159 protein-coding genes and 6 tRNA genes are annotated in these 209,570 nt (G+C 61.5%); 53 read left to right on the top strand and 112 right to left on the bottom strand.

The window, feature by feature from the left end; genetic code table 11:
- The 9 genes from B5F33_RS10955 to aroQ all read left to right on the top strand — a co-directional run.
- On the top strand, positions 1–436 hold a 436-nt coding region (locus B5F33_RS10955; RefSeq protein WP_204214391.1), incomplete at its 5' end, for a hypothetical protein.
- A 381-nt stretch (positions 437–817) separates the two neighbouring features.
- Positions 818–1,843 carry a 3-deoxy-7-phosphoheptulonate synthase gene (gene aroF / locus B5F33_RS03770; RefSeq protein WP_087410456.1) on the top strand — a complete coding sequence of 342 codons (1,026 nt, stop codon included), beginning with the start codon at positions 818–820 and terminating at the stop codon, positions 1,841–1,843.
- Between the two features lie 9 nt (positions 1,844–1,852).
- Positions 1,853–2,791 (top strand): prephenate dehydrogenase/arogenate dehydrogenase family protein, encoded by a 939-nt coding sequence (locus B5F33_RS03765; protein WP_343215919.1) that lies wholly within the window; start codon positions 1,853–1,855, stop codon positions 2,789–2,791.
- A gap of 16 nt (positions 2,792–2,807) precedes the next feature.
- On the top strand, positions 2,808–3,929 hold the full coding sequence (aroB, locus tag B5F33_RS03760; RefSeq protein ID WP_239284738.1) for a 3-dehydroquinate synthase: 1,122 nt from the start codon (positions 2,808–2,810) through the stop codon (positions 3,927–3,929).
- Positions 3,926–5,233: a 3-phosphoshikimate 1-carboxyvinyltransferase gene (aroA, locus tag B5F33_RS03755; protein ID WP_087410454.1), complete on the top strand. Its 1,308-nt coding sequence runs from the start codon at positions 3,926–3,928 to the stop codon at positions 5,231–5,233. Before aroB ends, aroA begins: the two co-directional genes overlap by 4 nt.
- Positions 5,233–6,396 carry a chorismate synthase gene (gene aroC, locus B5F33_RS03750; protein WP_087410453.1) on the top strand — a complete coding sequence of 388 codons (1,164 nt, stop codon included), beginning with the start codon at positions 5,233–5,235 and terminating at the stop codon, positions 6,394–6,396. The genes aroA and aroC overlap by 1 nt, the downstream gene beginning before the upstream one ends.
- A 99-nt stretch (positions 6,397–6,495) precedes the next feature.
- The gene (pheA, locus tag B5F33_RS03745) at positions 6,496–7,641 is read left to right on the top strand and encodes a prephenate dehydratase (RefSeq protein WP_087410452.1); all 1,146 of its coding nucleotides are present in this window, start codon (positions 6,496–6,498) and stop codon (positions 7,639–7,641) included.
- The gene (locus B5F33_RS03740) at positions 7,641–8,876 is read left to right on the top strand and encodes a shikimate kinase (protein WP_087410451.1); all 1,236 of its coding nucleotides are present in this window, start codon (positions 7,641–7,643) and stop codon (positions 8,874–8,876) included. Before pheA ends, B5F33_RS03740 begins: the two co-directional genes overlap by 1 nt.
- A 51-nt stretch (positions 8,877–8,927) precedes the next feature.
- On the top strand, positions 8,928–9,371 hold the full coding sequence (gene aroQ, locus B5F33_RS03735; protein ID WP_087410450.1) for a type II 3-dehydroquinate dehydratase: 444 nt from the start codon (positions 8,928–8,930) through the stop codon (positions 9,369–9,371).
- A gap of 82 nt (positions 9,372–9,453) precedes the next feature.
- Here the strand turns inward: aroQ and recN are convergent, their stop codons facing one another.
- The 27 genes from recN to B5F33_RS03600 form a co-directional block, all read right to left on the bottom strand.
- Entirely contained in the window at positions 9,454–11,088 is a 1,635-nt protein-coding gene (gene recN / locus B5F33_RS03730) for a DNA repair protein RecN (RefSeq protein WP_087410449.1), read from the bottom strand.
- Positions 11,081–11,941, bottom strand: coding sequence for an NAD(+)/NADH kinase (locus B5F33_RS03725; RefSeq protein ID WP_087410448.1), 861 nt, complete (start codon positions 11,939–11,941; stop codon positions 11,081–11,083). The genes recN and B5F33_RS03725 overlap by 8 nt, the downstream gene beginning before the upstream one ends.
- Positions 11,938–12,744: a TlyA family RNA methyltransferase gene (locus tag B5F33_RS03720; RefSeq protein WP_087410447.1), complete on the bottom strand. Its 807-nt coding sequence runs from the start codon at positions 12,742–12,744 to the stop codon at positions 11,938–11,940. Before B5F33_RS03720 ends, B5F33_RS03725 begins: the two co-directional genes overlap by 4 nt.
- 1 nt (position 12,745) lies before the next feature.
- Positions 12,746–13,060, bottom strand: a complete 315-nt coding sequence (locus B5F33_RS03715) for an exodeoxyribonuclease VII small subunit (RefSeq protein WP_087410446.1) — start codon at positions 13,058–13,060, stop codon at positions 12,746–12,748.
- Complete coding sequence (nusB, locus tag B5F33_RS03710) at positions 13,060–13,569, bottom strand: transcription antitermination factor NusB (RefSeq protein ID WP_087410445.1); 510 nt, start codon at positions 13,567–13,569, stop codon at positions 13,060–13,062. Before nusB ends, B5F33_RS03715 begins: the two co-directional genes overlap by 1 nt.
- 3 nt (positions 13,570–13,572) lie before the next feature.
- On the bottom strand, positions 13,573–13,932 hold the full coding sequence (locus B5F33_RS03705; RefSeq protein ID WP_087410444.1) for an Asp23/Gls24 family envelope stress response protein: 360 nt from the start codon (positions 13,930–13,932) through the stop codon (positions 13,573–13,575).
- Positions 13,933–13,965: 33 nt separating this feature from the next.
- The gene (efp, locus tag B5F33_RS03700) at positions 13,966–14,532 is read right to left on the bottom strand and encodes an elongation factor P (protein ID WP_087410443.1); all 567 of its coding nucleotides are present in this window, start codon (positions 14,530–14,532) and stop codon (positions 13,966–13,968) included.
- 213 nt (positions 14,533–14,745) lie between these two features.
- On the bottom strand, positions 14,746–15,876 hold the full coding sequence (locus B5F33_RS03695; RefSeq protein ID WP_087410442.1) for a Xaa-Pro peptidase family protein: 1,131 nt from the start codon (positions 15,874–15,876) through the stop codon (positions 14,746–14,748).
- Between the two features lie 397 nt (positions 15,877–16,273).
- Positions 16,274–17,386 carry a hypothetical protein gene (locus B5F33_RS03690; RefSeq protein ID WP_143757938.1) on the bottom strand — a complete coding sequence of 371 codons (1,113 nt, stop codon included), beginning with the start codon at positions 17,384–17,386 and terminating at the stop codon, positions 16,274–16,276.
- Positions 17,383–17,916 carry a shikimate kinase gene (locus B5F33_RS03685; protein WP_087410440.1) on the bottom strand — a complete coding sequence of 178 codons (534 nt, stop codon included), beginning with the start codon at positions 17,914–17,916 and terminating at the stop codon, positions 17,383–17,385. Before B5F33_RS03685 ends, B5F33_RS03690 begins: the two co-directional genes overlap by 4 nt.
- A 3-nt stretch (positions 17,917–17,919) precedes the next feature.
- Positions 17,920–18,417, bottom strand: a complete 498-nt coding sequence (locus tag B5F33_RS03680; protein ID WP_087410439.1) for a YqeG family HAD IIIA-type phosphatase — start codon at positions 18,415–18,417, stop codon at positions 17,920–17,922.
- Positions 18,414–19,703, bottom strand: a complete 1,290-nt coding sequence (mltG, locus tag B5F33_RS03675) for an endolytic transglycosylase MltG (RefSeq protein ID WP_239284736.1) — start codon at positions 19,701–19,703, stop codon at positions 18,414–18,416. The genes B5F33_RS03680 and mltG overlap by 4 nt, the downstream gene beginning before the upstream one ends.
- Before the next feature lie 263 nt (positions 19,704–19,966).
- On the bottom strand, positions 19,967–20,341 hold the full coding sequence (locus tag B5F33_RS03670; protein WP_087410437.1) for a DUF956 family protein: 375 nt from the start codon (positions 20,339–20,341) through the stop codon (positions 19,967–19,969).
- A gap of 141 nt (positions 20,342–20,482) precedes the next feature.
- Positions 20,483–21,412 (bottom strand): PTS system mannose/fructose/sorbose family transporter subunit IID, encoded by a 930-nt coding sequence (locus B5F33_RS03665; protein WP_087410436.1) that lies wholly within the window; start codon positions 21,410–21,412, stop codon positions 20,483–20,485.
- 18 nt (positions 21,413–21,430) lie between these two features.
- Complete coding sequence (locus B5F33_RS03660) at positions 21,431–22,243, bottom strand: PTS mannose/fructose/sorbose transporter subunit IIC (protein WP_087410435.1); 813 nt, start codon at positions 22,241–22,243, stop codon at positions 21,431–21,433.
- Between the two features lie 13 nt (positions 22,244–22,256).
- Complete coding sequence (locus tag B5F33_RS03655) at positions 22,257–23,249, bottom strand: PTS sugar transporter subunit IIB (protein WP_087410434.1); 993 nt, start codon at positions 23,247–23,249, stop codon at positions 22,257–22,259.
- 586 nt (positions 23,250–23,835) lie between these two features.
- Positions 23,836–27,867, bottom strand: coding sequence for an S-layer homology domain-containing protein (locus B5F33_RS11065; RefSeq protein ID WP_143757937.1), 4,032 nt, complete (start codon positions 27,865–27,867; stop codon positions 23,836–23,838).
- A 1,002-nt stretch (positions 27,868–28,869) separates the two neighbouring features.
- Positions 28,870–29,286, bottom strand: coding sequence for a Holliday junction resolvase RuvX (ruvX, locus tag B5F33_RS03645; RefSeq protein ID WP_087410432.1), 417 nt, complete (start codon positions 29,284–29,286; stop codon positions 28,870–28,872).
- Between the two features lie 5 nt (positions 29,287–29,291).
- Positions 29,292–31,949, bottom strand: a complete 2,658-nt coding sequence (alaS, locus tag B5F33_RS03640; RefSeq protein ID WP_087410431.1) for an alanine--tRNA ligase — start codon at positions 31,947–31,949, stop codon at positions 29,292–29,294.
- A 143-nt stretch (positions 31,950–32,092) separates the two neighbouring features.
- Positions 32,093–33,568 carry an AI-2E family transporter gene (locus tag B5F33_RS03635; RefSeq protein ID WP_087410430.1) on the bottom strand — a complete coding sequence of 492 codons (1,476 nt, stop codon included), beginning with the start codon at positions 33,566–33,568 and terminating at the stop codon, positions 32,093–32,095.
- A complete protein-coding gene (locus B5F33_RS03630; RefSeq protein ID WP_087410429.1) occupies positions 33,565–34,356 on the bottom strand; it encodes an RNA polymerase sigma factor SigF in 792 nt (263 codons plus the stop codon). Before B5F33_RS03630 ends, B5F33_RS03635 begins: the two co-directional genes overlap by 4 nt.
- 1 nt (position 34,357) lies before the next feature.
- On the bottom strand, positions 34,358–34,738 hold the full coding sequence (locus B5F33_RS03625; protein WP_087410428.1) for an ATP-binding protein: 381 nt from the start codon (positions 34,736–34,738) through the stop codon (positions 34,358–34,360).
- Positions 34,731–35,414 (bottom strand): hypothetical protein, encoded by a 684-nt coding sequence (locus tag B5F33_RS03620; protein WP_087410427.1) that lies wholly within the window; start codon positions 35,412–35,414, stop codon positions 34,731–34,733. The genes B5F33_RS03625 and B5F33_RS03620 overlap by 8 nt, the downstream gene beginning before the upstream one ends.
- A 215-nt stretch (positions 35,415–35,629) precedes the next feature.
- Positions 35,630–36,985, bottom strand: coding sequence for a replication-associated recombination protein A (locus tag B5F33_RS03615; RefSeq protein ID WP_087410426.1), 1,356 nt, complete (start codon positions 36,983–36,985; stop codon positions 35,630–35,632).
- Positions 36,986–37,029: 44 nt separating this feature from the next.
- Positions 37,030–38,238: an HD domain-containing protein gene (locus tag B5F33_RS03610; RefSeq protein ID WP_239284746.1), complete on the bottom strand. Its 1,209-nt coding sequence runs from the start codon at positions 38,236–38,238 to the stop codon at positions 37,030–37,032.
- Positions 38,239–38,387: 149 nt separating this feature from the next.
- Positions 38,388–38,840: a prepilin peptidase gene (locus B5F33_RS03605; protein WP_087410425.1), complete on the bottom strand. Its 453-nt coding sequence runs from the start codon at positions 38,838–38,840 to the stop codon at positions 38,388–38,390.
- Between the two features lie 10 nt (positions 38,841–38,850).
- Complete coding sequence (locus B5F33_RS03600; protein WP_239284734.1) at positions 38,851–40,269, bottom strand: hypothetical protein; 1,419 nt, start codon at positions 40,267–40,269, stop codon at positions 38,851–38,853.
- Positions 40,270–40,398: 129 nt separating this feature from the next.
- On the opposite strand from B5F33_RS03600, the gene B5F33_RS10910 reads away from it, so the two are divergent.
- Positions 40,399–40,734, top strand: coding sequence for a hypothetical protein (locus B5F33_RS10910; RefSeq protein WP_087410424.1), 336 nt, complete (start codon positions 40,399–40,401; stop codon positions 40,732–40,734).
- Between the two features lie 368 nt (positions 40,735–41,102).
- Here the strand turns inward: B5F33_RS10910 and B5F33_RS03590 are convergent, their stop codons facing one another.
- The 15 genes from B5F33_RS03590 to B5F33_RS03520 all read right to left on the bottom strand — a co-directional run bounded on the left by B5F33_RS03590 (position 41,103) and on the right by B5F33_RS03520 (position 57,616).
- On the bottom strand, positions 41,103–42,344 hold the full coding sequence (locus B5F33_RS03590) for a glycosyltransferase family 2 protein (protein ID WP_204214393.1): 1,242 nt from the start codon (positions 42,342–42,344) through the stop codon (positions 41,103–41,105).
- A gap of 278 nt (positions 42,345–42,622) precedes the next feature.
- A complete protein-coding gene (locus B5F33_RS03585; protein WP_087410423.1) occupies positions 42,623–43,636 on the bottom strand; it encodes an RluA family pseudouridine synthase in 1,014 nt (337 codons plus the stop codon).
- A 2-nt stretch (positions 43,637–43,638) separates the two neighbouring features.
- A complete protein-coding gene (gene lspA / locus B5F33_RS03580; protein WP_239284732.1) occupies positions 43,639–44,229 on the bottom strand; it encodes a signal peptidase II in 591 nt (196 codons plus the stop codon).
- A 33-nt stretch (positions 44,230–44,262) separates the two neighbouring features.
- Entirely contained in the window at positions 44,263–47,088 is a 2,826-nt protein-coding gene (gene ileS / locus B5F33_RS03575) for an isoleucine--tRNA ligase (protein ID WP_087410422.1), read from the bottom strand.
- Between the two features lie 732 nt (positions 47,089–47,820).
- Positions 47,821–48,192, bottom strand: coding sequence for a 2-dehydro-3-deoxyphosphogluconate aldolase (locus B5F33_RS03570; RefSeq protein ID WP_087410421.1), 372 nt, complete (start codon positions 48,190–48,192; stop codon positions 47,821–47,823).
- A 2-nt stretch (positions 48,193–48,194) separates the two neighbouring features.
- Positions 48,195–48,638, bottom strand: coding sequence for a DUF523 domain-containing protein (locus B5F33_RS03565; protein WP_087410420.1), 444 nt, complete (start codon positions 48,636–48,638; stop codon positions 48,195–48,197).
- Positions 48,639–48,669: 31 nt separating this feature from the next.
- Positions 48,670–49,689, bottom strand: a complete 1,020-nt coding sequence (locus B5F33_RS03560; RefSeq protein WP_087410419.1) for an NYN domain-containing protein — start codon at positions 49,687–49,689, stop codon at positions 48,670–48,672.
- Positions 49,690–49,870: 181 nt separating this feature from the next.
- Positions 49,871–50,734: a hypothetical protein gene (locus B5F33_RS03555; protein WP_087410418.1), complete on the bottom strand. Its 864-nt coding sequence runs from the start codon at positions 50,732–50,734 to the stop codon at positions 49,871–49,873.
- The gene (locus B5F33_RS03550) at positions 50,731–51,300 is read right to left on the bottom strand and encodes a sigma-70 family RNA polymerase sigma factor (RefSeq protein ID WP_204214385.1); all 570 of its coding nucleotides are present in this window, start codon (positions 51,298–51,300) and stop codon (positions 50,731–50,733) included. Before B5F33_RS03550 ends, B5F33_RS03555 begins: the two co-directional genes overlap by 4 nt.
- Before the next feature lie 139 nt (positions 51,301–51,439).
- Positions 51,440–53,338, bottom strand: coding sequence for an ATP-dependent zinc metalloprotease FtsH (ftsH, locus tag B5F33_RS03545; protein ID WP_204214383.1), 1,899 nt, complete (start codon positions 53,336–53,338; stop codon positions 51,440–51,442).
- A gap of 215 nt (positions 53,339–53,553) precedes the next feature.
- Positions 53,554–54,453 (bottom strand): RNA methyltransferase, encoded by a 900-nt coding sequence (locus tag B5F33_RS03540; protein WP_087410416.1) that lies wholly within the window; start codon positions 54,451–54,453, stop codon positions 53,554–53,556.
- A 6-nt stretch (positions 54,454–54,459) separates the two neighbouring features.
- Positions 54,460–55,050: a flavodoxin domain-containing protein gene (locus B5F33_RS03535; protein ID WP_087410415.1), complete on the bottom strand. Its 591-nt coding sequence runs from the start codon at positions 55,048–55,050 to the stop codon at positions 54,460–54,462.
- Between the two features lie 160 nt (positions 55,051–55,210).
- Positions 55,211–55,747: a dihydrofolate reductase gene (locus B5F33_RS03530; protein ID WP_204214381.1), complete on the bottom strand. Its 537-nt coding sequence runs from the start codon at positions 55,745–55,747 to the stop codon at positions 55,211–55,213.
- Positions 55,748–55,921: 174 nt separating this feature from the next.
- Complete coding sequence (thyA, locus tag B5F33_RS03525) at positions 55,922–56,770, bottom strand: thymidylate synthase (protein ID WP_087410413.1); 849 nt, start codon at positions 56,768–56,770, stop codon at positions 55,922–55,924.
- A gap of 135 nt (positions 56,771–56,905) precedes the next feature.
- Positions 56,906–57,616 (bottom strand): YitT family protein, encoded by a 711-nt coding sequence (locus tag B5F33_RS03520; RefSeq protein WP_239284730.1) that lies wholly within the window; start codon positions 57,614–57,616, stop codon positions 56,906–56,908.
- Positions 57,617–57,705: 89 nt separating this feature from the next.
- On the opposite strand from B5F33_RS03520, the gene B5F33_RS03515 reads away from it, so the two are divergent.
- Complete coding sequence (locus tag B5F33_RS03515; RefSeq protein ID WP_087410412.1) at positions 57,706–58,551, top strand: MerR family transcriptional regulator; 846 nt, start codon at positions 57,706–57,708, stop codon at positions 58,549–58,551.
- 16 nt (positions 58,552–58,567) lie between these two features.
- On the opposite strand, the gene ffh is transcribed toward B5F33_RS03515, so the two are convergent.
- The 10 genes from ffh to coaD all read right to left on the bottom strand — a co-directional run bounded on the left by ffh (position 58,568) and on the right by coaD (position 69,058).
- Positions 58,568–60,052 carry a signal recognition particle protein gene (gene ffh / locus B5F33_RS03510; RefSeq protein WP_087410411.1) on the bottom strand — a complete coding sequence of 495 codons (1,485 nt, stop codon included), beginning with the start codon at positions 60,050–60,052 and terminating at the stop codon, positions 58,568–58,570.
- Positions 60,053–60,277: 225 nt separating this feature from the next.
- Positions 60,278–61,192, bottom strand: coding sequence for a signal recognition particle-docking protein FtsY (gene ftsY, locus B5F33_RS03505; protein ID WP_087410410.1), 915 nt, complete (start codon positions 61,190–61,192; stop codon positions 60,278–60,280).
- Entirely contained in the window at positions 61,192–64,725 is a 3,534-nt protein-coding gene (gene smc / locus B5F33_RS03500) for a chromosome segregation protein SMC (protein ID WP_087410409.1), read from the bottom strand. Before smc ends, ftsY begins: the two co-directional genes overlap by 1 nt.
- A gap of 10 nt (positions 64,726–64,735) precedes the next feature.
- Positions 64,736–65,461, bottom strand: a complete 726-nt coding sequence (gene rnc / locus B5F33_RS03495) for a ribonuclease III (protein WP_087410408.1) — start codon at positions 65,459–65,461, stop codon at positions 64,736–64,738.
- Between the two features lie 5 nt (positions 65,462–65,466).
- Positions 65,467–65,709 (bottom strand): acyl carrier protein, encoded by a 243-nt coding sequence (locus B5F33_RS03490; protein WP_087410407.1) that lies wholly within the window; start codon positions 65,707–65,709, stop codon positions 65,467–65,469.
- Positions 65,710–65,897: 188 nt separating this feature from the next.
- Positions 65,898–66,917 (bottom strand): phosphate acyltransferase PlsX, encoded by a 1,020-nt coding sequence (gene plsX, locus B5F33_RS03485; protein ID WP_087410406.1) that lies wholly within the window; start codon positions 66,915–66,917, stop codon positions 65,898–65,900.
- A gap of 132 nt (positions 66,918–67,049) precedes the next feature.
- Positions 67,050–67,229 carry a 50S ribosomal protein L32 gene (gene rpmF / locus B5F33_RS03480; RefSeq protein WP_087410405.1) on the bottom strand — a complete coding sequence of 60 codons (180 nt, stop codon included), beginning with the start codon at positions 67,227–67,229 and terminating at the stop codon, positions 67,050–67,052.
- 195 nt (positions 67,230–67,424) lie between these two features.
- A complete protein-coding gene (locus tag B5F33_RS03475) occupies positions 67,425–67,979 on the bottom strand; it encodes a DUF177 domain-containing protein (RefSeq protein WP_087410404.1) in 555 nt (184 codons plus the stop codon).
- Positions 67,979–68,479 (bottom strand): ATPase, encoded by a 501-nt coding sequence (locus B5F33_RS03470; RefSeq protein ID WP_087410403.1) that lies wholly within the window; start codon positions 68,477–68,479, stop codon positions 67,979–67,981. Before B5F33_RS03470 ends, B5F33_RS03475 begins: the two co-directional genes overlap by 1 nt.
- Positions 68,480–68,542: 63 nt before the next feature.
- On the bottom strand, positions 68,543–69,058 hold the full coding sequence (gene coaD, locus B5F33_RS03465; protein ID WP_087410402.1) for a pantetheine-phosphate adenylyltransferase: 516 nt from the start codon (positions 69,056–69,058) through the stop codon (positions 68,543–68,545).
- A 275-nt stretch (positions 69,059–69,333) separates the two neighbouring features.
- Here coaD and B5F33_RS03460 point away from each other — a divergent pair, with 275 nt between their 5' ends.
- Positions 69,334–70,590 (top strand): IS110 family transposase, encoded by a 1,257-nt coding sequence (locus B5F33_RS03460; protein WP_087410401.1) that lies wholly within the window; start codon positions 69,334–69,336, stop codon positions 70,588–70,590.
- 83 nt (positions 70,591–70,673) lie between these two features.
- On the opposite strand, the gene rsmD is transcribed toward B5F33_RS03460, so the two are convergent.
- The 6 genes from rsmD to B5F33_RS03430 all read right to left on the bottom strand — a co-directional run bounded on the left by rsmD (position 70,674) and on the right by B5F33_RS03430 (position 79,871).
- Entirely contained in the window at positions 70,674–71,246 is a 573-nt protein-coding gene (gene rsmD / locus B5F33_RS03455; protein WP_087410400.1) for a 16S rRNA (guanine(966)-N(2))-methyltransferase RsmD, read from the bottom strand.
- Positions 71,243–73,426 carry an ATP-dependent DNA helicase RecG gene (recG, locus tag B5F33_RS03450; RefSeq protein ID WP_087410399.1) on the bottom strand — a complete coding sequence of 728 codons (2,184 nt, stop codon included), beginning with the start codon at positions 73,424–73,426 and terminating at the stop codon, positions 71,243–71,245. The genes rsmD and recG overlap by 4 nt, the downstream gene beginning before the upstream one ends.
- Before the next feature lie 2 nt (positions 73,427–73,428).
- Positions 73,429–75,099: a DAK2 domain-containing protein gene (locus tag B5F33_RS03445; RefSeq protein ID WP_087410398.1), complete on the bottom strand. Its 1,671-nt coding sequence runs from the start codon at positions 75,097–75,099 to the stop codon at positions 73,429–73,431.
- 30 nt (positions 75,100–75,129) lie between these two features.
- Positions 75,130–75,486, bottom strand: a complete 357-nt coding sequence (locus B5F33_RS03440) for an Asp23/Gls24 family envelope stress response protein (RefSeq protein ID WP_239284727.1) — start codon at positions 75,484–75,486, stop codon at positions 75,130–75,132.
- A 234-nt stretch (positions 75,487–75,720) separates the two neighbouring features.
- Entirely contained in the window at positions 75,721–77,535 is a 1,815-nt protein-coding gene (locus B5F33_RS03435) for an ABC transporter ATP-binding protein (protein WP_087410396.1), read from the bottom strand.
- The gene (locus B5F33_RS03430; RefSeq protein WP_087410395.1) at positions 77,535–79,871 is read right to left on the bottom strand and encodes an ABC transporter ATP-binding protein; all 2,337 of its coding nucleotides are present in this window, start codon (positions 79,869–79,871) and stop codon (positions 77,535–77,537) included. The genes B5F33_RS03435 and B5F33_RS03430 overlap by 1 nt, the downstream gene beginning before the upstream one ends.
- 590 nt (positions 79,872–80,461) lie before the next feature.
- On the opposite strand from B5F33_RS03430, the gene rpmB reads away from it, so the two are divergent.
- The 3 genes from rpmB (at position 80,462) to B5F33_RS03415 (ending at position 84,775) form a co-directional block, all read left to right on the top strand.
- Positions 80,462–80,650, top strand: coding sequence for a 50S ribosomal protein L28 (rpmB, locus tag B5F33_RS03425; RefSeq protein ID WP_087410394.1), 189 nt, complete (start codon positions 80,462–80,464; stop codon positions 80,648–80,650).
- 623 nt (positions 80,651–81,273) lie between these two features.
- Positions 81,274–83,919, top strand: a complete 2,646-nt coding sequence (gene adhE, locus B5F33_RS03420) for a bifunctional acetaldehyde-CoA/alcohol dehydrogenase (protein WP_087410393.1) — start codon at positions 81,274–81,276, stop codon at positions 83,917–83,919.
- Positions 83,920–84,007: 88 nt separating this feature from the next.
- The gene (locus B5F33_RS03415) at positions 84,008–84,775 is read left to right on the top strand and encodes an aminoglycoside phosphotransferase family protein (protein WP_087410392.1); all 768 of its coding nucleotides are present in this window, start codon (positions 84,008–84,010) and stop codon (positions 84,773–84,775) included.
- A gap of 628 nt (positions 84,776–85,403) precedes the next feature.
- Here B5F33_RS03415 and B5F33_RS03410 read toward each other — a convergent pair.
- The gene (locus B5F33_RS03410; protein ID WP_239284725.1) at positions 85,404–86,096 is read right to left on the bottom strand and encodes a thiamine pyrophosphokinase; all 693 of its coding nucleotides are present in this window, start codon (positions 86,094–86,096) and stop codon (positions 85,404–85,406) included.
- 8 nt (positions 86,097–86,104) lie between these two features.
- Positions 86,105–86,809, bottom strand: a complete 705-nt coding sequence (locus B5F33_RS03405; protein ID WP_239284723.1) for an HAD family phosphatase — start codon at positions 86,807–86,809, stop codon at positions 86,105–86,107.
- 426 nt (positions 86,810–87,235) lie between these two features.
- Between B5F33_RS03405 and glgB the strand changes: the two genes are divergently transcribed.
- From glgB to B5F33_RS03370, 7 genes are all read left to right on the top strand, one after another.
- Positions 87,236–89,515 carry a 1,4-alpha-glucan branching protein GlgB gene (gene glgB, locus B5F33_RS03400; RefSeq protein WP_239284744.1) on the top strand — a complete coding sequence of 760 codons (2,280 nt, stop codon included), beginning with the start codon at positions 87,236–87,238 and terminating at the stop codon, positions 89,513–89,515.
- A 68-nt stretch (positions 89,516–89,583) separates the two neighbouring features.
- Entirely contained in the window at positions 89,584–92,007 is a 2,424-nt protein-coding gene (locus B5F33_RS03395) for a glycogen/starch/alpha-glucan phosphorylase (protein WP_087410389.1), read from the top strand.
- Between the two features lie 114 nt (positions 92,008–92,121).
- A complete protein-coding gene (locus B5F33_RS03390; protein WP_087410388.1) occupies positions 92,122–93,267 on the top strand; it encodes a glucose-1-phosphate adenylyltransferase in 1,146 nt (381 codons plus the stop codon).
- Between the two features lie 4 nt (positions 93,268–93,271).
- A complete protein-coding gene (glgD, locus tag B5F33_RS03385; protein WP_087410387.1) occupies positions 93,272–94,378 on the top strand; it encodes a glucose-1-phosphate adenylyltransferase subunit GlgD in 1,107 nt (368 codons plus the stop codon).
- A 125-nt stretch (positions 94,379–94,503) separates the two neighbouring features.
- Positions 94,504–96,927, top strand: coding sequence for a glycogen synthase GlgA (gene glgA / locus B5F33_RS03380; RefSeq protein ID WP_239284721.1), 2,424 nt, complete (start codon positions 94,504–94,506; stop codon positions 96,925–96,927).
- Positions 96,928–97,293: 366 nt separating this feature from the next.
- Positions 97,294–100,596, top strand: coding sequence for a 4-alpha-glucanotransferase (locus B5F33_RS03375; protein ID WP_087410386.1), 3,303 nt, complete (start codon positions 97,294–97,296; stop codon positions 100,594–100,596).
- Between the two features lie 336 nt (positions 100,597–100,932).
- A complete protein-coding gene (locus B5F33_RS03370; RefSeq protein ID WP_087410385.1) occupies positions 100,933–101,208 on the top strand; it encodes an FmdB family zinc ribbon protein in 276 nt (91 codons plus the stop codon).
- A gap of 669 nt (positions 101,209–101,877) precedes the next feature.
- Here B5F33_RS03370 and B5F33_RS03365 read toward each other — a convergent pair.
- The 8 genes from B5F33_RS03365 to B5F33_RS03330 form a co-directional block, all read right to left on the bottom strand.
- Complete coding sequence (locus B5F33_RS03365; protein WP_158095300.1) at positions 101,878–103,491, bottom strand: RsmB/NOP family class I SAM-dependent RNA methyltransferase; 1,614 nt, start codon at positions 103,489–103,491, stop codon at positions 101,878–101,880.
- Positions 103,488–104,414, bottom strand: coding sequence for a methionyl-tRNA formyltransferase (gene fmt / locus B5F33_RS03360; protein ID WP_087410383.1), 927 nt, complete (start codon positions 104,412–104,414; stop codon positions 103,488–103,490). The genes B5F33_RS03365 and fmt overlap by 4 nt, the downstream gene beginning before the upstream one ends.
- Positions 104,415–104,552: 138 nt before the next feature.
- Positions 104,553–105,089, bottom strand: coding sequence for a peptide deformylase (def, locus tag B5F33_RS03355; protein ID WP_087410382.1), 537 nt, complete (start codon positions 105,087–105,089; stop codon positions 104,553–104,555).
- Positions 105,090–105,254: 165 nt separating this feature from the next.
- Positions 105,255–107,537 (bottom strand): alpha-galactosidase, encoded by a 2,283-nt coding sequence (locus B5F33_RS03350; protein ID WP_087410381.1) that lies wholly within the window; start codon positions 107,535–107,537, stop codon positions 105,255–105,257.
- Between the two features lie 340 nt (positions 107,538–107,877).
- Positions 107,878–110,280: a primosomal protein N' gene (priA, locus tag B5F33_RS03345; RefSeq protein WP_087410380.1), complete on the bottom strand. Its 2,403-nt coding sequence runs from the start codon at positions 110,278–110,280 to the stop codon at positions 107,878–107,880.
- A gap of 75 nt (positions 110,281–110,355) precedes the next feature.
- A complete protein-coding gene (gene metK / locus B5F33_RS03340) occupies positions 110,356–111,642 on the bottom strand; it encodes a methionine adenosyltransferase (RefSeq protein WP_087410379.1) in 1,287 nt (428 codons plus the stop codon).
- 144 nt (positions 111,643–111,786) lie between these two features.
- Complete coding sequence (locus B5F33_RS03335) at positions 111,787–114,354, bottom strand: YhgE/Pip family protein (protein WP_087410378.1); 2,568 nt, start codon at positions 114,352–114,354, stop codon at positions 111,787–111,789.
- Complete coding sequence (locus B5F33_RS03330) at positions 114,351–115,292, bottom strand: hypothetical protein (RefSeq protein ID WP_087410377.1); 942 nt, start codon at positions 115,290–115,292, stop codon at positions 114,351–114,353. The genes B5F33_RS03335 and B5F33_RS03330 overlap by 4 nt, the downstream gene beginning before the upstream one ends.
- 163 nt (positions 115,293–115,455) lie before the next feature.
- Here B5F33_RS03330 and gltX point away from each other — a divergent pair, with 163 nt between their 5' ends.
- On the top strand, positions 115,456–116,937 hold the full coding sequence (gene gltX, locus B5F33_RS03325) for a glutamate--tRNA ligase (RefSeq protein WP_087410376.1): 1,482 nt from the start codon (positions 115,456–115,458) through the stop codon (positions 116,935–116,937).
- Between the two features lie 609 nt (positions 116,938–117,546).
- On the opposite strand, the gene B5F33_RS03320 is transcribed toward gltX, so the two are convergent.
- Both B5F33_RS03320 and B5F33_RS03315 read right to left on the bottom strand, forming a co-directional pair.
- Entirely contained in the window at positions 117,547–118,167 is a 621-nt protein-coding gene (locus B5F33_RS03320) for a hypothetical protein (RefSeq protein WP_143757934.1), read from the bottom strand.
- A gap of 3 nt (positions 118,168–118,170) precedes the next feature.
- Entirely contained in the window at positions 118,171–118,602 is a 432-nt protein-coding gene (locus B5F33_RS03315; protein ID WP_087410374.1) for a hypothetical protein, read from the bottom strand.
- Between the two features lie 347 nt (positions 118,603–118,949).
- Between B5F33_RS03315 and sdaAA the strand changes: the two genes are divergently transcribed.
- From sdaAA to B5F33_RS03260, 11 genes are all read left to right on the top strand, one after another.
- On the top strand, positions 118,950–120,533 hold the full coding sequence (gene sdaAA / locus B5F33_RS03310; RefSeq protein ID WP_087410373.1) for an L-serine ammonia-lyase, iron-sulfur-dependent, subunit alpha: 1,584 nt from the start codon (positions 118,950–118,952) through the stop codon (positions 120,531–120,533).
- A 451-nt stretch (positions 120,534–120,984) separates the two neighbouring features.
- Entirely contained in the window at positions 120,985–122,640 is a 1,656-nt protein-coding gene (locus B5F33_RS03305; RefSeq protein WP_087410372.1) for a L,D-transpeptidase family protein, read from the top strand.
- Between the two features lie 104 nt (positions 122,641–122,744).
- Complete coding sequence (locus B5F33_RS03300; RefSeq protein ID WP_087410371.1) at positions 122,745–123,494, top strand: response regulator transcription factor; 750 nt, start codon at positions 122,745–122,747, stop codon at positions 123,492–123,494.
- Positions 123,495–123,497: 3 nt separating this feature from the next.
- Positions 123,498–124,556 carry a HAMP domain-containing sensor histidine kinase gene (locus B5F33_RS03295; protein ID WP_087410370.1) on the top strand — a complete coding sequence of 353 codons (1,059 nt, stop codon included), beginning with the start codon at positions 123,498–123,500 and terminating at the stop codon, positions 124,554–124,556.
- Between the two features lie 135 nt (positions 124,557–124,691).
- Complete coding sequence (locus B5F33_RS03290; protein WP_087410369.1) at positions 124,692–125,372, top strand: ABC transporter ATP-binding protein; 681 nt, start codon at positions 124,692–124,694, stop codon at positions 125,370–125,372.
- Between the two features lies 1 nt (position 125,373).
- Entirely contained in the window at positions 125,374–128,277 is a 2,904-nt protein-coding gene (locus B5F33_RS03285) for an ABC transporter permease (RefSeq protein ID WP_087410368.1), read from the top strand.
- A 286-nt stretch (positions 128,278–128,563) separates the two neighbouring features.
- Entirely contained in the window at positions 128,564–129,919 is a 1,356-nt protein-coding gene (locus B5F33_RS03280; RefSeq protein ID WP_087410367.1) for an efflux RND transporter periplasmic adaptor subunit, read from the top strand.
- Positions 129,916–130,701, top strand: a complete 786-nt coding sequence (locus B5F33_RS03275) for an ABC transporter ATP-binding protein (RefSeq protein WP_087410366.1) — start codon at positions 129,916–129,918, stop codon at positions 130,699–130,701. Before B5F33_RS03280 ends, B5F33_RS03275 begins: the two co-directional genes overlap by 4 nt.
- Complete coding sequence (locus B5F33_RS03270; RefSeq protein ID WP_087410365.1) at positions 130,698–131,927, top strand: ABC transporter permease; 1,230 nt, start codon at positions 130,698–130,700, stop codon at positions 131,925–131,927. The genes B5F33_RS03275 and B5F33_RS03270 overlap by 4 nt, the downstream gene beginning before the upstream one ends.
- Before the next feature lie 150 nt (positions 131,928–132,077).
- The gene (locus B5F33_RS03265) at positions 132,078–132,518 is read left to right on the top strand and encodes a MarR family transcriptional regulator (RefSeq protein ID WP_087410364.1); all 441 of its coding nucleotides are present in this window, start codon (positions 132,078–132,080) and stop codon (positions 132,516–132,518) included.
- Positions 132,515–133,312 carry a DUF6198 family protein gene (locus B5F33_RS03260; RefSeq protein WP_204214377.1) on the top strand — a complete coding sequence of 266 codons (798 nt, stop codon included), beginning with the start codon at positions 132,515–132,517 and terminating at the stop codon, positions 133,310–133,312. Before B5F33_RS03265 ends, B5F33_RS03260 begins: the two co-directional genes overlap by 4 nt.
- A 95-nt stretch (positions 133,313–133,407) precedes the next feature.
- On the opposite strand, the gene B5F33_RS03255 is transcribed toward B5F33_RS03260, so the two are convergent.
- Positions 133,408–134,445: an alpha/beta hydrolase gene (locus tag B5F33_RS03255; RefSeq protein ID WP_158095299.1), complete on the bottom strand. Its 1,038-nt coding sequence runs from the start codon at positions 134,443–134,445 to the stop codon at positions 133,408–133,410.
- 192 nt (positions 134,446–134,637) lie between these two features.
- Between B5F33_RS03255 and B5F33_RS03250 the strand changes: the two genes are divergently transcribed.
- Positions 134,638–136,605 carry an FUSC family protein gene (locus B5F33_RS03250; RefSeq protein ID WP_087410362.1) on the top strand — a complete coding sequence of 656 codons (1,968 nt, stop codon included), beginning with the start codon at positions 134,638–134,640 and terminating at the stop codon, positions 136,603–136,605.
- An 85-nt stretch (positions 136,606–136,690) separates the two neighbouring features.
- Here B5F33_RS03250 and B5F33_RS03245 read toward each other — a convergent pair whose 3' ends face one another.
- The 19 genes from B5F33_RS03245 to B5F33_RS03155 form a co-directional block, all read right to left on the bottom strand.
- Positions 136,691–137,971: a lysylphosphatidylglycerol synthase transmembrane domain-containing protein gene (locus B5F33_RS03245; RefSeq protein ID WP_087410361.1), complete on the bottom strand. Its 1,281-nt coding sequence runs from the start codon at positions 137,969–137,971 to the stop codon at positions 136,691–136,693.
- 1,142 nt (positions 137,972–139,113) lie between these two features.
- Positions 139,114–139,190, bottom strand: a tRNA-Glu gene (locus B5F33_RS03240).
- Between the two features lie 3 nt (positions 139,191–139,193).
- Positions 139,194–139,267: transfer RNA gene (locus tag B5F33_RS03235), tRNA-Gln, on the bottom strand.
- Between the two features lie 296 nt (positions 139,268–139,563).
- Positions 139,564–139,640, bottom strand: a tRNA-Glu gene (locus tag B5F33_RS03230).
- A gap of 128 nt (positions 139,641–139,768) precedes the next feature.
- On the bottom strand, positions 139,769–141,205 hold the full coding sequence (locus B5F33_RS03225; protein WP_087410360.1) for a glutamate-cysteine ligase family protein: 1,437 nt from the start codon (positions 141,203–141,205) through the stop codon (positions 139,769–139,771).
- A gap of 166 nt (positions 141,206–141,371) precedes the next feature.
- Entirely contained in the window at positions 141,372–142,031 is a 660-nt protein-coding gene (locus B5F33_RS03220; RefSeq protein WP_087410359.1) for an ATP-binding cassette domain-containing protein, read from the bottom strand.
- Positions 142,028–143,119 (bottom strand): ATP-binding cassette domain-containing protein, encoded by a 1,092-nt coding sequence (locus B5F33_RS03215; protein ID WP_239284719.1) that lies wholly within the window; start codon positions 143,117–143,119, stop codon positions 142,028–142,030. The genes B5F33_RS03220 and B5F33_RS03215 overlap by 4 nt, the downstream gene beginning before the upstream one ends.
- Positions 143,116–144,039: an ABC transporter permease gene (locus B5F33_RS03210; RefSeq protein WP_087410357.1), complete on the bottom strand. Its 924-nt coding sequence runs from the start codon at positions 144,037–144,039 to the stop codon at positions 143,116–143,118. The genes B5F33_RS03215 and B5F33_RS03210 overlap by 4 nt, the downstream gene beginning before the upstream one ends.
- Positions 144,029–144,997, bottom strand: a complete 969-nt coding sequence (locus tag B5F33_RS03205) for an ABC transporter permease (RefSeq protein ID WP_239284717.1) — start codon at positions 144,995–144,997, stop codon at positions 144,029–144,031. Before B5F33_RS03205 ends, B5F33_RS03210 begins: the two co-directional genes overlap by 11 nt.
- Positions 144,998–145,099: 102 nt before the next feature.
- Positions 145,100–146,740 (bottom strand): ABC transporter substrate-binding protein, encoded by a 1,641-nt coding sequence (locus tag B5F33_RS03200; RefSeq protein ID WP_239284715.1) that lies wholly within the window; start codon positions 146,738–146,740, stop codon positions 145,100–145,102.
- Between the two features lie 161 nt (positions 146,741–146,901).
- The gene (locus B5F33_RS03195) at positions 146,902–148,332 is read right to left on the bottom strand and encodes a CCA tRNA nucleotidyltransferase (RefSeq protein ID WP_239284713.1); all 1,431 of its coding nucleotides are present in this window, start codon (positions 148,330–148,332) and stop codon (positions 146,902–146,904) included.
- 220 nt (positions 148,333–148,552) lie between these two features.
- Positions 148,553–149,485, bottom strand: coding sequence for a 1-phosphofructokinase family hexose kinase (locus tag B5F33_RS03190; RefSeq protein WP_087410353.1), 933 nt, complete (start codon positions 149,483–149,485; stop codon positions 148,553–148,555).
- 134 nt (positions 149,486–149,619) lie between these two features.
- Positions 149,620–151,323: a phosphoenolpyruvate--protein phosphotransferase gene (gene ptsP / locus B5F33_RS03185; RefSeq protein ID WP_087410352.1), complete on the bottom strand. Its 1,704-nt coding sequence runs from the start codon at positions 151,321–151,323 to the stop codon at positions 149,620–149,622.
- A gap of 131 nt (positions 151,324–151,454) precedes the next feature.
- Positions 151,455–151,718 carry an HPr family phosphocarrier protein gene (locus B5F33_RS03180; RefSeq protein ID WP_087410351.1) on the bottom strand — a complete coding sequence of 88 codons (264 nt, stop codon included), beginning with the start codon at positions 151,716–151,718 and terminating at the stop codon, positions 151,455–151,457.
- Positions 151,719–151,926: 208 nt separating this feature from the next.
- Positions 151,927–152,475 carry a fructose PTS transporter subunit IIA gene (locus tag B5F33_RS03175; protein ID WP_158095298.1) on the bottom strand — a complete coding sequence of 183 codons (549 nt, stop codon included), beginning with the start codon at positions 152,473–152,475 and terminating at the stop codon, positions 151,927–151,929.
- A gap of 137 nt (positions 152,476–152,612) precedes the next feature.
- Positions 152,613–153,551 carry a glycosyltransferase family 2 protein gene (locus tag B5F33_RS03170; protein ID WP_087410349.1) on the bottom strand — a complete coding sequence of 313 codons (939 nt, stop codon included), beginning with the start codon at positions 153,549–153,551 and terminating at the stop codon, positions 152,613–152,615.
- Between the two features lie 70 nt (positions 153,552–153,621).
- Positions 153,622–153,698: transfer RNA gene (locus tag B5F33_RS03165), tRNA-Arg, on the bottom strand.
- A gap of 296 nt (positions 153,699–153,994) precedes the next feature.
- Positions 153,995–155,995: an S-layer homology domain-containing protein gene (locus tag B5F33_RS03160; protein WP_087410348.1), complete on the bottom strand. Its 2,001-nt coding sequence runs from the start codon at positions 155,993–155,995 to the stop codon at positions 153,995–153,997.
- Positions 155,996–156,603: 608 nt separating this feature from the next.
- Positions 156,604–157,830 (bottom strand): glycosyltransferase family A protein, encoded by a 1,227-nt coding sequence (locus tag B5F33_RS03155; RefSeq protein ID WP_158095297.1) that lies wholly within the window; start codon positions 157,828–157,830, stop codon positions 156,604–156,606.
- Positions 157,831–157,957: 127 nt separating this feature from the next.
- Between B5F33_RS03155 and B5F33_RS03150 the strand changes: the two genes are divergently transcribed.
- On the top strand, positions 157,958–158,956 hold the full coding sequence (locus tag B5F33_RS03150; RefSeq protein WP_158095296.1) for a glycosyltransferase: 999 nt from the start codon (positions 157,958–157,960) through the stop codon (positions 158,954–158,956).
- 66 nt (positions 158,957–159,022) lie between these two features.
- Here B5F33_RS03150 and B5F33_RS03145 read toward each other — a convergent pair whose 3' ends face one another.
- The 8 genes from B5F33_RS03145 to B5F33_RS03110 all read right to left on the bottom strand — a co-directional run bounded on the left by B5F33_RS03145 (position 159,023) and on the right by B5F33_RS03110 (position 168,902).
- Positions 159,023–160,027: a glycosyltransferase family A protein gene (locus tag B5F33_RS03145; RefSeq protein WP_087410345.1), complete on the bottom strand. Its 1,005-nt coding sequence runs from the start codon at positions 160,025–160,027 to the stop codon at positions 159,023–159,025.
- A 2-nt stretch (positions 160,028–160,029) separates the two neighbouring features.
- Positions 160,030–161,055: a glycosyltransferase gene (locus B5F33_RS03140; RefSeq protein WP_087410344.1), complete on the bottom strand. Its 1,026-nt coding sequence runs from the start codon at positions 161,053–161,055 to the stop codon at positions 160,030–160,032.
- Positions 161,056–161,251: 196 nt separating this feature from the next.
- Entirely contained in the window at positions 161,252–162,313 is a 1,062-nt protein-coding gene (locus tag B5F33_RS03135; protein WP_087410343.1) for an acyltransferase family protein, read from the bottom strand.
- Positions 162,314–162,348: 35 nt separating this feature from the next.
- Positions 162,349–164,379, bottom strand: a complete 2,031-nt coding sequence (locus B5F33_RS03130; protein WP_087410342.1) for a DUF6541 family protein — start codon at positions 164,377–164,379, stop codon at positions 162,349–162,351.
- A 48-nt stretch (positions 164,380–164,427) separates the two neighbouring features.
- Positions 164,428–165,909, bottom strand: coding sequence for a sugar nucleotide-binding protein (locus B5F33_RS03125; protein ID WP_087410341.1), 1,482 nt, complete (start codon positions 165,907–165,909; stop codon positions 164,428–164,430).
- A gap of 57 nt (positions 165,910–165,966) precedes the next feature.
- Positions 165,967–166,989, bottom strand: a complete 1,023-nt coding sequence (rfbB, locus tag B5F33_RS03120; RefSeq protein ID WP_087410340.1) for a dTDP-glucose 4,6-dehydratase — start codon at positions 166,987–166,989, stop codon at positions 165,967–165,969.
- A 102-nt stretch (positions 166,990–167,091) separates the two neighbouring features.
- Entirely contained in the window at positions 167,092–167,988 is an 897-nt protein-coding gene (gene rfbA, locus B5F33_RS03115; RefSeq protein WP_087410339.1) for a glucose-1-phosphate thymidylyltransferase RfbA, read from the bottom strand.
- A 101-nt stretch (positions 167,989–168,089) separates the two neighbouring features.
- Entirely contained in the window at positions 168,090–168,902 is an 813-nt protein-coding gene (locus tag B5F33_RS03110) for a glycosyltransferase family A protein (protein WP_239284740.1), read from the bottom strand.
- A 111-nt stretch (positions 168,903–169,013) separates the two neighbouring features.
- On the opposite strand from B5F33_RS03110, the gene B5F33_RS03105 reads away from it, so the two are divergent.
- The 3 genes from B5F33_RS03105 to B5F33_RS03095 are packed head-to-tail and all read left to right on the top strand — an operon-like array spanning position 169,014 to position 171,411.
- Positions 169,014–170,279 (top strand): hypothetical protein, encoded by a 1,266-nt coding sequence (locus tag B5F33_RS03105; protein ID WP_087410337.1) that lies wholly within the window; start codon positions 169,014–169,016, stop codon positions 170,277–170,279.
- A 46-nt stretch (positions 170,280–170,325) separates the two neighbouring features.
- Positions 170,326–171,012 carry a glycosyltransferase family 2 protein gene (locus tag B5F33_RS03100; protein ID WP_087410336.1) on the top strand — a complete coding sequence of 229 codons (687 nt, stop codon included), beginning with the start codon at positions 170,326–170,328 and terminating at the stop codon, positions 171,010–171,012.
- 9 nt (positions 171,013–171,021) lie between these two features.
- Positions 171,022–171,411, top strand: coding sequence for a DUF2304 domain-containing protein (locus B5F33_RS03095; RefSeq protein WP_087410335.1), 390 nt, complete (start codon positions 171,022–171,024; stop codon positions 171,409–171,411).
- A 43-nt stretch (positions 171,412–171,454) separates the two neighbouring features.
- On the opposite strand, the gene B5F33_RS03090 is transcribed toward B5F33_RS03095, so the two are convergent.
- From B5F33_RS03090 to B5F33_RS03080, 3 genes are all read right to left on the bottom strand, one after another.
- Positions 171,455–173,752, bottom strand: coding sequence for a C39 family peptidase (locus B5F33_RS03090; protein WP_239284711.1), 2,298 nt, complete (start codon positions 173,750–173,752; stop codon positions 171,455–171,457).
- Between the two features lie 540 nt (positions 173,753–174,292).
- On the bottom strand, positions 174,293–176,701 hold the full coding sequence (locus tag B5F33_RS03085; protein ID WP_158095294.1) for an NlpC/P60 family protein: 2,409 nt from the start codon (positions 176,699–176,701) through the stop codon (positions 174,293–174,295).
- 64 nt (positions 176,702–176,765) lie between these two features.
- Positions 176,766–179,423 carry a hypothetical protein gene (locus B5F33_RS03080; protein ID WP_087410332.1) on the bottom strand — a complete coding sequence of 886 codons (2,658 nt, stop codon included), beginning with the start codon at positions 179,421–179,423 and terminating at the stop codon, positions 176,766–176,768.
- Positions 179,424–180,969: 1,546 nt separating this feature from the next.
- Between B5F33_RS03080 and B5F33_RS03075 the strand changes: the two genes are divergently transcribed.
- From B5F33_RS03075 to B5F33_RS03065, 3 genes are read left to right on the top strand one after another with little or no spacing between them, the layout of a single operon-like run.
- Entirely contained in the window at positions 180,970–181,962 is a 993-nt protein-coding gene (locus B5F33_RS03075; protein ID WP_087410331.1) for a type IV toxin-antitoxin system AbiEi family antitoxin domain-containing protein, read from the top strand.
- Complete coding sequence (locus tag B5F33_RS03070) at positions 181,959–182,375, top strand: nucleotidyl transferase AbiEii/AbiGii toxin family protein (protein ID WP_087410330.1); 417 nt, start codon at positions 181,959–181,961, stop codon at positions 182,373–182,375. Before B5F33_RS03075 ends, B5F33_RS03070 begins: the two co-directional genes overlap by 4 nt.
- 35 nt (positions 182,376–182,410) lie before the next feature.
- The gene (locus B5F33_RS03065; protein ID WP_343215918.1) at positions 182,411–182,890 is read left to right on the top strand and encodes a hypothetical protein; all 480 of its coding nucleotides are present in this window, start codon (positions 182,411–182,413) and stop codon (positions 182,888–182,890) included.
- Positions 182,891–183,330: 440 nt separating this feature from the next.
- On the opposite strand, the gene rfbB (B5F33_RS03060) is transcribed toward B5F33_RS03065, so the two are convergent.
- Entirely contained in the window at positions 183,331–184,350 is a 1,020-nt protein-coding gene (gene rfbB / locus B5F33_RS03060) for a dTDP-glucose 4,6-dehydratase (protein WP_087410328.1), read from the bottom strand.
- A gap of 308 nt (positions 184,351–184,658) precedes the next feature.
- Between rfbB (B5F33_RS03060) and B5F33_RS03055 the strand changes: the two genes are divergently transcribed.
- Positions 184,659–186,026, top strand: a complete 1,368-nt coding sequence (locus tag B5F33_RS03055) for a hypothetical protein (protein WP_143757930.1) — start codon at positions 184,659–184,661, stop codon at positions 186,024–186,026.
- A 254-nt stretch (positions 186,027–186,280) separates the two neighbouring features.
- On the opposite strand, the gene B5F33_RS03050 is transcribed toward B5F33_RS03055, so the two are convergent.
- On the bottom strand, positions 186,281–187,870 hold the full coding sequence (locus B5F33_RS03050; RefSeq protein WP_087410326.1) for an S-layer homology domain-containing protein: 1,590 nt from the start codon (positions 187,868–187,870) through the stop codon (positions 186,281–186,283).
- 164 nt (positions 187,871–188,034) lie between these two features.
- Positions 188,035–188,481: an Rrf2 family transcriptional regulator gene (locus B5F33_RS03045; protein WP_087410325.1), complete on the bottom strand. Its 447-nt coding sequence runs from the start codon at positions 188,479–188,481 to the stop codon at positions 188,035–188,037.
- Between the two features lie 224 nt (positions 188,482–188,705).
- Between B5F33_RS03045 and sufC the strand changes: the two genes are divergently transcribed.
- From sufC to sufU, 5 genes are all read left to right on the top strand, one after another.
- Positions 188,706–189,485, top strand: a complete 780-nt coding sequence (sufC, locus tag B5F33_RS03040) for a Fe-S cluster assembly ATPase SufC (RefSeq protein WP_087410324.1) — start codon at positions 188,706–188,708, stop codon at positions 189,483–189,485.
- Between the two features lie 9 nt (positions 189,486–189,494).
- The gene (gene sufB, locus B5F33_RS03035) at positions 189,495–190,907 is read left to right on the top strand and encodes a Fe-S cluster assembly protein SufB (protein ID WP_087410323.1); all 1,413 of its coding nucleotides are present in this window, start codon (positions 189,495–189,497) and stop codon (positions 190,905–190,907) included.
- A 152-nt stretch (positions 190,908–191,059) separates the two neighbouring features.
- Positions 191,060–192,367: a SufD family Fe-S cluster assembly protein gene (locus B5F33_RS03030; protein ID WP_087410322.1), complete on the top strand. Its 1,308-nt coding sequence runs from the start codon at positions 191,060–191,062 to the stop codon at positions 192,365–192,367.
- A complete protein-coding gene (locus tag B5F33_RS03025) occupies positions 192,364–193,704 on the top strand; it encodes a SufS family cysteine desulfurase (RefSeq protein ID WP_087410321.1) in 1,341 nt (446 codons plus the stop codon). Before B5F33_RS03030 ends, B5F33_RS03025 begins: the two co-directional genes overlap by 4 nt.
- Before the next feature lie 89 nt (positions 193,705–193,793).
- Positions 193,794–194,228, top strand: coding sequence for a Fe-S cluster assembly sulfur transfer protein SufU (sufU, locus tag B5F33_RS03020; protein WP_087410320.1), 435 nt, complete (start codon positions 193,794–193,796; stop codon positions 194,226–194,228).
- Between the two features lie 99 nt (positions 194,229–194,327).
- On the opposite strand, the gene B5F33_RS03015 is transcribed toward sufU, so the two are convergent.
- Complete coding sequence (locus B5F33_RS03015) at positions 194,328–194,717, bottom strand: hypothetical protein (protein WP_158095293.1); 390 nt, start codon at positions 194,715–194,717, stop codon at positions 194,328–194,330.
- A 405-nt stretch (positions 194,718–195,122) separates the two neighbouring features.
- Here B5F33_RS03015 and B5F33_RS03010 point away from each other — a divergent pair, with 405 nt between their 5' ends.
- From B5F33_RS03010 to B5F33_RS02995, 4 genes are all read left to right on the top strand, one after another.
- Positions 195,123–195,902 carry a coenzyme F420-0:L-glutamate ligase gene (locus B5F33_RS03010; RefSeq protein ID WP_087410318.1) on the top strand — a complete coding sequence of 260 codons (780 nt, stop codon included), beginning with the start codon at positions 195,123–195,125 and terminating at the stop codon, positions 195,900–195,902.
- 134 nt (positions 195,903–196,036) lie between these two features.
- Positions 196,037–196,771, top strand: a complete 735-nt coding sequence (locus tag B5F33_RS03005; RefSeq protein WP_087410317.1) for a hypothetical protein — start codon at positions 196,037–196,039, stop codon at positions 196,769–196,771.
- Between the two features lie 21 nt (positions 196,772–196,792).
- The gene (locus B5F33_RS03000) at positions 196,793–197,797 is read left to right on the top strand and encodes a GGGtGRT protein (protein ID WP_087410316.1); all 1,005 of its coding nucleotides are present in this window, start codon (positions 196,793–196,795) and stop codon (positions 197,795–197,797) included.
- Positions 197,798–198,058: 261 nt separating this feature from the next.
- Positions 198,059–199,681, top strand: a complete 1,623-nt coding sequence (locus B5F33_RS02995; RefSeq protein WP_087410315.1) for an FAD-binding protein — start codon at positions 198,059–198,061, stop codon at positions 199,679–199,681.
- A gap of 480 nt (positions 199,682–200,161) precedes the next feature.
- Here B5F33_RS02995 and B5F33_RS02990 read toward each other — a convergent pair.
- The 4 genes from B5F33_RS02990 to B5F33_RS02975 form a co-directional block, all read right to left on the bottom strand.
- Positions 200,162–200,237, bottom strand: a tRNA-Lys gene (locus B5F33_RS02990).
- A 20-nt stretch (positions 200,238–200,257) separates the two neighbouring features.
- Positions 200,258–200,334: transfer RNA gene (locus B5F33_RS02985), tRNA-His, on the bottom strand.
- Positions 200,335–200,557: 223 nt separating this feature from the next.
- Positions 200,558–201,016 (bottom strand): VanZ family protein, encoded by a 459-nt coding sequence (locus tag B5F33_RS02980; RefSeq protein ID WP_087410314.1) that lies wholly within the window; start codon positions 201,014–201,016, stop codon positions 200,558–200,560.
- Positions 201,013–202,251 (bottom strand): hypothetical protein, encoded by a 1,239-nt coding sequence (locus B5F33_RS02975; RefSeq protein ID WP_087410313.1) that lies wholly within the window; start codon positions 202,249–202,251, stop codon positions 201,013–201,015. Before B5F33_RS02975 ends, B5F33_RS02980 begins: the two co-directional genes overlap by 4 nt.
- Positions 202,252–202,584: 333 nt before the next feature.
- On the opposite strand from B5F33_RS02975, the gene B5F33_RS02970 reads away from it, so the two are divergent.
- Complete coding sequence (locus tag B5F33_RS02970) at positions 202,585–203,388, top strand: SDR family NAD(P)-dependent oxidoreductase (RefSeq protein WP_087410312.1); 804 nt, start codon at positions 202,585–202,587, stop codon at positions 203,386–203,388.
- Between the two features lie 138 nt (positions 203,389–203,526).
- On the opposite strand, the gene B5F33_RS02965 is transcribed toward B5F33_RS02970, so the two are convergent.
- The 3 genes from B5F33_RS02965 to argS all read right to left on the bottom strand — a co-directional run bounded on the left by B5F33_RS02965 (position 203,527) and on the right by argS (position 209,307).
- Entirely contained in the window at positions 203,527–204,501 is a 975-nt protein-coding gene (locus B5F33_RS02965) for a magnesium transporter CorA family protein (RefSeq protein ID WP_239284707.1), read from the bottom strand.
- 276 nt (positions 204,502–204,777) lie between these two features.
- On the bottom strand, positions 204,778–207,006 hold the full coding sequence (gene rho / locus B5F33_RS02960; protein WP_204214392.1) for a transcription termination factor Rho: 2,229 nt from the start codon (positions 207,004–207,006) through the stop codon (positions 204,778–204,780).
- A gap of 456 nt (positions 207,007–207,462) precedes the next feature.
- Positions 207,463–209,307, bottom strand: a complete 1,845-nt coding sequence (gene argS / locus B5F33_RS02955) for an arginine--tRNA ligase (RefSeq protein WP_087410311.1) — start codon at positions 209,305–209,307, stop codon at positions 207,463–207,465.
- Positions 209,308–209,570 lie beyond the last annotated feature (263 nt).

The following is a 209,570-nucleotide window of genomic DNA, read 5'->3' as shown; positions in this document are numbered from 1 at the left end:
CCCATACGTGCGGTACGGCGGCACCGCAGGCGACGATTACAAAGCCATTGTTCCCGCCCAGCCCGCGACCCGGTATGCCGCGGGGAGGCTTTCCCTCAATGGCTTTCTCATATCGTCTCGTTGCGAACCCCCGATGCATCCTGCACGCTTCCCCATGCCGCGAGCCTACGGCCGCGAACGCACACTGTTCCGCGGCAATTTACACGCTCGCGTTTGCATCCCCTCGTATATGTACGCAATTCACACGCTCAAAGCCCTCTACAAGGGGTGTTTCCGTGTGGATTGCCGCAGAACTCGAACCAAGCGTGTGAATTGCCACAAAACAAGCGAAACGCAGCAACAAAATCGCCGGCGTTCCATGAAAAGAACTATAAAGTCCTATAACAGCGACTGTTCGTTTCGTTTTTATGCAGTAAATTCCGGATTCCACAAGTAGACCCCCGAGCGGGGCTTCAGAATCCAGGCATTTTGTTGGTCACAAGCTGTCTCTACTCGGGAAATTGAAATCTAACTGCATAAAACCGAAACGAGTTTTATCTAGACATCGGGACGCAGGGTGCAAGGCCGCTGCAAAGGTGTAATTCTGCAGGTTCAGAGGTCCTGACGCCGCCGGGCCAGCAACAAACCCAGACACGCGCCCCGCAGCAAACCCAGCCGCCCACGACGGAACAAGGCAAACACCCCCTGACCCTGCCGATGTTCCCAAGCGTTAACAAATCAGGGGCGTCGACAACGTTTCCAAGTTGTTACGTTACACTCTATCCACTTATACCGAATCGTCTACGTCCCCGGTCGCGGGACATGTCTGGAGGACCCCATGATCGCCATTCTTCGCAAGAACGCTTCCCCGGAGGCCGTCGACCACCTGATCGGGTGGATCGAGAAGAAGGGCCTGTCCACCAACGTGTCACGCGGCGAGAACGAGATCGTCATAGGTCTGGTGGGCGACACCACCAAGATCGACCCGTTCCTGCTTGAATCCATGGACATCGTCGAGCGCGTCCAGCGCGTGTCCGAGCCCTTCAAGAAGGCAAACCGCAAGTTCCACCCCGCGGACTCCTCGATCGACTGCGGCTTCGGTATCCACATCGGTGCCGGCGAGTTCCAGGTCATCGCAGGCCCCTGCTCCGTCGAGGGCGAGAATCTTATCCGCATCGCTCGCCAGGTAAAGGCTGCAGGTGCGACCATGCTCCGCGGCGGCGCCTACAAGCCCCGCACCTCCCCGTACGCATACCAGGGCATGGGCCCCGCCGGCCTTGACCTCCTGTGCGAGGCACGCGAAGAGCTCAAGATGCCTATCGTGACCGAGATCATGGACCCGCGCGACATCGACGTATTCATCGACAAGAAGATCGACGTCATGCAGATCGGCGCGCGTAACGCCCAGAACTTCCCCCTGCTCAAAGAGGTGGGTAAGACCCAAATCCCCATCCTGCTCAAGCGCGGCATGTCCGGCACCATCGACGAGCTGCTCATGGCCGCCGAGTACATCATGAGCGAGGGCAACAACAACGTTATCCTCTGCGAGCGCGGCATCCGCACGTTCGAGACCCGCACGCGCAACACCTTTGACCTCAACGCCGTGCCGGTGCTCCACTACCTCTCGCACCTGCCCGTGGTCGCCGACCCGAGCCACGCAACCGGCTACACCCGCTATGTGGCACCGATGGCCCTTGCCGCAACCGCGGCGGGCGCCGACGGCCTCGAGATCGAGGTCCACGACGACCCGAGCCACGCTTGGTCCGACGGCGCCCAGGCGCTCACGCCCGACCAGTTCAACGACCTCATGCGCCGCATCGCCCTCATCCGCGAGGCAATTGCCCCCGCGGCGGACACCGAATAGCAGGCCCCTATGGCAGATTCGACTTCATCTACGGAAACCGAAGGATCACGCAGCACTGCGGCACCTATGACCCCGCGTCGCGTCGGCGTCGTGGGCCTGGGTCTCATTGGCGGAAGCTTCGCACGTGCCTACCACGCAGCCGGCGTGGAGGTTCTTGCCTGGGACACCGACCCCGATACCATGGATGCCGCACGCGTCGAGACCATTGCAGGCGTGCTCAACGATGCGGCCATTCCCTCCTGCGACCTCATCGTTCTTGCGGCCTACCCCGCTGCATGCATTTCCTGGCTCGAAGAGCACGCCGAGCTCTTGGGCAGCGTCTCCGATCCCACCCACGGCGCCGGGCCCTTGGTCATCGACACGGCAGGCATCAAGCAAGAGGTCTGTTCCCGCGCGTTTGACCTGGCAAGCCGTTACGGTTTCTCGTTCATCGGGACACACCCCATGGCCGGCACCGAGCATTCCGGCTTTGCCCATGCGCGCGCCGACCTGTTCCAGGGGGCGCCGATGGTGCTCGTTCCGCCCGAGCTTGACGACATCGATCGCCTGACGCTGCTCGACCGCGCAAATACGCTCCTGGCCCCCTTGGGTTTTGGCTCCTATAGCGTGACCACGCCCGAGGCGCACGACAGGCTGATCGCCTTCACAAGCCAGCTGGCGCACATCGTATCGAACGCCTACGTGAAGAGCCCCACGGCTCGAGCCCACCACGGTTTCAGCGCTGGCAGCTACCGCGACCTCACGCGTGTCGCGCACCTCAACGCCCCCATGTGGGCCGAGCTCATGTGCGCGAACGCTCAGAACCTCAGCCAAGAGATCGGCTGGCTCGTGGATGCCCTCAACGCATACCGCTCCGCGCTTGACGCCGGAGATCGAGACCGCCTGCGCATGCTACTTGCAGACGGCGACCGCATCAAACGCGCACTCGACGACGAGACACAACGCTAGACGGGAGGCTATCACCTTGCAGACCATACGCGTAAGCACCGGGCGGCCCTACACCGTCCACGTTGGCACGCGCCTTCTAGAGCAGGCTGGCGAGATGATTCGCGAGGCTTGCAGCGGCGCGAAGGCCATGATCGTGACCGACAGCAACGTGGGTCCCCTGTACGCCAGCATCGTGCAGAAGAGCCTTGTCGAGGCCGGCTACGACGTTGCCGTCCATACCTTCCCCGCCGGCGAAGAGCACAAGCGCGCAGCAACCCTCATCGACATCCTCGAAGACATGGCCGCCCACGAGTTCACGCGCGAAGACGTCGTCGTGGCGCTCGGCGGCGGCGTGGTGGGCGATGTGGCCGGACTGGCCGCCGCCACCTACATGCGCGGCTGCAAGCTCGCTCAGATGCCCACGAGCCTGCTGGCGATGGTCGATTCCTCGGTCGGCGGCAAGACCGCCATCGACCTCGAGGGCGGCAAGAACCTTGCGGGCGCCTTCTGGCAGCCCTGGGTGGTCCTTGCTGACGTGGGCTGCTTGGGCACCCTGACTCCAGAGCAGTTCGCCGACGGCTGCGGCGAGGTGATCAAACACGGCGTGATCCGCGACCCCGAGCTCTTCGAGTTTTTGGAAGAGACGCCGCTCACCTATGAGCTTTTGCTCCAGAGCCTGAGCACCGTCGAGCGCATCGTCGCCCGCAACGTCGCGATCAAGCGAGACGTGGTGCAGGCCGACGAACGCGAGTCGAACCTCCGCAAGCTGCTCAACTTTGGCCACAGCATCGGCCACGCCGTCGAGGCCGGCGAGCAGTACCGGCTGGGACATGGCACCTGCGTGGCCATCGGCATGACCATGATCTCGCGCGCCGCAGCGACGCGCGGCATCTGCTCGGAGGATGTGCCGCGCCGCATCGATGCGCTGTGCCGTCGCCACGGCCTCGACACCGCCTGCGGTCGCACGGTCGAAGAGATTTATGCCGCCGCCCTGCACGACAAGAAGCGCCGCGGTGGGCACATCGACCTCGTCATCCCGCGCGCCATTGGCGACTGCGTCATTGTGACGACACCGCTCGACGAGTTCCGCGCCTTCATTGAGGACGGCCTCGCCGTTACTGCCGAACAACAAGACAGCCCCGTGGAGGTAGACGCATGATCGCACGCATCATACCGACTCCCCTTGCCGGCACCGTGCCCGCGATCGCATCGAAATCCGTGGCGCACCGCCTTATCATCGCGGCGGCGCTTGCCGACCGTCCCACCCACGTGGTGTGCAACACCATCTGCGACGACATCGAGGCGACTGCACGCTGCCTCGAGGCGCTTGGCGCTCGGGTCGAGGCCGTGGCCGACGGCTTCCAGGTGACGCCGGTTCCCGCCGATGCCGCCGCTCGCCCCGTCTCCCCCACGCTCGATTGCGGCGAGTCGGGCTCGACGCTTCGCTTCATGCTGCCCGTCGCCTGCGCGCTTGGCGCCGAAGCCGTCTTCACCGGAGCCGAGCGCCTCGGTGCCCGTCCGATCTCTGCCCTGACCGATGAGCTCTTCGCGGCGGGCTGCGACTTCGAAGGCGTCGGCGCCTTCCCGCTCGTCACCCATGGGCGCATGCGTCCGGGTCGCTTCCAGCTGCCGGGCGACGTGAGCTCCCAGTACATCTCGGGACTGATGCTCGCCGCGCCGATTTTAGGCCACGTGACCGAAATCCTCGTCTCGGGACGCATCGAGAGCCGCCCGTATGTGAACCTCACCATCCAGGCGCTCAAAAGCTTCGGCGTGCGCATCGAGACTGAGCGCGTCACGCTTCCCGACAATGTGCCGGGCACCCTGTTCACCGTGCCCGACGTCACCTACCGCTCCCCCGGCACGGTGTACGTCGAGGGCGACTGGTCGAACGCGGCCTTCTGGCTCTGCGCAGGCGCCATGGGATCCGCCCCCATCGGCGTCGAAGGACTTTCGCTCACCTCGGCACAGGGTGACCGCAACGTGCTTGCAGCGCTCTCGCGCTTCGGCGCGGGCGTGCGGCGCAGCACCGACGCCGCCGTTATCCAGCCCGACAAGCTCAAGGGCTTCGAGATGAGCGCCCAAGACATCCCCGACCTCGTTCCCATCATTGCCGCGGTTGCATCGGTGGCCGATGGCACGACCGTCATCTCGGACTGCCGCCGCCTGCGCATGAAGGAATCCGACCGCCTTGCCACCGTCACCGAGACCCTCGCCGCGCTCGGCGCCGACATCCACATCGACGAGGACAGCATCGTCGTCCATGGCAAGCCCCAGCTGCAGGGCGGCACGATTGAGGCCCATAACGACCATCGTATTGCCATGATGGCCGCCATCGCGGCCACCCGCTGCACGTCGCCGGTGGTCATCCGCGGGGCTGAGGCCGTCAACAAGTCGTATCCGCTGTTCTTCAGCCATTACCGCAGCCTGGGAGGACGCGTGGAGATCGAGGAGGTGCGCTAGTGGCATCCATCTTTGGCAACGTGCTTCACCTGAGCATCTTCGGGCAGTCCCACTCCCCCGCGATTGGGTGCACGCTGGACGGCATTCCCGCAGGTATTGCTGTCGATATGGACGAGCTCCAGCGTTTCTTGGAGCGACGCGCCCCCGGCCGCTCGGACACCGCGACCACCCGACGCGAGGCAGACCGCCCCGAGTTCGTGGCAGGCATAACCGATGGCCACACGAACGGCGCCCCCATCGCGGCGCTCATCCATAACACCAACACGCGCTCGCAGGACTACGCGGAGCTTCGCCGCGTGCCGCGACCGGGTCATGCCGATTATCCGGCGCGCGTCAAATACCGCAACTACCATGACGTCGCGGGCGGCGGGCACTTCTCCGGCCGCCTGACCGCCCCGCTCTGCATTGCCGGTGGCATCGCCCTGCAGGCGTTGCGTGCGCAGGGCATCCGCATCGCCGCCCATATTGTGAGCCTCGGCCCCGAGGGCACCGCAGACGCGCGGCTGAACCCCCTGCAACTTGACGAAGCCCAGCTCACGTCCATTCTGAACAACGAGCTTCCCTGCATCGACGCCGAGGCAGCCCGGCGCATGCACGAGGTGATCTTGGGTGCGAAGAACAGCCTCGATAGCGTCGGAGGCGTGATCGAGTGCGCCGCCTACGGCATGCCGGTAGGCGTTGGCGACCCCATGTTCGATGGTATCGAGAACCGCATCGCGCGTATCGCCTTCGGCATACCGGCGGTCAAGGGCGTGGACTTCGGCGCCGGCTTTGGCTGCGCCCGTCTGCGCGGCAGCGAGGACAACGACGCCTATCGCATGGACGAGGGCCAGGTTCGTCCCCAAACGAACAACGCAGGCGGCATCCTAGGTGGCATCTCGACCGGCATGCCCATCGTGTGGAAGATGGCCGTAAAGCCCACGGCTTCTATCGGGCGCACGCAGCACAGCGTCGACCTCGATGACGGCGTCAACGCCGACCTTAAGGTGCGCGGTCGTCACGACCCGTGCATCGTACCGCGTGCCGTCCCCGTGGCCGAGGCGGCCTGTGCGCTCGCGCTCTTCGACGCCCTGCTTGAAGACGGGCGCTTCGTGGTACCGCCCGCACAGGAGCAGGACGGCTGCAGCGCCCCCGAGCGTTCTGAGCGATTTATGAGCGCGTGACGCTTTTGCGCCACGCGTTATTGTGTCGAACCGGGCCGTAAGCATTCCCATCGTGCGGCCACCTCATCCTGCAACCACATCACCATAAGGAGTCAACCCATGAACCTCACCGAAGTCCGCACCCAGATCGACGCCATCGACAAGCAGCTCCTCGACCTGTTTGTCCGTCGCCTCGAGCTGGCCGACGACGTCGTTGCCGCTAAATCTGCCGAGGGCAAGCCGGTCTTCGACCCCGCGCGTGAGCGCACCAAGCTGCTCGAGATCGCCCAGGGAACTCCCGAGCAGATCCGTCCCCAGGCCGTATCCTTGTTCTCGCTGCTCATGAGCATGAATAAGGCCGAGCAGCAGCGGGTCCTGCACGCCGACGACCCCAAGAGCCTCTCCGCCTCCGCGCGTGCCGCGCTCAAGCCGGTCGACGAGCCCTTTCCCGCAACCGCCATGGTGGCCTGCCAGGGCGTTGAAGGCGCTTACAGCCAGATCGCCGCGTCGCGCCTCTTCCACGTGCCGGGCATCACGTACTTCAACACGTTCGAAGGCGTCTTCCGCGCCGTTCGCGACGGCTTCTGCGATTTTGGCGTCGTGCCCATCGAGAACTCCACGGCCGGCTCGGTCAACGCCGTCTACGACCTGCTTGCCGAGTACCGCTTCTCCATCGTGCGCTCGCTGCGCCTCAAAATCGACCACAACCTCCTGGCCAAGCCGGGTGTGCGCATCGAGGACGTGAAGGAGGTCTTCTCGCACGAGCAGGCCGTGGCACAGTGCGCCGACTACCTCGACCGTCTGGGCGTGAAGGTGACCGTCTACGAGAACACCGCCGAGGCTGCGGAATTCGTCGCGCACACCGACCGTACCGACGTCGCCGCGCTCTGCTCGCGCAGCTGCGCCCCCCTCTATGACCTCGAGATTCTTGACGAGGACGTCCAGGACTCCGACAACAACTACACCCGCTTCGTCGTGATCGCGGCTGAGCCTCAGATCTACCCTGGCGCGACGCGCACCTCGCTCATGCTCACGGTTCCCCACGAGCCCGGCTCGCTCTATCGCGTGCTCGAGCGCTTCTATGCCCTCGACATCAACCTGGTAAAGCTTGAGAGCCGCCCCATCGCCGGCCGCGACTTCGAGTTCATGTTCTACTTCGACCTGGACTGCCCGGTGGGAACCCAGTCTCTGGAGACCCTCCTCGACGCCCTAGACGACGTGTGCGAGAACTACACCTACTTCGGGAGCTACACGGAGGTCATGTAATGGGAACGGCGCGCTTCGGACTTTTGGGACGAAAGCTTGGCCACAGCTACTCCCCGCTCATCCATCGCGAACTGGTGGGTCTTGACTACGAGCTCTTTGAGCGAGAGCCCGAGGATGTCGAGTCCTTCCTGCGCGACGGCGCGTGGGACGGCATCAACGTGACCATACCCTACAAGCGCGCCGTCGTACCCTACCTGGACGAGCTCACCCCTGCAGCGCAAAAGCTCGGCAACGTCAACACCATCGTGCGGCGCGCCAACGGCACCCTGCTGGGAGACAATACCGACTACGCCGGGTTCAAGGCCCTTGTTGAGGCCTCAGGCGTAGACGTCGCAGGCAAGCGCGCCGTGGTCTTCGGCGGGACCGGAGGGGCGGGCTCGACCTGCCTGGCCGTTCTTGAGGACATGGGCGCGCAGGCGATCTCGGTATCGCGTCGCGGCCCGGTAACCTATGACGACCTGGGGGCCTACGCCGATGCGGCCCTCGTGGTAAACGCCACCCCCGTCGGGATGTATCCCGCCTGCCCCGCCTCGCCTGCATCCTTAGAGGCCTTCGCCGCCCTTGAGGGCGTGGTGGACATCGTCTATAACCCGGCGCGCACCGCGCTCATGATGGAGGCCGAGCGCCGAGGCATCCCCGCCGTCGGCGGTCTGCTCATGCTGGTCGCGCAGGCGGCTGCCGCAGATACGCTCTTCTGCGGGGCGACGCCGTTTGCGCGCGAGGTCGCCGCGCTTACCAGGAAGATCTCGAACAACGAGCAGAACATCGCCCTCATCGGCATGCCCGGCTCGGGAAAGACCCGCGTCGGGCAGGCAATCGCTGCACGCCTGGGTCGCACACATGTCGACCTCGACTGGGAGCTCGAGCGCCGCCTGGGGCGCAGCTGCTCGGACGTCATCACCACCGAGGGTGAGGACGCCTTCCGCACAGAGGAGACCGCCACGCTCGGCGACATAGCCAAACAGAGTGGGCTTGTCATCTCCTGCGGCGGTGGCGTTGTGACACGCCCCGAAAACTATCCGCTCCTCCACCAGAACAGCCGCATCGTCATGCTCGATCGCCCGCTGGACGAGCTTTCAAGCAAGGGCCGTCCCATCTCCGCACGGGATGGCGTCGCCCACCTCGCCGAGGTCCGCATGCCGCTCTATCGAGCATGGGCCGACGTCATCGTGCCCTCCCAGCCCTCGCCGGGGGAGACCGCACGCGTCGCGCTCGATGCGCTCGAGAACCACTGACGCGACCACCTCGCAGCCGTTGTTTTACGTTTCGCTTATCGGGAGGTTCCCATGAAGGTACTGATCATCAACGGGCCCAACCTCAACATGCTTGGCATCCGCGAGCCGGATATCTATGGCAAGGAGACCTACGCAACCCTCGAGACCATCTGTCGCGACGCCGCAAAGGAGTTCGGCTTCGATACGGCCGAGATCTTCCAGTCCAACCACGAGGGCGCGATCGTCGATAAGATCCAGGAAGCCTACGGAACGTTCGACGGCATCGTCATCAACCCCGCGGCCTACACGCATACCAGCGTCGCGATTCTCGATGCGCTCAAGGCCGTCGCGCTGCCCGCTGTCGAGGTCCATATCTCGGCGGTCGAAGAGCGCGAGGATTTCCGCCAGGTGTCCTACCCTGGTATGGCATGCTTTGCCACCATCACCGGCGAGGGACTCGACGGTTATCGCCACGCCCTTCAGGTGCTTTCCGAACACCTGCTTGCAGAGCGCTAACAACATCTAGCTGCGCGCCAGACGATGCACGGTTCGCCCGGCGCGCAGGACGGCGCGATACAAAACCTAAAATAAGCGACGCCTAGGCTTCGTAGCCCGCTTCATCGAGCATCTGACGAGCATGGGCAAGCGAGGCGTCGGAGGCGTCTCCCGAGAGCATGCGCGCGATCTCCCGCACGCGTTCGTCACCCTCGACGCGCTCCAACTTGGTCTCGGGAACGTCGCCGTCGAGCTTTCGCACCACGTAGTGCGTCTTTCCCATGACGGCAACCTGTGCAAGGTGCGTGACCACGATCACCTGATGTGTGCGTGCAAGATCGGCCAAGACTGCAGCAAGCGAGCGGGCCACAGCGCCACCGACGCCGGCGTCGACCTCGTCAAAGACGAGCGTATCCACACCGTCGGCCTCGCCGAGCACGACCTTGCTGGCAAGCATGACGCGCGACAGCTCGCCTCCCGAGGCAATTCGCCGCAGCGGACGCGGTGTAAGACCCGACCCGGCACGATAAAGCAGCTCGCAAGCGCAAGGTCCCGCATCAGTCCATCGTTCACGCGGCAGGGGCTTGGACTCCCACACAAGCTCCGCGTGGCCCATCTCAAGGCGTGCCATCTGTTTGCCCACCTCACGGCAGAACCGCGGCGCGGCCTCGTTGCGCCGACGCGTGAGGGCCTTCGCCGCCTTGGTAAGGGCCGCCTCTGCCGTATCGAGCGCCTGTTGGGCACGGCGGAGGCGCTCATCGGCATCGTCGACGAGACTCAGCAACTCCCGGGCCTCGTCACGAGCGGTGAAGACATCCTGCATCTGTGGGCCAAACTGTCGCAGCAGCCCCTTGAGCGCACCGAAGCGCTCCTGAGCCTGGGCGAGCTCTTCGGGGTCGAAATCAACATCGTCTCGATAGCGCCGGAGGTCCGCCGCGGCGTCTTCCAAGGTGATGGCCGCGCCTGTGAGCGTTTCGGCGAACTGGGAGAGCTTCGCATCCACAGAGCCCATGCGCGAAAGCTCCGCGATTGCGGCGTTCAGGGCGTCGAGCGCGCCGTTATCCCCCGCCACAAGCTCGCTCGCCTCATGTGCCGTACGCGCCAGAATTTCGGCATGCTCGGCCCGAGGCAGCGTCTCTTCAAGCTCTTCATATTCACCTTCATGCGGATCGACCTCATCGATACGCTCAACAGTGAAGCGGGCCTCCTCAAGGCGGGCTCCCTGCGTGCGCGAAGCCTCTCTCACGCGGTCAAGCTCGCGCGCGGCAGCACGCGCCTCGTGCAACCGTGCGCGATACGCCTCAAGCGCCTCCTGGACCGCAGGACCCGCCCACGCATCGACCATATCCACGTGTGAGGCGGGATCGAGCAGCCGCTGATGTTCGTGCTGACCGCACAGGTCGATGAGGGGCCCCACGCGCGACGCAAGCTCGCGAACACCGGCAAGCTGGCCGTCGATACGCACACGGCTCCGGCCGTCGGCACCAAGCCGGCGTGTCACGACCATGCCCTCGGTGTCGTGGGCATCGCGAAAGAACCGGCCGGTGACCGAGGCGGCGTCTTCACCCTGGCGAACCTGGGAGGCATCGGCGCGCTCGCCCATGAGGAGCTTCAGCGCCGAGAGCAGTGCCGTCTTACCAGCACCGGTCTCGCCCGTGAGCACCGTAAGCCCCGCACCCGGCTCAAGCGACCCTTCGCGGATCAGCGCAAGATTGTTGACCTGTACCTCATCAATCATGGCGACGCACCCCATAGAACACGCGGGAAACCGAGTTATAGAAGCTCTCGGGACCAAAGTCCAAAAGCAGGATGTCGGCGTCTCCCCGGCGTACGGTCACACGTTCCACCGCACCTTCACACGTTATAAACTGACCATCGACCGCGATGGCGGGAACGGAGGGACGGTCGTGCGAAAGCGAGATCTCGACGACGTCCGAGGGAGAGGTGAGAAACGCGCGCGCCTGGATGGTATGAGGCGCGATGGGCACGCAGACCATGCCGGCATAGTCGGGGCTCACGATAGGGCCGCCGGCAGAAAGCGCATAGCCGGTCGAGCCGGTCGCAGTCGAGACCACCACGCCGTCGCCGCGCAGCCGATCGATGTGATGCCCGGACACCGTGATGTCGAACTCCACCATGTCGGAGAGCGGGCCGCGGGTCAGCGCCAAATCGTTGAGTCCGACGGCGTCCACGACCTCGGTTGTGCCGTCCTGGTGCGCCGCCTCCACGGTGCACGCTAGGGTCGCGCGACGACTCACATGGAGCTCTCCGGCCAGCGCGTCCTCCACCACGCGGAGAACGTCACGTTCCTCGGGGCTCGCAGCGGTCAGGAAACCCAGATGCCCGTAAGAGATGCCCAAGATGGGAATCTCGCGAGACCCTACGATTCGAGCAGCACGCAGCAGCGTGCCGTCGCCGCCAAGCGAGATGACCAGGTCGGCGCCTTCGATATCCGGAGCCGATACGATCTTGCTGCGCCGGTCTTGCGCCCAGGCGACCTCGTAACCATGGCGCGTCAGCCAAAGCTCAAGCGAAAGGCCGCTCTCGACGGCTTCGGTCTTGGAATAGTTGGGAACCAGGAAGACCTTCATCGCAACGACCTCTCAATCGCTTCTTCAACCTGTGCCTCCACGCCTGCAGACGCACGGGGCTCCGCACCCTTTTGCCCCAAAAGAAAGAACTCATGGTTGCCCTTAGCCCCGGTAATAGGTGATGCACAAACCCCGCGAGGAGCGAACCCAACGTCCTGGAACAGGGCGACGGTATCGAGCAACACCCGGCGCCAAACAGCGGGGTCGTGCACGACGCCGCCCTCGCCCACCTCGTGCGAAGACGCTTCGAACTGCGGCTTCACCAGCGTGAGGAAGGTGCCTGTGGGCACAAGGACCTCCGAGACCGCATCGATGATGTTGCGAATGCTTGTAAAGGAGACATCGCAGACCGCAAGGTCGCACGAAGCAGCATAGCCCAGTGCAGGAACATCGACGATGTTGGTACGCTCCAGCAGCATTACGCGCTCGTCCTGGCGCAAAGACCAGTCGAACTGCGCCCGACCCACGTCGACCGAGAGCACAGAGCGCGCACCGCGCTTGAGCAGACAGTCGGTGAATCCTCCGGTCGAGCAGCCGATGTCGATACAGGCAAGGCCAGCAGGGTCAACCTGGAAGGCGTCGAGCGCCCCCTCGAGCTTGAGACCGCCGCGGCCCACGTAGGGAATCCGCCCCTTCACATGCAGGGGAAGGCCGGGGCGCACCTTCTGGCCGGGAGAGGTCAGCCGCTCCCCGCCCGAGGAGACAAGACCCGCCATGAGCATGCGAAGGGCATCCGCGCGGTCGGCGCAGATGCCCTGTGCAATCAGTTCTTCGTCAAGGCGCACACGCTTTACGGACGCCATCTCATCCCTTGCTTTCGGACGCTTCATCCTGTGGTGCAGGCTCCTCCGTGGAGTCACCTTCGCCATTCTGGTCCGCGCTGGCCTGATCGCCAGCAGGTTCGACAGCGGGGTCGGCTCCCTCTTCCAGGGCCTGGGCCTCACGCGGGCTCAAGTCAAAGCTATCGACCAAATCGACCGCCTTGGAGCCGAGCGAAATCGCCTCATCGAACAGGTCGAGGCTGCGCTCCAGCGAGGTGTCCTTCGAGCGCACCGTGGCAATAATCTCGTCAAGCCGGGCCGTGATGTCGTCGAAGGTATGTACCGTCGACTCAGGCATTACAGCTCAGCCTCACTCGAGATCGCCCCGTCGGCCGCCTGGTCGCCCTCTGCGGCAGAGCTGTCATCGGCCACGTCCTCAGAGAAGAGCGGCAGGCGCTCCGACCGCGCGATGCGGCCCAGCACGCCGTTCACAAACGAAGCGGACTCATCGGTGCCATAGGCCTTGGCGATCTCGACCGCCTCGTTGATGACGACGGCATCCTCGATCGGCTCGGGCGAGAAGCGCATCTCGTAGACGGCGAGACGCAGCAGGTTGCGGTCGGCGCCCGGCATGCGGGAAAGTCGCCAGTTCTGCGAAACCGCCTGAAGGGCGGCGTCGATACGCATGCGATTAGCGTAGCACCCCCGAGCGAGCTCCTCGGCATACGGGCTCAGCGGACCCTTGGAAATCAGGTAGTCACCGGCAAGCACGGTATCCACCGAAACGCCGAGGGCCTCGGCCTGGAACAAAAGCTGCAGCGCCTGGCTGCGCGCCAGGGTGCGTCCACGGTCAACTTTGAGGCTCACGCGCTACTCCTTGGGAAAGACGAGGCCGTCGATGCACACGTCGATACGCTCGACCTCGACGCCAACCTGGGCGTCGATGCCGCGAAGCACCGCCTCGCGGATGACCTCGGCGAGCTTCTTGAACGGATAGCCGAAGAAGACCACCACGTGCACCGTGAGGACGAGCTTGTTGCCCTCGACACGGGCCTCCACGGCGGGCGCCGCGGAGGGCGCATGCGTGGAGAACATGGAAACGAGATTGGTGGCGAGGTCCTTCACGCCTACGGACGCGACGCCCTCGACCTCCTCGGCGAAGCGGGAAACAACGGCGGTCAGGACATCGGGAGAGATGCCGATACCGTCAATGAAGATCTCCTGAGACATGAGCTCCCTCGCTCTCTCGAATGACTGCGATAATTAGGAGACGCGAGACACGAACTTGCCGTCGCGCGTGTCGACCTTGATCTTCTCGCCCTCGTTGAGATACATGGGCACCTGGATGACGGCGCCGGTCTCAATGGTGGCGGGCTTGGTGGAACCCTGGACGGTGTCACCCTTGAAGCCGGGATCGGTCTGGGTGATCTCGACCTCGATGAACATCGGCGGGTTCACGCCCATGAGCTCGTCGTCCGCGTAGAGAAGCTGGCAGACGTCGTTCTCCTTGAGCCACTTGGCGTTGTCGCCAATGAAGTCCACGGGCACGGGAACCTGGTCGTAGGTCTCCATGTTCATGAAGTAGTAGTTGTCACCGTCGTTGTAGAGATACTGCATCTCGGTGGTGGTAAGGGTGACGCTCTCGAACTTGGTGCCGGCGTTGCAGGTCTGCTCAACCACGCGGCCCGTCTTGAGGTCCTTGGTCTTGTAGCGCACGAAGGCGCCGCCCTTGCCAGGCTTGACGTGCTGGAACTCCACGATGGTGCACACCTTGTCCTTGATGCGCAGGCCGATGCCGTTCTTAAAGTCAGCGGTGGTGATGCTTGCCATGGTTACCTTTCTCATCTCGCGCAAACGCGCATGAATGCAATCTATAGAAGTATACTCTTTCGACCAAAAAGCCGCGACCGGCACATGCTCCCTGCACGGTCGCAACAGATGAAACACTTGGCTACGCCCCCAAGGGCACAGCCAAGTGTTTCTAAGCAAGACGCCCGTAAATCCCAGAGGGCGCACCGCGGGCGTTATCGAGCCTGGAGCCCGTTAGCAGTCGATGACCTGGAGGTCGTGCGGGCTCTGGGTGAAGGGCTTGAAGCCGTCGGCGGTCACCAGGCCGTAGTCCTCAAGGCGCACGCCAAACTCACCCGGCAGGTACACGCCCGGCTCGACGGTGATGACGGCGCCCTCGCCCACCGTGTTGTGGGTGCGGCCGAAGTTGGGCAGCTCATGGATGTCGATGCCCACACCGTGGCCAAGGCCGTGGCCGTAGTAGTCGCCATAGCCGGCGTCGCCGATGATCTTGCGCGACAGCTCGTGGATCTCGTTGCCGTCGACACCCGCATAGATGGCACGCGCGCACTCCTCGTGCGTGCGCTGGACCAGCGCATAGATCTCGCGCATCTTCTCGGTCGGCTCGCCCACCGAGACCGTACGCGTCATATCCGAGTCGTAGTCGTGGTAGCGCGCGCCGTAGTCCATGAGCACGAAGTCGCCCTTCTGGACCACGCGGTCGCTTGCGATGGCGTGTGGGTTGGCCGCGTTGGGACCGGAGGCGACGATGGAGCCGAAGGCGAGGCCGTCGGCGCCGTGGGAATACATGAAGTTCTCAAGCTCGAGCTTGATCTCCTTCTCGGTGAGGCCCGGACGAATGAAGCCGAGCATGTGCTGGAAGGCGGCGTCGGTGATGGCCTGGGCCTGCTTCATGAGGGCGATCTCCTCATCGTCCTTGACGGCACGCATGAGGCGCAAATCTCCATGCATCTGCGGAAGCGCGGCGTAGACGGAAAGGTCCTCGAGTCCGCGCTGGAGCCCGGTGTAGAACGAAAGCTCCATGGTGTCTTCCACGGCCACGACGCGGCTGCGCGTCTCGCGGGCACGCTCGGCTGCCCACTTAGGGATGGCCGTGACCTCCATGTCGAGCTTCCAGGGATTGTCGGCAGGAAGGTGCTCGACGAAGCTGTTGTAGTAGCGGGAGTCGGTATGGAGATACGTCTCATCGGCCGTGATGAAGGCGGCATGGGGAAGCTCGCCGGTGTAGTCGAAGACGCCCTCGGCACCGGTGAGCCAGCGCAGGTTCGCCTCGTCGCGGATGATGACCGCGTCGTAGCCGCGCTCCTCCATGAGGGCGCGGACACGGGCAATGCGGCCTGCAGGGCCGGAAATGACATCTGCCATGGTGATCCCTTTCTCTTGTTGGTCATGTTCCATGCGACAGGATACCCCTCGCGGGCGCATCGCGCACGTCCCATCGTACGGGAGCGGCTCGGCGCCCGTGCGCTTCAGCGCGAGGCGTGAACCCTCAGGCGGCTCGCGCCCTCCGCACACGCCGACGGGTCGGCCGCGTTCCTAGGAAAACGCTGATTACAGCCTCCGAGCGCCCCTTGTGCACGCTCGCTTCGAAAAAGGGCGTCCGAAACGCGATTGTCCGAGTAGACCAGGATACCTGACGGACAAAACCCCTGGTAGATGGCTCGGGGCTTTAGAGCCTACTCGGCGATTCCAGAAAGAGACGCCCTTTTCCGAAACGAGCGTACCTAGAGGACCGCCGCGAAGGCTCATATTCAGCGTTTCCCTAGTCCTGTTCCTCGGCAGCGAGCTCGGCGCGAGAGCCTACGTATGCGGTCGCATGACGCAGGAGCACGTCGTCGGGCACGCTCGTAAGACGAATAATGCCGGGCACCTTAGGCAACGCGAACAGCAGGCGGTTGGCGCGGCGTGCGTTCGTCTCTTTAAGCGCTTCGATGAAGCGCTCGGGATCGAGCGAGAACGGCAACTCGTCGATACCCAGGTCGTCGAAGCGGTCATCCTGCTCAAAGACATCGTCCACGTTGAATTTCGTGACATCCACGGCAAGGCGTGCCTCGAAGCGCATGCCTTCGGCAAGCAGCACGTGCCACGGAATATCGTCACCCAAGCAGGCGCGCAGCGCATGGGCGGTCGTAAGGCCGTACTGCAGCGCATTGCGCGCAGAAGGGTTCGCGGAGGTAAGGACCGAGCGGCGGCCCAGCTGCGCCGTGCTGAGCGCGTCCACGTAGGCGAAGGACTGACCCCGCGCAAGACGTGGCACAAGCTCGCCAAGGCGCTCCCAAGCCCGACGGCTATCCGCCATGATCGAGCCCATCAGGTGGACGAGACCGGGCTGACGGGCCTCGGCGGGAGCCTCGGTCACCAGGTCGAGCTCACACACGACCAGCGACGGCTCGGGGATGATGGACACCATGTCCACCGCGTCGCCCACCGAAAGCGGGCAGATGGCCGTGGCCGCCGTCACCATGGCGTCGAAGGTGGTGGGAACGAGCGCACACGAGATGCCTCCGCACCACAGCTTCGCGGTAACCGAGACCACCGAGCACGCTTCGGCGTCTCCAATGCAGACCACCAGGTCGTCGTGCGTCACACCGCAGTGACCCAGCTCACCCAAAAGCCACGAGACGGTGTCCATGGTGCAGAGCTTGGTGTCATCCGGCAACGTCACGCGGCTCACACGAAAGCCCACGTCCACCAGCGCGTGGGTGACGGTCGTCTCCAAGCCCTCGTCCAAAGACGACGCCCCCACGAGGGCGGCGCGCTTCGGAAGACCCACCGTCGTGCGAAACATGCGGGGCAGTTCGTCGAGGATATTCGACCCCAGGCGAACGTCGACGCTACGCGATGAGAAATTGAGCAGCTGACGCCTTACCGTCACAGCAGACCACGCTCCAAAAGTAGCTCCGCGCACTGATAGGAGACCTCTTTGAACGACCGGCCGCGGATGTCGATCGTAAGGTCTGCGGCCTGCTCGTAGAGGGGCTTGCGATGCGCAAGCAGCCCCGCCGCGTGCTCGGGGGAATGAAAATCCGGTCGTGCCGCATACGACCGGATCTGGCGAAGCGAGTCGTCCAGGTCGCCGTCAAGGTAGACGCAAAATCCCATGGCGTGCATGAGGTCGATGTTCTCGGGCGTCTCTACCACGCCGCCTCCGCACGAGACCAACAAGCTCCGCTCGGACTGCAGCGACCGGAGCGCCTGGGTCTCGAGGCGACGGAAGTAGCGCTCTCCTCGCGACCGATACATGGCACCCACCGACATGCCGGCCCTGCGCTCTACCAAGCGATCGGTGTCTACGAATCGTCGGTTGAACATGTTCCCCAGGTTGCGGGCGAGCGTCGACTTGCCCGCGCCCAAAAAGCCGATGAAGAAGACATGGTCGCAGCCATGTTTGACGCTCCCAGGCATCGGCTACTCCTCGCAAGGCACGCCGCGCAGCGCACGACGCTCAAAGATGCGAAAGAACCGCGTATACCAGAGGTCGACCGTGGTCTGCGGCCGCACAAGGATCGAGCTGATCCCGGCGAAATTGCCCGCCCACACGTCGGTGTAGATCTGGTCGCCCACCATAACGGCAACGTCGCGCTCGACCCCTAGGTGGCGCAGAGCGCGTACAAGGGCGAACGGCAACGGCTTGCAAGCAAACGAGATGGCCCCCAGACCCAGCTCGCGCGCCGAGCGCTCCACCTGGTCGCGATGCCAGTTGTTCGAAACCATATAGAGCTTGAACCCCATGGCACGCGCCCGGTCAAGCCATGCCGCCACCTCCGGCGGCGCCGTCTTGCGGTCGCGCGGCACAAGCGTGTTGTCGCGGTCCAGCAGGATGGCGCGTTTGCCCGACGCCCAAAGCTGGTCAAGGTCGATACGGTCTACCGAGGCGACATAGCGTCCGGGGGAAAAGATGCTCATGAACGTGAATCCAAATACTCCTGACGGTTCGTGAGGAACTCGTCGTAACTCTCGCTGAACTTATGCGTGCCGTCGTTGGCACTGGAGAGTACATAATACAGGTACGACGTGTCCGCAGGGTGAACAGCCGCCTGAATCGACGAGATACTCGGAGAGCAGATGGGTCCAGGGGTGAGACCCGTGTTCTCGTAGATGTTATAGGGCGAGTCGATCTTAAGGTCATCGTAGGTAACGGACTGCGAGCCGCCGCCGCGCGCATAGACGATGGCCGCATCGATCTGCAGCGGCATGTTCTCCGCAAGGCGGTTGTAGATGACACTCGCAACGATCGGACGCTCATCTTCGACCGCGGTCTCGCGCTCGACAAGCGAGGCGAGCGAGATGAGCTCCTGGGACGTAAGGCCGTTGGCACCGGAAGCAAGGTCAAGGTCGGCGGTCTCAATCTCGAACTGATCGAGCAGGGCGCGGATGATATCGTCCGAGGTGGGCGTGCCTGAGAAGCTATAGGTCTTGGGATACAGATACCCCTCGAGCGAATCGTTGTAGGCGCCTTCAAGGAAGGGGTAGTCCGCGACGTAGTTGGACGCCTTCGCCTGAGCCAGGAAGTCGTCGGCAGGGATGCCGTAGACCTCCTCGACGCGGTCAGCCGTCTGCTGGACCGTCAGGCCCTCCTGGATGGTGAGCGAGACTCCCTGAACGTTCGGCCCGTCAACCAGCTGCTGGACGACCTCGAGCGGGTCCTGACCCGTCGTGAAGAGGTAGTCGCCCGGCTTAAGAAGCGCATCGGCGTTGAGCTGGCGAACGGCGGCATAGTAGTTCTTGGGGTCCTCGATAATGTGATTCGTCGACAGAACCGAGGCGATCTGGTCTCCCGAGGCGCCTTCGGGAATCGTGACCTGCACCTCCTGGCCGGCTGCCACAGCAGGTTCGTCGGATGCCGTAAAGATGGAGGCGACCGACGGAATCACGACGCCCACGACGAGCGCAACAGCCGCAACGGCGACCACCAGCGCGATGATGACCGGAACCGGAGAGGACTTCTTGCGAGCGGGAGCCTGGTACGAGCTTGCGATGGGTCGCGCTCCCCCGGCCGCGGGGCGCGCCGCATGGGAACGACCCGCCGCGCCTGCCGTCTGGCGCGCGGATGTGCGGGTGCGCGCCGTGGCGCCCGAGGCAGTCTGCTGAGGCTGCTTAAAACGGGTTCCCGCAGGTCGACCGGTGGACGATGCGACGGCGCGGCGTGGGCTGCGCTCAGGCTGGTTGGATCGATGCGTTGCGTTTGCCACGAGGGTTCCTCCACAAGTCGGCTGAATGCGATTCTTTTCGACTCGTAGTGTACCGCAGCACCCCCTCAACCTTAAAGTTTCCATCGAACCTTGAAGGATGTATTCACGGTGCGGCGAATTCTTATGCAGAAATGATGCGGCACCGGCAACATGTAGCAACTCCAACAAAAAGATGCGACCCCGTCCCCCTTGGGACACATGCCTCAACGGGGACGGGGTCGTATCGAGCAACATGCTCAGGCTCTCAAGCTGTGCGACGCGCATCAGTGGCGATGGAACAGGCTCCTGATGCCAGCGGATACAACGTCGAGAAAGTTCGGCGAGCGCACCAGACGGTCCTCGGGAACATGCCCACGCATCGCACGAAGCGTCTGCTTGTTGTTCTTCGTCGAGAACGAGTAGTTTCCGTTCGACTTGGTCATGATAACGAAGCGCGGAATCACTTTGCCCCTGAACATGACCGAGGCCGCCACGCGGTCGATGTCGCTCCAGGGAATCTGGATGTAGTCCTCGACGTTCCTGCCGTTATAGAACTCGAACGCCTTGTCGCCGATCATGACGTTGCCGTACTTCGACAGCCCCATAAACGAAGTGCCCGGCGTGGTGAGTTCTACGACGGTGTTTTGAGATTGAGCCATGAGGCGCCCTCTCCCCTACGACGATATACGGACGCGGGGCCACGTCACGCGAGCCTGTGCACTGCTGCCAAGGCACCGCGAGGCGTGGCCCCGCAACGGAACGTCCCATCCCCGCGGGTGCGAGGATGGGAACACAACCGATTACAGAAGGCCGACGAGGTGACCGACGATACCAACGACGAACATGCCGATGATGATGACGATCGGGGAAACCTTCTTCTTGAGCAGCCAGCAGCACAGCAGCGTGACGCCCACGGCGGCGAGGCCAGGGATCAGGCTGTCGAGGTTCTGCTGGAGCGTGGTGACCTTCTCGGCGGTCAGCGACAGGCCACCGGCCTGGTCGGAGAGCGCCTGCAGGATGGCCGCGCCCACGCCGTCGCTCTGAGCAAGCGCATCGAGACTGGACGGGTCGATATAGGCACCGGTGTCAAGCGGCACGGTGGAGACGACCGGGGCGAAGGTGATGGAGACCCAGCGCTCGACCAGCGAGCCGATGACGAACATACCAAGGATGGAAGCGCCCTCGGTGATCTTGCCGAGCAGGCCGCCCGAGAGGTCGTTCGTGATCGAGGTGCCCAGCTTGTAGCCGAACTCCTGCGTGTACCACTCGAAGACCATACGAATGACGTTCCAGGCCACGAAGAAGATGATCGGGCCAGCGATGGAGCCACCCATGGCGAGCGAAGCGCCGAGTGCGCCGAGCAGCGGGCGGACGGTGTACCAGAACACCGGGTCGCCGACGCCAGCGAGCGGGCCCATCATACCGACCTTGACGCCCTGAATAGCGGCATCGTCGATCGCAGCGCCGTTAGCACGGTCCTCCTCGAGGGCCAGGGTAACGCCCATGACCGGGGACGACACGTAGGGATGCGTGTTGTAGAACTCCATGTGACGCTTGAGCGCCGAAATCTGGTCATCCTTGTTGGTGTAGAGCTTCTTGATGGCCGGGATGATGGAATAGCACCAACCACCGTTCTGCATACGCTCGTAGTTCCAGGAGCCCTGGAGGAACTGATGACGCCACCAGACCTTAATACGGTCCTGCTTGCTGAGGGTAACCTTTTCTGCCATGTGTCTCTACCTCCCTTCCTACTCGTAGTCGTCCAAGATGTCGCCGAGCGGGTCGCCGGAACCAGCGGCGCCGCCGCCCTGCTTAGCAAGCTCCTTGAGGCCCAGATAGATGAGGGCCAGGCAGATGCCGATAGCACCCAGGGCGATAAGGGTAAGCTCGGAGATGGCAGCGAGGCAGAAGCCGAGGACGAAGAACGGCCAGACCTCCTTGGTCGCCATCATGTTGATGACCATGGCGTAACCGACGGCAGCAACCATGCCGCCACCGATGCTCATGCCGTCCGTGAGCCATGCGGGCATGGCGTTCAGCGCAGCCGTCACGGCCTCCTGCGGAATGAAGCACAGAGCCGCGGCCGGGATGGCGATACGGACGCCCTGCATGCAGATGGCGATGATCTGCCAGCGGTCGATGGCGCCGAAGTTGCCCTTGGCAGCTGCGGCGTCCATGGCGTGGACGATGGGGATAGCGAGGGTACGAACGACCATCGTGAGGAAGAGGCCAGCCACAGACAGCGGCACGGCGACAGCGATGGCCGTAGAGATGGCCTCGGACTGCGCAGTACCACCGTTAAGAGCGATGACCATCAGAATTGCGGACGCGGTGGACGCGAGCGCGGCATCGGGCGCGACGGCGGCGCCGATGTTGGCCCAACCAAGGGCCATCATCTGGAGCGTACCGCCCAGAACGATGCCAGCCTCGAGGTGACCACTCACCAAACCAATGAGCGTGCACGCAACGAGCGGCTGATGGAATTCGAACTCATCAAGGATGCCCTCCATGCCGGCAAGGAAGGCAACGATGACAATCAGGATGATTGTGAGAACCGACATGTTTCCCTCCTTCTTATGCCTGAGCGGCCAGCTCGGACTTGGCCTTCTTCATCATGGCGTCAAAGTTCTCGGGAGAATCCGAAGGAACCTTGCGGACGTCGAACTCGATGCCCTTGGACGCAAGCGTCTCCAGGCACTCGACGTCGGCCTTGTCCATTGCGATGGCGTTCGTGACGACGACCTTGCCGACCGAGTGGGCCATAGAACCAAGGTTGACGTTCTTGATGTCGACGCCGCCTTCGACAGCCTTCAGGACGTCCTGAGGGGTCTCGAAGAGCAGCATGACCTTCGTGGCACCGAAGCGCGGGTCCTTGGAGACGTCGATCATCTTCTGGATCGGCACGACGTGCACCTTGACTCCCGGAGGAGCCGCCTGCACGATCATCGTCTTGCGCAGCTCGTCATGGGAGACGGAGTCGGAGACGACGATGATGCGGTCGGGGTTGACCTGCTTGGTCCAGGTCGTCGCGACCTGGCCATGAAGCAGACGCGTGTCGACGCGGCAGTGGGCGATCTTGATGTGACCGTCGCCCAGGACCGTGCCCTCGGGGATAGCGCCCGTGGGAACATTCGCCTTGGCCACCTCGGCCTTCGCGGGTGCGGGCTCGAGGTCTTCGGGCTTGACGCGAACGCCGTCACGGGACTCCTGGAGGATGCCCGTAGCGATCTCTGCCGCGGTAGCCTCCGGGTTCATGCGCAGCGTATACGCCGTGATGACCATCGGGAGGTTCATGCCGGTGACCGCCACCCACGTGGGATGGGAGTCAAGAAGCCCGTTGATCTGGTTGAACGGCGTGCCGCCCCACAGATCGACCAGGAACAGCACCTGCTCGGGATCTGAAAGTGTTGCCACCTCCTTCTCGATCTCGGCCCTCAGGTCATCTGGTCCCATGCTCGGCTGCAAGCTAACGGAAACGACGTCAGGCTGATCGCCAAAGACCATCGAGGCCGTCTGCTTGATGCCCGCAGCAAGGTCGCCATGACTTGCAAGGACAATTCCTACCATACCTACCTCCTTTTACTAGAGAGGTTACATTGAGGTTTGCGGTGACATCATGCCTGCCATCCACAGACCTTGGTTAATTGTATAGAATTAGTGAATCACGTTCGAAATAATATCCGCGAACGGTCGTTTCCGCAGGTAGAGACGATTCGGCGAACGGTCTTTACATGTCGTCAGTTTTATGCAGAATTCGCGCATATTGCGCGTAAAGGTACCGTTTACCGAGGATAACGACCGTTTACCAGGTTCTTGGTTACGTATTGTATAAACCGTGGGTTTGTTGCATGTGCTGAGGTGAGGCGCTTGGCATGGCGGTTGACCCTGGCAGATGCGTGCCGCTTTTAGGAATTACGTGCGCCCGGCGGAAGTTGCGTACGCCCAATGAAAATTGCGTGCGCGATTCGGCCAGAATCACCCTCATTTGGAGGCGATTATGGCCGAAAACCTCCATCAACTTTTGGAGCGCGCACGCAACTAGGGCGAGGGATACGGCTCGGGAACAAGGAAGGAGCCCCTTGGGACGAAGACGGCCCGGGACAATCCACTTTTGGACGTCCCGGGCCGGCACATCGGAAACAAAGCCGGCGTTCTACAGGATGCCGAGGTCCCCGCCCGCTCCCTCCGCGGCGAGGCGGTAGAGCACCGTGGCCATCTGTGCGCGCGTGAGGGTGCCCGCGGGGCCGAGCTCGCCGGTATTATCATAACCCTTGAGCAAGCCCGTGGAGACCGCCCAGGAGACCGCGGGCCTCGCCCACGGGGACGTCTCTCCGCCGTCGGGGAACGCCCCCAGGTCCGCCTCGGCCTCAGGCGAGCCGGCCGCCCTCCAGAAGACGGTCGCGAGCTGCTCGCGCGTGAGCGGGGCGTCAGGCGCGAAGCGGCCGGACCCGTCGTCGTAGCCCGACATGAGGCCCTGGTCGGATGCCCAGGAGACCGCCTCCGCGTACCAGGCGCCGGGGTCGCAGTCGGAGTACCTCTCTACACCGGCGGGGTCGGCCGCGGGCGAGCCGGCGGCCTTGTAGAGCGTCGCCGCGAGCTGGGCGCGCGTGAGGGCGTCCCCCGTGCCGAAGAGGTTCGACCCGTCGTCGTAGCCGGTCATGACGCCGTGGAGCCACGCCCAGCGGATGGCCTCCGAGTACCACTCGCCCTCGGACGTGTCCGCGAAGGGCAGCGCGTGCGAGGCCCTGTCGAGCGCGACGAGCCACGTCGAGGCGTGGTTGAGCGGCAGGCGAGCCGAGCCGTCTTCCCCGACCTCGCCGGAGGTCTCGAATGCGAGCCCCTTCTCGGGGTCGTAGTGATAGAGGTTCGCCACAAGTCCCTTGGCCTCCTCGCCGAGCGGCGCCACGAGCGTGAGCGTGAACCCGAAGGGTCCGTCGTGCGCGAGCGTGAGCTCGACCGAGCCCGCCTCGCCCGTCACGAGGTTCACGACGTCCGCCGATATGGCGTCCGTACCCATCTCGACCCCCATGTCGAGATCGGTGAACGCCATGTCCGCCGGGACGTCGACGCCCCGGATCTCCCACGACACGCCCTCCCCCATGTCGAGCACGAGCGTGACGTCGCGGCCGGCGACTGCCTCGAGGGCCTCGGCGGGGAGCTCCGTGGTCCCCTTCATGTCCACGGTGACGGTGTCGCCGTCCTTTGCTCCCTTGAGCTTGTCGATGATGGAGTCCCAGCCCTTCGTCCCGCCGGACACGGGGCCGGAGGGCGTCGAGGGCGGCACGTAGGGGCTCCTGATGGAGCCCGCCGTGGTCGCGGACGTTTCACGTAGGTCATACCAGTCCGCATTATCACCACCGAGAACGAGCCCGCTGGCGGTGATAGTCTTGTCCGTCCCCACCCCGGGGCTGTCGTAGGCGATGCCGGCCGCCGAGACCGTCACGTCGTCATCCCCCACCACAACTCCGTCGGCCAGGACGACGGCCAGGCCCTCCGGCGGCTTCACATTGCCGTCGTAGGTCTTGGTAGCCGGACCGGTGAATGCAACCGTCACGGGCTTACGGTTCAGCGTGATGGTCACAGTGGCGGAACCAGCAATAAGATCAGAGCTGCCGCCATACTTCACCGTGAGGGTCTGTTCCTCCCCTATGGGGATTCCCTTGTTGCTGGTGTCATAGGTGAGGGTAAAGCCGCCGCCGTTCTCCACATCCGCCGTAGCGAGTTCGGTTTCACCCAAATACAGACCCACCTGGTTCTGCGCCGGTTCCGCGATGGCGTTGATGCCGTCGCTGGGCGTTTGGCTGGAGGGCGAAATCGTACCTTTGACCGTGATGGTGTCACCGTAGTTGAATGTGTCGGTCTGCGTTTCACCGTTGTAGGTGTTCGCCGAGATGTCCGACTTACCGGCGTTGATGCTGATGGACAGGATTGCCGTGTTGGTTATCCGCTCGAAGTTAACAATGCTGTCGATAGACGCTTGAACAGTAAAGCTGTGGCTGGTAGCCGTCGCTTTCGGCACGCCGCTGATTACGCCGGTACTGGCATTCAGCGTCAGTCCCTCCGGCAGGGTGGCACCATTCGCAAGCGTCCATGTCACCGTCTTGTTATCGGCAACGCTGGCCTCCAGTTGCGCTTCATACTCCACGCCCACATATCCGCTGGTTAGGCTGGTGGTCGTAACGGAAGGTAAAGTGGTGAGACGATAGCCGAAGTAGAAGAGGTTGGACGGGTTATAGTAGTCATTCCCGGCGTATCGGGTGTAGAAGGTGTAGTCCGTACCGGGGGACAGGCTAGTAAATGCATTGCTGTTCTGCCAGCGATCCTCCGGGACAGAAGTCTCATCACCCGTGATATATCCGTATTGAATAGTACCGTAGATATCTGCACCATCGTCATCAACCGGATTCAACGTAACACTGGTTGTAGTCTTTTCATTCAAAATATTTGGGCCGTCTGGCGGCTCGCCGGGTGTCGCCTTGGACACGGTGAGGGCGCCGGCGCCGTTGCCCGACAGCAGACCGCTGTCCTGCCCGGGGGCATAGACGGCGGTGATGGTGTAGGCCTTCTCGCTGGGTGTCCAGCTGGCATCGTTCAAAGTCAAGCTATAGGATGCTTTGCCGCTGTTCACATTTGTGCCGCCGCTGTTCAGCAGAGTGCCGGATGTATTCGATCCCTGATAGAAATACACGGTGCCGCTATTGACTGCCCCGGAGCCGTCTGTTACGTTGGCCGTCAGGGTAACGGTGGAGCCATAGGTAACAGAACCTACGGGACTTCCGCCGCTGGTTATGCTCAAAGTAACATTTGCGGCAAAATCATTGTTGCTCACGGTTATAGTACCGCCATTATTCGCAACCGTTCCGTCGCCGGTCAGGGTGCCGCTACCGGAAATCGTTCCGCCGTTGGACAGAGAGCCGCCTTCCTCCACCTTCAGCGTGCCATCCACCACCAGCTCTATGTTCTCCGGGATAATCAAACTGGTACCATCTGGGATGGTTACGGTCACGCCGCTGTGAATTACAATATCGTCGGGCAGCTCCAAATCGCCATAGACACTATAGTCGTCGCCACTGGGCAAGATGCCGTCACCGCTATCTGCACCATCATTCCAAGCCGTGCTAATTCCAACGCCACAGTCGTTGCCATTTCGATCGTCGCCGAGGCCGCCGGTAATCTCGGCACCATTCAGCACGACCACTGTGCCGCCGTTGCCGCCGACGCCTTGGCCGCTATATGCTGTGCCACCGCCGATGCCTGCGCCGCCAACATAGTCGCCCGCACCGCCTGTGACGGTCACATTGCCGCCGGTGATAACCGTTACGCCACCGCTGCCGGCAGGGCCGGATGCGGAGACGCCGCCGCCAATGCCCGCTCCGCCATACCTCCCAGCACCCCCGGTTATGTTGACGGTGCCGCCATTGATGATCACCGTGCCACCATTTCCGGCAGTGTATGTTGTCTTGGTGCCGCCGCCGATGCCTACACCACCAGCATAGACCGCATCGCCGCCATTAATCTCCACACAACCGCTGTTGATAGTTACCGTGCCGCAGCTTTCGTCTAAATCGCCGCCAATGCCCGCGCCGCCCCTTATGGTTTCCTTGCCACCTTTGACTGCCAGCGAGGCGGAAGCATCTCCATTGAGGCTCTGAATCGTAAGCGACGCACCAGTGGGCAGGTGGATACCGGGGGCGCCGCTACTATTGATGCCGATACAGTCGCCGCTGGTGAGCGTGTTTGCGCCCTCCAGGATCAGCGTCACATTTGCGCCGGATTGAATATCAAAGGCGGGGCCGCTACCGTTTGAGAGGTCAATGTTGACGTTGTTTAATGTAATCGTCACCATCACGCCAGAATTGACCGTAATGGTGTTTGTCGTGTTGCCACTGCCGGTGATGGTATAGCTGCCACTCTCGGAAATTACGACATTTCCACTGTTGATATTGTACGTATTGTCTGCCAGCGCATTCACCGTGCCATTGAATACCGCAAAGAGGTCGTTGATAACCTCCGCCCCAGTAATCTGCTCTTTCTGCTCGTCGGTCAGGACGGTATAGGCATCACAGGCTGCCTGTACCTGGTCATAGACCGTCGCTTGTTCGTCCAGGGACATCGACGCCAAGGCCTCCGCCGTGGGAAGCGCGTCAATCATAGCCTGGACATCGTCAACATCCCGTGGCAGCACAGCTGTACCCTCAGCAGATCTTGCATCTATCAAAACCTCGCTTAGCGTCGCGGCTTTCGCCGACAGCGCGTCAGCAGGCACCATCACCGCTGCGCACAGTACCGCTGCGCAGATGCTTACGATGCGAATCCAGCTATTCCGTTGTTGGACTAGATGCTCAGAATGAGCATCCCCCCCCCCGAAAACATTTTGAATCGACTTGAGAATCATGGCGGTACCAGCCTTTCTGTTGCCGCACGTCTTTAAGCGACAGACATCTCCATTAAGATTAACGTATCGAAAATGCCTGAACCGAACAAGTAGATTTGTCCGAACGGTCGCCTGATTGTCCGAATGGCGGCAAGAACAGGATGGGCCACCGGCAAGCTGACCACACTCCTACCCCAATTTGTATGCAATGCAGAGACAGAGGACCATGCGTGAGCATCGCACGACTGGATGCCTAAACCGATGGCCAATCGAGCGCTCGCCTGGGCGGACGATCCACAAGATCGGTTGCGGAATGGTCAATATAGGTTCGTGCTGGGTACGAAGATCGCAACATTGGAGGGAGTGTGGTCAATTGGAGCGCGCGCTGGGCATCGGTACTTCTCGCATGCATGCAGATGTGGTCAAAATGATGGCCTCCTGGACAGCAAGGCAGCCCCATTACGGGTCAACGCGCGACGACACCTCGCCGCACGTACCCAGCGCTCAACAAAATTGACCAACAGCTGCACGAGACCACGCCCCTCTTGCCCAGCGCTCATCCGAATTGACCAACCGCTTGACCCGAATGCGTCGCTCATACCCAGCCGCCACTCGAATTGACCAGCGGCACAACCCCGACGCATCGCAGCTGCCCAGGGGACGGCAGAATTGCCCACCCGCGGGAGGTGCAGCCCAGAAACCGCATCGCGCTCGCCCGAAAACAAAAAGAAAAGGCGAGGACCCAACTGGACCCTCGCCTCCACAAGCAAATCAACCGCGCAGCCTAGCGCCAGACAACCCCCGGGCACTCCCCTACGCGTTGCGCTGACGGTCAAGCCAAGTCTGCAGAAACAGACTCGCTGCAACCATATCGACCTTGCCGCGCATATCGCGCTCGGAAAGGCCCTGTTCGCGCAGGATGCGCTTGGCCTCGCGCGAGGACAAGCGCTCGTCGACGAACTCGACGGGAAGACCGGTCGCCTCGCCCACGCGCCGAGCCACCTCGGTGACGCGCTGGGCCTGCGGGCCATCCTCCCCTCCCAGGGTCTCGGGACGCCCGCACACGAGCACCTCGGGCTCATAGTCCTCCAAGATCATGCGGAACGACCGAGCCATACCGGTCACCTCCGCCGCCGGAAGCACCTTCACCGGCATCGCCACGCGTCCGCTTGCGTCAGACGCAGCGATGCCAACGCGAACATCACCGATATCGAGCGCCAGAGCAGCCATGTCGCTTACGCCTCAAGTGCCTTCTGAGCAGCCTCGAGCGCCGCGGGAATGCCAGAGGCATCCTTGCCGCCAGCCTGAGCCATGGTGGGACGGCCGCCACCGCCGCCACCCACAAGCGGAGCGATCTGCTTGATGATATCGCCCGCCTTGAAGCCAGCCGCCACAGCCTCGTCGGTCGCACCGGCAAGAAGCGCCGGCTGGCCCTTGGAGGTCACGGTAGCAAGCACGCACGCCACGGGGCCCTGCGCCTTCTGGCGCACGGTATCCCAGACGTTGCGCAGGTCGGCAGCCTCAAGTCCCTCGAGCTGGGCGATGACCAACTTGTAGGCACCCATGTCGCGCGCGGTCTCGATAGCGTGCGAGATGGCGTCGGACGAGCCGCCGGTAAGGGCGGCCTTGAGCTTCTGGTTGGCCTCGCGCAGCTCCTTCTGCAGACCGGCGACACGCGTCGGAACCTCGTCCACGCGGCACTTAAGCGCCTCGGCGGTCTGCTCAAGCATGTGAGCGCGCGCGTCCAGATAGGCCACGGCGCCCTCGCTCGTCACAGCCTCGATACGACGCACGTTAGAGCCGGTCGAGGACTCGGAGACAATGCGGAAGAAGCCGATCTCGGCGGTATTGCGGGCATGCGTGCCGCCGCAGAGCTCGCGCGAGAACGGACGGTCCTCGGTACCCACGGAGACAACGCGCACCACGTCGCCGTACTTCTCGCCAAAGAGTGCGACAGCGCCGGCAGCCTTGGCCTCATCGATGCCCATGACCTGGGTCACGACGGGCTTGGCGGCAAAGATCTCGCGATTCACGAGCTCCTCGACGCGGGCAAGCTGCTCGGTCGAGAGGGCCTCGAAGTGGGTGAAGTCGAAGCGCAGGTGCTCGGACGCCACCAGGGAGCCTGCCTGGTTCACGTGGTCGCCCAGCACCTCCTTAAGCGCGGCGTCAAGCAGGTGCGTCGCGGTATGGTTGCGGCGCAGGAGCTCGCGGCGATGATGGTCGACCGTAGCAGCCACCGTATCGCCCACGTGAAGCTCACCAGCCTCGACATGCGCGACATGCGCATAGATGCCCGCATGGGCCTTGGTGTCAGACACGGCAAGGCGCGCGCCCGCAGAAGCAAGCTCGCCGGTATCGCCCATCTGGCCACCCATCTCGGCATAGAACGGCGTGCGGTCAAGCACGACCTCGACGTCCTCGCCCTCAGAGGCAGCGTCGACCGAGGCGCCGTCGCGCACGATCGCGAGCACGTGAGCACCCTCGAGCGCATCGTCCTCATAGCCGCAGAACTCGGTCGCGGCCACGCTGTCAGAGAGCTCGACCCACACGTCGTTGAAGGAGCCCCACGCGTCGCCCTTCACGTTGGCACGCGCACGCTCGCGCTGGGCCTCCATCTCGCGGTTGAAGCCGTCGATGTCAACGTCGTGGCCCGCGCCCTGGGCGATCTCGACGGTAAGGTCAATGGGGAAACCAAAGGTGTCGTGCAGCATAAAGGCAGAGGCGCCGTCGAGCACCTCGCCCTCGCCGAGCTTGGAGAGCGCCTCGTCCAGATAGACGCGACCGTTGTCGAGGGTCTGCGAGAAGCGCTCCTCCTCGGCGTTCACGATGCCCTTAACCAGAGCGGCGTTCTTGGTGAGCTCGGGATAGGCATCGGCCATGAGCTCGTTCACCTTGTCGATGAAGCGGCCCAGGAAGGCGCCCTCGACGCCCAGCAGGCGGCCGTGGAAGACGGCGCGACGGAGCAGACGGCGCAGCACATAGCCGCGGCCCTCGTTGCCCGGCAGGATGCCGTCAGAGATCATGAAGTCAACGGAGCGCGCGTGGTCGGCGATGATGCGCAGCGAGCGGCTGGGGCCCTCGTAGTCGTCGCCCACGTAGGTCACACCCGAAATCTCCTCGCCCAGGCGGATGAGGCCCTGCATGATGTCGCTGTCGAAGAAGGAGGTCTTGTGCTGCATGATGGCACTCATGCGCTCAAGGCCCATGCCGGTATCGAGGTTGCGGTGCGGCAGCTCCGGCATGGAGCCGTCCTCCTGGCGATCAAACTGGGTGAACACGAGGTTCCAGTACTCCAGGAAGCGATCGCAGTCGCAGCCGGGCGCGCAGTCGGGACGGCCGCAGCCGACCTCGGGGCCCATGTCGTAGTAGATCTCGGAGCAGGGGCCGCACGGACCGGTGGGGCCAGCCGCCCAGAAGTTGTCGTCCTCACCCAGACGGCTGATGTGGTCCTCGGCAACGCCAAGACTGCGCCAGATGTCGTAGGTCTCGTCGTCGTCGGTGAAGACGGTGAAGTACAGGCGATCCTTCGGAAGCTTGAAGACATCGGTCGAAAGCTCGAGCGCCCAGGTGCACGCCTGCTCCTTGGAGACGCCACCGAAGGAGAAGTTGCCGAGCATCTCGAAGAACGAGGCATGGCGACCGTCGGAGCCGATGATGTCGATGTCGTTGGTGCGCACGCACTTCTGGCACGAGGTTGCACCGATCTCGCGCATGGTCTTCTTGCCCTGGTAATACTCTTTGAACTGGTTCATGCCAGCGTTGGCAAGCAGAAGCGACGGGTCGTCGGGGATAAGCGACGACGAGGGATAGAGCTTGCACCCCTTGTCTTCAAAGAACTTCAAGAACGCAGAGCGAATCTCTGCGGTGGTCATGGTGGGACGGTCTTCGGTCATGTGGCGTTCTCCTCAGATAAACACACGTGTACAACGTGACGTAAACGTACAAAAGGATAGCATGACCAGCCCCTTACAGCACCGAAGGCTGCGAGCATGTAGGGAATATGCGCATGTGATATGGACGCGACCGACCGCGGGCCTTACTGACGCCTGCCGTCGCCCTTCTTGTGGTCGCGCTCCCCCGGCTTGCCGGCGCCGGACATGGAACCGTCGCTGGACGTGTCGCCGTCGCCGGACGTGTCGCCGTCGTCCTGCTCGGACTTATCCGAAGCGAAGGGATTGCGGAACATGCCGGTTGCACCAGGCTGGAGCGCCGAAAGGCGGCTCCACGGGTTGTCGAGCTCGGGGCGCGGCATGGCCTCGGCGTCCGGCGCGACATCCTCATCGACGAGTTCGGACTCCGTTACGAAGGAATCATCGCCCAGGGCATCGTATGCAGCGACCGGAGAGCCAACGGCATCGCGGAACGGCGTACCCTGGAAGATCGCCCCGTCGTAGGAGACGAGCTGACGCTTGGTGCCGTTTTCGAAGTAGAAGATGAAGAGGCCCTTCATGGCCGCACAGAGCGGGATGGCGACCACCATGCCGAGCGGCCCCAGCAGCGCCGAGCCCACGACGATGGCGGCAAGGCTCATGGCCGGATGCACCGAGACTGCAGACTGCATGATCTTTGGTGAGATCACGTTGTCGGTGATGTTTTGGGCGACCATGGCCCACACGAGTGTCCAGACGGCGCAAAGCGGATCGAAGAACACCGCCAGCAAAACCGCCACGGCGGCCGAGATCCACGGGCCGACGACGGGAATGAGGTGCAGGAGCCCCGTAAGGACGGCCATGAGGCCGGCATAGGGGTGCCCGATCACCACGAAACCCACGAACGCGAGCAGGCCGTTGATAACCGACGTGATGACCTGGCCGCGCATGTAGCCACCCACGGAGCGCGACAGGATGGCGACCATGAACCGATAACTCGTCTCGCGGTCCTCGCCCACGATGGTGCAGATTTCGCGGTGGATGCGAGGATAGTCGCGCGCAAGCCAATAAGCCAGCACAAGGCCCAAAAAGATGATGAAGAGCTGCGAGGCAAACCCCGAGATGAACGGGAACATGCCCTTGCCGACATCGCCTGCAAGCTGTGCCACAAAGTCGGACGCCACGTTGGCAAGCGACCCCAGGGCGGAGTCCAGCTGGGTGGCCCAACTGGACTGGGAGAACATCTTGAAGTCGTTGGTAACCGAAACGACCCACTCGCCGAAGGCGCGCAGCTGCGATGGCAGCACCATGAGGACGTCCATGACCTGCTCGATAAAGACCGGCGCGATCACCAGGACGAGGCAGAGCACCGCCGCCACGACGATGACAAGTCCCAGCAGTGCACCCACACCGCGCGGCACTCCGTGGTGCTCAAGCACGTTCACGATGGGAGACGCGACGAAGGCGACAAGCGAGCCCACGGCAAAGAACTCGATGACCGGCGCAAGCACACCGAGAACGTTGAGCACGGCAGAGCCGATGACGATGGCGCCCACCACAATCCATACGCGCAGGGCGATGGGAGCGAGCGAGCGGATCTTGGAATCCGCATCGGTGTGCGAGGAGCGTGCCGGGTTGCTCATGAGCGCGCGATGACCCCCTCGGGATCGATCTTGTCCTGAATCTTCTTGAGGGTCCGGCGCAGCAGGCGCGACACCTGAACCTGAGAGATTCCCAGCTCCTTGGCAATCTCGATCTGCGTCATGCCCTTCAGGAAGCGCAGCTCGATGACCTCACGCTCGCGCGGCGAGAACGACTTGAGCGCCTCTTCGATCACCAGACGGTCGTCGGTAAAGCTCAGCTCGTTGTCCTCAGACGCGTAGCGGTCGATGACCGAAGGCGCATCGTCGTTGTCGGAAGAGCCCGTACCCTCAAGCGGGACCGAGCTGTACGCCGAAGACGATTCCATGGCCTCAAGCACCTCGTCAACCGAAGCGTCAAGGTACTCGGCGATTTCCTCAACGGTGGGCGAACGCTGCAGTTGGGTCGTCAGGGTGTCTGTAGCCTGGTTGACCTTGGCGGAGAGCTCCTGCAGGCGACGGGGTACGCGCACGCTCCACCCCTTGTCGCGGAAGTGGCGCTTAATCTCGCCCAGAATGGTGGGCGTCGCGTACGTCGTGAACTCAAGGCCCCTGCTTGGGTCAAATCGGTCGATAGCCTTCAGCAGGCCGAGGTAGCCCACCTGAACGAGGTCGTCCAGAGGCTCGCCGCGGTTTTTAAACTTGTTGGCCAGGAACCGCACAAGGTTGAGGTGCGACATGACGAGCTTCTCGCGCGCGTCCATGTCGCCCTCTTCCTTGTACCTTCGGAAGAGCTCTCGCGTCTTCTCTTTGTCCCAGGCAGTCTTAGTTGACTGGGTGCGTTCTGCCATATTAGACATCCGCCTTGAGGTCGAGGTGAAGTACAACCGGGTCGGTATCCTTGGAGTAGGAGTCACAGACCGCGGTGAGGATGAGGTCGGCGTAGGCCGCCTCGGGAGAGGCGTCGATGGTTTCCAGGTCGACGTCGCCAAGCTCGAAGTCCATGGCGACATGCCCCTCATCGACGGTAAACGCGATGCAGATGGCCTCGTCGGGCTCAACCGTGCAGGCATAGATGAATGCCTCCTCCGCCGCCATGCGGATATCCTCTACACGGTCGACGGACATAGACGAGAGCATGGCGACGTTGGCCGCCGTCATGCGTACGAGCCGGGCAAGGCGCGGCTCGCAGCGCACCTCGAGAACAACCTGCTCCGGGCTGCCATTAGTCATGGATGCTCTCCTTCGTGTCGGCGTCGGACGCAGACGCGTCGGACGCAGGTGTGTCATCGGTCGAACCATAGGTGAAGTAGCGACCCGGGCGCTCGGGTGCAGGCGTCACAGTCTGAGGAGCGTCGTTGGAATCGGCGTGAGGGGCCTCAGCTGCAGGAGCGGCCGGAGCAGCCGGCTCCCCGTCCTCAAGCGCAGGGGGCTGCTCGTCGTCATGCGACTTAAATTTGCCGATAATGCGGTTCACAACGCCCGTGGCGGAGTCCGTGAACCCCGAGACCGCGTTTCCCGCGTTGGCGGCGGCGCCGGTCACGGCAGAGACGTCACGTACGACGCCTTCGACCTCGACGAGGTTGGCGGAAAGCGCGTCCACGGCAACGGTCGCGGACTTCAGTAAAGGCTCGAGCTGCGTCGCCGCGGGCTGAAGCTCCGCTGCGGCATCGTCGAGATGGGCGATGACCGGACGGGCCTCCAAAATCGCCTCGTCCAGATGCTTGAGGACCGGACGCGCCTCTGCGGCGACCTGGGTCAGCTCATCGACCGCCTTGTCGACGTTGCCCATAGTCTTATCGACGCCGTCCATGGTGCCGCGCGTACGACGAAGCGTGAGCGCGACCTCGACGACCGCCCATATGGCGGCAATCGCCAGTACGATCAAAACGATTTGCAGCGGATCCATGCTGCCTCCCCTACCAGAAGCGACGTGCACGCCGCAACCTCAATACACAACTGATGGTAATACTACCCCATGCGCCAACTTTGAATCGCCCTTGGCACGAACCGACCTCGTCTCCAGAGGCGCGGGTCCGAATCGGCGCGACAGACGTGTCTCGACGACAGACATTGGACCCTATGCCCGGTCCAAGCTCGCCGCTCCGCGGGGCAACCCTACACCTAGTCCGAACCTGCAGCTCCGCGGGATGAGCCAGCGTTACGGGGCGCCTGCTCGTAGCGCCACTGTTCCCAGCCGCGGCCCGCGGGTTTCCAGAAGGCGCCACGCTCCAACCCCTCGGGCAGGTAGCGCTGGTCAACCCATCCTTCAGGGTAGTCGTGGGGATACAGGTAGTCGCCGTAGTCCTCGGAACCGGGACGATGCCGGTCGCGCAGGTAGCTGGGCACCTCGCGCTGGCCGCTTGTGCGCACGTCTGCAAGCGCCGCGTCGATCGCCGCCTCGCAGGCGTTCGATTTCGGCGCCAGGGCGTTGTAGATCGCCGCTTGAGCCAGGTTGATGCGGCATTCAGGGTACCCGATGACCTCGGCAGATTTGAAGGCGGCAGCCGCGATGAGAAACGCCTGGGGGTCGGCGTTGCCAATGTCTTCCGACGCCTGGATCATGATGCGCCGGGCGATGAACTTGGGGTCCTCGCCGGCATCGATCATGCGCGCGAGCCAATAGACCGCCGCATCGGGGTCGCTGCCGCGCATGGACTTGATGAATGCCGAGATGATGTCGTAGTGCATGTCGCCCGACTTGTCGTACGACAGGCCGCGCCGAGGATTGGCCGTCTGAACGTCTTCGAGCAGAATGGGCACAGCCTTGCCCGCCTCGCGGAGGGCATCGGACTCGGGACGAAGGATTGCCACCTCGCTTGCAAGCTCGAGCGTCGTCAGGGCGCTGCGGGCGTCACCGGCAGCAAGGCGGCATATGGCCGAGACGACCTCGTCGTCGGCGGTAAACGCCCCGGCAAGGCCGCGCTTATCGGCAAGCGCGCGCCGAACGAGCACCGCAATGTCCTCGTCGGTGAGGTAGTCGAGCTCGACGATGCGGCTGCGGGACAGCAGGGCCGAGTTGACCTCGAAATAGGGGTTTTCCGTCGTGGCGCCGATCATCACCACGGTGCGATTCTCTACAGCGTGCAGCAGGGCGTCCTGCTGAGAGCGGGAGAAGCGATGGATCTCGTCGATAAAGAGGATGGTACGCCGGTCGAACGCCATGAGCCTGCGCTGGGCGTCATCGATCTCGCGCCGCAGGTCCTTGACCGTGCCCGTGACAGCAGAGACCTCGACGAACTCGCTCCTCGTATGTTTGGCGATGATATGCGCCAACGTGGTTTTGCCCGTGCCGGCAGGTCCGTAGAGAATCACGCTCGAGAGCACGTCGTGTTCGATCGCACGGCGAAGCCACGAATCCGGGCCCACCGCCTTCTGTTGGCCTACGTATTCATCGAGCGAGTCGGGGCGCATGCGCACCGCAAGCGGGGCGTTTTTGAGCGTGCGCTCCGACTCTCCTTGGCTGAACAGGGTCTCCATGTCATCCCTTCATATGACGTTCGTTCGCAGGCGCCACAGGGAGCCTAGCGCTCGTTGATATAGGTGCGCCGGGGGAACCGGATCTGGGGGAAGAGCTTCGTTGCGAGCTCGGCAAAGTAGCCATCGCTCATGCTTGCGATGTAGTCGACGACCGTCTGGTCGGGGTCGGACGCCCAATCATACGTGCGGCCATAGTGCTCCAGATGGCGCTCGATGCGCGCGATATGGTGCTTGAAGATGTAGCTCGACTCATCGCGAGCGCGCAGATCTGCCAGGCAGCGCTCGTACATGAGGTAGAAGGCACGTGAGAGCACCTCGGCGCTCTCCCCTTCTATGCCACTTGCCCGATAGATCTTCTTATAGTTCTCGGCCTTGGCGCGGCGAATCTCGCTGAAGAGCTCCTCGCTCATCTCGATACGGTCGCGCCCGTAGCTATGCTCGATGATGTCCGCCGAGGCATGCGAGAGGATCCACGAGTTATACGCCCCGCCCAGTCCGTCTTCAAAGGCGTCCTCGTCAAGCAGGCCCGCGGCAATCGCATCCTGCCGATCGCGGCCCACGTAGGCGATGATGTCCGAGATGCGCACCACGCAACCTTCAAGCGTCATAGGCCGCAGATGCCCCACGGCCATCTCGCCATCGCGATAGCACGCCTCGACCGTGCGGTCGAATTCATCAAAGTCCTTGAGACCCGAGAGCTCAAAGACGCGCTGTTCGTACTCGCCGTTATGGGTGAGCGCCCCGTCGAGCGTCTGAAGCGTAAGATTGCGGCCATAGAGCACGTCGAGCACGCGGACCGAATGCACGTTGTGGAAGAACCAACGCCCCGTGTGCTCATGAAAGACGTCGTTCAAACAGCGCTCGCCGGCGTGTCCAAACGGCGTGTGGCCCAGGTCGTGCCCCAGCCCGATAGCCTCGATGAGGTCACAGTTGAGCCCCAGAGCATAACCGATGTCGCGCGCGATGCGAGCTACGAGCTGCACATGGAGGCCGCGCCGGGAAAGGTCGTCGTTGCTGCGGAAGCTAAAGACCTGGGTCTTTCCGGCATATCGGTTGTAGGCCGGGGTGTGAAGGATCTTCTCGACGTCGCGAACGAACGCCGGACGCCAGATGCTCGCGCGGTCCGCTGGACGGTCTTCGCGGCGCAGAGCATCCGCGTCGTCACATCGATAGGGATTCACCCAGCCGCGCGCACGGTCTTCGGTCATGCGCTCGATAAGCTCGTCGGAAAGAACATCGGGGATGCGGTCCATGCGGGCGCGCAGCTCCTCGCGAGACAAGGCATCTTGATTCGACACGGTGACTCCTTCCTGTCGGCCTGGTGACATCATCGCATATCGTGCGGCGACGCGCAGGGCGAACACGCCGCGCAGAACACGTGGCCATCCCTGGGTGCCCCTGACTATAGACCCATCGCTGCCCCCACCAGGACCGCAAGCCATGCGACCGCGAGAAACGGCAACAGCGGCAGCGCCCGCTGGCGAAGCACGACACCCGCCGCGGCAAGCAACAGCAACGCGAACGCAAAGGCCGCAAGGGCAGCCGCCGGCTGGACTAAAAGCAGCGGGAAGAGCGCCTTGATATCGCCCATGCCAAGGCCGCTTGCATGCCGGACGTACCTCCAGACAAGCTCGAGGCCCACAAGCACAGCACAGGATGCGACCGCAACGAACAGCCGACCAACAAACCCCTCGATGCCGTAGCACCATAGGGCCATTGCGGCGCCTATGAGGGTAAGCGCCGCCGCAAGAGAATTGGGAAGCCGACGCTCACGGGCATCGATGACGGCGGCAATCCCCAGCGGCAGCGCCATGATGATGCCCGCAAGGACCCATGCGGGAAGCACCTGCGCCATGGTCTATCGCCTACTCCGCCACGAGGCAACCCATATTCAGACGCCCTGCAAACTCGCCGATCACCGCCGCCTGGCCGCAGCGCGTGAACACGCCGCCGAAGCGGTTCCGGAACAGGAACAGACCCTCCATGTTCATGTAGGGCTCGGGCACGCGTTCGATACCGGCGACGCCGCCCTCTACATTGGGCGTGGCAAACGGCGTCACATACTCCTGCACCGTGCCGCCCGTCGCTGCCATCTCGTGCAGCACGTCATCCCACTCCTGCGCCGTGCAATCCTGTCCGGCGCGAACGCCCACGCTGTTGTATCCGTCGCGCGGCTTGGCGATCCACCGCTCGCGCTCGGAAAAGGCCGCAAGGTCGCTCGACGCGTCGAGCATGTAGGTTGCCGGCACATGGCGACGCACGAACTCAAGCTCGTCGGGGGTAAGGAACTCTCGGGAGATCTCGTCATGCAGGACGGCAAAGACCGTCTTGGTCGCACACGGCCATGTGCGGAATCCGCCCACCACAGGGACCTTGCCCTCGCGGACGCACGCCATGAAGGCATCGGCGCCCGGACAGGGCTTCTCGAGCATCTCCGAGATCACGACACGACGCCACACGCCGTCGACGGGGCCCACCGTGTCGTAGAGCACGCCGTCCTCGTAGTGAAGATCTCGAATGTCCGCAAACCGGAGCGTTGCTCCCAGCCCGGCAAAGACCCGCTGAAACTCCTGGATCTCCTCGGCGACGATGCTCTCTGCATAGTCGACAGCCACGACCACCGGCGCTTCCTTGTCGCCACATGCATCTGCGATGCAGCCAAGCACGGCGTCGGCACAGCCGCTGTACAGGTCAAACGCATGGACCTCATGGTTCTGCGCGAAGGTGCGCCCGGTCTGCGTCAGCAGGTTTGTACGCGTGACCTCCTCCGTTACCAGCATGCCCGAAGAGCCATCGGTATTGAGCTCGCAGAACTTGAAATCACCGGTGCGCTCATCCAAAAAGATGTCCACACGAGCAATCGGAATATCAACCTCGTAGGGAATCGGGCAGCAGGCGAGCCCCTCCACGCGCGCGTCGAAGCCAAACCGGCGACGCAGTTCGGCGTCTTCGATAAAGCGACGCGTGAGCTTTTGCATGATGCCGCCCATGGTCTCGGCGATCCAGGCCAGGTATCCAACATCGCGGCGCGAAAACACCTTGGGCACGAAACTCCATTGAACCGGGCCGCCGTGATAGAGCGCATTCGTTCCTGCCAAATACGCATCGCCCGTCTCATGGGAAGACGCGTCGCCGTCCAGGTCCTCAGCGATTGCGAGATAGTCGTTCTCGAGCTTGAGGGAATCGAGCGGAAACGCCGTGTTCGCGCAGGGCTCGACGGGCAGTGCCACGAACGAAGGGATCTGCGAAGACTGCGTAGAAGATGCCGTATGTTCTGTTGCCATGAAAACGCTCCTTGAAATCTGCGGCCACCCACGTTGTTGCCAGATGCGGCCGCACCATTCGTTGTCATCGACTGAATGTACCTACTCTGTATAATGTACGCCAACGAATTCCCGATGCGAGGGGTATGCATGAACAATTACACCGACACGAGCCAATCCGGTCATCTTGCCGCGCGGCCCGTGGAGAGCGCGAGCGCATCGACCGCATGCCAGACAAACGAATCCAAATTCTGCTACGTGCTGACGGGAACCGTTTTGGGGCTGGTCGCCCTCCTCGCCATCGCGATCACGCTGCTGGTCTTTGGCGCCATCGGCTACATGGGCACCCTCACGTCGAGCGGCTACGACTACGACGACGTCTACAACATGCCCTACGGTGGACACACGTATGACTACGACTATGGCTATGACTACGATTACGACAACAACTGGAACTGGGGCGGCAACACAGGCGTGCATGCCTAGGAAAACGCTGAACATGAGCCTTCGCAGCGGCCCTCAATGCATGCTCGTTTCGGAAAAGGGCGTCCTTTTCCGGAATCGCCGAGTAGGCCCTTGAGCCCTGAGCCATCTACCAGGGGCTTTGTCCGTCGGGTATCCTGACCTACTCGGCCGATCGCGTTTCGGACGCCCTTTTCCGAAGCGAGCGTGCACGAGGGGATGCAAGGGGCCGTAATCAGCGTTTTCTAGGCGCAGCACTGAGCGACCTCTTGTTTTTTGCGCTACCGAGGGCTGCCGGGATTGTCGCAGCGCTACGGGGAGCCAAACGCTGCGCGTAGAACAGCCGAGCGCAGCCAACAATCAAGCTGTGCCGCGCACGCAAACCGAAGCCGCTACTTAGCTCCGTCCATAACCTGATCGAGCGTCACCGAGACGCTGTGCGGCGTCGGCACCCAGTCGACCTTCAGGAACAGCGCAGCCACCGTAATCGGAATATAGGTGAACATAAAGAGCGGGAACGTGAAGAGGTTCGTGAAGATGCGCCAGCGCTGTGGGCAATGAATGTGCTTGCGCTCGGTGATGGTTGTCGTAATGCCCATCACAAAGAACGTGACATACATGGATGCAAACGTCATAAATAGGGAGCCTACGCAGGTTTCCAGCTCGTATGAGGTAGCCAAAAAGCCGTGGCTCAAAGCGCCCACGATCAAAAACGTGCCGTTCGCCAAAACCGAGATGAGCGACAGCAGCATGCCGGGCGCGATCGTCATGAGCAGGTCGTAGGCCGCAAAGCGCCGGAACACCGTCATGGATTTGAGCAGGTGTTTTCCGTAGGTAAAGAAGACCTGGTAGAAGCCTTTCGTCCAGCGCATGCGCTGACGCCACGACGCCACGAACGTCACCGGCTGCTCATCGTAGAACTCCGCAGGAGCATACCCGATACGCACGCCGTGGATGGCGCAAAACGTCGAGAACTGAATGTCCTCGGTAAGCGTGTGGAACTGCCAGCCGTGCATGCCTTCGATAATCTTGGTGGAGACAAGATAGCCCGAACCGGATACGGCGCACGAGGTGCCGCAGTGCATGCGCGCGTTGTTGAGGAAGCGCGCCTCGCGCAAAAACCAGGTAGCGTAGGCGGACGAGATCCAGGAGCTGCCGAAGTTCTTCGAATTACGGTAGCTCGTCACGGCCATATAACCCAGGTCGAACGCGTCGTTCATGACGCGCACGTAGTTCGGCGAGATGAGGTTGTCGGCATCGAAGATGAAAAAGCCCTCATACTGACCGGGGTACTCGTTGAGAATGCGGTCGAAGCCGTAGTCCATGACCCAGCTTTTGCCCTTACGGGCGAGGTCGTTGCGCTCGTAGACGATAGCGCCGGCGTCGCGCGCCGCCTGTGCCGTGTTGTCGGTGCAGGCGTCGGCAACCACAAACACGTCGATGAGGTCTGACGGGTAGTCCTGCTGGCGAATGGAGGTCACCAGGTTGGCGATAACCGCCTCCTCGTTATGCGCGGCGATGAAGAAGGCGTACTTGTGCAGCTTGCGGGCACGCGGCAGCTTGTACTCGCCCCGAATGAGGCCCACAAAGAAAAAGATGACCTGATACAGGAAGCACACGGTAAAGAGCAGCATCACGATGCAGTTGAAAACCACGATGGGCGTGATCTGTTCGGGAATAAAGAAGAGTCGCACGGCCCCTCCAGCGCTCGTCTAAAACAACACTCGACAGTGTAATCCCTTCGCGGTCGGGCGCGCGGCATTCCCAAGCACTTTACGTGAGCTCTTCATCCCGTCGCGAGGGGCGTGCGCGCTGCATCGGGCGCACCAACGCGGACACAGGGCGCGGCATCTAGCGCGATTGGACGTGCCAACGCGGACACAGGGCGCCACCAGACGCGTCAACGTGGCCGCTAGCCCTCCCAAAGGCCCAACTGGGGCACGATCTCCTCCCCCGCCTCGGTGCGACCGAGCGAGAGTGGAGCCAGCTCCTCGAGCACCGCCGCCAGGTCCCAGGGCAGCTCGTCGCGGCATTCGATGGTCTCCCCCGTCACCGGATGATCAAAACAGACCCGCCAGGAATGGAGGAATTGGCGCGTGAGGCCGCGGTCCGCGCGCTCGTTGCCGCGCCCGTAGAGCGGGTCTCCCACGCAGGGGTGGTTGATATGGCGCATATGGACGCGGATCTGATGCGTGCGACCGGTGTAGAGGTGGCATTCGAGCAGCGTGTAGCCGTCATCGCCGCGCGAGGCCTCGAAGCGCTCGAGCACGCGGAAGGTCGTGATGGCCTGGCGCGCGAAGGGGTCGTCAGAAACCGCCATCTTCACACGGTCGCGCGTCGAGCGCGCGATGCCGGTGTTGATGGTTCCCTGGTCGTGGGCAACATAGCCATGGACAAGCGTGATGTAGCGCCTGTCGAGGGTGCGCAGACGAATGAGGTCCTGGAGCGCGCGCTGCGTGTCATCGTCCTTGGCGGCAAGCATAAGCCCCGAGGTATCGCGGTCGAGCCGGTGAACGATGCCCGGACGGTCCTCGCCCTGCAGGGTGCCCAAGTGATCGATGCCGCAATGGTAGACAAGCGCGTTGGCGAGCGTGCCCGAGGCGTGACCATGCGCCGGGTGGCACACCAGACCGCGTTGCTTGGAGAGCACGATAAGGTAGTCATCCTCGTAGCGAATGTCGAGTGGGATGTTCTGAGGAACGACGATGCCGGGATCCTCCTCCGGAAGCTCGACCGAAATACGGTCCCCCGCGGCAACCGTCTGCTTCTTCGAGAGGCAGGTCTCCCCGTTTACCGCAACCGCGCCGCCCTCGATCAGATGGGCGCAGGCAGAGCGGGACGGGCAGGCGTCAAGCGAGCCGAGAAACGAATCCAGCCTGACACCTGCCTGATCTTCCGTCACCAGAATATGAAGGTCGCCCGCCATGCCTAGCGCCCCTTGTGGCCGCTTTCGCGGTCGTCGGCCTTATCCGCCGAGCGGCCCAGACGGCGCGCACGGTCCTCTTCGGCGCGACGCTTCGCCTCGGCGTTTGCAGGCGAGAAGAGGAAGCCCACAAAGGCGATGACGACACCTACCGTAATGCCGATGTCAGCGACATTGAACACTGGGAAATTGACGAACTGGGTCGCGATGAAATCCGTCACGAAGCCGTGGACCAAGCGGTCATAAGCGTTGCCGATGGCGCCGCCCGCGAGCATGCCGAGACCCACGACCTCGAGACGGGAGATGAGAGGAGCGCGAAGCAGATAGACGATGGCAACGACCACGACCACGGCGGCAAGCAGCACAAACGAATAGCCGTATCCGCTTGCGAGACCAAAAGCCACCCCGGTGTTCTCGACGTACTCAAACCCCAAGATGCCCGGAATGACCGTGATGCCTGCGGCCGCGCGCGCCAAGGTGGCCCGCACGATGGCCTTCGTCACCTGATCGATGCCGAGAAACGTCACCGCCAACACGGCCGCGACCAGCATGCGCCAGCCGCGCGTCGGCTTGAACTCCTTGGAGTTGGTATCCACGCCGCTTCCTTTCATCTTCCCAATTGCCTTTAGTTACTCGGCCAGCGCTTCGGCGCAGCGAGCGCAGATGTGCTCATGCTCGCCGTGGACGCCGGTGTCCTCGCGGTAGTTCCAGCAGCGATCGCAGCACTCGCCGTGCGCCGCCTCGACCACAACGTCGTAGTCCTCGCCCTCGTGGAGCTCGACCTCGGAGACGATGTAGAACTCCGCAAGGTCGCAGGCCTTGTCGCCGGTAAGCAGCGCATAGGCCTCGGCGGGAACCGTCGCGACGACGCGCGTTTGCTGGCTCTTCGTGAAGGTGCCGTCCGCGCGCGCCTCCTCAAGCGCCTTCGTCACGACGCCGCGCAGCTCAAGCGCCGCCTCAAGCACCGGACGATACTCGTTGGCGACCTCGAGCGAGATCGGCGAGTGGTACCAGTCGAGAAGCGCCGCGTAGGTCTGATGGTCACGGCAACCCGCGGGGGCATAGGTCATGACCTCGTCGCACGTGTAGGCCAGGATGGGCTGAAGGTCGCGCAGCAGCATGGACAGCAGCTCCGCGGTGACCGTCTGGGCGCTGCGGCGCGGCAGCGAGCCCGGCTTCTCGCAGTACAGACGGTCCTTGAGCGCGTCAAGATAGACGTTCGAGAGCTCGGTGACCACGAAGTCGTACAGCACGCGGTACACGCGGTTGAACTCGTAGGCTGCATAGGCCTCGTCGACCTCGGCCTGCACCTGCGTGAGGCGCGCCAGCATAAGCTTGTCGAGCGGCAGCAGCTCATCGAAGGGCACCGCCTCAGTCTCGGGGTCGAACTGGCCCTCGAGCTCGCCCAGCAGGAAGCGGAAGATGTTGCGGAAACGACGATAGGCGTCCGAGGTGCGCGCCAGGATCTCGTGGTCGATGGCGACGTCGGTGGATGTGTCGACCGAGGACACCCACAGGCGGATGATATCGGCGCCCATCTCGTCGCAGACCTTGTTGGGGTCGATCACGTTGCCGAGCGACTTGGACATCTTCCGCCCTTGGCCGTCAAGCGTGAAGCCCTGGGAGACGACCGCCTTGTACGGCGCGATGCCGTTGGCGCCCACACTCGTGAGCAGCGAGCTCTGGAACCAGCCGCGGTGCTGGTCGGATCCCTCAAGGTACACGTCAGCCGGGTACTTGAGCTCTTCGCGGCCCTCGCAGACGGCCTTCCAGGACACGCCGGAGTCCCACCACACGTCGAGGATGTCGCGGTCGGCCTTGAGGTGATGGCCGCCGCACTTGGGGCACACGCACGCGTCGCCCAGGTAATCCTCGGGTGCATCCGTGAACCACGCGTCGGAGCCCTTCTCGTGGAAGAGCTTGATGACGGCGTCGAGCGTGTCGTCGTTCATGACCTTCTCGCCGCAGTCGGCGCAGGTGTAGCTGGGGATCGGCACGCCCCAGTTGCGCTGACGCGAAATGCACCAGTCCGGACGGCCCTCGACCATGGCGCCAATGCGGTTGGCGGCGCGCTCGGGATACCAGCGCACGTTGTTGCGCACCTGTTCGAGCGCCTGCTCGCGAAGGCCCGTCTCGTCCATGGAGACGAACCACTGGTCGGTCGCACGGAAGATGGTGGGGTTCTTGCAACGCCAGCAGTGCGGGTAGCTGTGCTTGATCTTCTTCTCGGCCAGAAGCGTGCCACGCTCGTCGAGCCAGGCGATGATCTTGGGGTTCGCCTCGTCGGTATCGAGACCCGAGAACGGGCCGCCGGTGCCGTACTCGTCACCGACGTAGAACTTGCCGTCGTCGTCCACGGGCATGATGATCGGCAGGTCGCAGCGCATGCCGGTGTAGTAGTCGTCGACGCCGTGACCAGGCGCGGTGTGGACGCAGCCGGTGCCGTCCTCAAGGGTGACGTAGTCGGCCGTGACAATCTTGCCGGTCACGCCCTCGAAGATGGGCTGCTTGTAGGTGATGCCCACGAGGTCCTCGCCATGCACGCACCACGGCTCAGAAGCGCCGGCGGGCGTGAAGAGGCTTGCGTCCTCGAGGTGAGCGATCTCGTGGAAGACCTTCTCCCACAGGGCCTTGGCCATGATGCCCAGACGACCCTGGGCCTCGACGGCAACGTAGTCGGCATCGGCGCTGAGCGCCACGCCGGAGTTCGCGGGAAGCGTCCAGGGGGTCGTGGTCCAGATCACCACGTCGACCGGCATGCCGGAAGCAGCCAGCGCCTCGGGCACGTCGATGAGCTCGAAGCGCACGAAGACCGACGGGCTCACCTCGTCGGCATACTCGATCTCGGCCTCGGCAAGGGCGGTGTGGCAGTGCTTGCACCAGTGCACCGGCTTGCGGCCGCGATAGATCATGCCCTTGTCGAACATGGCCTTGAAGACCTCGATGTCGGCGGCGTCATGAACGTGATAGAGCGTGAGGTAGGGGTTGTCCCAGTCGCCGAGCACGCCCAGGCGACGGAAGCCGGCCTTCTGAAGCTCGATGTTCTCGACGGCGAACTCGTGGCACATCTCACGAATCTCGGAGGTCGGCGTCGCGTTGAACTTCGCCGTACCGAGCTTCTCCTCGACCTTATGCTCGATGGGCTGACCATGGCAGTCCCAGCCGGGCACGTAGACGACCTCTTTGCCCTGCATCATCTGATACCGGTTGATCATATCCTTCGCGATCTTGTTCATCGCGTGACCGATATGGATGGGGCCGTTCGCATACGGAGGGCCATCGTGCAGCACGAACTTCTCGTGCCCCTCGTTCTTCTTGAGCACCTGCTCGTAGACGTGGTTCTCGTTCCACGCCTCCAGACGCTTGGGCTCGGACTTCGCGAGCCCGGCACGCATGGGGAAGCCGGTTTTCGGCAAGTTCATGGTGCTGTTGTACTTGTTCTTCTCTTTCGCCATCTGCCCCTCCTTCGTGGTCGGGACGCTTAGGCGTCGCGCCCCGTTGCTCTGAGGCGCCTCATGAAAAAAGCGCCCGTCCCGAAAAGCTGGGACGAAGCGCTCACAATGCCGCATGCTCGGCGCCGTACAGGCGCACCGATGCATGCGGACGGAAAGCTCTCCGCTCTAACCACCCAGCTTAGGTGCCCGCACCGTCTGGCGACAGCCTGCACCCGTACTCGGCCGACCACATGACGGCGGTCGTCCCGGCGACGTCTACTGAGATGGCTCATGGTGAAACGGGGTTGGCTCGCGTCGCCATTCGCATCTGTTCGGGCCGCGGCTCCGGGGTGATATTCGTCGGGCACGTACGCGAACTTCACAGCTGCCGTTCGCTCTCTTGGTACGTGGAGGCCGACTACTCGTCCCCATCACAGCCTGTAGCAGCGTATGATAGCACGCTGCAGCCCGTGACGAAAGAATGCTCATAAGGAGACCGAAAAGCAACAATGTCGCGGCGATGCTCCCGCGCCGCAGTTTTAGTCCAACAACGGCATTTGACTAACAATAGGCCGATTTTCGAGGCTTTTCTTAGTCAAACGTAGTTGTTGAACTACGTTGCCCGAAAGACAATCAGCGTCGCTGCTGGACCAACTCAGTCTGAAACTAAGTCGTTTGAAAGAACGTCGGTAGCTGGCTGGATATCGTGACCGAAAAGATAGTCAATTGCAGGAGCTGAACTCTTCCTGCGATCTAGCTGCACAGGTGAATGGCAAACCCGGCGATCTCTTCGTTGAAGTAGACGAGCTTCACCGTGCCGTCTGGATTGAATGCACGAGAATCCTCGTTGATGGTGAGACCCCGCTCGGTGAAGTAGCTCTCGGCAGCTGCGATGTCGTTGACGTGCAGCCCGATGTGCCCCATCTCGCCGCGCCCGCATCCCTTCATGGTCTCGATGAGGGAATCCGAGAAGATGGAGATGGGAGTGGCGTGCTGTTCGAGTCCAAACAACGTCTCGAACAGGCCTGCGATACGCTTCGCGTCCTCCTCGTCGCTTGCGTTGATGCCAATGTGGGCGATATGCAAATCAAACGCCTCGACAGGGTCGATATCCTTACCAGTCATAGCTAAACCTCCAAACGTTCGATGGCTTCGGTGGGGCTGAGCACCGGCACGCCATGGGATTCCAGCAGCTGGACGAATACACCCGATCCGGCGATGAGCCGGCCCGTGAAGGTGCCGTCGTAGACCTCGTCCCGTCCACATGAGGGACTTCGGGGTTGCGTCACCGCCATATCGACGCCGCCCTGCGCCTCAAGCTTCTCCCATTCGACCGCGGCACCTTGGCGAAACGCCTCGTCGACGTTAGACCCGTGCTCATCGATCACGGCTCCGTCTCGAATCTCCGCGCATGGACGAGGCACAGGAAGGCCTCCAGCGACTTCGGGACACACCGGAACGACCTCATGGCCACCGGCACGAAGAACCTGGACCAGTCGCTCGCACAGGTTGCTCCCGCCGCTATATTTGCAATGCTCACCTAGCAGACAGGCGCTCACGGCAATCCTCATAGTCACCTCCAGCCGCTTCGACGAGAGCCGCTTAGTCCTGCTCACGCAGGCGCAGGTAGATCTGACGCTGCCCCGAGGTGCCATCGGGCTCGTCAAATTCATAGACACCCAGCGACTTCAGGAACGGGCGCAGCTTCTTGAATCCATAGTTGCGCACGTCGAAATCAGGCAGACGCTTGGAAAGCTCATCGCCCATGCGTCCAAGCGACACCCAGCCCTCGTCATCGGAGAACTTATCCAGAATCGCATTGATCGTAGAGCGGATCTTCTTCATATGGCGACGGCGGTCGGCCTTGCTCATCTCGCCGAATTCAACCTCCGAGGAGTCGGCGTCGTCAAATAGCTCCTCAGACGCAACGAGGCGAATCTCTCCGCCGGCATCGCCCGGGCGGCGCTTGGGACGCTGGGCAGGGGCGGCCTCGACATCGGCGGGCGCGCTCTCGGGCTCAGGGGCATCTTGCTGAGCCTGCGCGGCGTCGGCGGCATCGCCAGACTTGCCCTTTCCGTTCTTCTGCGCCTTCTTCGCCTGCTTCTTGCGACGCTTGGGCCGCTGCTCGGCCTCTTCGTCCGACTCGTCGTCGTCCGCCTCTTCGGCTTTCTTGGCCGCATAGAGCAGGTCAAGGTATTTGAACTGGTTGCACGCCGAGATAAACGGCTCGGGCGTCTTCTGCTCCCCCATGCCGATCACCTGCATGCCGCTCTCGCGCAGGCGCGCCGCGAGCCGGGTGAAGTCGGAATCGGAGCTCACGATGGCAAAACCGTCGACGTTGCCGGAGTACAGGATGTCCATCGCGTCGATGATCATCGCGGAGTCTGTGGAGCTCTTCCCATAGGTGTAGCTGTACTGCTGCATAGGGATGATCGAGTTTTCCAGCAGAACGTTTTTCCAAGAGGCGAGCCGTTGGCTCGTCCAGTCGCCGTAAATGCGCTTATAGGTTGCGATGCCCGAATTCGCAACCTCGTCGAGAATGATCTTGACGTACTTATCCGAGATGTTGTCCGCATCGATCAAAATGGCGAAGCGAAGGTCGTTGTCTTCTTGTTTATCCATGATGTCCTCTCAGACCTTATACATGCTGAGCACTGGCATCATGATACCCCCAACGCCCCCACCTGCCACATGCGGCGCACGTCGCGCCGCGCCCCATCAGCACGAAAGGCGGCCGCGGGGCCATGTCCTCCCACGGCCGCCAGCCTAACTTATGCAGCCTTTGCGTACGAGCTCAATCGGGCTATTCGACGATCCTCATCGTGAAGAGCGATGCGCCGTCCGTCTCGCCATCTTCCTGGAAATGCTTTTCAATCCTAGCGTAGCGCTCGGCAAAATCGTCCACCGGGTTCAGCTCGAAGCAGAGGGAGGTCTTAGCCCCCGAGGAATCTGTTGCCGTGATGCGGATGCGCGTACCCGCGAGCTTGCGTGCTGCGAGGGCGCAGACCTCCGCAGAGTCAGCAAGGGGGTCGTCGGTTATCGCGTCGATCTCATCTTGAGGAACGTCGACGGAAAGAACGTAAGTCCCCGCAATCGTGGCATCGCTCAGGGTGAAGGTGGTGACGCCTTCGTAATCGGCGAGCGTGTCCCCTGCCGACACCCCTTCGCGGCTCTGCAAGAACTTCAACGTGGCATCGCCGCCATCGACGGTATAGGTGATATCGCGATACCGCCTCTCTGCAAGCGAAAGGTCGACGTTGAAATCGAAGTGATAGGACCCGTCGTCACCCTGACTCCAGCTCACACTCGACCCGAAATTCGCAGGTAGCAACATTGCACCGTCCCCCAGCTGGGTGCCGTCTGCGTAGGCGGCAAGCACAGGTCCCACAGCCCCGGCGGGACCAGAGGCGCCTGGGGCTCCCACCATGGTTCCGACCACGCCCGCCACGAGCGCGACGACAGCCACAGCCGCCACCGCAGCCACGGCCCTCCGGGTCACCGCAGCCCTCACAAGACCCGCGCGGGACGGCTGCCCTGCGCGACCGCTCCGCCCGGCCTCAACGGCGCGCCGCTCGTTTGAGAGCGCCATCATCAGGGCCCTCCGTTCGTCCTTCGTAGGCTCGACGTTTCGCATGCGCCGTACGTATGATGCGTAGCTGTTGCTCATTGCAAACCTCCTATCCCGTCCGTAACACCCACCGACGCGCCTCCGCGAACGCCTCCGGCGTCCTCCATTGCTCGACGAAGCTTGAGGCGCGCCCGGCGCAAACGGGTCCGAACGGTTACCTGCTTGCAAGAGAGCGCGTCTGCGATCTCTGGAATCGTGAGCTCTTCAACGTATCTCAGATGAAGGACCGCGCGGTCTGTCTCCTTCAGCGTGCGCAGCGCACTCCAGACCGGATGCTCCACCACCGCGTCGAGCACTTCGTCTTGAGCAGCGTCAGGCCGCACAACAGGCTCTGCCGAGACGTCGACGCGCCGTTTCCACGCCTGGCGCGCGAGGTCGCGGCATTGGTTGATGGTCACCCTGAGCAGCCATGCACGCAGATGGTCGGCATCGCGAAACGCCGTGAACGATTTCATCAGCTTGATGAAGACCTCCTGGGTTACGTCCTGTGCATCGGCGCGGTTTCCCGTCTGGTTGAGCGCGAGGCGAAACACCGCGCCATGGTGTGCCGCGACCGCGGCCTCCATGAAATCCTCGCTTCGGAGCTCCTCGTTTCGTGTAAACACATCAATCACCTCCCTACCCTATACACGAACGAGGGTCCCCGTTTGTTACCACGGGCGCCAACAAACATGAAGCGAGGCCCGCACGGAACTCCGTACGAGCCTCGCTCGTCATCAATCTGGTTTGGAACGCAATGATGCCTTACGCCTGCGGCTTGGGCGGCATGAGCGGGTTCTCGCGCTTGAGCAGCGTCATGAACTCCTCGCCCGTGATGGTCTCCTTCTTGTAGAGGTAGCGCGCAAGCTCGTGGAGCTTGAACTTGTTCTCCTTCAGCACCTGGATGGCGCGCGCATGAGCGTCCTCGATGACCTTCTTCACGGCCTCGTCGACACGCTCGGCGGTACCGGGCGCGCAGGTAAGCGAGGCATCCTGGTTCAGGTAGGCGTTCTGAACCGTGCCGAGCGCCATCATGCCGAACTCCTCGGACATGCCGAAGCGCGTGATCATGTTGCGCGCGAGCTTGGTCGCCTGCTCGATGTCGTTTGCGGCACCGGTGGTCATCTCGCCAAAGATAAGCTCCTCGGCAGCACGTCCGCCACAGTAGACCGCGAGCTTGTCGAGAACCTCCTGCTTGGTGGTAAGGAACTTCTCGTCCTCCTCGACCTGCATCGTATAGCCCAGGGCACCCGACGTACGCGGGACGATGGTGATCTTCGTGACCGGAGCGCCGTCCTTCATGTTGGCAGCGACGATGGCGTGGCCGATCTCGTGGTACGACACGACCTGCTTCTCGTGGTCCGACAGCACCGTGGACTTGCGCTTCTGACCAGCGATGACGACTTCCACGGACTCCTCGAAGTCCTCCTGCGTCGCACGCCTGCGGCCCATGCGGACGGCACGGAGCGCGCCCTCGTTGATGATGTTCGAGAGGTCTGCACCCGAGGCGCCCGGCGTAGCGCGTGCGATTGCCGTCAGGTCGATCGGCGGCTCCACCTTGACGTCCTTCGCGTGCAGCTCGAGGATTGCCTTGCGGCCGGCAAGGTCGGGCAGCTCGACGGGAATGCGGCGGTCAAAGCGGCCGGGGCGCAGCAGCGCGGGGTCAAGCGAATCCGGGCGGTTGGTCGCGGCGAGCACCACGATGCCCTTATGGTTGTCGAAACCGTCCATCTCGGTCAGCAGCTGGTTGAGCGTCTGCTCGCGCTCGTCGTTGCTCGACAGGCTGCCGTCGCGGCGCTTGCCAACGGCGTCGATCTCGTCGATGAAGACGATGCAGGGCGCCTTCTCGTTAGCCTGCTTGAACAGGTCACGTACCTTCGCGGCACCGCGACCCACGAACATCTCCACGAACTCGGAGCCCGAGATAGAGAAGAACGGCACGCCGGCCTCGCCTGCAACAGCCTTAGCGAGCAGGGTCTTGCCGGTACCCGGAGGGCCCACAAGCAGGGCGCCGCGTGGCAGGCGCGCACCGATGTCCTCATAGCGCTTCGGGTTCTCCAGAAAGTCAACGACCTCCTTGAGCGACTCCTTGGCCTCTTCCTGGCCAGCGACGTCCTTGAAGGTAACGCCGACGTCCTTGGATGCAACGATGCGGGCACCGCTCTTTCCAAGGCCGCCGCCCATGCCGCCGAAGCCTCCGCCGAAGTTCATCGAGGGACCGTCGTCGCCGGCAGCCTTCTTCATGCGACGGTTGAGCCACACGCCCAGCGCGAAGAAGATGATGAGCGGGAGACCGTACATGAGCAGCATGTAGGTCCACAGGCTGTTGTCCTGGTCGACGCTCGCCACCAGGTTCGCGTCCGACTCGTCGATACGGTCGACCAGGATGTCCTGGGCGCCCGAGACGGCCGTCGTGGTGTAAATCGTGTTCTCGTCGCCGTCTTTGGTGTAGCGAATCTCAAGCGACGAGTTGTTGTACTCGACATCCTTGACGTCATTCGCCTTGAGGTCGTCGAGAAGCTGTGTGAAAGAAACCTCGCTGATCTGTTGCTGCCGCTGAGCCATGTTGGGAAACAGCAGCGTGTTGAGCACGAGGTAGATCACGCAGGCGATGAGCACGTAGAGGACCATATTCCGTCTACGTTTGTGATCATCCATCTCCATGGGTTCCAACTCCGTTTCGTCCATCGGCTACCCGACGGGCAGCCGCAATGGTAGAAGGATACCCAAACCCCTGCGTGATAATCCCTGCAGAACCTATCTGCGAGCATACGGCCCGACAACGGGAGCGGGAACGGGAGCGGGGGCGGCAACGGTCAACGCGCGCAACGACCCAGCATGGATCCGTTTCGCGCCGCATCTCGCCCAGCGAAGCGCCCTTACGAGTACATTCCGGGCTGGTAATGATAGGCGTTGGACACGTGCGGACAGAGCTGCCAGAAGGCGACCGCGGATGCCGCCGCGACGTTGAGAGAGTCGACGCCATGAGCCATGGGGATGCGAATGGCCATGTCGCAGCCCTTGATCGTCTTGGCGCCCAGGCCCGCCCCTTCGGTCCCCATAAAGATGGCCAACCGGTCGATCGTATGCAGCGAGGGATCGTCGAGCGAGACGGAATCGTCGGTCAGCGCCATCGCGGCGCAGGTGAAACCGGCGTCATGGAGCACCTCAAGCCCATCATGCGGCCACACACGCGCCTCGCTGCCGATGCGCGTCCACGGCACCTGAAAGACCGTTCCCATGGATACGCGAACGGCGCGGCGATACAGCGGATCGCAGCAGGTGGGGCTCACCAACATGCCGTCCACGTTGAGCGCCGCAGCAGACCTAAAGATCGCCCCCACATTGGTGTGGTCGACGATACCCTCGAGCACGCAGACGCGCACGGGGCGGCCCTCGGCATGGGCAACCACGCCGTCGAGAAACGTCCGTGCGTCCTCGAGGCGCGGCCGGCGGCATGCACAGAGCGCACCGCGCGTGACGGCAAAGCCGGTCAGCGTCTCCATGAGGTCCATAGGTGCAACGAACACAGGGATGGCCTCAGGCGTGTCGATACGGTCCAACAGCGGGACAAACGTTTCGAGCCACCGCTCGCCCATGAGCATGCTCACGGGTTCCATGCCCGCGTCGATCGCGCGCTCAATGACCTTGGCGCTCTCGGCGATGAAGATGCCCTTCTCGGGCTCCAGCACACATCGCAGCTCGCGCTCAGTCAGACGCGTATAGGCGTCCAGGCGGTCGTCGTCGAGCGTGTCGATTCGAATGATCTGAGGTTTCATGAGCGCCTACCGAGAAAAGGTGTCGAATACCTTGTTCACCGTGCGTTTGATGAGCATGAGCAGGCCGCCGCGCTGAATTTTCGCCTCTTGGGCGCGCCGACGTGCGCGCTTCTTGAACTCGGCCTCGATCGGCTCGCCATAGTCCTCGACAAGCTTGTCGTAGAACTCAAGGGCACCCTGCACCTCCTCATCGGTCGGATGGTTCTTCGCCACGCCGCCCATGAGCTTGAACGGGCCCCAGGTATCAAAGCCCGGGCACCCGTAGATGCGAAGCAACACGGCCTGCTTCATGCGGCAGATACTGTCGAGGTCCTTGCCATACCAGTTGTTCTTGCTGCCATACGTCATAAGCGCGAAGACCATGTCGCCCTGCGTGAGCACATTTGCCGCCACACGCGTGAGCGAGCGGTCGAACTCGGAATAATAGATGCCCGATGCAAGGCCGATCAGCCGATACTCGGACAGGTCGGGGTACTCGTCCTTGCCGAGTTTTGTGACATCGATCGTATCGACGTCATCGTGCGCGTTGGCAATGGCGTCTACCAGTCGCTTCGTGTTGCCATGGTGCTTCGATACGTAAAGGATGACGGTCTTCATGGCGGACCTTTCCAAGGCGCAAGCGCGCCGGCATTGTCGTGATACGTGATTGTTTATGATACCGCAGCGCTTCGTACGCCGCACGACAGGGGGGCTGCCGCAAGCGACAACGCAAGCGCGGCGTGCCCCGTGCTATGCCGCGCGGACGTCGACAGCATGCTTATTGCCGCGCGCCCTCAGGCTCATCCACCCGCTCGTAGGTCACAAACGAATACGATATGCCCTTGTCGCCTTCCCCTGCCCCGATCTGCTCGACGGGTGAGGACTCCACCTGTTGCCACGATGGGTCGTCATCGAGGTTGGGAAAGTACGTATCGGCCGGGCGAACGCAGTGGTTCTTCGTGACCACAGCCTTCGAGCAGTACGGAAGCATCAGCCGATAGACCTCGCCGCCGCCGATGATCCACGCCTCTTCCTCGTCCGCGAGCGCCGAGAGCGCCTCGTCGACGGAATGCACGACCTCTGCGCCCTCACGAACAAAGGTCTCGTCTCGCGTGAGCACGATGTTGCGACGATCCTTGAGCGGACGTCCACCCGGAAAGCTCTCCAAGGTCTTACGGCCCATGATGACGGTATGGCCCGTGGTGCACCGCACAAAGTGCCGCATGTCGGCGCGATTGGCAACGACCATGTCGCCATCCCGTCCAATGCCCCAGTCGTCGCACACCGCCACGATCGCAGAAAGCTTTCTGCTCACTTGATCCTCCTTCTTTGGGAGCCGTGTTATGGTCACGCACATTGAAATAACCGTGCACGGGCGCCTCGCGCCGGCCTATCGTCCTGGCGCAGTTCCGCAGGCAAGCGAAGCGCAGCCGAGGACTGTTTGAGCACAGGATGATAAGCCGGCGCGAGGCGCCCCCCTTGACGTTTCCTACACCGCGATCGGAATGTTCTTCACCTGCGGGCCGTGCTGGTAGTTCTCGACAATGAGGTCGTCGGTCGTGAAGTCGTAGAAGTTCGTGACCTCGGGGTTCAGCCGCACCGTGGGTGCGGGATACTGCGGACGCGTGATGAGCTCGCGGACGATGTCCACGTGACGGTCGTAGATGTGGGCGTCCACGATCACGTGCAGCAGCTCGCCGGCGACCATGCCCACAGACTGCGCCACCATCATGAGCAAAATCGCATATTGGCAAACGTTCCAGTTGTTTGCAGCAAGAATATCCTGGCTGCGCTGCATGAGGCACATGTTGAGCGTAGGCTTCTCGTCACCTTCAGCGTGCGTGACGTTATAGGTAACGCTGTAGGCGCAGGGATACAGGTGCATCTCGTGCAGGTCGGCGAAGGTGTACATGTTGGTCATGATGCGACGCGAGTACGGCGTGTGCGTAAGGTCGTAGAGCACGCGGTCCATCTGGTCGAACTCGCCCTCGGGATACTGCGATTTCTGTGCGATCTGATACCCGTAGGCCTTGCCGATGGAACCGGAGTCGTCGGCCCATTCGTCCCAGATATGGCTGTTTAGGTCGTGGATGTTGTTGGATTTGCGCTGATAGATCCACAGAATCTCGTCCATCGCGCTCTTGAGCGCCGTGCGCCGAAGCGTGAGCGCCGGGAACTCTTCGCGAAGGTCGTAGCGAGCCGTCACGCCGAAGTTCTTGATCGTATAGGCAGGCGTGCCGTCCTCCCAATGGGGGCGCACCTTTTCGCCCTGCGTCGTGGTACCGTGCTCCAAAATATCCGTGCACATCGTTACAAACTGCTGGTCAGCCTTGCTCATGCGCGCCTCCTGCCTCGTATAGGTTGCCAACCCATTGTAGCGTGAACACAGCGCGCCCCGACGCCGGCCGAAGACCTCACCGTTTTGTCCAAGATGTCGAGAAACGCCACGCCGTCAAAGCCTCGTCCCCAGACCTTACTCCTCCGAAGAAAGCGCCTTCGTGCCTCCAAGGGAGCCCGACGGAGCACTGGCATCGCCGCGGCCAAACCCCTGCACGAAGTCGATGATCGGCGACGAGATGAACACCGTGACAATAGAGAAGGCGATCTTGGTGAGCGGGATATAGGAGAGCGAGAGCACAAGCACCGTAAGGTCCGTAAAGAGGTAGCACCGAGCGAGCTTGAGGCCAAAGACCTTGTGGATGGAAAGCGCCAGCGCGTCATCGCCACCTGCAGAGGCGTTGCACCGCACCACAAGACCCGCGCCGACACCTACGAACATGCCGCCAAGAATCGCGGCCACCAAGGGGTGTGCAGAGAGGTTGGGCAACAGATGCGGCAGGCGCTCCCAAAGCGCGTAGAACAGGGCAAGGAGCACGCTCGAGACAGCGGACCAGCCCAGAAAGCCCGCGCCCAGCACGAACAAGCCAACCGTATAGCACACGATGTCGAGCAGAGGCGACGCCACGGAGGCATCGATGCCAAACCAATGGTTGAGCAGCAGAATGCCGCCGAGCACACCGCCCTCGGTGATGCCGACCACCTGATGGATGTTGTGCATGCCAAACGTGAGGATGGCGCATCCAAGCGCGATGGTGGCGAGGCGCCGCACAAGCTCCAGAGGGCTTGTTGCCGCAAGCGTTTCCCGCACGCTTGCGCGCGCTTTTGCCATAAGCTGAGAGCACACGATACACGTCTCCGTTATCTTTAGGGTACGAACGGAGCCTAGGGTAAACTCTGGTACGGTACCAGAGTCAAGCGAACTATGGAGGCTCCGTGGAGAGCGGCCACATCAAAGGCAGCTATACCATCAGCGAGGTGTCCCGCCTCTTTGGCATCGGTATCGACTCGCTGCGCTATTACGAACGGCTTGGCATCATCACGCCGCGTCGGGCGTCTAATGGCTATCGTCACTACGAGCTCGACGATATGTTCAAGCTGTCACTCATCAAGGACCTGCGCCGGCTGGACATGCCCATGAAAGCCATCAAGGATTACCTTGACCAGCAAAGTCTTGCCTCCACCCTAGCGCTTCTGGAGAAAGAGGAGCGCTTGCTCGACGAGCGCATCGCTCAGCTTACCGCAGATCGCGCCGCGGTCCGCGCACGCGCCCAGGCGCTTGCAGAGGCATCGGCCCGAACGGTCGACGCTCCCACTATCGAGCGGCGAGCGTCCCGCGCCTGCGTCGAGCTGTCGGCCCATATCGAGCGTGACGAAGAGATGGACCTCTTGATCCAGCGGCTCCACCGCCAGTATGAGCACGTTCTCCCCCACCTCAACATGCTCGAGATAGGTGGGCGGCTTTCCCAACAGGAACTTCGGGCGGGGCGCGCCAACGTCTACGACTCAGTGTTCTTCGTATTGGAGCACAACGACGAGGGAGCCGTTTCAGAGAACGAAACGGCGCCCTACGACGAACTTCTGCCCGCAGGCGACTACCTTACCCTGCGCTACCGAGGCCCCTACGAGCAAAACGCCGAAGTATACCGGCGCATGCTCGCGTACGCATCCGAGCACGGGCTCGACCTCGCAGAAGAGCCTTACGAGTTCTACGAGATCGACAACCGCGATACGGCCAATCCCGACGAGTTTCTCACCCGTATCGAGATTCAGGTCAAATAGAGGCGCGGCAGGCGCGTTAGAACTTCTTGCCCTTCATCTGCTGCTCCATCGCGCGGAGCATGTCCATGTCGGAGCCGCCACCCGAGCCGCCGAAGCCTGCGAAGGGATTCGCGCCGCCCATGCCAGGCATGCCGCTCATCCCGGGCATTCCCGGCATGCGCATGCGCTTGCCTTTCTTGCCCTTCTTACCTTTCTTGCCGCCCATCTGCTGCGACATAGAGCGCATCTTGCCCATCATCTTGTTCATCTCGCCCCACTGGCGCATGAGGTTGTTCACGTCGGTGGGCGTAGTGCCCGAACCGCGGGCGATACGAGCACGGCGCTGTCCGTTGATGATCGAGGGCTTCAGGCGCTCCTCAGCGGTCATGGACATGATCATGGCCTCGATCTTGTCCATGACGGATTCGTCGACGTTGCCGCCCATCTGGTTGAGCAGCTTCTGGCCGCCCGGCAGCATGCCGATGATCGATTTCATGCCACCCATCTTCTTCAGGGCGCGCATCTGGTCGACCATGTCGTTCATGGTAAAGCCCTCGCGAAGCATGCGCTCGGCAGCCTCAACCTGCTCGGCGTCGGCCATCTCCTGGGCCTTCTCGATGATGCCGACGACGTCGCCCATGCCCAGGATACGCTTCGCCATGCGCTCGGGGTTGAAAACCTCGAGCGAGTCGGGCTTTTCGCCCATCGAGACAAACTTGATGGGCTTACCGGTGACCTGGCGGACCGAAAGCGCGCCGCCGCCGCGGGCGTCGCCGTCGAGCTTCGAGATGATCACGCCGTCGAAATCCGTGCGCTCGGCGAAGGTGGAGACGACGTTCACGATGTCCTGGCCGGTCATGGCATCGACGACCATGAGCACCTGGTCGGGCTTCACGGCACGTTTGATGTCGACGGCCTCCTGCATCATCTGCTCGTCGATCTGCAGGCGGCCGGCGGTATCGACGATGACCACATCGCGCATGTGGTCGACGGCTTCGCGAACCGCGCCTTTGGCGATATCGACCGGATGCTGGCCGTCGCCGCGGAACACCGGCACGCCAATTTCGCCGCCGAGCGTGGCAAGCTGGTCGGCTGCAGCGGGACGGTACACGTCGCACGCCGCAAGCAGCGGAGAGCGGCCCTGCTTCTTGAGCATAAAGGCGAGCTTGGCCGCAGCCGTCGTCTTACCGGAGCCCTGAAGGCCCACGAGCATGATGACGTTGGGGATGCGGTTGGACAGCACGAGCTTGCTCTCGGTCGAGCCAAGGAGCTCGATGAGCTCGTCGAGCACGATCTTCACGACGTTCTGGGCGGGCGTCAGCGAGTCCATGACCTCAACGGTGAGGCAGCGCTCGCGCGTGCGGGCGACGAAATCCTTGACGACCTTGTAGTTGACGTCGGCCTCGAGCAGCGCCATGCGGATCTCGCGCATCGCCGCCGTGATGTCGGCCTCGGTGAGCTTGCCCTTGCCGCGCAGGCGGTCAAAGGTATCGGTCAAGCGATCGGAAAGGCTATTAAACATGAGGGCTCCTATCGTGGTAGTGCTCCCGGACGGGCCTTTGCCCTTGAGGTCCTCTGCTCGGACAGTCCTCGCTCGCGGGGCTCGCTGCGGAACTCGCGAAGGACCTCAAGGGCAAAGGCCCTGCGCAGTGCTCACGTACTCGCGAGAGACAAGGAACTGGAAGGTTGACTGGGTGGTAGCGGTTACGTATGTGCAACTCTACCATGCGGGAGGAGGAGGTTGACGTTACTCCTCGCCTACGAGGGCGCGGCAGAAGGCTTGGGGGTCGAAGGGTTGCAGGTCTTCGATGCGCTCGCCGACGCCGATACGGTAGATGGAAAGTTTGAGCTTGGAGGCTACGGCCATGGCGATGCCGCCCTTCGCGGTGCCGTCGAGCTTGGTCATGATGATGCCGTCCAGGCCAAGCGCCTCGTTGAACTCAACAGCCTGGTTGAGGCCGTTTTGGCCCGTACCCGCGTCGATGACCAACACGACCGAGACCGGCATGGCGCCGGCACGGCACTTCGCCGCACGCTTGCGCGTCACGTTGACCACCTTGGCAAGCTCGCGCATGAGCTCGGGAGAGGTGTGCAGGCGGCCTGCGGTGTCGATGAGCACAAGGTCGGACCCGCGGCGATCGGCCTCGTCGAGAACGTCATAGCACACGCTGGCAGGATCCGCGCCGCGGTCGCGTTTGACCACCGGCACATCGGCACGCTTGCCCCATACGTCAAGCTGCTCGATAGCGGCGGCGCGGAAGGTGTCGGCAGAGCCGATGACGACGTTCTTACCTTTCTCGTGCGCGGCGCTGGCGATCTTTCCCACCGTGGTGGTCTTGCCCGCGCCGTTGATGCCCACGAACAGCACGCACGAAGGCGTGTCGTCAAAGGGGTCGTGCTCGGGGACCACGAAGCTCTCCGCAAGGCGCTCAGCCAGGGCACGGCGCAGTTGAGGCGCCGTCGTAAGGTTCTTGCGTGCCGCCACGTCGCGCAGGTCGTCGGTCACCTGCATGGAGATCTCGGCACCCATGTCTCCCATGACCAGGGTGTCCTCGAGCTCCTCCCAAAACTCCTCGGTGACCTCGCCGCCGAAGTAGAAGACTTCGTTCAAGGCCTCGCGGCTGCGCTTCAAACCGCGCGACAGCGCGTCAAAGAGTCCCATTATGCATTCACAACCTTTCCTGTCGTGCGATCAAGTCTCTGGCTCACCACGCGGCTCACTCCGTCGGCCTGCATGGATACGCCGTAGAGCACGTCCGCGTCCTCCATGGTGCGGCGCTGATGCGAAACCACAAGCAGCTGCGTGGACTTTCGCAGCACGTCAATGGCATCGAGCAGCTTCGAGAGGTTCGAGTCGTCAAGCGCCGCCTCGACCTCGTCGAGCACGTAGAAGGGCACCGTGCGCGTGCGATAGACCGCGAAGAGCAGCGCAAGCGCCGTCAAGCTCTTCTCGCCGCCGCTCATGAGCATCATCTTGGTGATGCGCTTGCCGCGCGGCTGCGCGACGACCTCGATGCCCGTGTCGGCGGGGTGCTCCGGGTCGGTCATCTCAAGATGGGCCTGTCCGCCGGGGAACAGCATGCCAAACACCTCGCGGAAGTTGGCGTCCACCTTGTCGAAGGTCGTAAGGAAGGCGTTGCGCATCTTGCGGTCGATGGCTGCCGTGATCTTGGTGAGCGCCTTGCGGGCCGCCTCAAGGTCGGCCAGCTGGGACGCGATGTAGTCGGCGCGCTCGCGCAGGCGTTCGTACTCCTCCATCGCCACCTGGTTGACCGGGCCGAGGTTATTGATCTGGCGAGCGAGGTCGTTCAGCTCTCGCTCGGCCGCGTCGCGGTCCTCGGGCGCAGGAAGCGCCAGCGCCTCCTCGAGCACCGTCTTCCCGTCGGCGGTGATGGCCTTGATGGCGTTTTCGACCTTGACCTCAAGCTTGCCGCGGGCGACCTGAAACTCGTTTTGGTCGGAAGACGCCTCGTCGACCTCACGCTTGGCGGCAGCGACCTGCTCTTTGGCCTCCTCGATCGTGGCCTTCAGGCTCGCCGAATCGGCCTCTTCAAGAGACGCCTGGTCCCGCAGGCGAGCAGCCCAGTCCATGGCGCGCTCAAGAAGCGCCGAATACCGGTCGTGCAGCGGGTCGACGCGAAGCCTCAGCACCTCAAGGGAACGCGACGCCTGGGTGGTGGCCCGGATTCGTCGATCGATGCCCTCGAGGCGACGCTCCAGCTCGGGCGCGCGACGCTCCAGGCTACGCTTGCGCTCGCTCGCCTGCGCGCGGCGGACCTTCGCGTCACCGAGCTTGCCGGCGGCCTCGGCGTCCTCGCGGCGCAGCCGATCGAACTCATCGTTGAGCTCGGCAAGCTGGGACGCAAGCTCCCCCACGCGGGCACGGGCCTCGTCACGCGTGCGCGAGAGCTCCTCGACCTGGGGCTGTGCCGCGCGCACCTGCTCGGCTGCCTTCTCGCGGCGATGCGTGAGCTGCGTCTGGTCGGCAAGGGACGACGACAGCGACTGCTCGAGCCGCCCGATCTCGGCGAGCACCGACGAGCGCTCTCCCTCCAGGCGCGCAATCTCGCCCGCAACATCGCCTTCAGAGGAGCGGGCCTGGGTCAGCGCCACACGGGCCTCGTCGACCTGCTGGCCGGCATGCTCAAAGGTGGCCGAAAGATCGGGCTCCAACCCTGCGAGCTCACGGATGCGACGCTTGCGCTCAAGGGCACCCGCAGAGGCATCGGCGCCCGAACCCACGCGTACCACGCCGCCATCGCGCACCCGCATGCCATCGGGCGTCACGTAGAGAACGCCGGGGACCACCGGCGCGTCAAGCGCCTCGTCAAGCGAATCGACAAGCTGCACGTGTCCCAGAAGCGCCGCGACGGCAGGTCCATACCCATCGCGGACCTGCAGCAGCTCCACCAGGCGCCGTCCCGCAGCGCCGTCGGCGGCGCCCACCGGCGCAACGCCGCGCGAGATGAGCAGGGCCTCGCCGGAGGCGCCGTCCTCCTGCGCGCAGGCGCCCGCAGCACGAATGGCCGCAGCGTCGGTCATGACCAGGGCGTCGATATCGTCGGCAAGCAGCTGTTCGACGAGCGACTCAAGCTCCTGCGGCGCCTCGATGACGTCTCCCAGGCGCGCCTCCACCGAGTCCGCGCACGCCTGCGCGACCCGCGCCGTGAGCGGCGAGGAATCCGCCAGGCGGGCATCGAGCTTCCGCAAGCTCGACAGCTCCATACGAACCTCACCCAGGCGGTCGCGCGCCTCGGACTCCTTGGCCGACAGCTCGTTGAGGGCGCGCTGCGCCACGTCGATGGCTCCCTGGGCATCCTCTTTAGCCTGCTTTGCCTGGGCGAGCTCTGCCTCAAGCTCCTCGGCGCGACCACGCCTGCTCTCAAGCGATGCCTGCACGGTATCGATGGCCTCGGCAAGCTGGTCGAGGCGCGACGCGTAGAGATCGTCCTCAAGCTCGGCGTTCGAGAGCGTCTCTTTTACCTTGGCAAGCGAAAGCGAGGCGTTGTCGGCGCGACGCTGCTCCTCGCGCTGCTCACGCGTGAGTGCGCCGATCTGGTCGTCGAGCTCCACACGGCGCGCGTGGATACGATCGGCGGCAGGCTCGAGCTCGGCCACGTCGGACTCGGCAACGGAAAGCTCTGCGGTCACCTCGTCCAGCTGTGTGCGCACATGCTCGAGGTCCTCGGCAACGCGGCGGCGCTGATGCTCGGAGCCCGACAGGGTGCCGCGCATCTCGGAGAGGCGGGTCACCATGTTGTGGCCCTTCTCCTCGAGCAGGCGCATGTCGGAGTTCATGCGGCCCACGACGTCCTGCACGCGGCGGCGCTGCTCTCCGAGGTCGCCCACAAACAGGCCCTTCTCCTCGAGCATGACCTGAAGCTTTTCAAGCTCGCGCTCCTTTTCGGCCATGCGGTAGCGCGCCACCTCGAGCGAGGCCTCGCCCTCCTTGGCGCGGGACTCAAGATCGGCCCATTCGGCCTGGAGCCGACGGAGCTCGTCGACGGCAAGGATCTGCGTCAGGCGTGTCGCACGCTCGGAGAGATCGCGGTACTTGCGCGCACGGTCCACCTGGCGCTCGAGCGGACGAAGCTGGCGGGTGACCTCACGGCTTACGTCGCGCGCACGCACCAGGTGTTCATCCATGGATTTGATCTTGCGGGCCGCACGCTCTTTGCGGCGCTTATGCTTCGAGATGCCCGCAGCCTCCTCGATGAGGGCGCGGCGCTCTTCGGGCCGGCTCTGCAGAATGGCGTCGAGCTTGCCCTGGCTGATGATGGAATGCGTGTCCTTGCCCAGACCGGAGTCGTGCAGGATGTCCTGAATGTCCATGAGGCGGCAGGGGCTCGAGTTGATGAGGTACTCGGACTCGCCCGAACGGTACATGCGCCTCGTGATGGCGACCTCGTCGAAGTCGACGGGCAGCACGTGGTCCGAGTTATCAAGCACGAGCGTCACCTCGGCGACACCCACCGGCTTGCGGGCGGACGAACCGGAGAAAATAACGTCCTCCATGGCCTGGCCGCGCAGGTGCTTGGCGCTCTGCTCGCCCAACACCCACAAAATGGCGTCGGAGATGTTCGATTTGCCCGAACCGTTCGGGCCCACGATGACGGTCAAGCCCGGCTCGAACGTCATGTGGGCACGATCGGCAAACGATTTAAACCCCTTGAGGGTGAGTGACTTCAGGTACACGCTCGATCCCTCACCCCAGCTTCTTCTTTAGGATGACGCCGCCCGTGGTATATCCCAGGCGCTCAAGCGCGTCGAGCGCGGCGGCAGCCTCCGCCTCCTTCTTGGACGAACCGGTGCCGCGTCCCATGCGCGCACCGCCCACCAGAACCACCGCGGTAAAGGTGGGCTCATGGGCAGGACCGCTCGTGTCGACGAGTTTGTAGACAGGAGGATCGCCATGATCGCCCTGTACGCACTCCTGCAGGTATGACTTGGGATTCGTCGGGTGCTCCGCACGGTCGGCAGCAAGATGAGGCTTCAACGTACGGGTGACGAAGCGCTCCGCCACGTCCCAACCACCGTCGAGATACATAGCGCCCACAAGCGACTCATAGACGTTCTCAAGCGCGGAGTGCAGACCACGCGCGCCGGTCCCCGTCTCGGAGGCGCCGAAGATGATGCACGAATCGATACCAAGCTCCAAGCCGACATCGGAGAGCGTCATGCCCGAAACGAGCGATACCTTGAGCCGGGTGAGCTTTCCTTCGTCGAAGGTGGGATAGCTGCGGAACAAGGCCAGCGCAACAATCGACCCCAGAATCGAGTCGCCCAAGAACTCAAGGCGCTCGTAGGAGGCCGAAACAGGCTGGCCCTCCACCGCCGAAGGGTGGGTGATCGCGCAGCGCAGCAGCTTCTTATCGTTGAATTGGTAATCGCAGATCTCTTCGACCCGGGCGAGTTTTTCGGAAACGGGCACGAACCTTAAGCCTCCTGGGTAGCCTCGATAGCATCGATGGCGTCGGCGACAGAGTTAATGGACATGAGCTTGTCTTCGGCGATCTCGATGCCGAACTCGTCCTCGAACGCGGTGACAAGCTGCAGGCGGTCGAGCGAGTCGGCGTCAAGATCGTCGAACGTGGTCTGTTCGGCGATCTCGTCGGGGCTGATGCCCAGAACATCGCTGGCGACGTCGACGACCTTAGCGAAAATCTCGGTGCGCTCCATGTTCTCTCCTTTCGCATGCCGCAAGCGGCGATGATGAACCGTATCGATTCTACCCGCAATGTCCAGACCGCTCAACGACGCCGTCCGCGGGCGGCTCAAAAGTTTGTCGGCGGGCGCGGGCTACGCAAAGGCCCCGAGCGAGCCCGGGGCCTTTCTGAACATCGTTCTTGGTGCACGTCCTGAAGACGCTACTCAACCAACCCGTCCATGGAATCGGCAACCTTCTCCACCAGGTCGGCCCTGATGGCGCGCGCGGTGGCAAGAGTGCCGTTCTTCACGGCCTCGACCGAGGTCGCACCGTGTCCAATGAGCACGACGCCCTTGAGGCCCAGCAGGATCGCGCCGCCCACAGCGTCGCCGGAGAGCTTCTCCTTGAGCGCGCCGAGCTGGTCTTTGACCAGAAGCGCAGCGATCTTGCCCTTGAGCGAACCCAACAGCACGCCCTTCAGCTCGTGCATGATCATCTTCGCAGCGCCCTCGGTAGCCTTGAGCGCAACGTTGCCGGCAAAGCCGTCGGTCACCACCACGTCGACGGTGCCGGCAAGAAGGTCGGTGCCCTCGCAGTTGCCGATAAAGCCGGGAACCGCCTCACGCATGGCCGGGAAGCACGCCTTGGTGAAATGCGAGCCCTTGGAGTCCTCCGTGCCGTTGGAAAGCAGTCCCACGCGGGGATGCTCCACGCCGCACACGACGTGGGAATAGACGGCGCCCATCTGGCCAAACCGCACCATGTCCTCGACCTCGACGTCGGGGTTCGCACCCATGTCGCAAAGCACCGTAAGTCCACCTGCACGGTTGGGCACGGCCGTGGTGATGCAGGGGCGGATGGGCTCGCGACGACCGTCGACCTCATAGCGGAACGGCGTCACATAGGCCGTGGCAGCCGCGGTGATGGCACCGGTCGCACCGGCAGAGAAGAAGCCCTGGGCCGTCCCCTTCTTGACCGCGCGGCAGGCAAGGACGATGGACGACTTGCGCTTCGTCATGACCGCCTTGATGGGATCGTCTTCCATGGTGATCACGTCGGGCGCGACGAGCGGCTCTACACGATCGCGCGAGGCGGCAAACGCCTCGACGATGTCCTGCGGGCCAACTGCGACAACTTCAAGCTCAGGATCGGCGGCGAGGGCGGCGTCGATACCGTCCAGAACGACCTGAGGCTCCTCGTCTCCACCCATGACATCGACACAGACACGGACCTTGCTCATGTCAAATCACCTCGATAGTGAAATGGCCGACTCACCGAGCCGGCCATAGATTCCCAAAGAACGCACGCTCGGCGTGCAGTGTGACTATCACCTTCAGCGGGCATCATGCTGCGGACGTATCCGCCTCGATGGTTACTCGGTGACGATGACCTCGCGGTCCTTGTAGAAACCGCAGTTGGGGCAGACGTGATGGGGAAGCTTCACGGCGCCGCAACGAGGGCAGATGGAACGAGCCGGAGCGTCGATCTTCATGTTGGCAGAACGACGATGATGGGTCCGGATACGGCCCTGTTTTTGCTTAGGTACTGGCATGATGACCTTCCTTATGTCCTAACGAACAAGCGTGAATAAGCACAGGCGATGATATTAGCACACAAACGCCAGCTCTGTATAGCGAAGATTCTCGCACGTCACCGCTTGACCACATAGCTTGCACACGCGATCTATCCCGCGCGCTGGCCGGTGAGCACGCGGCAACGCAAGCGAGCGCGCCCCCTGTTGACGACGCTACTCGTCGAGCTTGAGGTTCTTGAGCGCGGCGAAGGGGTTCTCGTCGCTTTGCACCCAGTCCTCCTCGGCCTGCTCGGCGCAGTCGCACTGCTCATGGTTGAGGTTGCAGCCGCACACCGGGCAGAGCCCGGCGCAGTCGGGGCGGCACAGCACCACGAACGGGGTATCCATGATGACCGCATCGGCAATGGGCCCTGCAAGGTCGACCGAACGGTTCTCCCCCACTAGCTCGAACCCGTCCTCGTAGGCCTCGGCGTCCTCAGGCTCGTGAAACAGGAAATACTCCTCGAGCTCACCCGCGACGTCGAAATGGGCGGGGTCTAGGCAGCGGTCGCACGTACCGATCACATGGGCGCGCACCAGGCCGGACACGAGGATGCCGTCGCCCGCATTGGTGAGCACCACGTCATAGGAGATGCCGTCCTCGAGCTGGAACTCCTTCTCGCCCACGGCATAGCCGGGAATATCGACCTTGCCCGATACGGGAAGGCTCTCACCCGGAGACTCGAGACGTCCCTCAAGCTCCACGACGATGGGGTCGATGAGTGCCATTACCAGCCGCCGTTCTGAGCGTTGTTAGAGTTCTCGTTCAGCTGCTGGCGGCAACGCGCGACGGTGTTCGTGAGGCTCTTGAGGTTCTCCTCGAGGTGCGTGAACACCTGCTCGGCATAGTCCTCGGCGGCGTAGCGCGTCTCGCGCTCGTACTGCTGCGCGCGGTCGCGAATGTCGTCGGCCTGCTGCTGGGCAAGGCGCACGATCTCCTGCTCGCCGGCAATGGTGAGCGCCTGCTGCTGGGCGTCGGCAATGATGGAGTCCGCCTGGGCGGTCGCGGAAGCGATGAGCTCGTCGCGCTCCTTCAGGATGCGGCGGGACTTCTGCCACTCCTCGGGATAGCTCATGCGAATCTCATCGAGAATGTTGAAGAAGACATCGGTCTCGATGACCTTGAACTGCGCGTTCTTGCCGAAAGGCGGCTTAGCTTCCTCGATGATGCCCTCGAGCTCATCGACCAAGCTCTCGATCCTCTCGCCAGGGAAGTTGTCGCCCGGCATCCCGGTCTCCTTTCAACGGTTATATCTCATCACGTCATGGTACCACATACCACATTACACCTTTTAGCATGCAAACCGTTCTTTGAGGGCCTTCACCACATTGTCGGGCACGAACTCCGAAACGTCGCCGCCAAACGAGGCGATCTGGCGCACCACCGAAGACGATAGATAGCCGTATTGAGGGGAGCTCATGACGAAGATGGACTCGACCTCGGGGTCTAGCCGATAGTTGAGGTCTGCCTGCTGAAGTTCGTACTCGAAGTCCGTCATAGCCCGCAGACCCTTTACGACAGCACCCGCCCCCACCTCGTGGGCGAAATCCACGAGCAGGCCGGTAAACGGTCGCACCTCAACGCCGTCGATGCCCGCAAGCGCCGTCGTGGCGAGCGACACACGGTCTTGAAGCGAGAAGGTGGGGCCGGTGCCGTTTTTCCCCAGCGACTCGGCCACGGCAACGGTCACGTGAGGGAAAAGCCTCCTGGCGCGCCGCACGACGTCGATGTGGCCAAAGGTGATGGGGTCAAAGGTGCCAGGCACCAAGACGTGATCGATATGCTGGTCTGGCAAGACTGTTGCCATGATCGTCTCCTATCTTTAAGTTGTTGCATTTAAGAGCCGGATATCGGATGCTTTGATGCAATGCAGAATCTGGCGGGCAGGGATGTCGACATAATCGTTGAGAAGCAGAGGCTATCTCGTTAAGGAGGGTGACATCCTGCCCCACCCGGGTGCGTCCGCGGATAAGCTGGATGAGGGAACGGTCCTCGTTCACCTCGGATCTCTTGTAGGAGGTTGCGGCCCTGGGTGATACGAGGCAGGCCGCTCGCCTGCTGCAGGGAGAGGGGGCGGCGCGGATGATCTACGCTGGTGTGGACATCGCCAAGATGGACCACGTTATCGATGCCGTTGACGAGCATGGCGAACGTATCTGCAAATCCATGGGCTTCAAAAACGACCTCGCGGGCTTCGAGAGGTGCGCCGCCTGGCTCGAGGGGGTTGCCGAGGCCCCGCAGGACGTCATCGTCGGCATGGAGGCCACCGGCCACTACTGGATGGCGCTCTATACCCACCTTGTCCGCGAGGGGTACGCGGTCTGCGTCATCGACCCGATGCAGGTGTGCGCGGTGCGCAAGTTCAAGGGGCTCGCGCGCGTGAAGAACGACCGCATGGACGCCGGGCTCATCGCGGAGACGCTGCGCATCGGGCAGTACGACGAGACGAGGCTCGCCACCGACGAGGTGCAGTCGCTGAGAACGCTCACGCGCTACCAGCAGTCCCTGAAGGCGGAGCTCGCCGAGGTGAAGACGCAGTGCGTCTGCCTGCTGGACTCCTACTTCCCCGAGTATGTCGGGCTGTGGGGGAAGAGCAACCTGTTCGGCTCGAGCAGCCGCGCCGTCCTTGCCAAGAGCGCGCTTCCCCGCGAGCTCAGACGACGCCACCTCGCGTCCCTGGAGCACGACCTCTCCGAGGCGTCGCGCGGGCGCCGGGGCGTCGTCGCAAAGGCCAAAGAGCTCAAAGAGCTCGCCAGGACGTCGGTGGGCATCACGCTCGGCGCCGACGCGGCGTCCTTCAAAATAAAGTCCCTCGTCCGGCAGATGGACTTCCTGGACGCGGAATGCGCCAAGACGGAGCAGCGCATCAAAAGGCTCCTGGACGCCCTGGAGCCCCTCATCCTCACCATACCCGGCATCTCGTACACCACGGGCGCCCAGATCGTGGCGGAGATCGGCGACATCTCGCGGTTCCGCAACGCCGCATCGCTGGTGAGCTATGCCGGCCTCAACTCGAGCGTGAACCAATCCGGCATGTTCGACAGCGGCGGCGGGCCCATCACCAAGCGCGGCTCGGCGTATCTGAGGCGCGCCGTCTGGCTTGCCGCCGGCAGGGCCTGCCAGCACGACCCGGCCCTCCATGCGTTCTACCTCAAGAAGATGAAAGAAGGCAAGAAATACCGTGTAGCCGTCACCGCGGTGGCGAGGAAGATGTGCCACATCATCTTCGCCGTGCTTCGCGACCAGGTTCCTTACGATCCCAACCTATCCGGGAAGGATCTTGCAAAGCATTCGATATCCGACTCTCAAAGGACAACGTTGCCAACAAACGATCAGTGAAAAAGTCACTCTTTAAGTCTTGACTTCATATAGCTGGTCTCCTTTAAGTTCTTAGGACGGTCGCCGTGAATGGGCCGAAGGTGCTACGCGAGCCGCAACAGGTCGACGGCGATCTTGCCGTAGCGCTTCTCGCGCACCACCTCGAAGCCCTCGGGACGCGCTCCAGGAGCGGCGGCGTCATGCTCGTGAAGGGCAAGGCAGCCAGACGCCAACAGCCCGTGGGCGACAAGGTCCTGAAGCAGCTGTTCGACCGGAACGGCACCGAAGGCATAGGGAGGGTCGAGCACCACCAGGTCGAAGGGGGCGCCAGGAACCCGGCCGCGTGAGGCGGAGGCAAGGACGTCGCCGACCACGACCTTGAAGCGGCGGCGATCGGCGCAGAGCCCCTCGACATTGCGTCGCACGAGCGCTGCCGCTTTGCGATCGATCTCGAAGAAGGTGGTCGTCTGTGCCCCGCGCGAGAGCATCTCGATTCCCATGGCGCCCGAGCCGGCGAAGGCATCGAGCACCGAGATGCCCTCGATGCCGTCGGGCAGAGCCGCGTCAACCATGGACGCACAGGCCTCGCGCACCCGATCGGTCGTGGGCCTGGTGGTCTCCAGACCTTGGGGCTCCCCGATCTTTCTGCCGCGCCATGCGCCGCCGACAACCCTCATCCGCCGCTCACCTCTTTGAACACGTCGCCGTATCGTCTGATGACCTCCTGCCGAAGCGGCAAGGTGGCCATCGATTGCAATGTGGAAGCATAGCGCAAAAGCTCGTTTGCGTCCTCGTGGGCGGCCTCGATGAGCTCGACGTCCGCATCGAGGTCCACGAAGCGTAGCGAGACCCCGCCATGCTGGCGCAGGCCCAAGATCTCACCCTCATGGCGAAGGCGCAGGTCCATCTCGGCAAGCGCGAAGCCGTCCTGCGTGCGCTCCAAGGCCTCGAGGCGCTCCTGGGCAGGCCCTCGCCTGCCGCCGGACGTCGCATGCGTCATGACGAAGCACGTGCCCTTGTCGCCGCCGCGGCCTACGCGCCCTCGCAGCTGATGCAGGGTCGCCAGACCAAAGCGCTCGCCGTCCTCGATGACCATGACCGTCGCCGCCGGCACGTCGACACCCACCTCGACCACCGTCGTGGACACGAGAATATCGATCTCGCCCGACCGAAACGCAGCGATGGCCTCGTCCTTTTCACGCGCAGACATGCGGCCGTGCAGGATCCCGACGTGGGCCTCTTTGAACGTGATGCGCAGCCGTTCGGCCTCCTCGACCACGTTATGGAGATGCACGGGGCGCGGGCGGCCATCCTCATCAAGGTCGAGCCCAGGTACGTCATCGAGCTCGTCGGGATGGTCGGTCGGCTCGACCATGGGGCAGATGACGTAGGCCCGCTTGCCAACCGAGACGGCGTCGCGTATCGCCCCGTAGGCGATGTCGCGGTTCGCCTCGGTGAGCACCTTCGTCTCGACGCCCGCACCGGCCACGGGACGGTTGCGGATGATGCTCACGTCAAGGTCCCCATAGACCGAAAGCGCCAACGTACGCGGAATGGGCGTCGCAGTCATGACCAGCAAATCGGCGCCCGGGCCCTTGGCACGCAGGGCGTTGCGCTGCCCCACGCCGAAGCGATGCTGTTCGTCGATAACCACGAGCGACAGACGCCGGAAGACGACATCCTCTGAAAGCACGGCATGGGTGCCGAAGAGCACCTGGAGCTCGCCTGTGGCCAAGCGCTGCACGATGTCTGCCCGCTCGGCGGCGGGGGTGGCCCCGGTCAGCAGCGCCCAGGATACGCCGGCGCGCTCCAGAAGCGGCCCGCTCTTGTGCGCATACTGCTGCGCAAGCACGCTCGTCGGCGCCATCACGCACCCCTGAGAGCCGCTGTCTGCGACGGCGGCGAGCCCAAAGCACGCAACGGCGGTCTTGCCGGTGCCGACGTCACCCAGCAGCAGCCGATTCATGACGTGCGAGCCATCCTGCATGTCGCGGAGGATATCGGCGACGGCCGCATCCTGCTCGTCGGTCAACGTATAGGGCAGCGCATGGCGAAAGGCCTCCACATGCGCGCCGGGCGTGTGCGCATAGGGCGTCACGTCGAGCAGATTCGCATCGTTGCGCAGGCGCAACGCGAGCTGCAGGTGGAGCAGCTCGTCGTAGGCAAGGCGCTGCCGAGCCTGTTCCCGCTCGGCTTGTGATCGGGGAAAGTGTATGGCGCGCAGAGCCCGCGAAGCGCTCATGACGCCGCGGCGTGCACGCAGGCGCGCGGGTAGGTGGTCGGCAAAGTCTCCCACGCGCTCCAACGCACCGGATACGATGCGACGCATCCAGGCGACGGAGACGCCCTCGCAGACCCCGTGGACGGGAATCATGCCGCCCGCACCCGCCCGTTCGTCCAGGCGCTCGTAATGCGGCGATGACATCTGCTTGAAGCCGTAGGAAAACTCGACCTTTCCCTGAACAGCCAACCTGTCGCCCCGCGACAGCTGCTTTGCCAGCCACGGCTGCTTGAAGAAGGCAAGCTGCAGCACGCCCGTATCGTCCACGAGCGACACCTCGACCACCGACAGGCGCGGCCGCGGGTGCTTGAGCGTCACGCGATCGACCGTCGCGACGATGGTGCAGACCTCGCCGAGCGGAGCCTGCTCGATGCTGTAGGCATGCGTGAAATCCAGATAGCGGCGCGGGATATGAAGGAGGAGGTCCTCCACCGTATTCAAGCCGAGACGGTGAAGGGCCTCCTCACGTGCACCAGAAACATATTTAAGCCGCCCCACGTCCTCGCCAAGCGCTGTCGTACGCAGCAGGCGGTCGGACACAGGAGGCACCGAGGGAATGCGCGTCGGTGCGGGCACGGCTACTCGATCGAGAAGATGACCGGATAGAGCGGCTGCTCGCCACGGTGGGAGTCGATCTCCAGGTCGGGCTGAGCCTCCTCGATAGCAGCGAGCAGGTCCTCAAAGTCCTCATCGGACAGGTCAGAGCCCGCCAGAATGGTGAGCGAATCGCCCTCCTCGTCCTCCTGCATGCGATTGATGCAGTCGAGCGTGACCTGCTTGACGTCGGAGCCCACCACGTCGATCGAGTCATTGATGATGCCCATGACGTCGCCCGCATGGATGGGCGTCCCGTCGGAGGCAGCGGAATCGCGCACGGCGGTCGTGATCTCGCCGTCGCGGACCTCGGCGGCAGCCTCGGTCATAGCCTCGACGGCGTCTTCGAGCGTGGAATCGGGAAGCACGGCAAAGAGCGCCGAGAATGCCTGCGGAACGGTCTTGGTGGGAACCACGGCGACCTTCTTGTCGGTGCAGGCGGATGCCGCGGCCTCAGCGGCCATGCGAATATTGCCGTTGTCGGGAAGGATGATCACGGCCTCGGCGTTGACCTTGGAAACCGCATCGAGCAGGTCGGCGGTAGAGGGATTCATGGTCTGGCCACCCGACACCACCACGTCGACGCCCAGAGAGGTCAGGATCTCGGCCTCGCCCGAGCCGGCAGCGACGGCAACGTAACCAAGGGGCTTGGGCGGCTCAGCGGGCGCCCCGGCGTCCTGGTCCTCGTGGATCTTCGCGGTGCGCTCGCGGGACTCCATGTCCATGTTGTGGATGAAGACCTCGTAGATCTGGCCGAGCTTCAGCATGTGCTCGAGCACAAGGTTCGGCGTGTTGGAGTGCACGTGGACCTTGTAGTCGGGGTAGGCGCCCACCAGCAGCTCGCAATCGCCCATGGAGGCAAGGAACTGCAGGCACTCGTCCTCATCGAACGGAGCGTCGGCCTTGAAGAGGAACTCGTTGCAATAGCGATACTCCGAGCCCTCCCAGTCGTCGTTGGCCTCGATCTTGACCCGGTCGAGCGCGTTCTCGCGAGCAGAGTCGGCAGACGCATCGAAGGTGGTCGAGATTTCGGCGACCGCCGTGGTGCGGCCAAGCGCGGCCGCCACGAAGTTCTCGAGGAAGATCGCGAAGCCGAACGCACCGGAGTCCACGACGCCGTTCTCCTTGAGCACCGGCAGCAGATCGGGCGTGCGGGCAACCGACTCGTACGCCTCGACCACGATGGCGTCGAGCGTGTCCTCGTAGGAGTCCTTCGCCTTCGCGCAGGCGTCGGCGCGCGTCGAGATGTCGCGCAGCACAGTGAGGATGGTGCCCTCGACAGGCTTGCGGACCGCCTTGAAGGCGACCTTGACGGCATTGCGCAGCGCAGCTGCGATATCGGCAGAGGTGATGGGATCTTCGGCACCCACCAAACCCTCGGCAGCGCCGCGAAGAATCTGCGAGGTGATGACGCCCGAGTTGCCACGGGCGCCCATGAGCGAGCCGTGGGTGATCGCGGCGGCGATGGCCTCCATGTCCGCGTCGGCGGGCAGGGCGGCAAGCTCCTTTACCACCGAGCCCAGGGTGAGCGACATGTTGGTTCCGGTGTCGCCATCGGGAACCGGGAAGACATTGAGCTTGTTGATCTCCTCGGATTTGTCAGAAACCGCAGCGGCGGCGATGGGAAAGCAGGTTCGAATGGTCTTCGCAATCATCGGCGTGAATCTCCAACTCCTAGTGAGCGCTTAGTACATGCGGCTCTTGAGGGCATCGACATGGATGCCGATCTTAAGCTTTGCAGGATCGATCTCGGCGATCTCCTGAAGGGTGAACGTAACCGCGCTCGCCAGGTTCTCGCAGACGGACTTCATGTTGACGCCGTTCTCGAGCACCACATGGAGGTCGACCTTGAGGCCGTCCTCGGCGCTGGAGACCAGCACGCCCTTGCGCAGGCGCTGGCCGGCAAGCAGGCGCACGCTCTCGGCGCCCTGCAGCTGCTCGGCCATGCCGACCACGCCGTAGCAAGACATCGCCGCGTAGCCGGCGATGTCGGCGATGACATCGTTCGAAACGCTAAGGCTTCCGGATACTGTCTGGGACACAGGAATCTCCTTTCGAGATGCGCACGTCCGCATCCATCGTGCAAGGAAGTGTGATTCTTCGCATTTTACTACGAGCTGGGAAACCCTGCAGACGAAATCGGGTGCCCGCGCAGTCAGGACGAGACGTACATACCGCAGGAAGAGCGCCGCGTCGACGCCGCGGGACGCCCGCGAGAAACATGCCCACAGACACGTCGGCGCGGACCCAAAGGCCCGCGCCGGAACCTCGTATCTCTACTCCTCGGCAGGACCCTCTGCAAACTGGGAGTTATAGAGCTCCGCGTAGAAGCCGCCTGCTGCCAGCAGCTCGTCATGTGTGCCGGACTCAACGATATCACCATCGCGCAGCACCAAGATCACATCGGCGTTGCGAATGGTCGAGAGTCGATGGGCGATAACGAAACTCGTACGCCCCTGCATGAGGGCGTCCATGGCGCGCTGGATGCGCTCCTCGGTGCGCGTGTCAACGTTCGAGGTCGCCTCGTCCAGAATGAGGATCGGGCGGTCGGCGATGAACGCGCGCGCGATGGTGAGCAGCTGCTTTTGGCCCTGAGAAACGTTCGAGGCGTCCTCGTTGAGCTCGAAGTCATAGCCGCCGGGCAGCGTGCGAATGAAGTGGTCCGCAAGCGCCGCGCGGGCTGCGGCGTGCACCTCGTCGTCGGAAGCGTCCTCGCGCCCGTAGCGAATGTTCTCCAAGATCGACCCCTTGAAGAGCCAGGTGTCCTGAAGCACCATCGCGAAGTTCTTGCGCAGGTCGTCTCGAGCGTAATCGCGCAGGTCCACACCGTCCACGCTGATGGAGCCGGCATTCACGTCGTAGAAGCGCATGAGCAGCTTCATGAGCGTGGTCTTGCCCGCACCCGTGGGTCCAACGATAGCCACCGTCTGGCCCGGCTGCACCTTGCAGCTGAAGTCATGGATGATGGTCTTGTTGGGAACGTAGCCGAAGCGCACGTGGTCAAAGGTCACCTCGCCTCGGCAGCGCGGAAGCTCAGGCGTCACGGCATCGGCGCTCTCCTCGTCCTCGTCCAAGAACTCGAAGACGCGCTCGGCCGCCGCCGAAAGCATCTGCAGCATGTTGGAAACCTGCGACAGCTGCGTGATGGGCTGGGTGAAGTTGCGCACGTACTGCATGAATGCCTGGATATCGCCCAGATTGATGGTGCCGGCAACGGCCAAGAAGGCGCCGATGGACACCACCGCGACGTAGGCGAGGTTGGCCACGAAGTTCATGATCGGCTGCATGAGGCCGCTGAAGAACTGAGACCTCCAGCCGGAATCATAGAGACGTGCGTTGTCGACGTCGAAGTCGGCCACGGCGCGCTGCTCGCGGTTGAACACCTTGATGACGTTCTGGCCCGAGAAGCTCTCCTCGATGATGCCGTCGACGCGGCCCAGCAGGGCCTGCTGTTGACGGAAGTACCGCTGGGAGGAGCGCACCACGATCACGACGAGGATGAGCGACACGGGGATGGTGAGAAAGGTCACACCCGCCAGCACCACCGACACCGAAAGCATCATGACCGTCACGCCGATGATCTGCGTCACCGAGGTGATGAGCTGCGTGACGCTCTGGTTGAGCGACTGGCCGAGCGTATCGACGTCGTTGGTGACACGGCTCAAGACGTCACCCACGGAGTTGGTCTCGAAGTAGCTCAGCGGCATGCGGTCGATCTTCTCGATGATCTCTTTGCGCATGCGATAGCACACGCGCTGGGTGATGCCCGTCATAAGCCAGCCCTGCACGAAGTTGAGCGCGGCGGCAGTTATGTAGAGGCACAGCAGCGTGGCGAGAATCGTGCCGATCTTCCCGAAGTCGATCGAGCCCGTCCCCATGATCTTCGCAGAGATGCCGTTGAAGAGCTCCGTGGTCGCCTGGCCGAGCACCTTCGGCCCCATAACGTTGAAGACGACCGAGCCGATGGCGCAGGCTATTGCCACGATGAGCGCGATGCGCTCGTGAGCGATGTAGATGACGAGCTTTTTAATCGTGCCTTTGAAATCCTTGGCCCGCTCGGAAGCGGGACCGCGACCCATGGGACCCGGCATCAGCGCTCACCTCCTTCCAGGGCGACGCCGCCCGTCGGCGCGTCACCGTCCGCCGCGCGGCCCTCGCCCGTAGCGACACCGTCCGCGCGGTCCAGCCCAAGCTCCTCGGGCGACAGCTGGCTCTTTGCGATCTCAAGGTATTCTGGGCAGTTGCGCAGCAGCTCCTCGTGGGTGCCGCGGCCCACGATGCGCCCGTCGTCGAGCACGATGATCTCCTCGGCGTGCATGATCGTCGCGATGCGCTGCGCCACGATGATGATCGCGGCGTCGGAAGCGCGCTCTGCAAGCTCGGCGCGCAGCACGGAGTCGGTCTTGTAGTCGAGCGCCGAGAAGGAATCGTCGAAGACGAGCACCTTCGGGTGGATCGCCAGCGCACGCGCGATGGACAGGCGCTGGTTCTGGCCGCCCGACACGTTGGAGCCGCCCTGAGCGATGGGGCTCTGGTAGCCGTCCGGCTTGCCATCGATGAACTCGGTGGCCTGAGCGATCTGCGCCGCCTCCACCATGTCGCCGTCGGACATGGAGGGGTCGCCGTACTTGATGTTGCTCTCGATGGTGCCGCTGAACAGCATGCGCTTCTGCGGCACGTATCCGATGCAGCGGCGGAGCTCCTCGAGACCGATCTCGCGGATGTCCACCCCATCGAGCGTGATAGAGCCCTCGGTCACGTCGTACAGGCGCGGAAGCAGCTGTACGAGGCTCGACTTGCCGCAGCCCGTGGACCCGATAATCGCCGTGGTCTTGCCAGGCTCGGCCGTGAAGCTGATGTGCTCGAGCGTGGGCACCTCGGCATCGGGATAGGTAAAGGTGACGTCGTTGTAGGAAACCACGCCGCGCCAGCCCTCGCCCTGCTCGCGCGTGACGCGCTCCTGGGGCTTCGGGTCCTCGATGCTCGAATGGGTCACCAGGACCTCCTGGATACGCTCGGCTGCAACGTCGGCGCGGGGCAGCATGACCGAGATCATGGTGATGATCATGAAGCTCATGATCACCTGCATGACGTAGTTGATGTAGGCCATGAGGTCGCCCACCATGACGGTGCCGGCGTCCACGCCCAGGCCGCCGAACCAGACGATGGCGATCGTAGAGGCGTTCATGACGATGAGCATGACGGGCATGAGCGCGCTCATGCAGCGGTTGGTGAAGATATAGGTACCCGTGAGCTCGCGGTTCGCCTCGTCATAGCGCTTCTGCTCGTGACCCTGGCGTCCAAAGGCGCGAATCGGCATGATGCCGGTGATGATCTCGCGAGCCACGAGGTTGTTACGGTCCACGAGTTTCTGCATGATGCGGAACTTGGGCATGGTCACGCCCATGAGCATGCCGATGGCCACGGCGATGGCAGCGACGGCCACGGCGAGAATCCACTCAAGACCGATGGGGTTCGCCAGCACGCGAACGAGCGCACCGATGCCCATGCAAGGCGCGAAGAGCACGATGCGCAGGCACATCACGAGCACCATCTGGATCTGCTGGATATCATTGGTAGCGCGCGTGATGAGCGAGGCGGCGGAGAACTTGTTCATCTCGGCCGGCGAGAAGTCGAGGACGCGCTCATAGAGGTCATGACGCAGGTCGCGTGCGATGGCAGCGGAGGTCTTCGACGCATTGAACGCCGCGAGGATCGCGCAGAGCGCCGAGAAGAGCGCATAGGCGAGCATCGTCATGCCTTGGCTCCACAGGTAGTCGCTCTGCACCTGGTTGAGGTCGAGGCCAGCCGCACGATAGGCGTCCTTCACGAACTCGATGGCGCGAGACTCGACGATCGTATCACCGTTGTCGCCGAGCGAATCCACGAGTGCCTCGCGGGAGGCAACCAGCGTGTCGCGGTCGATGACCCCTGCATTGACGAGCGCCGTGATGTCATCCATGTCGACGGTATCGCCAAGCTGCTGGACGATGCCTGCGGCAGCGCCCGCTGGCATCTGGCTCGAGGCCGCGTCCCCGTCGACGGCGGCGTCCATGAAATCCTGAACTGGAATGCCCTGGTTCAGCTGATACACCAGCATCTCGGCCTGGGCGACCGGCTCCTCCAGCGCCGCGCGGTCGTCCGCGTCGCCGGCGAACGTCCGGACCCCGTTTGCATCCGCTCCCGAGAAGCTCTGCTCCAGCCGGTCGGCATCCCCCGTATCAAGGAAGAGCTCTACCTGCTGCAGCTGGTCTGCGGGAATCTCGTTTGGCACCGCGCTCTCGATGCCGCCCTGACTGATTCCGACATCCACGATGTCGCTCATGAGCCCCGGCAGCGTCAACTCGCAGTTAGCCTGCGCGAAGAGCAGCACGAGCGCTATGAGGAAGTTGATGCCGTGACCCTTCAAGAATTTGAAGATCTTCACGTGCGCCCCCTATCCGACTCGATGTTCGTTCCCTCCCTGACGACGATATGTGCCGACGGCAGGCGAAACCGTCACGAACCGGCAGAGCATCCGAAGCGCAAAGACACATATATAAAGAGTCGTCTTGGCCACACGCCGTGCCTGTCTGCGCACGATGTGTGACAGCGCATAGTTCTACCCTTGCGATACGGCGCGGCGTGCCACGACCAGCAATTAGCGGCAGCCCCATAGAAACTCCACTTAGTAATGGTACCTAACTATATTGACCGTCGAGGCAATAGGTGATATAGCAACTAATTCGCTCAAGGTTCCACCGACGGCTGCGCGAGGGGCACCTGGATGCCCGCTCGTAAAAAATCCATGGACATCGAACGCCATCAACTGCTTGCATAAACACCCATGAGCTGCAATAATGCAGAACGCACGCGCCAGCGGCCACAACCCTGTTACCGCTGCAGCTCACCGGGCATACTGCTCCCCCGGCGATCGTGGGTCAACTGTATGAAGATTGCACGTAGCGCGCCTGTCATATGCTATAGTTCCTATCTGTTTGTTCAAGCGGCACAAAACCGCCCAAGGAGGGTCTAGAAATGTCCAAAGTTTGCGAGATTTGCGGTAAGCACCCCGTTGCTGGTCGCTCCATCAGCCACTCTCACCGCGTCACCAACCGTATGTTCCGTCCCAACATCCAGCGTGTCTACGTTGTGGTTGACGGTCATCGTCGTAAGATGAACGTGTGCACCAACTGCCTCAAGTCTGGCAAGGTTGCCCGCTCCTAACACATGTTGCCAAGCCCTCATTGGCGTGACAGGTTTTCATGGTACAGGCGCTCTTCGGAGCGCCTTTTTCATATCTCGAGGGAGCCCTCCCCCCCCCTCGCCGACGCTCAGTCTTGCTCCAGAATTAGGCCTCATTTTGGAAAGAAACTGAGCATTGGCGATGATACGCCGCGCCGACGCTCAGTTTTTCTTGAAACCAACGGCGCCTGCCGCTAACTGAGCGTCGGCGGCCACGCATTTCATCGAGGCTCAGTTTTGCTCCAGAATCGAGACGGATTCCGGGGAATTACTGAGCGTTGACGGATCGTCGGCATGTGGACATGACAGAGATGCCTCGGACACACATTTTGTCCTATACCCCCCGCCGCACCCTAACAGCGACGAGCTGGCGTCGACGTGTTGGAACGCCCCATCGCCACCGCTTCCTCAAAGCGTTCCCCTTAATGCTCCACCATTACTTCCCCATCTTTTCGGCAGATCCCTTTACCTTGACTTGATAATTGAAACGTTCCAAATAAATGAAGCGTTTCAATCTACCGTTTGCCGGATTTGAACCGTTTACCGAGAAAAGTCTTGATATTATTCAGGCTGTAGGGTAGGTCACCAGTCACAAGGAGAGACACATGGTGAAAAAACCAACGGCGCCCGCCGCACCCGAAGTTGTCGACAACATGGAGGCTTTTGAGGCCCTCCTCGCTCGCGTTCGCGCGGCACAGGAGGAGTACGCCAAGTTCTCCCAGGAGCAGGTCGACAAGATCTTCTTCGAGGCGGCCATGGCTGCCAACAAGCAGCGCATCCCGCTTGCCAAGATGGCAGTCGAGGAGACGCAGCGCGGCGTCCTTGAAGACAAGGTCATCAAGAACCACTACGCTGCCGAGTACATCTACAACGCCTACAAGAACACCAAGACCTGTGGCGTGCTCGAGCACGACGAGGCCTACGGCATCACGAAGATCGCCGAGCCTATCGGCGTCGTTGGCGCGGTCATCCCGACTACCAACCCCACGTCTACCGCGATCTTCAAGACCCTTATCTGCCTGAAGACCCGCAACGCCATCATCATCTCCCCGCACCCGGCTGCCGCCAAGTGCACCATCGCTGCCGCCAAGGTCGTTCTTGAGGCCGCCGTCAAGGCCGGTGCGCCCGAGAACATCATCGGCTGGATCGACGCCCCGTCGCTCGACCTCACCAACCGCCTCATGCGCGAGTCCGACATCATCCTCGCCACCGGCGGCCCGGGCATGGTCAAGAGCGCTTACTCCTCCGGCAAGCCCGCCCTGGGCGTCGGCGCCGGCAACACCCCCGTCGTCATCGACGAGACTGCCGACATCCTCAATGCCGTCAACTCCATCATTCACTCCAAGACCTTCGACAACGGCATGATCTGCGCCTCTGAGCAGTCCGTGACCGTGCTCGACTCCATCTACGACCAGGTCAAGGCTGAGTTCGAGCGTCGTGGCTGCTACTTCGTAAAGCAGGGTAAGGAGCTCGAGGCCCTGCGCGAGGCCATGTTCAAGAACGGCGCGCTTGACCACCGTATCCCCGGCCAGCCCGCCGCCTCCATCGCCGCGCTCGCCGGCATCGAGGTCCCGGCCAAGACCAAGATCCTGATCGCCGAGGTCACCTCCACCGACCCGAACAAAGAGGAGTTCTCCCACGAGAAGCTCTCCCCTGTCCTCGCCATGTATCACGCTGCCACCTTCCAGGAGGCCGTGGACAAGGCTGAGCACCTCGTGCTCGCCGGCGGCCCGGGCCACACCGCCTCGCTCTATGTGCATCCTGCCGAGAAGGACAAGATCGCGCTGTTCGAGAACACGATGAAGGCCTGCCGCATCGTCATCAACACCCCGTCCTCCCAGGGCGGCATCGGCGACCTGTACAACTTCGGCATGAAGCCGTCCCTGACGCTGGGCTGCGGCTCCTGGGGTGGCAACTCCGTCTCCGAGAACGTGGGGGTGAAGCACTTGCTCAACATCAAGACCGTGGCAGAGCGCCGCGAGAACATGCTCTGGTTCAGGGCACCTGAGAAGATCTACTTCAAGAAGGGTTGCACGCCCGTCGCCATCGAGGAGCTCGGCCGCGCCATGGGCAAGAAGCGCGCCTTCATCGTCACCGACCAGTTCCTGTACAAGAACGGCAACTGCCGTCAGATCGAGGACAAGCTCGACGAGCTCGGTATCGCTCACGACGCGTTCTATGACATCCAGCCCGATCCGCGCCTGCAGGACGCCGAGAAGGGCGTCGAGCGCATGAAGCTGTTCGAGCCCGACCTCATCATCGCGGTCGGCGGCGGCTCCGCCATGGACGCCGGCAAGATCATGTGGCTCATGTACGAGCACCCCGAGTGCAAGTTCGAGGACATGGCCATGGACTTCATGGACATCCGCAAGCGTATCTACACCTTCCCCGAGATGGGCAACAAGGCCTACTTCGTCGCCGTCCCGACCTCCTCGGGCACCGGCTCCGAGGTGACGCCGTTCGCGATCATCACCGACGCCGAGACCGGCATCAAGTGGCCGATCACCGACTACCAGCTCATGCCGAACATGGCCATCGTCGACGTCGACAACGCCATGACCGCGCCGAAGGGCCTCACCTGCGCCTCGGGTATCGACGTCATGACCCACGCCATCGAGTCCTATGTCTCGATCATGTCCTCCGACTACACCCGTGGCCTCTCCATGCGCGCCGCCAAGCTCGTCTTCGAGAACCTGCCGGCCGCCTATGAGAAGGGCGCTGCCGACCCGCACGCCCGTGAGGAGATGCACAACGCATCCTGCCTCGCCGGCATGGCCTTTGCGAACGCCTTCCTCGGCCTCAACCACTCCATGGCCCACAAGCTTGGCGCCTACCATCACCTGCCGCACGGCCTGGCCAACGCCGTCATCCTGACGCGCGTCATGCGTTACAACGCTGCCGAGAAGCCGGTCAAGATGGGCACCTTCTCGCAGTATCAGTATCCGCACGCGCTGCACGACTACGCCGACCTCGGTCGCTACTGCGGCTGCACCGGCGCGGACGACCACGAGGTGTTCGAGAACTTCATCAAGAAGCTCGAGGACCTCATGGAGACCATCGGCATCAAGAAGACCATCGCCGAGTACGGTGTCGACGAGAAGTACTTCCTCGACACTCTCGACGAGATGACCGAGAACGCCTTCAACGACCAGTGCACCGGCGCCAACCCGCGCTACCCGCTCATGAGCGAGATCAAGGAGCTCTACCTCGATGCGTACTACGGCCGTGAGCCGCAGTCCTACGAGGCGTAAGGCCACACCCGATTCGCTGCGTTCCGCCGGGGGCGCACACCGTCCCCGGCGCCTCGTCAGACTAGGCTCCTAGAAAGGATGAAGAGCTATGATCCTTCCCGATTCCAAGACCGAGCTCGTCCGCCGCGGCAACAAGGTCGTCTATGACCTGGGTGACAAGATCGCCAAGGTCTTCAACGAGACCAAGCCCGTTTCAGACGTCTTCAACGAGGCACTGAACCTCGCCCGCATCAACGAGTGCGGCATCCGCTCCCCGAAGGCCCTTGAGGTCACCGAGGTCGAGGGCGACGAGTCCGGTTGGGCGCTCATCACCTCCAAGATTCCCGGCACCACCCTTGCCGAGAAGATGGAAGCCGAGCCCCAGCGCTTCGGCGAGTATCTCGAGCAGTTCGTTGACCTGCAGATCGAGATTCATCACCACACCTCGCCGCTGCTCAACCGCCAGCGCGACAAGTATGCCCGCATGATCGGTGGCCTTGAGTCCATCAACGCCACCCAGCGCTACAACCTCATGGAGCGCCTCGACGGCATGAAGAAGGAATTCCAGGTTTGCCACGGCGACTTCAACCCCACCAACGTCATTGTCGCCGATGACGGCGAGCTCGCCGTATGCGACTGGGCTCACGCCACGCAGGGCTCCCCTGCCGCCGACGTCGCCATGACCTACCTGCTGTTCGCGCTGAACTCCAAGGAGCAGGCCGAGGCCTATCTCGACCTCTACTGCGAGCGCGCCGACATGCCCAAGCAGGTCGTGCGTCAGTGGATGCCAATCGTGGCCGCCTCCGAGCTCGCGCGCAAGCGTGACCTCGAGGAGAGCTTCCTCATGAGCTGGATCGACGTCTTCGACTATCAGTAAGTCGTGAAGTGCTGGGGCATATAGCCCAGCCATGCTAAGCGTATATGCGCTCAAGACCCGCTGCCCTACCAGCAGCGGGTCTTTTCAGTTATGCTGACGTAGCTGGAAACCCCAACGGCAGCATTCCCGGCAACTTGAGAAGAGAGGCTCGATTGCCCGCCTGAATCAGATTGACGCTGCGAAGAGCTGCAAGCTCGCCAACCAGAGCAACTACAAGTATTAGGGTGTCTTACACCGAATGAATAGTCTGTCGATGAAATTGCATAGAATCCTGCATCCAAAGAGACCCATGAGGGTCAGCGCCTCCTGAGGTGTGCGAATTTCCATTTTTTCGGCTCTTCAATGCGCCGTAAAGCGCCTGATGGGAAGATTCACCCAACCTATTAGGAATTGCTCTCAATAAAGAGAACAAAATGACCCCTATTCTTTATACATACGTTCTGCGAGAGCCGAAAAGATTGAATTTTGCACACCTCGAACACTTCGCTCCCAAGCACCCTGACACAGGCGCGTAAACGCATGAGTCGTTAGCTTAATCGAGGCAACTTTGGCAGTATCACCGGTTGCTGACTGCTTATCAATGACTACAGCCCGGCAAGCGTGCGCCAATCAAGGACGACAAAGCAGGCTATCGCTCAAACACCCACGCAGATATGATGCCTTCGTGACAGGTGATCGAGGCGGATTCGGCCTCGACCACATTCGATACACCTAAGTCTGAAAGAAGCGATACGCGTTTATGATCTAGGTTCCAGCGCATCTTACGCTCCGAAACCGTGGCGGAAAGGGAGAGCGGCACAAAGGTGAAGCGGGCACCTGTATGTCCATGGAGTTCCCAGGCATCGCCCCGCTTGAGGATGCGCTGAACAAACCCATCCTCGATGACCTCGACGCCTCCGTCCCACGTGGAGAGCCTGCCCAGCACAGCAAGCGCGTGGTCGGGATGCCCTCCCGAAAGGCACGTCCCCACCAGAGACGCCCCAGGCCACCTGCAGGCGATCTCGCCGAGCGCAAGGCCTAGGTCGGTGTCGTCCTTATGCGGGTTATACCGAACGACCTCGAAGCGCGGCGCATCCGCTGCGCCAGCGGCGTTGCCGGAGACATCGCGCTCACAGAGACGTACCAGCTCGGCGCCGTGCTCGCTGACCGAATCGGCATCTCCGCAGAACAGATCACAGCTCACGCCGGCCGCGAGCAGCGCGTCGAGACCGCGGTCGACCGCCACAACAGCCTTACAGCCAGCTGCGGCGCACCGGATGGTCTCCGCGCTCGACGGCTCGGGCGAGCCTCCTACCACAAGTATGCGCGTCGCTGCGTCCACCACGTGTCCTAGCCTTCAAACGAAAGGATGTCTGCGAGCGAAAGCTCGGTATACTCGTCGATCGAGATGTCCGAAAGCTCGCGAACCTGCTCGCGCGTCGTGCGTCCCGCCGGATCGAAAATGCCCACACGGTGATACCCCGCCGCACGAGCGCTCGTGAGCCCAAAGGCCGCATCCTCGAAGACCCACACGTCCCCGTGGTCCACCTCGCCCAGGCCGCAGTGGTCGGACAAGCGCTTGAGCGCAAGGTTGTAGACATCGGGATGCTGCTTGGAGCGACCAGCCTCGGCCGTGGTGGTGATGCTGTCGAAATACCCCGCCAGCCCGTTGTGCTCCAAGCCCGACTGAACAAGAAAATCGGGCGTCGAAGTCGCGATCGCCATGGGAATGCCCGCCTGGGCAACAGATTCCAGGAACGCCTTGACGCCCGTTCGCGCAGGAATCTCCTGGGCGTAGGCCGCACGCAGCATGCCCATCAGCTTCTCGTAGATCTGCTCGCCGGTATCGGGCAGATGCCACTTCTCGTGGTAGGCCGCGCACTCGTCCTCGACAGAGAGGTGCTCGAACTCGGCGAAGTCGTCGGGCGTCGTGGTGACGCCGTACCCCTCAAGCAGGCGCGGCTGGATGCCCAGCCAGGTGCCCATTGAATCAAGCAGGGTGCCGTCGCAATCGAAGATGAATGCACGTGGCAGACGGTCGGAAGACTGGGACATAAAGAACCCTTTCTCATGGTGGCTGCTGCAGCCGATATCGAACGCGTGTCATCGCGCGCGGACCGGCGCGACATAGCCTTTCATCCTAACAGAACAACATGTTCGAACCGTAAGGGTTTCAACAGGCTCCCGCCATGTGATGCCGCCGGATGCAACGTCTACGAAACGATAGCTACCGTCTCTCGGCTTCACGGATGGACAAAAGTTCGAGAATGGTATTCTCGTGCATGAACGTCTAGGCACCGCACGCGCTGGCCGGCGTACACCGACCCGGCGCCATCGTGCGCCGTCCCAGACAAGGTATCTATCGGACGGCGGCTTGCCCGCTTGATCGATTGGATGAGTCATATGAAGAAGAACGTCCCAGCACCATCTGAGCAGGCAACGACCGCACCGGGGACCCCTCCCCAGAAGCCGGTCCTCATCATGACCGATGACGATATCTATATGTTCGCCAACGGCACATGGCAGCGCAGCTGGGAGAAGATGGGCGCTCATCCCGACGTGCAGAACGGCGTCGAGGGCTGGCACTTCTGCGTCTGGGCACCCGACGTCAAGAGCGTTCATGTGGTCGGCGACTTCAACGAGTGGGACCCCGAGGCCAACGAGCTCTACCCCATTGCGAAAAGCGGCATGTGGCAGGGGTTCGTCCCCGGCCTCTCGCAGGGCGACCTCTACAAATTTGTGCTCGAGACCGACACGGGAGACCTGCTGTACAAGGCCGACCCCTATGCGTTTTACGCCGAGCAGGCGCCCGGCACGGCCTCGCGGCTCATGGATATCACCGGATATAGCTGGGGCGATGGCGCATGGCTCGAGCATCGCCGCACCCATGACCACATGAAGCAGCCCCTGAACATCTACGAGGTCCATCTGGGATCGTGGAAGCGCCATGGCGACGAGCCGCAGGGCGAGCCCGACGAGAACGGTAACTACCCCGGACCGGGCGATCCCTTCCCCGCTCAGCGCGGCGAGGTCTACACCTACGACGACCTCTCGGTCGAGCTCGTCGACTACGTGAAGGAGATGGGCTATTCGCACATCGAGGTGCTGCCGGTCATGGAGCACCCCTTTGACGGCTCGTGGGGCTATCAGCCCACCGGGTACTATGCCGCCACCGCCCGCTACGGCGAGCCCAAACAGCTCATGCACTTTGTCGATGCCTGCCACCAGGCCGGCATCGGCGTGATCCTCGACTGGGTGCCCGGCGGCTTCTGCGCCAACGAGGAAGGGCTCGCGACCTTCAACGGCCATATGCTGTTCGAGCGCGAAATCCATCCCAACTGGGGAACGCACAAGTTTGACTTCGGCCGCGGTGAGGTCCGCAGCTTCCTGGTCTCCAACGCCCTCTTCTGGATCGAGATGTTCCACGCAGACGGCATCCGCATGGACGGCGTGTCGAGCATGCTGTACCTCAACTTTGGCGTCGACGACCCCGGCCAGAAGAAGTTCAACAAGTACGGCACCGAGGAAGACCTCGATGCATCCGCGTTCATCCGCCAGGTCAACGCCGCGGTGGGGCGCGAGTTCCCCGACGTCATGATGATCGCCGAAGAGTCCACCGCGTGGCCGCTCGTGACCTATCCGCCCGAGGAAGGCGGCCTGGGCTTCCACTATAAGTGGGACATGGGCTGGATGAACGACACCCTGCACTACATGCAGACCGACTTCCCCTGGCGTCCCGGTGCCCACCGGCTCCTCACCTTCTCGATCATGTATGCCTTCAACGAGAACTTCGTGCTGCCGCTATCCCACGACGAGGTTGTAAACGGCAAGTGCTCGCTCATGGGCCGCATGCCTGGTGACTGGTGGCGCCAGTTCGCCGGCCTGCGCACGCTCGTCTTCTACCAGATGACCCACCCGGGCGCACAGCTCTCCTTCATGGGCAACGAGATCGCGCAGTTCATCGAGTGGCGCTACTACGAGTCCATCCAGTGGTTCCTCGTCGACGAATACGAGACGCACCGCCATCACCAGCAGTTCGTGAAGGCGCTGAACAAGCTCTACCTCGATGAGCCCGCCTTCTGGCAGCGCGCCTACACCGAAGACGGCTTCACCTGGATCGACGCGAACAACTCGCAGCAGTCCATCATCTCGTTCGTGCGCCATGGCGAGGACCCTGACGACGACCTGGTCGTGCTCATCAACTTCGACCCGGCGTCCTATGAGACCTATCGCGTCGGCGTGCCGCGCGAGGGCGACTGGAAGGTCATCTTCGACTCCGACGATCCGGAGTTCGGCGGCAGCGGCTACGAGCTCAAGAACCTCAAGGGCAAGGTGTGCTCGAGCGAGCCGTATCCCTGGAACGGGTGCGATGAGTCCGTGACGTTCAGCGTCCCGGGCCTTGCCGGCGTGGTCCTGAAGCGCGTGGGACCGAGCTCCTACGTGCCACCGAAGAAGCCGAAGCGCACCACGAAGAAGGCCACGACCAAGAAGGCAACGACCTCGACCAAGAAGAGCGCCGCCTCGACCTCCAAGAAGGCGACCGGCGCCAAGAAGACTGCGACCAAGGCGAGCACGGCCAAAAAGGCCACCGGCGTATCGACCGCCGCGGCCAAGCCCGCTGCGGCCAAAAAGACCGTGACCAAGGCGTCTGCGACCACCTCGTCCAAGACGGCCAGCACGGCAAAGAGCACATCGCGCACTACTAAGACTACGAAAACGTCCAACACGACAAAAAAGACATCTACACCCAAGTCCGCGTAGCAGCAGCCATATAATAGAGAGCGGCTGAATCTGCAGACGTCCCGGGACTGCCGGGTGGAAAGGAAGCCATGAAACAGATTTTCAAAGACAAAGAGGACTTCATCACGCAATATCGCGCGATGATCCGCGCCAACACCGGCAAGGATTTCGAGCAGTGCGGGTCGCACGACCGCTTCTACTCCCTTGCCGAGCTCATCGCCGTCCGCGCGCGCCGCATCGCGAGCGAGAACGAGCGTGAGATCGAGAAATCCGGCAAGAAGCGCGTCTACTACTTCTCGCTCGAGTTCCTCATCGGCAGGCTGCTTGATAACTACCTCCTCAACTTCGGCATTCGCGACATGGTTGCCGAGGCGCTCGAGGACATGGGCACCTCGCTCGAGGCCCTCGAGGTCCGCGAGCCCGACGCGGCTCTTGGCAACGGCGGCCTGGGCCGTCTGGCCGCGTGCTTCCTGGCGTCCGCCGCGCACGAGGGCATCGCCTTTTACGGCAACGGCATGCGCTACGAATACGGCCTCTTCAAGCAGGAGATCGTCGACGGCCGCCAGGTCGAGCTTGCCGACAACTGGCTCAAGCATGACTATCCCTGGGAGTCCCGTCGTCCCGAGAGCTCGGTCGAGGTCGTCTTCGGCGGCACGAGCGTGGCCTACGAGAAGGACGGCCGCACCATGTACCGCACCGAGGGCGGTCAGAAGATCCTCGCGGTGCCCTATGACATCCCCGTCGTAGCTTACGGCGGCGAGCTCGTGAACAAGCTGCGCGTCTGGAAGGCCGAGCCCAACGAGGACCTCTTCGACCTGGACGCCTTCAACCGCGGCGATTACGCGCAGGCAAACGCCGGTCGTTCCGAGGCCGAGGCCATCTCCACGATCCTCTACCCCGCCGACGCCGGTGAGCACGGCAAGATCCTGCGCCTCAAGCAGGAGTACCTGTTCGTCGCCGCTGGCATCAACTCCATCCTGCGCACGTTCCGCAACGAGCACGGCTCCAACTGGAAGCTTTTGCCCCAGTACGTCGCCATCCACACCAACGACACGCACCCCGCCATGTGCGGCCCCGAGCTCATGCGCGTCCTCATGGACGAGGAGGGCCTGGAGTGGGACGAGGCTTGGGACATCGTCACCAAGACCGTCTCGTTCACCAACCACACGGTGCTGCCCGAGGCGCTCGAAAAGTGGCCCATCACCACGTTCAAGCCGCTTCTCCCCCGCCTGTATCAGATCATCGACGAGATCGCCCGCCGCTTCCGCGAGAACTTCCCGACGGATGACCCCGAGTGGCGTGAGATGTTCCAGAAGACCGCCATCCTGTGGGACGGCGAGGTCCGCATGGCCAACCTCTCGATCGTGTGCAGCCACTCGGTGAACGGCGTGGCCGAGCTCCATACCAAGATCCTGAAGGAGCAGGTCTTCAAGGAGTTCTACGAGCTCACCCCCGAAAAGTTCAACAACAAGACCAACGGCGTGAGCCACCGTCGCTTCCTCGCCGAAGCCAACCCCTCCTACGCCAAGCTCATCACCTCGAAGATCGGCTCGGGCTGGCTCGACAACGCCGACGAGCTCAAGAAGCTCGAGGCCTACTACGACGACAAAGACTTCCTGCGCGCCATGGCCGCTTCCAAGCTTGAGAATAAGAAGCGTCTGGCCGCCTACATCAAGGAAGTCACCGGCATCGTTGTCGACCCGAACTCCATCTTCGACGTCCAGGTCAAGCGCTTCCACGCCTACAAGCGCCAGCTCCTGAACATCTTCAAGGTGATGGACATCTACAACCGCATGATCGCCGACCCCGACTTCACCGTCCCGGCGACCACCTTCATCTTCTCGGGCAAGGCCGCGCAGAGCTATTACTTCGCCAAGGAGGTCATCCGCCTCATCAACTCGGTGGCCGACGTGGTGAACAACGACGAGCGCGTCAACGACCGCATCAAGGTCGTCTTCATTCCCAACTTCCGCGTCTCGAACGCCCAACTCATCTACTCCGCTGCCGACATCTCCGAGCAGATCTCCACGGCCGGCCAGGAAGCCTCGGGCACCTCGAACATGAAGCTCATGATGAACGGCGCCATCACCCTCGGCACGCTCGACGGCGCGAACATCGAGATCGCCGACCTCGCAGGCCGCGAGAACGTGAAGATCTTCGGCCTCACCGAGCCCGAGGTCGTGGAGCTGCAGCACAGCCACTATTTCTCGTGGGACGAGTACAACGCCGATCGCGACCGTCTGGGCCGCTGCGTAGACGAGCTCACCGACAGCACGTTCTCGCGCCTGTCCGGCACGTTCGATTCCATCCGTCGCGAGCTCATGGACAACAACGACCATGACCTCGTGCTCAAGGACTTCAGGTCCTACGTCGACGCGTGGGAGGAGCTCACCGCAGTGCATGCCGACACCATCGCCTGGCAGCGCATGGCGCTCCACAACACGGCCAACTCGGGTCATTTCTCGAGCGACCGTACCATCAGGGAATATCGCGACGAGATTTGGCACGCATAGCCGCTCTCGCGTAACCCCCGCCATTCTGGCATCCAGGTGTGCCGCAAGGCGCTTTGCGGCACACCTTCGATAGCAAGGTCAAACTATCGGAACGGGTTTTGAAGGAGAACATCGATGAGCAAAAAAGAATGCATCGCCATGCTCCTCGCAGGAGGACAGGGTAGTAGGTTGGGGGCGCTCACATCCAAGATTGCGAAACCAGCCGTTTCATTCGGAGGCAAGTACAGGATCATCGACTTCACGCTGTCGAACTGCGCGAACTCGGGCATCGACACGGTGGGCGTGCTCACCCAGTATCGCCCCTATCGCCTGCATGCCTACCTGGGCTCCGGCTCGGCGTGGGACCTCGACGAGCGCGGCGGCGGCGTGTCGATCCTTCCCCCGTATGCCACGCAGGACGGCGGCGCATGGTATGCCGGCACCGCTGACGCCGTCACGCAGAACCTCGACTACATCAAGACGCATGACCCCAAGTACGTGCTCATCCTGTCCGGAGACGCCCTCTATCGCATGGACTACCGCGAGATGCTGCACACCCACATCTCCAACGACGCCGACCTCACCGTCGCCGTCATGCCGGTGCCGTGGGAGGATGCGAGCCGCTTCGGCATCCTGACCGCCGATGACGAGGGCCGCATCACCAAGTTCACCGAGAAGCCCGAGAAGCCCGATTCGAACCTCGCGTCCATGGGCATCTACATCTTCACCGCCGACTTCCTGATCAAGACCCTCGAAGAGGACGCCCTCGATCAGCGCTCCAGCCACGACTTCGGCGGCGACATCATCCCGAAGGCCCTCGCCGACGGCAAGCGCCTGTTCGTCCATAAGTTCGAAGGCTTCTGGAAGGACGTAGGCACCATCGCCAGCTACCATGAGACGAGCATGGACCTGCTGGGGCCGAACCCCTATTTCGATCTGTACGACTACAAGACGCCCATCATGAGCAACGACACCACCCGTCCGCCGCACTACATCGGGCCGGACGGCAAGGTCGATGACTGCCTGGTCTCCAACGGCTGCGAGATTCTGGGCACCGCTCGCCACTCCGTCCTCTCCACCGACTGCGTCATCGGTGAGCGCGCCATCGTCGAGGACTCCGTCCTACTGCCGGGCGCCGTCATCAAGGCCGGAGCGCACATCTGCCGCGCCATCATCGGCGAGAACGCCGTTGTCGAGGAGGGCGTGAAGCTCGGAAGCGTCGACACCACGAAGGACACCGCCGTCGTCGGAAACGACGTCGTCATCGGGAAGGGGGAATGAACCGATGATCAACCGCAAGGCCATCGGATATATCACCGCTAACTACACGAGCCGGGAGCACAGCGTCCTGCTCGACAGCCGTCCGCTCGCGTCCATTCCGTTCATGGGCCGCTATCGTCTGATCGACTTCCCGCTCTCCAACCTGGCGAACGCCGGCATCAAGACCGTGGGTCTGGTCATGCCGGGCAACTGGCGCTCCATCATGGACCACGTTGGCCACGGCAAGGACTGGGGCCTCGACCGCAAGAAGGGTGGCCTGTTCCCGCTGCCGGGCAACCCCTACGGCGCCACCAAGCAGGGCATGCGCTTCCTGCTGCGCGACATCATCTCCAGCAAGTCGCTCTTTGAGCGCTCCGACAAGCCCTATGTCGTGCTCATGGGCACCAACATCATCTTCAACCTGGACCTCAACGCCGTCATCGACGCGCACGAGAAAAGCGGCGTCGGCATCACGATGGTGTACGTGCATGCTGAGCGCAACCAGGAAGACGCCATGTCGCTCGAGATCGGCGACGCCGGCCGCGTGAAGGGCTTCCACCAGGGCTGCCACTATGGCGACAACAAGTTCCTGGACTGCGTCGTCATCAACCGCGACCTGCTCCTGCAGATCATCGACCAGTACTCCAGCGCCGACTACCTGGACCTTTTCGAGGCCATCCGTCCCGACTTCGAGCGCATCGACGTGTGCAGCTACGAGTACAAGGGCCTCGCGATGGGCTTCTTCAACGAGGAGACCTACTTCCGTCGCAGCATGGAGCTGCTGGACCCGACGACTGCCAACAAGCTGTTCATGCGTGAGCGCCCGATTCTCACCAAGGCCCACGACGCGCCGCCCGCGAAGTATTTCTCCGGCGCCGTGGTGTGCAACTCCCGCGTGTCGGCTGGCTGCGAGATCAAGGGTACCGTGCGCAACTCCATCATCGCGCGCGGCGTGACCGTCGAGGCCGGCGCCAACGTGGTGAACAGCATCATCATGCAGTCCTGCGTCATCAAGACCGGCGCCCACGTTGAGAACGCCATTCTTGACAAGAGCAACGTCGTGGCCGCGAACACCGAGCTGAGCGGCACTCCCGACGACATCCTGGTCGTAGGCAAGGCTGCCCTCAAGTAGGTTTCCATCTGACACCTCGGGGCATCGACGCAACCATGATGTTCGATAGGAGCTATTATTAGAATCGCCGCTCGGCCTTGTGCTGGGCGGCGATTCGTACAACGGATTGTATTTTGGAGGCCTCAATGGCTAAGAAGATGCAGGTGGTGTTCGCCTCTGCGGAAGCGGCACCCTTTGTGAAGACCGGCGGTCTTGGCGATGTCGCAGGATCGCTTCCGAAGGCACTTAAGAAGGCGGGCGCCGACGTCATCGTCATGGTGCCGAAGTACTCCACCATTCCCGAGTACTTTGTCGAGCGCATGCAGCATGTCGGCGAGTTCTATGTAAGCCTTGGCTGGCGCAACGAGTACTGCGGCCTCGAGCGCCTGGACATGGATGGAATCACCTATCTGTTCCTGGACAACGAGCACTACTTTGCCCGCAGCTATCCGTATGGCTTCTTCGACGACGGCGAGCGCTTCGCGTTCTTCTCCAAGGCCGTCACCGAGAGCCTTCAGCACCTGCCCGACGGCTTCCAGTGCGACATCCTGCACTGCAACGACTGGCACACCGCCCTCTCCCCCGTCTTTTTGCGCGAGTTCTATCAGGGCCTGCCGCTCTATGAGCGCGTGAAGACCGTCTTCTCGATCCACAACATCGCCTTCCAGGGCCAGTTCTCCGACACCATTCTGAACGACGTGCTGGGCCTGGCGCACATCCCCAACGCCGCTCGCCAGCTGCGCTGCGACTCCAGCTCCATCAACTACATGCTGGGCGCTCTCAACTACAGCGACGCCATCACCACGGTGAGCCCCACCTATGCCGGCGAGATCCAGACGCCCGAGTACGGCGAGCATCTTGACGGCGTGCTTCGTCGCCGCAACAACGTGCTCTCGGGCATCCTGAACGGCATCGACTACGTCGATTGGGACCCCGCGACCGACTACCAGCTCACCGAGAACTACTCCGTGGGCAACATGGAGGGCAAGGCCGCATGCAAGGCCGCCCTTCAGCAGGAGCTGGGCCTCGAGGTCCGCTCCGACCGACCGCTCATGGTCATGGTCACGCGCCTCACGCGCCAGAAGGGCATGGACCTTGTCACCTACGCCCTCGACCGCATCCTCTCCGGCGGCGTCCAGGTTGCCATCCTCGGCACCGGCGACTACGAGGACTCCATGAACTACTTCGCCAACAAGTACCCCGGCTCCATGGCAGCGCGCCTCACCTTCGACCCTGCGCTCTCCCGCCGCATGTACTCCGGCGCTGACATGTTCCTCATGCCGTCCCTCTTCGAGCCCTGCGGCCTTTCTCAGATCATCGCCATGCGCTACGGCACCCTGCCCATCGTGCGCGAGACCGGCGGCCTCAAGGACACCGTCATTCCGTACAACCAGTACACCGGCGAGGGCACGGGCTTCTCGTTTGCCCACTTCAACGGCGACGAGATGGGCGATGCGGTCTTCCGCGCCGCGCGCCTGTTCTGGGACGACCGCGACGCTTGGAACAAGCTCGTCGAGCAGGCCATGAACCAGGACTTCACCTGGAAGCGCTCGGCGGACGCCTACATCGATCTGTATCGCAGCCTGCATCCTGATGTCGAGGTGATGCCCGAGCCGGAGCCTGAACCGACCCCGGCTCCGGAGCCTGAGACCGCGCCGGAGCCGGCACCCGTGGCCGAGGCAGAGCCTGTGGCTGCGCCCGAACCTGAGCCCGAGGTGGCTCCCGAACCTGCAGCTGAGCCTGTCGAGGAGACGCCTGCTCACAAGGCTGAGACTACGCCTGAGCCCGAGCCCGAGGCCGCTCCGGCACCCGAGCCCGAGCCTGCCAAGGAGGAGCCCGCAAAGCCCGCTGAGCCCGCTGCTGAGAAGCCGGCAGAGGAGCCCCAGGCCGAAGAGGTGAAGCCTGCGGCTAAGACCACGAAGCGCACCACCAAGGCCACCGCATCCAAGACAACCACCAAGGCCGCCGCGAAGCCCGCTGCAACCAAGACCGCCGCTAAGACGGCTACCAAGGCTTCGACCACGAAGACCACGGCGACGAAGACGACCAAGGCTGCGGCAACCAAGACCACCAAGGCCACGACGCCGAAGACCGCTGCGAAGCCCGCGGAGACCGCCAAGAGCACAACGGCGACCGAGACGAAGGCCGCGACTAAGAAGACCACGGCCACCAAGGCGGCAACCGCCTCCACGAAGGCCGCGTCGACGGCTAAGACGACCGCCCCGAAGACGACGGCTACCAAGGCGACGGCCACAACCAAGGCTGCTGCCGCGAAGGCCGCTCCGGCTGAGGACGCCCCTGCGCCCAAGAAGGCCGCATCGAAGGCGACCGCGGCAAAGGCGGCTCCCGCCGCTTCCGAGCCTGCGCCCGAGCCTGCGCCCGAGCCTGCGCCCGAGCCTGCAGCGAAACCTGCAGCCAAGGCGACCGCCGCGAAGACCTCCTCCTCCACCGCCACAAAGGCTCCTGCAGCCAAGACCGCGGACGAGGAGAAGCCCGCCGCAAAGACGACGGCACCGAAGGCCACGAAGGTCTCTGCCGCTCGCAAGACCACGACGCGTCGTCGCTCGTAGGGATCTTCCTCCTACGGCATCGCTTATCGCACGCACGTACAGAAGGCGAGGGTCGGATGTTCCGGCTCTCGCCTTTTTGCTTTTGTAGCCCCGACGCGTCTGACATGTGTCGATAGCGTAAGAATTCGATACCTCGTTGCCATGTCGTACATCGGTATATATCAATCCCGTTTAGGCCAAATCCTGGCCGTTTATGCATTTCTCATCATCCATTATGCGAGATGCGTATTTCAAGGAAGCATCATTACGGCATATTTTCAAGACATTGCTAGCAGGTTGCCCACAGTTTCCATATACTAGAGAAGTTTTGCTTCGCGCGACGGGCGCCTTCGACGTGCGCCGCGCTAGTAGTAGAGGAACTGCCGTATGATTTTGATTCACAACAGCCGGCTGCCCGAGTTCCGCTCCCCCTTCGGAGCCGTCAAGGTAGGTACCGGCGTTACGCTGAACGTCCATGTGGAGGCATCTCCCTACGAGGGCGAGATCAGCGTGTTTCTGCGCACGTGGGTCGACGGAGAAGGCGAGCGCAGGCATCGCATGCAGCGCCTTGAGGGCGACACCTACTCGTACACCATCGACTGTGACCGCGCCGCCATCGTGTGGTACAGCTTTATCGCCCGCGTCGAGCGCGACGGCGAAGAGCACGAGGTCCGCTGTGGCGCACCCGAGGGCCACACCGGCGGTGCAGGCGTCACCTACGACTACGAGAACGTCCCCTCGTTCCAGCTCACCGTCTATAAGCCGCGCACCACGCGTCCCAGCTGGTATGAGGGTGGCATCGTCTATCAGATCTTCCCCGACCGCTACCGCCGCGACCCCGAGTGGCGCGAGCGCTGCGAACCGATCGCTGAGAAACCCCATAACTGCTACCACCGCCGCATCGTCGACGATTGGAACGAGCCGCCCGTCTATGAGCGCAACGCCGACAGCTCCATCACCACCTGGGACTTCTATGGCGGCTCGCTCAAAGGCATCACCGCCGACCTGAAACGCCTTGAGGAGCTTGGCGTCACGGCGATCTACCTCAACCCCATCTTTGAGGCAGCGAGCAACCACCGCTACGACACCGCCGACTACATGAAGATCGACCCCATGCTCGGCACGGAAGACGACTTCCGCGAGCTGTGCGCCGAGGCCAAGAAGCACGGCATCTCGATTATCCTAGACGGTGTCTTCAACCATACGGGTGACGACTCCATCTACTTCAACCGCTACGAGAACTATCCCGGTAAGGGCGCCTGGGCGGGCGAGGACTCCCCGTGGCGCGAGGCCTATTGCTTCAACGAGGACGGAACCTACGGCTGCTGGTGGGGCATTGGCAACATGCCCGACCTCAACCAGAACTCTCCGCTCGTCCATGACCTCCTGTTGGGCGAAGACGGCGTCATTCGTCACTGGACGCGCGCCGGAGCCGCCGGCTGGCGCCTCGACGTGGCAGACGAGCTCTCAGAGCAGATGATCGCCGACATCAAGACGACGCTTCTCGAGGAGCGCCCTGACGGGCTTCTGCTCGGCGAGGTATGGGAAGACGCCTCCAACAAGGAGAGCTACGGACACCTTCGTCACTATCTGCTGGGCGACGAGCTCGACTCGGCCATGAACTATCCGTTCCGCGACATGGTCATCGGCTTTTTACTTGGCTCCATGACCGCTACAGATGCGGCCGAGGTCATCGAGACGCTGCATGAGAACTATCCGCCCGAGGCGCTCGCCTGCTGCCTGAACCTGCTGGGCAGCCACGACCGTCCGCGTATTGCATCCGTGCTGGGCGGCGGCCCCGACGAAAGCCAGCTTCCCGAGGAGGAGCGCGGACGTTGGCGCCTCTCCCCCGAGGCCATGGGGCTTGCCAAGGCGCGCTTCTGGCTCGCCTCGCTCATGCAGATGACCTTCCCGGGCGTACCGTCCATCTACTACGGCGACGAGTACGGCCTCGAGGGCCTGTCCGACCCCGGCAATCGCCGCACGCTGCCGCTCGAAGAGGACATCAAAGACCACGACATGCTCACCATCGTGAAGAACGCCACGGCGGTTCGCCGCGCACTCCCCTTCATGGTGGACGGAGACATCTCGGCCAGAGCGCTGAACGACGACGTCCTGAGCTACACGCGCACCGCCTCCGACGGCACCTGCGCTACGGTTCTCATTAACCGTAGCGCCACCGAGACCCACACCGTTCGCATCCCCGCCCACGGCGAGCTTGCGACCGACATCGTCTCGGGCCTTGAGCTGCCCGTCGCCGAAGACGACACCGTGGGCGTGACGCTGTGGCCCTTCGGCTCCGCAGTGGTGTACTTTCATGACGAGCTGCGCCTTCAAAAGCCGCTAGAGCCGGGTGCGGGTGTGGTGTGCCACATCACCTCGCTGCCGTCCGACAAGGGCCGCAAAGGCACACTGGGAGTCCCTGCGCGCCGCTTCATCGACCATCTCGCCGTCATGGGCATGCGCTATTGGCAGGTGCTTCCGGTAAACCCCACCGACCTGCATAACTCGCCCTATGCCGGCCCTTCCGCGTTTGCGGGCAACATCGACCTGCTGCCCGAGAGCGAAAAGGAGCTTCGCGCCGAGTATCACTCCTGGAAAGCCAAGGGCGGCAAGAAGGCCGACCCCGCCTACCGCGCCTTCGTCGAGCGGGAGTCCTTCTGGCTCAAGCCCTACTGTGCCTTCATGTCGGTCAAGGCCGCCCGCAAGGGCGAGCCGCGCCATCTGTGGCCGGCGGCGCTCGCGCGCTATGACGAGCGCATCCTGGCCAGCCCCAAGTACCGCCCTGAGGCCGAGGCCCAGGCGTATTTCCAGTACCGTTTTGACGTCGACTGGCGCAAGATGGTCGAGCATGCCCACAAACGCGGCATTCAGATCATCGGCGACATCCCCATGTACGTCTCCGACGACTCGGCTGACGTCTGGACGAACCCCGAACAGTTCGAGCTCGACAAGGATGGCCGTCCCTCCGGCATCGCCGGCGCTCCGCCCGACGGATTTGCTCCCGAAGGCCAGATCTGGGGCAACCCGACCTTCCGGTGGGACGTCATGCGCAAGGACGGCTATCGCTGGTGGCTCGCACGCCTGGGACGCGCCTGCGACCTCTACGACCGCGTGCGCCTCGACCACTTCCTGGGCTTCCATAACTACTTCCGCATTCCCGCCGGCGCTCCGGGTTCTGAGGGCCGTTGGCTTCCCGGTCCGGGCAAGGAGCTCTTTGACTGCGCCTACAAGAAGTTCGGCCCGCTCCCGTTTATCGCCGAGGACCTGGGCGTTCTTACCCCGGGCGTCCGCTCGCTCGTGGCGACCTGCGGCTTCCCCGGCATGGACGTGCTGGAGTTCTCGGACTACAACGTGCTGGACGGGCTGCACCCGCATGCGGAAAAGATCTTCTACACGTCCACGCATGACACCTCGACGCTCGTGGGTTTCTGCGCACGGTCATTTACCAGCAATGCCGAATACGCGCGCACCCTGGGCTCCAAGCTCATGCGCAGCGCGATGGCATCGGATGCCGAGCTGGTCATGTCGCCTCTTCAGGACATCCTGGGGCTCGACGACACGGCCCGCATGAACGTGCCGGGCACAGCCGACGGCAACTGGACCTGGCAGGCCGACGAGGATGCTCTCGCGGCTGCCGTGGAACCTATGCGCGTGCTGCTTGAGGACACCGGTCGCGTCGCTCAGTAACAAACCTGGGAAGGCGCCTGCAGCACGTGGACTTACCGCTTGCTGCAGGCGCCTCCTCGTTTTGCTGGGACTTTGTCTATCCGCAGGCGCCCATATTTGTGCTTGCGCACGCATGCGTGCATCCGCTCACACTTATATGCATGCTCACATGTGCGTCCGTGTGCGTCCATGCGCGAGCCCGCACGCGTCTCTTCGGAGCGACCCCTAATCACGCTCCATACGCGTCCTCACACATTGTTTTTCGCTCATTTATGAACGGGCAGCAACGACTTTTGAGCCATGCATCGAATTAGGGTAGAGTACCAGTGTTTGTGACGAAGAAAGGAACATACAACCATGGCACGTTATGACTACCGCTGCACCGCCTGCGGGAACGTCTTTGAAGTTGAGCACGGCATGACCGAGCACCCGGAGATCACCTGTCCTGAGTGCGGCCAGCCGGCTACGAAGGTCTTCAGCGCGAGCGGCATTAAGTTCGAGGGCAGCGGCTTCTACAATACCGACCAGCGCGGCGGCAGCTCCAGTACTGCAGCCACCTCTGGACCCAGCGAGAATTCGAGCGGCTCCTCCGAAGGCCACAGCTGCGAAAACTGCCCGCATAAGGCGGAGTAGGCTGTCAGCTCGAGACTGTCGGCCAGAGCTGTCGGCCAAAACTGTCAGCCGGGGCGCATCGACCCGAAATCATCGGCTCGGCGCGATCGAGCCTGACTCATCCGCCCGAGATCATCAGCTCAGCACTAGCAGCCCAGATTCATCCGCCCAAGATCATCGGCCTTAATTATCAGCTAGGCCTATCACGACGGAAACTAGGCCCATCGCGACGGAAGCTTCCATCGAAGTCCCGGATTTGGACGTTTTAGAGCCTCAAAACGTCCAAATCCGGGACTTCGATCTCGCCAATTCGTGTCAAACGCTTTGTGAACGTAGCTACTCTACATTAAGCAGCTCCTCTAGAGGCCAAAGCTTTAAGACCTGCTTACACAAGGCGGACTGTAGAGCGTTGGCAAACTTTCCAGCTAAACAAATTGTGGCAACCCATACGCTCGGAGCCCAGCAAGGGGCCTTTTTCGTATGGGTTACCACCATTGTTGTCGTGAGCATGCGCATTGTCGTGGACTCATGAAGTAGGCCCGGCTACAACATGATGACAAACGAGAATTGTCCTTATGCGACGAGATGGAAACTTCTAATTGAAGTCCCGGATTTGGACGTTTTTGAGCCTCAAAACGTCCAAATCCGGGACTTCAATCGCACGCGAGGAATAAATACCGGACGCAACTGCTATTTACGACGAATAAACCGCGCGCAGAAATGGCCATCAAAGTGCTGAGGCGCGGGATAAGTCTGGAAGCAACCGTCCTCTTCATGAGCCTGTATGTAGGCGGCAGCATCTTCGTATCCCACCTGACCAAACGCATAGGCCTCCGATACGGGAACCAGCAGGAACCCCCGCCCCTCGGGAGAGGCTAGAAACGCCTGCACCACGGCGGCATTCTCCTCATGTAAAACGGAGCACGTCGCGTAGATGAGCTCTCCCCCATCGGCCACACGTGTCGAGGCTTCTTTCAGAAGCGCAAGCTGAAGTGTCGGAAGATCGGCTTCCACGTCCTTCGCCGCAAGTCGCCAGGGAATCTCGGGGTGGCGACGCATGGTGCCCGTACCGGAACATGGAGCATCCAGAAATACGGTGTCAAACTGCCGATGCTTGCCCGCTGCCGCATCTACCGGGACCAACACATCGTCGAGATGTTGACAATCGCCGGAAACCCATGCCACCCCCTGCGAAAGACCTGCGGCCTCCAAACGTTCGCGGTTGAGTTCCCCCTTTTTTGCAGATAGGTCGGCGGCAACATGGTCTGCGTCCAAACCTAGGCGCCGACGCTGGCAGGCCATGACAAACGTCTTCGTTCCACGGCCAGAGCCAATCTCAAGACAACTTCCTGGACGCACGGCTGCCGTAGCCACCAGCTGCGCATTCATATCTGACACGACGGCATCGCCATCGGCAAGCGCGCCCGAGCGCACCGCGGCGGCAACATGGGATGCGATGCGGCACCCAGGCAGCACAGAAGCGGGCACGCAGGAACCCCCGGGCTGCTCACCTGCTGCCCGTTGCTTCTCATTATCCAGCTGAATGTCGCTTCCAGCTGCCCCATGCAGGGGGTTCACGTGGAGCGCCACCGGAGCCGGTTCAAGCTCCGATGCAAAGAGGTCGGCAGCAGATGCACCACAGGACTCTTGAATAGCCGATCCAAGCCACGTCGGTAGGCCGCAGGAGCGCGCAGCAGCAACCTGTGCCGCCTGGTCATCGTAGTCGTTGGCACGGGGCTCTGCCGAAGCCGCCTGGCCACGGCCATTGGCACGCGGCTCCCCCGAAGCCGCTTTCATGTGACCATCGGCGCAAGGCCCCGTCGAAACCCTCTGCCCGAGGCCCCCAACGCAAGACGCGGCAGAGCCCGCAGGCTCTAGGTCCGATGCTGAAAGATATGCCTCGCGGGCATTGGCCACACGGCGTAGCACCGCGTTGGCCATACCAGCGGCGCCGCGGGCGACCGACCTCACGAGTTCGACTCCCTGGCTCACGGCCACATGGGGGGCAGTCTGTAGGTACAGCAGCTCGAAAGCAGCCAGGCGCAGCGCCCAACGCACGCGCGGCGCAACCTTCTGCGGGCGCGAGAGAAACCGGTCGAGAAGCTCATCCAAACATCCTCGCGTCGCGGTGGCGCCCAACGCCAAGCGAAGAGCAAACGCCTGGTCACGACTATCAAGAGAAGCGGAAATACCGGAAGCGACGCCGGCCGTATCGCCAAGCACGTCGCGCACAAAGCGACCCGATCGCTCGGCGTCGACCAATGCAGCAAGCGCGGCAACACGCGCAGGAGAAAGCTTGCTCACGAAAGCCTCTCCCAGCTCCCGGCAGCCTCGTGCTGACCAGCCGCCCACGCAGAGGCGTCCATCTCGCGCTTGCCGTCCGGCTTGAGCGACATGATCTCGATGGTGCCGTCGGCACAACCCAGGTAGACGCGTTTGCTCTCAATACACGCTTCGCCCGCGCCACAGCTGGGAGCGTCCTGCGAAGCCTCGCACGCATACATCACTCGAACAGGCTTGCCCAGCAACTGGCAGCGCGCCGGCGCAGCATCGGAGGATGCAAGCACGCGGCGAACGTTATCCTGCGTACTTGCATCGGGATCGAGCCGAAGCTCGGCCTTCTCGATCTTGGCGGCGTGCGTGACGAGCGACTCGTCCTGTTCGGTCCATGCGACAGAGCCGTCGGCAAGCGTCGGCAGCACCTGGGCAAGCAGGCTGCCACCCAGCTCCGCCAGCTCCGCCGTAAGCTCGTCGGCCGTCTTGCCGGAAACCGTGCACGAGGCCTGTGCGCAGTAAGCGCCCGTGTCGACTCCATGGCCAATACGCATGATCGAGACGCCCGTGACGTCGTCGCCGGCAAGAATGCAGCGCTGGATAGGAGCCGCGCCGCGCCAGCGCGGCAGCAACGAAGCATGCACGTTCACACAGCCAAGGGGCGCCATGGTGAGCACTTCGTCGGGCAAGATGCAGCCATAGGCCGCCACACAGAACACGTCGGCCTGGGCGGCGCGTAGCGCGTCCAAAACCTCGGGCGTCATGCGCTTCGCCTCGATCACGGGGATGTCGAGCTCCTGGGCAGCAACCTTCACCGGCGAGGGCTCCAGCCGCTTGCCGCGCGCCCTCACCGCGTCGGGACGCGTAAGGACAAGCACGACCTCGTGCTCCTCGGCCAGGTGCCGCAGCGACGGAACCGAGAAGGACGGGGTTCCCATGAATACGACGCGCATACGCATCCCCTTTCTACGTGGTGTGACAAACGGCAAACCGGGCGCAAGGCACCCGGCTTAGGCTCGCTGATCGGTATCGCCAGGCTTAGGCTCTCGCTGGCAGGATTCTGGCCGAATTGCCTGGCTCAGGCTCAAACCCTAGTCGGTATCGCCCGGCTTGGCCCCACGGGCGAGCGCCTCCTGGTACTCGCGCATGGCGTGCACACGCTGCTGGGGCTCCAGGCGCTCGAACATCGTGATGCCGTGCAGATGGTCAATCTCGTGCTGCAGGCACACGCACATGAGGTCACCCGAGGCCTCGTAACGCATGAGGTTGGCATCGAGGTCGTACGCCTCGACCACCACGTGGTCGGGACGGCTGATCTCGCAGTTGATGCCAGGAATTGACAGGCATCCCTCGCTGAAGGGACGGGTGGTGTCCGACTGATCGACAATCGTGGGGTTGATGAGAACGTAGGGATCGTAGTCGTCGTGCGACGTATAGTCCACGTCGATGATCACGAGCTGGATGAGCTCACCCACCTGCGGGGCCGCAAGGCCGCAGCCGCCGTTTTCGAACATCTCGTCCTTCATGCGGTCGACGAGCTCCTCGATCTGCGGGGTGATCTCCTTGATGGGCTCGCATTCCTGTCGCAGCCGAGGGTCGGGCGACAGCACGATGCCGTTCATCTCCATGGCATATCCTCTCTAGGTCACAAGCGACCTATTGGTCATGTGAAGGAAGTCGGGGCGGCAGCTTACCGCCCCGACCCCCATAGAAGTCTGAAGAATATGGTACCCCACGAGATAGACGGCTGCCGGCTGAAACCGGCTAACAGCAAATCCCCCAGGACTCAAGCGCTATGCCTCGACCCGCTTAAAATGGAACTGATAGCTTTCATAGGGCACAACGATCGGCGCCAAGGGGAAGCCCACGCTCATAAGCGCGTTGGACGGATAGATGACACCGGTCTCCTTGCACACGTACGAGGAGTCGGGAGTGAGCCCACGCGGCACGACGTAGCTCGCCACACCATAGCCATGGACGTCGATGATGACGGCTGACACCAGGGCCTCTGAACCATCGTCGGCCACAAACTCCCACGCACTCAACCGATTGGTCTCGGGTGGGACAAGCCGGTAGAAGCGGCCGTTCATCACAAGCTCGGCCGTCTCGTGATAGGCGCCAACCTGCTGCTTGATAAGATCTATCTCCTCGTCGGGCAGCTTCGTGATATCGAGCTCGTACCCAAATCCGCCGCCCATCATGGCAACCGTGCCACGCGTGAAGAGGGGCGTGCTTCGCCGCGTGATAGCATTCGGGACCTCGGACACATGGCAGCCCATAGTGGACGTTGGATAGCCAAACGACGTGCCCGCCTGGATGGTCAGACGGTTGATGGCGTCCGTGGTGTCACTCGTCCAAATCTGTGGTGTGTAATAGAGCATACCTGCATCAAAGCGGCCGCCGCCGCCCGCGCATCCCTCGATGAGCATCTCGGGATAGCGCTCGTGCACGCGCTCCAGGAGGTCATACAGCCCCAGAACGTAGTCGTAGAGCACCCGCCCCTGGTCGCTCGTGTCCCGGGAATAAATGTCGATGAGGCTGCGGTTGCAATCCCACTTGAGATAGGCCACATTGGCATCATCGAGCACACCGCACATCTGCTGGAAGATGTTGTCCCGAACCTCTTTGCGGCTCATGTCCAAAACGAGCTGGTGCCGCCCAAGCACCTTGGGCTTGCCGGGCACGGTAAGGGCCCAGTCGGGGTGCGCCCGATACAGGTCGGAGTCTTCGCTGATCATCTCGGGCTCATACCAAATGCCAAACTCCAGCCCGACATCGTTCACGCGCTTCGCAAGCTCGGCCACCGTGCCCCCGAGCTTCTTCTTATTGGGATACCAGTCACCCAGAGAGCTCATGTCATCATCTCGATGACCAAACCAACCGTCGTCCATCACAAGCAGCTCGATGCCGCATTCCTTAGCCTTCTTGGCGAGCTCCACCAAGGAGTCCCCCGTAAAGTCGAAATAGGATGCCTCCCAGCTATTGATGAGCACGGGGCGCACCCGATCGCGCCAGTACCCGCGGCATACGCGCTGGCGAATCACGCGGTGCAGGTTCTGAGACAAGAGCCCCAGCCCCTCGTTCGAGTACGTCATGATGACCTCAGGCCCCACAAACGCCTCTCCGGGCGCGACGGGGTAACTGAACAGCTCGTCGTTCAGACCCATCTGCATACGCACCTGATCGAACTGATCCTTTTCAACGGCGGCATAGAAGTTTCCGCTGTAGACGAAGCTCATAGACCATGCCTGCCCCGCGCTCTCGGTGGCGTCGTAGTCGCACACGATCATAAAGGGGTTGTATTGATGAGAGGACTCTCCACGGCGGCTCATGATGGAAAACGAACCGTGTTCTATGCGCGCCCGCGTCGGCATACGCTCCATGCCGTGACGTCCAAAGAAGGTCATAACGTCGAAGTCGCCATGCATGAAGTCGATGCTTGCCGTATGAAGACGCTTGACCTCGATCGTGGCGCCCCCCTTATTCACCACGCGGACCGCACGCGTGATCACATCGTAGGTGGGCATGACGCCGTAGAGCAGCTCGACATCCATATCGAGCCGCTCGTCGTGGAGGATGACCTTGAGCGTCTGCGCCATATCTTTGGCATCGTCGCTGTAAACAGCGGGCAGCCCGGGCAGTCCATACTTGCCGTCTATCACCTCGTAGCCGCGATACTGCAGGTCGCACCCATAGGCGCCCGTCGTTGCCTCACGAACCACAAACATGGGATTTCGCAGATCGCCCATGCCCTGGAAGGAAAACTCCTGCGGCAGCGAATCGAGCGAGTAAGTGCGGTCATTGACACGCTCGGGCTGAGACGCCTGTCCTCGGTCACAAAAGTTGAGCACGTAGTTCATGGTGCCCTCGGTGCGAGGGCCATAGTAGAGATGAATCAGATACCCGTAGCGATCGACGCACATCTGATAGGCGGTATGGAGGGTATGAAGGGTAAACGTCGCGTCCTGCTGGTTGACCACAATGGGTGTGAACCTGCAATCCTGCAGCGTTACTTCAGTTGTCGAGGCATCGTCCAACGGAACGGCACCGTCGCGCTTGCACTCATGTTCTACCATGCTGATCCTCCTCGCTGAGACGGCAGGCGAAAGCCCTTCGCCTTGTATATCTGATGCGATGGTAGCATGTCAGTTTTATGATGATTTCTTCTCTTAGCGGTATGTTGTATATGCAGATTCTATTTCTGCTGGCACATAAGGAGAAACGTCTCGTCCACGAGCCTCCGCATCGGCGGCGCAATTCGACGAACGGTCGTTTTCGGGTGCCGAACAGCAACCGTGAGCACCGATTCCAAGCAGAGCGTCGCAAAAACGGGAGCGGATAGCTTACCGCAACCGCTCCGATGACGGGCACGGCGATGCCTGAGGGCGCCCGTCAAAGGTGCCGGCAAACGTGCCACTACATCAAGTCGTAGGCATCCACATCGACGCTCACGGCAACGTCATGCCTCGTGCCGACGCGCTCGAGCGCCTCGGAGATGACCTCTGAGATGCGGAAGGACACCGGGCACTTGACCATGAAATGGAAGCGATACCGGTCCTTGGCGCGCTCGATAACGCACGTCGTGGGTCCCAAGACGACAGGGGCCGTCGTCGGGTCGCCGGCGATGCTGCCAGCCGCCGTCACACAGCCTCTCCCCTGAGCCGCCGAGACGCTCGCAAGCCGGCGAACCTCGGCTGCGAACGCCTCGGTGTAGCGACTCGTGACGGCGCGGTCCCTTCCCCGGCAGACCACGTTTACCAGCCGCACAAAGGGCGGATACCCCAAGGCCTCGCGCTGGGACAGGTCCTGTCCCACAAACAGCGAGCGATCGTGTGCCGCGACGGCGCGAATCACCGGATCGTCGGGTAGGTAGGTCTGGATGACGACCTCGCCCGGCCGGTCGCCTCGGCCGGCGCGGCCCGCCACCTGTTCGAGCAGGTCATACGCACGCTCCGAAGCGCGGAAGTCGGGCATCTTGAGCGAGTAGTCCGCCATGACGACGCCCACGAGCGTGACCTCGGGAAAGTCGAGGCCCTTCGCGATCATCTGCGTGCCCAGAAGCACGGCGCAATCGGCCGCGTCGAACTCCTCGAGCAGCTTCTGGTGCGCGCCCTTCGTCTTGGTCGAATCGGCATCCATGCGAATCACGGCGACGTCGTCGGGCACCAGCGAGCGCACCGCGTCCTCGACCTGCTGGGTTCCCATGCCCATCTTGGCGAGGTAGCGGCTTCCGCAGCGAGGACAGGCCGAGCCAGGCGCTGGATACGGGCGAACGTGATGCACCGCGCCGCAGGTATGGCACTCAAGGGTATGCGTCCGCTCGTGGTACGTAAGCGCCGTCGAGCAGTGCTCGCAGGTGGGAACGCATCCGCACTCGCGGCACATGAGAAAGGGGGCGAACCCACGGCGGTTGTGAAGCAACACCGCCTTTTCACGGCGCTCGACCACACGCATCAGCCCGTCGTAGAGCGGCTTTGAGAATATCGAGCGACTCCCCCCGGCGAACTCGCGCCTGAGGTCGGCCACCACGATCCGTGGAAGCTGTGCGCCCGCCGGACGCTCGGGCATCTCGACGCGCGTCCACGACACACCGTCAAACGAACCCGCCTTGCAGCGCGCCAGGGACTCGAAGCTCGGAGTCGCCGAGCCCAGAACCAGCGGGCAGCCATAGGTCCGCGCCATGTGGGCCGCAAGCTCGCGGGCGTGGTAGCGCGGGCTCTGCCCCTGCTTGTAGGTGTGCTCATGCTCCTCGTCGATTACGATGAGGCCCAGGTCCTGGAACGGGCAGAACAGGGCCGAACGCGCACCCACCACCACGCGCGCAACTCCCGCGCGCACCATGTCCCACTGGTCAAGGCGCTCCCCCGCCGACAGCCGCGAATGAAAGATCGCAACCGCATCGCCAAAGCGGGAGCGAAACCGCCCGACGGTCTGGGCGGTCAGCGAGATCTCTGGCACGAGCACACAGGCCGAACGCCCCTCGGCAAGTACGTGTTCGATTGCAGCGAGATAGACCTCGGTCTTTCCAGAACCCGTCACCCCGTCTACGACCACGACGTCACCGCGCGCGGCCACGCGTGCACGCTCGATTGCCTCAAGCGCCGAACGCTGACCGTCGGTAAGACGCTTGGGCGCCGACGCATCGGCCGATGAAAGGGTCGTCGACGCGTCGCATCCGCGCCAGGCACGCCGCTCTTCGACCGCGACCACCCCGCGCCGCTCGAGCGTCTTGATCGTCGACGACATGCTGCCGTACAGGGCATTGAGCTCACTAGTCGTCACCGGGCCGCAGGCGAGCGCCTGTAGCAGCTGGCGCTGGCGGACGGCGCGCTCGGCGGGCTCAAAGGAACGCCCCTCCTCCGTCAGCGAGACGACTCGCTGATGAACCTCCTGCACCGGCGCCCGGTCGATGGCATAGCTTCCGTCCGGCTGCTTGCGCACGCGCGGCGTATGTCCCGGGGGAAGAAACAGGCGCAGGCACTCGGAAAGCGGAGCCACATAGGTCTGCGAAAGCCAGCGAGCGACCTCGACCGAGCGCTCTGAGAATGCCGGAGCCGCAAGGACATCGAGCAGCGGCTTCACGCGAGCGGGGTCGACGCCCTCGGCGCCCTCGAGGCGCGCAAGCTCGGGCGCCACAGCGATCACATAGCCGGCAGCCATGCGATGCGAGAAGGAGACGAGCACGGTGGCGCCCACACGCACGCTGCTGGAAAGCTCTGCCGGCACTGCATAGGCGAACGGCTCATTGAGAGCTCGGGCCGGTATGTCCAACACCACCGACGCGAAGCCGGCAGCGGCCTGTGTCGACCCTTCCGCCATATGCCCCCCTCTCGCAGCAAGGGGCGCCCGCAGGCGCCCCGTCGTATCGCTCTATACCCTACAACACGCTTGCAGCTACTGCTTGCAAGCCGCCAGAAGCTCGTCCACGCGGTCGAGACGCTCCCAGGTGAAGTCCGGGTCGTTGCGACCAAAGTGGCCGTAGGCCGCCGTCTTCTCGTAAATCGGACGGCGCAGGTCCAAATCGCGGATGATGGCACCCGGGCGCAGGTCGAAGACGGTGCGAACAGCCTGCTCAATCCGTTCTCTCGGCACGGTCTCAGTGCCAAAGGTATCGACCATGATGGAAAGCGGATGCGCGACGCCGATGGCATAGGCAAGCTGCACCTCGCAGCGGTGCGCCAGGCCGGCGGCCACGACGTTCTTGGCAACCCAGCGCGCTGCATAGGCGGCCGAGCGGTCGACCTTCGTGCAGTCCTTGCCGCTGAAGGCGCCGCCGCCATGACGGCCCATGCCGCCGTAGGTGTCGACGATGATCTTACGGCCGGTAAGACCCGTGTCGCCCATGGGGCCGCCCACGACGAAGCGCCCCGTGGGATTCACGTAAACCTGGGCATCCTGCCAGGAGATGCCCTCCGCCGCCATGACGGGGGCGATCACGTGCTCCAGCATGTCGGCCTTGATGATGCCCATGTCCTCGATCTCGGGGGCATGCTGGGTGGAGATCACGATCGTCTCCACGCCGACTGGACGATCCCCCTCGTAGCGCACCGTGACCTGCGTCTTGCCGTCCGGACGCAGATACGGGACGGTGCCGTCGTGGCGCACCTGCGCCAGGCGCTCGGCAAGACGGCTTGCCAGGTAGTGCGGCATAGGCATGAAAGCGGACGTCTCGTCCGTCGCATAGCCGAACATCATGCCCTGGTCACCCGCACCGATAAGATCAAGCGGGTCTGCCGTGGTGCCCGCCTGGACGTCGAAGCTCTCGTCGACGCCCTGGGCAATGTCGGGGCTCTGGCCGTGAATCATATTGATGACGCCGCAGGTGGTTCCATCGAACCCGTACTTGGCGCGGTCGTAGCCGATGCGCGTGATGACGCCGCGGGCGATTTCCTGGATATCGACGTAGGCCTGGGTGCGAATCTCGCCCGAGATGACCACCATGCCGGTGGTGAGCATGGTCTCGCAGGCACAGCGCACGTTTTCAAGCTTGGCGGGAACGCCGTCGGCGTCCACATAGCCCATCGCCTCAAGCTGCGCCTCTTTGGCGATGATCGCATCAAGCACAGCGTCCGAGATCTGATCGGCGATCTTGTCGGGATGTCCCTCGGTCACAGACTCCGAGGTGAACAGGAAGGAGCGGCCGGCCCCCTCCGATACGGTGGAACGAACTTGGTCTGTCATAAACAATAACTCCCATCATCAAGACGCCCGGCGGCCGTTACCATTCCGCCGGGCTGAACGTATCTGGCTATTGTACCTCCGCACATGAAGGCTCATAGCCGATTGACGACTCTGCCCAAGATGCACATCGCGAGGGCAGCCGGGCTAGGCGCGACGGAACGCCCGCTCCGGACGGACGATGCGCCGGGCCGTCACCATGACGCACGAGCACGCCGCGGCTACGAGCACCCATACAGCCAGCGATATGAACGCCGCAGCCACACCGCGGTCGGATCCGGCAAGCACACTGCGAACCGCTTGCGACAGCAGCGGCACGGGCAGGACGGCACCGAGGGCCTGGAAGACGCCCGTCACCATCGCCGCCGGCAAAACACCGCCCGCGCAGACCGTCTGGACCGCCAGCAATGCTGCCGACACGCCAACCGACGCGCGCTCGAAGGCAAGACGAAGCGCCTGCGAAATCAGGGCGAACACCACGCCGCCGGCAACCATGAGGCCGCATGCGGGAAGCAGCCGGGTCGCATCCGCCCCCAAAAGCGCCAGCGCGACGGTGCCCACGGCGCCTTCGACCACGCCGAGCAGCAGGTACGGGACGGCGCACGACGCAAGGCCAAGAAGCCCGCAGCCCGCCGCCACGGCACGCATGTCAAACGCGGGCAGCAGAAGCGAGCCAAGAAGTGCGCCCAGCCACAGTGCCGCGACCATGGCCGTAGGCGCAAGCGACAGGGATGCCGTCGCCGAAGCCGTCGTGCTCGCAGAGATCGAAACGGGCCGGGCAACCGCATCGGCCGTGTCGGACGGATCCCCCGAGACGTCCGACAGCGCATCGGCTGCAGCCGACATGCTGTCGTTGACCTGCTTGGAGGCGTCTTTTAGCTGACCCACGCCATCTCCCAGCTGGCCCGCGGCGCTCGCCATGGCGTCAAGACCGCTCGCCATGCCCGACGTTCCCCCGGCAACGCCGCGCAGCGCTGCAGCAAGCGTCGTGTTGCCAGTCGCAAGCTGATCGGTTGCCGTGGCAAACGCCGAAAGCGTCGAGCCGAGCGCCCTCGTTCCCGTGGCTATGCCCGAAAGACCGGAGCCGAGCGCGCCGTCGGAGGAAAGCTGGGTCCCCAGAGCACCCACGCCCTGGCCCATCGACTCGAGCGACGAGACAAGACCGGGTACCTGCTCTCCCGAAGAAGCGGTCACGCCCGAAAGCGTCGAGCGAGCCGTCAGAACGCCGCGTGCGACGCTCGCAGCATCGTCGGTAAGGGTACCTGCGGTATTTGCAACGTTTCCCAGCGCATTGAGCGCCGAGGCCGAGGACGCTTCCAGGCGCTCTGAGGCGGCATCCAGCTGGTCTGAAGACCCGCCGGCGGCGGTAATCGCCTCGGCCGCGCCCGTGGCAGCATCGGCAAGCGAGCTCGCCTGAGCGGAGGCCGCGTTGAGATCGTCCGCAAGGTGGGAGCGCTCGTCGGAGAGCGCGAGCATGCGCGCGTCAATGTCCTCGAGACGCGCCGACCGCTCTTCCGAGGTCAGGGTGTCATCGGCCGCAACGGCACGCAGCTCTGCCACGAGGCCATCCTCCTGCTCGTCCAAGGCCTTGAGGCGCTGGGCGATGCCCGGAGACTCGACGGCGTCGGACGACAGGACCCCGGCAAGCCCCGCGGCGCCGTCGCGCACGCCAGAGACGGCATCGGCGGCATCGCGAACGCCCGACGCATCGGCGAGCGCCGCCTTCGCGTCATCGAGGGCGCCCTGGGTATCGTCGAGGGCGGAGGAGAGCGTCGCGGACTGCTGCCCGAGGGCGGTGGCCGCAGACCCCATGCGCATGGCCGACCCGAGGGTCTCGTCCAGCGTATCGGACACGCCCTGCAGCGCAGAGGCAACCTGTTGCACCCCGGCACCGAGCGAGGACGTCGTCGAGGCGACCGTGTCGAGACCCGCTGCGGCGGCCTCGGCACCCTGCGCGAGCGGCTCTGCCAACTGCTGCTGCACCTCACCCATGCTCTGGCCGAGCGCGGCGGCACCGGTGCCCGCGGCATCGACGCCGGTGGCGATTTGATCCAGGCCGTCGTCGAGCTGGCCGGAGGCAGATGCGATCTGTCCCAAGCCATCTGCCAGCGCATCGGCTCCCTGGGAGAGCGCATCGTAGCCCGCATCGAGCATGACCGAGCCGTCCGCGGTCAACGTGAGCCTGCTCGCCTGCCCACGCACGTCATTGAGCACGGAAAGCAGATAGTCCTCGCCCAGATCGGCTCGCAGGCGGGACTGGACCTGGCGAAGCGTAGAGGCCCCCACGCGCGTGGCAAGCACGTTCTCGCTTTGCGCCGAGACCAGCTCAATCGTGGCCTTTTGGGGGTCGTCGGACCTCAGGCTCACAACCTTCTGGGAATAGTCTTCGGGAATCACGAGGGCCAGCGCGTAGGTCCCGTCATCAAGGCCCGCACGAGCGGCGTCCTCGTCAACCTCGTTACACGCGAGGGTCGGGGTCGAAAGCAGGTCGTCGACCAGGTCGTCGCCTGCTTCCACGTCGTGGCCGTCGGTATCGGTTGCCCCTTGGTCGAGGTTCACGAGCGCAACGGGAACCTCCTCGGCCCCGTCAAAGGCCGGGGCGACGGCGCCGCACACGACGAGCGCAAGCGCAGCCGGAACCAGCAGCGCCACGGCGAGCAGCAGCGCCTTGCGCTTGCCGCGCAGACGCGCCGAAAGGCTTTCCACCCACCTCATCGAGCATCTCCCCCTTCATGGCCAGAGCGCATGGCCGGGTCGCCGATGACCCTTGTGCCGCTTGCCCCGGCGTCCTCGCGCGCGTTTGCGTCGCTCTGCGCGCTCCGCCCGGCGGACGCTTCGGACGCAGCGCGCGCCGCAAGGGCATCCGCGCTGACAAGGTCGAGAGCGAAAGCCGGCACGACATCCGCCACAGCCGGTTCACGCGACGCCAGCACAACGCAGGCCCCATGCCGCGTTGCAAACGCCTGGGCAGCCTTGGCGACGACGCAGGCATCAGCGGCAGAAAGGCCACCTACGAAGGGGTCGTCCAGGTCGCAGACCGCGACCGAAACGCCGCCGGCGCAGGCAAGCGCAAGGGAGAGACGGGCTCGGGCGGCGGGGTCAAGCTGGCAGACTTGCTGATCGACATTGGTAGCCAGCCCAAGCTCTGCCAGATAATCCAGGATTCCCGCCTCATCGGCCGACGTGCCGCGCAGCACGGTCTCGGAAGCGACCGCCTCCTCGACGGTCTGCATCTCATCGACGTCGAGCAGTCCCTTGAACGCTCCGACGCCCACAGCCCCACGTGGCAGCGGCTCGGCCGCACGACGCCACAGACGGCGCGCGTCCGATGCCGCAAGCTCTACACCCAGCACAGTCAGAGAGCCCGCGGTGGGATGTACGAGTCCCGCGACCGCAAGCGCCGCATCGCGCGCGGGCTCCAAGGTCGCCGAGACGAGCGCCACGGCCTGACCCGCCACCGCCTCGAACGTTGCGAACTCAAACGACCGATAGGCGTGAACCACGTAGGAAGCGTCGCGCGCCACAACAACGCTGCCCAGCTGCTTGGACTCAGGGCTGGCGGACGTAGGACCATCCGACACGGATGCACCGAGCTCCGGCGCTGCGGCGCGGTCTTTCGACGTGCCGTCTTGAACTATCTTTGCTGGAAGCACAAGACCTCCTCTATAGGCCCGATTCGATAGGCGGGCCGCTCGATACGCAATTGATGTATTTTCCCATTCATACCCCCAAAACATCCACCTGAGCCCGACGGTTTTGTTCAATGCCATATAATGCAGCACGTCAGATTCGTAGTTCCCATTCCAAGGAGCATCCATGAGCTCAAACGTTCGCGTACGCTTCGCCCCCTCGCCCACCGGCAAGCTGCATATCGGCGGCGCCCGCACGGCCATCTATAACTGGGCGTTTGCCCGCGCCAACGGCGGCACCTTCATCCTGCGCATCGACGACACCGATCCCACGCGCTCGACCGAAGAGAACACCCAGGTGATCCTGCGCGCCATGCGCTGGCTCGGGCTTGACTGGGACGAGGGCCCCGAGGTCGGCGGAGACTTCGGCCCCTACGCGCAGACCGAGCGCATGGACCTCTACCGCGAGGCCGCCGAGCGCCTGCTCGCCGAGGGCAAGGCCTACCCGTGCTTCTGCACGCCCGAGCAGCTCGCCCAGGACCGTGCCGAGGCCCAGGCCCGCAAAGACCCCTTCCAGGGCTACAACCGCCGCTGCCGCAACATCCCGGCCGACGAGGCGCGCGCCCGCATGGAGGCCGGCGAGCCCTACACGCTGCGCATCAAGGTTCCCGAGGACCGCGGCGACGTGGTAATCGACGACGCCGTGCACGGCAAGGTGGTCTTCGACGCCAAGGAGCTCGACGACTTCGTGATCTTCCGCTCCGACGGCACCCCCACCTACAACTTCGCGACCGTGGTCGATGACGCCGCTATGGGCATCACCCACGTCATCCGCGGCGATGACCACCTGTCCAACACCCCGCGCCAGGTCATGGTCTACGAGGCGCTTGGGAGCCCCGTGCCCACCTTCGCGCACATCTCCATGATCTTGGGCGCCGACGGCAAGAAGCTCTCCAAGCGCCACGGCGCTACCTCCGTCGAGGAGTACCGCGACGCCGGCTACCTCTCCGACGCCTTCGTGAACTACCTGGCGCTGCTGGGCTGGTCGCTCGACGGCGAGACGACCGTGATCCCGCGCGACGTGCTCGCCCGCGAGTTCTCGCTCGAGCGCATCTCCAAGAACCCGGCGACCTTCGACCCCAAGAAGCTCGACTGGATGAACGCCGAGTACATCAACCGCATGGACGACGAGACCTTTGTGTCCCAGATTCTGCGCCCGCAGCTTGAGGCGGCCGGCGTGGATGTCAAGGGCGCCGAGCACGACGCCGCCTGGTGGGACCTGCTCGCCGAGATTGTGCGTCCGCGCACCAAGATGCCCGCCGACGCCGCAGGTGTCGCCGCCCCGGTGTTCGCGACGGCCGAGACGCTCGCCTATGACGAGAAGTCCGTCAACAAGGGCCTTGCCAAGGAGGGCATGGGTGCCGTACTCGACGCCGCACGCAAGGCGCTGGCCGCACTCGACGAGGCCAGTTGGACCGCCGAGGCGATCGACGCCGCGCTCGAGCCGCTGCCCGAGGCGCTCGATTTGAAAAAGCGCCTCGTGTTCCAAGCCGTGCGCGTGGCCGAGTGTGGCAACATGGTGAGCCCTCCGCTCGGCGAGACCATGCAGCTCATCGGCCGTGAGGACTGCCTGGCGCGCATCGACCGCGCTCGTACGATGGCGCTGTAGCTCGCCGTCCGCCCCCGCTGCCGACCCTGTCGCCGGTCCTGCCGCCGGACTCCTCCGCTGGGCCAGGGCCGATTGCAAAGTGACTCGTTCGCCGACGCTCAGTAATTCTTTGGAATTCCAGCCGATTCCGAAGAAAAGCTGAGCGTCGGCGTTTTTCTAGCGTGGTAGGCACCGCAACCGACCCGCGGGCTCCGGCGCGTCGCAGGCACCGCGACCGACTCGCAGACCCCAGAGCGTCGCAGACACCGCGACCGACCCGCATGCCTCAGCTTGGGCTATCGGACACACGAAAACGCGTCCGTACAAGCCGCCCAATAAACTCGTTTCGGTTTTATGCAGTTAGTTCGCGACTTTCCGAGTAGACCCCTCTTTCGGCCTCTCGAATCCAGACGCTTTGTTGCAGAAATCAGGCGTCTACTCGGCAAATTGAAAAGTAACTGCATAAAACCGAAACGAGTTTTTGCGGCGTGGCGCAAGCAAGGGCGCCGCACCACTATTTGCCCCCAAGAGTTTGCCGAGGTGCGTCCAAGCCCGCCCGCAACCCATCACGAGCTGCGGCTGCTACCCTAGCTCCTCACGATCCGCCCGTATACAGGAACTCCTCATACGTTAGCCATCTATTCCAGAGGCCGATGCCGACGCGGAGCTGCCTTCTTCTGGATTTAGCTCAGTGGCTGCCTCGGTCGTCCACATATCAAGGGCATCGCTCAACGGCCCTGTATCCCCATTCATGCTGTAGGCAACGCTGTCGATCAGAACATAATACTTACCAGCTAGCCCATTGAACTGAATCGTCAGAAGCTCTCTGCCACGTGCATCGAGCAACGAAAGGGATGCCTGATAGCCGCCAACAAGGTCGCGCTCGGACTCCACGAAGGCTCCGTAATCTTTCCAGTAGGTAAAGTCGGAATCTTTGAGCAAGTTGCACGCCGCGGCCACAATCGTCTGGTCGCGCGTATAGATCGAACCCCGAGCCTGAACGCCCGAGTAGCATGACACCTTAATAGCTTCGACGTCGTCCCAGGCGGTTTTAACACCTGACTGAACATCCTGAGGTTCAGCCCCTTCGATAAGGTGCGTCGCATCTATCGTTTTGCCCCACATCCATGGCAGACCAAAGGAGCGATACAGCGCCGGAACCGCCATGTACAGCGCAGCAGCCACCAAGCACAAAAGTACCATCAGCGCAGCGAAGCGCCATCGTCTCGAACTACTTGCTGCTGCGCACATGATCTAGATCCCCGTTCGAGCGTCAGGTGAGTCGCAAACGCCCTCCAGGCTCGCCTTGAGCTTCTCGCACCCCTCAATCGCGTCGTCAACAGCCCGAAGCGTCTCTTTGATGCGCTGATGTACGAACAGGTCGACAAACGAGTTGTCCAGCACATAGTCGGCGAAGGTAAGAAACTCCCCGGTATCCAGACGTCCCTCGAGCTGGCTCGCATCGCGCAAATCATCGGAGAGCCGCCTCAAGCCATCTTCTGCAAGCCGAAGCTCTCTTTGGGCATCGGCCATCTTTTCGCGCTTCCACAGCGTAGTAAAGAGTGCGCCGCCAAGCATATCTGCCCAGCTCCAGGCCTTAGCGCTTCGCAGAAGGTTCTCGGCGGCTCGAAGATGGTCCAAAACGCTGTCGATGGTTTGAAGAGTTTCGGACAAGTCGTACGCCATGACAATCCCTCCTATGGGCATCGCACGCAAGGGCCGTGTCGCCAAACGCGCGGGGCTCACGTCCGCGACCCAGGCACACCACATGCGGCGCGGAGTCTCAATACCCAGTGCCACGCCTAGAACCAGGCACGCGGGTCAAGGCAAGCAGGCTTTCCGAACCGCATCGGTTGCAAACAAACGGGGCTCTCAGGTGCGCAGACGAATCCTTAACAGTCAGTATACCTACGGAGCATCCTGCATGCGGTAGAGTATGGCCAAAGACTCGTCGGTGCCGCCCACCGCGAACAACCACGCCGCCGCGCCTGCCCAACCACCGCTACGGGCGGCGCCCATGTAGAGGAGACGCCATGCCCCAGTCGTTTGCCACCACGTCTGCCTTTGAGATTCTAGGCCCCATCATGGTGGGACCTTCGAGCTCGCACACAGCCGGAGCCCTGCGCTGTGCCCAGGTAGCGGCATCGCTTGTTGAAGGCACAATCCGGCGTGTGACCTTCACCCTGTGGAACTCCTTTGCGCACACGCACAGCGGCCATGGAACGGACCGCGCGCTCGTAGCCGGCGTCATGGGCCTCGCAACCGACGACGAGCGCATCAAGGACGCCTTCGACCTCGCGCGCGACCGAGGGCTTGACGTCCACTTCACCATAGCCGGCGACGACGTTTCGCTGCACCCCAACACCGTCGACATCGAGCTTGAGGACAGCCGCGGCCGCATCACCTCGGTGCGTGGCGAAAGCCTGGGCGGCGGCAAGGTGCGCATCAGCAGGATCAATGGTGTCGCCGTGAGCGTGACGGGCACCTACGACACGCTGTTCGTAGCCCACCGCGACGCCCCCGGCGCGCTCGCCGCCCTCACGGCGACGCTCTCGGCCGAGCAGGTAAACATCGCGTTTTGCCGCACCTACCGCACCGAGCCGGGAGGAGCTGCCTACACGGTGTTCGAGATGGACGAACCGCCGGGCGCCGGAACGCTCGATGCCATCCGCAATCTCGAGCTCGTCGAGACGGCCACCCTCATCGAAATCCCAGGCGGCGCCTCTTCCGCCCCCGGCATCACCTGCGAAGAGCTATTCGACGACGGCGAGGAGCTCCTGCGGGTATGCCGCGACCTGCGCATGAACATCGGAGCCGTCATGGCGGTGCGGGAAGCGACCCTTATCGGCGAGGAGCGCGCTGTGGCGTCCATGCGGCGCGTGCTCGCTGTCATGCAGGACGAGACCACCGCACCCATCGCCTCCCCCCAACGCTCCCTCGGCGGCCTCATCGGAGGCGAGGCGCGCCTAGTCGCACAGGGCAATCGAATTGCGCCGACCCTTATGGGAACCGTCCAGACCGACGCCGTCGCGCGCGCCATGGCGGTGCTGGAACGCAGCGCCTCCATGGGCGTGATCGTTGCGGCACCCACCGCCGGCTCTGCGGGCGTGGTGCCGGGATGCGTGCTCGCCGTGGGACACGCCATCGGAGCCGATGACGAGACCATGATGGACGCCCTCTTCTGCGCGGCAGCCATAGGCCTCAATCTCACGACCTCGGCCAGCGTGTCTGGCGCCGAGGGCGGATGCCAGGCCGAGGTAGGAAGCGCCTCGGCCATGGCGGCGGCAGCCTTAGTGCAGCTGCTCGGTGGCACGCCCGAGCAGGCGCTCAACGCCTCGTCGCTCGCGCTGGGCAACCTGCTTGGCCTGGTATGCGATCCGGTGGGAGGCCTTGTCGAGGTGCCCTGCCAGAACCGCAACGCCATCGGTGTCGCCAACGCCTTCTCGGCAGCACAGCTCTCGCTTGCCGGCGTGAACAGCCTCGTGCCATTCGACGAGATGGCACACGTGATGCTCGAGGTAGGTCACGCCCTGCCGGTAAGCCTGCGCGAGACGGCGCGCGGCGGCATCGCACAGGCCCCCTCGGCTTGTGCCGCCTGCGGCAGTTGCAGAGGCTAGCGGCTCGTCACTTCATCCCTTCAGCCTTGGCGGAGCGCCCGACGGCGCGTGGTGTGAGGACGGTTCAGCGCGTCCGCACCATCAGAGGGCGGTCCAGTGTGACCGCTCCACTCGAGGGTGGTCCTGCGCGTCCGCAGCGCCGGGTTTTGTAGCAATCCACACGCGGGGCCTCTCTATTGTGGCAATTCACACGCTCAAGGGCCGTTTTGGGGTGGCCATTCGTGTGGCTTGCCGCAATATAGAGGGAGACCGTGTGGATTGCCACAATACCGCAACTATGGCGCCAGGAACTTCAAAGGTTTTTCGTAGTGCGGTGTGAGTTTACCGACCGGAAAACCTGTATCCGCTCGAGCGACTATAATCGCAAACGTCATCGTACACATAAAGCGGAACGCCCCGAACACCCTCCTCGGGACGCCGAACCAACATAGCCAGAGGACTTGACACGCCCATGAGCAACCATCAGCACATGAACTCGCACGACGGCGTTACCCCGCCGAACCCGATACGCGGCGCAGGCAAACATGCTGCGCCGTCTCATATGGCACCCCGTGCATCCGCCCCGTCAACGCGGCCAACATCTGAGAGCAAGAAAGGCGAGACACCTTCGCACAAGCCGGGACGCGCTCGCAAGCGTGCCGCCATCGCGGCCGGCATCATTGTGGGCATCCTCGTTGTCGCGTACGCAGCAGGCGTCGCCGCCTTCTCCAACTTCTACTACCCCGGCACCACCATCGCCGGCGTCGACGTCTCGCTCAAATCCGCGCAGGCGGCCGCAGACGAGCTTGACGCCCAGACCGCCAGTTATAACCTCACCGTCGAAGGCGATGGGTTCTCCTGGCAGTTCACCCCCAGCGCCGATGCCCCCGTGTTCGATTCGCAGGAGGTCGCGGACCGTGTGCTCGCATCAAACGACGCCATGCTCTGGCCCGCCCGACTCGTTTCGTCCCTTACGAGTCCCCAGCAAACCGCAAGCCAGTCGGACGAGACTGACCTAAGCGCCGAGGTCGACCGCAGCCTCTTTTCGACAGCTTTCGACGAGCAGGCATTTCTCGACCAGGTCGGCACAGCTGTCGACGCCTTCAACGAGGGCCGCTCCGGAACCTTCGATGCCGCCGGCGCCTACGACACCGAAAGCGGAACCTTTAGTGCCGAGCGTGCGCGCGAAAACGAGAAGCTGAACCGGGACAACGTATCGAAGTTCGCGCTCATCGCGCTCTCGCGCCTGGACGAGACGGCGAACCTCGAAGAGATCGGCAACGATGCCTTCGAGCCGCTTTCCGGCGGCATCACCGACGACCAGCTGCAGGCCGCCTGCGACGCTGCCAACGACCTGCTTGGTGTCAACGTGACGTTCAAGCTCGGCGACTCCGACGCCGGCACCATCGATGGGTCGACCGTGGCGCAATGGATCGTCTTTGACGAGAACCTCACGCCCACGCTCGACCAAAACGCGCTTACCGCCTGGGCCCAAAACCTTGCCCAGAGCTTCAACACGGTGGGCACGGAGCGCACCTACACCCGTCCCGACGGCAAGCAGATCACCATCGGGGGCGGCACCTTTGGCTGGCAGGTCGACACCGACGCCGTGGTGCAGGCCGTCCAGAACGCCGTCCAAAATCGCCAGACCGGCGACATCGAGGTGCCCACGAGCTCGCAGGGCGACAAGTACGCCGGCGCCGGACAGCCCGACTGGGGCGCCTACGTCGACGTTGACATCTCCGAGCAGCATGCGCGGTATTACGACGCAAACGGCAACCTGGTATGGGAAACCGGGGTTGTCACCGGCAAGCCCGACGGCGAAAACGACACGCCCACCGGCGTCTACAAGGTCAACAACAAGGCGCGCAACATCACGCTCGTGAGCCAAAACAAAGACCCGAAAACGGGTGAGCCTGAGTACGAGAGCCCCGTGGACTACTGGATCGCCTTCAAGGGCAGCTCGTGGGGATTCCACGATGCCAGCTGGCAGCCCAGCTGGGTGTACAGCGACCCCACGGCGTATCGCAGCCGCGGCAGCCATGGGTGCATCAACACCCCCTACGACAAGGTCGCAGAACTCTATGACCTGCTGCAGGTAGGCACCTGCGTCATCGTGCACAATTAACATTCATGGCTCGTTCGAGCCTCCCGTGGCCCTGGCCCCCATCGCGCCAGGGCCACCATGCAAAGGCGCACCCCAGCGTCTGCCAGCAACAGAAAGGAGTGGCCATGGCATCGAGGATCCTTCTGGTCGAAGACGACCTTGCCATCATCGAGGCTCTGACCGAGCTGCTCATGTCAGAAGGCTACGCCGTGGACCACGCCGCAACACAAGACGATGCGATCGAGCGGGCCCTCGCCGGATGCTCGCCAAACGCTGTCTCCCCCGCCGGGCCGGGTCTCGGCCACTTGGGCACCGGAAGCGTCACCGGCGCCCCGTACCAACTCGTGCTGCTGGACCTCACCCTGGCGAAAGGCAACGGCTTTGCCGTATGCTCTGCCATCAAGCAGGCCACGCCGTCGGTACCCGTGATCTTTCTCACTGCGTCTGACGACGAATTCAGCACCGTGACCGGCATCCAGATGGGCGCCGACGACTACGTTGCAAAGCCGTTCCGACCGCGGGAGCTCCTCGCACGCATTGCCGCGGCAATCCGGCGCTCCCAACCCCAGCGCCGCATCATCGAGTTCGGCCCGCTGCACATCGACACCGATCGTGCTCGGGTCGAACGTGCCGGCCAGGACCTCACCCTTTCGGCACTTGAATACCGTCTGTTGCTCCTGTTTGCTACAAACCAGGGCAAGCTCATCACGCGCGACCGCATTCGCGACACCCTGTGGGACGACGCCGGAACCTATATCGAAGAAAACACGCTGTCCGTCTATATCAAGCGCCTGCGCGACAAGATCGAAGACGACCCGGCACATCCGACGCTCATCGCCACGGTCCGCGGCCTTGGCTACCAGGCGCGGGGCTAACCGATGCTGCGCAACCGCGGATTCTTCCGCGCCGTCGTGGCATGGATGGTACTGGCATGCAGCCTGATGGTGCTTGCCACATGTACCGGACACGCTGAAGCATGCGCTTGGATCGCAGCGGCAGCCCTTGCCACGGCGCTGCCCTTTCTGGCGCTCACCGTATCGCGCTACCGGGCCATCGCCCGCCTTTCCGAACGCGTCGACGCCGTACTGCACGGCGAGCGCAGCGTGGACTTGGAGCACATGGAAGAGGGCGAGCTCGCGGTGCTCACCAGCGAACTCGACAAGATGGTCACGCGCCTCAACCTTACGGCAGACGAGCTCGAACGCGAGCGTCAGACACTCGCCGATGCACTTGCCGACATCTCGCATCAGCTCAAGACGCCGCTTACTTCGCTCTCCCTCTCCACCGAGCTCGTGCGTCGAAGCCTCGTCGATGAGGGTGGCCACGCATCGGAGGTTGAGCGGCTCCGCAAGATGCAGCGCCTGCAGCAGCGGGTCGAGCGGCTCGTCTCCACATTGCTCAAGCTGGCCCGCATCGACGCGGGCGTCGTACACCTAAGAACGGCGCCGGTCGACGTGGAGCATCTGGTCCAAGACGCCTTCGAACCCCTCGCCATCGCCTTCGATATCGCCGATGTCACGTTTAGCGCTCGCGTCACCCCGGGCACCACGTTTATCGGCGATGCCGGTTGGACGGCCGAGGCCCTGTCGAACATCCTCAAGAACTGCATGGAGCACACGCCGGCTGGCGGAACGGTGCAGGTGCGAGCAACGGAGGACACGATCGCCTGTCGCATGGTCATCGAGGACACGGGCGGCGGCATCGCGCCTCACGATCTGGCGCACATCTTCGAGCGCTTCTATCGCGGCGAGGCGGCGGAAGGCGCCGGACGGGTATCGAGCGATGTCGATCCGGCAGGAGTCGGGATCGGACTCTCCCTCGCGCGGGGGCTCATCACCGCCCAGGGAGGAACCCTGACGGCAGAGAACGTTCAAGATGCCGAAGGTCGCACCACCGGAGCGCGCTTTACGATCACCTTCTTCAAAACGAACGTATAGACGCGCCGCCGCAACCCCCACCCTCGCCCCAAACGCATATGCCAGGTGACGAAACTGTCACGCAGGGGTCATGTTCACGCAAGGGGCGTCATCCAGTATGGTTGGTGACGTATCCCAGGCGAGAGAGGACCTCTCATGAACATCCTTTCCGTGGAGCACCTCACCAAGGTCTACGGCACGGGCGACACCGCCGTACGCGCACTCGATGACGTCTCGTTTACCGTCGACGCGGGTGAGTTCATCGCGATCATCGGCAGCTCGGGCTCGGGCAAATCGACGCTTCTGCACCTCATGGGCGGCGTCGACCGACCGACCTCGGGCACAGTCAAGCTGCAGGGGCAGGACATCTTTGAGCGAAGCGACGAGCAACTCGCCGTGTTTCGCCGCCGCGAGGTGGGCCTCGTCTACCAGTTCTACAACCTCATCCCCGTGCTCGACGTGGTCGAGAACATGACGCTGCCCGTACAGATGGACGGTCGCTCAATCAACCAGAAACGCCTGGGCATGCTCCTGCGTGCGCTCGGCCTCACGGGCCGCGAGCACTACCTGCCCAACCAGCTCTCCGGCGGCCAGCAGCAGCGCGTCGCCATCGGCCGCGCGCTCATGAATGCACCGGCCGTGGTGCTCGCCGATGAGCCGACCGGCAATCTCGACTCCAAAAACTCCGCCGAGATCATGCAGCTCCTGCGTGACTCCAACCGCCAGCTCAAGCAAACCCTCATCGTCATCACCCACGACGAGGACATCGCACTCATGGCCGATCGCGTCATCGCGATCGAGGACGGGCGTCTCGCGCGTGACGAGAGGAGGCGCTAGGATGGGCATCTTCACGTGCTTCACCCTGCGCTCGCTCGCCCGCAACCGCGTGCGCACCGTGGTTTCCATCATCGGCGTGGCGCTCTCCTGTGCGCTGCTGTGCGCCGTGCTTACCAGCGTGGTGAGCATGACCAACATGCTCTATGAACGGACGGCGGCAGACGAAGGCACCTGGCAGGCCGAGGTCGCCTCGATCTCACAGAAAGGCCTCGACGAGCTCACCTCGGACGGGCGCGTGGCCGACCACATCGAGGTGGCCGAGCTTGGCGCCATCGACCTGGGCGACGAGAACTCAAGCGACTACGGACACTGGCTCTTCACCAAGACCTGGCCCGCTCAGCCCCATGGCACCAATCTCGTGAGCGCACCCGAGATCATCTCGGGGCGTGCCCCCGAAGCGCCGGGCGAGATCGTACTGCCTCACTATCTTGAGGACGTGTCACTTGCCCCCTGCGGCCTTGAGACCGCCGGCGTGTTGGGGTTGGGCAGCGCCGTGACCTTGGATTTGGGTACGCGCACCGTCACGATGGTCGATCCGTCGGACGGCTCCACCGATCGCTTCGTGGGCACCTCGAACTATGGCTCCTACTTCGCCGAGGATGGAACGACCTCCGAGGAGTTCGCCCAGGATCTGGGAAGCATCAGTGGAACCGTGGTGGGGTTCTACCGCTCCTACGGGTTCTCGAGCACGATGGCCTTGCAGGGCAACAGCGCCTATGTGTACGACGATGGCTCGGCCGTGGCCTCGGCGCTTTCTGACAGCTCCGACGCGACAACGGCATTCTCGATCTTCTCCGCACGCGACCCACGGGACATCCCCACCATGACCTCCGAGATTACCGACGACGACTCGTACTGCACCGGTGGTGTTGCCACGCACAATTCGCTGCTGCGCTGGCAGGGCGTCACCGGCAATGCAGACATTTGGAACACCCTGTACGGCATCGCCGGCATCCTTGCCGTGGTGATTATCATCGCAGGCGTCTCGCTCGTCTATAACTCGTTTGCCATCTCGGTCTCCGAGCGCACCCGCCAGTTCGGCCTGCTCTCGTCGCTGGGGGCAAGCAAGCGGCAGCTTCGCCGCACCGTGCTCGTGGAGGCGCTGTTGCTTGGAGTCATCGGCATTCCCTTAGGGCTTGTCCTCGGCCTTGCCGGCTGCGCCGTCGTCTTCCGCATGACCGGCGAGGGGTTGGCCTCGATGTTCGACATCGAGACCTACGGGCTTGCGGTGCGGGTCGTCGTGGACCCGATGACGCTTGCCGTCTCTGCGGCACTTGCCCTTGCAACCCTGCTCATCAGCGCCTGGATACCAGCCCTTCGCGCAAGTCGCGTCTCGGCGGTAGACGCCATCCGCCAATCCCAAGACGTACACCTCAGTCGTCGCGCCCGTCGTGCGCTCGCACGGACATCGCGTCGAGCCAACAAAGACGGTAACTCCGACGTCCGCATGCACGGACTTGCGGCTCGCCTCTTCGGCGTACCCGGCTTTGTAGCGCACCGCAACCTCTCGCGCAGCACGTCAAAGGGCCGTGTCACCGTGGCGGCGCTTGCGGTCTCCGTGGCGCTTCTCATCATCGCCGGAAGCATCGGTGACGCGCTGGGTTATGCCAGCGGCACGGCACTCAACACCATCGAAAACGTCGACCTTGGTGTCTACATAGACGCCACGACCTCCGAAAACGGGGACGGGCCCCTGCTGCGCAAGGACGGCGAGGTGAACCATCAGGCATTCCAAGACAGCCTGAATGCCCTCTACCAGCGTACGCAGGACCTCGACGGCGCCACGGCGCTCGGCTACTCCACCTCCTATATCGCCGACGCCATCATCCCTGCATCGATGATCTCTGACGGTGGGAAGGACTTCTTCGATATCCTCCTGACGGACGGCAGCTGGTCGGGCCCCATCTACGTTGAGTTCATCGACGATGCCACGTGGCAGGCCTACATCGACTCGCTCGGTCTTCCGGAAGATGACTACTGCGACCCGGCGCACCCTCTCGCCGTCGCCCTCGATACGTACGACGTGAGCAACAGCTCTACTTACAGTTCTTACCAACCGTTTGCGGGGCCAGGCACCGTCCAGACAGTCACCTTCGCGGACATCAATGGCTACTATGCCGCCGGGGTGTTCTCGAACAATCAGGGAGAACCGACCGTGTGGTACAACTCGCCCGACGGTGACGAGCAATGCGTTCCGCTCTCCGAGGGCATCGCGACCTCCACCGACCTTGCCGTGGGCGCGCTTGCCAACACGGCGCCCGCAGGCATCACCGGACACACCAACACGCCCATCCTCATGCTGCCAGCGTCTGCCATCGCGGCCTGTGACGGCATGGGCTTCGGATCGGCCGAGATGCGCTACGACACCGGAGGATCCGCAGAGACCGCCTCCAAGGTCCAGGATGCCTTTGAGCAAATCGCTACCGACTTCCCCGGACTCGACTGCACCTACAACAACTTCGCCCAAAGCAAGCAGCAGTCGCGCATGATGTCCCAGACCATCCAGACCTTCATCTACTGCTTCACCGTCATCACGGGCATGATCGCTGTAGCGAACGTCTTCAACACGCTCTCGAACTCCGTGATGCTCAGGCGCCGCGAGTTCGCCGTGCTGAAGAGCATTGGGATGGGAAACCGCGCGTTCCATCGCATGATCGCCTACGAGTGCACGAGCTACGCGTTGCGTGGGTTCGCGATCGGCCTCGCGCTGGCGGCAGTCGTGGCGGCGTTCCTCTATCAGTCCATGCAGCTGAGCTTTACTACCTACCAGCTCGGCCTCCCCTGGACGCACGTCGCGCTCTCCGCTGCCATCGTGCTTGCGGTCATCGTGGTGAGCGTCGCCTATGCCCTGCGGCGTTCGCGAGCCGCAAGCGTAGTCGAAGCCCTGCGCGAGGACGCGATCTAGCAGACCCATAGGCCGGGGCGCGCGGGCCATAACCGCTCGCAGGCCCCGGTCACCCCGCAGAGCCACCGGCCTCGAAGGGCTCCGCCGTACCGCGAGCCTGCCGGCCCCCACAAACCCACGACGCCGCAGCATTCCAAAGCCGCCAACCCAACAAACCCGCGGCGCTGAAGCCCCGCGCGTCCGTCCCGTAGCCGTTCACAGATTTTAAGATGGCACTAAGTTGACCGCCTGCTTTCAACCAGGGATGCTGGTGCCACCGAAGCCGCGATCTTGATGGGAGCCACCCATGACGCACGATCAGACCGATGACCAGAACACGACGCGCCTGCCCCTCATCGGCGTGCTCAAGCACGCGTCGGGCGGACCCGCCCTCCCCGACCCCGATACGCTCGATGCGGCAGATGCCGAGGCCTACGCCCAGCTGAAGGCGAGACGCGCCGAGCGGCGTCGCAAGAAGCTCATCCGCCGCGGTATCGCGCTGGGCGTTGTCGCCGCCATCGTCGTGGCCGTGGCCGTCGGCGTGAACGTCATGACCCAGACGCCCGAGCAAACCATGGAGCCCATAACCGATATGGCTATGAGCGGCTCCTATGTCGATGCCGTTGACGCGCGTGGCTCCCTGGAACCGCTCTCCTCGACCGTGGTGTCACCTACCGTCGATGGCACCATCTCCGAGGTGCGGGTGGCGGCCGGCCAGCAGGTCAACGCCGGCGACGTGCTCATGGTCATCGACAACCCCGACCTCGACCTTGCCGTCAACGACGCCAAGCGGTCCCTCGACGCCGCAAAGGCCGACCTCGCCGGCGCCAAGCGCACCCTCGCAAGTGCTGGCACGACTCAGGCCACCTCAGCGGATGGCGGAACAGAGAGCGCCGTCGACGCCCAGGCCGCCAAAGATGCCGTGGCGACGGCGCAGCGTGCCGTCGAAGGTGCGCAGGCAACCTACGACCAGGCCGTCGCCAAGGCAGCCGAGCGCACCGTCACCGCCCCGACCTCGGGCAGCATCGTCGCCATGAACGCACAGGTGGGCGCCAATCCCGCCGACACGTCCTCCGCATCGGGCCCGCTCATGCAGATCGCCGACCTCTCGCAAATGAAAGTCACCATCCAGGTGAGCGAAGAGGACATCGCCCGCATCGCCGTCGGCCAGAGCGCAAACGTCACCTTCCCCGCCTTCGATGGCCTCACCCTGGAGGGCACGGTGCAGAATATCGCCTCGATCGCGTCATCCTCGTCCGACATGATGTACATGGACGCCGGCAGCTCGGTCACCTTTGCGGTGGACGTGCTCATCTCTGCGCCCGACCCGCGCCTGAAGCCAGGCATGACCGCCCAGGTCCAGATCGTCACCGAACAGCTCGACAACGTGGTGATGGTCTCGCCGATGTCCCTCATGACCGACGACGGGACAAACTACTACGTCATGGTGGAAACCGACCCCGAAACGCATGCCGCCGAGCGCCGAGACGTCGAGGTCGTGGCTCAAAACGCCGACTTCGCCGTCATCGGACGCGTCGAAGGCTCGGAGCCCGCCACCACGCCCGACGGAACCGAGATTCCCCTCTCCCCGCTTTCCGACGGCGACACGATCGTCATCTCGGGCGGCATGGACATGGGCACGGACGGAATGGATGCGCTATGAGACCCGTCATCGACATGAGGGGTATCCACCGCATCTTTGAATCCGAAGGCGGCTTCGCGCACATCCTGCACGACATCTCGCTTTCGGTGAATGCGGGAGAGTTCGTGGCGATTACCGGACCATCCGGGTCGGGTAAGTCCACCCTCATGAACATCATCGGATGCCTGGACACGCCGACGGCGGGTACCTATCGGCTGGCTGGGCTCAATGTGGCCGAGCTCACCGACAGCGAGCTCGCGGAGGTGCGTGCGACCCACATCGGCTTCGTCTTCCAGAGCTTCAACCTGCTGCCCCGCCTGACCGTCCTCGAAAACGTCATGCTCCCGCTTGCCTATACTGCGCACCCGCTCTCGGGGCGCGAGCAGATCGCCGTGAAGGCGCTTCAGGCTGCAGGGCTTCCCGTCGACCACTACGACCACAAGGTCGGCGTGCTCTCGGGCGGCCAGATGCAGCGCGTGGCCATCGCCCGCGCGCTGGTGAACGATCCAGACATCATCCTTGCCGATGAGCCCACCGGCAACCTCGACACCCATACGGGCGCACTGGTGCTCCAAACGTTCCACCAGCTCAAGGCTGCCGGCAAAACCGTCGTGCTCATCACCCACGACCCGGGCGTGGCCGCAACCGCCGACCGCATCGTCCACATCGTCGACGGCAGAATAGCAGTCCCTGGCACCGACAGGCAGGGCCCACGCCATGCTTCCGCTCAGGTCGACCCAGCGCGCATTCCACTGGTCGAGCCGACGCCAGGCAACCTGGACACGCCAGGAGGTGTCGCATGAACGCAGCAGACCTGATCCGCGAAGCCGTGCGCGGCCTTGAATCCAATCGCGGCCGAAGCCTCCTTACCATCCTGGGCATCGTCATCGGCATCGCCGCCGTCATCGCCATGACCTCCCTTATCGGAGGCGTTCGCAACATGCTCGTCGGCTCGCTGGGCCTCAACGCCGCCCGCGCCGTCTACATCTCCCCCATGTACCAAATGACGGTCGAGGACCTCGACGACCTGAAGCGCATCATGCCCGAATATGAATCCATCGTGGCCTCGAGCTACGGCTACACGCAGGTCAGCGGTGCCGACGGAACCATCGACGTCGGAATCACCGGCGCCGATGCCGACTTCCTCTCGCTGACCGGCCAGATCCACCTGGCCGAGGGCCGCATGTTCAACGCGCAGGAAGAGGCATCGGCCGATCGCGTGGCCATCCTCGACCGCAGCGGCGTGAAGGCGCTCTTCGGCGATGCCGACATGTCGGTCGTGGGAAAGACCGTGCGCCTGGGCACCCACGACTATCGCATCGTGGGCGTCGACGAATCCATGCCGCAAACCGGCGGCGGCAGCACCTACATCACCGTCTACATGCCGCTTGAGACCTGCCTCAAGGACTTCAGCGGAGGCTATGAGTACCTGTCTCAGGTCATTGGCTTCGCACGCGAAGGCGCAGATATCGACGCGCTTATGGAGACGACGAAGACGCAGGTCGCCAAGGTGCTCAACATCCCCGACGACCAGATAGAAGACGGCGTCTACGTATACTCCATGAAGTCCCAGATCGATTCTATGAACGGCTTTATGAACTCGTTCTCGCTCATCATGGGCGCCGTCGCCGGCATCTCGCTTCTGGTGGGCGGCATCGGCATCATGAACATGATGCTCACCAATGTCACCGAACGCATCCGCGAGATCGGCGTGCGACGGGCACTCGGCGCGACGCGAAGCGACATCACCCTGCAGTTTCTCATGGAGTCAGCAGCGCTGTGCATCGTGGGCGGCATCATAGGGACCGTGCTCGGGTACGCCGCCTCGTGGGCGCTCTCCTTCGCGGCGACCACGTTCGGCCTCGCCGGATCTCTCACGGGAACCGAAGGGACCATCACGCCCGCGGTATCCATCGAGGCAATTGTGGCCGCAGCCGGCTTGAGCGTCCTTATCGGCCTGGTATTCGGGTTCTACCCCGCACGGCGCGCCGCCCGCATGGACCCGGTCGAGTGTCTGCGGTACCAATAGCGCCGTCTCGAACGCTCTGACAGCGCCTTCTTTCCCATCTTTCGTTTCCAATCGGAGTCTGCCCGGCATGCGCTTGACAGCGCCAAGTTGGTTTGTATACTAACCGTTTGTATTCAAACAATTGATACGGCAACTAAAAGGGCGTGTCACATGATCGCAGACTCCGTACACCACCTGCTGCTTGTAGCGTTTTCGCGGTCGAACCGCGCCATGCTCACGCGCACCCGCGCGCTCGGCCTCCTGCCGGGCCAGCCTAAAGTGCTCGAACAGCTGCATGATCACGAAGGATGCACGCAACAGGACATTGCACGCGCCTGCGCCATGGACAAGTCGACGGTGACAAGCGTCGTTTCCCGCATGGTCGATGCAGGCCTGGTGGAACGCCGCTCGCGCAAGGATGACCGCCGCGTGTCGTCGCTCTACCTCACCGACGCCGGCCGCTCTGCAGCGGACGAGGTCATGGCGATTGGAGCCAAGGTGGACGCGACCGCCGCGCATGGCCTTACGGAGGAAGAGCGAGCGGAGCTTGTACGCCTGCTGAGCCGTGTCATCGAGAACCTGTCGAGCGACGAAAGCGAGGGACGTGCATGATGAGGGATGCTGCGGTATATGAGGAGGTCGACAGCGGGGCGATGCAAGCCTCCGCCGACCACCAGACGGCGGAGGCCCACGGTCACGCGCCCGCTGCGGCGAACGGTAGCGACACCGCACGCCAGCGGCTCGTCGCGCGCTACGTGTGGTTTGTTCTCGGCGTGGCCATCAACTCGTTCGGCGTCGCATTCATCACCAAGGCGGCGCTCGGCACCTCCCCCATCTCGAGCATCCCCTATGTGCTCGACCTTGCATTCGAGCCCACGTTTGGCGAGTTCACCTTCGTGCTCAACATGCTCTACATCTTGTTGCAGGTGGCCATTTTGCGCCGCGACTTCAAACCGGTGCAGTTCCTGCAGATCGTGGTGAACGTGATCTTTAGCGCGCTCATCGACGTGAGCATGTCTTTCCTTGTGTGGCTCGACCCCCAGACGCTGCCGCTGCAGCTCGTGTCGCTTCTTGTCGGATGCGCGATCTTGGGCCTTGGCATCGCCATCGAGGTTGCCCCGAACGTCATCACGGTCCCCGGCGAGGGAATCGTGCGCACCTTCTCGGCGGTAACCGAAAAGCCCTTTGGTACCTGCAAGGTCGCCTTCGATGTGACGCTCGTCGCCATCGCGTGCGTGCTCTCGTTCTTCTTCTTCGGACGCCTGAACGGGCTTGGCCTGGGTACCATCGTCTCCGCCCTGCTCGTCGGACGCCTTTGCAACTTTTATAACCTGCACGTGCCGCTTATCGCCCGCATCGCCCGACTGACCCGCTCGGAGAGCGGAGCCCCGCAGGAAGCACTCTAGGGAACACCAATCGGAGCATTTCGTGCCCGGTCCTGCCGTGCCGGACACGAAAGCCTTTATTCAGTGTTTCCCTAGCGAACACGGGGCCGGCGTCTCTACGCGAGGTGCCGGCCCAAAAACGCGCTCACGCGTCCCCAGTAGGCATCGGGGTTGGTAGCCGACGCCATGCCGTGGCCGGCCCCCTCCACCGATAGACGCTCTTTCTCTGGGCTCGCGCAGGCGTCGAAGACCTTATCGAGCATCTCGTAGGGCACAAAGGTGTCAGCCGTCCCGTGAATAAAGAGCATGGGCACCCGAGCTGACCGAAGCCTGTTCACCGAAGAAGCCTCCTTGAAGCCATACCCCGCTCGGCGTTTACACACGGCGCTTGCGGCGGAGAGGAACGGGATCGGCGGAAGATGCAGCTGCATACCGATCTGCACGGAAAACTCGTCCCAGACGCTCGTGTAACCGCAGTCCTCGATGATGCAGCGCACGTTGCCCGGCAGGTCCAAGCCAGACGCCATCATGACTTCTGCGCCACCCATCGAAACGCCGTAGAGAGCGATCTTCGCATCGGGGTCGCAGGTGACGATCAGGCCCGTCCATCCCAAAAGGTCCCAGGAATCAAGCCAGCCCATACCAACGTAGCGGTCCGCGTTGCGCTCGTGTCCGCGCGCGGCGGGCAACAGCACGTTGATGCCCGCTTTATGTGCAAGGTAGGCCTCTACACAGAGGTCTGACGGCTTGCCCGTGTATCCATGGCAAAAGATGCCGTACCGGCGCCCGCGTCCAAAATCGCTCCACAGCGCGTGGCGATCGGGAGACGCCCACACAGGGTCTGCCGGCAGCAGCCAGCCAAAGAGTACACCGCCGTCGCGGGCAGGCAGCTCGACGCTTTGCTTGGAAGCTTCGAACCATGAGCGCGCCTCGTCTCGGAAGGGGTCTCCCGTAGGGGCAAAGGAGTCGATGCCTCCCGCTGCCCCGGCGCCCAGACGGGCCATGATCGACTGTGAAGACGACGGGTTGAGCGCAAAGTCGAAGAGTGCCGAGCCGCTGAGAACGCGCACGCCGGCACCCAGAAGTGACAGAGCGCTTGTGAAGGCGCCCGCCAGGCCGTCCCCTTTTCGGTTCCTGTCATCCTGACCAGCCATGAAACCCCCGTTTCTCATATATCCGTCCCGCCACGTCGAGACGCAGACGACGGCTGCGGCAATGCATCTTGCCGCACGATGGGATAACTATACCCATGCTCCACGATAGGGCACCCACGTTATGAAACGGTGAATACATGAACAACGACATATGAAACGCCCGTGTTGTCCAGGCCGCGGTACGCTGTTGGTATGGAGGATTCTTCGACGACATCGAAACGGGCGGCCGTACGTGCCGCAGGACGACGCGTCTTTGACGCGCTGCCCGCCATCGTCGTATACATCGTCCTCTTTCTTGGCATCACCGCGTTGTTCGGCAGCGCCTACACCATGGTCGTATCCGGTGCCGTCTGCATCTTTCTGGGGCGCCGAAACCGGCGCAACTCCCCTGCTACCTGTCTTATTATCGGCATCGTCATGCTGGCGCTGTCTGCCCTCGCCTGGATCGCCTCGTGCCATCTTGTCCTCGGCATCGTGCTGAACCTGGTCGTGCCCTTCGTACTTGTGCTCGCCCAAAGCAACCAGTTCGTGCCAAAGGGGTATTTCGGCTATGTCATGACCTATGTGTTCCTTGAGCTCAAGCCGCTCGACTTCTCGACCTTCATGACGCAGATGGCCGCCGTGACCTTTGCTGCCGTGGTTCTGGGCGTCGCGCTTGCCGCCCATAGCGCCTGGAGGCTGCACCGCGAAAGCGACGAAGAGGTCTTCACGCGGAGTCTCGACACCTTGGCGGCGCTCCTTGACCGCATGGCCGCAGGAGAACGCGGGCCCGAGCTCCAAGAAGCATTCCTCAAGCTCGAGCGCACCTTCGACAATCTGAGCGTCACCAGCCATCACTTCCTGCGCACCTGGGACCGCCGGGAGTTCGTCTTCCAGATGTACGCGGAGCTCTTCCAGCGGGCCGTCTACCTCTTGGCAGACGATGAGTGGCAAGACGATCTGGCACGGCGCGTCGACCCCGACGTCATGCACGAGCTTGCGCTCCTGGTGAGGCAGGCCAATGCCGCGCAAACGCCCGAAGAGCTGCGTTCCATCGCCCGTATGGCCCAGATGGCGCTTGACGTGGTCGATGTACCCGAGAGCCGCGTGCGCGTCTTTTTCAACAGCTTCCTTCATGCGCTCGTGCTGATCCTGCAAATCCAGGCGGAGCCCCCTCGCAGGCCGACGGCGCGTCGCATTCCGTGGCGCGAGGTGCTCGACGACGCGTTCTTGCGCATGAACTTCGACGAGTTCGAGTTCCGCTTCGCCTGCAGGCTCTCCATCGTCACCGCTCTCACCTGCGCCATCAGCGCCGTCTGGGGCTACGAACACGTCTATTGGCTTCCGCTCAACGCCATCCTGCTTCTTATGCCCAGCTACGAGGAGAGCGCACACCGCATGCGCACCCGCCCGGTGGGAACGATCGTAGGCGGTGCGCTTGCGCCTTTTATCTCGCAGCTGCTTCCGGGAACGGCGAGCGTCTTTACCGTGTCGCTGGTGCTGATCTCCATCCTGTACTGCTGCACGCCGGGAAGCTGGGTTCAGGCGATGCTTGCAACCATGTTTGCGCTTCTCATGAGCTCGCTCACCATGAACGCGACGACCGCCGCCTCCCTCCGCATCCTGTTTGTCGCCTTAGCCGTAGCGGTCGTGTTGGTGGTCAACCGTTTTGTGGTCCCCTCTCCGCGCGACCGGATTTTCGAGGGAAATCTGCGCGAGCTCACACAGCTTATCCGCGGATACTGGGCGACCGTGGCCCGAGGCACGCGCGGATCCACGAGCATGCGCGCCGCAGGAGAGCAGCTGGCGCGCTTCCATCTGGTCTACGCCGCTGCCGCATCCTATGTCAGGGAGCTGGAGGACGAAGCCGAGCGGCAGCGGCAGCGCCGTGGACTCTCGACGCTATGGCATATGTTTTCCGAGGTGGAGCAGGTGGAACACTTGGTTCTTGCCGAAGACCTCAGCGAACACGACCTCGAAGCGCTTCGACGCTGCGCCGAGATTCTCGAGACCAGGCCGCACCCCACCAGCTCCCATGAACTGCTCCAGGAGCTTGCCCGCACCATGGATAGCGAGAGCCTCTCGTTCGCGCTGCTGCACTATCTCGATCATGCGAGCGCATTCGAACGCGACGTTATCGAGGGAAGCGTTCAGACCTCCGGTGCCTCATGCGCCCGCTAGCACTTTGGCTCGGGCATCCGGCGCCTCATGCCCCTCAGGCATCCAACGCCCAACGTCCCTCAAGTCACAGCGTCCAACGCCCTCGTTAATCCTTTGAGCTGGGCTTCTGGCGACGAGCCATCTTGCTCGGGGACACGGTGATGCCGTCCGAGGTTTGGCGCACCGTGGTGCCACGGCGACGATGGCGCTCGGAGGACTCCTCGCCTTGGGATGCATCCGCGCGTGAAGCCCCGCGATTGTTCTTCGAACCCTTCAGACGACCCACGAAGCGGTCCCACCGAGCATGAATGCTCGCGTTGCGAGCGCTCTTCAGGCCCAGCAACGGCGCCGCGAGAATGGTCGGTGCAATGAATGTGATAAGACGCCAGAGCAGGTAGCCCGCGGTGGCAGCGCTCCCATAGAAATGACCCAGAAAGAGCGCAAATCCGCCTTCGGCGCCACCGGTACCACCCGGCAGCGGAACCGCCGAGGAGAGCAGCTGCACAAACGCCGACGCCGCCATGACGGAGAAGAAGTCGACGTCGTGATGGCCAAAGGCAAGCATGAGGAAGTACGGCACCAGGTAGAAGAAGCCGAGCTGCATCATGGTGATAACCACCGTTAACGCCATCGACGAGAGGTGGCCCGCCGAGAGCTTGAACTTCTCTGAGAATGAATAGACCTCGCCGTCCACGAAATCACGCCAGCCATCGACCTTCTCCGTTGCAACGCCCAGACGTGCAAGGAGCGAGATGAGCCAGTGGGCGACTCGAATCACCATGCGCGGCATGAGCGCGATGGCGAAGATGAGCAGCAGGATACAGACGTGGCCGCCGAAGCTGAAGACGCTGATGAGCGTAATGTCACCGTATTGCTCGGTGAAAAACGGCATGCGCGCGATGAGCAGAATCGCGCACCACACCACGAGGCCAAACTGGTAGACGATAAAGCGGGTAAACTGCGTAGCGCCTGCCTCGCCCACGTTCTGGCCGGCCTTGGTAAGGCGGTAGATCTGAGCCGGCGTGGAGCCCATCTGCATGGGCGTCAGGTTTCCGAAGAAGATACCGCTCGCCTCAACCGAAATGAGGTCGCGGATGCCGACGGGCGATTCAGGGTCGAGCCACACGGCAATCGCGTAGGCGGCGATACCAAAGATGAGGTAGAGCAGCATGCAGATGCACGCGACAACAAGCCACGGCACCTGGACGCTCTGCATAGCGGCCCAGAACTCGGCCACCTGCCCCGATACCACCAGATAGACAACGAACGCCAGAAGCGCCACGCCAATGAAGATGGCGCCGCGCCGCGCGCTCTTATGGTCGTCGCCGCCGGCAGGAGCGGCATCTACCTGGGTCTTTACGGCGGTATGCTTTGGAGAATCCGACATGGTGCTCCTCATCGTAGGCCGGGCAGCGCCCGACCCCCGTCATGGTCTTCGTCAGGTCACATTGTAGGATATCGGAGCGGCCACTCCATCCGATATTAGACGTGCGGAAGAACTACAGACCAAGGTGTAGATAGCGGGGCGACTGCGGGCGGCACACTTGGCATGAGGGAGCATGTGGTGCCCCCCATCACGGTCGTATGTGTGGCATGAGGGGTCTCCCCGCCGCACGGTGGTGCATGGTCTCCGCGCCCCTCGGCTGGACCGGAATTGCGGCACATAACACGGTCTGAAAACGTTGTGCGGCAATTCACACGCATGGGACACCTTTTCGGGGGGTCGAGTGTGCGTTTTGCTACAAAACTCGACTCAAGCGTGTGGATTGCTACAAAAGAGAAGGACCGATTCACTCGTGCGGTATTAGTAAGACAAAACGTGTGTCCGAGTCATCCCCGTCACGAGTACTTGCTGACGATTCATCAACGCTCAGTAATTCACCGGAATCTGCCCCGATTCTGGAGCAAAACTGAGCCTCGGCGAAAAAAGTGGTCGTCGATGCTCAGTCGGTATGCCCTGCCCATCTCCTTGGCATGCGATATGACCGTTTCAGCGACTTGTGAATGCAGATTGTTAGCAGTTGCCACACCGACGTTGCGAGTCACACCAACGTGGGCTGCGGGGCATACCCATGGTTGTGGGTTCTAGGGCAAGAGGGTGCCTGATTTCGCGCTGCTCTCGCGATCTTTGCCGTCTGGAGAAACTCGTTTCGTTTTTATGCAGTTGTTTTCGGAATTCCCGAGTAGACCGCCCTTTCAAGCCTCTGAATCCTGCGGGTTTGTTGACGGAATCGGCCGTCTACTCGAGGATTCCCAAACTAACTGCATAGAACCGAAACGAGCTTCTGACGATCTTTTAATAACCCATCGTTTCTGACGCCGAAATCCGCCCTTGGGCCGTCAGCGTATAGGGGGCGAGCGTGGCCTATCCAGGACGCAATCGATGAGATGGCCCACACGCTACATTGGCATGGCCTATTGTATGGACCACTTTCCGCGTTGATATGGCATCTGCCAAAAACGGGTCAACCTGTTCAAGAGACAACGAACCCCCGAGGTAACGTGCCTCGAGGGTTCGAATAAACTCAATGGTAGCCCGTACCAGATTCGAACTGGTGATCTCCGCCTTGAGAGGGCGGCGTCCTAAACCGCTAGACGAACGGGCCACATGGCTGGGATGGAGGGAGTCGAACCCCCATTGACGGAACCAGAATCCGCTGTCCTGCCATTAGACGACATCCCACTGGCACACAAAGCATTGCCGCTTTGCGCAAGAAAGTATATTACGTGAGAGCCGTTTCTCGCGCAAGTCCCTATTTTAAAAAAATTAGACCCATACGGTTAGCGTGCGGTTCACCCAAAACGTTCGCCTGTGATTCACACAGGCGTGCAAGGCTGTGGCCTTCCCTACGCCGAGGGAGAACTTTGCGGATCGCATGGTAATAGACTCGGACGACGACAACCTCGCATGTTCCACCCTGCTCAAAATGAAACGAACTCCCGAAGACGACAGCCCTCGGGAGTTCGAAAAGTCTCGGATGGTAGCCCGTACCAGATTCGAACTGGTGATCTCCGCCTTGAGAGGGCGGCGTCCTAAACCGCTAGACGAACGGGCCATGTGCATTGAGGTCGGTGCCTCCTTGCAGCTATGCATAATACGGGAAGCACATGCGGCCGCGCAAGAGGGAATTTCAAGAATCTTCGAGTTGTGGCTATCTCATGAAGACACCCGATAGCACGGCCGTTATTCCAGGCTCTTCGCCAGCATCTCCGCCGAGGCATCGCGCGGAAGGCGACGCCACCGCCACAGATGCTCGAGCATTTCGACTCCCTCAAGGTCGAAGTCGCGCGCGGCATCCGAGTCACGCAGCACCGGCACATGGCTTGAAGCACCATCGCCCGCGCCCACACCCGTGCAGCCGGCTCCATCGGCAATATTCTCGCGGGCGATATCCACCAGCACCTGCGTCATCTCAGTCACCGGCACGCCGTAGACCCGCGCGCCCCATCCTTGCTCCTCCAGATGAAGCCGCGCCGATACCGCGTCGTTCTCATCGACACCCTCAAAACCTTGAGGCATCCAGGTCGACAGACGGCCCGCCAACTTTGCCTCGAGGCACTTATCGTAGAACAGCGCCCCCGTGAAGCTTGTGCATGCCGCTGCAAGCCGAGGCGGCAGCGAGTCCATCTCGCGTAGCTCCACAAAGCCTTTGAGGCGCACGTTGGGAAAGACCATCGACAGCAGATGGAATAGCTCAGAGCGCGTAAGCGGCCGCTCGGACATGATGTCGCGCGTGTAGCGATTGCCCGTCGACGTGGTCACATGATGCTCGTCGGTAAAGAGAATCGGCTTGACCGAGGACACCCACAGGATGTAGTCCTCAAACGACAGGCCTTCGAGCGCGCCTGGGACGATGCCGCACCGATCGACATCGACGTGGTGCCAAATGCGCGACCGCACCATACCGGGGGCAGGCTTGCCTCGAAAAACCGGGGCGTTGTCAAACAGAAAGGCGAAAACCGGTCCCAGAAGCGTAGCCATGCGATAGATGCGCTTGGCGTCGTCTTCGCTCTCGTAGTCCAGAGATACCTGCGTAGACGCGGTGCACCGCATCATATCGCGCGCATAGCGCCCCCGACGGGACAGATAGGCGTCCATATCGGCGTAGCGCTCCTTGGGAATCAGCGGAAGCTCGAGCGGGCTTTCCACAAAGGGGTCGTATCCCACAGCGACCAACGTGGCGGAAAGCCCTATGCGCTCAAGCGCGCATGCGACATCGCGATCGAACTGCTCGACGGCTTCATACAGGGCGTGGACGGAGTGAGCCGGGCCCGCAGAAATCTCCAGCTGTGCCGCCGGCTCCAACGAAATGTTGGCAGAGACGGGCTCCGAAGAGGTCTCCACCGTATAGGAGAGCCCCAACAGATGTCCGTCGATCACGCTTGGCTCAGCGTCGGGATGAAGGTCGACGAGCGCATGCAGCAGGGCGCCCACACCTCGTTCACCCTCGAAAGGCACCGGATGTCCCTGCCCGTCGACAAGGATACGCTCGAGCTCAAAGCCGATCTTTTTACCGTCAGGCTCCTTGTCCCCGCCTTCAAGCGTTGCGATAAGCGCATCGAGATTCTCGCGAAACGCGCCAGTAAACGAAGGAATATGGGTACAGGTCTGAGATGCCATGCATGCTCCTTAGCGTTGGGTCTAGATGCATGGTACCCAACTTTTCTGCAGGAATGCCAGCGGAAGACGACCCAAGCGCCCATCATCAAACGCCATGCCACACGGACACACGAACAAGCAGCCGACAGGACTCAACCGCTCCGAGCGCCAAGTCGCGCGCGAGCGGCTACAGCCGGACGCGTCGCGTGGCCACGCGGTTGAGAAGCTCGGGAGAATGTGAGACCACCACGAGTCCCATCCCCTGCTCTTCTGCCACCCCAATGACCTCTTGCCACACGCGCGCCTGCGTAATCGCATCGAGCATGGCGGTCATCTCGTCGCATATGAGATAGCGCGGACGCGATAAGAGCGCACGGACGATGCAGAAGCGCATGAGTTCGCCACCGGAGAGCTCGTGCGGCAGCCGCGAAAGCCATTCCTCGCGGATGCCGAAGCGCTCCAACAGACCAGAAGCTCGCGCCTCATCGAGCCCCTGCTGCGATGGAAGGCCCTCGACAAGCGTCGCCCCCATGCGCATGAGCGGATCGACCGCCTGCTCCGGATGCTGCCAGACAAGCTGGACCGGAAGCGGCGCGAGCCGTCTTGCGGAGCGATTCCCAAGGCGATTGCGGCGGAAAAGGCTGTTCAGCGATACCCCATCCACAGCGATTGATCCATCCTGGGGTTCAAGATACCCCGCGAGCAGACGGCAGAGCGTGGTCTTGCCCGCGCCCGAGGGCGCCTCGAGCGCGACGCGCTCCCCCGCGTTCACGACCAAGTTGAACTCGGTAAAGAGCGGCTGCCCCGGCACATAGGAGAAGCTGATGCCATGCGCCTCCAGACTCATGCGTTGCCCCCTATCGTGTCGTGGTCCGCCTTGACTGGCCGGTGCGAGAGCTTCGCGTCGGCACCGTCGCTTCCCTCTCTTTGAGGCACGGCGTCGAAAGGTCCTGCATCGTCAAAGGCGACAGCGTCAAAACCATGGCCAGGCATCGCGTGCCAAAGTGCCCGCGTGTACGGGTCGCGCAGCTGTGAGGGATCCTCGAAAGCTGCTGCGGGCGCCTCTTCGACAACCGTTCCGTCCCGGAAGACGGCAATTCTGTCGGCAACCCTCAGAGCAAGCTCGATATCGTGGGTAATCAACAGGACCCCACCGCCGGCGTCTGCGAAGGAACGCAGGTCATCGAGGGCTCGTACCGCCAGCTCAAGATCGAGGCCAGGCGTGGGCTCGTCGGCCACGATGAGGCGAGGGTCATCCAACAGCGCACAGGCAAGCAACACCCGGCGCGCCATACCTCCCGAAAGCTCGTGAGGATACTTATCTGCGACCTCGGGGGCAAGGCGATACTGAGCAAAGAGCTTGAGCATGCGCTCACGTCGTGCCGCGCGACGCCTCCGTCCAGAGGGACCTCTCCCACACGAACCAACGATCTGCTTCCCCACCCGCATGAGCGAATCAAGGTTGTTCACGCTCTGCGGAACAAGGGATATGCCGTGGCCACGCAGGTCGGCCAACTCGCGGGGCCCACACAGCTTGCCCTCGAACAGAATGCGACCGCTTACGCGCACGTTGCGCTCATAGAGCCCCAGGATGGCGTCGGCGAGCAGCGTCTTTCCCGAGCCGCTTGCCCCGACGACCGCCATGACCTCGCCCGCATGCACCGAGACCGACAGATCGCGAATAACGGGGCGCTCGATACGACGCGCGCGAAAGAACGGCTCACCGGGATCGTACATGCGAAAGGACACGTTGAGTCCTTCCACCCTCAGGAGGTGGTGGCCACCCGGATGAAGCGATGCCGCAGCGTGGTCGTGGCCATGGTGGCGTCCGGGGATCGGGGCCGCAGCTGGAGCGGCACCGCACGTCGACCCCGCATTGCCCTGCGCCTCGCGCACATCCACGGCCAGCGTCTCCTTCATAGCTTGCGCACTCACGCCTGGACCTCCTCGGGTGTCACCAAGCGCCGCAAGGACGCCCCGACGCGATCAAACAACAATACGACAGCCAGCAACGCCAGACCCGGAAACACCGCAAGCCACCATGCGCCCGAGGTGAGGTACGTCATGGCCTCGGACAGGATCACGCCGATCGCCGGCTGCTCCGGCGGAAGCCCGAACCCCAAAAACGTGATGGACGCCTCGTGGAGAATCGCATGGGGAAACAGCAGCACGAGTCCCACAAGGTACTGAGGCAGAATGTGAGGCACCAGATGGCGGGTCACCATGCGCGCCCGCGAGATGCCGAGCGCTCGCGAGCAAGCGATATATGGCTCTTCGCGCAGCTGCAAAAGCTCAGCGCGCAGCACGCGGGCCAGACTTGGCCAATGCGTCACCGCAATACCCACCGACACGCCAAGGGCGCCACGCCCCAGGGCGTAGCTGATAAGAATGAGCAGCACAAGGTGGGGAATCCCCATGACCACATCGATAAGCCATCCGATTACCGCATCTACGCGGCGCCCGCCAAGCGCCGCCAACACCGCCAACGCGATGGCGAGCACCGACGAGACCGCCGCTGCCCCCAGGCCCACCAACACCGACGTCGAAAGCCCCGCCAGCGTTCGGGCAAACATGTCGCGGCCCATCCAGTCGGTGCCAAACGGATGCGCGAGCGTGGGCGATAGATTGCGGGCAGAAAAATCGGTGACGGTCGCCGCGGGTTCGAGCACGCGACCCGCAATGACCACGGCAGCCAGCAGCACCGCAGTTGCTAAACATACTGCAAGCAACATGCGCCGCCCTCCCCATTCGCCACGATGCTCGGGCTCGTGGTATGTGACGCTACCCGCTGCAGGCGCCGGCGAGACGCGCTCTACGGCAGCGCCGCCGTCCGCCGTCGCGCGCTCACTCCACATGGGCAGCCACCCCCTTCATGCGTGGGTCGATCGCTCCGTACAGGAGGTTCGCCACCAAATTGCCCACAAACACCAGCGCGGCCGTCGCCAGGGCAATGCCCACCAGCAGCGGAGCGTCGCCACCCAGGCCCGCCGTTACCGCCGCCTGGCCAAGCCCCGGATAGGAAAACACCTGCTCCACCAGAATCGATCCGCCTACGATCTCGCCGATTTGAGCGCACTCAAGCGTCAGCGCCGGCAGCACGAGGTTCCGCAGCCCATGGCGCCGGACGCAGGTCCACGTCGACTCGCCGCGCGTTCGGGCAAATCTAACGTAATCGCTGCCCATGACGTCGACGGTCTTCTCACGCGTATGCAGCGCGATGTTTGCCACACCCGTAAGCGAAAGCACCAACGCCGGAAGCGCCGCATGGTAGAGCCTTGTGCCCATGCTCACGTCTCCAGTCGAGCCGATGGGCGCCGAAAACCCCAGGGGAAACCATCCAAGCCAGACGGCAAACACCATGAGCGCCAAAAGAGCAAGCCAAAACGTCGGCGTTGCCGACAGCACGTAGCAGTATCCCCGAATTACGCGATCGACCACGCTGTCGCGCTTCACGCCGGCGACGACCCCAAGCGCGCAGCCAATCACACCCGAGAGCAGCCACGACGTTGCTAGCAGCACCGCGGAGTTGGCCAAGCGCTCACCCACGACCTCGATAACGGGAGCGTTGAAGCGCAGGCTATCGCCCAGGTCCCCGCAGAGCGCATGCGAAAGCCACGAGATGTACCGAACCAGAACTCCCTGGTCCGAGCCCCAATATTGAGCCAGAAGCGCACGCCGCTCGGGGCTCATGGTCGCATAGGCAGCCTGCCCCACGTTGGCCTGCACCGGGTCGATCGGCGAAAGTCCCACAAGCAGGAACGTGAGGAAGCTCACGGCAAGCATGAGCAGCGCAAAGCGCACAACGGTTCGCACCGCCCAGGGCACCCTCAAATGCGGCAAACGTCGAAGCGCCCGGCCCGTCTTCGCGGCGTCCGTGTCCGACGTGTTCGATGAACCCTTTCCCATCGGGCGCATCTACGACCAGCTCCAGCGGTCGACGTTGTTCACAAGCGACCAGCCGTGGCCGTGCGGATGAGGCTTCTGCGCAGCCACGTCCAAGCCCTCACGCTTGAAGTACAGATGGTCGACGTTGGCAATCCATGCCCAGCTTGCGGCTCCCTGGGGAGCAAACCCGTCGACGCCATCCCACTGGGCGAGTTTCCAGTCGTCATATGACGAGGCCACATCCGGGCGGGCGAGCGCGTCATCAAGATGTCCGTCAATCCGCTCGCTCTCATATCCCGCGTAGTTTCCCCAACCCGTTGAGTAGTTGAGCGCATAGAGCTCGATAGGAGAATTCGACCCCCATCCCCACAGCACGGGCTGACGGTATTGGTTGGGATAGATCTCGTCCCAGCTGCCTCCCCGCGGCTGCGCTTCAATACCGATGTCGGCAAGCTGGTTGGAAAGCTCGTTTGCCATGGCCTGGCGCACGGAATCGTCCGACGCGTACCACACCTCAAACGAGGCGCGCACGCCATCCTTCTGGCGGATGCCGTCGTCGGACTCGCTCCATCCGGCCTCGTCGAGCAGCGACCGGGCGGCATCGCGGTCGAAATCGACGCGCATGTCATCGCTCGACCAGGGCATGCCATCACTCACGCTATAGGCCGGCTTTCCAAAACCCGACAGCACGCCGTCAATCATGCTATCTCGATCGATCGCCATGTTGATGGCACGGCGAACCGCATTTTCGCAGGTGACGTCGTTGCCCACCTCGTAGACCGTATCCCCCTCGACCGTCTTCTGACCGCCCGAAGGCACGCACGGCAGCGAGATGCCACGCGAATCGACCGTCGCGTAGTTCACCAACTCGTAGCCGGGATAGGACTGTCCAGCATGGGTCGCGTAGGTGAAGGCGATATCCACCTGTCCGGCTGCGACGGCAGCCAGGGCGGCATCCTCTTCCATAAAGACCACCACGACGCGCTCCATGATGGGAGCCTCGCCATAGTAGTCGGGATTGGCGGTAAAGATCGCCTGCTGGCCGCGGTCCCACCGCTCCAACAGATACCTGCCCGAACCGATGGGATGCTCGCCGTAGTTGGCGCCGTAGGCATGCGCCGGCACGATCCCCAGCACCGCCAGGGTATAGAGCAGCGCGTTGAACGGCTTGTTAAGGTGAAGCTCAACGGTCGTATCATCCAGCGCCACGGCCTCGTCCACCATCGAAAGGTCGGCCTCGGACGCAGGGTTGGCGATAATCGAATTCACCGTGAAGGTGACGTCCTCTGCCGTCAGGGGCTCGCCATCCGAAAAGCGCACGTCATCGCGAAGGTTGAACGTCCAGACAAGGCCGTCATCGCTGCACGAATAGCTTGTGGCAAGGTCGTTGACAAACTCCAGGTGCTCGTCGGTCGTGATAAGCGTGGACTGGATGAGCGGCTCGTGGACGTGCTCGCCGCAGCCCCAGGCGATAAGTGGGTCGAAGCCCGCAGCAGGCTCGCTCCCCGCATTCATGGCAACGACCACCTGCGTCGTGGAGCCCTCCGCCGACGCACCCGCCCCAGACCCTGCGGACGTCGATGCGTTCGAGCAGCCCGCAAGCCCACCTGCGAGGGCTGCACCCAACATGCTCAGTCCCGCTCCAGCGAATGCCCTACGCGTGAGTTCCACGTTCGTCCTCCCCAAGTGTTACGAATCACTCAAAAAGTGTTACGAAGGGAGAGGATACCACAGGAGCGCACATATACGGCGATTCGCACGCAATGTTACAAGCGCGCGACGGCAGGCTGCGCCGGGCAATCGACAGCCGCCAACGTGCGCGTCAAATACGATCACCCGAGGCCGAGATATGCCAGCAGAGACGCGGTGTCGTTTGTCGCCTTGCCGTCCATTACGGCATCGAGCGCCGAGGTGAGCAACTCGCCCACGCGAGGTCCGGGTGCCACGCCGGAAGCAATGATGTCGCGCCCTCCCAAAGCGAGCGTCCGGTTGTCATACGCCTCACCGGCCGCGACGAGCTCGCGCGTCTGGAGCCGCATGGCCTCGATATCCTGTACATAGTAGAAGCACGACGGAGCCTTGCCGAGCGTGTCGGCGCGTTTGAGGTCAAAAAGCAGCTCGACGAGTCGCGGAGCATCCGCCCCGCCCCGTGAAAGCAGATTGAGCATATGCAGCAAGTCTGTGCGACGAGGCCGAAGCGGACGATCGTGGAAGCGAATAAGCAGGCAGGCATCGCGTACGAGGTCGGCGGGAAGTGCCAGCCGGTGCATGATGCGCTTCGCCATCGCGCACCCACGCTCGGGATGCCCGTAAAAGTGTCCATTGCCGTCCTGATCAAGCGTAAACGTGCCCGGCTTTCCAATGTCATGGAGCAGCGCCGCCCACATGAGCGCAGCGGAGGGAGCACAGGGGGCTGCATCCTCGCCGCGCAGCGCAACCGAGCCCGCTTCCGCAAGAACGTGGGCGGTGTGGTCGTAAACGTCAAAGGCATGATAGCGACTATGCTGTTCGAAGCCTCGGCAGGCGGCAAGCTCGGGAATCGCCGCACACATAACCTCTGGATAGCGCAAAAGCGCATCGCCGGCGCGTCCCGTCGCAAGAATGCCGTCGAGTTCGATCCCCACGCGCTCCCGCGCAATCGCATCGAGCAGCGGGGCACAGGCCGCAAGCGCCTCGGCCGTCTTGGGTTCAATCGTAAAGTTCAGGCGACACGCAAAGCGAACAGCACGCAGCATGCGCAGCGCATCCTCCTCAAAGCGGCGACGCGGCTCACCCACCGCGCGAATCACCCCTTGCTGCAGGTCGTCTGCCCCTCCATAGAGATCCAAAAGCCCACGCTCGGGATGCCAGGCCATGGCGTTCACCGTAAAATCCCGGCGGGCCAGGTCGTCCTCGACATGCGAGGCATACTGCACGCTCTCGGGATGGCGCCCATCGCGATAGAAGCCGTCCAGTCGATAGGTGGTGACCTCGATGTGCTCCTCGCCTACAACAGCGGTAATGCCGCCGAACTTGATGCCCGATTCGATGACGCGAATACCGGCGCCCTCCAGAGCGCGCTCGCTTTGCTCCCAAGTGCCCGAGCAGCACAAATCGACGTCATGGCAGGGGGCGCCACGCAGAGCATCGCGAACCCAGCCTCCCACGAGCCATGCCTCAAGACCGGCTGCCTCGAGAACGCGCAGAACCGTTCGCGCCGCGGCGGGCACCTCGGTTCCGTTGAGTCGCGGCCATTCTTCGAGCCCCTTGCATGTATGCGTCACGCACCCACCTCCCTTCGTCGCAATCAGTATAGCCGAGCGACAAGCCAGACAGCGAGCCGGGCAGCAGGCTCGCGTCGGGGCTGCCCGGACTGCCCGGACAAGATCCATGCGCAGCCGCCCATCGCAAGAACAAAACGAAAGGGCGCCCCGAAGGCTTCGGGACGCCCTTGCTAACCGGTTCGTCGAAAACCGACCAACCGGTATGCAGACTGCTTTATAGCTACTCGCGCGGAAGCTTGCGGACGGCAATGCGCTTGCTGTACTCCTCCACGTGGCCGAAGTCACCCAGGCCAGCGCTCTCGCAGACGTTAGCGCCGGTAGCGAGGGCGAGCTTCAGAGCCTCCTCGACGTTGTCGCGGTCGTGGTACCAACCAAGCAGGAACGCGGCGAGCGTGCAGTCGCCGGCGCACACGGAGCTCACGAGCTTGATGTTGAACTCGCGCTTGGCGTACCAGATGTCCTCGCCGTTCGAGAAGTAGGCGCTGCCGCGGCTGCCCATGGTAAGCAGCACGTTCTGGACGCCAGCCTCATGGGCGAGCTTCAGGGCGCGGCGGGCGTCATCGTCGGTATCGATGGTCACGCCGAAGATCTCGCGCATCTCGTGGTGGTTCGGCTTGATCAGCAGCGGCTTGGTGGCTGCAAGGGTCTTGAGCTTGTCGCTCGAAAGGTCAAGCACCACGTCGGCGCCGCGGGACTTCGCATGGGCAACAACCTGGTCAAGGAAGTCCTTGGAGGCCTTCGGGGGCACCGAGCCGGAAACAATGAGGCAGTCAAGGTCGCCGGTGCTGTCGAGAATCTTGTAGAGCTCCTGCTCGTCCTGCGGGGTAATCGAAGGACCGGGGTTCAGGATGCCGTACTCGTTCTCGCCATCGTTGAAGTACGAATTGATGCGGGTGGTGCCGTCAATCCAGACCGGGCGGCAGAGGCAGCCCATGTTCATGGTCTCGTCAACGACATACTTGCCCGTAAAGCCGGCAAAAAAGCCCAGGGCAACAGAGTCAACGCCGAACTTCTTCAGCGCAAAAGAGACATCGAGGCCCTTGCCGTTCGCGGTGTAGACAGCCGAGACGGAGCGGATGTTCTCGTTGGGAACAAGCGCGGGGCACTGCACCGTCATGTCGACAGCAGGGTTCGCCGTAAGGGTATAGAACATAGGCCCATCCTTTCCTAGGGAACTGCAGAGCGCAGACGCGACCTACAGCGTACAACCAGAATGATTATACACGTCCGGGGCCACGTAGGCCCCGGACGCTGTGCAACCATTACATTGTATTGACCGCTTGGATGTTAGCGAGCAGCCTCCTCGAGGGCGGCCTTGACCTCCTCGGCGGTCTTAAGCTTCATGACCTTCTCCTCCAGAGCGTCGGCGTCGGCCTTCGACCACTGAGAGATGGCCTTGCGGGTCTTAAGGACGCTCGGCGCAGAGACCGAGAACTCCTCCATGCCCCAAGAGATGAGCAGCGGCGTAAGCAGCGGATCGGCTGCGGCCTCGCCGCACATGCCAACCATGATGCCCTGCTTGACACCGTTGACGATAATATTCTTGATGGCACGCAGAACCGCCGGATAGTACCAGCTGTACAGATAGGCGACCTTGTCGTTGCCGCGGTCGGAGGCCATGGTGTAGCCAGTGAGGTCGTTCGTACCGATGGAGAAGAACGCGGCCTCCTCGGCAAGAATGTCGGCGATGTTGGCGGCGGCGGCCGTCTCCATCATGATGCCGACCTCGATGTTCTCGTTGAACTTGTAGCCCTCGGTGCGCAGCTCTTCCTTGCACTCCTCGACGAGCGCCTTGACCTGACGAAGCTCCTCGACGCAGGTGACCAGCGGAACCATGATCTTGATGTCGCCGAACGCGCTCGCGCGCAGCAGGGCGCGCAGCTGCACCTTGTACTCCTGGGGGTTATCCAGGCAGTAGCGCACGGCGCGATAGCCCATGAAGGGGTTGTCTTCCTTCTGGAGATTCATGTAAGGAATCTCCTTGTCGCCGCCCACGTCGAGCGTGCGGATGATGACCGGAGCTCCCTTGAGCGTGGTCGCGACGGAGCGATATGCCTCGAACTGCTCCTCCTCGGACGGAAGCTCCTTGGCATCCATGAACAGGAACTCGGAGCGGAACAGACCGATGGCCTCGCAGTCGTGGTCGACAGCGGTCTTCGCGTCGTCGGGGTTGCCGATGTTGCAGGCAAGGACCTTCTTGTCGCCGTCGGCGGTGACGGTAGGCTTGCCGCGGAACGCCTCGAGGGCGCGCTTCTCCTCGGCAAAGACCTCGGCGCGCTCGCGGTAATCGCTGAGCATCTCGTCGTCAGGCTCGCTGATAACGTGGCCGTTGATGCCGTCGACGATGGCGGTCATGCCATTGTGCAGGGCGCCGCAGGCGTTGGAGACAGAGAGCACGGCCGGGATCTCGAGGGCGCGCGCGATAATGGCGGAGTGCGAGGTGCGGCCGCCGACCTCGGTCACGATACCGGCGACGTTCTCCTTGTCGATGGTCGCGGTCATGGACGGCGTGAGGTCGTGCACGACGATGATGCTGCCCGCGGGCAGAGCCGAGAGGTCGACGACCTCGCGGCCGAGGAGCTCGGCCAGAATGCCCGTGCGGATGTCGGCAATGTCGCTGGCACGCAGACGGAACATCTCGTCATCCATGCTCAGGAACATGTTCTCGAACATGGTGCTCGTCTCGACCAGAGCCTGCTCGGCGCACATGCCGCCGTCGATGGCGGAATTGATGCCGTCGACCAGACCGGGGTCCTGGGCCAGCATGATGTGGCCGCTCATGATCTCGGCCTCGTTCTCGCCGACCGTCACCTTCATGCGCTCAGCCTGAGCGTTGGTCTTCTCGCAGAAAACGTCGAGAGCTGCCTTGTAGCGAGCCTTCTCGGCATCAACGTCCTCAACGGCATGGGGCTCAAAGGACAGATCGGGCTCGACGGCGACGACAACGGTACCGATGCCGATGCCCTCGGATGCATTGACTCCCTCGTACATGAATGTTCCTCTCGTTTCAAAGCCTGATCATCAGGCCCGATATGAAAAAAGCGGGCGTCCACAACGTAGACGCCCGCGCTTGCTCCACTGAACTCAAAAGGATAAGTTCACCAAGAGGCTTGGCTGGCGAGTTACTCGCCGAGACCGCTCTTGATAAGCTCGATGGCAGCTGCAAGGGCGTCGGTCTCGTCGGCGCCGTCGCAACGAACCTCGACCTCGGTGCCGCAGGGGATGCCAGCAGCCATAAGGGCCATGGGGCTCTTGCCGTTGACCTCCTTCTCGGGGGTGACGACAGTCACGTTGCAGGAATACTTGCCCATAGTGGAAGCGAAGAGGCCCGCGGGACGCATGTGAAGACCCTGGGGGTTGACGAGAGTGACCTTCTCAGAAACCATATGTGACTCCTTTTCGAACATGTCCCGGCGCCGTGCACCCGCGGACACGATAAACGACGTACTTAGTTTAGCGCATCACGAGGTTGTTGGTACACGAGATACCGGTTGGCCGAAGATTCTTTGCCGTCGGCCGATGCCAACGCACCGTGAACGGTTGATTTGTGCAGGTAAACGCCATATGGCTCGACCATGCGACGGCACGCACCCTCTACTGAAGATGGCGGTTGACCTCAGCGGCGATCTCTCGGGGGTCGTCGCTGCGCCGCAGCATGCTACGGAAACGGCTATCCATAAGGGCCTCCGCCATGTTGGCAAGCATGCGCAGATGGTCGGTACCGGCCTGGTCCTCGGGAACGAGCAGCGCGACGATCACGCTTACCGGCTCGCCGTCCATGGTCTCCCAGGATGCAATAGCAGAGTTGCTTTTCGCCACCAGCACAGCACGCCTCTTGATGGTAGAGGCCTTCGCATGAGGGATGGCGAACCCATCCATCATGCCTGTGGTCCCCTCGTTCTCGCGCTGCAGGAACGCTTCCACCAGAGCCTGCTCGTCCTCGGCAATACCCAGCTCGACCGCTCGGGCAGAAAGCGCATGAAGCGCCCCGTCGCGACTGGTGAGCGCGCAACCAACCATGACGTCCTCGGGTGAGACCGGTCCGTCAGGCGAGCCAGACGGCTCGCGTGAAAGGAGCGCTTCCCCGTTTGCTTGGACATCCTTCGCCTTGAATGCACGCGCCACCGTATCCCAGATTCCCACCGCACACCTCGCTCCTCGTCGTTGCGACCGCGCGCCGGAAAGCTTCCCCCGCATGTCCGCGTAACGAGGGCATGTGGGGCGCCGGCAACACGAACGCTCTCAGTCTATGAGCATCATCTTACCAGCGCGGGCGGACACTACGAGCGGTGGCCGCGCTCCATTTCGCGATACACGGAAAGCTCCCATTGCTTGCGCTCGGTCTTTGCAACGTTATCCAGCACGAGGCCCGTCGCAAGCGATAGGCCACAGAGAAATACGAACGCAACCGCCAAAACCGCCGTGGGCAGGCGCGGGACCAGCCCTGTGCGCAGGAACTCGGCGATCACGGGGATGCCCAAAAGCAAACCGATCACGCCCAGCAGCAGCGCCACAAGACTAAAGAACTTGAGCGGCCGGTAATTCTTAAAGAGCGACGCAATGGCGAGTACAACCTTCACCCCGTCGGAAACGGTGGAAAGCTTGGACTCCGACCCCTCCGGTCGGTCTCGGTAGTCAATGGGCACGTCCTGGATGCGCCACCGTCGGTCGACCGCATGGATGGAAAGCTCGGTCTCGATCTGAAAGCCGTCCGAAAGGACGGGGAACGTCTTCACGAAGGTGCGTGAGAACGCGCGATAGCCCGTCATGACGTCCTCGAAGCCATACCCGTAGATGGCCTTGATCATGAAGCGCACGAGATTGTTGCCAAACCCGTGAAAGGCGCGCTTGTTTTCCTCGGCATAGCTTCCGTTTGAGAGGCGATCGCCCACCGTCATGTCGGCAAGCCCCTCCAGAATGGGATCGCAGAGAGCGCTGGCGGCGTCGGCAGGATACGTGTCGTCACCATCCACCATAAGGTAGCAATCGGCTTCGATGTCGCGAAACATCTGCCGCACCACATTGCCCTTTCCCTGGCGGGGCTCGGGGCGAACGACGGCGCCGCGCTCCCGCGCGATCGCCGCTGTATCGTCCGTCGAATTGTTGTCGTACACATATATGGTGGCATCGGGCAGTGCGCGGCGAAAGTCGTCGACCACCTTCGCGATGGTCACGGCTTCGTTGTAGCACGGGATGAGCACGGCGACGTTCTTGCTCATAGGCAGGTCAGCTCCCTGATCCTGGTTATCAAAAGAGCGCCCCGTCCAAGCGGGGCGCCCGCGTCTGCTCTGGTGCGCCATGGCGGATTCGAACCGTCGACCTTGGGATTAGAAGTCCCCTGCTCTATCCAGCTGAGCTAATGGCGCGAAAGGGCGGCGGAGCGGCGCTCCCGAGCCTCATCGAGGCCGCAGCGTCGGCCGTCAGCATGGCCATTATAGTCGAACCCAACACGCCCGGCCACCCGCCCTTATAAGCATCTATAACAAGCTTTAAGCAGGAATTGCCGCACGCCCTCCCCTACCAAAGTTCGGACCTTCGGCGTCCCTCTCTATAGCATGCGGCGAAGGGAGCCGTCATTTCGACATCCCTTCGCCGCGTCGATCTGGGCAGCATACCCCAAGCGCCTTCCCTGGCATGCGCCTCTTGTTCTTGGAAGCCCTTGCTACAGAACGTTCTTAACCAGGTTCACCGCCATGACGGCCATCTGCGCGCGGTTGGCATGATCCTGCGGACGCACCTCGCGACCCGATGGGGTCTCCACACCAGAGAGCAGGCCGGCGTCGACCGCCCAACCCATCGCAGAGCGTGCCCACGAGCTCACGTCTTCGGCACCGGAAATGGCATCGAGCGCCTTGCAGTTCGTCGAGACGTCAATGCGCTCGACCCGCTCGGCGTAGTTGCACAGCATCGTTGCAAGCTGCTCACGCGTCACGGGGTCGTTGGGACCGAAGGTGTTGGTCTCGCCATAGCCCGAAACCACGCCGGTCGCGCGTGCCCATCGAACCGCACGGTAGTAGAACTGCGACGTGTCCGTGTTGTCCAAGAAGTTGCCCGCGGATGCGGAGACGGAGGGCTCGTCCGCAAGGCGCCACAGAATCGTAACGACCTGGCCGCGAGTCAGCGTGTCATACGGCCCAAAAAGGCCTGTGTTGCTGTACCCCGTCATGATGCCCGAGTCAACCGCGTAGTCGAACTCGCCGCCGGTCACGTACCAATCGACCGGGCTTACATCGGACGGATACTCAAGGGCGTCGCGATACAGCAGCTGGATAAGAGATGCGGTCTCAGCACGTGTCGCTGCCTGAGTGGGATACAGGTAGTTCCTGGTCTGGGCCAAAACGTCGTCGAAGACACCGTAGGTCATGCACCAGTTCACCGCGTTGCGGGCATAGCTTGAAATGGAGGACACGTCGCGCAGTGTAGAAAGCGCGGAGGTGCCGTGCGCCACCAACGAAGGCCGACGCGTCTGTCCGAACCGCTGGAGGATAACAGCAAGCTGCTCATGGGTCACCAGGTCATTTGGCCCAAAGCGGCCATCGCCATAGCCTGTCATAAGTCCCGAATCCGAGACCCACGTGACGGCCTGGGTATAGAACTGCCCGGCCAAGACGTCCGCAAACGATACGGAGCTCTCTGTCTCCGGCTCTCCGCACAGGCGCCACAGAATCGTAGCGACCTGACCACGGGTCAGCGTGCCGTCGGGGTCGAACATGTTCGTGCCGCCGTAGACGCCCATGATGCCGTAGGTCGTCACAAAATCGTAAGCGCCCGAGGTCACATACCATTCCTCATCGTAGATATCGTTAGGCTGATCGGCCATCTCGAAGTCGATGTCCACTCGGCCGGAAATACCCGGAACGCTGCCGCTGCTCGTTGCCTGCCAGATGCTGTACTTACCCGTATACGTGCAGGAAGAATTCCACTGGGCAACCCAGCGATCCCAATTGTCAAAGCACTCGTCGGTCAGGCGGTTGTTGAACCATTGCAGGTTAGCGTAGACACCCACCTCGTAGCCATTCGCTTCGATGATGTCGCAAAAGGTCTTGGCGATGGCAGCCAACTCATCGTTGGAAAGGTCCGCCATCGAGCTATCCTCAAGGTCAAGGTAGATGGGATAACTGAGCCTGTAACCCCGAATCTGGCGCAACACGTGACGTGCCTCACTGGCAGCATGCTCAACGTCCGTCGCGTAGGAATAGATGTAAACACCGAAGGGAATACCCAGACGCGTACACTCATTGGCGTTGTACGTCCACATGGAGTCATCCTGGAATGCATAGTCATCACCATAGCCGCAGCGAATGATGGCAAAATCGACATCCGAAGCCTTGACCTGATTCCAGTCAATCGTACCCTGATGGTGCGAGACATCGATGCCCTTGCGAACGGCATTTGGAATGCGCTCGCCCACGTTGTTGTAGAACGATCCGTCGGACCCTTGCGACCAGGCGGCATTGTCGCTGAGCGAAGCTACACCCGTGGCGGTGGGGTCAACATCCTCTTTGAGCTCACCATTCTCGTAACGCCAGCTGTTTTCCAGCAGCGTCTCGCCGCCCTCGGCGGCATACGACACTGTAGGCAAAAGCGTCAGGCTGGTCACCAGCGCCAGCACAAACGCGGTCATCAAGCCCACAAGCGTCGCCCCCATACGTTGCTTTGCCATGATTGTTCTCCTTCACAGTCAAGGGGTGACGCACACGATTGTACCGGCAGGTCATGAACATCGTGGGAAGAAGGCGAGGTTTTAGCATGAAACGGCCAAAAGGCCAAAGATGCGAGAACGCGTCGTCGGCGCGTTCGCGCCGCCGAGGCGCTGCCTTGTTTCCCCTCCCCAAGGCATCGCGTCGGGCAACATCCTTCCAAGCTGGTCAAAAAATCGAGTTGTCTGTAACTGCAGCGCCATTTTGCGCCCCATGTATCAAGATTCGCCCAATAATAGGGTGTCTGATAATGGCTAACGGACATGAAACTTTGTTATTAGACACCCTATACGTACAGACATCTCGAAAATTTGTCCACTTTGCGACCAAGCAACGACTTCCTACCAACAAATGCAGCTCAGATGCGACTCTCTCTATACACACGCCAGGCAAGACTATGCAATTCATTCGAAAACTGCTGATGCTGCTTTGACCCCCTGAAGCTAGAACGATTCCTCTTCCCTCGAAAAACCTACTGAGCACCTGACACGTAAATCGCCATACAACAGCTCGATAAAACCAATGCCAACTTTATGTTATCTACGCATCGTAATGGCAAACAATTGCATTGCTATCGACTAAAGCGATTTTTAATTGCGCGAGGAATCTTACACGCCCTGACTCCAAATCGATATTCGAAAGAGCTCCTAAGATTTGTAAGCTCTTTTCTCAGGGACTCGACCTCAGAATCAAGTTGCTCACATTTCTTCGACAGAGCATTCGCTTCGGTTTGCGCTGCAACCCAACTGGCCTCTGTCGCGTCAAAAAGAGCATGCTGCTCGTCTTGTAGGCGCTCTCCCCTGCGCGCCCACCAAAACAGAAAACACTCGCAATCATCATTAATCAAATGACTTAAGTACTCGCGCACAAAAGGAGCTCTATAAGAATCTATGGGGCGATCGAGCACGCCAAGCTCACGAAGGCCGCTTTTGCGCAAACGGTAAAATACAAGAAGAAATGCCTCGACCGTATTAAGCGTAATAAGATTGTGAATCGCCGACTGGACTGCCCACTCGGAAAAACTCCGCTTCGTCTCTTCCCAAATGTCAAGTTTTTCCAGACCCTCTCGAAGCATAAGAAGCGCCTCAAGAAAATCGAAGGGATGGGAGTCTTTATTCGACATAGTTGAGCCGGCACGCGCAACACGATAATGAGAGAGCCGCTCATAAAGCAGCGCAATGCGCTCGGCTTGCACAAGCGCTAAACACGTGAATGGACAATCTTCAGTGCGGCGGAGACTCGGGAAGCGAAGATTCTTTTTCTCGAGAAAAGACCTCCTGAATAACTTGTTCCACGGCCAATTCTGAAAGGAGGTGAAAATCGCGTCCGGATTGTCCCTCCATGAGCATGTCTCAGTTTTTGCCCTCTCTGCATCGAGCAAGTCACCAAATACAAGCGTGCCCATAGGTGGATGCTGATCTCGTTGATACGCGTCGTTGTACTCCCACAAATCCCAAATCACCATATCGGCTTCCAACGCAACCGCTTTGGTAACGGCATGCTCCAGAAGATTTGGCTCGACAAAATCGTCAGCATCTAGAAACAGAACAAACTCGCCACGGGCAACGTCCAGACCCGCGTTGCGAGCAACTCCTGGTCCAGCATGAGAAGTCGAGAGAATCTGAAATGACGCGAATCGTCCTTCTGACTGCTCAGCTTCAAGGACATCGCGTGAGCCATCAGTAGACCCATCGTCGATGCATATAACCTCAAAGTCTCTAAACGTTTGCGCCGCCAAGCTATCAAGCGCCTTGCCAACGTAATCGCGACAATTATAAACAGGAATGATGACAGACACTATAGGCAGCCCCATGGAATCTCCCCTCGACAAGATTACGTCAAGGCAGCCCCGTGCAGTGTTAGGGGCGGCACATATCAAGCAGTATAATGACTTGATTGTTCAGATACCACCAGAGGAGTTACCCATGCCGTCCGTATCGGTCATCTTGCCCATTTACAATGTGGAGAACTATCTTGAGCAATGCCTAGCAAGTGTGAGGGACCAGACGCTAGCCGACATCGAAATCATCTGCGTTGACGATGGCTCGACCGATTCTTCTCCTTCAATCATGGATCGTTTTGCTGCGGAGGATAAACGATTCCATGTCATACACAAGGAAAATGGGGGGTACGGAAAGGCGGTCAATACTGGCCTTGCATTTGCAACGGGTACCTACATTGGAATCGTTGAACCTGATGACTATGTTTCCACACGAATGTTTGAGACGCTTCTCAACGCCGCCAAGCAGCACGATGAGCCCGATATCGTAAAGTCGGCATATTGGCGCGTTGTAAACGCAAACACAGACCAAGAGCAATTACTGCCAGCTTTTTACTATCATGCGGTCGAGCATACTGGAGTCGTTTTTACCCTTGATCAAGACGCTGAGTTCCTGTTCCACCACCCCAGCATCTGGACGGCAATTTATAAGCGGTCTTTCCTCGAGGACAAGGGAATTCGCATGCATGAAATACCAGGCGCTGGGTGGGCAGACAATCCTTGGCTCATCGAAACGCTGGTTCAAGCTCGCTCAATTGTTTATGTTGACGAATGCCTCTACTACTACCGTGAATTTAACACCGGCTCTTCATCGGTGGTAAAAGACCCCTCAATCATTTATAACCGTTGGCTTGATATGGATCACATCATAAAGGACCTCGGCATTACCGCGCCGCGCATTTTGGAAGGGCACTTTAATCGAGGATGCGCATACATTGAAATGCTTCAGAAGGATTTCAATACGAAAGACCCGAATATCGCCGCAGCGTTACACACGATGGTTGGAAACATCGATTATAACGTGGTAAGACACTCGCGTAAGATTCCTCGCAACTATAAGGCTGCCTATTACAAAGAGAAGAATTATCTGCTTTACCTCGGCTACCGGATGGGACGAAAACTCAAGTCAATGCTGGGCAGATAAAGACAAGCTTTCATAATTGCGCGTTATTAAATGGGAGCCGCTCCGAACAAGAGTGGCTCCCATTGTTTAGCGTCCAAGAAGTTTTAGAACAAGACGTTTAACCGCTTGAGTATAGCGATTGTGTACAATCCGGCTGAACGGAAGGTACTTGATATAGCCATCATTAATCCATCGCAAAGGCTCTATGACATATACGTCAGGAAAATTAGACTCACACTGCTGAACCAGCTTGCAGTCAATCGCGCTATTGGCACGATATAGCATGCTCATTACACGCGCGTTGCTCACATGCCCCATAAGAGGAACACTGATCTCAACATCTAGCTGATGCATCACATAGGTATGCAATTTTGCGTACCCGAGTTCCCGCGATAAATCAAGCAGCTCAATTGAACCGCGCAACCTATCAAGAACGGCCCGTTCGCTCCAGGTGCGCTTTTGATGCCCGTAACGATAGGCATATACCGCATCAGGAATTGTCGCAAATCGACCGGCAGCGAGCATGATACGAACAAAGAAGAGGGGGTCCTCGAATTGCGTTCGATCCGGAAAGAAAATCCCCTCCTTACGAATCAATTCAAGCGAGTAAATATAGCGCGTAAAGTCGTAATCATATTGATAGTCTTCATACTTAACGACTTCTTCGCGTTCAAACGAATCGAGTTCTTTTCCATGCATAGAGTCGAAGCTGATTCTACCATCGCGATCGATGCACATCGATCCACCAGCTATCGCAACTCCATGTTCAGTGGCAGATCGATACAAACGCTCCAATGCAGTTCGCTCGGGTATATAGTCATCGGCATCGATAAAAAAGACGAAGTCACCAGTAGCATGCCGCAGTCCGTTGTTGCGAGCTGCAGATGCTCCAGCGTTTTCCTGAGAAAGGATATGCAAGCGAACATCCCGCGCGGCGATACCCTGCAAAACCGCCAATGAATCATCCGTAGATCCATCATCTACGAAAACAAGCTCAATATCCTCTAGAGTCTGATTGAGGCAGCTTTGAACGCACACCTCAACATATGGAGCGGCGTTATAGACAGGACTGATAACAGAAATCTTAGGCATAACTAGCCTCGTTTCATGAGTTTGCGAAGTCGGGATTTTAACTTGAAAGCCAAAGAATGCTGTTCCCTATCGAGGTCAGACAAAAGCTGCTTTGCCGAACCAGCCCACAGCTGAAGTCGGTTCCACTCCGCAGCAGTGAACTGCGAACGATCGACTTCTTTCTCCGCAAGAGCGTGCGCGAATTCCCTGGATCCGCGTTCAGCAAATTCCATCCTTAGAGAGTCGTCAATACGCTGCAGATTCCACAGATATGCATCGAAACGACGACGATTTACTATGGGCAACAAAGACGTGTCCTTGATGTCCTCGCGCGCAAAGCGCTCTGCTTCCGTATACTCTTCGCACACGTAGTAAACCTTTTTTCGATTGTTTATGGAAGAACCCTCGTTATCCTGACGATAGTGCAAATACGGCTCATGGATGAGCTCAGCACGATTCGCGCAGCTCCAAAGCTTGAAGCTGAATGCGGTGTCTTGAAAAGATGCTCCTGGAGTCTCCAAGAGTCGCAGCCCATGATCTTCAATCATTGAGCGTCGAACCAGCATTGCCCACAGAGCCGGTGGAAAATAGAAACATTGCACCAAATCGCGAGGGTTAAAGACCCGATCGCATACGTCTTTAAAATACGCTTCAAAGAACTCGTTCCGAGGCTCAGGTTTGCTCCAGTAATACCAATAATTGACACGAGCGATATCAAGATCGTCACGAGTCGCCCTCTCATACAGGGTCTCAAACATCGTCGGCTCGACAAAGTCATCAGATTCGACAATGCCAACATAATCCCCCGTCGCAGCTTCAAGGCCGCGATTGATAGTATGGCCATAGCCGCCATTTGGCTTATCAATCACACGAATGCGATTATCCCGACAGGCATGCTGTTTAATAATCTCTGGAGAGGAATCGGTCGAGCCATCGTTTACAACAATGATCTCCAAATCATGAAGTGACTGCGCCTCGATGCTCGTCAGGCATTCGTCAAGATACTTCTCGACATTGTAGACGGGCACGATAATTGATACAGCCGGCACGTGCTACCTCCCCGCAGGTTTTCAAACCAACATAGCTCATCAAAGGGTAGCATACGGCATAGATACAACCTGCTGTTCCACGTTTCCACTACACCTTTTCATAGCGTGCAATGAACACGGTAGATTATCGCAATCTCATAAGAATGATAAGGTCATTGGTTCATGTTCCAAGCCAACGCTCTTCCGCCCACGCCCCCTAATCAACTAATTCTGTGCTTGCAGCACTGGCTGGCTGATACGGAATAGGATTACGCGGAATGAGAATCCTCTTAAGGCGCGGAACAAATCCCAGCATTGCGATGCCCAACAGTGGCCACAGCACATTGAGCATAATAACAAGAGCGTTTTGGAGTGGGTGCCATACACCAATACCGTCGAGAAATCCGTATACAAGATACCAGGGGAAGGTAAAGTCGGCTATAGCATGGAAAATGAGAACGGCCAGGGTAACTTGGCCAAAATAACTCAGGAAGCGTGCAACAGGACCCCTAATGGTTCGTTCGATTCCAAGCGAGAACACAATAACTAGATACGAGCCACAAAGCGCGTTTACTACACAAAGGGGGCCACCAATGAACGAGAGAGACACGATATTTACTGAATAACCGAACGAGTGACAAACCCCCCACACCATCAAGCTCGCCAAAACTCCAAGTGGATGAGGATGCTCAAGCCATGACACCTTGTGAAGCTTCACCCAGTAGCCAATATAGAGAAACGCAGCGGCCACCAATCCCGGTTGAACCGACATCGGAAGCCAGATATACCCACCAGAAAGGTACGCAACGGAGGCCCCAATCAGGACAACAAGCAAGGGGCAGGCGGTTGATAGCGCAAAACGGAGAACAATCATTCCGACAAACTGGGCAGGCAAAAACCACAGCGCGCCGATCTGAACCACCTCAACAGGATACGTATGAGGCGTACCGGCCCCCCACAATGACGCGCGCAGTATGTGAAACAACCGCTGAGGGATGTCTGCCGTATTCCCCTGCACGGTAAACCAGACAACTGTAAAGAGGGCAATTCCGAAGCATCCAACTATATAGGGAACGAGCAATTGTTTTGCTCGCTTCTGAATATAGCTACCCCAGGATTCCTGCTTTCTAGAGAATACGTAACCCGAGAGCAAAAAGAACAGAGGAACGTGAAAGGTGTAGACGATGGAATTGATCGAAGTAATGCCTAAATGACCTGAAATAATGCAGAGCATGGCAACACCGCGAGCAATATCAATATATTGAAGTCGCTGACGCATGAATAAATCCTATCCATATGAACTAAAAGTTGAAATTACTCTTGTCCTATTTTGTACAGACGCATTTCACCGTGCTCGGCAATTTTGGTAAATCCGGGAGTGTCGTCAGTCACCGAATAAATCCCTCTCCACTGTCGGGCAACAAAATCTGGAAAGATTGATGTAGACCTGTCCATATCGCGACTAAGAATCAAAAGATACGAAGCCCCCATATCCGAAACAGTCTGCTGAACCTCTGGGTCTTGGACATATGATGATAGCTTCTCGCGAATCAAAGCGCTGCTATGCGCTTCCTTGGAAGAACCGTATCCCGACATGGAGCGGTAGTAAAAGTTCACATTTTCAACGCCATTAGCATAAAGCGATCCATCATAAGGCGCATTGATAATCAATGAATCCTCCGGAACCATCTTCTTGACTTGATTCATGAACACGGCCATCTCCGAATTGTATGGCTTGCCAAGATTTTCTTCGCTGTTGAGCTGCTCGGCATTAAATGCCATCACATTCAGAGGGGAAAGCCCCTCTTTGACGTTATACCAACCGAGTAGCAGGCAAGACAATACGAGCCCTGTGACACAGAGCGATGGAAGGTTTCGAAGGTTATGGGCTTTTTGATACATCGACACAACCGACATAACAAAACTAAAGATACAAAACAGGCCACAGACTGCCAGCAGAATGGCGCACATGCCGGCCAACGCGGCAAGTCTATAGGGATCTGTATACCAAAACCCGCAAAGAAGATGCCTCAGCTCACATTCCGGCATAGTCGCAGAAACCGCATAAAGAAACGCCGAGAAAATATAGGAGCCCAGCATCCACAAATACTGCCGACGAAAGAGAACATAGGCCGCACCGACTGCAACCAAAACTGACAACAAAGGTTGGGCAATCGAGCCAACAAAAGAAAGCTGTATAATATTTGTTATGCTATCAGACAGAGTCTGGATGGGAGCCCACCGAAATCTGACAATCGGCTGCATAAAGGGCAAACGAAAACATGCTATCCAGATGACGCACACGAAGAGAGCAAACCCTGTGCCCATAACAACTGCTTTCGTCATTTTCAGGCACCTAGTACCGCCCCCGCTCGCTCCAAACTCAGCACACCTATAAATGCAGTATGGAGCAAGAATAACCGCTGCAGAGAAAATCGTATTCGGTTGGGCAAAGACCTGACACATGCAGTAGACCACGAACAGCAGTGCATAGCGAACTCGACCGACAACGGAGCCATCAGTCGACGTCGCCTCAATAAAGCAATGCAGCAACCCCGGTAGAAGCATCATTGAGAGCGCATTGGGATAAAGCGGCCATACGTCAAACATCATCCATGGGAAGACGCTAAATGCACACGTCACTAAAGAACCGAGCAAAACTACCGAACGGCTACCATTAAACATCGAATGAATGAGAGCAAGCATCCCCAATGGGTAGACAACTGACACAAAAAAGAAATTGACAACGTTTGCAGCCATGCCAACCGAAATGTCTGCCATGGAAATAGCGAGGGAGCACAACAGATGCCAAGCGGCGGGATAGTATGCGACATCCTGCATCGGAACAGAGGACGATGGCTCTGAAAGATATAACGACGTCTTTATAATCGACCACGACCCTGAGTCGGAGAAGGACTTAATCAAGCCATAGTGAAATACGTTGTCATAAGTTTGCACTGATGATGTCGGACCGTCCAGCGGAAGCAAGTACATCGTGGTAGCAAACAGCAACCCAAAGCAAATATATAGGATTACTGGACCAACAAACGTGTCCACGCTCTCTTTTCGATGCCCGCAACCACGGCATTTGTCACTGTGGAGCCACCGAAATGAAGCGAGCAGCGCGGCAAGAAGGAAATAGGGGACGACCAGCATGAACCAGGATGCCCTAATCGCCATCCAATCGAGCACTATGCCCTCAATGCAATATACGGCAACGGAGCAGGCCGGAGCAAGCGCAAGCAGGGAGAACTGTCGTAATCCAAACCCGTATGCGGCCAAAAGACCCGGGATATACACCGCCGCAAAAAGCGATGCCGCGGCGGCACAAAACTGAATCCACATTATCAAGAACCCCGATCAACACGGTATTGACAGCAGCGAAACAGCTAGTTAATCGTTTTGCAGATATTGTTGGAGGGAAGCCCTCCAGTCGGAAACCGAGAAACCTGTAGCCATCAGTTTAGTGAGACTTAGAGTCGAAAAATATGGACGAGCCGCTACAGGACCTTCGACGGTGGAATAGTAACTATCGGTCGAAACAGGAAACACTGCAAAACTGTTATCATTTCGAAGCTTAAATACCTCCCGAGCAATCTCATACCAACTCGCAGGATCACCCGAAGCGGTGCAATCATACGTGCCGAATGGGGCCGGCTCAATCGGAAGCAAGGACCCTTCGCGATAGCCAAGCAACCAAAAGATGGCTCGAGCCATATCATCCGTGAAGGTAAGGCGCCCTATCTGATCATCAACAACGGTAACCTTGTTCAGCGTGTTCTCCGGATCCGCAACACGGTCGGAAAGCTCAGACATCGTACGAACGAAATTCTTCCCATCACCAATCACCCATGAGCTACGGAGAATGTAGTGGGCCGGGCAGGTCGAAACGGCCAAATCCCCCGCTGCCTTACTTTCTCCATATACAGAAAGCGGGCTAAATGGCTCCTCTTCATCATGAAGCTCACGACTTCCGTCAAACACGTAATCGGAGCTCACATGAACAAGCGTAATGCCATGCTCTGCACATGTCCGAGCAAGAAGCGTGGGGCCAGTAGCGTTGGCCTTCCAGCATACAGAACGGCCTTCTGGGGTCTCTGCCTTGTCAACTGCAGTATATGCACCACAGTTGATAACGGTACCGTACAGGGACCAGTCAAACTGTTGATAATCATGCGAATTGGAGAGGTCAAATGTGTCGATATCGCAAAAATCAAAGCTATCGGACAGGCCTCGCTCTTCAGCGAGTCTCCGAACCGCCCTGCCAAGTTGCCCGTTACAACCGGTCACAAGAGTGCGCTTTGACTTCATGGGGACAACGTCTTTAAGAAACGGATGATTCTTGTCCGCGTCAGAGAGCTCACACTCATCAAGCGGAATAGGCCAGGGAATAGCCAGGTCGGGATCAGCAAGGTTGACGAACGTGTAGGTTTTCTTAAGCTCCGCGGACCAATGTGCATCCACGAGATAGGAGTAGGCGGTTCCATCCTCAAGCGCTTGATAGGAGTTCCCAACGCCACGCGGGACAAAAATCGCTTTAGACGGATCGAGGACGCAGGTAAACACCTTGCCGTATGCACTGCTACCCGCCCGAAGGTCAACCCAAGCGCCAAAAACCGAACCGGTTGCAACAGAAATGAACTTGTCCCACGGTTCAGCGTGAATGCCGCGCGTCGCACCCTTCTTATCGTTGAAACTGATGTTATTTTGAACCCATCGGCAATCGGGCAGACCAAGGCCCCCGGCCATCTTCTCACGCTGCCAGTTTTCTTTAAACCATCCGCGATTATCACCATGAACGGAGAGGTCCACGACTACGAGACCCGGTATTCCGGTCGCAATAGCTCGTAAATCCTTTTCGAATTCGAAGTCCATGTTCTCTCCTTTAGAGATGAAATCTTGTCTAACGTCTGATCATGCAGTTACGCGAGATCATTGCCCCTGGGTAGCGTACTTCTTCTCGGTGGCCTCCTTGGCGGGACGCCACCAGGACTCGTGGTCGCGGTACCATGCGATGGTCTGCTCCAGGCCGGAGGCGAAGTCGGTGTGCGTCGGCTCCCAGCCGAGCTCGCGGCGGAGCTTCGTCGGGTCGATGGCGTAGCGCCGGTCGTGGCCGGGGCGGTCGCGCACCCAGTCGAAGTCGTCCTCGTCCCTGCCCATCGCGCGCAGGATGGCGCGCAGGACGTCGATGTTCGACCTCTCGCCGTCGGCCCCGACGAGGTAGGTCTCCCCGATGCGGCCCCTCGTGAGGATGGCCCACACGGCGGAGCTGTGGTCGTCGGTGTTGATCCAGTCGCGGACGTTCCGGCCGTCCCCGTAGAGCTTGGGGCGTCGCCCGTCGAGGATGTTGGTGACCTGCCGGGGTATGAACTTCTCCACGTGCTGGTAGGGGCCGTAGTTGTTGGAGCAGTTGGAGATGGTGGCAGCAAGGCCGTAGGTGCGCACCCAGGCGCGCACGAGCATGTCGGAGGCCGCCTTGGTCGAGCTGTACGGGGAGCTGGGGCGGTACGGCGTCTCCTCGGTGAAGCGCGCGGGGTCGTCGAGCGCGAGGTCCCCGTAGACCTCGTCGGTCGAGACGTGGTGGTAGCGCACGCCGTGCCTGCGGCAGGCCTCGATGAGGGTGAAGGTGCCCTCCACGTTGGTCCTCACGAAGGGCGCGGGGTCGGCGATCGAGTTGTCGTTGTGGGACTCCGCGGCGTAGTGCACGACGGCGTCCGCGCGGCAGACCAGCCGATCGACCAGGGCGGCGTCGCATATGTCGCCCACCACGAGCTCGACGCGCCCCGGGTCCAGCCCCGCGATGTTCTCGGGGTTGCCGGCGTAGGTCAGCTTGTCGAGCACCGTCACGTGCACGTCTGGATGGTTGTTCACCACGTAGTGCACGAAGTTGCTGCCGATGAAGCCGCAGCCGCCGGTGACGATGATGTTGCGCGGCTCAAAGACGTTGCCGTCCATAATACTCCCTACTTATAGAGTGTCCATCAGTTGCTCGAGGCGTGCAGGAGACACTTCTTGATGAACTGGTCTGCAGAACGCGCCCTCCCGCACGCGTGATACTTAATGTGCAGGTCGTTTGACAAACGCTCCTTCAGCAACCTTTAGCAGATGCTGCCCATAAAAACTCTTCCCACATGCCTGCGCACGGTCGGCCAGCATCTCGCGACCAATCCACCCGTTTTCATATGCTATTTCCTCGGGCATACAAATCGGCACACCTTGAGCCCGCTCGACCGCACGCACAAATTCGCTCGCTTCGTAAAGACTCTCCATGGTACCGGTATCAAGCCACGCGTAGCCGCGCCCGAGCGTAACGACGTCAAGCGCCCCATCATCGAGATACATGCGGTTGAGATCGGTGATCTCAAGCTCGCCACGAGCGGAAGGCACCACTTTGTGCGCCTTCTGGGAAACATCTCCTGGATAGAAGTACAAACCGGTCACCGCATATGAGCTTTTGGGGTGGTCGGGCTTTTCTTCAATGGATACCGCCCTCCCGTTCGAGTCAAACTCCACAACACCAAAGCGCTCGGGGTCATCGACGTGATATCCAAAAATCGTTGCGCGGCCAGACGCGGCGTCGTCCGCCGCACGACGGAGATGGCGGGAAAGCCCGTTGCCAAAAAAGATGTTGTCACCCAGAACAAGCGCACACGGCTCGCCGTCGATGAATTGCTCGCCGATGACAAACGCCTGAGCAAGCCCATCTGGCGAGGGCTGCACGGCATACGAAAGGCTTACACCAAAATCCGACCCGTCCCGTAAAAGACGCTCAAAGTTCGGAAGGTCACTCGGAGTCGAGATGATGAGAATGTCGCGGATGCCCGCCATCATGAGAACCGACAGCGGGTAGTAGATCATCGGCTTGTCGTACACGGGTAGGAGCTGCTTGCTGGTAACAGTTGTAAGCGGATAGAGCCGCGTCCCCGACCCGCCTGCGAGAATGATGCCTCTCATGCTCCAACCTCCATCCTGAACCGGTAGATCAAGCATGTCTCCATGGTAACCTCCATCATATGGGTCAACCGACGCCATCAATAGTCAGTTCGTGCGACCCGTTACAACGAGTTGCTCTTTTGGCCTGCCGCATATGCGCGATTCATAAGACGGGCAATGGGCCGAGGCCAAAACTTCTCCAACATCGCCAAATCCTCAGAGGTACGCGTGTCATCCCGGATCAGAGCAGAGGTCTCCGATCCTTCGTGTATACGATGCCGCATGAGAATCTTGTCGCAATACATAAAGGAACCTTCCAGCTTGGAAAGCCTTTCCCAAGCCTCCCAATCCAAATTCGACTTCATGCTGCTCACGAAAACGGGGTGAGGCAGATTGGGGACGCACATGGTAACCGACGGACAACATATTGCCGAGCCGCACGAAAGCACCCGACGGCGAACGAGCTTGCTCGTGGCAAAACGCTTTATGCGAAGCGGAGAAAGCAGCAGTCGCTTTATTCGAAGTAACCTGTTGTCGTCGCATGGCTGGCCATCTCGAATCTCACCATAATCAGAGAAGAAAATAAGGGGACGCTCGGCACGGCCCATCATCTGCAATACGTTCTCGGCATATTGAGGAAGATACACATCGTCTTGATGCGCGATGGTTATAAGAGGCGTGGAACAGTGATCCATGGCACAGTTCCAATCGTGGCAAATGCCCGGAGCCCCCTCGTTAACATATAGCGGAATGCCGTAGCGCTGCGAAAGCTTCGTGATCTCATCGTTTGGCGTAGATGTCGATATAAGAATGTTGGTTTTTACCGTCTGATCTAAGAGCGACTTTATACATGTCTCAAGATATGGTGAGGCCCCATAGGCACATAGGGCAAAGGTGTGATCAGAGGGAGCAAACACGGAAAACCTCTCGAACATCAATCAATAGATCACAGACTATGATAGCTAATTATCTAGACAACATGGTGTAGGGGCGATCTATACGAATGGACCATGTTGTCGAGCCCCAACTGTGTACAATGATTCACCATGAATACGAAAACCCCTCAAAGCGTCGCCCCCCTATCTCTGCGCGCTAACACAATCTGGAATGCACTCGGGTGCCTGTTCTACCTCGGTTGCCAATGGCTGACAAGCGTCCTGGTCGTACGCCTATCCTCAGGGTACGAGAACTCGGGCGCCCTGGCCTTTGCTATGGCAAATGGCATCATCTTTGCCTCGATTGGCCTCTATAAGATCAGAACCTTTCAGGTCTCTGACCTTTCCGGTGAGTTCTCCCACGGTGACTACGTGGGATTCCGCCTGGTAACGATAGTCCTCGGCCTTATCTGGTCTGCAATATATCTACCGCTCGCCTGCAGCTCGAATGCGGAGTTTTTGGTCGCCTCGATTGCATACCTTCTCTTCAAATCTGACGAAGTGTTCTCCGACGTGCTATACGGAATTGATCAGGTCGGCGAACGCATGGACTTCATTGGCAAATCACAACTTATGCGAGGGGTCGCTTCGCTCGTGGGGTTCTCAATCCCCCTCGCAGTCTTGGATAATCTCGTTGCGGGTATCTTGGGAATGGCGGCAGCCTGTATTGCCGTGACGGTGTTCTATGACATTCCACACGCCCGTCTCTTCGGTGATATCACCCCCTCGTTCAACGTGTCGCATATCAAAAAGCTTGGAAAATCGTGTTTGCTCGCCATGATTGCCAGCCTCTGCGCAAACGGCATCGTCTCGATCGTCCGCCAGTACTTCGGTGTAACCTATGGCAGTGAAGCCCTTGGCATCTACGCTAGCGTAGCCACACCCGCCGTTCTCATTCAAGTATCTGCGACCTATCTGTATAGCCCCCTTATCGGCACGCTCGCAAAAAAGCTTCATCAGGAGGGGCGCAATTCATTTGCCAAAGAGTTCTTCCGCATTTTGTTTTTGATTCTCATCGTCATCCTTGTTTTTATTGCCATTCTTAGCGCAGTTGGAGACTGGGGGCTTCAGCTCGTATTCGGAACTTCAATCGCCCCCTATACTTACCTGTTCCCCTTTGTCTTGTTGGCAACCGGCAGCGTCGGCATACTCTTCTATACCAACGATGTGCTCGTCATCCTCCGCAAGACTCCAGCGATGCTCGCCTGCAACCTCTTAGCACTCGGTGCGGCACTCGCGCTTGCTATTCCCCTCACCACCAATTTGGGAATGAACGGCATCAACTTCTCGGTGATCGGCGGCTGTGCCATCGCCGTCGCACTCTCAATGGTGTTCATACTCCGCCATCAGCGCTCCGCAACTGATGCCCGCAATTAAACAGGTATCATAGGGACGTTCTAATCTAAATCCTAAGGAGTCATGCGTGTCGACCTTGGTTATCGTGCCTGCCTATAACGAAGAGGCATCCATTGTTACCACCATCGAAGAGCTCACTGCAGTTGCCCCAGACTTTGACTACATCATCGTCAACGATGGCTCTCGCGATAAGACCTCTGAGATCTGCCACAGCCACGGTTTCCACATCATTGATCAGCCCGTCAACTTGGGTCTTACTGGAGGGTTCCAAACGGGCATGAAATACGCATGGCGGAAAGGCTACGACAGCGTCGTGCAGCTTGACGCGGATGGCCAGCATCGCCCCGAGCATCTTGCGGATCTTGAGCGTTGCCAAGAACAGACAGGGGCAGACATCGTCATCGGCTCCCGTTTTGTGACCAAAGCTAAGCCCCACACCCTGCGCATGCTAGGCTCAAACCTCATCTCATTCATCATCAAGCTCACGTGTGGCAAAACTATCAAAGATCCGACATCGGGCATGCGCCTCTACAATCGTCGCATGATCGAGCAGTTCGCAACACGAACCGATCTAGCACCAGAACCAGACACGCTTGCCTTTCTTATCAAAAAGAAGGGTGCAAAGGTAGCTGAGTGCCAGGTCGAGATGCGCGAGCGCGCCGCCGGCGAAAGCTACCTTACGCTCTCCAAATCCGTTTCATATATGGCAAACGCCTGCGTATCCATTCTGTTTGCTATGTGGTTCAAGCATTAGGAGTCACCCATGTCGCTCACGCTTCGCGTCTTTCTTCTCATTTGCGCCATCATTGTCCTCATGTTCGTGGTGCGCAAAACAAAGAAGTCTCAGATCACGTCTGGCGATTCCATCTTCTGGCTCATCATGAGCCTGGGCTTCGTGGTGCTCTCCATCTTTCCTCAGATTGCTTTTAGCTGCGCGACGTTCCTGGGAATCCAGTCACCATCCAACTTTGTGTTTTTGGTCATCATCGCCCTGCTGCTCATTCGAGAGTTCTCCATCCAATCTGAGCTGTCAGCGCTGCGCACCAAGCTAACAGCGCTCGTGCAGGAAATCGCTATCCGCAATACGCTTGACAACGATTTGCCTTGCACCGATTCGCCCACTTCCGCAAACGAGTCTTCAAAATCGATGTAGCGTAAGGGGAAGGACGGCGAGTGCCCTTCCCCTTACAGGGGGCTTAGCAAATCACGACAGCTTGAGAGCCCCTGCCAACATACAACTGATAGAACCGCGCAGCGTTTATGATCACATAGCCTGATAAAGAGTCGGATATATAGACCGTACCATTCGTACGATTAAAGCCTCGAAGCACAATCGTATGCGAATTGGTAACAGTGAAGTAGGAACGGCCGTTATATTGCTGCCAAGCATACGCCCGTCCAACATTTCCCTGGTACATGGTCGACCAGACTATTACTGGATGACCTGCAGCGACATAGTCATACATCGTTTCAAGCGAGGCATCGGTAATGTCGTATGCACGCAAATTGCTGTGGTTGAGCGTTAAGAATGCATTTGCAGCCGTAGTGATGGCTGGAGCCGAACAACAATTACCCGTAGAGCTATGGGGGTTACCCCAAAATGAGGTAACAAAATCCCAGGAGCTGCGTGGGATGTAGGAGTCAGCCATAGTCGTTTTTGCCAACCCGAATCCGTAATAGTTCAGCACATTCGTCAGCGCAACCGACTCACATCCCGTAGGCAACTCTGGATACTGAAGAAGACACGGTACGTTGAGCAGGGCATATTGAGGCGAATATGGGACGTGCACAAAGGGGCTGTCGGTCGAACCGGGAGCAGTCGCGTCTTTTGCCGTAATTCGGACCTCGAAAGCTTCAAGCCGATACCCGATCGTGCTTGTCCCGGCATCGGCTCCATTCTTTGTCCATCCCAGCCAGCCGTAGTTTTCTACATACGCCCGATACCAAATGTCGAAATATGTAGCAACCTCACCTGTCAGCTGCATGCGTATGGCCTCGACGCGCAACCCTGACCCCGGAAAACCAGCAACTCCGCCGCTTGAAACCGCATCAAGCCAGCCATAGTCCTGGACGTGGGCAGCATACGCTATTCCTCCAGGAATGTTTCCGCTAAGGGACAGCTTGAAAGCATCGAGCCCCCTGGCCTGCCCGGTCGTTCCGCAAAGACCACCGGCGCCTACCCCGCCTTGCCAGCCGAGTCCCATAACGCTTGCCGAGCACGTGATACCAGGAACCTCGATGCATGGCGGCAGGGCGCCGTCCGCAGGCATGTTGGAACCTTTTGGGAGCAGGCGAATCTCGATGGCCTCTGCCCGCTTATTTAGGCCAACGGTTCCAGCGGCCTCACCATTGCACGCCCAGCCAAGCCAACCATAGTCTGCACTGTGCACCCTATAGACGATGTCATATGTAGAAGCGAGATCTCCAGTCAATTCGATTCGGATCGCTTGTATGGCTTTGCCCTGGCCCGTGGTACCCGCAAACGAAGAGGAGCCAACCCAGCCCTGCCATCCAATGTCGGCAACGTGCGCACTCACTCGAACACCAGCGGCGGAATCGCTGGCAATCGAGCCCGCGCCGTCCATCACGACTCGAAGGGCCTCGAGCTGACGCGACTGGCCCGTAACACCCGCAGTCATGCCGTCGGTCACCGGAGACTGCCAACCCACATCGGCGCTATGGGCCTGATATGACAATATGGGGACATCTCCCGTTAGATAGGCATCGCCCTGTCGTTCCGGCGGCTCCGCTCCTTTTGGAACCAACGTGAGTTCTATGGCGCCAAGATATGAAGCCAATCCGGAAGATCCTGCGGATTCGCCAGAGCTCGCCCATCCTAGCCAGCCGGTACCGATTACATAGGCGCGATACCACAGTTCGTATCGAGAGCTGAGGCCACCGTTGAGTTGAAAACGAACGCCTTCAAGGGGAGCGCCCGCAGCCCCAGCATTCGCCGCCTCGCCCGCAATCCAGGATGTTTGCCATCCAGCTCCATACACCTGAGATTGATAGGAAATGAATCCGTCGATAACAGGATTCGTCACCGTAAGCGAAAATGACTGCAGAGGGACATTGCGACCAGCATCCCCAATCATCACGCTTGGAAACGCCTGAGATTGCACGGAGGTTCCATCGATGAATATAGACTGCTGCGAGACCGATTCGGCGGGACCACGATAGGCATCGTCGGTGGAACCGGGAGCAGGCGCATCCACCGGTAGCAGCTGGATTTCAAGAGCCTCGATGGAAAGCCCTCTCCCAGATGTACCAGCAGGTTCGCCATCGCTTGTCCAGCCCATCCATCCGATATCTGAAACATGGACCCTATACCATATGCGATATTTCGCACGTAAAGCATCGTCGAGCTTGACCTGGATGGCCTCGAGGGCAAGCCCGGAACCTGCGTCGCCAAGCGAATCAGACTGCCAAGTAGTCCAACCGAAGTTTTGAACGTGTCCCCGAAGCAAAACGTCGCAGGAATCAGCGCCCTCCAAGGATACCCTTAGGCCATATACAGGAAGAGACCTTCCTGTAGTGCCCGCGATCTGCCCAGACGTCATCTCAGGCTGCCAGCCCAAGCCTTGCACAAATGCCATATAGCGAAGCGATACAGCACCATTCTCCGTCTCGGCAGCAATCCCGTCGGTGTTTGGATTATCCGCAGCAACCGAAGAATCTACGGAGGTAGAAGGACTACACGATTCAGGAACAGCGGCTGCGGGGCCTTCTGCACCCCCACCATGCTCCTCATCTTGTTCCGGCGCAGGAGCAGCCTGACCGGAAGCGTCAGGCGTCGAAGCGCTATCGACTTGTCGGCCATCGACATCGTCAACGGTATTTGTACCAGATTCAAGCTGTTGCGCCACATCTCCCGTCAGGGCTTCAGCCGGGACACCACAACACACACGTGGCATACACGCACCAGCAAGCGCAAGGGCAAGGAATACCCACATCGCCATACGTCTTACTATGGTTGCCATTCGAAAAACGTGGGTATTCCTCACCATTACTTCTCACGACCTCAAATTTCGTGCCTAATCGACATAGGGACGCGCGGCACCAATCACCCGGCCTCGGCTATTAATTGACTGAATGGTCACGCCCTGGCGCGGCCAGGAGTCGATAATGAGCCCTCCACCAAGATAGATGGCGATGTGGCCCGAGTAATAGACGACGTCGCCGCGCTTGATATTGGAAACGCTGACCGGCATGAACGTGTTGTTCCTATACCAGTTCATAGAGTTGTAGGTTTGGGACGGCAGCCAGCGATGGTTGTAGGGGTTGTACCAGCCCATATCCATACCCGTGGCATACAGGCACTGCAACACCAATCCAGAACAATCGACAGCTCCGCCCGGAGCGGTAGACCACGGCTCGATGTACTGCGTTCCTAAATAGTCATACGCACGGCTGATGAACGCGTTGACGCAGTCTTCGCGTGTGGCGTTATAGGGAATCTGAGACGGCGAAACGTAGGTAAACGCTCCGGTGCAGTAGCTGGGAAGCACCACGGTCTGATTGCTGACCTGCGGATACTGTGGTGGGTTTTGCCAACCGATATACCGTAGGTATTCAAAATAGGACCAGCTGGTATCACCGGGAGCGGGTGCCCCCTTACCCGTTACCTTGATCTGAATAGCTTCGACTTGGAAGCCGATCTTTGAGGTGCCCGCATATTGGCCGTTGCAGGTCCACCCAAGCCAGCCATAGCCCTCCACATGGACGCGATACCAGACGTCGAAGTATTTCTGAGCCTCTCCACCTAGCGAGATGGCAACCGCCTCGATCTGATGTCCTTGGCCAGGAACGCCGGTGGAAGCCCCGTTGCTCACCTCGTTCATCCAGCCGACATCGCTTACGTGCGCGCGATACGAAACGGTGCCCGGCACAACGCCTTCGTACGCAATCGTGAGACCTTCAAGAGGCGCCCCGACGCCCGTTGTTCCTGCAACCCCCATATTAGTGACGGGAGACTGCCAAGCACCCTGAGAGTAACCAGCGTAGGACAGCGTAGGCACTTCAAGAAGAGGGGTTGTCGTCGTTCCCGGCGCAGCAGAACCTTTCGAAACGATACGAATCTCAAGAGCTTCGACCGGAATCGAGAGTCCTACAGAACCGACATTTTGGCCGTTGCAAGCCCAGCCAAGCCACCCGATGTTGGAAAGGTGCGCACGGTACCAAATATCATATCGATTTGATAGCTCGCCCGTAAGCTTGAAGTTTGCCGCCTCAACGGGTAGCCCGCGCCCCGTTGTGCCGGCGATAGCCCCGTCTGCCACTGCCGACTGCCAACCGATATTGGAGACATGTGCGGCATAGGTAACAGAGCCGTTTCCGGCAAGCGTCAATTCCGGAAGAGCAAGGGTAAAGGCCTCTAGATGATGAGATTGACCGGTAGAGCCGATAAGAATAGAGGCTCCTTGATCATCCGAGACGCCATTCACCCATCCTACGTCAGCGATATGAGAGCTAAAGGACACGGCGGGCGCGACAAACGGCCGATCGATGCTGCCCGGCGCGGCACTTCCTGCGGGCAATATCTGAATCTGAACAGCCTGCACATCGAGATTGTATCCCGAAGTCCCTGCCATCTCTCCATTGGACGTCCAGCCCAACCAGCCCAACTCGGCGCTATGGACTCGATACCAAATATCAAATGACTCGGCGATGGGACCCGAGAGCCTTACCTGCAACGCCTCCAACGCGTGCGACTGGCCCGTTGTTCCTGCTGTTCCCTCCTGCCAGTCCTGCCAACCAACGCTGCGAACCAGGCCACGGAGTTCGATATGTGAGTCCTCGAATCCATCTGGCAGAGCATTCGCGAACGACACCTTGAGAGCTTCGAGACCCAAGCCCTTCCCCGTCGTTCCAGCAACATCTCCGCTGCCTACCGCCTGCTGCCACCCCAATTCCGAAACATGGGCCTCAACTGCCAGCTTCGGCGCAGGCAACGAGGTTTCCAAAAGGTCGATATCCTCCGACGCTGTCCCGGAATCGGAAGCGGGCTGTTGGGAGCTCTCAAGCCCATCCGCATCAGCCTGGGTGTCATCAGGTCCTAGCACAGCACCTTGATCGGATGAAATGGAGTCCGCAGGCGTCTCGGCCAGCTCACTGGGTAACGTATCCGAGAGCGAATCTCCCTCATCAGTTTGAGGCGTATCGACGTAGGCGTCATGATCAACGGTGACAGTAGACCCCTGATTGCTCTCGGCCATAACCATTGTTGGCATACCGGCCAGCAGCAACCCGGCAGCAAGAACCCCAACGATTCGCCATCTTCGATTTCTCATACCATCCCCCTCACATTCCGATGAAGCTACTTCGTGAAAATCCTCTCCTCTGCAAAACGTCCGACGCAATAAAGGAAAACCAGTGTTCTCCTGTGCAGCAACGTCATCACTGTCGAACAGACCCGTGCTCTCGATGATGCCGTTATAGCACACGAACGTATCCACTCGGTTACGCACGCATCACGACAGACGCATCGACGCCATCCCGCGCAAGGCGCTAGGCATCTGGCGCCGAAGAACCCTTCGGGAGCACCAGCACCTGGAACGCTTCCATGGGTAGCGATTGACCGGTAGTTCCCGCAACCTGGCCGTTACATACCCATTGCTGCCATCCGACGTTTGAAACGTGCGCGCGATACCACACGTCATAAGAGCGAGCGTCCTCGTCGGATAGCTCAATGCATACCGCCTCGACGGCACGCCCCTCCCCGGTTGTGCCAGCGATCTCTCCAGAAGCTCGACGTCCTTGCCATCCAATATCTTCGACGTGAGCCTCGTAGGTAAGAGGACCTGCAAGTTGGGGGGCATTGAGCGTGAACGCCTCGAGCTGCCGAGCTTGACCGGTTGTTCCCACCAGCACGGACGCATCCGATTCCTTGAGCCAACCTATATCCGACACGTGTGCAGAGCCGGAAACGGCAATGTTCGCATCCTCAACCGTTCGAACCGGAACGTATCCATCGTCTGTCAGAGCGTAATAAGTAAGTGAGCGAGCACCATCGTTGAAAATCGCGATATCGAAGTCGGAGCCTGCAAGGACCTCGTCCGAGAACTCCATCAGGTGGCAGGTAGCACCTTCCGGACAAAGTGCCAAGATGTCGGGGTCGGTGTCTTCGGTGATCGGGGACGCGAACCAATCTATGCCGGAGTAGTCCACGCCGCTCTCTGACGACAGCGCCGTTGCCTTATCAATGGCGAACAAACCTCCCGCCATAGCAGGGGTCGCCGAATTAAACGTGCTCGACCCATATCCAGAAAGTACAACATCTGGATTGAAGAACAGGATAAGCTCAGCGGCAATCGAAGAGTCAACGTCGGTGATGCCCATAGAGTCGAGCTGTTGCTGCTTTTCTGGATGAAGGCCCGTGGGCGTATTGGGATGCCCCTTATAGTAATACTCGTAAGCATCACCATAATACAGCTTGGTTATGTCGGCATATGCTTCAAAATCGGTCTCGTTCTGCACATATGTTCCCAGAAGCAGCATGACCTGTTTGCCCGCTGAGGCGGCATCGTCGAAATAGCCGTCGTTGAAGTCGTAGAGCGACACGAACGCATCGACCGTATCGGGCCCGCGCTCCTCGAGCGCGGTAAGCATCGAAGCGATGTTCTTTTGGATCACACCTGGGTTGGATGCGATCTGAGAAGCAAATGCATTGTCATCACCGCTGGTAAACAGATTGGTGCGCGTCATCCACCACTCGGATCCCGGCTCTACCGCAAGCACTGCATACATAGAATCCCAATGATCATGGAAACCGTAATCCGAAGACGCCCGACCGCTCGCATACGCTTCGTCGCGGGCCCGCTCCCAGCTCTGTACGAGCTCATTCTGCTTCGCCTCGGGATCGGCACACGCAAACGCCTCATTGGTAAACAAATAGGTGGCCGAGCCATCGGAGAGCAGCCTGATGGAATAGGAGCCCTGTGGGATACCGTTGGCATAGATCATCGGATGTATGCATGAGCAGGTAATATCGTTTAGATACAAATTGAAATGAGACGAGGGGTCCAAGCGGTACAGGTCACCGATGTAGTCGGCAAAGGCGTCGTAATTGGAACTTGTACGAATGGCCTCATCGGTAAGATAGGGCATGCCATACATACCGGAGGGCAGAGCGTCCCAATCGTAGGCAGACGGACGATCGAGCATGATAATGGATGGAATAGTGCTTCCGTCCGCCGCATTCGAAATGTCCCAATACGACAACGAATAGAGCACCACTGGGAAGGTCGCAGAAAGCGGTGCAAGGTTATATGTCGAGGCGGTCACCCCTACCTCGCTCTGGTACGCTCCAAGCGCCAAGCCATTCGAACGATAGGTAACAGTCACCATGAACGGTCCGTACGTGCCCATATCCACCGTCATGCCATGCGATGCACATTCTGCAAGAGAGCATGTGGATTCGACGCGGCGCGTCTCGACTCCCTTGTAGGACATCGTCGCCACCACAGAAATGTCGGTGACCCCTGACGCCGCAAGCTGCTCGATGAAATCTGGCACCACCAATACGGACGTGCTTTCATCGACCTGCGAGTACGATGTCGCAACAGCATCCGATGAAAGCGCCTCGACAAAGGGGCGCGCACTGTCGCCGGGAGCCGCCGCACCCTTGGGGGCAACGATGACCTCAACCGCCTCGAGCTGACAGGCAAGTCCCGTAGAACCAGCTGGGGCACCGTTACATGCCCATCCAAGCCAACCGAGATTGCTCGCGTGAACCCGATACCACACGTCGTAGGAATCGGCATCGGGACCGGTCAAACGGACTCGCAGCGCCTCCAGAGCAAGCGCCCTTCCCGTTGAACCTGCAAAACCCGTCTGCCAATCCTGCCATCCTATTTGCGAAACATGGCCTGAGAGCTCAAGCGAAGAGCCCTCGCTCAGCCCGCCCACATCGATCTGCACCGCCTCAAGGGCAAGGCCTCGTCCTGTGGTCCCTGCCACCTCACCCGAAGCGACGGAATCCAACCAGCCAAGATTCGCTACATGAGGTCGAACCACGATTTCAGGATTCGCAGCGGTGGGCTGTGCGTCCAGAATCTGGGCACTCACATCATCGGGAACATCCGCGGATTCCTCCAGCGCGAATACAGGCGTCGCGAACGCAGCCATGAGAGCCATGATGACGCCCGCACAGGCTATGCCAAGCATTCGTTTCAATAGGATCAACTCCTCGACGAATATCCGAACCACAACGTCAACTCTAAGAAAACCTCAAACCTAACGGCAAAAACATTACGGTGCAGGCGCACAGCCATGTTCTCCACCTGCGGACGACCCACAATGCCTTGAGGTTGCGGCCGCGGACCTTGGTTCGTCGATACGCCGCCAAGGACGCCTTCGTTGACCGCCCACGCCATGGACTCCCGCGCCCATGAACTCACCAGGACCCACCCGCTTATGCGAGACGCTGTCCGACGCTTCACCGGAGCAATATGCTGCGGCATCGGACAGCAGAAACGCAGAGGCACGTTAGGCTGTACCTCGGCCACTCCCAGCCCAGGAGCACCGTCCGAGATGCTCGTCATCTCATCGGCCGATGCCTGCGCTGGACAAAACGAACAAACAAGCGCCGCGGCCATACCGGCGGCACATGCCCGGCAAGCGGCATGGGTAAGCAACCCCCTCTCTTTCCCTTTGACGATCTAACCACGTCAACTCCCCCTCGGCATTGCATATTCAGCGCCGGCAAGAAGCTTGTCTCTACACGCGTTATAGCATGACCGCCAAGGCGGACTTGTATCAATTCCGGGAGCGTTATCTATGTGCGTCTCGACCGTGCATGCGAAGAGGGCAGCAATAACGAAAGGATCCCGGCGCCGCGAGGGACGCCGGGATCCTTTCTAGTGCTCATATATTCTTCCCGCATCAGTCAGACATTTCGCCCTGCTATCTGAACTCGGCGTTAGACGGGGAGCTACTAGGAGCGCCGCCAGACCAAACCCCTTCATACTGTGCCCATCTACGGGAGACCAGACGCATCCCGGTCATTCGCCTTGATCAAACTTCACCGCTTTCCAACTCCATGCCTCATGGCGCCGTGGAGGGCTCCGGCCGCCCCGCCCACACCCCTCCTTCCGCGCGGGCTACATATCCCGTTCTCGAGTTGCGTACCCTGTTTTCAAATTACGTGCGACTGGCGAAAGTTGCGAGCCCGATTGGGCCACTCCCATCCCGTTTTAAAGGTGAAAGTGCCCGAAACCCTCTATCAACTTTGGGAGCGCGCGCAACTTTGAAATGCAGCACGCAACTTGAACGTAGCGCATGCAACTCGGACAGGGCGTACGCAACTCGGCCACAGGACGCGCAGCTCGGGCACAGGCCGCGTCCCAACCAAAATTAGGGATCCCGTGATCGTAGAGCCACCGAGCTGTCGAAGGTGCTCGCTGCCCTCGCTGCCATGACGATCATCCTGATTCTGCTTCCGAGGAGGAGGCGATCGGACCGTGTGGGGTCGCGCGACAAGGGAACAGCCACCTCTGCAAAGACGGCCGTTCGGCGTGGGCTCACCCACAATGAAAACCTCAAACAGGAGGGCTAAAACCTTCTGCGCGCTACGAGCATGCCCTACAGCGCCCCGTTCGCCGCAGGGTATGCTCGACGCCGCCTCAATTGCGCTTGGTTGATCTCCAGGAAAATCGACGCGTTTCACTCTCGTTATTGCAGGTTTATATATTTATAAGTGTATAATCTTGCTATGAGCAGACGAGGAAACATAGACAAGCTGTACGAACTGGCCTCGGGGCAATGGGGGCTGTTCACTTCGGCTCAAGCCGTGAACATTGGGGTCAGCAGGAACCAACTTGCTCGCATGGCAAATGACGGCAGAATCGAACCCGTCGCATATGGAACATATCGTGTAACCACAGGCGTGGAAACTGCTCATGCGGCCACGAAGGCGGCGTGGCTCTCCCTCTATCCAAAGAAAACCGCATTCGAACGGCTGTCCTCTCAACCGTACGACGCTATAGCAAGCGGACGAACGGCCTCATGCCTCCAGGGCTTTGGAGATTTTTACGAGTCACCCTATTGCTTCGTCGTAGCGGAAGGTAAACGAAGCACTCGAAAAGAACTCGAACTGCTTCATGAACCGGTTGACGAGCAGGACATCGACCTTACATACGGCATCCCCTCCACAACCCCAGAACGAACACTAGCCGACCTGCTGCGTCTCGAGGAAGAGCCCAGCCTCATCGATGATTATCTCGAGCAGGCGGCTTCGTCCGGCCATATATTCGATGAGAAGCGCCTTGCGGTTCTACTTGGCCCGCTTTGCCGCTCGTATGGGTACGAGAACGGCACCGCTTTTGCCGAAAACCTGCTCGGCAAAAGCGCCATTCCGGCGGCACTCAACTCATCCATCGACCAGTTCGTTAGAGTACTTGAGTCTTCATCTGTGCTGCAGGATGCCGTGAGACTGTCTCATATGGTGAACAAATCCGTGCCCGCAGGCTATGAAAAGGCTGTTGCTAGCGCTGCAAAGGCTGTTAAGAGTAGCGGCGTTCACCCTGATGTACTCTCTTCAGTGAATGCCCTCTCCGAGCTGATGAATACAGTCTCCTCGTTCATCAATCAAAATGCCCTACAAAATACCGTAGCAAGCATTATCGCCGGCATCAACGCTGCGGAGAATGCTGCCCCGGTTCAAAAGAACCCATCCGACAAACAACCTGGAGGAACGGAAGGATGAGCGAACGAGGCTATTCGAGTGCGCAAGCTTTGGAGCAGGCCGTTAAAGCTGCGGCGCGAAGAACCCCTAGAGACACCGGGAGGGAAATCGCGGGGTTCTATAGAGACAGGCTGCTCTGCAGGATTTTCAGCGAGCCTCATCCCAGATTCGTTCTGAAGGGAGGCCAGAGCCAGCTTGCCAGAAGGGCCGATGCGCGAGAAACGAAGGACATCGATTTGGTCGACGTCGCTGTCGAAATCGATCAAGCTCTTGAAGACCTAAAAGAACTTGCCTCAATCGATCTTCACGATTTCATTGACTTTCGGTTTTACAGGGCGTGCGCCATTCCGGTTTCTCAAGAATATAGGACAGGCATGAGAGTTGAGTTCATCCCCGTCCTTGGAAAACGAAGCACCTCAGCGCCATCGGGATAGACCTTGTTGTAGACCAGACCCCTCCGGATGAATTCGTGCTGGTATCCCCCGCCAGCAGACTCGACATCGCTGGGCTTACCACATATGACTATGCGCTACAAACCATCGAGGAGAGAATAGCGGATAAGGTCTGCGCAATGATGCAGGTCTATGACGGCATCCCCTCATCGCGCGTAAAAGATCTGGTTGATTTGGTCATTTCTAAACTAACCGATACGGTTGATGCCGACGCGCTGTTGAAGAAGATCGGTCGAGAAGTGACGTTGCGCCATATGGAACGCATTAATGCGATTCGCGTCCCGTCGGATTGGAAGACAACAAAAGCGGCCTCCTACAAGAAGGAGGCCCAAGGGGCTCAGATACCGACCGAACTTGCCGATGTCACCGAATCAGAAACCGCAGTAGCGTCATGGCTGAATCCTGTTCTACACGGCGAGTTGGCAGGCATGCAATGGAATCCTCATTCCCAATGCTGGGCAAACGCGAAACGTTCGAAAGAAACAGCTTCGAACTAGAAATGCAGAAGAACGGCTCTATGCTACAGCGACATTCGGCCTGCGAAGTCCCTCAATAGATATCGAACATATGTTTTTTCTTGCAGGTACATGCACTATAATGTAGATACGCGAACGGGCGGTGCCCTCCGAGTCCAACGGGGTAGATGGAGGGATCCCATGAAAGAGCTCACGCAGCTGCTGCTCTCGGCGGCTGTCCTGGTAGCGCTGGTTCTGTTGGCCTACGAGCTGCTCCTCGGCTAGGCCGGGGGCGGGTGATGCTCGACGCATATGGGAACAGCCGCCTTTCGTGGAGACGGCTGTTCGGCGTGGGCATCACCCACAAAAACTAATGTCTCACAGGAGGGCTTAAAACCTTCTGCTCGCTACGAGTATACCCCAAGCGGCGCCCCCGTTCGCCGTAGGGTATGCTCGGCCGGATAACCAACAGAAAGACCTGCCTATTGCAGCTGGGCGGCGTACTTCTTCTCGGTAGCCTCCTTGGCGGGACGCCACCAGGACTCGTGGTCGCGGTACCATGCGATGGTCTGCTCCAGGCCGGAGGCGAAGTCGGTGTGCGTCGGCTCCCAGCCGAGCTCGCGGCGGAGCTTCGTCGGGTCGATGGCGTAGCGCCGGTCGTGGCCCGGGCGGTCGCGCACCCAGTCGAAGTCGTCCTCAGGCCTGCCCATCGCGCGCAGGATGGCGCGCAGCACGTCGATGTTCGACCTCTCGCCGTCGGCCCCGACGAGGTAGGTCTCCCCGATGCGGCCCCTCGTGAGGACGGCCCACACGGCGGAGCTGTGGTCGTCGGTGTGGATCCAGTCGCGGACGTTCCGGCCGTCGCCGTAGAGCTTGGGGCGTCGCCCGTCGAGGATGTTGGTGACCTGCCGGGGTATGAACTTCTCCACGTGCTGGTAGGGGCCGTAGTTGTTGGAGCAGTTCGATATCGTGGCCCGCACGCCGTAGGTGCGGTGCCAGGCGCGCACCAGCATGTCGGAGCTGGCCTTGGTCGAGCTGTACGGGCTCGAGGGGCGGTACGGCGTCTCCTCGGTGAAGCGCGCGGGGTCGTCGAGCGCGAGGTCCCCGTAGACCTCGTCGGTCGAGACGTGGTGATAGCGCGCGCCGTGCCTGCGGCAGGCCTCGATGAGGGTGAAGGTGCCCTCCACGTTGGTCCTCACGAAGGGCGCGGGGTCGGCGATCGAGTTGTCGTTGTGGGACTCCGCGGCGTAGTGCACGACGGCGTCGGCCGAGGACACGAGCCGGTCCACCAGCGCCGCGTCGCAGACGTCGCCCACCACGAGCTCGACCCTGTCGGCGGGAAGCCCCGCGATGTTCTCGGGGTTGCCGGCGTAGGTCAGCTTGTCGAGCACCGTCACGTGAACATCCGGTTGCTCCCGCAACACCCAGCGCACGAAGTTGCTGCCGATGAAGCCGCAGCCGCCGGTGACGACGATGTTCTTCGGCTCAAAAACGTCTGGCATCGTTTCCCCATTCTTCTCGGCCAGGCTCCATTCGCTATTGCGTGCCTGTGCTCAAACTCCCAAGCCCTCTCTTGAGCCCTTCTCCAGCATAGCAATTCGCAACTCGCCGACACCCACGATGACAGCGCAGCCATTTCCTCACACCCATCGCCCGCCGGAATACGCAACACGCACATTTCGACAATTCTTCAATACAGCATCTCAGCTCTACCAGACAGCGTCATACTATACGTGCTGTCAGACAATCTCACGGACGGGGGCCTGAGATGCCGCACGCTGCGCACAGAGACCTGAATCGGCGAACATTCTTGCTCGCATCGATCATGTGCCTCGTCATACTGCAAGCGCTCTTTACCGCTAGCAACATCGCGGCAAGTTCGCTGCCACGGGCTACTCTGACAGCGCGCGCTGAAGACGCGTGGGAGTCTCCCCTGCTTTCTCGCCGCTATTCGTACGATCATAGAATCCTGACCGCACCGGTAAGCTATGACAACAACCGCTTCATACCGCAAATCGCCGAACAACACGATGCGGGCAACCCGTTCGCCACATCCGTTCAAGCCAGAATCGACGACCGCAACCCCGATGGCTCGACCACGACTTTTGACTATTTTCGATATTGGCATGGCTGGCAGCTTCTCACCGACCTCGGACTGCTCGCCGGCGGCATTCCTGGGGTACAGGCCATCGTTTTCGTATTACTGATTGGCTCCATCGCGTGGTTCACCTACGAGCTATCTTGCCACATGGGGACGATAGCCTCCCTTGTGTTCGCCGCGACTGCATTTCTTGCCACCGGCTTTGCCTACAACTTCGCAGCCGACCTCACCCTCGGCATCTCAAGCGCCTCCGTCATCGTTGCCAGCGCACTTGTACTGAGGGCGGGGCACATCAGCCGTTCCGGTCCGCTCGAAACCCGGCGTCTACTCTGTCTAATCGCCCTCGCAAGCGGCGCCATCTATTGTTTCCTGGATTTCCTAACCATTCCTGCCGCCATGCTCGCACTCTTCGTGTTTAGCGGAACCGTCGCGCTCGACCGCCCTGACACGCCGGTGCGGACTCGCATCACGACCATCGCACTGCTCACTGCAGCCTTCTTGGTGGGATTTCTTGTGACCTGGGTTGCCAAATGGGCGCTTGCCGCAATCACTCTGGGGCCTGAGGAAGTCATGCACAACGTGCTTAACGAGATGGGTGTCTGGACAAGCGAGCACGGAGAACTTCCGCGTCCCGACTGGGCGGCCTGGCAACAGAGCTTCTACCTGCTCTCGCCCCAGCTCTTTGCGCTCATTGTCCCGCTTGGATACATGGTCCTCAATTCCCCGGTACTTGCTATCGCCGTCATCGCCACCGTCACCCTGCTCATCATTGAAAATGTGCAGGGCAGAACATCGAAAGCACGCCATGCCAGCACGCCCGCACTCTCGTGGGGCAGGTTGTTTACGCTTGCCCTACCCATGGCGTTTATTCCGCTCTACACGTTAGTCATGAGCACGCACGCTGTGGTACACATACCCGTGTTCAGCTGCCGCATCTGGTCGATCTTTTTCGCCATCGCGCTCGGACTGCTCATTTGGAGGGCGACCCCGGCATCGAGGGGCAGCAAACCGGCGGGCACGCCCGATCCTATGCGCTACAACAGCGCTGACCTTGGACCAAATGGCGAAGTTTCATAGAGCTTTCTTCAACCTGTGCAAAATCTCAAGTTTTCGGCTCTCCAGACGCCTTTTGACAGCAATGTATCAAGCTTTTTGCACCAAAGAGGGGTTAGTAGTTGGACGATATGAGGTAATTCTCTATTATTCGACCCCTCTTTAGAGCCGAAAACTCGAGATTTTGCACACTTCACGCCGCGCAACCGTGAAAAAATTCCGGCGCCACGAAGAGGCGCCGGGATTCGATACAAAATGACTGCTATTTTATGCAGATGCTAGCTCAACACGTCGCGATACAGGCGAGCGACCATCACGCCGGCCTGGGCGCGCGTCGCGGTGCCCTCGGGAAGCAGCTGCGCCACACCGCCCTGCACCGACCCCGTGATGATCTTTTTATCGACCGCCCAGCCCATAGCTGCCTGCGCCCAAGATCCAACCTGGTTCCACCCACTCATCGAGCTGGCGGCGGCAAGGTTGCTCGAGGTGTCCAACCTACCAACTTTCGACGCGTAGTTCATGAGCATGACCGCGAGCTCCTGGCGCGTGATGGTCATATCCGGCCCAAAGATGTTCAGCGATCCGCTCTCATTGGAGAAGCCGCTCACAACGCCTACGTAGCGAGCCCATTCGATGGCGTCTCCGTAAAACTCGTCATAGTCGACATCGATAAAATCCCGTGCATCGGCCTTCGGACAGCCGGCCATACGCCAGAGAATCACCACGACCTGACCGCGCGTAATGGCCTTCTCAAAACCAAACTCCCCGCTTCCGTCCGCATAGCCGGACATAAAGCCATGTGAAACCGTATAGCTCAGATCGTCGGGGTTCACGGCGTACCACGCAGTAGCGACATAATCCGCAAACGAGCTAAGCGTCTCGATGCCCGCATTGGGGACCTCGGGCGTAGAGGGCGTCTCGGGCTGCGACGGCTCTTCGGGCTCGGCAGGAGGCGCCGGGGTTCCTGAGCCGCCGTCCTGCGCCTCGTCCGCCTCGATATAGGCAAGACAGTCGGCGCGCTCGCGCTCGTAGCGAGAGATCCAGCCCTTGTGATACTGCGTCTGGTTGGGATACTCGGCAACAATATTGTTGACGATGGCGTCTACCAGCGCGTTTACCATCTCACGATCGGTCATGTCGCTGCGCAGGGAAGCGTAGTTGAAGAAGTCGCGCACACCGCCCGTTCCAAAGAGGTTGGTCATGCTCCACACAAGACCCTTGACGCAGTCCGCACGCTGAGTCATGTCGATGCCCAGGTTATTGCGCAGCCACCGCTCGCTGACGGCATAGTAGTTGTTGTATGCCCATGCATCCTGAAGAGCAGAGAACTCACGCGGGTTCGCAGCATACGCCGCATGCCACGCATCCTCAGCAAGCTGCCCGATCTCGGTAAGCTTGCCGGTTTCGGAATCATACAGCGAGACAGTGCCGTCCGAAAGCTCGTTTCCTCGAGCAATCACCGCTGCAAACATGCTGTACGTCGCCGGGTCATAGTTATACACGTCGGTCATGAACCCCACGAGCGAGTAGCGGCGATCGAACTGATAGTAGCCAAGCGCATTGTAGCCGTCACCATAGGAGAAGCCCTGGTCATAGTTGCTGTGGCTCTCATATTTGGTGAAGTACTTCATCTCGTCGGAGAGGTAGACCGGCGAGAGCGACGAGGCGAGCAGCTCGATGGAACGCCCGTCGGCAGCATCCTCATAGAAATCCGCCTTGTCGTAGGCAGCCGGCTCGGGAAGGCGGCCGGCTTGGTCTTGGGCAGCTGCCGCGACATCGGCCTCGGCCGCGAGCACGACCTGAGGCGCGGCTCCAAGCGACACCGCCAGGGCGCAACCAACAACGACAGCGCGATGAGAAAGCTGCATGGGGGGTCCTCCTTACTGCCAACAGGCAAGCTGGACGTGGTTCGATTCAAGCGCATTCTTGCGGCGTTTCCGTGCAGTTTCCCCACAGTATGACACGATTCTCACAGCTTTAGGGGGTCGCACGTTATTTTTGTCCTCGGCAGCACCAAACCCACCAACGTGAGCTATGCCTGTATATGAGTGAGGTCGACGTCCAGATCAATCTCGGGCACGCGAGCAAGGTCGGCCAGGGTGACGCCATCCACGTACTGCTCGATCACGGCGTCCAATCCCGTCCAGAATTTCACGGTTGAGCACAGTCCCGCGCGAGCACAGGCACCTTCCAGGCCCTCGCAGGCAACGGGGGCCGTCGTGCCCTCCGCCACACGCAGGATATCCCCCGCACGAATCTCCTCCGCAGGACGAGCAAGCGCGTAGCCGCCGCCTTTGCCGCGCACGCTGCGCAGCAGCCCCGCCTGCATGAGCGGTCGCACGAGCTGCTCCAGATACTTGAGCGAAATGTCCTCGCCATCTGCCACCTCGCGCAGCGCCACTTTGCCGTGGGGTCCACCGAAGGCGGCGATATAGATCATGAGGCGCAAAGCGTAGCGCCCTTTGGAAGAGATGAGCATGAGGTCCCTCCGTCTGGCCCGCATCGCACCGGTGGGTACGAGAGCAGCCAAAACAATGTATCCCAAGTAGCATTTCTCGTAGAATGCGCGGGTTGGCTCTTGACTGAAACCGCCATCATCTTATCCTTAATCCGAGAGAAATCATAGGGTTTACGGATTCCGCTTCGCGTCCATGCCAACAAGCCCGCTGGCCGCAGCGAACCGACCGTTCAGGAAGGCATGATATGACCACCACGTCTCCCCTCCTCTCCATTCAGGGCCTCTGTGCCTCGGTGGACGAGAAGGCCATCCTCCACGACATCGACCTCGACGTCGCCGCCGGCGAGACCCACGTTCTCATGGGCCCTAACGGCGCAGGCAAGTCGACGCTCGGCCATCTCATCATGGGCGACCCGGTGTACACGCAAACCGCCGGCACCATCCAGTTCGACGGCGAGGATATAACCGACCTCTCCCCCGACAAGCGCTCGCGGGCAGGCATCTTCCTTTCATTTCAGGCACCGGTCGAGATTCCCGGCGTTCCGCTGTCGAGCTTCCTGCGCGCCACCATCGCCGGCCGACCCGGTCTGGAGATGCGCGGCAAGGAGTTCCGTCGCCGCATGAAGGAGCTCTGCGCTGCGCTCGACATGGACCCGTCTTACCTCAATCGAGAGCTGGGCGTGGGCTTCTCGGGCGGCGAGAAGAAGAAGGTCGAGATGCTCCAGCTCCTGCTGCTCCAGCCGAAGCTTGCCATCCTGGACGAGACCGACTCCGGGCTGGACGTCGACGCCCTCGGCGTCGTCTCGCGCGGCATCGACCTCTACCGCAAGAGCTGTGACGGCACCCTCATCATCATCACGCACAACACGCGCATCCTGGAACACCTGGATGTCGACCGCGTGCACGTCATGGTGGGCGGCCATATGGTCCGCCACGACGACGCCTCGCTCATCCCCTGGATCGACGAGAACGGCTTTGAGTCCTTCGAGCAGGCGGCTGACGACGCCGCAGCCGAGACCCGCTAAGGGGGCGTCATGGCAAAGCAGCGCACCGAGGTCGCGGATATCGACCGCAGCCTCTACGACTTCCGCGACTCCGAGGAAGGCTTTGAGCGTCTCGACGCTGGCCTCACCCCCGAAATCGTGACCGAGATCTCCCGCCGCAAGGACGAGCCGCAATGGATGCTCGACTTCCGCCTCAAGTCGCTCGAGATCTACCACAGCATGAACAACCCCACGTGGGGGCCGTCTATCGACGGGCTCGACATGGACAACATCGTCACCTACGTGAAGCCCAACACCGACCAGCAGGCCACATGGGACGAAGTGCCCGACAACATCAAGAACACCTTCGAGCGCCTGGGCATCCCCGAGGCCGAGCGCAGCTACCTGGCCGGCGTGGGCGCCCAGTACGACTCGGAGCTCGTGTACCACAACATGCAGGACACCGCGTCCAAGATGGGCATCGTCTACTCCGGCATCGAGGAGGCGCTCCACGAACCGAAGTGGGAAGAGCTCATCCACGAGAAGTTCATGACGCTCATCCCGCCGACGGACCATAAGTTTGCCGCACTTCACGGCGCGGTGTGGTCGGGTGGCTCGTTTGTGTACGTGCCCGCCGGCACCAAGCTGGAGTTCCCCCTGCAGAGCTACTTCCGCCTGAACGCCAAGGGCGCTGGCCAGTTCGAGCATACCCTCATCATCGTTGAGGACGATGCCGACCTGCACTTCATCGAAGGCTGCTCGGCACCTAAGTACAACGTGGCCAACCTCCACGCCGGAGCCGTGGAGCTCTTCGTGGGCAAGCGCGCACACCTGCGCTACTCCACGATCGAGAACTGGTCCAAGAACATGTATAACCTCAACACCAAGCGCGCCCGCGTGGACGAAGAGGGCGAGATCGAGTGGGTGTCGGGCTCTTTCGGCAGCCACGTCGGCTACCTTTACCCCATGAGCGTGCTTGCCGGTCGCCGTGCCAAGAGCTCCTTCACGGGCATCACCTTCGCCGGAGCCGGCCAGAACCTCGATACCGGCACCAAGGTCGTGCTTGCAGCCCCCGAGACCACTGCGTCCGTCGAGACGAAGGGCATCTCGAAAGGCGGCGGCATCCAGACCTTCCGCAGCTCCATCGTAGCCACGCCGGATGCCGAAGGCTCCCAGGCAACCGTCTCGTGCCAGTCGCTTATGCTCGACGACGAGAGCCGCAGCGACACCATTCCGGCTATGGACATCCGCGCCAAGAACGTGGATGTGGGCCACGAGGCGACCATCGGCCGCATCGGCGACGACAAGGTGTTCTACCTCATGAGCCGTGGCATCTCCGAGGAGGAGGCGCGCACCATGATCGTGAACGGCTTCGCCAACCCCGTCTCGAAGGAGCTGCCGCTGGAGTATGCCGTCGAGATGAACAACCTCATCAAGCTGGAGATGGAAGGGGCTATCGGATGACGTACACCCACGGCCGTCCCCTATGCTCTGCCCAGCCGCTCGGTCGAGGCCCGCACGCCCATGTACGTGCCGTCTCTCTTTCACGGCGATCCGGGGCATTGCAAACGCCCGAGCCACGCAGCCACTTTGAAAACGAAAGGGGTGCCCGCTAGATGGACGCTCTGAAAATCAGACACGCCGCAGCCATGCCGGCACCCACGTGGAGCTGGTTGCGCATGAACGATACGACCATCGCCGTTCCGGCCGACCTTGCTCGGGGTGGCATGATGGGCATCGACGCGGGCGAACAGCTCACCTCGACGAGCGAAAGCTTCGAGGGCGCCATCGCCGGGCTGCAGGAGCGCATCGATGCCGAGCGCACGGACGCCGACGACACGCGCGCCTGCGTCCGCAGCGCCCGGGGTGAGAACGCCCGGCCAGCCGAGGCGAACGATGCCGCCGACCTGGGCGACCTCGACCTGCCGGCCCTTTCCGCCTATCAGCGGCGCGCGACGCTCGACGAGGTCGCCGGCGACGTCGCCGCCTCGTTTGAGACCGGCGTGGGCATTGATGCGCGCTCCTACCTCAACTTTCTTGCTGGCGAGACCGTAACGTTTGCCGCCAAGCCCGATGCAACGGAACAGGCTGCCGTACACCTGCGCGGCGTTCAGGGCGAGGCCGGCGCGGCGAGCATCGACGTCGTCGCAGCAGCGGGATCAACCCTTGACGTCGTCATCTCCCTTGACGGCACCAGCGAGACGCAGGGGTCCGCAGCCGAGGGAACGACGGGTTTCATCGGCTCCGAGCTACGCGTGTTCGCAGGCGCGCACGCCCATGTGAACGTCACGGTCTACGTGACTGCAGACGCCGGCTTCACCGTCGTCGACGATTCGGGCTACGTGCTCGATGAAGGCGCCCGCGTCAACGTGCGCCACGTGGTCTTGGGAGGCGGCTTCGTTGCGACCGGACTTGCCGCCGACCTCCGTGGCGACACTGCGCGCATCGACATCGACACCCGCTACCTTGCCGCCGGCTCCGACGTGCGCGACTTTAACTATGTGGTCCGTCACCGCGGCCGCAAGACGGTGTCCCAGATCATGGCCAACGGCGTGCTCGCCGGCACCTCGAAGAAGGTCCTGCGCGGCACGATCGACCTCATTCATGGCTGCAAGGGATCCGAAGGAACCGAGCGCGAGACCGTTCTTTTGGCCAACCAGGGCGTAGACAACAAGACGGTGCCCACGATTCTGTGCGATGAGGACGACGTTGCGGGCAACCACGGCGCCACGATCGGCCACGTTCGTCCCGATCAGCTCTTCTATCTCGCGAGCCGCGGCATCTCGCCCGAGGCTGCCGAGGGTCTGTTTATGCGCGCCAAACTGGAAGACGCCTATCTGGGGGCGCCCGACGACACCATCCGCGACAACGTGCGCCGACTGGGCGCTGCTCTCTTCCCGGATTTCGAGGAGGACCTTGCATGATCGATACCGAACACGTCTCCTGCGATACCTGCACCGCTCCGTCTGGCGCGTTTGTAGACGCCTCTGACGAGGCCTCTCGTGCCTGGCCTCGCGTCGACATCGAGACCAATCCCTACAAGCCGAGCTTCCCGCTTTTCACCACGCATCCAGACATTGTGTTTCTCGATAGCGCGGCCACCGCTCAGCGCCCCGCCTGCGTGCTTGATGCGCAGAAGCGATTCTACGAGACCATGAATGCCAACCCGCTTCGTGGCCTGTATTCGCTCTCGGTCGAAGCGACCGAGGCCATTGCCGCCGTGCGCTCTCAGATCGCCCAGCTTATTGGCGCTGTTGACGAGCAGGGCAAGCCGCGCGCGAACGAGATCGTCTTCACGCGCAACACCAGCGAGTCCCTGAACCTGGTTGCCAAGGCGTTCGCACCCACCGTTCTTGAGCCGGGCGACGAGGTAGCTATCACAATCATGGAGCATCACTCCAACCTCATCCCCTGGCAGCAGGCATGCCGCGCCGCCGGCGCGAAGCTTGTCTATCTTCGTCCGACCAAGACAGGCGAGCTGACCGACGACGAGATTGCGGCAAAAATCGGACCCAAGACCAAAATCGTGGCAGCGACCCAGGTGTCCAACGTGCTTGGATGCCGCGTCCCCATTGAGAAGCTGAGCCGCGCCGTCCATGCCAACGGCGGCTACATGGTGGTCGACGCTGCGCAGTCCGTCCCCCACATGCCGGTCGATGTGCGTGCCCTGGGCGCCGACTTCCTGGCATTCTCAGCGCACAAGGCGCTTGGCCCCATGGGCGTGGGCGTGCTTTGGGGCAAGCTGGAGCTGCTCGACCAGGCGCAGCCCCTCCTTACGGGCGGCGAGATGATCGACTCCGTGACCGAGGAGAGCGCCGTTTGGGCCCCTGTGCCCGAAAAGTTCGAGGCCGGCACACAGGACGCGGCAGGCATCTACGCCACAGGCGTCGCGCTCGACTACCTCGTGAACCAGGTGGGTTACGACGCCATCCAGGCGCGTGAGGCGGCGCTCGTGCACTACGCCATGAGCCGCCTGGTCGAGCTGCCGTGGGTGGATATCCTCGGATCGATCTACTGGGACCGTCATCACGGCGTGATCAGCTTCAACGTGCGCGGTATCCATCCGCATGACGTCGCAAGCATCCTGGACATGAACAACGTATGCATCCGCGCAGGCCACCACTGCGCGCAGCCGCTGCTCTCCTGGCTTGGCTGCGAGAACCTGGCATGCTGCCGCGCCAGCCTGGCCTTCTATAACGACCGCGCCGATATCGACGCGTTCATCGATGGCCTCAAGACCGTCTGGTCAACCTTCCATTAACAGCCATTGGGGACGGGTACATTTGGCAGAGGGCGGGACCCTCTGCCAAATGTACCCGTCCCCAATGTCAGACGCAAGGAGTACACCGCATGGGGAACATCTATACCTCGACCACCTTCATGGAGCACAACTCGCACCCCGACTACAAGTACGAGATGGACTCCCCCACGCACACGCACGACGGCATCAACCCCAGCTGCGGCGACGAGCTCACGCTACAGCTGCGCGTCGAGAACGGCGTCATCGAGGAGGCAAGTTTCACCGGCCACGGCTGCGCCATCTCCCAGGCCTCGGCCGACATCATGGCCGACCTCATCACCGGCGAGACCGTTGAGGAGGCGAAGCGCCTCTCGGAGCTCTTCCTTGCCATGATTCGCGGCGAGGAGCTCACCGAGGAAGACTACGAGGACCTGGACGAGGCCGCCCAGCTCAAGGACATCTCGCATATGCCCGCCCGCGTGAAATGCGCCGAACTTGCCTGGCGCACGCTGGACGGCATGCTGGACGAGGACGCAACGGCGTAGCCGTCACCGATATCCCGCAGGTAGCGCCACGGGCGCCGGCTGGAAGCTCTCCGGCCGGCGCCCGATTTCTGTTGTGCCTCTATGACTGCCTGAGAACTCTTACCGTTTGGCGGCAAGACCGGCGAGGATGCCGAGAAGCAGGGGCACCCAGGGCAGGAGAGGCTGAACAACAAGAATCGACTGCGCAAGGAGCGAGTATACCGGGTCCCCGATCATGCCCGAGCCCATCGTCAAGATGAACCATGCGAGATACGCCGTCCACAGGACAAGGGAGACAATAAGCAGAGGCTTGCGCACCGGTTCCCTCGCGCCACCGAACACAGGCAGCGAGAACACCGCGAACGCAAGCGCGTGCGCAAGCACCGGGGCCGCCAGATACTGCGCCAACGCTGTCGGATAGGCCAGATAGAGCATGTATCCCTCAGCCTGATACCAGTTCCAATACATGCCTATGCCCATGGCGGCCACCACCGCCACAGCTACTGCCACGATACGCCAAGTCCTCAAGCTGACGTTCATGCCGATCGCCTCCACAAGCTCGCGACCGATGCTTTGCGCTCTTATCCCCTCCCGCAGGGGCAACCATGTATCACGGCCCACCCATTCGAAAGACGGTCCAAGCACACCCCATTGGGGTCGAGCACCTTTTGGGAAGTATTGTCCCGCCTGGACGCTCCGAATAACCCTCAATCGGCCCCCTGTCCTCTTTCGGAAACACGCCCAACACAACACCACCGAACGGAAAGAAAAAGCGGGGCACAGCTGAGATATTGTTGCACCCCACATCTTCCGCCTTCGATCAGACAACGTTAGCGCTCGCTTAATGCGAGATTAATGGGCTCGTTCCTATGGTCTAACTGCAACGACAACTATTGCAGTTGGAAAGGAACCACCATGCCGACCGTTGTCTCCCCTCGCCCCGTTGCCTCCCCTTCTCGCACCCATTACGCACCAAGCGGCGCAGCCAAGAAAAACGGCGCAGCGCACAGCATCGCCCGTCCCACCTGCATCCCCATTCAAACGCACACCTTGGGCGCACATGATTCCATCGTGGAGGCCGCCGTCCGCTACGTTGCGCCGCACCTGCAGCCCGGAGACGTGCTCGTTGTATCTGAGAAGGCGCTCGGTTGCACGCAAGGCCGGGCTATTCCCGTAGCGAACATATCCGCGCGCCCGCTCGCCCGCCTGCTCTCGCGCTTTGTCACCAAGACCCCCGCGGGCATCGGGCTCGGCATACCCGAAACCATGGAGATGGCCCTGCGCGAATGCGGGGCGGTGCGCATCTTGCTCGCCGCCGCCGTGGGAGCCTTAGGCAAGCTCCTGGGACGGCGCGGGTGGTTCTACCGGGTCGCCGGCCGTCGCGCCTCATCCATCGACGGACCGTGCTCCTATACGTTGCCACCGTATAACACCTGCGTCTCGCTTGCCCCGCTCGACCCCGACGGCGCGGCGAGAGAGCTCTCGGACGCCCTCGGCAATATCGGTATCGCCATCGTAGACATCAACGACCTGGGCGGAGAGGTCCTTGGATCCTATCGTCTGCCGATATCAGACCGCGAGCTCATGGACACCCTTCGCTCAAACCCGCTGGGCCAAGAATCCCAACGCACCCCGTTCGGCATCGTGCGGCAACCGCTCGAAGCCACGCTCTCCCCCTCGACAATCGAGGCTTAATTTCCGCGAGCGTTAATTTGCCCGCCAGTCACCGAATCGCGGAGCCTCATATCGCGTTAGAATAGAGGAGCATGTCAGGCTCGGTGGGCCATCTCGCCATGGCGCGCCGATATCAGTCGAAAGAGAGGAGAGGCATGCAGTACACAGCAGAAGTGGAGAACATGTGCCCCGTTGCCAAGGGCGCATACCACGGCCCCGCACCCATCCCCGAGGAGGGCAAGTGGGTCCAGGCCAAGGAGATCTCTGACATCTCCGGTCTTACGCACGGCGTGGGTTGGTGCGCTCCCCAGCAGGGCGCTTGCAAGCTCACCCTTAACGTCAAGGACGGCATCATCGAGGAGTGCCTCGTTGAGACCCTTGGCTGCTCGGGCATGACGCACTCCGCGGCCATGGCTTCCGAGATCCTCCCCGGCAAGACCATCCTCGAGGCCCTCAACACCGACCTCGTCTGCGACGCCATCAACGTGGCCATGCGTGAGATCTTCCTGCAGATCGTCTACGGCCGCAGCCAGACCGCGTTCTCCGAGGGCGGCCTGCCCGTGGGCGCCTCCCTTGACGACCTCGGCAAGGGCCTGCGCTCCCAGGTTGGCACCATGTTCGGCACCAAGGCCAAGGGCGCTCGTTACCTCGAGCTCGCCCAGGGCTATGTCACCCGCATGGCGCTCAACGACAAGAACGAGATCATCGCGTTCGAGTTCCTGAACCTCGGCAAGTTCACCGACGCCCTCAAGAACGGCAAGACCCCCGAGGAGGCCGTCGCCGGCGCCATGGGCCACTATGGCCAGTGGGAGGCCGCGGTGAAGTACATCGATCCGCGTACCGACGAGGAGACTCACACCGTCGAGAACGTGTTCCCGGTTCACGAGTAACAGAAAGGGAGGGAAAGAATAATGGCTGTAAGCTTCGAAGGTTACGAGCGCCGCATCGACAAGATCAACGCGTGCCTCGCTGAGAACGGCATCTCCTCCCTCGAGGAGGCCGAGCAGATCTGCCTGGACAAGGGCGTCAACCCCCGCGCTATCGTGGAGGACGTTCAGTCCATCGCGTTCGAGAACGCCAAGTGGGCCTATACCCTTGGCTGCGCCGTCGCCATCAAGAAGGGTGCTAAGACCGCTTCTGAGGCCGCTTCTATGATTGGTGAGGGCATCCAGGCCTTTACCGTCCCCGGCTCCGTCGCCGAGGACCGCAAGGTCGGTCTTGGCCACGGCAACCTGGGCGCTATGCTCCTCGGCGATGACACCGAGTGCTTCTGCTTCCTGGCCGGCCACGAGTCCTTCGCCGCCGCCGAGGGCGCTATCGGCATTGCGATGAACGCCAACAAGGCTCGCAAGAAGCCGCTGCGCGTCATCCTGAACGGCCTGGGCAAGGACGCCGCCCAGATCATCGCCCGCATCAATGGCTTCACGTACGTGAAGACCCAGTTCGACTACTACACGGGCGAGCTCAAGGTCGTCGAGACCATCCCGTACTCCGATGGCCCGCGCGCCGAGGTCAACTGCTACGGCGCTGACGACGTCCGCGAGGGCGTTGCCATCATGTGGCACGAGAACGTCGACATCTCGATCACCGGCAACTCCACCAACCCCACGCGCTTCCAGCACCCCGTTGCGGGCACCTATAAGAAGGAGCGCCTCGAGGCTGGTAAGAAGTACTTCTCCGTCGCCTCCGGTGGCGGCACCGGCCGTACCCTGCACCCGGACAACATGGCTGCTGGCCCCGCCTCCTACGGCATGACCGACACCATGGGCCGTATGCACTCCGACGCTCAGTTCGCCGGCTCCTCCTCGGTGCCTGCGCACGTCGACATGATGGGCCTCATCGGCATGGGCAACAACCCCATGGTCGGTGCGACCGTCGCCTGCGCCGTCGCCGTGAACGCTGCACTCAACGGCTAAGAGCGACTCACCAGGTGCTACCAAGCAGATGAGCCTGCCTCATCGCTAAGGTCTGCAATTGCCGCCGTCCGACATGTGCTCGGGCGGCGGTTTTTTATGTCGCGCAGAGCCGCAGCTTGGCAGACGAGCATCTAGAGTTGCTTTTGCGCCCCAACCGCGATGGCTGCGGCTAGGCGAGCGCACCTGTTCGCCGTATACTCCCGTATACTCAAGACCGCGTACGACGCCTGTCCCCACGTGCCACACACCTTCGGAGGTTCCATGCAACGCCTCGAGCAACCCACCGTCCTCGTAATCGGCGCCGGTATCGCCGGCATCTGCGCCGCAATCGAGGCCGCACGCGCAGGCGTCTCCGTCATCATCACCGCTGCCGGCACGCTGTTCTCGGGCTCAAGCTTTTATCCAGGCACCTGGGGTTTGGGTCTCATCGCCCCCGAAAACAGCTCTGACGAGGACGACCTCGTGCACACGATCTGCAAGGTAGGTTGTGGCGTTGCGAACGAAGACCTCGTGCAAACGTTTGTGCACGACATTCCCGCCGGCATTGCATGGCTTGAGAGGCTCGGCGTAAAGCTCAAACGTCCCGCAAACGAACAGAGCGCCCACGAGGCCGCGTTCATCCCCTGCTTCGATCACAAGACGCGCCTGTGGCGCGGCCTGGTTCGGGAGAGCATGGAGCAGACCTTCGGCCGCGAAGTCGAGCGTCTTGGGATACGGGTGCTGGAGCATGTCGAGCTGATCGACCTGCTCGACGACGCTTCCGGTGCAATTGCAGGAGGCGTCCTCTTCGATCGCAGGCGCGAACGGATATTCCTCGTCCCATCCCATGCCGTCGTACTTGCCGGCGGAGGCACCAGCGGCCTGTTTGAGCGACGCCTGACCTCGGGCGATGTGCTAGGCACGGTGCACGGCATCGCCCACCGGCATGGCGCCAAACTCGTCAATATCGAATTCATGCAGATGATGCCAGGCCTCATCGCCCCCAAGCGCGGCATCGTCTTCAATGAGAAGTCGTTTCGCTATGCGCATACCACGCCACCGATCTCACAAGAGCTGCTCGAGATGCGCTCGCCCTATGGTCCCTTTACATCGCGCCTCCCCTCCCGCGCCGTAGACCTTGTCATTGATGCTGCCGGCGAGAACGGACTGCCGCTTGTGTACGACTTTCCCTCACACGATGTACCGGAGTTTGTGCGCACGTTCTCGCAGTGGCTCGAGCAGGAGCGGGGCATTCGATCGACCGACGAGATGCACATTGCCATGTACGCCCACGCCTCCAACGGTGGCATTGTCATCGACGGGCAAGGGTTTACAGGCGTTCAAGGTCTCTATGCCTGTGGTGAAGCGACAGGAGGCATGCATGGAGCCGATCGCATCGGTGGGCTCTCGAGTGCAAACGGTCTGGTTTTTGGCAGACGCGCCGGGTGTGCCGCCGCAAAGGCAGCAACAGCAAGACGAGCCGGCACGTGCGACGCAACGTATCCAACGGCCACATCGGAGTCGGAATCAGCGGAAATCGAAGCCTGGATACATCACCGAGCCCAGTCTGAGCAACCGATCTTGCCCATATCCCCTCACGTGGCCCAGGATGCCCTCCGGCGCTTGAGAGCGACCATGAGCGCCCACTGCATGGTAGTGCGCACCGCAGACGGCCTTCATGAGGCTCTTGAGGACATCGAAGGCCTACACGCCGACATGGAGTCCCATATCGCGCAAGCTCCGTCCCCTGTCGACTTCGCCGCCTCCGCACGCCTCTCATTACAGCTCCATCTTGCCCACGTGATGGTCGAGGCCATGCTCGAGCGCACCGAAAGCCGTGGATCCCACTACCGGGCCGACCATCCCGAAGAGGACCCGAAGCTGGCCCGTCCCATCATCCGCTAGCCGCACGCTACCGTATTCCCATCCCGGATTTCTCCACCGATGTGCAGACATCCTCAACTCGTTGGTATGGCTCACAGTCCACGTTTGTGACATCTGGGGTTATAGGATAAAAAGCGCGTCTAATCACGTGCCGGCTTCCCCGATCTCCACCGTCGGGAGAAACTCGTTTCGTTTTTATGCAGTTGTTTTCGGAATTCCCGAGTAGACCGCCTTCTCAGGTCTCTGAATCCTGGGGTTTCGTTGTCGAAATCGGGCGTCTACTCGGGGATTCCCGAACTAACTGCATAAAAACGAAATGAGTTTCAGATGGGCTGTCATACCAACAACGCAAAGCGCTGAGTTAGGCATACCGACGATGCCGGCAGATGGTCTCGGTCCAAACCTGCGCCGAAGATGAAGTCGAACACATTGGAAAGACGAAGCCAGCACATTGAAGCAATATGAAAAAAGCCAGATATCAATCTGGCTCTTAGAAGCAAATGGTGGACCGGCAGGGGTTCGAACCCTGGACCTTGGGATTAAGAGTCCCCTGCTCTACCAGCTGAGCTACCGGTCCGTATTATGTAAGAAACACACTGGGGTGGGTACAGGGACTCGAACCCTGGACCTACGGGACCACAACCCGTCGCTCTAGCCAACTGGGCTACACCCACCGTGTTCCTGCGCCTTCAGCGCTTGATTATTATTGCAGGAGCCCCCAGTCGATGCAAGTACTTTTTTCAACTTTTTTGAACTCATCCCAAAATAGCTGAACGAAGTGGGTTCCATCCTGCACCGCAGTGGCATTGTCGCAGGTAAATGCACCCATACGAACAGATTGGCGACCCAGCACAGCAACACCGAGAACCCGTGGCGGCGCTACAGCCAGCAAGGACCTTACGACTCCGCGTGCCGACGACGCAACAGGCGGGCAATCCAGCACGAAAGGGTCACCCCCGCCGCGGCGCCGCAGCAATCGAGGATGACGTCGGTCACCATGCCCGAGCGACCAGGAACAAACAGCTGGATCGTCTCATCGATAGACGGTACGAGTACGAGCGTCACGCAGATAGCAAACAGACGCGGACGGTCCAGCGTGCGCTGCGGATCGATTGCCTTCGCTACCACTCCCCCCAGCACGGCATACTCCGTGAAATGGGCAGCCTTGCGAATCACAAAGTTGCTGAGCCAACCGCTCGCCAGTCCCAAACTATCAAGAAGGTCGCGAAGGTCCTGCAAGACCGATAAGCTCAACCCGTTGCTCGATACTCCCGGGGTAAGCGAGTTGCCCCAAATGAATACGACGAGCAGGATGGCGAGAATCAGCCAAGGGATTGATATCCGGAACCTACTCATTGAACCTCAGCCTGCTGACGCGGGAAGGACGCGGTACCGCCCTGGATAACCCGCAGATACTCGCGACTTGCCCGACGGGTACCCTGCGTGGATGCACGGCCCAACGTATCGTCGGACGCCTCTTCGACATGGTTGTCCAGGCCCTGCTCGCGTGCGGCCACCGTCGCAGCGCTTGCAGCAATCCCTGTCCCTGCTGCACGGAAATGCTTGGGAGCATACGCCGGCTCAGCCTCGTTCGTCTCAGGCTCCTCAGAAAGGATTGCCAAGGCCTGTGCCCACATGTCCTCATGCCCCGAGTAATCGACCATAGGAACGGAGTATTCCTCATCGTCGACCTCGTCAAGATCGAGGTCATCGATCATAGAGGCGACCCGAGCGCTCGCAACGGGCCCGCTTGCGCCAGCGGCACGCATCGCGGCAGACGACGAGGGGGTAATCGGCAACACGCCAGCCTCGGCCTTCGTGGTAATACGTGCGGCAGCGGCCTTCGCAGAATCCGCAGCGTGATCGACCGTGGATTCGCCGAAGCTGTCGAGCGATGCGAGTGCGGCGCGGCGCGCCTCCTCGGAATCATCTTCATCGAGCGGCGTGGTCGTGGCGCCCGTCATGTCATCGGCCTCGCTCAGGTCGGCCGTCGCAGCCGCGCCCGCGCCGGAAAGGGCCACATAGGTCGCCGTGGAGTCCGCAGCGAAGGGCTGTGACGCATACCCCGAGGAAGCACCGGCAGCAGACGCGACCACACCGTATCCGACGGCGTCGCCCGACTCGGCATGCGCGGACGCGTGCGTACCCCGCTGCAGTTCTTCAAGCGCAATCTGGTAGATATCCTTCGGACTCGTCGCATCGCAACTGATGGGAGAGCCGTCGGTAAAGGTCGCATCGATCTCTGCCCACGCCTCTTCCTCAGAAAGCGCATCTTGAGCCCGTGTGATGACGGGCACGTCCTTTGGCAAAGCCCCCCTGCCCCCGAGGTCTGCGTAGCGGTCCCCTGCGGGGCGGGCAGCGGCGTCCTCCTCCTGGCGACGAATGCGACGGTCAGCCACACCCGAGACGGCCGTAAGAATACCGATTCCGGCGACAGAGCCAATGGCAAAGGGCACAGCATTCGCCACGACCATGTCATGAGCGCCTTCGAACGGTATGGTTGCAGCAAATGCGACCGCTGGCACCGCGACGCCCGCGACGCAGGAAATGCCGGCGCGTGCCACACGGGAACCTTTGCGAGAATCAGCCATCGCCGTCTCCTTCATAAGCCCGCAGCAATGCGGGTACGCTCAAACCTACAACGGCTCGCTTCAGACAAGATGACATATGTGCGAAGGGAACTGCCCCAAGCAACGGAGAGTGGTTCGTTTCATCTGTATTTTCCGTCGCGATCGTTATGGCCATTATAGGCGAGCCGGGTGTCTTGCCAAGGGTTAACTAGAAACTGAGCTGCGGTTTATCGGTCGGTGGAAGCTACCGAGCGCTATATCGAACAGGTTGCCGTCAGACGTTTTTGGGAACAACAGAACCAATACCGTCACGCCTTCGACGGCTACAGCATCGTTTCGAGGAATGGAGCATCCATGGCACGCATCGCTTTGGTCACCGGCGCCTCTTCGGGCCTCGGCAGAGAATTCGTCCGCCGCATCGACGCCGGCGACGCGGGCCCGATGGATGAGATCTGGGTCGTGGCGCGCCGTGCCGAGCGGCTCGAGGCGCTCGTACGAACCTGCAAGACGCCCGTGCGCCCCTTCTGCCTCGACCTCACCGACACCGTTTCGTTTGACATCATAGAGGCGGCCCTCGCCGAAGAGGATGCCGACGTCGCCCTCTTGGTCAACAGTGCGGGATGTGGAACCTTCGGACCGTTTGCCCTGCAGGAAAACGCCGACAACGCGCGCATGCTCTCGCTTCTCATGCGGGCCCCTGTGGAGCTCATCTACCGCGCCCTCCCCTTCATGCATGCGGGCTCGCGCATCATCAACGTGTCGAGCGTCGCCGCCTTCATGCCCCAACCAGGGCTGTCGGTCTATGCGGCAGCGAAGCGCTTCGTCCTCGACCTCTCGCGTTCCCTCGACATGGAGCTGGGCGAAGTCGGGATTCATGCGACCGCGGTCTGCCCTAAATTCATGCACACCGAGTTCCTCGACGCCCCAGGAGACGCCGACACCATGCGCGCGATGGCGTCGCTCACAGGCTTCGAGCGCCCCGAGGCCGTTGCCACCAAGGCGCTCGCCGCAGCTCGCGCCGGACGACAGCTCTGCATCCCCTCTGGTGACATGAAGGCGTTCTATCTTGCAAGCAAGGTCCTTCCGTATCGTGTCGCCATCGGCGTGGAGCAGCTGCTGCTACACGCACAGAAGCCGGATGCGATTCCCATCGTCTAAGCACCAACCCACAAGGGGAAAACGCCCTGGAGCCCCTTGGAGCCCCGAGCGCACCGCTCAAGCACCTACACAGCACCGCACCCCGTACGTCCTTGACATGCGGGGCGCTTTCATGCGAGGTATCCCAGGCCTGGCTCCTTAGTGCCACATGCCCAAGCGCTTGAAGATATAGGCCGCAAGGATGCAGCAGACCGCGGCGATGAGCACGGGGAACATCCAGGTGCCCACAAACGGCACGCCTTCGAACGGCAGCGGCACGTTCATGCCGTAGAAGCCGAAAATGATGTTAGGGATCGCCATGACGATGGTGATGACCGAGAGCACCTTCATGACGATGTTCAAGTTGTTGGAGATGACGCTCGCAAACGCATCCATGGTGCCGGAAAGCGTGTTGGAGTAGATGTTGCACATCTCGATAGCCTGATGAATCTCGACCAAGACGTCTTCGAGCAGATCCTGGTCCTCTTCATAGAGGGGAATCAGGCGCCCGTGCATAATCTTGTTGAGCGTCACCTCATCGGACTTGAGCGACGTGGAGAAGTAGACGAGCGACTTCTCGAGGTTGAGCATCTGGATCAGCTCCTCGTTGCGTACCGACGCGTGAAGGCGCGCCTCGGTGTTTGAGGAAAGCCGGTCGATCCTGCGCAGGTAGATGAGGTACAGCTGGCTGATGCGCAGCAGCAGCTGAAGCAGAAACCGCGTGCGATAGCGCGTGTCGATGCCCTTGATGCGGCCCTTCGCCATATCCTCGGTAACGAGGTTCTCGTGCAGGCTTATGGTCACAAATTGGTTCTTATCCGGAAGGAACACCATGGAGAGCGGCATGGTGTCGTATTGGAGCGGCAGCGTGTCGCGCGCGCCCGGCGTGAACTTCGCCGTCGGATAGTCGACGATCACAAAGGTCTGGTTGACGTCATCGTCGAAATCGATACGGGAGGTCTCTTCCTCGTCCAGTGCGGAGCGGACAAACTCGGGCAAAACGCCCAAATCGTTCTCCAGAAAGGCGCGCTCGTCGGAGGTCGGGTCGACCACGTTGATCCAACATCCAGGTTCAGGCGCCTCCACCAGCGCAGTCTTGCCGTCAACTCCTGTCTTGTAGTACTCGATCATCATGCATCCCCACCTCTCACCGATAGCTCTTGAGCTTTGGGACGGCGTTGACATAACAACGGGCCTCCAAGCAGGGGTTCTTGCAAGCCCGTACCACGCGTCCCTCCCGATGCCTTGCGTCGGGCCCATATACGATACCGCATAACAAGGCACCCGCAGAGAATCTCTGCAGGTGCCTGAAAAGACCTTACAACGAGCTTACGCATGCGGAACATCGCGTGGCCTTGGGCGCCGAGCTGCTCGCCCGGGCATGCGGCATGCGCGGATTGAACCTGATGCTTAGCGAAGCTCGCCCAGGTCGGCCGCTCGCTTTGCAGAACGGATAAGGAACTCCTCGTTGGAGTTGGTACCCTTGAGGCCCTTGATAAAGGACGATGCGCAGCGCTCCGTGTTGTTCATGTTGGCCAGCACGCGGCGAATGCCCCACACGAACGGACGCATCTGCTCGTCGATGAGCAGGTCCTCGTTGCGTGTGCCCGATGCCACCGGGTCGATTGCCGGGAAGATGCGGCGGTCGGCAAGGTCGCGGTCGAGCTTGAGCTCCATGTTGCCGGTGCCCTTGAACTCCTCGAAGATGACCTCGTCCATCTTGGAGCCCGTGTCGATGAGCGCAGACGCCAGGATGGTGAGCGACCCGCCATTCTCGATATTGCGCGCCGCGCCCAAGAAGCGCTTCGGAGGATAGAGTGCCGCCGAGTCCACGCCGCCCGACAGGATGCGCCCCGACGCGGGTGCTGCCAGGTTGTAGGCGCGGGCTAGACGGGTGATGGAGTCCAGGACGACGACCACGTCGCCGCCAAGCTCGACCAGGCGCTTCGCGCGCTCGATGACGAGCTCGGAGACACGGGTGTGGTTGTCGGCCGGCATGTCGAACGTCGAAGCGACGACCTCGCCCTTGATAGAGCGCTGCATATCGGTGACCTCTTCGGGACGCTCGTCAACGAGCAGGCAGATGAGATGCACCTCGGGGTTGTTGGCCGCGATCGACTGACAAATCTTCTTCAGGATGGTTGTCTTGCCCGCCTTGGGGGGAGAAACGATCAGGCCGCGCTGGCCTTTGCCCACCGGAGCCACGATGTCGATGGCGCGACCCGTGATGGAGTCTTTGCCATGCTCCATCTTCAGAGGCTCGTTGGGATAGATCGGCGTAAGGTCGCTGAACTTCGGGCGCGTGCGGATCTCCTCGGGGTCGAGGCCATTCACGCTCGTGATCTTCGCCAGGCCAGGGTACTTGTCGCCCTGGCGAGAAGGACGAAGCGTGCCCACGATGAAGTCGCCCGGGCGCAGGCGCGCGGCACGGATGAGGTTGGCAGGGACGAACGCGTCATCACGGCTCTGCATGTATCCATGCGCACGAATATGGCCGAAGCCCTCGTTGGAAATCTCGAGGATACCCTCGATGTCGCGGAATCCCTCGGCGCGCGCGGCGGCCTGGTAGACCTCCTCCACCAGCTGGGCCTTCTTCTTGCCGGTGATGTCGATATCGAGCTCACGGGCCTTGTCGCGCAGCTCTGCGACCTTCATGGCCGCCAGGTCGTCACGGGAGAGGCTGGGCTCGCTCGGAACGTTGTAGCGATTGTTGCGCTGCTTGCGGTCCTTCTGGCGATTGCGGCGATCGTTACGGTCATTGCGGTCATTGCGGTCGTTCTGCGCGCGGTCGTTGCGGTCGCCGCGCCCCTCGCGATCGCGGCGCGAAGCATGCTGGCGGCGGGAGGTATGCTCCTGCTGAGAAGAGACATGCTCCTGCGAGGAGGTGCCGGCGGCTGCCTCCTGCGGCGCCGCATCGGACGACGAATCTGTCGCGGCATCCTCGCCGCCGTGCTCGTCGGAAGCCTTCTTGCGCTTGCGGCCCGAGGTCTTCTTTGCCTCCCCCGCGGCACGGCGAGCGCGGCCAGGGCGAACATCGGCGGCCTCGTCTGCGTGTCCCGCCTCGGGAGCAGATGTATCGGCAGCTGCCGCCTCGGCCTGAGGCTCGGCGGAAGCAGCGCCGTCCGCCTTCGCACGGGCGGCCTCAGCTGCGGCCTGGGCCGCGGCCAGTGCCTCTGCCGCGCGGCGCTCCGCCTCTACATATGCCTTCGGCTTGCGGCCACGGCGATGCGGACGGAGAGCCGGGTCGACGAACGGAATGGTTGCCTGCAGCTCTTCGGGAATCGGAGCGGCGCCCTCTCCCGAGATCGCCTCGGCCGCACGCTCGGCAGCACGGCGCTGACGGCGCACCACAGAAGCCTGAGACACCTGAGCCAGCGCACGGGCCTGAGCCACTTCGTCAGAAATCGGCTCAGAGGTCGTCTCGTCAGCCTTCTGCGCGCGGCGCGTCCGACGCTTTGGAGCAGGCTGTTCGGTCGCATCAGCCGACGACGCTCCTGCAGCTTCCTCCGCCTTGCGTGCCTTGGGCTTCCTGCCCCTCCGGCGCGGACGCTCATCCTCTGCCGGAGCCGCAGCGCCGTCGGCAGCCGCATGAGCAGGCGCGGTATCCTGCACCTCGTGCGACGTGGTCTCGACGGACATGTCCGCCTTCGGCGCCAAACGATCCTGGGAACCGGAAGCAGTATGGTCGGCCATGTTCTGCGATGCGCCGGAATCTACAGCGCCGTTCATCTCATCTGTCACGTAGTTGCCAACTTTCTTCCTATGGACATATGCAGTCTTATCATGTTTGCAACCCGAACCTGCCAACGCCCTACCTGGGCACGAAAGAAAACGCGCCGACAATCGGCGCCGGCATCCGGGCCATATTCACTGTCAAAAAGCGTCAAGCGACATCCCCGTCCACACCACCGGGAAGGTTCTTCGCATGCTACATCACATATGCTTTTGCGGTGCGGTTGTTGTAAGGGGAAAGCGCCGTTGCGCGACCTAAGTGTAACACAACCCCAAATTAGCAAGTCAAAAAGGAACGCCCGTCCGGCAAACGGCCGAACGGGCGACATAAACGCATCAAAATCGATGTCGAGAAAACATCCCCTACATCTGCGTCGGCGCAGACACGCCAATGAGCGACAGCACGAGCTTGAGCACGGAACGCACCGCATCGCACGCGGCAAGACGGGCGCGGGTCAGCTCGGGATCCATGGGGTGACCCTCCGAGGGGAGAACCTGGCAGGCGGCATAGAAGCTATGGAAGCCCGCGGCAAGCTCCTCGAGATAATGGGTCAGACGGAACGGAGCGCGGTCGCGGGCGCAGCCGGCGATGAGGTCCTGCAGCTCGGAGAGCTTACGGGAAAGCGCGAGCTCCGTGGGGTCGGTAAGCAGGCCGTAATCGACGTTCGAACCGATGGCCATCGTGGCGACGGCCTCCATGCCCATGAGGTCCGCCTGCTCGGGCGTGACACCGGCGGCCTTGCGCAGGATAGAGCAGACGCGGGCGTGCGCATACTGCACGTAATAGACCGGGTTGGACTGGCTCTTCTCCTTGACGGCATCGATGTCGAAATCGATGGTCTGGTTGGAAGAACGGCTTACGAGCGTATAGCGGGTCGCGTCGGCACCCACCTCGTCGATAAGCTCGCGGAAGGTGATCATCGTGCCCTTGCGCTTGGACATACGGACCGGCTTGCCGGAACGCAGCAGGTTCACGAACTGGCCCAGCGGCACCTCGAACTTGCCGGGGTAGCCAAGCGCGTCGCAAACGGCGCGCACGCGGGCGATGTAGCCGTGATGATCGGCGCCCCAGATGTCGATGACGTGGTCGACACGCTGGAACTTGTTCCAGTGATACGCGATGTCGGACGAGAAGTAGGTGTAGTCACCGTTGGACTTCTGGATGACGCGGTCCTTGTCGTCGCCGAAGGCGGTGGACTTGAACCACAGCGCACCGTCGTCGGTGCGATAGAGGTAGCCCATCTCGTCCAGCTTGGCATAGGCGCGCTCGACCGGTGAGGAGCCCGTCCAGTCCTTCTGGTACATGGTGCGCTCGCTCATCCACACGTCGAAGTCGCAGCGCACGTCGTGGCAGGTCTCGCGCATGTCCTTGAGCATCTTCTGATAGCCGCGCTCACGGAAGGAGAGCATGCGCTCCTGCGGGTCGGCGTTGACCCACTGGTCGCCATCGCTCTTCCAGAAGGCAGCGGCCTCGTCGATGATGTAGGTGCCGCCGTAGGAGTCCTTGCCCAGATCGGCCGTGAACTCGTCCATGTAGGGATGGCTGTCAGGATGCTCGTCGAGCTCGTCCTGCACGAAGTTGTCGCGGTCCTTGGCCAGGTAATCGCGCGCGGCGTCGATGTCGCAGCCCTGCTTCTCCATGATGTCGGCAAGCTGCATGTAGCGCTTGGAAATGGAGTTGCCGAAGGTGTTCATCTGGTTGCCGTGGTCGTTGATCCAGAACTCACGCTCGATGTTGTAGCCGGCATGCTCCATCACGCGGCACATGGAGTCGCCGAGCGCCGCCCAGCGGCCGTGACCCACGTGCATGGGGCCCACGGGGTTCGCGGACACGAACTCGACCTGGGTCTTAAGACCGTGGCCCACGTTGGAGCGGGCGAAGTCCATGCCCTGCTCGCGCGCCTCGGCAAACACAGCGTTCTTAGCGGCAACAGAGAGGTAGAAGTTGATGAAGCCGGGGCCGGCGACCTCGACCTTCTCGATCGCAGGATCGGCGGGCATGTGGGCGCAAACGGCATCGGCGATCTTGCGGGGAGCGCAGTGGGCAAGTTTGGCGGATTTCATCGCCATGGTAGAGGTCCACTCACCATGAGAAGTGTCCGCCGGTCGCTCGATACCGCAATCCTCCAGGTCAAACGCGGGCAGATCGCCAGCGTCCTGGGCCGCGGCAAGGGCAGCGCGAACCAGCTCTTCAATCTTCTCGGGCATGAAATCCTCCTTCGCTACGGATGCTTGCGCTTGCTATCAGCGTCGATGCAGACGCGCCTACTGTATCACACTCTGGCAGCTCAAACGCGGCGTCTGCATAGAACAGCGGGTTCTTTCAGGCATTTTGCATGACTTTGCGGCACCCAAATCAGAACCACCCGCACAGCGGGTGGTTTGCTCTTAGGGTATAACCCTATGGCCCCAGGCCAGGGACTCAAGTCCCTGGCCTGAACTGGCGTTCAGGCCCGATGGCCCCTTGACTC

Source organism: Collinsella sp. An2, assembly GCF_002160065.1.
GTDB lineage: Bacteria > Actinomycetota > Coriobacteriia > Coriobacteriales > Coriobacteriaceae > Limicola.
This window is presented reverse-complemented; position numbering and strand designations above follow the sequence as displayed.

What these genes read in the sequence shown, in the direction of transcription:
- ffh (WP_087410411.1), bottom strand. Translation starts at nt 60,052, where the DNA reads ATGTTTAATAGCCTTTCCGATCGCTTGACCGATACCTTTGACCGCCTG.
- B5F33_RS03150 (WP_158095296.1), top strand. Translation starts at nt 157,958, where the DNA reads ATGCCGTCCGTATCGGTCATCTTGCCCATTTACAATGTGGAGAACTAT.
- B5F33_RS03270 (WP_087410365.1), top strand. Translation starts at nt 130,698, where the DNA reads ATGAACGCAGCAGACCTGATCCGCGAAGCCGTGCGCGGCCTTGAATCC.
- B5F33_RS02975 (WP_087410313.1), bottom strand. Translation starts at nt 202,251, where the DNA reads ATGGCTGATTCTCGCAAAGGTTCCCGTGTGGCACGCGCCGGCATTTCC.
- thyA (WP_087410413.1), bottom strand. Translation starts at nt 56,770, where the DNA reads ATGAGCAAGGCTGACCAGCAGTTTGTAACGATGTGCACGGATATTTTG.
- B5F33_RS03540 (WP_087410416.1), bottom strand. Translation starts at nt 54,453, where the DNA reads ATGAAACCTCAGATCATTCGAATCGACACGCTCGACGACGACCGCCTG.
- B5F33_RS03695 (WP_087410442.1), bottom strand. Translation starts at nt 15,876, where the DNA reads ATGGCAGATGTCATTTCCGGCCCTGCAGGCCGCATTGCCCGTGTCCGC.
- ftsH (WP_204214383.1), bottom strand. Translation starts at nt 53,338, where the DNA reads ATGGAGATGGATGATCACAAACGTAGACGGAATATGGTCCTCTACGTG.
- B5F33_RS03590 (WP_204214393.1), bottom strand. Translation starts at nt 42,344, where the DNA reads ATGCTGCTCTTTACCGTGTGCTTCCTGTATCAGGTCATCTTTTTCTTT.
- rpmF (WP_087410405.1), bottom strand. Translation starts at nt 67,229, where the DNA reads ATGCCAGTACCTAAGCAAAAACAGGGCCGTATCCGGACCCATCATCGT.
- coaD (WP_087410402.1), bottom strand. Translation starts at nt 69,058, where the DNA reads ATGGCAACAGTCTTGCCAGACCAGCATATCGATCACGTCTTGGTGCCT.
- B5F33_RS03725 (WP_087410448.1), bottom strand. Translation starts at nt 11,941, where the DNA reads ATGAAGGTCTTCCTGGTTCCCAACTATTCCAAGACCGAAGCCGTCGAG.
- metK (WP_087410379.1), bottom strand. Translation starts at nt 111,642, where the DNA reads ATGACAGACCAAGTTCGTTCCACCGTATCGGAGGGGGCCGGCCGCTCC.
- B5F33_RS03260 (WP_204214377.1), top strand. Translation starts at nt 132,515, where the DNA reads ATGATGAGGGATGCTGCGGTATATGAGGAGGTCGACAGCGGGGCGATG.
- aroA (WP_087410454.1), top strand. Translation starts at nt 3,926, where the DNA reads ATGATCGCACGCATCATACCGACTCCCCTTGCCGGCACCGTGCCCGCG.
- glgB (WP_239284744.1), top strand. Translation starts at nt 87,236, where the DNA reads ATGACCGATGACGATATCTATATGTTCGCCAACGGCACATGGCAGCGC.
- rfbB (WP_087410328.1), bottom strand. Translation starts at nt 184,350, where the DNA reads ATGCCAGACGTTTTTGAGCCGAAGAACATCGTCGTCACCGGCGGCTGC.
- B5F33_RS03475 (WP_087410404.1), bottom strand. Translation starts at nt 67,979, where the DNA reads ATGGCACTCATCGACCCCATCGTCGTGGAGCTTGAGGGACGTCTCGAG.
- B5F33_RS03370 (WP_087410385.1), top strand. Translation starts at nt 100,933, where the DNA reads ATGGCACGTTATGACTACCGCTGCACCGCCTGCGGGAACGTCTTTGAA.
- rfbA (WP_087410339.1), bottom strand. Translation starts at nt 167,988, where the DNA reads ATGAGAGGCATCATTCTCGCAGGCGGGTCGGGGACGCGGCTCTATCCG.
- B5F33_RS03460 (WP_087410401.1), top strand. Translation starts at nt 69,334, where the DNA reads ATGATCTACGCTGGTGTGGACATCGCCAAGATGGACCACGTTATCGAT.
- B5F33_RS02980 (WP_087410314.1), bottom strand. Translation starts at nt 201,016, where the DNA reads ATGAGTAGGTTCCGGATATCAATCCCTTGGCTGATTCTCGCCATCCTG.
- rsmD (WP_087410400.1), bottom strand. Translation starts at nt 71,246, where the DNA reads ATGAGGGTTGTCGGCGGCGCATGGCGCGGCAGAAAGATCGGGGAGCCC.
- B5F33_RS03255 (WP_158095299.1), bottom strand. Translation starts at nt 134,445, where the DNA reads ATGGCTGGTCAGGATGACAGGAACCGAAAAGGGGACGGCCTGGCGGGC.
- B5F33_RS03715 (WP_087410446.1), bottom strand. Translation starts at nt 13,060, where the DNA reads ATGCCTGAGTCGACGGTACATACCTTCGACGACATCACGGCCCGGCTT.
- ruvX (WP_087410432.1), bottom strand. Translation starts at nt 29,286, where the DNA reads ATGGCTGCTCTGGCGCTCGATATCGGTGATGTTCGCGTTGGCATCGCT.
- B5F33_RS03720 (WP_087410447.1), bottom strand. Translation starts at nt 12,744, where the DNA reads ATGGCGTCCGTAAAGCGTGTGCGCCTTGACGAAGAACTGATTGCACAG.
- B5F33_RS03290 (WP_087410369.1), top strand. Translation starts at nt 124,692, where the DNA reads ATGAACATCCTTTCCGTGGAGCACCTCACCAAGGTCTACGGCACGGGC.
- aroF (WP_087410456.1), top strand. Translation starts at nt 818, where the DNA reads ATGATCGCCATTCTTCGCAAGAACGCTTCCCCGGAGGCCGTCGACCAC.
- B5F33_RS03110 (WP_239284740.1), bottom strand. Translation starts at nt 168,902, where the DNA reads ATGTTCGAGAGGTTTTCCGTGTTTGCTCCCTCTGATCACACCTTTGCC.
- B5F33_RS03625 (WP_087410428.1), bottom strand. Translation starts at nt 34,738, where the DNA reads ATGACTAATGGCAGCCCGGAGCAGGTTGTTCTCGAGGTGCGCTGCGAG.
- sufB (WP_087410323.1), top strand. Translation starts at nt 189,495, where the DNA reads ATGGCAAAGCAGCGCACCGAGGTCGCGGATATCGACCGCAGCCTCTAC.
- ileS (WP_087410422.1), bottom strand. Translation starts at nt 47,088, where the DNA reads ATGGCGAAAGAGAAGAACAAGTACAACAGCACCATGAACTTGCCGAAA.
- glgA (WP_239284721.1), top strand. Translation starts at nt 94,504, where the DNA reads ATGGCTAAGAAGATGCAGGTGGTGTTCGCCTCTGCGGAAGCGGCACCC.
- B5F33_RS03665 (WP_087410436.1), bottom strand. Translation starts at nt 21,412, where the DNA reads ATGGCAGAAAAGGTTACCCTCAGCAAGCAGGACCGTATTAAGGTCTGG.
- B5F33_RS03685 (WP_087410440.1), bottom strand. Translation starts at nt 17,916, where the DNA reads ATGCCTGGGAGCGTCAAACATGGCTGCGACCATGTCTTCTTCATCGGC.
- B5F33_RS03350 (WP_087410381.1), bottom strand. Translation starts at nt 107,537, where the DNA reads ATGGTAGAACATGAGTGCAAGCGCGACGGTGCCGTTCCGTTGGACGAT.
- B5F33_RS03555 (WP_087410418.1), bottom strand. Translation starts at nt 50,734, where the DNA reads ATGAGCAACAGCTACGCATCATACGTACGGCGCATGCGAAACGTCGAG.
- aroQ (WP_087410450.1), top strand. Translation starts at nt 8,928, where the DNA reads ATGAAGGTACTGATCATCAACGGGCCCAACCTCAACATGCTTGGCATC.
- recN (WP_087410449.1), bottom strand. Translation starts at nt 11,088, where the DNA reads ATGATTGATGAGGTACAGGTCAACAATCTTGCGCTGATCCGCGAAGGG.
- B5F33_RS03220 (WP_087410359.1), bottom strand. Translation starts at nt 142,031, where the DNA reads ATGAGTCTGGAGGCGCATGGCATCAGCTTCTCCTATGTGCCGGGGCAG.
- pheA (WP_087410452.1), top strand. Translation starts at nt 6,496, where the DNA reads ATGAACCTCACCGAAGTCCGCACCCAGATCGACGCCATCGACAAGCAG.
- B5F33_RS03315 (WP_087410374.1), bottom strand. Translation starts at nt 118,602, where the DNA reads ATGGCGTACGACTTGTCCGAAACTCTTCAAACCATCGACAGCGTTTTG.
- sufU (WP_087410320.1), top strand. Translation starts at nt 193,794, where the DNA reads ATGGGGAACATCTATACCTCGACCACCTTCATGGAGCACAACTCGCAC.
- B5F33_RS03415 (WP_087410392.1), top strand. Translation starts at nt 84,008, where the DNA reads ATGATCCTTCCCGATTCCAAGACCGAGCTCGTCCGCCGCGGCAACAAG.
- B5F33_RS03045 (WP_087410325.1), bottom strand. Translation starts at nt 188,481, where the DNA reads ATGCTCATCTCTTCCAAAGGGCGCTACGCTTTGCGCCTCATGATCTAT.
- B5F33_RS03145 (WP_087410345.1), bottom strand. Translation starts at nt 160,027, where the DNA reads ATGCCTAAGATTTCTGTTATCAGTCCTGTCTATAACGCCGCTCCATAT.
- glgD (WP_087410387.1), top strand. Translation starts at nt 93,272, where the DNA reads ATGATCAACCGCAAGGCCATCGGATATATCACCGCTAACTACACGAGC.
- B5F33_RS03000 (WP_087410316.1), top strand. Translation starts at nt 196,793, where the DNA reads ATGGCTGTAAGCTTCGAAGGTTACGAGCGCCGCATCGACAAGATCAAC.
- rpmB (WP_087410394.1), top strand. Translation starts at nt 80,462, where the DNA reads ATGTCCAAAGTTTGCGAGATTTGCGGTAAGCACCCCGTTGCTGGTCGC.
- B5F33_RS03490 (WP_087410407.1), bottom strand. Translation starts at nt 65,709, where the DNA reads ATGGAGCGCACCGAGATTTTCGCTAAGGTCGTCGACGTCGCCAGCGAT.
- B5F33_RS03705 (WP_087410444.1), bottom strand. Translation starts at nt 13,932, where the DNA reads ATGTCTCAGGAGATCTTCATTGACGGTATCGGCATCTCTCCCGATGTC.
- B5F33_RS03300 (WP_087410371.1), top strand. Translation starts at nt 122,745, where the DNA reads ATGGCATCGAGGATCCTTCTGGTCGAAGACGACCTTGCCATCATCGAG.
- B5F33_RS03630 (WP_087410429.1), bottom strand. Translation starts at nt 34,356, where the DNA reads ATGGCAGAACGCACCCAGTCAACTAAGACTGCCTGGGACAAAGAGAAG.
- B5F33_RS02970 (WP_087410312.1), top strand. Translation starts at nt 202,585, where the DNA reads ATGGCACGCATCGCTTTGGTCACCGGCGCCTCTTCGGGCCTCGGCAGA.
- B5F33_RS03600 (WP_239284734.1), bottom strand. Translation starts at nt 40,269, where the DNA reads ATGGCAACAGAACATACGGCATCTTCTACGCAGTCTTCGCAGATCCCT.
- B5F33_RS03245 (WP_087410361.1), bottom strand. Translation starts at nt 137,971, where the DNA reads ATGTCGGATTCTCCAAAGCATACCGCCGTAAAGACCCAGGTAGATGCC.
- B5F33_RS03320 (WP_143757934.1), bottom strand. Translation starts at nt 118,167, where the DNA reads ATGTGCGCAGCAGCAAGTAGTTCGAGACGATGGCGCTTCGCTGCGCTG.
- B5F33_RS03615 (WP_087410426.1), bottom strand. Translation starts at nt 36,985, where the DNA reads ATGGAGACCCTGTTCAGCCAAGGAGAGTCGGAGCGCACGCTCAAAAAC.
- B5F33_RS03030 (WP_087410322.1), top strand. Translation starts at nt 191,060, where the DNA reads ATGGACGCTCTGAAAATCAGACACGCCGCAGCCATGCCGGCACCCACG.
- sufC (WP_087410324.1), top strand. Translation starts at nt 188,706, where the DNA reads ATGACCACCACGTCTCCCCTCCTCTCCATTCAGGGCCTCTGTGCCTCG.
- B5F33_RS02995 (WP_087410315.1), top strand. Translation starts at nt 198,059, where the DNA reads ATGCAACGCCTCGAGCAACCCACCGTCCTCGTAATCGGCGCCGGTATC.
- B5F33_RS03005 (WP_087410317.1), top strand. Translation starts at nt 196,037, where the DNA reads ATGCAGTACACAGCAGAAGTGGAGAACATGTGCCCCGTTGCCAAGGGC.
- B5F33_RS03160 (WP_087410348.1), bottom strand. Translation starts at nt 155,995, where the DNA reads ATGGCAAAGCAACGTATGGGGGCGACGCTTGTGGGCTTGATGACCGCG.
- B5F33_RS03375 (WP_087410386.1), top strand. Translation starts at nt 97,294, where the DNA reads ATGATTTTGATTCACAACAGCCGGCTGCCCGAGTTCCGCTCCCCCTTC.
- B5F33_RS03605 (WP_087410425.1), bottom strand. Translation starts at nt 38,840, where the DNA reads ATGGCGCAGGTGCTTCCCGCATGGGTCCTTGCGGGCATCATCATGGCG.
- plsX (WP_087410406.1), bottom strand. Translation starts at nt 66,917, where the DNA reads ATGAGCAAGGTCCGTGTCTGTGTCGATGTCATGGGTGGAGACGAGGAG.
- B5F33_RS03660 (WP_087410435.1), bottom strand. Translation starts at nt 22,243, where the DNA reads ATGTCGGTTCTCACAATCATCCTGATTGTCATCGTTGCCTTCCTTGCC.
- B5F33_RS03095 (WP_087410335.1), top strand. Translation starts at nt 171,022, where the DNA reads ATGTCGCTCACGCTTCGCGTCTTTCTTCTCATTTGCGCCATCATTGTC.
- B5F33_RS03050 (WP_087410326.1), bottom strand. Translation starts at nt 187,870, where the DNA reads ATGCAGCTTTCTCATCGCGCTGTCGTTGTTGGTTGCGCCCTGGCGGTG.
- B5F33_RS03285 (WP_087410368.1), top strand. Translation starts at nt 125,374, where the DNA reads ATGGGCATCTTCACGTGCTTCACCCTGCGCTCGCTCGCCCGCAACCGC.
- B5F33_RS03265 (WP_087410364.1), top strand. Translation starts at nt 132,078, where the DNA reads ATGATCGCAGACTCCGTACACCACCTGCTGCTTGTAGCGTTTTCGCGG.
- priA (WP_087410380.1), bottom strand. Translation starts at nt 110,280, where the DNA reads ATGGCGGAAGGGTCGACACAGGCCGCTGCCGGCTTCGCGTCGGTGGTG.
- B5F33_RS03210 (WP_087410357.1), bottom strand. Translation starts at nt 144,039, where the DNA reads ATGTGGAGTGAGCGCGCGACGGCGGACGGCGGCGCTGCCGTAGAGCGC.
- B5F33_RS03070 (WP_087410330.1), top strand. Translation starts at nt 181,959, where the DNA reads ATGAGCGAACGAGGCTATTCGAGTGCGCAAGCTTTGGAGCAGGCCGTT.
- B5F33_RS03250 (WP_087410362.1), top strand. Translation starts at nt 134,638, where the DNA reads ATGGAGGATTCTTCGACGACATCGAAACGGGCGGCCGTACGTGCCGCA.
- adhE (WP_087410393.1), top strand. Translation starts at nt 81,274, where the DNA reads ATGGTGAAAAAACCAACGGCGCCCGCCGCACCCGAAGTTGTCGACAAC.
- B5F33_RS03565 (WP_087410420.1), bottom strand. Translation starts at nt 48,638, where the DNA reads ATGAGGATTGCCGTGAGCGCCTGTCTGCTAGGTGAGCATTGCAAATAT.
- B5F33_RS03305 (WP_087410372.1), top strand. Translation starts at nt 120,985, where the DNA reads ATGAGCAACCATCAGCACATGAACTCGCACGACGGCGTTACCCCGCCG.
- efp (WP_087410443.1), bottom strand. Translation starts at nt 14,532, where the DNA reads ATGGCAAGCATCACCACCGCTGACTTTAAGAACGGCATCGGCCTGCGC.
- B5F33_RS03335 (WP_087410378.1), bottom strand. Translation starts at nt 114,354, where the DNA reads ATGAGGTGGGTGGAAAGCCTTTCGGCGCGTCTGCGCGGCAAGCGCAAG.
- B5F33_RS03275 (WP_087410366.1), top strand. Translation starts at nt 129,916, where the DNA reads ATGAGACCCGTCATCGACATGAGGGGTATCCACCGCATCTTTGAATCC.
- alaS (WP_087410431.1), bottom strand. Translation starts at nt 31,949, where the DNA reads ATGACCGAAGACCGTCCCACCATGACCACCGCAGAGATTCGCTCTGCG.
- B5F33_RS03740 (WP_087410451.1), top strand. Translation starts at nt 7,641, where the DNA reads ATGGGAACGGCGCGCTTCGGACTTTTGGGACGAAAGCTTGGCCACAGC.
- ftsY (WP_087410410.1), bottom strand. Translation starts at nt 61,192, where the DNA reads ATGGGACTCTTTGACGCGCTGTCGCGCGGTTTGAAGCGCAGCCGCGAG.
- B5F33_RS03130 (WP_087410342.1), bottom strand. Translation starts at nt 164,379, where the DNA reads ATGTGGATTCAGTTTTGTGCCGCCGCGGCATCGCTTTTTGCGGCGGTG.
- B5F33_RS03765 (WP_343215919.1), top strand. Translation starts at nt 1,853, where the DNA reads ATGGCAGATTCGACTTCATCTACGGAAACCGAAGGATCACGCAGCACT.
- B5F33_RS03225 (WP_087410360.1), bottom strand. Translation starts at nt 141,205, where the DNA reads ATGGCATCTCAGACCTGTACCCATATTCCTTCGTTTACTGGCGCGTTT.
- B5F33_RS03445 (WP_087410398.1), bottom strand. Translation starts at nt 75,099, where the DNA reads ATGATTGCGAAGACCATTCGAACCTGCTTTCCCATCGCCGCCGCTGCG.
- B5F33_RS03075 (WP_087410331.1), top strand. Translation starts at nt 180,970, where the DNA reads ATGAGCAGACGAGGAAACATAGACAAGCTGTACGAACTGGCCTCGGGG.
- B5F33_RS03610 (WP_239284746.1), bottom strand. Translation starts at nt 38,238, where the DNA reads ATGGACCGCATCCCCGATGTTCTTTCCGACGAGCTTATCGAGCGCATG.
- B5F33_RS03190 (WP_087410353.1), bottom strand. Translation starts at nt 149,485, where the DNA reads ATGTTCTATACCCTTACGGCGAACCCTGCTGTCGACATGACGGTGCAG.
- B5F33_RS03170 (WP_087410349.1), bottom strand. Translation starts at nt 153,551, where the DNA reads ATGAGCAAGAACGTCGCCGTGCTCATCCCGTGCTACAACGAAGCCGTG.
- B5F33_RS03585 (WP_087410423.1), bottom strand. Translation starts at nt 43,636, where the DNA reads ATGGCGGGCGACCTTCATATTCTGGTGACGGAAGATCAGGCAGGTGTC.
- B5F33_RS03395 (WP_087410389.1), top strand. Translation starts at nt 89,584, where the DNA reads ATGAAACAGATTTTCAAAGACAAAGAGGACTTCATCACGCAATATCGC.
- B5F33_RS03025 (WP_087410321.1), top strand. Translation starts at nt 192,364, where the DNA reads ATGATCGATACCGAACACGTCTCCTGCGATACCTGCACCGCTCCGTCT.
- B5F33_RS03080 (WP_087410332.1), bottom strand. Translation starts at nt 179,423, where the DNA reads ATGCTTGGCATAGCCTGTGCGGGCGTCATCATGGCTCTCATGGCTGCG.
- rfbB (WP_087410340.1), bottom strand. Translation starts at nt 166,989, where the DNA reads ATGGACGGCAACGTCTTTGAGCCGCGCAACATCATCGTCACCGGCGGC.
- def (WP_087410382.1), bottom strand. Translation starts at nt 105,089, where the DNA reads ATGGAGATGAACGGCATCGTGCTGTCGCCCGACCCTCGGCTGCGACAG.
- rho (WP_204214392.1), bottom strand. Translation starts at nt 207,006, where the DNA reads ATGTCCGTCGAGACCACGTCGCACGAGGTGCAGGATACCGCGCCTGCT.
- B5F33_RS03680 (WP_087410439.1), bottom strand. Translation starts at nt 18,417, where the DNA reads ATGAGCATCTTTTCCCCCGGACGCTATGTCGCCTCGGTAGACCGTATC.
- B5F33_RS03125 (WP_087410341.1), bottom strand. Translation starts at nt 165,909, where the DNA reads ATGGACTTCGAATTCGAAAAGGATTTACGAGCTATTGCGACCGGAATA.
- B5F33_RS03655 (WP_087410434.1), bottom strand. Translation starts at nt 23,249, where the DNA reads ATGGTAGGAATTGTCCTTGCAAGTCATGGCGACCTTGCTGCGGGCATC.
- B5F33_RS03390 (WP_087410388.1), top strand. Translation starts at nt 92,122, where the DNA reads ATGAGCAAAAAAGAATGCATCGCCATGCTCCTCGCAGGAGGACAGGGT.
- argS (WP_087410311.1), bottom strand. Translation starts at nt 209,307, where the DNA reads ATGCCCGAGAAGATTGAAGAGCTGGTTCGCGCTGCCCTTGCCGCGGCC.
- B5F33_RS03535 (WP_087410415.1), bottom strand. Translation starts at nt 55,050, where the DNA reads ATGAAGACCGTCATCCTTTACGTATCGAAGCACCATGGCAACACGAAG.
- B5F33_RS03135 (WP_087410343.1), bottom strand. Translation starts at nt 162,313, where the DNA reads ATGCGTCAGCGACTTCAATATATTGATATTGCTCGCGGTGTTGCCATG.
- fmt (WP_087410383.1), bottom strand. Translation starts at nt 104,414, where the DNA reads ATGCGCGTCGTATTCATGGGAACCCCGTCCTTCTCGGTTCCGTCGCTG.
- B5F33_RS03105 (WP_087410337.1), top strand. Translation starts at nt 169,014, where the DNA reads ATGAATACGAAAACCCCTCAAAGCGTCGCCCCCCTATCTCTGCGCGCT.
- B5F33_RS03295 (WP_087410370.1), top strand. Translation starts at nt 123,498, where the DNA reads ATGCTGCGCAACCGCGGATTCTTCCGCGCCGTCGTGGCATGGATGGTA.
- ptsP (WP_087410352.1), bottom strand. Translation starts at nt 151,323, where the DNA reads ATGTACGAGGGAGTCAATGCATCCGAGGGCATCGGCATCGGTACCGTT.
- B5F33_RS03620 (WP_087410427.1), bottom strand. Translation starts at nt 35,414, where the DNA reads ATGGATCCGCTGCAAATCGTTTTGATCGTACTGGCGATTGCCGCCATA.
- B5F33_RS03435 (WP_087410396.1), bottom strand. Translation starts at nt 77,535, where the DNA reads ATGCCGGGTCCCATGGGTCGCGGTCCCGCTTCCGAGCGGGCCAAGGAT.
- B5F33_RS03010 (WP_087410318.1), top strand. Translation starts at nt 195,123, where the DNA reads ATGCCGACCGTTGTCTCCCCTCGCCCCGTTGCCTCCCCTTCTCGCACC.
- B5F33_RS03180 (WP_087410351.1), bottom strand. Translation starts at nt 151,718, where the DNA reads ATGGTTTCTGAGAAGGTCACTCTCGTCAACCCCCAGGGTCTTCACATG.
- B5F33_RS03280 (WP_087410367.1), top strand. Translation starts at nt 128,564, where the DNA reads ATGACGCACGATCAGACCGATGACCAGAACACGACGCGCCTGCCCCTC.
- B5F33_RS03635 (WP_087410430.1), bottom strand. Translation starts at nt 33,568, where the DNA reads ATGAGCAACCCGGCACGCTCCTCGCACACCGATGCGGATTCCAAGATC.
- B5F33_RS03405 (WP_239284723.1), bottom strand. Translation starts at nt 86,809, where the DNA reads ATGTCCCAGTCTTCCGACCGTCTGCCACGTGCATTCATCTTCGATTGC.
- B5F33_RS03470 (WP_087410403.1), bottom strand. Translation starts at nt 68,479, where the DNA reads ATGCCGGGCGACAACTTCCCTGGCGAGAGGATCGAGAGCTTGGTCGAT.
- gltX (WP_087410376.1), top strand. Translation starts at nt 115,456, where the DNA reads ATGAGCTCAAACGTTCGCGTACGCTTCGCCCCCTCGCCCACCGGCAAG.
- B5F33_RS02965 (WP_239284707.1), bottom strand. Translation starts at nt 204,501, where the DNA reads ATGATGATCGAGTACTACAAGACAGGAGTTGACGGCAAGACTGCGCTG.
- B5F33_RS03570 (WP_087410421.1), bottom strand. Translation starts at nt 48,192, where the DNA reads ATGACTGGTAAGGATATCGACCCTGTCGAGGCGTTTGATTTGCATATC.
- sdaAA (WP_087410373.1), top strand. Translation starts at nt 118,950, where the DNA reads ATGCCCCAGTCGTTTGCCACCACGTCTGCCTTTGAGATTCTAGGCCCC.
- B5F33_RS10910 (WP_087410424.1), top strand. Translation starts at nt 40,399, where the DNA reads ATGAACAATTACACCGACACGAGCCAATCCGGTCATCTTGCCGCGCGG.
- B5F33_RS03560 (WP_087410419.1), bottom strand. Translation starts at nt 49,689, where the DNA reads ATGGATAAACAAGAAGACAACGACCTTCGCTTCGCCATTTTGATCGAT.
- B5F33_RS03670 (WP_087410437.1), bottom strand. Translation starts at nt 20,341, where the DNA reads ATGGCTCAATCTCAAAACACCGTCGTAGAACTCACCACGCCGGGCACT.